Raw genomic sequence first — 230,686 nt, 5'->3', positions numbered from 1 at the left:
CGTCGGAGTAGACCTGGGTGTCCGAGACCTCGGCCTTCAGTCCCTTGTCCGCCAGCGCCGAGGTGGCCGCCGCGACGGTCATGCCCTGCACCTTCGGCACGCTCAGGGCCGCGCCCTTGCTCACGGTCAGCGCGACAGGGGTGTCGGGCCTGCGCTCCACCCCCGGCTTGGGGTCGGTGGCCAGCACCGAGCCCTGCGGGGTCTCGCCGCTGAACTGCTTGCCGACCTCGCCGACCGTCAGGCCCGCGCCCTCGATCTTCCGCTTCGCCTCGTCGAGGGTCATGCCGACGACATTGGGCACCTCGGCCCGCGCCGGGCCCTTCGACAGGGTGACCGTCACCTTGCCGGTGTTGCGCACGCGGCCGCCGGGGCCGGGGTCCGTCGAGATGACGTGCCCCCGCTCGACGGTGTCGCTGAAGTCCTCCTTCGTCCTCATCCCGAGCCCGGCCTTGTGGAGCGACTGCTCGGCCTTGTCCTGGGTCATGTCCAGGACGGCCGGGACGGTCGTGAACTGGCCGGAGCTGATGTACCAGACGCCCGTGCCCACCACGGCCAGCAGGACGGCCGCGAGCACCGCGAGCAGGGTGCGGCTCGGCCTGCGCCGGGGCCGGCCGGTCCGTGCCCCCGGGGCGGCCGGCGGGGCCGGGGGAGCGGGCGGCTGCTCCAGCCGCGTCGTGCGGTTGAGCCGCTCGTCCTCCGGGGACGGCAGGGGCCGGGCCGCGCCGGGCCGCGGGATCACGCTCGTACGGTCCTCCGAGCCGCTCGCCGCCCCCTGCTCCGGCGTCCGCGCGAGCGGGGGCATGGCGTCCAGCTGTTCGTCGGACAGCGCCTCGCGGGTGGCGCGGACCAGGGCCAGCAGGCCCACCGCGTCGGCCGGGCGCTGCTGCGGGTCGCGCGCGGTGGCCTGCGCCACCAGCTCGTCCAGCCGCGGGGCCAGCCCCGGTACGGCCGCGGACGGCGGCGGCACGTCCTCGTGAAGGTGCTGGTAGAGGACCTGCGCCGGGGTGCTGCCGGTGTGCGGCTTGGCGCCGGTGAGCATCTCGTAGAGGACGACACCGCAGGCGTAGACGTCCACCCGGGTGTCGGCCGTGCCGTGTTCCATCTGCTCGGGGGCCAGATACGACACCGTGCCGAGGACCGAGCCGGTGGACGCCGTGGAGTGGGTGTCCACGGCCCGGACGAGCCCGAAGTCGGCGACCTTCACCCGGCCGTCGTCCCCGATCAGCACGTTCTCCGGCTTCATGTCCCGGTGGACGAGACCCGCGAGGTGGGCCGCGCCGAGCGCCGCGAGCACCGGCTCGGCGATGTCGAGCGCGGCGCGCGGCTGGAGGGCCCCGCGCTCGCGCAGCACGTCACGCAGGGTGCATCCGGCCACGTACTCCATCGCGAGATAGACGTACGTGCCGTCCGTGCCCTGGTCGAAGACGCCCACCACGTTCGGGTGGTCGAGCCGGGCCGCGGACTTGGCCTCGCGGATGAAGCGTTCCACGAAGACCTCGTCGGCGGCGAGCCCCGGGTGCATCACCTTCAGGGCGAGCACCCGGTCGAGCCGCGTGTCGAGGGCGCGGTAGACCGTGGCCATGCCGCCGACGGCGATCCGGGCCTCGACCCGGTAGCGGCCGTCGAGCACGTGCCCGACAAGCGGGTCTCCTAGCGTCGTATCCACGCTAGGAGTCTATGAGCCGTTCCGGGGTGGCCCCCAGTGGCCTTCTTTCCGGGGGGTCCCGGGCCCCGGGGTGGGGCCGTTCGCCGCGTGCGGCGGGGGCCCGGCGGGTTGGTCTCGCGGATCCGTGATCTTGTGCCTGCGGGTCCATTGCCGCCTGCGGCGGGCGACGCCCTGCGGGCGTGTCCTCAAGCGCCGGACGGGCTGGTTTTGCGGATCGGTGGTTTCGATCGTGCGGGGCGGGTGCCGCCCGCGGCGGGAGTTACTTTCGGGGGCCCGGACGAAGTCTGGGGGAGCGCCGTCAAGCGCCGGACAGGCCGAGCAGTCGCCCGGAACGGGCTTCGATCAGTGCGGCCCGCAGGCTCGAAGCCTACGGTTCGCGAAATCCAGCCCGTCCGGCGCTTGAGGACGCGCCCGCAGGCGGCGCTCTCCGCCGCAGGCGGCGAAGGACCCGCAGGGACGACATCACGGGTCCGCGTCCCCGCCGCAGGCGGCAATGGACCCGCACGCTGGAGACCACGGATCCGTAGATCCAGCCCGTTGGGGGCACCTCCCGGCGCTAGCTGGGGGAGTTCGAGGACACCGCCGCGCAGCGGTGGTGCGGACACGACGGCCCGCCGCCGATCCGCAAGATCAAGCCGAGCTACCCGCCGTCGCCGAAGGCAGGCCGTTCCGGGTCGAAGTCCGGCATACCCTCCGTGGGGGAGGACGCCTCCGCGAAGTGCCGGCGCGGGATGCGGCCCGCTCGGAACGCCAGGCGGCCGCCCTCGACCGCGTGGCGCATCGCCTCCGCCATCAGCGCCGGGTCCTGCGCGCGGGTCACCGCCGAGGCGAGCATCACCGCCGAGCAGCCGAGCTCCATCGCGATCGCCGCGTCCGACGCCGTGCCCGCGCCCGCGTCCAGGATCACCGGGACCCCCGCCCGCTCGGTGATCAGCTGGAAGTTGTGCGGGTTGCGGATGCCCAGGCCGGAGCCGATGGGCGAGCCCAGCGGCATGATCGCGGCGCATCCGGCGTCCTCCAGGCGGCGGGCGAGCACCGGGTCGTCGTTGGTGTACGGCAGCACCGTGAAGCCGTCGTCCACCAGGATCTCCGCCGCTTCCAGCAGCTCGACCGGGTCGGGCAGCAGCGTGCGCTCGTCGGCGATCACTTCCAGCTTGACCCAGTCGGTGCCGAGCGCCTCCCGGGCCAGCCGCGCGGTGAGCACGGCCTCGCCGGCGGTGTAGCAGCCCGCCGTGTTCGGCAGGACCCGGATGTCGTGCCGGGCCAGCAGCGACAGCACCGAGCCCCGTACGTTCGTGGCCAGCCGCCGCATCGCGACGGTGGTGAGCTCGGTGCCGGAGGCCAGCAGCGCGCGCTCCAGGACGTCCAGGCTGGGCGCGCCGCCCGTGCCCATGATCAGGCGGGACGTGAAGGTGGTGCCGGCGATGGTGAGCAGATCGTCTGCCATCTGGGCTGATCAGCCTCCCTGCACTGCGGTGAGGACCTCGACGCGGTCACCCTCGCCGAGCGTGGTGCCGGGCCACTGGCCGCGGGGTACGACGGCTTCGTTGAGGGCGGCCGCGACCCCGCTGTGGGCGGTGGTCAAGGAGGCCACCAGGCCGTCGAGGGTCAGGCCCCGGGGCACCGAGCGGCTCTCGCCGTTGACGCTGATGCCGACGTGGGCCTCGGGGCTGTCGGTGGGGTCCATGGGGTTCATACGGGCAGCTCCTGGAGCGCGTTCGAGAAGCGGAGAGGAGAGAACGGGCGGGCCTCGTCCGGCAGCCGTCCGGTGGTCAGCGCCTCGGCCATCACATCGCCGGTCAGGGGGGTGAGGAGCACGCCGTTGCGGTAGTGGCCGGTGGCGGCGAGCAGGCCGGGCAGGGCGGTGGGGCCCAGCAGCGGGGCGTTGTCGGGCGAGCCGGGGCGCAGCCCGGCGCGGGTCTCCACCAGGGGCAGCTCGGTGATGCCGGGGACCAGCTCATGGGCGTCGCGCAGCAGTTCGTAGACGCCGCCCGCGGTGACGGTGGTGTCCCAGCCGAGCTCCTCGGTGGTCGCGCCGACGACCAGCTCGCCGTTCTCGCGCGGCACCAGATAGACGTGGCCGCCGCGCACGACCGCCCGCACGGTCCGGGACAGGAAGGGCGCGTACGCGCCGGGCACGCGCAGCCGCAGGATCTGGCCCTTGACCGGGCGCACCGGCGGCAGGACGTGCGGGGGGACGTCCGCGAGGGCGCCGCTGCGGCTGCCCGCCGCGAGCACGGTCCGGCCGGCCCGTACGCGGGTGCCGTCGGCGAGCTCGGCGCCGGTGGCCCGGTCGCCGGAGAGCAGCAGCCGTACGGCCTCCGTGCGGTGGAAGGCGACCCCCGCCCGTCCGCAGGCCGTCAGCAGGGCCCCGGCGAGCCGCCGGGGGTCGGTCTGGTGGTCGCCGTCCACGCGCACGCCGCCGCGCACGCCCGGCGCGAGCATCGGCTCCAGCCGGCGGCACTCACGCCCCGACAGCCACTGGGCGTCCAGCCCGCACCGCTGCTGAAGGGCGTGCAGTTCCCGCAGATGGGCCCGGTCGTCGGCGTCGAGGGCGACGGCGAGGGTCCCGCAGGCGCGGTAGCCGGTGTCCTGGCCGCTCGCCTCCTCCAGCTCCGCCGTGAAAGCCGGGTAGCGCCGCGCGGACGCCACATTGAGCGCGAGCAGCTCCTGCTCGCCGTAGTGCAGCTCGGTCACCGCGGCCAGCATCCCGGCCGCCACCTGGGCCGCGCCACCGCCCGGCGCGGGATCCGCGACGGCGGTGCGCAGGCCCCGCTGCGCGGCACGCCACGCCGTGACCAGACCGATGACACCGCCGCCGATCACGAGGACGTCGTACGTCCCCGGTGACGCTGTTGAAGACGCGTGCATGGGCGTCCAGCCCCTCCCTTCGCCGGCATGACCCGGATCAGGTTCGTACGGTCGGAGGCCGGCCAGCCTCCCTCTCAGCCCGGTCCGTCCGGGCTCCCGCGAGTGCTTGTACAGCGGCCACCCTAGTACGGGCCGCGAACCGTCCGGAAGGCCGGACGGGGGCGCCGGAGGGGGCATGCGCGGCAGCGGGGCGCGTCAAACACCATGACGTTGTGTCAGAGGTCTCGCTACGCGGTGCTCCGGCCGGGACCGGCCGCCGCCCTACAGTTGATCGGGTGAGCGAGCACCGGATGGAACCGCAGACCACGAGTGACCGGCGCGCTGTCATCGTCGGCGCCGGAATGGCCGGGGTGCAGACCGCCGTCGCCCTGCGCGAGCAGGGCTGGACCGGCACGATCACCCTGCTGGGCGCCGAGCCCCACCGGCCGTACGACAGGCCACCGCTCTCCAAGGCGGTGCTGCTGGGCAAGGCCGAGGGGTCCGCCTTCGAGGTGGACTTCGCCTCCCTCGGCATAGACCTCGAACTCGGCCGGGAGGCCACCCGGCTGCGCGCCGGCGAGCACCTGCTGGAGACCTCCGAGGGTCCCGTCCCGTACGACGTGCTGATCATCGCGACCGGCGCGCGGCCCGTCGAACTCCCCGGCAGCGCGGGCATGCCGGGCGTGCACCTGCTGCGCACCCTGGACGACGCGGAGCGGCTGCGCCCGGTGCTCGCCGGGCAGCGCGACGTCGTGGCGGTCGGCGCCGGGTGGATCGGCGCCGAGTTCGCCACCGCCGCGCGCGAGGCGGGCTGCCGGGTGACGGTCGTCGAGGCCGCGGACCGGCCGCTGGCCGGCGCCCTGCCCGCCGAGGTCGCCGCCCACATGGTCGCCTGGTACGCCGACAGCGGCGCCCGCCTGCTCACCGGCGCGCGCGTGGCCGCCGTGGAGCCCGGCGCCGTGGTGCTGGCCGACGGCACCCGGCTGCCCGCGGACGCGGTGCTCGTGGGCATCGGCGCCCGCCCGGCGACGGAGTGGCTGGAGGGGTCGGGCGTCGAGCTGGCCGCCGACCGCTCGGTGCTCACCGACGACCGGCTGCGCACCTCCGTGCCCGATGTCTACGCGGTCGGCGACTGCGCGTCCTTCCCGTCCGCCCGCTACGGCGAGCGGCTGCTGGTCCACCACTGGGACAACGCCCTCCAGGGCCCGCGCACCGTCGCCGGGAACATCGTGCACGGTACGGCCGAGGGGCCGGTCTACGACCCGGTGCCGTATTTCTGGTCCGAGCAGTTCGGGAGGTTCGTGCAGTACGCGGGCCACCACGTCGAGGGCGACGAGCTCATCTGGCGCGGCGACCCGACGGGCGCGGCCTGGACGGTGTGCTGGGTGCGCGGCGAGGTCCTCGTCGCCCTGCTGGCCGTCGGCCGGCCGCGCGACCTGGCCCAGGGCCGCAAGCTCATCGAGCGCGGCGCGGTCCTCGACCGGGCGCGGGCGGCGGACGCCTCGGTCCAGCTGAAGGCCGCGGAGGTGTGAGGACCTGCTGACGGCGCGGGCCGGGCGGGCCCGGCCGGGGGTCCGCACGACGCGCCGCCGGCAAGGTCGGGTCAACCTGGCTACCGACTGTCAGTCCCAGATGGCAGGCTTGTCCCGTGACCGAGATTGACGCAAAGATCGATGCTCTCGTCCCCGCCTGGCTCAACCTCCCCGACATCGCGGAAATGCTCGATGTCGAGGTGACGCGTGTCCGGCAGCTGGTCAAGGAGGGCCAGCTGATCGCGGTGCGCCGTGGCGAGAACCGAGTGCTCCAGGTGCCCGCCGAGTTCATCGGCGAGGGCAAGGTGATCAAGGGCCTCGCAGGCACCTTGACGCTGCTGAAGGACGACGGCTTCAGCGACGAGGAAATGCTGGAGTGGCTCTTCACTCCGGACCCGACCCTGCCCGGCACCCCGGCGCAGGCCCTGCGCGAGAATCGTGGCACGGAGGTGAAGCGCCGCGCCCAGGCGCTCGCCGTCTGACCCGTCCGCAGGCGCTGTAGACGCCGAGAGAGAACCGTCCGGTGTGCGGGCGGGGGCCGCGTGCCCCCGCCCGCACACCGCCGACCCCGGGGGGATCCACCCGATGTCCGTCACCGCGCGCGAGCGGCTCGCCGACGCCCGGCTGTATCTGTGCACCGACGCCCGCAGGCGCCAGGGCGACCTGCCGGAATTCCTGGACGCGGTCCTCGCCGCCGGGGTGGATGTCGTGCAGCTGCGCGACAAGGGCATGGAGGCGGGGGAGGAGCTGGAGCACCTCGCCGTGTTCGCCGACGCCGCCCGCCGCCACGGCAAGCTCCTCGCGGTCAACGACCGCGCGGATATCGCCCACGCCATCGGCTCCCAGGTGCTGCACCTGGGCCAGGGCGACCTCCCCGTCCCCGCCGCCCGCGCCATCCTCGGCGACCAGGTGCTGATCGGGCGCTCGACCCACGCCGAGGCGGAGGTGGACGCCGCCGTCGCCGAGCCCGGTGTGGACTACTTCTGCACCGGTCCCTGCTGGCCCACCCCGACCAAGCCGGGCCGGCACGCCCCGGGCCTGTCCCTGGTGCGCTACGCCGCCGCCCTGAAGCCCGCGCGGCCCTGGTTCGCCATCGGCGGCATCGACGCGGCCAATCTGGACGAGGTGCTGGAGGCGGGCGCCCGCCGGGTCGTCGTCGTCCGCGCGATCACCGAGGCCGACGACCCCGCCGAGGCCACCGCCCGGCTCGCGAAGCGCGTCCGCGCGTACGGAGCGTGATGCCCGGCGGTGTGACGCCGCCGGCACGATCCGTCACGGACCGGTCAGGAAACGGTCAGCCAGATGTCAACGGCGCATGAACAGACTGTCCAGAAAGCGGACGGGAGACCGGCTAATCGGTCATATCGCAAATGAGGGTTGGGGCTGCGCGGAACCGCTGGTTAACTTGCCGGTATGGCCCTTGGCACAGCCTCCACCAGGACAGACCACGCCCGTACGGTGCGTGAGCTGCTCGCCTCCGGTGAGCAGTCCTATTCATTCGAGTTCGCGGCCCCGAAGTCCGAGAAGGGCGAGCGGACCCTGTGGAACGCCATCCGGCGGATCGAAGCCGTCGGACCCACCTTCGTCTCCGTGACCTACGGCGCGGGAGGCTCCTCCCGTGAGGGCACCGTGCGGGCGACCGAGCGGATCGCCACGGACACCACGCTGACGCCCGTCGCGCACCTGACCGCCGTCAACCACTCGCTGGCGGAACTGCGCAACATCATCGGCCAGTACGCCGACGCCGGCATCCGCAACATGCTGGCCGTGCGCGGCGACCCGCCCGGTGACCCCATGGGCGAGTGGGTGCGCCACCCCGAGGGCATCGGCTACGCCGCCGAACTCGTCCGGCTCATCAAGGAGTCCGGCGACTTCTGCGTCGGCGTCGCCGCGTTCCCCGAGATGCACCCGCGCTCCACCGACTGGGAAACCGACATCGGTCACTTCGTGGACAAATGCCGGGCGGGCGCGGACTTCGCGATCACCCAGATGTTCTTCTACCCCGAGGACTATCTGCGGCTGCGCGACCGGGTCGCGGCAGCGGGCTGCGAGACCCCGATCATCCCCGAGATCATGCCGGTCACCAACATCCGGCAGATCGAGCGGTTCGCCCAGCTCAGCAATGCCGCCTTCCCGCCCGAGCTGGCCGGGCGGATCCTCGCGGTGAAGGACGATCCGGCCGCTGTACGCTCGATCGGGATCGAGTACGCCACCGAGCTGTGCTCACGGCTGATGGCCGAGGGGATCCCGGGTCTGCACTTCATTACCCTGAACCACTCCACGGCGACGCTGGAAATCTACGAGAATCTGGGACTGCACCAGCGGTCCTGACGGCTGTTCCCCTGGCGACAGCCGCACGAGAGGGGCGTAAATGGGCTGGACGGTCCTCTACATCGCGTTCGGCATCGTCGCGCTCTGGCTGCTGGGCGAGGTGCTGCTGCAGTACAAGGCGCGACTGCGCTGGCGGTTGCTCGCCTTCGTCGGCTTCCTCGGCGTCGTCGTGGGCGTGGTCCTCTCCTCCGTGCCGGTCATCGCGGTGGGCGCGATCGCCTTCGCGGTCGGCCAGACCTATGTGACGCTCTCCTTCCGGCGCGGGTTCTCCGAGGGCTGGGCGATCCGCCGCGACAAGGGCGCCGAGCCCGGCGGGCGGCCCGCCGCCGAGGAGAAGGGCCGCGCCGGACGGCGGCGCAAGGGCGACCGGAAGCCCCAGGCCGCGCCGCTGCCCGACCCCGCCGCCGAGACGGCCGCGATGCCGCTGATCCCGGAGTCCGACGACATCCCGGACCTGCTCCCCGGCGCGCCCCACCAGCCCGCCCCGTCGTACGACGGCTACGACCGGACGGCATACCTCCCGCCCGTGCCCCAGGGGCAGGAGGCGGGTCAGGAGGCGGGCGGTTTCACCCCGTACGACTACGCCTACGGCACCCAGGGCGCGCCGTCCGGCAACGGTCAAGGCGACGGTCAATTCGACTACGGGCAGGGGCAGTACGCCCCCTATTCCGACCCCTACATCGGCAGCCGCCCGCCGGCGCAGGAGCAGTACGACGCGTTCGGGCAGCCGCAGTACGAGCCTTATCCGCAAGCGCAGTACGGCACGGGCGCGTACTCCGCGGAGGCGTACGCACCGGCGCAGTACGACATGGACACCCCGCCGGGCGGCGTCTGGGTGCCCCAGCAACGGGACACCGACGCACCGACGCGGCCGCCCCTGCCGGGGCACGGGCAGGGCCACGACGGGCAGCAGTACCGCTACTGACGTCTCACGCGTGGGGCGGACCGGTTTCTTCCGGTCCGCCCCACGCGCGTGAGGGCGGCGCTACTCCGAGCCGCGCCAGTCCGCCCCCGAGACGATCAGCCCGGCGACCATCGCGCCCGACATCCCCGCGTGGGCCAGCCCTCCGCCGGGGTGGGCGAAGCCGCCGGCGAGATACAGACCGGGCACCCGCGTGGCGTTCCCGGGCCGCAGGAACGCGCCGTCCGCACCCGCCAGTACGGGCGCGGGGACGCCGCCCCCCTCCGCGCCGGTCGCCGCCTCGACGTCGGCCGGAGTGCGGACCTCGCGCCACAGCACCCGCTCCCGCAGCCCCGGCAGCACCGCTTCCGCGGCGTCGGTCATCCGGTCCGCGAAGCTCGCGGCCGTCTCCTCGTCGCTCCAGTCGACCCGCCCGTGCGGGGCCACCGTGGCGGTCAGGGTGACCGCTTCGTACCCTTCGCCGGGGCGGGTGGCCGGGTCGTCCGGCCGCAGCACGGTCACCGTGGGGCGGTAGCGCCACGGGCCGGGCTCGCGGACGCCGCCGCCCGCGGGGAAGACCTCGGCCAACTCCGCGCCGCGGTCGGGCGCGTGGACCACCGTGCGGTGGGCCGCCGCAGCGGGCCGGGCGCCCCGCAGCGCGAGGCAGACCGTGAACCTGCCGGGTGGCACCGGCCGTCCGGGGCCGCCGTCCCGCTCGGCCGCGTCCGGTGCGATCGAGGCCAGCCGCCCGGGGGACACCCCGGCGACCACCATGTCCGCCTCGGCCACCGCGCCACCGGTCAGCTCCACACCGGCGGCGCGGCCGTCCTTCTCGAAGAGGCCCACGACCTCCTCGCCGAAGCGGAACTCGACCTTGCGGGCCAGGCACCGCTCGTACAGCGCGTCGGCGAGCGCCCGCAGGCCCCCGCGCACATACCAACTGCCGAAGGTCTGCTCCATATACGGCAGCACCGTCGCGCTCGCGGGCGCCTGCCGGGGATCCAGGCCGTACGCCAGGGCGTGGCTCTCCAGGAGCGCGGCCAGCCGGGGGTCCTTCAACTCCCGCTCCGCGACGGAGGCGAGGGTGGCCGGGGCGCTCCGCCGGAACAACCCGCGCTTGCGGACGGCCGGATAGGGATCGCGCCCCAACGGCACGCGCGCCGCCGGGTCCGCGCGCAGCGGCTCCTCCAGCAGCGGCCGCCGTGTGGCGTCCCACACCTCGCGCGCCCGGTTGACCAGATCGCTCCAGCGCTCGCCCGCGCCCGCGCCGACCGCCTCGTCCAGCGCCTGGACGACACCGGCGCGCGAGGCGTTGGGCAGCGCGAGGACCGTGCCGTCGGCGAAGACGTGGCTGCTCGCCGGGTCGACCTGCACGAGGTCGACACACCGCTCCAGCGGCTCCTTGCCCGTCTTCACGAACAAGTCGCGGTAGACGGCGGGCAGATGCAGCAGCCCCGGCCCCGTGTCGAAGGCGAAGCCGTCCCTCGTGAGCCGTCCGACGCCGCCGCCGTACGTCGCCGCGCGCTCGTACACCACCACCCGGTGGCCCGCGACGGCCAGCCGGGCAGCAGCCGCCATCGCGCCCATCCCGGCGCCGATCACCGCAATCCGTGCCATGGGAACGACTTTATCCGGCGGCACTGACAGCCCAGGCCGACAGCTCAGGCAGTCAGCCCAGGCCCGATAAGCTCGGCCGGCTCAGGCAGCCGGCTCAGGCCGACGGCCGCCGGGCCCCGGCCGGCCAGGCCGCGCGCTTCTCGGCGCGCTTCTGCCGCCTGCGCTGCCAGAAGCGGCGGATCCGCCTCCAGAAGAACACCACCAGCGCGATGCCCAGCCCCAGCAGCACCGCCGCGATGATCGCGGCGGCCAGCGGGTGGAACAGCGCGAAGACGACGATCCCGGCGACGCCCAGATCCTCGGCGGTGCTCAGCACGATATTGCTCGCGGGCTCCGGCGAGGTGTTGACCACCGCCCTGGTGCCCGCCTTGACCAGGTGGCTCACCAGCGCGGTCGCGCCGCCCACCGCGCCCGCGGCGAGGTCGGACAGCGAACCGCTCTGCCCGGCCAGCAGCGCCCCGACGACGCCGCCGGCGATCGGCCTGATCACCGTGTGCACGGCGTCCCAGGCCGAGTCCACATACGGGATCTTGTCGGCCACGGCCTCGCAGAGGAAGAGCACGGCCGCCGCGATCAGGACGTCAGGGCGCTGCAGCGCGTCCGGCACCTGATCGCTGACACCGGTCGCGCCCAGCACGCCGAGCAGCAGGACCACGGCGTAGGCGTTGACACCACTCGCCCAGCCACTCGTGAACACCAGAGGAAGCACCGACACGCCAGCGATCGTATCCGGGGCCCGCGACCGGGTCTGAACGCTCACGGGTGAGTACACGTACTCAGAGGAGGAGATGAGTAGCCGCACGGATGGGGCAAGCCCCGGCGGAAAGGAAGAGTGGTGTCCACGGAAGGGGCGTCCGCGCCGCACCGCCGACACGGGGCGGCGGAACGGTGCGGCGACCCTGACGTGACCGGGGGGTCTGGGGGCTCCCGGACGGAAGTACGGGAGCTCGGGGGAAGTACGGGGGAACGCTGCTCCGGTGCGGGCCGAGGGGGATCGGCCGGTGCCGGAGCAGCGCCCTGCCGCGGCCCGCGCGCTCAGCCGCCGCCCTGCGGCTGGCGGACGCCGCCGCCCACCCGCCCCCGCAACAGCTGGGAGAGTGCCGCGTGCACCTCCTCGACCGACCGCCCGGGCTGGAACGACTGCCAGTCCAGCGCGGTCACCAGCACCATCCCGAACAACGCGGCCGCCGTCAGCGGGACATCGAGCTCCGTGCTCAGCTCGCCCGCCTCCACCGCCTCCCTGAGAACCCCCTCGATCACCGCGAGCGCCTGCTCGCGCACCCGCGCCAGCGTCGGCTGCCAGGCCCGGTTGGTGCGCCACAGCTCGGCCGCGTACAGCTGGGCCAGCGCCGGATAGCGGGAGACGAAGTCCAGGCCCGCGCGGACCATCGCGTCCAGCGCCTCGACCCTGCCGCCCCCGCGCGCGGCGGTCGCGTCGGCGGCTCTTCCCAGGGCCTCGCTCAGCAGCTCCATGCCGTGCCGCAGCAGCTCTTCGAAGAAGGCGGTCTTGCTCGCGAAGTTGTAGTAGACCGTGCCCTTCGCGACTCCGGCACGTTCGGCGATCTCGTCCACGGTGGTGGAGGAGAAGCCCTGTTCGGCGATGAGGGTGACCGCGGCTTCGAAGAGCTTTCGCCGGGTGTTCTGACGGCGCGTACTACTGCTGTCGCTGCTGTCCATGCGCAGATTCTCCCTGTCCCCGCCCGGCCGCCGGAGAGCGACGTCGGTCTTCCGCCCGCCCGTGTGCCCGGGCGCCGGCCGGAACTGACGGGGCGGAGCGCCGTGTTCACCCGGAGCCGTCGCTTCCGGGGCGCCGGGGGGCCGGCCGGGCGGCGCGGGGGTCGTGGCGGAGGGAACTCCTGGACAGGCCCTAGGCTGGAGGCACCCGGAACCACTGGGGCCTTCTTGTCCCCTCCTGTTCGTCCTGCTCGTTCTGTTCGTCGTCACCGCCGAGGAGCCACCCGCCGTGTCAGACCCGCTGCGCCCCCGGGCGTCCCTCCGTACCGCCGTGGTCTGGGAGGTCCTGCGGGACGCCCTCGACCGCCGGGTCAAGGCCGCCGGACGGGAGGACGCGGGCGTCCTGGAGGTCCTCGACACCGGTGGCGGCTCCGGCAACTTCGCCGTGCCCGTCGCCCGCCTGGGCCACCGGGTCACCGTCGTCGACCCCAGCCCCAACGCCCTGTTCGCGCTGGAGCGCCGGGCCGCCGAGGCCGGGGTCGCCGACCGGGTGCGCGGTGTCCAGGGCGACACCCACGGCCTCTTCGACGTGGTCGAGCGCGGGGCCTACGACGCCGTCCTGTGCCACGGCGTCCTGGAGTACGTCGACGAGCCCGCGGAAGGCGTCCGCAACGTCGTCGAGGCGCTCCGCCCCTCCGGCACCCTCAGCCTGCTGGCCGCGGGCCTCGGCGGTGCCGTGCTGGGCCGGGCCCTCGCCGGCCACTTCACCGAGGCCCGCCAGGTGCTCGCCGACCCCGCGGGGCAGTGGGGCGCCGGTGACCCGGTCCGCCGCCGGTTCACCGCCGAGCAGCTCTCCGAGCTGGTCACCGCGGCCGGCCTGGAGGTCGGGTCGGTGCACGGCGTGCGCGTTTTCGCCGACCTGGTGCCCGGCGTGCTGCTGGACGCCGAGCCGGGCGCCATGGACGCGCTGCTCCGGCTGGAGGCGGCCGCGGCCGAGCTCCCCGCCTTCCACTCGGTGGCCACTCAGCTGCATGTCCTGGCCGAGCGTGGCTGACCGCAAGCGGTAGGTGACCGGCCACCCGATCAGCCGCTTCGCCCCGTATGATCGGGGGACACCGTCCGGCATGGCGTATCGGCGGAGAGGGAATGTACGTCCCGACACCACCGATCGCCACACTGACATCGGTGGGCGAATTGGCGCAGAGGGGCGGGTTTCATGGGGGCGATTCCCTGCCTATCCTGAAAGGGTCGCACCCCGGTCGCCCCCCGCGACCGACGAGTAGGAGGACTCCGTGCCGCTCTCGGAGCACGAGCAGCGCATGCTCGAGCAGATGGAGCGAGCGCTGTACGCCGAAGATCCCAAGTTCGCGACAGCGCTCGAGGGCAGCGGCCTGCGCACGTACACCCGGCGACGGGTATACCAGGCGGTCGCCGGGTTTCTGGTGGGCATCGCGCTCCTGATGGCCGGCGTGATGATTCCGGGACAGTACTGGATCAGCGTGGTGGGTTTCCTCGTCATGCTGGGCTGCGCGGCACTGGCCGTCACCGGCTGGCGCAAGGCGCCCCGGCCCGGTGCGCAGCCTGGTGGTGTCGGCCCGGCGGGGGGTATGGGCGGCCGGGGTCAGGCCCGGCAGCGTCGCACCGTGATGGACCGCATCGAGCAGCGGTGGCAGCGCCGCCGCGATGAGCAGGGCCGCTGAGAGACACTTTCCGCCGAACGGCGTGCTGTGGGGCCAGGACAATCGTCCTGGCCCTTTGTCGTCGCCCGGCCGTGAGCCGCCTCGTTTGCCGTCGGCCCGGTCACGGGCCGCGCCTCGTACTCGCCGCCTTGCCGCGAGCCGCCTCGCTTGTCGGCGCCCGGCCACGAGCCGCGTCGCCGAGGGGCCTTGGGCGGATTCCGGGGGCGACGGCTTCCTGCGGGCCGTCGCCCCCGCCTTCCTGACGCCTCGTCAAGTCCGGCCGAGGGCCGTACGGAGCGCACCGCCCGCGCGGCGCCAGGCCGTGCCCAGCCGTCCCGACCGCCACCGCTCCGCCACCGCCGTGCGGCGCCGGGCGAGGCCCCACACCAGGCGGGCCGCGGAACGCGGTGCGAGCACGGCCCGCAGCCGGGCGGGCCGCCGCGCCGAGGCGCGCAGCCCCGCCCGTACGCGCTCGACATCCTCCGCCAGGCCCGCGGGCGGCCGCGGCCGCGGCGCGTACAGCACCTGCTCCACCGCCGTGGCCACCCGGTGTGCCGACTCCGCGGCCGCGCCGGTCAGCCCGCCGAGCCGCACGATGCGTGCCGCCGCGCCGCGGGGCGTCCGTGACTCGTCGGGCAGGACGCCGAAATCCCAGGCGGAGTCGGTCAGTTCGGCCCAGACGGCGAGTGTGTGCTCCGCGGCCTGACCGGGTCCGGGCGCGCCCGGCGTGTGCCGTCCGGGGTCCGCGAGGCGCCGGGCCCGCAGTCTTCGCCGCCACAGCGACGGCAGCGCGGGCAGGGCCAGCACGGCCACCACGCCCGCCGCGATGCCCGCCACCGCCCCCGGCGACAGCCGCCCGCCGTGGCCGCCGCCCGCCGCGGCCCGCGAGGCGCCCGGCGGGCACTCGCCCAGCCGCCTCAACTGCGGGGTGCAGCCGCTCGCGGAGGGCGGCCGCGCCGACGGCGCGGTGCTCCGGTCGGGCAGCGGCGCGGGCACCCCCGGGTCGGCGGCGGACGGCTCCTGCGCGGCGGTGTAGTCGGGCGCCGTGCCCCGGCTCGGCGTCGGCTCGAAGCGGGTCCAGCCGACCCCCTCGAAATACAGCTCCGGCCAGGCGTGCGCGTCCTTGGAGCCGACCGACATCGAGCCGTCCGGCAGCGGGGTGCCCGGGGTGAAGCCGACCGCCACCCGGGCCGGGATGCCCAGGGTCCGCGCCATGGCCGCCATGGAGAAGGAGAAGTGGATGCAGAAGCCCCGCTTGGCCTCCAGGAACCTCGCGATGGCGTCGCTGCCGCCGCCCGACGCGACCTCCGTGTCATAGCTGAAGCCGCCGTCGGCCGCGAACCAGTCCTGGAGCTTGACGGCCTGCTCGTACGCGTTCGCCGACCCGGCGGTCACCTTCCTGGCCGTCGCCCCCACGACCTCCGGCAGCGACCCCGGCACCTTGGTGTACTCCCGCAGCACCTCCTCGCGCGGGGCCGGCGCTCCCGCGAGCTGCGCGGCCGTGGGCTGCACCAGAAGGCTCGACACCTGATAGCGGACGCCCCGGGTGGTCTGCCCGCGGTCACCGGCGACGGTGCGGCCCTCCGGCTCGTACCGCCAGTGGCCGTCCACGCGGACGCGCTCGGCGGGATAGGGGAGCGGCAGATAGTTCTGCGCGTACGAACCGGCGGCGGCCACCGAGGTGTTCACCGCGTCCGTGCGCACCCCGGGGGCGAGGCCCGCGGGGGTGGGCAGCAGCTCCGGGAGGTCCGTGACGCGCCGCTCGGACGGCTGCCACGACGCGCCGTCGAACCGGTCGAGCGCGACGACGCGCAGATACATCTCCCGGGTGCTCTCCGTGGATGTGCGGTAGCGCATCATCTCGCGGTTCTCCGGCTGGTTCAGGCTGTCCCGCAGCGTGACCAGGGGACGGACGGCGTCGAAGCCCGAGCTGTCGTCCCGGTCGGGGCCGGCCGCCTGGCCGCGCGGCTCCAGCAGCCCGCCCTCCATCGCCGGCAGCACGGCGGGCACCGCCAGCGCGATGCCGAGCGCGAGCGCGCCGATCCTGCGGCCGGTGCGCACCGGCGCGAGCGCGGGGCCGGAGCCCGATGCCAGGAACCCACGGGAGGGCGGCCGGGCGCCGCCGCCGAAGACCCGGCCCCACCGGGCGAGCCGGTCCCGGCCCTCGGCCAGGAGCAGCAGCAGATAGCCGGCCGCCGCCACCAGGAACCACAGCCAGTCCTTGCCGCTCTGGGCCAGCCCGGCCGCGATGGAGTAGAGCGCGAGGAGCGGCAGCCCGGCGGGCGCGGCGCTGCGCCAGGTCACCGCGACCGCGTCCACCGCCAGGCCGATCACCAGCAGGCCGCCGACCAGCATCAGCCGGATGCCGGTCGTCGCCGGGGCCGGGATGGCGTACTTCCCGACGTCGTCGGCGCCCTCCTGGAGCAGCTGCCCGAACTCCCGGAAGACGTCCGGCCCCGGCAGCAGCCCGCCGAGCGCCTGCGAGCGGGCGAAGACCAGGGTGAGCAGCACGAGCGTGACCAGCGCCTGCACGGCCACCGTCAGGGGCCTGGCGAGCGGCACCCGGCGGGCGAGCGCGCCCACCGTGCTCTGGACGGTGAGCAGGATCGCGGCCTGGACCAGCCAGGTGACGGTCTCGATCAGCGGCAGCAGCGCGCACGCGGACGCCAGCGTCGCCACCACCGCGCACATGGCGAGCCGCGCGCTGCCGCTCATGCGCGCCCCCCTGCCGGTGGCGGCCCGAAGGGCCAGGGCGGCGCCGCGGGCATGGGCGGCACGGACGGCCCGGAGCCCCCGGCGGCCGCCGTGACGCTGCCCGGCCGCATGGCCGTACCGCCGTGAGGCTGCCTGGCCGTACCGCCGTCCGGCTGCCCCGCCGCGCCGCCGTGAGGCATGCGGGGCGCGCCGTGCGGGGTGTCCGTCGGGGCGCTCCCGGGCCCGTGGCCGCCCGCCATGCGCCACAGCTCCGGCAGTGAGGCGCCGGGGGCCACCGCCAGCGCCGTCCAGCCCGCCTCGCGCAGTGTGCGCAGCCGCTGCTCGGCGCTGTGCGCGGGCCGCGGGGAGCGGGCGTCCTGCGGCCAGGCGGAGCGGTCCAGCACGAAGGCGACCGCCGTGCCGCCGCCGCGGCGCATCTGCCCGGCCAGCGCCGCCTGACGGTCGTCCAGGTCGCCGAAGAACGCCACGAGCAGCCCTCCGCCGTCGCCCCGCAGCGCCTCATGCGCCGGGGCGAGGCTCTCGCCGTCGGAGTGATCCACCACGGCCAGGGTGTCGAGCAGCAGGCCCACCGCCTCCGCCGAGTCGTGGGAGGAGCCGGAGCGGCCGCCCATGCCGTCCGCCAGCGCGCTCCCGGCATCGGTGAGCAGCCGCACCGAGAACCCGCGCTCCATCAGGTGCACCGCGGCGGAGGCCGCCCCGGACACGGCCCACTCGAAGGGCGAGTCGGGCCCCGCGCCGTCGAAGGCGATGCCCCGGGTGTCCAGCAGCACCGTGCCGTGGGCCCGCTGGGGCTGCTCCTCGCGGCGCACCATCAGCTCGCCGTAGCGCGCGGTGGAGCGCCAGTGCACGCGGCGCAGGTCGTCGCCGTGGCGGTAGCCACGCGGGATGATGTCGTCCGCGCCAGCCAGGGCCGGGGAGCGGTGGCGGCCGTCGCCGTAGCCCGTGGCCTCGCCGCCGAGGCGCACCGCCGGCAGGGGAACGACGCGCGGCACGACCGTCAGTGTGTCGAAGGCGCCGAAGCCACGAGTCAGCTCGCACATCCCGAAGGGATCCGTCAGCCGCAGCTGCAACGGCCCGAGGGGATAGCGGCCGCGCAGGTCGGACCGTATCCGGTAGGACACCTCGCGGCGCCCGCCCGGCTCCACCCGGTCCAGCACGAAGCGGGGGCGCGGGCCCAGGACGTACGGCACGCGGTCCTGGAGCATCAGCAGGCCGGTGGGCAGCCGGGAGATGTTGTCGACGCGCAGGTGCACCCGCGCCTCGGACCCGGCGTGCACCCGGGACGGTGCCAGCCCCCGGCTGCCGGTGACGCGGTGGCGGGTGCCGTGCAGCACGATCACGCACACCAGCGGCAGCACCGTCAGCAGCAGCCCGACCCGCAGCAGGTCGGACTGGCCCAGGACATACGAACAGGCCGCCGCCGCGATGCCCGCGGCCAGGAAGGAGCGGCCACGGGTGGTCAGCCCGCCGAGGGACGCCCACAGCCCGCCCCCGCCGCCCGGCCGCGGGCCCGCTTCCCCCGAGGCCATCACAGCCTCCGCGCGCCCGGCTGATGAAGGCCGTGCGGCTGCTGCCGCCACGCCTGCGCGGACAGGTCGGGCACCGGGGTGCGCTGGAGGATCTCGAGGACGACCTGCTCGGCCGTGCGCCGGTTCAGCTGGGCCTGGGCGGTGGGCAGCAGCCGGTGCGCGAGCACCGCCACGGCCAGGGCCTGCACATCGTCGGGCAGGACGAACTCCCGGCCGGCCATGGCCGCCGCCGCCTTCGCGGCCCGCACCAGGTGCAGCGTCGCTCTGGGGGAGGCGCCGAGTCTGAGGTCGGGGTGGTGCCGGGTCGCGGTGACCAGATCCACCGCGTACCGCCGGACGGGGTCGGCGACGTGCACCGTGCGGACGGCGTCGACGAGCTTGATGATGTCGTGGGCGTGCGCGACGGGCTGGAGGTCGTCGAGCGGGGGCAGCACGCCGTGGGTGTCCAGCATCCGCAGCTCGGCCTCCGGGCTCGGATAGCCCATCGAGACGCGGGCCATGAAGCGGTCGCGCTGCGCCTCGGGCAGCGGATAGGTGCCCTCCATCTCGACCGGATTCTGCGTGGCGACCACCATGAAGGGAGCGGGCAGCTCATAGGTGTGCCCGTCGACGGTGACCTGCCGCTCCTCCATCGACTCCAGCAGCGCCGACTGGGTCTTGGGGGAGGCGCGGTTGATCTCGTCGCCGATGACGATCTGGGCGAAGATCGCGCCCGGCTTGAACTCGAAGTCCCGCCGCTGCTGGTCGAAGACGCTCACGCCCGTGATGTCGGACGGGAGCAGGTCCGGCGTGAACTGGATGCGCCGGACCGAGCAGTCGATGGACCGGGCGAGCGCCTTGGCGAGCATGGTCTTGCCCACGCCCGGCACATCCTCGATCAGCAGGTGCCCCTCGGCGAGCAGCACGGTCAGCGAGAGCCGTACGACCTCGGGCTTGCCCTCGATCACACCCTCGACCGCCCGGTGCACCCGCTCGGCGGTGGTGGTCAGATCGCTGAGGCTCGCTCGCTCTTCATAGGTCGTCACCCGGCCCTCCTCGGCCCGTTCCGTGGGCCGCGCCCGACCCCGGACCCGGCCCACCCCGACATGCGGTCACCGCGCCCGTGGTGCGGAGGCGGCTTCCATGTAGGCATTCTGGCCGTCCCGGCGGCGATCCGTCACCGCCTGTGGATAACTCAGTGCCGTGGGTCGATCTCCCGCAGCAGACCCGTCGTCACGTCGAAGACGAAGCCCCGCACGTCGTCGGTGTGCGGCAGGAACGGCGAGGTCCGCACGCGCTGCATGGACTGGCGGACGTCCTGGTCCAGGTCCTTGAACGCCTCGACCGCCCACGCCGGGCGCTGGCCGACCTCGGCCTCGATCTCGTGCCGGAAGTCCTCGGTGAGGGACAGCAGGCCGCAGCCGGTGTGGTGGATCAGCACCACCGAGCGGGTGCCGAGCGCGCGCTGGCTGATCGTCAGTGACCGGATGATGTCGTCCGTGACGACGCCGCCGGCGTTGCGGATGGTGTGGCAGTCGCCGAGCTCCAGGCCGAGCGCGGCGTGCAGGTCGATACGGGCGTCCATGCAGGCGACGACCGCGACCTTGAGGACCGGGCGGGCGTCCATCCCGGGGTCGGTGAAGGCGGAGGCGTACTCGGCGTTGGCCTGAACGAGACGGTCGGTGACGGTGCCCGGTTCGTGGGCACGGGCGCCGGCGGAGCTCCGGGGCGTCGGCTGGGACGCGGATATCGACATGGGAACGACGGTAGTCGGCCAATGGCCCGCAGGCCCGTCCCGCTTTGGTAAAAAGGCCGCTGACATGCCCTTCTGTGAGGTAACCCACAAGGTCACCGGCGGTGCCGCCATACGGGTGAGAGGGGTGACGGCCATGATCGGCAGGCCCCTTCGCGACACCCGCGGACCACCGCCGGGACGCGCTGGCCGGTTGATTGACCAGGGGGACGAGTGGACTAAAGTGGCGCGAAGTGGGAGGCCCGACGCTCCCCTTGGAACCGAATACCCGCAACGGCGCGACGCGAACGTACCTCTCGGCCTCCTCCCGCTCCCCGGTCGTCCGGCGCCACTTCCCCGGTGCCGGATCCGGCCGCTTCCCCTTGGGGCGGGTGGGGACCCGGCGGTACGTACGCCCGTGCCCGGGCCCGCCGAATTCTCAGAAGGGCGCATGAGCAGCAACGCGCGACACGTCCCCGTCATGCTCCAGCGCTGCCTGGACATGCTCGCTCCCGCCCTCACCGAACCCGGTGCCGTCGTCGTCGACTGCACCCTCGGGGCCGGCGGGCACAGCGAGGCGCTGCTCGCGCGGTTCCCCGAGGCCCGCCTCGTCGCCCTCGACCGCGACCCCACCGCCCTCGCCCTCGCCGGCGAGCGGCTGGCCCCCTACGGCGACCGCGCCACCCTCGTCCGCGCCGTCTACCACGAGCTGCCCGACGTGCTGAAGCGGCTCGGCATCCCGAAGGTCCAGGGCGTCCTCTTCGACCTCGGTGTCTCCTCCATGCAGCTCGACGAGGCCGACCGCGGCTTCGCCTACGCGCAGGACGCGCCGCTGGACATGCGCATGGACCAGACGGCGGGCATCAGCGCCGCCGAGGTCCTCAACACCTACGCGCCCGGTGAACTGGTGCGCATCCTGCGCGCGTACGGCGAGGAGAAGCAGGCCAAGCGGATCGTCTCGGCCATCGTCCGGGAGCGGGAGAAGGAGCCGTTCAGCAACAGCGCCCGGCTCGTCGAGCTGATCCGCGACTCGCTGCCGCAGGCCGCCAAGCGCACCGGCGGCAACCCCGCCAAGCGCACCTTCCAGGCCCTGCGGATCGAGGTCAACGCCGAGCTGGCCAGCGTCGAGGAGGCCATCCCGGCCGCCGTCGCGGCCCTCGCGGTCGGCGGGCGCATCGCCGTGCTGTCCTACCAGTCGCTGGAGGACCGGATCGTCAAGCAGGTCTTCGCGGCCGGCGCCGCCACCACCGCGCCCCCCGGGCTGCCCGTCGTGCCCGAGCGCTACCAGCCCCGTCTGAAGCTGCTCACCCGCGGCGCGGAGCTGCCGACGGAGGAGGAAGTGGCCGAGAACCGGCGCGCCGCCCCCGCCCGGCTGCGGGGCGCCGAACGCATCCGGGAGGACGCGCCGTGACGCCCGCCGCCCGCAGCCGGGGCACCCGGCTCGGCCGGCTGCGGGCAGCGGGCCCGGCCGGGGCGAAGCGCACCCCGTTCGTCTTCCTCGTGGTGGTGCTGCTCGGCTCCGGGCTGATCTCGCTGCTGGTGCTCAACTCCGCGCTCAACCAGGGCTCCTTCGAGCTCACCAAGCTCCAGCGCAAGACCACCGAGCTCACCGACGAGCAGCAGGCGCTCCAGCAGGAGGTCGACCGGCTCGCCGCCCCCGACGCCCTGGAGCGCCGCGCCCGCAAGCTCGGCATGATCCCCGGCGGTTCCCCCGCCTTCCTCAGCCCGGACGGCACCGTCCGCGGCTCGCCGGCCCCGGCCGGCCAGGAGGACCCCGCGAACCTCACCACCCAGCTGGCCCCCGGACCCCGCCCCGCGCCCGCTCCCGCACCGGTCGCGGCCACCGGCCCCAAGCCCGGCACCGGCGTCCCGTCCGCGCCCGCTCCGGCCCCCGGGCCGGGCACGCCCCCGCACGCCCCGTACCTCCCCGGCGCCGGGCCCCTGCCCGCGCCTCCCGCCCCCACGGCAGAGAAGACCGCTCCGACCACCGGCAGGTGACGCTGTGCCGCTTACTCCCGGGGGCCTGCCCCCGCGCATCCCGCAGCCGGCGCGGGCCCGAGCCGTGGCCGGTGCGTCATGACCGCCCCCAAGAACCCCAGACCGCCCCGGCAGTCCGGTGCCGCCCGCCGGAGCGTGCCCGGCCCCGCGCGGCCCGCCGCCCGGCCGCCCCGCCCCCGCGCCGGTACGCAGTCGCTGCGGCTCGGCAGCCCGCGCCCCCGGCTGCGGCTGGTCGGCTTCGGACTCACCCTCGTCCTGCTCGCCTTCACCGTGCGGCTCCTCCAGGTGCAGGCCGTCGACGCGAGCGCGTACGCGGCCCGCGCCAACGTCAATCGCTACGTCCCCGTCACCCTGGCCGCCGAGCGCGGCGCCATCACCGACCGCACCGGGGTGGACCTGGCCACCACCGTCGACGCGTACGACGTCACCGCCGCGCCCGACCTGCTCACCCCCGAGCGGATCAAGGCCGACGGCGCCGCCCGGAAGGCCGCCGGACTGCTCGCCCCGGTCCTCGACGAGCGCCCCGCGGTCCTGGAGCAAAAGCTCACCGCCAACCCCCGCTCGAAGTACGTCGTCCTCGCCCGCCAGCAGAGCCCCCAGGTCTGGAACCGGATCAAGGAGCTGAAGAAGACCTCCGCGCAGCAGGCGGCGAAGAAGAAGGGCGCCGACGTCCTCGCGGGCATCAACCGTGAACCCCACAGCAAGCGGGTCTATCCCAACGGCACCCTCGCCGCCGGGATACTGGGCTTCGTCAACGCCGGGGGCCGGGGCGGCGGCGGCATCGAGGCCCAGCTGGACAAGGAGCTCGCGGGCCGCGACGGCAAGCTCGTCTACGCCCAGTCGGGCGGCCACCAGGTGCCCACCGGCGACGTCAAGGAACAGCCCGCCGTGCCCGGCTCCGACATCGAGCTGACCATCGACCGGGACATCCAGTGGGCGGCGCAGAACGCCATCACCCAGCAGGTGCAGGAGTCGCAGGCGGACCGCGGCTACGTCGTCGTCCAGGACACCCGCACCGGCGAGATCCTGGCGATGGCCAACGCCCCCGGCTACGACCCCAACGACCTCGCCCACGCCGACCGCGCCGCCCTCGGCAACGCCGCCCTCCAGGACGCCTACGAACCGGGCAGCGTCAGCAAGGTGATGACCATGGCGGCCGTCCTGGAGGAGGGCAAGGCCACCCCGGACACCCGGGTGGAGGTGCCCAACCGGCTGCTGCGCGCCGACCGGTCCTTCGCCGACGACATCGACCACGCCACCTGGCACCTCACGCTCAACGGCGTGCTCGCCAAGTCCAGCAACATCGGCACGATCCTCGCCTCCGAGCGGCTCGGCACCACCCAGGCGCAGGCCAACGAGGTGCTCGACTCCTACCTGCGGAAGTTCGGCATCGGGGCGCCCACGGGGCTCGGCTTCCCCGGCGAGACCCCGGGCATCCTGGCGAAGCCCGGCAAGTGGAGCGAGTCCCAGCAGTACACGATCCCGTTCGGCCAGGGCCTGTCCCTGAACGCCGTCCAGGCCGCCTCCGTCTACTCCACGATCGCGGACGGCGGGCAGCGCGTGCAGCCCACCCTCGTCCGCGGCACCAAGGGCCCCGACGGCCGCTTCACCCCCGCCCCGGCGCCGGACCGGACCCGCGTCGTCAGCGCGAAGACCGCCCGGGAGCTGACCACGATGCTGGAGTCCGTCGTCGACGACCGGGAGGGCACCGGCACCAAGGCGAAGATCCCCGGCTACCGGGTCGCGGGCAAGACCGGCACGTCCAACCGGGTGGATCCGCGGACCGGCCGCTACCGCGGCTACACCGCGTCCTTCGCCGGCTTCGCCCCCGCCGACCAGCCCCGGATCACCGTCTACTGCGCCATCCAGAACCCCACCAAGGGGAGTTACTTCGGCGGTCAGATCTGCGGTCCCGTCTACAAGCAGGTGATGGAGTTCGCGCTCAAGACCCTCCAGGTACCGCCGTCCGGCACCGAGCCCCCGCGGCTGCCGGTGAGCTACGACGGCCAGTGACCCGGAGCCCGGCGTGACGACGATCACCACGGATCACGGGAACCGCGGCGCGGTACGCCCCTCGCTTCGCGACGGGGCGGGTGCGCCCGGTACGCTCACCGCCGTGCCCCACGCTGATCAGTCCCACACCAGCCCCCAGGACGCCCCCGCCGTACAGCCCGTACAGCCGGGAGCGCCCCGCCCGACCCAGGTCCGCCCCGTGCCCCTCGCGGAGCTGGCCGGTCAGCTGGGCATTCCCGCTCCCGAGGCGCCCGGCGCGGCCGTCACCGGCATCACCCACGACTCGCGGGCCGTGCGCCAGGGCGATGTCTACGCCGCCCTGCCCGGCTCCCGCTTCCACGGCGCGGACTTCGCCGCCCAGGCCGCCGGCCTCGGCGCGGCGGCCGTGCTGACCGACCCGGCGGGCGCCGAGCGCGCCGCCGCCACCGGCCTGCCCGTCCTCACCGTCGACGACCCGCGCGGCCGGATGGGTGAGCTCGCGGCGACGATCTACGGACAGCCGGGCCACGACCTGCTCCAGATCGGCATCACCGGCACCTCCGGCAAGACCACCACCGCCTACCTCATCGAAGGCGGCCTCAAGGCCCTCGGCGGCCTCACCGGCCTCATCGGCACGGTGGAGTCCCGCATCGGTGACGAGCGCATCAAGTCCGAGCGCACCACGCCCGAGGCCACCGACCTCCAGGCGCTCTTCGCGGTGATGCGCGAGCGCGGCGTCCGCTCGGTCGCCATGGAGGTCTCCAGCCACGCCCTGGTGCTCGGCCGGGTCGACGGCTGCGTCTTCGACGTCGCGGTCTTCAACAACCTCAGCCCGGAGCACATGGAGTTCCACTCCGGCATGGAGGACTACTTCCAGGCCAAGGCGGAGCTCTTCACCAAGGCCCGCAGCCGCGCCGGCGTCGTCAACCTCGACGACGAGTACGGCCGCCGCCTCGCCGAGGGCGCCTCCGAGGTGCCCGTGGTCACCTTCTCCGCCGAGGGTCACCCCGACGCCGACTGGCGCGCCGCGGACGTCGAGATCGGCCCCTTCGACTCGGCCTTCACCATCCTCGGGCCGAACGGCGAGACCGTACGGGCCCGGTCCCCGCTGGCCGGCCCGTTCAACGTCGCCAACGCCCTCGCCGCCGTCACCGCCCTCGTCGCCGCCGGGGTCGACCCGCAGGCCGCCGCCGACGGCGTCGCCGCCGTGCCCGGCGTCCCCGGCCGCCTGGAGCGCGTCGACGCGGGCCAGCCCTATCTGGCCGTCGTCGACTACGCGCACAAGACGGACGCCGTCGAATCGGTTCTCCGCGCCCTGCGCAAGGTCGGCACCGGCCGCATCCACGCCGTGCTCGGCTGCGGCGGCGACCGCGACACCACCAAGCGCGCCCCCATGGGCGCCGCACTGGCCCGGCTCGCCGACACCGCCGTACTGACCTCGGACAACCCCCGCTCCGAGGATCCCCTCGCGATCCTCGCCACCATGCTCGCGGGCGCCGCCGAGGTGCCTGCCCACGAGCGCGGCACGGTCCTCCTCGCGGAGGAGCGCGCCGACGCCATCGCCGCCGCGGTCGCCCGCGCCGAACCCGGCGACACCGTCGTCGTCCTGGGCAAGGGTCACGAACAGGGCCAGGACATCGCCGGAGTCGTCCGGCCCTTCGACGACCGCCTGGTGCTGCGCGAGGCCATCGAGCGCCGCGACGCGGCCCCCACGCACCGGAACGACCAGGGATGACAGACCGCCATGCGCGCACAACCCTCCCCCCGGCAGCACTCCCGAACGGACGGAGGTAATTCCCAGTGATCGCTCTGTCCCTCGCCGAGATCGCCGCCATTGTCGGCGGGCAGCAGCACGACATACCGGACCCGGGCCGCACGGCCGACGGTCCGGTCGTGATCGACTCCCGTGAGGTACGCCCCGGCAGCCTCTTCGCCGCCCTGCCCGGCGACAACGTCGACGGCCACGACTACGCCGAGCGCGCGGTCGCCGCGGGCGCGGCGGCCGTCCTGGCCGCCCGCCCCGTCGGCGTCCCCGCCATCGTCGTCGACGACGTGGTGGCCGCCCTGGGCACGCTCGCGCGCGCCGTCGTGGAGCGGCTCGACGCCACCGTCGTCGCCCTCACCGGCTCCGCGGGCAAGACCAGCACCAAGGACCTCATCGCGCAGCTCCTGGAGCGCCTCGGCCCCACCGTCGGCCCGCCCGGCAACTTCAACAACGAGATCGGCCTGCCCCTCACCGCGCTGCGCGCGGACGAGGACACCCGCCACCTCGTGCTGGAGATGGGCGCCCGCGGCATCGGCCACATCCGCTACCTCGCCGGGCTCACCCCGCCGCGCATCGGCCTCGTCCTCAACGTCGGCACCGCCCACATCGGCGAGTTCGGCGGCCGGGAGCAGATCGCCCAGGCCAAGGGCGAGCTGGTCGAGGTGCTGCCGCCGGCCGCGGAGGGCGGCGTCGCCGTGCTCAACGCCGACGACCCGCTGGTGCGCGCCATGAGCAGCCGCACCAAGGCCCGCGTCGTCCTCTTCGGCGAGGCCGCCGACGCCGACGTGCGCGCCGAGGACGTCCGCCTCACAGCGACCGGACAGCCGGCCTTCACGCTTCACACACCCACCGGGTGCGGGGACGTGACCATGCGGCTGTACGGTGAGCACCACGTGTCGAACGCGCTCGCCGCCGCCGCCGTCGCCCATGAGCTGGGCATGCCCGCACACCGGATCGCCACCGTGCTTTCCGAGGCCGGCCAGCTCTCCCGCTGGCGGATGGAGGTCACCGAGCGTGCGGACGGCGTGACGATCGTCAACGACGCCTACAACGCGAACCCCGAATCCATGCGAGCCGCGCTGCGCGCGCTGGCCGCCATGGGACAGGCCGCCACGGCGAAGGGGGGCCGCACGTGGGCCGTGCTCGGTCAGATGGCCGAGCTCGGTGACGACGCGCTCGCCGAGCACGACGCGGTCGGACGGCTCGCCGTCCGGCTCAACGTCAGCAAGCTCGTGGCAGTCGGGGGCAGGGAAGCGGCCTGGCTGCGGATGGGCGCCTATAACGAGGGTTCGTGGGGTGAGGAGTCGGTGCACGTGTCCGACGCGCAGGCGGCGGTCGACCTGTTGCGCAGCGAGCTGCGACCGGGTGACGTCGTGCTGTTGAAGGCGTCCAGGTCGGCGGGGCTGGAGCGGGTCGCCGCGGCGCTGCTCGCCGGCGAGGGCGAGGGTGCCCGCTGATGAACCAGATCCTCTTCGCGGGTGTCATCGGTCTCTTCCTGACCCTGGTCGGCACCCCGCTGCTGATCAAGTTCCTGGCGCGCAAGGGCTACGGCCAGTTCATCCGTGACGACGGCCCGCGCGGCCACGCCGGGAAGAAGGGCACGCCCACCATGGGTGGCATCGCCTTCATCCTGGCCACGCTCATCGCGTACGCCGTCACCAAGGTCATCACCAGCAAGGAGCCGACCACGTCGGGCCTGCTGGTGCTGTTCCTGACGGCGGGCATGGGCCTCGTCGGCTTCCTCGACGACTACATCAAGATCGTCAAGCAGCGGAGCCTGGGCCTGCGCGCCAAGGCGAAGATGGCCGGCCAGCTGATCGTCGGCATCGCCTTCGCCGTACTGGCGCTCCAGTTCGCGGACACCCGCGGGCAGACCCCGGCCTCCACCCGGCTCTCCTTCACCCAGGACTTCGGCTGGTCCATCGGCCCGGTCATCTTCGTGGTGTGGGCGCTGTTCATGATCCTCGCGATGTCGAACGGCGTGAACCTCACCGACGGCCTCGACGGCCTCGCCACCGGCGCCTCGGTGATGGTCTTCGGCGCGTACGTCTTCATCGGCACCTGGCAGCACGGCCAGTGGTGCGGCAACTCGGTGACCGCCGACGCGGCCTGTTACGAGGTGCGCGACCCGCTCGACCTGGCCGTCGTCGCCTCGGCCCTGATGGGCTCCTGCTTCGGCTTCCTGTGGTGGAACACCTCGCCGGCCAAGATCTTCATGGGGGACACCGGCTCGCTCGCCCTCGGCGGCGCGCTCGCGGGTCTCGCGATCTGCTCCCGCACCGAGCTGCTGCTGGCGCTCCTGGGCGGTCTGTTCGTCCTCATCACGATGTCCGTGGTCATCCAGGTCGGCTCCTTCCGGATGACCGGGAAGCGCGTCTTCCGTATGGCCCCGCTCCAGCACCACTTCGAACTCAAGGGGTGGAGCGAAGTCCTTGTGGTGGTCAGGTTCTGGATCATCCAGGGCCTGTGCGTCGCCGTCGGACTCGGAATCTTCTACGCCGGATGGTTGGCCATCAAGTGACTCCCGCCCCGAACAGCACGGACTGGACCGGCAAGCACATCACCGTCGCCGGCCTCGGCGTGAGCGGCGTCAGCGCCGCCCGCGCCCTGGCCGGCCTCGGCGCCCGGGTGACCGTCGTGGACGGCGGCGACAGCGAGGCGCTGCGCGAGCGCGCCGCCGAGCTGGAGGCACGGGGCATCACCGTCCGTCTCGCGGACGCCGCCACCCTGCCCGAGGGCACCGCGCTGGTCGTCACCTCGCCCGGCTGGAAGCCCGACAGCCCGCTCTTCGCGGCCGCGGCCGCGGCGGGCGTCGACGTGGTCGGCGACGTCGAGATCGCCTGGCGGCTGCGCGGCGAGGACGCCGCGCCGTGGCTCGCGGTCACCGGCACCAACGGCAAGACCACGACCGTCCAGATGCTCGCCTCCATCCTGGAGGCCGCCGGCCTGCGCACCGCCGCCGTGGGCAACATCGGCACCCCGATCATCGACGTGGTGCTCTCGGAGGAGCCCTACGACGTCCTCGCCGTCGAGCTCTCCAGCTACCAGCTGCACTGGGCGCCCTCGGTGCGCGCCCACTCCGCGGCCGTCCTCAACCTCGCGCCCGACCACCTCGACTGGCACGGCTCCATGCAGGCGTACGCCGCCGACAAGGGCCGCGTCTACGAGGGCAACCGGATCGCCTGCGTCTACAACGTGGCCGACCCCCGCACCGAGCAGCTGGTTCTCGAGGCGGACGTCGAGGAGGGCTGCCGCGCCATCGGCTTCACCCTCGGCCCGCCCGGGCTTTCCATGCTCGGCGTCGTCGACGGCATCCTCGTCGACCGGGCCTTCGTCGCGGACCGGCAGAAGAACGCCCAGGAGCTCGCCGAGGTCTCCGACATCAAGCCGGCGGCCCCGCACAACATCGCCAACGCCCTCGCGGCCGCCGCCCTCGCCCGCGCCTTCGGCGTCGAGCCCGCGGCCGTACGGGACGGGCTGCGCGCCTTCCGCCCGGACGCCCACCGCATCGCCCACGTCGCCGACGTCGACGGCGTCGCCTACGTGGACGACTCCAAGGCCACCAACACCCACGCCGCCCAGGCGTCCCTGGCGGCCTACGGCTCGATCGTGTGGATCGCGGGCGGCCTCGCCAAGGGCGCCACCTTCGACGACCTCGTCGCGGGGGCCGCCGAGCGGCTGCGCGGCGTCGTCCTCATCGGCGCCGACCGGGCCCTGATCGCGCAAGCGCTGGCGCGACACGCCCCGGATGTCCCGGTGGTCGACCTCGACCGGACCGACACTGGGGCGATGGCCGCGGCGGTCCAGGAGGCCGCGCGGCTCGCCGGCCCGGGGGACACCGTACTCATGGCCCCGGCCTGCGCCTCGATGGATATGTTCGTCAACTACAACAAGCGCGGCGAGGCATTCGCCGAGGCGGTCCGGGCCCTGGGCCCGGAGCCGGGCCGCGGCACGGAGCAGTAGCCGCACGGTCCCCACGGCCCGGCACCGGCCCCTGGGCCGGTCCGGGCCCCGGCGGCGTGACCGGGCGGCGCCGGAGACCAGCGAAGGGGACACCCGGATGCACGCGGACGACATCGCGAGGCCGCCCGGCGCCTGGACGGCCCTGCGCGGCCCCGTCGCGCGCTCCCGCACCGCGGGGGCGGCCCGCCCGCGCCCCGCTGCGGGCCGTGGGCGCACCGGCGGCCCCCGTGGGCCCCGCCCGCCCCGCGGCACCCTGCTGGGCGGCCTGCGGACCCTCCACAGCCGCGCGAAGCGGGCCTGGGACCGCCCCCTGACGGCGTATTACCTCGTCCTCGGCGGCTCCCTGCTGATCATCGTCCTCGGCCTGGTGATGGTCTACTCCGCGTCCCAGATCAAGGCGCTGCAGAACGGCCTGCCCCCCAGCTTCTTCTTCCGCAAGCAACTGCTGGCCGCCGCCATCGGCGCCGTGCTGCTGCTCGCGGCCGCGCGGATGCCCGTGAAACTGCTGCGGGCCTTCGCCTACCCCGCGCTCGCCGGCTCGCTCTTCCTGCTCTGCCTGGTCCAGGTGCCCGGCATCGGCGAGACCATCAACGGCAACACCAACTGGATCGCCCTGGGGGGTCCCTTCCAGATACAGCCCAGTGAGTTCGCCAAGCTGGCGCTGGTGCTGTGGGGCGCCGACCTGCTCGCCCGCAAACAGGCCAAGAAGCTGCTCACCCAGTGGAAGCACCTGCTCGTGCCCCTGGTGCCCGTCACCTTCGTGCTGCTCGGGCTCATCATGCTGGGCGGTGACATGGGGACCACCGTCGTCCTCACCGCGGTGCTGCTGGGGCTGCTGTGGATCGCGGGCGCCCCCACCCGGCTCTTCTCCGGGGTGTTCGTCGTCACCGCCCTGCTCGCGGTGCTGTTCATCAAGACCAGTGCCAATCGCATGTCCCGCCTCGCCTGCATCGGCGCGACCGACCCCGGCACCAACGACCAGTGCTGGCAGGCCGTGCACGGAATCTACGCGCTGGCCAACGGCGGCTGGTTCGGTGCGGGCCTCGGTGCGAGCGTGGAGAAATGGGGCGAACTACCAGAACCTCACACCGACTTCATCTTCGCCATCACCGGCGAGGAGCTCGGTCTGGCGGGGACGCTGTCCGTGCTCGCCCTCTTCGCGGCTCTAGGCTATGCGGGTATCCGCGTGGCCGGACGCACGGAGGACCCCTTCGTGAGGTACGCCGCGGGAGGTGTGACCACCTGGATCATGGCTCAGGCCGTGGTCAACATCGGTGCGGTGCTCGGCCTGCTGCCGATCGCCGGTGTCCCCCTGCCGCTGTTCTCCTACGGAGGGTCCGCCCTGCTGCCGACCATGTTCGCCATCGGACTGCTGATCGCCTTCGCGCGCGACGAACCCGGTGCGCGAGCGGCACTGGCCATGCGGCAGCCTGGGGTGAGATGGAAGACGATGAGACGGCGCGTCAAGAAGCGACCGTCCGGAGAGCGGTGAATTTCGGTGCATGTCGTACTCGCCGGCGGGGGGACCGCCGGCCACATCGAGCCCGCGCTCGCCCTCGCGGACGCCCTGCGCAGGCAGGACCCGACCGTGGGGATCACGGCGCTCGGCACGGAGCGGGGTCTGGAGACCCGGCTCGTGCCCGAGCGGGGCTATGAGCTGGGTCTGATCCCCGCCGTACCCCTGCCGCGCAAGCCCACACCCGAGCTGATCACCGTCCCCGGGCGGCTGCGCGGCACGATCAAGGCCGCCGAGCAGATCCTGGAGCGCACCAAGGCGGACTGCGTGGTCGGCTTCGGCGGCTATGTGGCGCTGCCCGGCTATCTGGCCGCCAAGCGGCTCGGCGTGCCGATCATCGTGCACGAGGCCAACGCGCGCCCCGGCCTGGCCAACAAGATCGGCTCGCGCTACGCGGCTGGCGTCGCGGTCTCCACGCCGGACAGCAAGCTGCGCAACGCCCGCTATGTGGGCATCCCGCTGCGCCGCACCATCGCCACCCTCGACCGTGGCGCGGCCCGGCCGGAGGCGCGGGCGTATTTCGGGCTCGACCCCAACCTGCCCACGCTGCTGGTCTCCGGCGGTTCGCAGGGCGCCCGCAGGCTGAACGAGGTCATCCAGACCGTCGCCCCGGCGCTCCAGCGCTCCGGCATCCAGATCCTGCACGCGGTCGGCCCGAAGAACGACCTGCCGCGTGCGGACAACATGCCCGGTATGCCGCCCTATGTCCCGGTACCGTACGTGGACCGGATGGATCTCGCGTACGCCGCGGCCGACATGATGCTCTGCCGCGCGGGTGCGATGACCGTCGCCGAGCTGTCCGCCGTCGGGCTGCCGGCCGCCTACGTCCCGCTGCCCATCGGCAACGGCGAACAGCGGCTCAACGCCCAGCCGGTGGTCAAGGCGGGCGGCGGCCTGCTGGTCGACGACGCCGAGCTGAGCCCCGAATGGGTGCAGAGCCAGGTGCTCCCGGTGCTCGCCGACCCGCACCGGCTGTACGCGATGTCCCGCGCCGCCTCCGAGTTCGGGCGCCGCGACGCCGACGAGCTGCTCGTCGGCATGGTCTACGAGGCGATTGCCGCACGCAGAGCGGGCTGAGGCCCGTAGGAGCAGGAGGCTAGGGGAGCGTGGCCGGACCGACGACCGCTCAGCGCGGTGGCTCGAAGAGCAAGGACGCGAAGAGCGGGAGACCGGTGCGGTCCGGCCCCTCCCGGCCCGCCGCGGCGCGCCCCCCGCGCCGCCGCAGGATCCTCTTCTGGGTGGTCGCGGCCACGCTCGTCGTGTCCGCCGCCGCCTGGGCGCTCTACGGCTCCAGCTGGCTGCGCGCGTCGCGGGTGGACGTCAGCGGCGCGCGCGTGCTGCCCCCCGAAGAGGTACGCGCGGCGGCCGAGGTCCCGCTCGGCGAGCCCCTGATCTCCGTGGACACCGACGCCATCGCCGGCCGGCTGCGCGAGGCGCTGCCCAGGATCGACACCGTCACCGTCGAACGGTCCTGGCCGCGCACGATCGGCCTGAAAGTGGTCGAGCGGCAGCCCAGAGCGATCGTCGAAAAGGGCGGAAAGTTTATCGAGATCGACGGTACGGGCGTGCGCTTCGCCACAGTCGATCACGCCCCCCAGGGCGTCCCGCGGCTGTCCCTGGAGGCCGCGGACTCGCCCAGCCTGCGGCGGTTCGGCACCGGGCGCCTGGAGCGCGAGGGCGTGCGCGTGGCCGAGTCACTGCCCGCCGCCGTGCGCGCGGACACCCGCGTCATCCACGTACGCTCGTACGACTCCATCACCCTCGATCTGACGGGCGGTCGGACGGTGGTCTGGGGGAGTGGTGAGCGGGGCGACGCGAAAGCCCGTACGCTCACGGCATTGCTGAAGGCGGCGCGGGGTGCCGACCACTTCGATGTCAGTGCCCCCAGCGCTCCGGCGGCATCCGGGAGTTGACGGGCCGAAGGGTCGGCCAGCACCCTGACTGGCTACGGCTATGGGTGATCACATAGGGTGAAAAGAAAAACGGGAGGTTCGGCGTGTTCGTTGAACACGCGCCACTTGTCGACTTAGTGTCCTGTTCGGAGAACCCCAGCGAACAGCGGCACCGGTAACCCTAAACTTCACGTTGAGGGTTCGGGTCGGCATTGAGAACCGTCCCCCAGGCATACGTAACTCGAGGCGAGAGGCCTTCGACGTGGCAGCACCGCAGAACTACCTCGCAGTCATCAAGGTCGTCGGCATCGGCGGCGGTGGCGTGAACGCCATCAACCGGATGATCGAGGTCGGTCTCAAGGGCGTCGAGTTCATCGCGATCAATACCGATGCGCAGGCCCTGCTGATGAGCGACGCCGACGTCAAGCTCGACGTCGGCCGGGAGCTCACCCGCGGCCTCGGCGCCGGCGCCAACCCCGATGTCGGCCGCAAGGCGGCCGAGGACCACCGCGAGGAGATCGAGGAGGTCCTCAAGGGGGCCGACATGGTCTTCGTGACCGCGGGCGAGGGCGGCGGCACCGGCACCGGTGGCGCCCCCGTCGTCGCCAACATCGCCCGCTCGCTGGGCGCCCTGACGATCGGTGTGGTCACCCGGCCGTTCACCTTCGAGGGCCGCCGCCGCGCGAACCAGGCGGAGGACGGCATCGCGGGTCTGCGCGACGAGGTCGACACCCTCATCGTGATCCCCAATGACCGGCTCCTGTCCATCTCGGACCGTCAGGTGAGCGTGCTCGACGCGTTCAAGTCGGCGGACCAGGTGCTGCTGTCGGGTGTCCAGGGCATCACCGACCTCATCACCACCCCCGGCCTGATCAACCTCGACTTCGCCGACGTCAAGTCCGTGATGTCCGAGGCCGGATCGGCGCTCATGGGCATCGGCTCGGCCCGTGGCGACGACCGCGCCGTGGCCGCCGCGGAGATGGCGATCTCCTCGCCGCTCCTGGAGGCGTCCATCGACGGCGCCCGCGGTGTGCTGCTCTCCATCTCCGGCGGCTCCGACCTCGGTCTCTTCGAGATCAACGAGGCGGCGCAGCTGGTGAGCGAGGCCGCCCACCCCGAGGCCAACATCATCTTCGGCGCGGTCATCGACGACGCCCTCGGCGACGAGGTCCGGGTCACGGTCATCGCCGCCGGCTTCGACGGCGGGCAGCCGCCGGCCAAGGGCAGCCGCGACAAGGTGCTCGGCTCCTCCTACGGCAACGGCCGTGAGGAGAGCACCGCGTCGGCCGGGGCCCCGCGCCAGAGCGCTCCGGCCGAGCCGGTCCGCTCCTCCTTCGGCGGTCTCGGCAATGTGACCCCGCGCACCGAGGAGCCCCCGGCCACCGACCCGTCGCCGGTCGGCGAGGTGCCCCCGCCGCCGGTCTCCTCCCCGCAGGTCCCGCCGGCCCGGCCGTACCAGGACTCGACCGCCGAGGAACTCGACGTCCCGGACTTCCTCAAGTAGGACCCGCGAGTGAGCGGCCCAAAGTGATAGGGCATCAACACGCAGTGACATCCGAACAGCACGCGAGCGGCGCGCACTTCGCCTTCACCGACAGGTGGGGCGGGGTGAGCGCCGCTCCGTATGACGAGCTCAACCTGGGCGGCGCGGTCGGTGACGACCCCGCCGCCGTGCGGACCAACCGGGAGCGGGCGGCGAAGTCGCTCGGCCTGGACCCGGCGGCGGTCGTCTGGATGAACCAGGTGCACGGCCGGGACGTGGCCGTGGTCGACGGGCCGTGGGACGTGAGCGGCACCGCGGAGATCCCGGCCGTCGACGCGGTGGTGACGGCCCGTCGGGGCCTCGCCCTCGCGGTGCTGACCGCGGACTGCACCCCGGTGCTGCTGGCCGACCCGGTCGCCGGGGTTGCGGGCGCGGCCCACGCCGGCCGCCCGGGGCTGGTCGCCGGGGTCGTCCCCGCCGTCGTCGAGGCGATGACCGGGCTGGGCGCCGACCCCGCCCGGATCATCGCCCACATCGGCCCCTCGGTCTGCGGCTTCTGCTACGAGGTGCCCGAGGCGATGCGCTCCGAGGTCGCCGCGGCCGTGCCGGAAGCCTGGGCCACCACCCGCAAGGGCACCCCGGCGGTGGACGTCGCCGCGGGGGTTTGTGCCCAGTTGCACCGAGTCGGCGTGAATGTCAGCGGACAATCTCACATTTGTACGCTGGAGTCGGCAGACCACTTCTCGTACCGACGCGAGCACACCACGGGGCGGCTCGCGAGCTATGTCTGGTTGGGCGCTGAGCTGTGACGGACCGCAGGACGGAACTGGCCGCGAACCTGGCGCGCGTGGAGGAACGTATCTCCGCGGCGTGCGCCGCGGCCGGGCGCAAGCGTGAAGACGTGACCCTCGTCGTGGTCACCAAGACCTACCCCGCGAGCGATGTGCGCCTGCTCGCGGAGCTGGGGGTCCGGCACGTCGCGGAGAACCGCGACCAGGACGCCGCCCCCAAGGCCGCCGAGTGCGCGGATCTGCCACTGACCTGGCACTTCGTCGGACAATTGCAGACGAACAAGGTCCGCTCGGTGGTGAGTTATGCCGATGTGGTGCACTCTGTCGACCGAATCAGACTGGTCACATCCCTCTCCGCGGCCGCCGTCCGGGCCGGCCGCCAACTGGACTGCCTGATCCAGGTGGCTCTTGACGCCGAGTCGGGAGAGCGCGGGGACCGTGGCGGTGTCGCGCCGGACGGGGTCGCCGGACTCGCCCACGCGATCGCGGCCGCCGAAGGGCTGCGCCCCGCAGGTCTGATGACGGTCGCTCCGCTCGCCGGCCCTTACGCGGGACGGCCCCGGGCGGCATTCGACCGGCTGATGGAAATCTCAACGGGCCTGCGCGCGGCCCATCCTGCTGCGAACATGGTGTCAGCAGGGATGAGCGCGGACCTGGATGACGCCGTGGCAGCCGGGGCGACACATGTACGTGTCGGATCGGCGGTACTCGGAGTCCGACCCGGGCTCGGGTAACGTCGCCAAGAAGTCGGACCACAGCAGAAAATATGGTCAATCCCACCAAAAGGCGGGCAGGCCAAGTGGATCCAAGGCGCCGTTGACGGAGCCGATCCACCACAGAGCGGAGGACGCAGAGAATGGCCGGCGCGATGCGCAAGATGGCGGTCTACCTCGGCCTCGTGGAGGACGATGGGTACGACGGCCCGGGGTTCGACCCCGATGACGAGTTCGAGCCCGAGCCGGAGCCCGACCGACGCAGGCAGCAGCATCAGTCCCAACAGACGCAACCGGACGAACCGGTTCGAGTCGCCCAGCCGCCGGCACAGCGTGAACCCGCTCCGCTCGTAGCGGAAACGGGACGACCCGCCCGAATCGCCCCCGTGGCGTCCATCACACCCGAACGCCACTCTCTGGAGAAGAACGCACCGGTGATCATGCCCAAGGTTGTGTCCGAGCGGGAGCCCTACCGCATCACCACATTGCACCCCCGGACCTACAACGAGGCCCGTACCATCGGGGAACACTTCCGCGAGGGCACCCCGGTGATCATGAATCTCACGGAGATGGACGACACGGACGCGAAGCGGCTCGTCGACTTCGCCGCCGGTCTCGTCTTCGGACTCCACGGCAGCATCGAGCGGGTGACGCAGAAGGTGTTCCTGCTGTCTCCTGCTAACGTCGATGTCACGGCGGAGGACAAGGCCCGCATCGCAGAGGGTGGGTTCTTCAATCAGAGCTGAGACGCAAAACCGGTCATTGCCGGATGAATGACGGCCCGACAGGCCGGGTACGAAGGGGAGAGGGAAGCGCGAGATGAGCATCGCACTACAGGTGATCTACATCGCGCTGTACTGCTTCCTGTTCGTACTCATCTTCCGGCTGGTGATGGATTACGTCTTCCAGTTCGCACGCTCATGGCAACCCGGTAAGGCGATGGTGGTCGTCCTTGAGGCCACCTACACTGTCACCGATCCGCCACTCAAGCTTCTGCGGCGGGTCATCCCGCCGCTGCGTCTCGGGGGCGTGGCGCTCGACCTGTCCTTCTTCGTACTGATGATCATCGTCTACATCCTGATCACCGTCGTGAGCCGGCTGTGAACGCGGCTGTGAACGATACGGTCTTGCCGATTGCCGACGACTACGTTGAGGTGAAGAAGAGATGCCGTTGACCCCCGAGGACGTGCGGAACAAGCAGTTCACGACCGTCCGTCTCCGAGAAGGCTATGACGAGGACGAGGTCGATGCCTTTCTGGACGAGGTCGAGGCCGAACTGACCCGACTGCTCCGGGAGAACGAGGACCTGCGCGCCAAGCTGGCCGCCGCCACGCGTGCCGCCGCGCAGAACCAGCAGCAGGGAATGCGCAAACCGGAGCCGCAGGACCAGCGACCCGGCGCGCCGGTGCCCGCTGCCATATCCGGACCGCAGCCGGTGCCGCAGCAACAGCAGATGGGCGGCCCGCCGCAGCTGCCGGGCGGTGCCCCGCAGCTTCCGGCAGGCCCCGGCGGTCACGGCCACGGTCCCCAGGGCCCGCACGGTCCCGGCCCGATGGGACAGAACGGTCCGATGGGTGGCCCGATGGGCGGCCCCATGGGACAGAACGGCCCGATGGGGCAGAACGGCATGGGCCAGAACGGCCCCATGGGTCAGAACCCCATGGGCCAGAACGGTCCGATGGGCGGCCCCGGCCCCCAGCTGCCGCAGCCGGGTCAGGGACCGGGCGGTGACAGCGCCGCGCGTGTGCTGTCGCTCGCTCAGCAGACCGCCGACCAGGCGATCGCGGAGGCCCGTTCCGAGGCCAACAAGATCGTCGGCGAGGCGCGCAGCCGGGCCGAGGGTCTGGAGCGGGACGCCCGCGCCAAGGCCGACGCCCTGGAGCGGGACGCGCAGGAGAAGCACCGTGTCGCGATGGGCTCCCTGGAGTCCGCCCGCGCCACGCTGGAGCGCAAGGTCGAGGACCTGCGCGGCTTCGAGCGCGAGTACCGCACGCGCCTGAAGTCCTACCTGGAGAGCCAGCTGCGTCAGCTGGAGAACCAGGCGGACGACTCGCTGGCCCCCCCGCGCAACCCCAACACCCCGTCGCTGCCCGCGGCCCCGTCGATGAGCGGGTCCATGGCCTCGGCAGGTGCGGGCATGGGTGGCCACAGCATGGGCGGCAACCCGTCCATGGGCGGTAACACCTCCATGGGTGGCAACACCTCGATGGGTGCCCCGTCGTACGGCGGTCAGCAGCAGATGTCCCCGGCGATGACCCAGCCGATGGCACCGGTCCGGCCGCAGGGCCAGCAGCCGATGCAGCAGGCGCCGTCGCCGATGCGCGGCTTCCTGATCGACGAGGACGACAACTAAGCCGCGGCGCCGCCGTCGGCAATCAGCGGGCCGGGCCCGGGACTGATGTCCCGGGCCCGGCCCGTTTTCGCGACTTTTCCCCGTCTCTGCCTTTTCCCCGCTTCTTCTGATGTACACACAAAAGCGCCGGTCGCCCGGGATCTTCCCGGGCGACCGGCGCTCGTGGTGCCGTTACGCCTTGCGGAGGCGGAACGTCAGGCCGAGGCCCTCGTCCTCGAACGGCTCGCCGTAGGAGTCGTCGGCCTCACCCGATGCGAAGTCCGTGGCGAGCACCTCGTCCGCGATGAGGCCGGCGTGCTCGGTCAGTGCCGTGGTGGTCTCGTCGTCCGTGGCACGCCAGCGCAGCGCGATCCGGTCGGCGACGTCGAGGCCGCTGTTCTTGCGGGCCTCCTGGATCAGCCGGATCGCGTCACGGGCCAGGCCCGCACGGCGCAGCTCCTGGGTGATCTCCAGGTCGAGCGCCACCGTCGCGCCCGAGTCGGAGGCCACCGACCAGCCCTCGCGGGGCGTTTCGGTGATGATGACCTCGTCCGGGGAGAGCGCGACGCTCTCGCCGTCCACGACCACGGAGGCCGTGCCCGCGCGCAGCGCCAGCGACAGCTCCGCGGCGTCCGCCTCGGCGACGGCCTTGGCCACGGCCTGGACGCCCTTGCCGAACCGGCGGCCGAGCGCGCGGAAGTTGGCCTTCGCGGTGGTGTCGACCAGCGAGCCCCCGACCTCCGAGAGGGAGGCGAGCGAGGAGACGTTCAGCTCCTCGGTGATCTGGGCGCGCAGCTCCGGGCCCAGCTCCTCGAAGCCGGTGGCCGCGACCAGCGCGCGGGACAGCGGCTGCCGGGTCTTGACGCCGGACTCCGCGCGGGTGGCGCGGCCCAGCTCGACCAGCCGGCGCACGAGCAGCATCTGCCGGGAGAGCTCGGGGTCGATCAGGGCGGTGTCGGCCTTGGGCCAGGTCGCCAGGTGCACCGACTCGGGCGCCTCCGGGTCCACCGGGACCACGAGGTCCTGCCAGACGCGCTCGGTGATGAACGGCACCAGGGGCGCCATCAGGCGGGTGACCGTCTCGACGACCTCGTGCAGGGTGCGCAGCGCGGCCGCGTCACCCTGCCAGAAGCGGCGGCGGCAGCGCCGCACGTACCAGTTCGACAGGTCGTCCACGAAGGAGGACAGCAGCTTGCCCGCGCGCTGGGTGTCGTACGCCTCCAGCGCCTGGGTGACCTGGTCGGTCAGCGAGTTGAGCTCGCTGAGCAGCCAGCGGTCGATCAGCGGGCGCTCGGCCGGGGCCGGGTCGGACGCGGAGGGCGCCCAGCCGGACGTACGGGCGTAGAGCGCCTGGAAGGCGACCGTGTTCCAGTAGGTGAGGAGCGTCTTGCGGACGACCTCCTGGATCGTGCCGTGCCCGACGCGGCGCGCGGCCCACGGGGAGCCGCCGGCGGCCATGAACCAGCGGACGGCGTCGGCGCCGTGCTGGTCCATCAGCGGGATCGGCTGGAGGATGTTGCCCAGGTGCTTGGACATCTTCCGGCCGTCCTCGGCCAGGATGTGCCCGAGGCAGACCACGTTCTCGTACGCCGACTTGTCGAAGACGAGGGTGCCCACGGCCATCAGGGTGTAGAACCAGCCGCGGGTCTGGTCGATGGCCTCTGAGATGAACTGCGCGGGATAGCGCTTCTCGAAGAGCTCCTTGTTCTTGTACGGGTAGCCCCACTGCGCGAAGGGCATGGAACCCGAGTCGTACCAGGCGTCGATGACCTCCGGCACGCGGACGGCGGTGTGCGCGCAGCCGTCGGCGGTGCAGGTGAAGGTGACATCGTCGATGTACGGGCGGTGGGGGTCCAGGCCGCTCTGGTCGCTGCCGGTGAGCTCGCTGAGCTCGGCCAGGGAGCCGACGCAGGTGAGGTGGTCGTCCTCGCAGCGCCAGATGGGCAGCGGGGTGCCCCAGTAGCGGTTGCGGGAGAGCGCCCAGTCGATGTTGTTGTTCAGCCAGTCGCCGAAGCGGCCGTGCTTGACGGACTCCGGGAACCAGTTGGTCTGCTCGTTCTCCGCGAGCAGGCGGTCCTTGACGGCCGTGGTGCGGATGTACCAGGACGGCTGCGCGTAGTAGAGGAGCGCGGTGTGGCAGCGCCAGCAGTGCGGGTAGCTGTGCTCGTACGCCACGTGCTTGAAGAGCAGGCCGCGCGCGGACAGGTCCTCGACCAGCGCCTCGTCGGCCTTCTTGAAGAACTGGCCGCCGACGAGGGCGAGGTCCTCCTCGAAGGTGCCGTCCGGGCGGACCGGGTTGACGACCGGCAGGCCGTAGCCGCGGCAGGTGCGGAGGTCGTCCTCACCGAAGGCGGGCGCCTGGTGGACCAGACCGGTGCCGTCCTCGGTCGTCACATACTCGGCGTTGACGACGAAGTTGGCGCCCTCCAGCTCGACCAGGTCGAACGGGCGGCGGTAGGCCCAGCGCTCCATCTCGCGGCCGGTGAACGACTCGCCGGTCGCGGTCCAGCCCTCGCCCAGGGCCTTCTCCAGCAGCGGCTCGGCGACGACCAGCTTCTCCGTGCCGTCCGTGGCGACGACGTAGCGGACGTCGGGGTGCGCGGCGACCGCGGTGTTGGAGACCAGGGTCCAGGGGGTGGTCGTCCAGACGAGGAGCGCGGCCTCGCCCGCGAGCGGGCCGGAGGTCAGCGGGAGGCGGACGTAGACGGAGGGGTCGACGACCGTCTCGTAGCCCTGCGCCAGCTCGTGGTCCGACAGGCCGGTGCCGCAGCGGGGGCACCAGGGGGCGACGCGGTGGTCCTGGACCAGCAGGCCCTTGTTGAAGATCTCCTTCAGCGACCACCACACCGACTGGACGTACTCCGGGTCCATCGTGCGGTACGCGTCGTCGAGGTCGACCCAATAGCCCATGCGGGTGGTGAGCTCGGCGAAGGCGTCCGTGTGCCGGGTCACCGACTCGCGGCACTTGGCGTTGAACTCCGCGATGCCGTACTTCTCGATGTCCTGCTTGCCGTTGAAGCCCAGCTCCTTCTCGACCGCGAGCTCGACCGGCAGGCCGTGGCAGTCCCAGCCGGCCTTGCGGCCGACGTGGTAGCCCTGCATCGTGCGGAAGCGGGGGAAGACGTCCTTGAAGACGCGGGCCTCGATGTGGTGGGCGCCGGGCATGCCGTTGGCGGTCGGGGGGCCCTCGTAGAACACCCACTCGGGGCGGCCCTCGGACTCTTCGAGGCTACGGGCGAAAACCTTGCTCTCGCGCCAGAAATCGAGCACGGCGTGCTCGAGCGCGGGCAGGTCCACCTGAGCGGGTACCTGGCGGTACTGCGGCTGCGGACTCATCGGGTGCTTCCTCCGGCGGGACGTCATTGCGCTGTCCGTCGGAGGGACGAGAGCCGTTGCACGGTGCTCCCGCGGTACCACCCTCCTTGGCCGCAGGCGGGCTGCCTGTGGCCCCCTCATTGGGCCGCGATGCCGGTTCTACTGACCTGCCGGGTGACACCCGGGGCGTTCTTCCGGCGGCTCAGGGCTGATCTTCGACACCGCGCACGCCCTCGGGCTCCCACCGTCCCCGAGTCGCTCCTGGCTGCGTGCGGCGCTACTCGTCCCATCCACGCCTCTCGCTGCGCCCAGTGTACGGGCCCGTGGCGGTCACGGCCCACCGGATATCGGCGGGGGCCGTGCGGGCGCCGATTACAGGGCCGGGGGCGGGGCACAACGGTGGAGACCGGCGTGGCCCGTTGCCGCGTGCCCGATGGGGATTTATCGTTCCGGCACGATTCGCGCGCTAGATCATAAAATGTGAAGGGGTCGCGGCCATGGTGGCGAAGAAGACCGCTCCGGCGAAAAAGGCCGCCCCGGTGAAGGCGGCCGAGGCCGCGCCGGCGGAGAAGACCGCACCCCCCGAGAAGACGGCCGCGCCCGCCAAGAAGACAGCCTCGGCGAAGAAGGCGACGGCTGCGAAGAAGGCGACGGCGGAGAAGGCCGCCGCGCCCGCCAGGACGGCGAGCAAGAAGAAGGCCCCCGCCAAGGCCCCTGACGAGGCCCCCGAGAAGACCCCCGACAAGAACGCCACCAAGGTGCCGGCCAAGGCCGCGAAGGCCGCGCCGTCCGCCGCGCCCGCCAGGAAGACGGCCGCGAAAGCGGCCTCGGCCGGCAAGCCCGCGGCGCCGGCCGCCCCCGGTGAACTCGCCGTCCGGCCCGGGGAGGAGCCCTGGTCGCCCGCGGAGGTGAGCGAGGCGCGCTCGGAGCTGCAGAGCGAGGTGCTGCGGCTGCGAGCCGAGATCGCCGCCTCGGAGGAGGCGATCAGCGGGCTGATGCGCGACTCGGGCGACGGCGCCGGCGACGACCAGGCGGACACCGGCACCAAGAACATCACCCGGGAGCACGAGCTGGCCCTGGCCGCCAACGCCCGGGAGATGCTGCTCCAGACCGAGCGCGCCCTGGGGCGGCTCGACGCCGGTACGTACGGGCTCTGCGAGAACTGCGGGAAGCCCATCGGCAAGGCCCGCATGCAGGCGTTCCCCCGGGCCACCCTGTGCGTGGAGTGCAAGCAGCGCCAGGAACGCCGCTGACCCGCGCCCGCGCGCGTGCCGTACCCTCGTCCTCAGTCAGGGTGGCCCTGACACCCATCGAGCGCGGGACGACGTCGAAGGACTCACGTGACAGAGGCGGAACAGACCACCGGCACACCCGGCAGCGGGACGGCGGCCGAGGCGCCGGACGGGGTCAGGGGCGGACGGCGGATCGCCGTCCTCCTCGTGGTGGCCGCCTTCGCCTTCCTCCTCGACCTGGGCAGCAAGCTGCTCGTGGTCGCCAAGCTGGAGCACCACGACGCCGTCGAGGTCATCGGCACCTGGCTCCAGTTCGAGGTGATCCGCAACCGCGGCGCCGCCTTCGGCTTCGGCGAGGCCATGACGATCGTCTTCACCGTCATCGCGACCGCCGTGATCGTCGTCATCGCCCGGATCGCCCGCAAGCTCTACAGCCTGCCCTGGGCCATCGCGCTCGGTCTGCTCCTCGGCGGCGCGCTCGGCAACCTCACCGACCGGCTCTTCCGCTCGCCCGGCGGCTTCCAGGGCGGCGTCGTGGACTTCATCGCCACCCCGCACTTCGCGGTCTTCAACCTCGCGGACTCCGCGATCGTCTGCGGCGGCTTCCTGATCGTGATCCTCTCCTTCCGCGGCCTGGACCCGGACGGCACGGTCCACAAGGACTGAGAAGGGCCCGGCAGCGGACGCTGCCGTGCGGGGCCGTCCGGGCCGTCCGTCATACTCGACGGGTGAGCACCATTCCCGAGATCCGCGCCCTGCCCGTACCCGATGGCCTCGAAGGCGAGCGAGTCGACGCCGCCATCGCCCGTATGTTCGGCTTCTCCCGCACCAAGGCGGCCGAGCTGGCGGCCGCGGGGAAGGTCCAGCTCGACGGGGCCGTGGCCGGGAAGTCCGACCGGGTGACCGGCGGGGCCTGGCTGGAGGTCGAGATGCCGGCCGCCCCCGCGCCCGTGCAGATCGTCGCCGAGCCCGTCGAGGGCATGGAGATCATCCATGACGACGACGACATCGTCGTGATCGTCAAGCCCGTCGGCGTGGCCGCGCACCCGAGCCCCGGCTGGACCGGTACCACCGTCATCGGCGGTCTCGCCGCCGCGGGCTACCGCATCTCCACCTCGGGCGCCGCCGAGCGCCAGGGCATCGTGCACCGCCTGGACGTCGGCACCTCCGGCCTGATGGTCGTCGCCAAGTCCGAGCGCGCCTACACCTTGCTCAAGCAGCAGTTCCGCGAGCGCACCGTCGACAAGCGCTACCACACGCTGGTCCAGGGCCACCCGGACCCGATGAGCGGCACCATCGACGCGCCCATCGGCCGCCACCCCAACCACGACTACAAGTGGGCGGTCACCGCCGACGGCAAGCCGTCGGTGACGCACTACGACCTCATCGAGGCGTTCCGTGCCGCCAGCCTGCTCGACGTCAAGCTGGAGACCGGCCGCACGCACCAGATCCGCGTGCACATGGCCGCGCACCGGCACCCCTGCGTCGGCGACCTCACCTACGGCGCCGACCCCACCCTCGCCAAGCGGCTGAAGCTGACCCGCCAGTGGCTGCACGCCGTCCGGCTGGGCTTCGAGCACCCCGAGGACGGGCGCTGGGTGGAGTTCGAGAGCGAGTACCCGGCGGACCTGCGGCACGCCCTGGAGATCATCCGGGCCGAGAGCTCATGAGCGGGGCGGCGCCCGTCACGGTCCGCGTCGTCGCCCCCGACGACCTGACCGGCTGCCACGCGGTGCGCCGTGAGGTCTTCGTGGCCGAGCAGGGCGTCCCGGAGGCTGAGGAGATGGACGCCTACGACGCGCTCGCCGTCCACTTCCTGGCGTCCGGCCCGGCCGGACCCGTGGGCACGGTCCGTTTCCTGCACGGCGCGCCCGCCCGGAAGAAGTACGGCCACGCGGGCGTGACCGACGATGCCACCGCCGTCCTCGGCCGGCTCGCGGTCAGCCGTGCCGCGCGCGGCACCGGGCTCGGGGTGACCCTCGTCCGGGCCGTGGAGGAGGAGGCCCGGCGGCTGGGGCTGACCCGGGTCTATCTGGAGGCGCAGACGCACGCGCTCGGCTTCTACGAGCGGCTGGGGTACGCGGCGCACGGCCCGGAGTTCGACGAGGGCAGCGGCATCGCGCACCGGGCCATGACCAAGCGCCTCTGACGCCGCGGGGTTCTCCCGCCCTGCCGGCCCCGGACCCCGGACGAGCTGAAACCGACCTCAAGTGGCACGCTTGATCGAAGTTCGGTCGATCTGCCCGGAGGGCCCCCTTGGACCAGCTCGCGCTGCTCTTCGTCCTGCTCATCGGCGCTGTCGTCATGGTGCCGTGCGCGGACCGGCTGGGGCTGCCGTCGCCGGTGCTGATGACCCTGGGCGGCATCGTCCTCGCGCTGCTCCCCTTCGTCCCCAATGTGGACGTACCGCCGGAATTCATTCTTCCGCTGGTGCTACCGCCCCTGCTCTACGCCTCCGTGCAGCGCACCTCCTGGCGGCAGTTCGCGGCCAATGTGCGGCCGATCCTGCTGCTCGCGGTCGCGCTCGTCTTCGTGACCACCGCGGCCGTCGCCGTCGTGGCCAACGCCGTCGTGCCCGGCATCTCCGTGGCCGCGGCCGTCGCGCTCGGCGCGCTCATCGCCCCGCCCGACCCGGTCGCCGCCACCGCCGTCGCGGGCTCGCTGGGGCTGCCGCGCCGCCTGGTGTCGATCCTGGAGGGCGAGGGGCTCTTCAACGACGTCACCGCCATCGTGCTCTACCACGTGGCCGTCGCCGCGGCCGTGACCGGCAGCTTCTCCCTGCCCAGGGCCTTCGGGGAACTGGTGCTGTCCGCCGTCGTGGCCGTGGCCGTCGGGCTGGCGCTCGGCTGGGCCGCCAAACGGCTGATGGACATCCTCGCCGACGCCACGCTCCAGATCGGCCTGACGCTGCTGGTCCCCTTCGTCGCCTACGTCCTGGCCGAGGAGTTCCAGGGCTCCGGGGTGCTCGCGGTGCTCACCGCCGCGCTCTTCCTCGCCGAGTACGCCATGGACGCCGACGACGTCCTCGGGCGGCTCGCCGGGCACACCTTCTGGGAGGTCGTCGACACCCTCGTCACCGGCGTCGCGTTCGGGCTCATCGGCCTCGAACTCCACAATGTCTTCGGCACGGGCGCCGGCCGGTGGGGCGAGATGCTGGAGATCAGCGCCGCCGTCATCGGCGTCGTCGTGGGCGTACGGCTGCTGTGGCTGCTGCCCGCCGCCTGGCTGGCGAAGAAGCTGCACAGCCGCCGGGACATCGACGAGGACATCCCCCTGAGCTGGCGCGAGACCGTGATCATGTGGTGGTCGGGGATGCGCGGGGTCGCCTCCGTCGCGCTCGCCCTCGCGATCCCGCTCCGCATGGACGACGGCTCGCCCTTCCCCGGCCGCGACGAGATCCTCTTCATCGCCTTCGCCGTGATCATGGCCACCCTCCTCGTCCAGGGCCTGACCCTGCCCTGGCTGGTCCGGGTGCTGGGCGTGCGGTCGGACGCCGACGCCGAGCGGGAGTTCTCCCGGCAGCTCGCGGTCCGCGCGGCCAAGGCCGCCAAGCGCCGGCTCAAGGAGCTCGAGAAGACCGAGGACCTCCCCGAGGACCTCGTCGAACACCTCAGCAAGCGCGCCTTCGACGTCGGCGCCCGCATCAGCCCCGACATCCTGGACGAGGAACGGCGCGAGGCCCACGCCCAGCGCGTCGAGCGGATCCGCACCGTCCAGCGCATCCAGAGCGAGCTGCTCTCCGCGGCCCGCCACGAGGTGCTCGCCGCGCGCAGCGAGCCCGGCGCCGACCCCGAGATCGTCGACCGGGTGCTGCGCCACCTGGACGTACGGAGCCTGCGCGGCTGACCGTCAGGACATCCCGGGGCCTTCCGCGGCCCCTGTCGTGCCGGGGGCGGGTGCGGTGTTCACCCGTGGCAGGGCGTACGGGTGCTCCCGCCGCAGCCACGCGATCAGCTGCTCCCGCACGATGCAGCGCAGGGCCCATATGTCGTCCGAGTCCTTCGCGGTCACCAGCGCCCGCACCTGGATCGTGGTCGGCGTGGTGTCGGTGACCACCAGGCTCCAGGCCCGCTGGTCCCATTCCAGGGACGCCTTGAGCACCTGGTGCAGATAGTCGCGCATGAGGTCCACGGGGGCCGAGTGGTCGAGGTGGAAGAAGACCGTGCCGGTCATCCGGGGGTTGTTGCGCGACCAGTTCTCGAACGGCCTGCCGGTGAAATAGGAGACCGGCATGGTGAGGCGGCGCTCGTCCCACGTGGCCACCACCAGATAGGTCAGCGTGATCTCCTCGACCTTGCCCCACTCGCCGGCGACCACGACCGTGTCACCGATGCGCACCACGTCGCCGAAGGCGATCTGGAGCCCCGCGAAGAGATTGCCCAGCGTCGACTGGGCGGCCACACCGGCGACGATGCCGATGAGACCGGCCGAGGCCAGCATCGAGGTTCCCACCGTCTTCATGTCCGGGAACGTCAGCAGCATCGCCGCCACCGCCACCACGCAGACGGCCGCGGTGACGATCCGCTCGATCAGCGTCACCTGCGTACGCACCCGGCGCACGCGCGCCGGATCGGGCGCCCCGGCGGCGTAGCGCGCGTACATGGCCTCGACCACGGCCACCGCCAGCCGGACGACCAGCCAGGCGCACGCCCCGATCAGTACCAGGCTCAGCACCTGGCCGATCGCCGCCTGGTGCCACCGGCCGAGTTCGGCGTAGGGGTAGCTCGCGCGCAGCAGCGCCGTGCACAGCACCAGCCGGAACGGCAGGCGGGCGCGGCGCAGCAGGCCCCACAGCGGGGTGTCCGGTCTGCGGGCGTCGATCCGGCGCAGTACCTGGTCCGCGATCCACCCCACGATCACGGTGACGATCAGTGCGCCGCCGATGACGGACAGCGGACGCAGTACGCCCTCCATGGACACTCCAGCTCCTTCCGGCCGGCCGCAGCTCACCGGTGGGGCGCTTCCCTCCGGCCGTAACTGGCACGATGGGGGCACGCGATCCACCTGTAAGGAAGTGACTCCAGTGGCGTCCTCTACCACGATTGTCCTTTTTCATTCGGCCTACGGCCTCCGGCCCGCGGTGCACGCCGCCGCGGAGCGGCTGCGTGCCGCCGGGCACGAGGTGCACGTACCGGACCTCTACGACGGCCGGACGGCGGACACCGTCGAGGAGGGCATGGCCATCAAGGACGAGATCGGCAAGGACGAACTGCTGAAGCGCGCCATCGTGGCGGCGGCGCCCCTGTCGGACCGCGGGCTGGTCTACGCGGGCTTCTCGCTCGGCGGGTCCATCGCGCAGAACCTGGCCCTCGGCGACGAGAAGGCGCGGGGGCTGCTGCTCCTGCACGGCACGTCCGACCTGGCCGAGGACGCGTCCGTGGACGAGCTGCCGGTGCAGTTGCATGTCGCCGATCCGGACCCGTTCGAGCCGCATGACTGGCTCAACGCGTGGTATCTGCGGATGCGGCGGGCCGGGGCGGAGGTGGAGGTCCACCGGTACGCCGGGGCGGGGCATCTGTTCACGGATCCGGAGCTTCCGGATTATGACGGGGAGGCGGCGGAGACGGCTTGGCGGGTTTCGCTGGCCTTCTTGGAGGAGCTTGCCGGGTAGGCGGGGGCCTTCCCCGGTCCCGCCCCTTCCCGGCCGCGTCTGATGTGCGGCTCCGCCGCGTGGGGGGCAAGCACCCAGACCCCCGCGACACGCTTCGCGCGTTGTCCTCAAGCGCCGGCCGGGCTGAATGTCACGGCCGTGAGTTCGTAGCCCGCGGATGACGAACTCACCGTCCGGACATCCAGCCCGGCCGGCGCTTGAGGCCGCCCGCCGCAGGCGCGAACTGGCCCGCACCGCACAACGAGCCGCCCGCAGGCGCTGGAAGAGGGCGCCCCACCCCCGGGTCAGGTCACCGGCTTGCTCACCCGTTCCACCCGCTGCGTTCCCGACAGGGTCCGGTACGAGCGGGCCCAGGACGTCTTCGCGTCGCGCTTCCGTTTGTCGGACAGGACGTAGTAGTCCATCTGCGCCCGCTCGGCGGTGACGTCGAGGACACCATAGCCGTGGGAGTCCATGTCCACCCACTTCACATGCCGGTTGGCGGCCCTGATCGCGCCTGCGGCGGGGAGTGAGACGGTGTGCGGCAGGACGTGCAGGGTCTCGTCGAAGTTGTCGGCGGTCACCGAGGTCACCACGAACTCGGTGGCGAGGGAGGCCGAGAGGGGATAGGTGGCGGCCTGCTTCGGCACGTCGTTGGCCCACGCCATGTGGATGTCGCCGGTCAGGAAGACGGTGTTGCGGACGGCGTGGTCCGAGAGGTGGTCCAGCAGCTCGCGCCTGTCGTGCGTATAGCCGTCCCACTGGTCGGGGTTGACGGCGATGCCGCCCGTCGGCAGCCCCAGCAGCTTGGCGATCGGCTCCAGGAGGTGCGCGGGCAGCGCGCCGAAGGCGACGGGGGCCATCATCACGGGGTTGCCGACGAGGCGCCACGTGGTGTCGGAGGACGCCAGGCCCGACTTGAGCCAGTCGAGCTGGGCGCGGCCGGTGAGTGTGCGGTTCGCGTCGTCCACCGCGCCGCTGCCCGCCTTGACCTGCTGCGAGCGGAAGGACCGCAGGTCCAGCAGATGCAGGTCGGCGAGCTTGCCGAAGCGCAGCCGCCGGTAGGTGGTGCCCTCGACGGAGGGCCTGACGGGCATCCACTCGAAGTACGCCTGCTTCGCCGCCGCGACCCGCTGCGCCCAGTCGCCCTCCGTGCCCGGAGTGTGGTTCACGGCACCGCCCGACCACGCGTCGTCGGCGAACTCGTGGTCGTCCCAGATCGCGATGATCGGGTGGGTGTGGTGGAGCGCTTGGAGGTCGGTGTCGGTCTTGTAATGCCCGTGCCGGGTGCGGTAGTCGGCGAGCGTGACGATCTCGTGGGTGGGCCGGTGCGGGCGCACGACGTACTTCGCGGCCGGGTATTCGCCGGACTTGTACTCGTAGATGTAGTCGCCGAGGTGCAGCACCGCGTCCAGGTCGCGGCGGGCGGCGAGGTGGCGGTACGCCGAGAACCAGCCCGACTCCCAGTTGGCGCAGGACACCACGCCGAAGCGGAGGCCCGGGGTGGCCGCGTCGTGCGCGGGCGCCGTGCGCGTACGGGCGGCGGGGGAGCGTATCCCGTCCACGGCGAAGCGGAACCAGTAGGCGGTGGCCGGGCGCAGGCCGCGCACATCGGCCTTGACGGTGTGGTCGCTCGCGGCCGTGGCGGTGGCGGTGCCGCGGGCGACGACCCTGGCGAACGACTCGTCCTCGGCGACCTCCCAGCCGACCTCGACGGCGGGGCCGAGCCCGGAGCCGGGGACGGCGTCCGGGGTGGGGGTGACGCGCGTCCACAGCAGGATGCCGTCGGGGAGCGGGTCGCCCGAGGCGACACCGTGCAGGAAGGCAGGTCCGCGGTCCGCCGCGTGGGCCGAGGGGCCCGTGGCGAAGGGGAGCAGCGCGGCGGAGGCGGCGACGGCCGTGACGGCGGTGCGGCGCGATATGCGGTCGTTATCGATCACGGGCGATCACCTTACCTCCGGGTAAGGCGCGGGCCGTACGAATCCTGATAGTTCGTCCGAGCTCTGGACTGTTGCCCGCCGGTCCGCTACGACCGAGAGGCGGGCCGCCGTTCGCGCGCCCCGCGCCGGGAGGGACCATGTCGAAGCGCACCCGCAAGCGCCGCTGGCGCCTGAAGAAGAACAAGGCCAACCACGGACGACGGCCCGCCTGACCGCACGGGAGAGGGGTCACGCGGACGGGCGGCCCGGCCGGGGCCGGGCCGCCCGTCCCGCGTTCGTACGCGTACGGCGCCCGGTCAGGCGGCATCGGCCGGGCCCACGCCCGGCCAGTGCGGATCCGGCTCCGGGTCGCGCGGCCCGAACGCCGCCGTCAGACCCAGGTGCACGACCATCGCCGCCAGCGGCCACGCCAGCAGGACACCCTTGGCGCCCAGCTTCAGCGGGGCGTCGAAGACGACGCCCTTGCCCACCGACTTCGCGGTCGCGACGACGTCGGAGGACGGGCCGAGCCAGATGCCCAGCCGCCAGCCGATCAGCGAGGCGAGGAGCGAACCGGCCGCCAGCCCGGCGACCAGCGGAATGCCCCCGCGACGGCGGAACCAGAACACCGCCGCCGAGCTCAGCACGCCGAAGCCCAGCGCCAGCAGCGCGAACGTGCCGTCCGCGCCGATCGCCTGCTCGCCCTCGGAGTTCTTCAGATAGACGGCCCGGCCGTCCGAGACCAGCGGGACGCGCGGCGCGAGCCACACCCACAGCAGCCCCAGCAGCACCCCGGCCACCGCCACCACCGCGGCGACGACCGCGGCCTCCCGCAGCTCGGCGCGCAGCCCCGGATCCCGCTCGTCGGCGGCCTGATCCGGGTCGAAGGGGCCGCGCGGCGGCTCGTGCGGCGGCGGGTCGTGCGGCGTCAGCGGTGCGGTCACCTTGCCATCGTGCCAGGTGGAAGGCGTGCCGTCGGCGGCAGGACCGTCACTGCGGCGCGTCATCGCACGGCCGCCCGGCGGTACGCCCAGGTCGCCGCCGCCAGCGAGACCACACCCACGGCCGCGCACACCCCCAGATCCGCGGCGATCAGCAGCCAGTCCGGGCGCGCGTCGAAGCTGTGGGCCAGCGCCTCCACGCCGTAGGTGGAGGGCAGCAGATCACGCGCCCAGGCGATCGGCGCGGGCATCCGGGCGGCCGGCAGCACGCCCAGCAGCAGCGCCGCGGACATGCCCAACTGGCCGCACAGCGTCGCCAGTTCCTGCCGGGGCGCGAGCAGCCCCAGCGCCGCGCCGAGCCCGGCGAGCGCCGCCCCCGCCAGCGGGACGACCGCCGCGATGATCCACAGGTGTCCCAGCGGCAGCTTGAACAGCACGCTGCCCACCACCGCCGTCACGGCTGTCCCGGGCACGGTGAACGACGCGTACGCGCCCGCCGCCCCCAGCACCACCGCCGCGGGCGGCACCGGCAGCGTCGCGTAGTGGTCGAGGCCGCCGCTCGCGCGCAGCTGACCGAAGTACTGGGCGAGGAGGTTCAGCGCGACGAACGCGACGACCAGCACGCTGGAGCCGGCCACGACGGCCCGCGCCTCGTCACCACCGTCGACGACCCCGCGCATCAGGATCATGATCCCGACGGACTGGAACGTCGCCACGAACAGCAGCGGTATCCGCGCCACCCTGGCCCGGGACAGCTGCGCGCGGTAGACCGCGGCCAGGGACGGCAGCAGCCGCGCCCTCGGCGCGAGCGGGGCCGCCGCCTCGCCGTCCGGGCGCGGGCGGGCCCGCCCTTCCGACCGGACCTGTCCGGGTGCCGCTTCCGCGGATACAGCAGTCACGCCGCGATGCTCCTCTTCGGTACGGACCGGTGCCCGGCCGCGCGGCTCGCCGACGGTGTGCGGGCGCTCACCCCTTGACCAGCCCTTCCGTGCGGCCGCCGAGAGCCAGATAGACGTCCTCCAGGCTCGGGGTGGCGAGGGTGAAGTCGTCCAGCGCGGCGAAGGCGGGGCCGCCGGTCACGGCGGCGACGGCCGCCCGCGCCTCGGCGGGGGCGAGCCGCAGCGACCAGCGGCGGCCCGTGGCCCGGGCCGTGTCGCGCAGCGCGGCGACCTCGGGGACGTGCAGCGGCGGCTCGGAGCGCCACACCAGCTCGACGCGCACCTCGTCGCCGACCAGCTCCTTGAGCCCGGCGGGGGAGTCGCACGCGATGATCCGGCCCCGCTCCAGCACCGCGACCCGGTCCAGGACGGTCTCGGCCTCGATGACGTTGTGGGTGACGAGCACGACGGTCGTGCCGCGCTCGGCGCGGCGGCGGTCGACGGCGGCCCACACGGCGCGGCGCGCCACGGGGTCCATGCCGGTGGTGGGCTCGTCCAGGACGAGGACGGGACGCTCGCCGACCAGCACCGCGGCGAAGCAGGCCAGCCGGCGCTGCCCGCCGGAGAGCTTCTTCAGCGGCCGCCCGGCGATCGGGCCGAGGCCGAGCTCCTCGATGACGGCGTCGCGCTCGGCGCGGGCCGCGCGCAGGCCGAGACCGCGCAGCCGGCCGGTGGTCTCGGCGGCCAGGGCGACGGTCAGCTCGTCCAGGGCTGTCGACTCCTGGCCGAGATAGCCCACCAGCCGGGAGGCGCGCTCGGGGTGGCGCACCAGGTCGTGGCCGAGGAGGTCGACGCTGCCCGCGTCGGGGCGCAGCAGCCCGGTGAGCTGGCGCACGAGCGTGGACTTGCCCGCGCCGTTGGGGCCGAGCAGCCCGAAGATCTCGCCGCGCCGGACGTCGAGGTCGATGCCGTCGCTGGCCCGTACGGCCGCGGTTCCGGGCGCTCCGCGGCGGCCGCGCGCGGCAGGATAGGTCTTGACCAGGCCGCGCACGGTGCATACCGCGCTGCCCGTCGCCGCCTGTGGTGCACCCGTCCTCACGAGCTATGAGGGTACGCGCTCGGCCGCGCCCCCTCGCGCTCGGGGCCGCGTGGCACGGCGCCCGGCGGCCGGTCAGTCCCCGGCGGGCGCGTGCTCCGCGGCGGTCCGCCCGTCGATCTCGCGCCAGAACCCGGCCCTGATCGCATAGCGGTCGTGCTCGTCGATCTGGTCGTCCTTGTGCGCCAGCAGCCCGAACCGCGCCGCGTAGCGCAGCAGCTCGCCGTCGATGCGGTGCGGGATCCGCGGGTACTCGGTGGACAGGTGCTGGAGGTGCACGGCGTCGGTGAGGCGCTCGGCCCAGCGGCGGGCGAAGACCTGGCCCACCTCGAAGGGGTCGCCGCCGACGGTGGTGATGTCCTCCTCGCGGTCGGCCCACCGCTGCTCGGCACTGGTCAGCTGGGCGAGCATCGGCAGGGAGGCCGTCTCGGGCGGCTCGCCGAGCCCGGTGCCCGTACCGCGGTCGACCCAGCCCTTGTCGGAGGACCAGCGCAGGGTGGCGCTGGGGGCCAGGCCGGATGTGCCGCCGCCCGGCTGGCCCGGGCCGGCGGGCTGGCCGGCGGGGGCGCCCTGGGACTGGCCGGCGAGGCCGCGGGCGAGGCCCGCGAGGTCCTTGGGGGTGGGCACGCCCCGGGCCGCGGGCGCCTCGCCGTTCTCCTGGCCGCGCTCGGTGCCGCAGGGCGCGGGCGAGGCGGCGGGCCGGGTGCCGTTGCGCTCGGCGGGGCGGGGGTCCGCGGGGTGGGTCGCGGCCGCGGCCGCGGCGGCCGCCGCGGTCTCGGGCAGGGGCGCGGAGAGGATCGCGGCGATCTCCGGCCGGGGCGCGGGGGAGGGGGCGCAGGCGCCGGTGAGCTCCTTGGCGCGGACGGCCCGGGTGATCCACGTACGGTCCAGGACGCGTCGCTCGTCGGCCTCGGCGACGAGGTCCTCGGACTGGTTGTAGTCGCCGTCGGCGGCCTGGACGGCCCACAGGTGGACGGCGACGCCGTGCTCCTTGGCCGACATCAGGCCGGGCAGGAGGTCGCCGTCGCCGGTGACGAGGACGATGTCCGAACAGGCGCGGTTGCGGGCGAGCTCGGTGAGCTCGGCGTGCATCGCCGCGTCCACGCCCTTCTGCGCCCAGCGGCCGTCGCTGCGGGTCAGGGCGCCCAGCCGGACGGTGACCCGGGGCATCACGCGCAGCCTGCGGTGCTCGGGCTGGGGGACCCGGTCGGGGGCGCCGTCGAACCAGTAGATCCGCAGCAGGGGCTGTTCCGTCTCGGCCTCGGCGCGTTCTCGGAGCCCCTGGATGAGGGTCGCGTGGTCCACGGTGATGCGGGACCGGGCGGGCTCCCCCGCCAGCAGGCTCGCGGCGGCGCCCAGCAGATAACCGGCGTCCACCAGGACGACGCAGCGGTCCACGTTCCACCCTCTTTCTGTCCGTCCAGAAGTGCGGTCGCCCCCCGGCACTGCCGTGCCCTGCTTTTCCTTGGCTTTCCTGGAGTCTGCCCGACCGCGCGGGGGTTATCAGTCCGAACTGGATCTTCGGCGTGGCGGATACGGGCTGACCGCGATAAGTGCACCTATCACGCACGGTAATTACCCGAAATGCACGCTTCGCCAGTGCGTGCGAGGGTGACGGCAGGGGGTCGTACGGAAGTGGAGGCACTTCAGCATGGCCAAGAACAAGAACCGGAAGCAGCCGCAGTCGTCGAGCGCGGCCGAGCGCGGGCAGCAGCAGGCCAAGAGCTCCTCGATCGAGTCGCAGAGCGAGCAGCGGGCCACGCAGGTCACCCCGGGCGACATGGCACGCAAGGGCAAGCAGAAGCGCTTCGGTCACAACTGAGCGGCGCCTGACCGATAACGGAGGGCGCCCACCGGCGCCTTGAAGCAGCGAGGGGCGCGCCCGGACGATCCGGGCGCGCCCCTCGTGGGCGGAGCGGGGGGCTCAGCCGGCCAGGCAGGACGGGCCGAGCAGCACCTTGAGGTCACCGAAGAGCGCCGGGTCGGGGTTGACCCGGTGGCGGTCCAGGCGCAGCACGGTCGTCTTGCGCGGGCCCTGGAGCTTGATGCGCACCTCGGTGGAGCCGCGGTGGTGGGTGAGCACCTGACCCAGCTTCTCCACCATGGGCGGGGTGACCTTCACCGTCGGGATCGTGATCACCACAGGGGCGTTGGTGCCCGCGTTGGAGAGGTCGGGGACCATCAGCTCCATGGCGACCAGGCGCGGGATGTCCTCGCGCTTGTCCAGCCGGCCCTTGACGAAGACGACGGCGTCCTCGACGAGCTGGGTGGAGACCAGCTGATAGGTGGCCGGGAAGAACATGCAGTCGATGGAACCGGCCAGATCCTCCACGGTGGCGATGGCCCAGGCGTTGCCCTGCTTGGTCATCTTGCGCTGGAGGCCCGAGATGATGCCGCCGATGGTGACGATCGCGCCGTCCGCGTGCTCACCGCCGGTGAGCTGCGAGATGGCCGCGTCGGCCTTGTCGTTGAGGACGTGCTCGATGCCGAAGAGCGGGTGGTCGGAGACATAGAGGCCGAGCATCTCGCGCTCCTGCGCCAGCAGATACGCCTTCTCCCACTCGACGTCGGAGAACTCCACGTCCAGGCCGAAGCCGGGGCCGTCGTCGGCGCTCTCGTCGCCCATGCCGCCGAAGAGGTCGAACTGGCCCTCGGCCTCCTTGCGCTTGACCTGCACCACGTTGTCGATCATCGGTTCGTAGTGCGCGGTGAGGCCCTTGCGGGTGTGGCCCATCTCGTCGAAGGCGCCGGCCTTGATCAGCGATTCGACGGTGCGCTTGTTGCAGACGACGGCCTCGACCTTGTCGAGGAAGTCGGGGAAGGAGCTGTACTTCCCCTTGGACTTGCGGCAGCGGATGATCGAGTCCACCACGTTCTGCCCGACGTTGCGGACGGCGGTGAGGCCGAAGAGGATCACGTCGTCGCCCTGGGCCGCGAAGTTGGCCTCGGACTCGTTGACGTTCGGCGGGAGCACCTTGATGCCCATGCGGCGGCACTCGTTGAGATAGATCGCCGACTTGTCCTTGTCGTCGCGCACCGAGGTGAGCAGCGCGGACATGTACTCGGCGGGGTAGTTGGCCTTGAGATAGGCCGTCCAGTAGGTGACCAGGCCGTACGCCGAGGAGTGGGCCTTGTTGAAGGCGTAGCCGGCGAAGGGCACCAGGACATCCCACAGGGCCTGGATGGCCTCCTCGGAGAAGCCCTTCTTCTGCGCGCCCTCCTTGAAGAAGACGAAGTTCTTCGCCAGCTCGTCGGGCTTCTTCTTGCCCATGACGCGGCGGAGGATGTCGGCCTCGCCCAGGGAGTAACCGGCGATGATCTGGGCGGCCTTCTGCACCTGCTCCTGATAGACGATCAGGCCGTAGGTGACGCCGAGGACCTCCTTGAGGGGCTCCTCCAGCTCCGGGTGGATCGGCGTGATCTCCTGCTGGCCGTTCTTGCGCAGCGCGTAGTTGGTGTGCGAGTTCATGCCCATCGGGCCCGGCCGGTAGAGGGCCGAGACGGCGGAGATGTCCTCGAAGTTGTCGGGCTTCATCAGGCGCAGCAGCGAGCGCATCGGCCCGCCGTCGAACTGGAAGACACCGAGCGTGTCACCGCGGCAGAGCAGTTCGTACGTCGTCGGGTCGTCCAGCGGGATCTGCAACAGGTCCAGCTCGACGCCCTTGTTGGCCTTCACCATCTTGACGGCGTCGTCCATGATGGTGAGGTTGCGCAGGCCCAGGAAGTCCATCTTCAGCAGGCCGAGCGACTCACAGCTCGGGTAGTCCCACTGCGTGATGGTCACGCCGTCGGAGGCCCGGACCCAGACCGGGACGTGGTCGGTGATCGTCTCGCTGGACATGATGACGCCGGCCGCGTGCACACCCATCTGCCGGACGAGGCCCTCGACGCCGCGGGCGGTGTCGATGACCTTCTTGACGTCCGGCTCGTTCTCGTACATCCCGCGGATCTCGCCGGCCTCGCCGTAGCGCGGGTGGGAGGGGTCGAGGATGCCGGAGAGCGGGATGCCCTTGCCGAGGACGTCGGCGGGCATCGCCTTGGTGAGGCGGTCGCCCATCGCGTACGGATAACCCAGCACGCGGGCCGAGTCCTTGATCGCGTTCTTGGCCTTGATGGTGCCGTAGGTGCCGATCATGGCGACCTTGTCGGCGCCGTACTTCTCGGTCACATAGCGGATCACCTCGGCGCGCCTGCGCTCGTCGAAGTCGATGTCGACATCGGGCATGGAGATGCGCTCGGGGTTGAGGAAGCGCTCGAAGATCAGGCCGTGCTCGATGGGGTCGAGGTCGGTGATGCCCATGGCGTAGGCGACGATCGAGCCGGCCGCGGAGCCTCGGCCGGGGCCGACCGCGATGCCGTTGTTCTTGGCCCACATGATGAAGTCGGCGACCACGAGGAAGTAGGCCGGGAAGCCCATCGAGATGATGATGTCCATCTCGTACTCGACCTGCTTGAGGCGGTCCTCCGGGATGCCGCCGGGGTAGCGGCGGGCCATGCCGCGCATGGTCTCCTCGCGGAACCAGCTGGTCTCGGTGTGCCCCTCCGGCACGTCGAACTTCGGCATCAGGTCGCGCTTCTCGAACCAGCCCGTGGTGTCGACCTGCTCCGCGACGAGGAGGGTGTTGGCGCAGCCCTCCTGCCAGGCGTCGGAGGAGTCGATGGCGTACATCTCGTCCGTCGACTTGAGGTAGTAACCGGTGCCGTCGAAGCGGAAGCGGTCCGGGTCGGAGAGGTTCTTGCCGGTCTGGATGCACAGCAGGGCGTCGTGGGCGGCCGCCTCGTGCGCGTAGGTGTAGTGCGAGTCATTGGTGACCAGCGGCGGGATGCCGAGCTTCTTGCCGATCTCCAGCAGGCCGTCGCGGACCCGGCGCTCGATCTCGATGCCGTGGTCCATCAGCTCCAGGAAATACCGGCCCTCGCCGAAGATGTCCTTGTAGTCACTGGCGGCCTGCACGGCCTCGTCGAACTGGCCGAGCCGCAGCCGGGTCTGCACCTCGCCGGACGGGCAGCCGGTGGAGGCGATCAGGCCCTCCGACCACTGGGAGATCGTCTCCTTGTCCATGCGGGGCCACTTGGTCAGCCAGCCCTCGGCATAGGCGTCGGAGGACAGCCGGAAGAGGTTGTGCAGCCCCGTCTTGTTCGCCGCCCAGATCGTCTTATGCGTATAACCACCCGAACCGGACACATCGTCGCGCTTCTGGTGCGGCTGGCCCCACTGGATGCGCCGCTTGTTGCGCCGGGACTCGGGCGCCACGTACGCCTCGATGCCGATGATCGGCGTGATCTCCGCCTTCTTGGCCTGATGGAAGAAGTCGTACGCCCCGTGGAGGTTGCCGTGGTCGGACATCGCGATGTGGGTCATGCCCATCTCATTGCACGCGTTGAACATGTCCTTGAGCCGCGCGGCACCGTCCAGCAGGGAGTACTGCGTGTGTACGTGCAGGTGCGTGAAGGGCGGCTTGGTCACGGTGGAAGACCTCCGGCGAACGGTCGGCGACAGCGGGGAGACAGCATTGAAGGTTACCGGCCCCCACTGACAGCCGAGGGCCCGCCGGGACGCCTCGGGGCTTTGGTCGACGTTTACCCGGGACCCATGACAGACTCGTCAGTCATGGACATTTCGGCGGCGGCCCCGAGGGCGGCGCGGGCGGCGGTCTTCACGGCGCTGTGCGTGCTGCTGTCCGCTGCCTCCCACGTCCTGCTGTCCGGCGTCGCCCTGCCCCTGCCGGCCGTCGCCGCCACCTCGGCCGGAGTCTTCGCGCTCGCCTACGCCCTCGCGGGCCGCGAGCGCCGCTTCGGCCACATCGCCGCCCTGCTCGTCCCCCTGGAACTGGCCGCCGACGCCGTCTTCACCACGGGACAGCGCACCTGCTTCGGCACGGACGGCCACCCCGTCCCCGGCGCGCTCACCGCGCTCTGCGGCGGGGGAGCGCTCCACGGCCCCTTCGCACCGGTCACCGGCCCGGACACCGCCTCCTGGCTGCTCCTCGCCGGGCACATCGCCGTGGGCCTGCTGGCCGCCGCCTGGCTGCGCCGCGGCGAGGCCGCCGCCGTCCGGCTGCTGACCGCCGTCGCCGCGGCCGCCTTCCGGCCCCTCCCGCCCGCCGCCGCCCCCCTGGTCACACGGCCGGGCGGCGCGCGCGTCCGGCCCGTGCGCCACGCGCGCGTGCCCGATACCCCGCTCTGGCTGACGCACTCCGTCGTCCGCCGTGGTCCGCCGCTCGGCGCCGCCCCCGCCTGAGCAGCAAAGGACCACAGCACCACACACGGAGAAGTCACCCATGAGCAAGCGCAACAGCCAGCAGAACAAGCAGGCCGCCCGCGAGCGGCTGCGCGCCGAGCGCGAGCGCCAGGCCAAGAAGGACAGGACGCGCCGCCAGCTCGTCGTCGGCGGCTCGGTCGTCGCGATCCTCGCCGTCGCCACGGGCATCGGCGTCGCCGTCTCCCAGATGGGCAAGAGCGGCTCGGACTCCGGCTGGACCGCCGCCGCGAAGAAGGACCTCGTCAAGCCCGCCAACACCGCGGGCGACAAGGGCACCGAGATCGTCATCGGCGACCCGAAGGCCAAGCACACCCTGGACCTCTTCCAGGACATGCGCTGCCCGATCTGCTCGGTCTTCGAGCAGAACGTCGGCGGGACGATCGACAAGGACGTCAAGGACGGCAAGTACAAGGTCTCGTACCACATCGCGACCTTCATCGACCGCAACCTCAACGGGACCGGCTCCAAGAACGCCCTCAGCGCGCTCGGCGCCGCCCTCAACGTCAGCCCCGAGGCGTTCAGCGCGTACAACAGGGCCCTCTACGCCAAGGACAACCACCCGCAGGAGACGAAGGACGACTTCGCCAAGGACGACGTCCTGCTGAAGATCGCGGACGAGGTCCCGGCGCTCAAGGGCAACGCCGACTTCCGCAAGAACGTCGAGGACGGCACCTTCGACAAGTGGGCCCTGGAGGTGTCCGACGCCTTCGACACCAACAAGGACATCACCGGCACCCCGACCGTCAAGCTCGACGGCAAGAAGCTGACCGGGCCGGACGGCAAGAACGCCCCGATCACCCCGGACCAGCTCACCAAGGCGCTCGACGAGAAGCTGAAGTCCTGACCTCTTCGGCCCCTTGCGCCCCAGGCGTCCCGTCCCCGCCAACGATGCCGAATCTTGACACGACACTTACCCGAGAGCGTGGCAAACTTCCGCTTCATGGAGGGGACGGGAGTTCGACTGAGGGCGTTGCGTGCGACGCTCTTCACGGCGCTCTGCGTCACGCTCTCCGCCGCCTCCCACGTCCTGCTCTCCCGGACGCCGCTGCCCGTCTCCACCGTCGCCGTGCTGTCCGCCGCGTTCTTCGCGATCGCCTACGCACTGGCCGACCGTGAGCGCGGTTACGGCCGGATCGCCTCCCTGCTCATCCCGCTGGAGCTGACGGCCGACACCGTCTTCACCACCGGCCAGCAGGCGTGCTACGGACGGGCGGGCGGCCCGATAGCGGGCCCGCTGCACTCCATCGGCGTCGACCTGGTCTGCCGCGGCGGCGACTTCGGCACCCCGATCGCCCACATCGCCGGGCAGGGCGCCCCCGCCACCGGCGCGGACTCCGCCGCCCTGCCCTGGCTGCTGCTCGCCTGCCACATCACCGTGGGCCTGCTGGCCGCCGCCTGGCTGCGGCGCGGCGAGGTGGCCCTGGCCCGGCTGCTGCGCGCGGTGGCCGCGTTCGCCTTCCGCCCGCTGCTGCTGGCCGTCGCCGCGCTCACCGCGGGCGCCCGGCCCCACCGGGCCCCGGGCCGCCCCGCGCGCCGCGTACCGCCCCCGCGCACCCTCCCGCTCCTCGTCCACTCCGTCGTACGGCGCGGACCGCCCCTGTGCCTCGCAGCTGCCTGACGCACTGCCCCCAGCACAGCGGTCCCCCCATCCGTACTTCACCGGAGAAGACATCATGAGCAACCGCAACAACCCCCAGAACAAGCAGGCCGCCCGCGAGCGGCTGCGCGCCGAGCGCGAACGCCAGGTCAAGAAGGACAAGGCCCGCCGCCAGTTCTTCGTCGCCGGGTCGATCGTCGTCGTCCTCGCGATAGCGGGCGGCATCGGCTACGCCGTGTCGAACATGAACGACAAGGGCGGCTCCGGCAAGGGCGAGTGGGCGGCCATGGCGAAGAAGGACCTCGTCAAGCCCGCCAACACCACCGGTGAGAACGGCAACGAGATCGTCATCGGCGATCCCAAGGCCAAGGAGACCCTCACCCTCTTCGAGGACGTGCGCTGCCCCGTGTGCGCCATGTTCGAGCAGAACTCCGGCGAGCAGCTGCGCCAGGACGTCAAGGACGGCCGCTACAAGGTCCGCTTCGTCATGGTCAACTTCATCGACGACACCCCGGCCGGCGGCTCCGGCTCGAAGAACGCCGTCAGCGCCCTCGGCGCCGCGCTCAACGTCAGCCCCGAGGCGTTCGTCGAGTACAAGGAAGCGCTCTACTCCAAGCAGAACCACCCCGAGGAGACGGACGACGCCTACGCCGACAACAAGAAGCTCCTCGACGTCGCCCAGCAGGTCCCGGCCCTCAAGGGCAACAAGGACTTCGAGAAGAACGTCAACGACCACACCTATGCCAAGTGGGGTCTGGAGATGGGCAAGCTCTTCGGCAAGAACGGCATCAACGGCACCCCCACGCTCCTGCACAACGACAAGAAGCTGACCACCCCGAACTCGGCCAACCCGCCGATCGCCAAGGAGGACTTCATCTCGGTGATCGACAAGGAGTTCGGCCCGAAGAAGTAGCCGGCCGCCGGCGGGAGGACGGGACCCGAGCCCCGTCCTCCCGCTACCGGCCCCGGGCGACCGGGGCGAGGACCGCGTCCGTGAGGGCCGCCAGGCCGGCCGGGGAGAGCTCGACCTCCAGACCGCGGCGGCCCGCGGAGACGCAGACGGTGGCGTACGAGTCCGCGGATGCGTCCAGCACCGTCGGCAGCTTCCTGCGCTGCCCCAGCGGCGAGATCCCGCCCCGTACGTACCCCGTCGCGCGCTCGGCGGCCGCCGGGTCGGCCATCGCCGCGCGCTTGCCGCCCACCGCCGTCGCCAGCGCCTTGAGGTCGAGCGACCCGGACACCGGCACCACCGCCACGGTCAGCGCGCCGTCCACCTCCGCCACCAGCGTCTTGAAGACCTGCCCGGGATCGACGCCCAGCGCCTCGGCCGCCTCCTCGCCGTAGGAGGCCACGGCGGGGTCGTGCGCGTACGCGTGCACCGTGAACGGCACGCCCGCCCGCTCCAGGGCGACGATCGCCGGGGTCCCGCCGGACCGCTGGTTCTTCCGCTTCGTCACCGCGCCCTCCCGGCCGCGCTCAGTTGGGGCTGGTCGGCTGCTGGGTGAGGTCCACCGCGGGCAGCGACGGCAGCTTGGCGATCACCGCGGTCTCGGCCCGCAGCACCTTCAGCTCCTCCGCGAGCCTGCTCGCGGTGTCGGGCGCCTGGAGCAGCCGCTGCTTCGCGGGCGTGTCGAGCATCGCCGCCGCCGCGACCAGATACGACAGCACGGACGGCTCCCCGGGCAGATCCACCTGCCCGGCGAGCGAGCTCTCCGCCGCGCCCGCCAGCCGCTTCTGGTACGCGCGGAAGGCCCGTACGACCCCGGTGGCCAGCGCGCCCGCCCCGTCACCCTGCTCCTCCTCCAGATACTCCACCTCGCCCGTCAGATAGGGGCCCGAGGCGTCGACGGACAGCAGCCGGAAGCGGTTCGTCCCGGAGGAGAGCACCTCGAACGTGCCGTCCGCGCGCTCGCGGATCGTGGCCGCCTCCGCCGTACAGCCGACCGAATAGAACGACCTCAGCGGATCGGCGCCGAAACCGGACGCCGGCCCCGGCTCCGGCCGGGCCCCCTCCGGCAGGCCCGGCGCGGTGGGCGCGACCTCGTGGCCGTCGCGGATGGCGACGACCCCGAAACGGCGCGGCTCGTCCTCCGGCAGCTCCGACAGATCGCGCATCAGAGCGCGGTAGCGCTGCTCGAAGACGTTCAGCGGGAGGACGAGGCCGGGGAACAGCACGGTGTTGAGGGGAAACAGGGGGAGGCGAGCGGTGGTCACAGCCCGTAGCCTAATGGCCTGGACGGTCGGCCGGTCGGGCCTTTTCCCCGCGGCCCTCCGCACCGGCCCGCGCTCACTGGCGGCGCAGCAGGCGGGACGCCCCCGCCGCCACCGTCGTCGCCAGGACCCAGCCCAGCAGGATCAGGGCCGCCACCACCCACTGCGCCACTCCCGTCGGCCGCCAGGACTGCCCCTGGCCCAGGTCGATGACCGGCAGCAGGAGATCCAGGGCGTACAGCCCGGGATTCCACGCGGGCCCCTCGTGCTCCTTGATGGGCTCCAGCGGGTGGCAGGTGAAATAGACCGTGGCCGCGGCCCACAGCACCACCATCCACACCGCGGCCCGCCCCGGGCGATAGCCGTACGCCACCGTCCAGTCCTGGAGATACCCCCACGCCTTGCCCGCCGGCGGCAGCGTCTCCCGCCGTCTGCGCTGCTTGGCCAGCAGCACCGCCCGCGCCTCGGCGTCCTCCCCGCTGTCCCGCAGCACACCGGCCAGCCGCTCGTACGGCTCCGGCGCGTACTCCGGGGTCGCGGCGGCCACCCACTCCAGCCGTCCGCTCAACGGGAAGTGGCCCAGCGGTATCAGGTTCTCGTAGAAGAAACCGGCCATCACCAGCCCGCCGGGCCCCGGCCAGCTCTCCGCCCGGTCGACGAGATTGACGACCCGGGCGCCCGACAGGACGACCCGGCCGCGCTGTCCCCACTCGCCGAGGAAGCGCAGCTCGGGCGTCTGGATCCGGCGCAGCGACAGCTCCTGGTCCGCCTCCAGCGTGAAGCGCGCCTGGCTGAAGTCCACCGCGTCACCGAACCGCCCGTCGTCCAGCCGCACCCCGCCCTGGCACTCGAAGCGCTGCGTGCGGGTGCCCCGCTCGGGGGTGGTGACGATGCCGTACGGGGGAGTGAAACCGCTCGCGAAGGCGGCGCTGCTGTACCCGGCCGTCGTCAGATAGAGGGTGCGCTCGACCGTCATCTGCGGGGCGTTCAGCGCCCGCCGACCGTACGGATTGCTGAGGGTGCTGCCGCGCAGGCTGAGCGAGACCCCTATGGTCGCGCCGCGCATGCTCAGCTCGCCGTACGACCGCATCAGCTCCGCCTGGAGGTCCTGCCCGACGGACATGCCGTCGGCGGCGATCGACACCCCCCGCCGGTCCCGGCGCACCACCAGCTGATTGAGCAGCAGGTCGGTCCCTATGTGGGCGTCGGTCAGGCGGATGCCGTTCTGCACGACACAGCGCGGCAGGTGCAGATCGCCCTCCGTCCGCAGCCTGGCGGCCTCCAGCCGGGGCATGGTGCAGCCGACCAGCCGCAGCGTGGTGAAGTGGCACTCCGGCAGCAGCACCCGCTGGTCGAAGCGGCAGCCGACCATCTCGACGTACGGGACGACGGTGCCGCCCGAGAGGTCGAGCGTGCCCGTGATCCGTACGCCGTTGAGCTTGAGCGCCGTCACCCGGCCCGGCTGGGCGGGCGGCCCGTCCAGGAGGAGCAGGGCGACGATCCGGGCGCGCACGCTGCGCTCCGGGCCCCAGGGGTGCGGGCCGCGGGGGTCGTTGCGCTCGGGTTCCGGGGCGCGCAGATCGTGGGTACTGCCCATCCGGAACGCCTGCCACATCCCCCATTCGGCGGTCGAGAGATCCAGCCCGGTGGGTGGTTCGCCGTCGTGCGGATCGGTCACGGACCGTGCCCCCTTCCGCCACGCATACCACTCGGTACCGTCCCCATTCCCGCCTCGTGACCGCTTGAACACCCATGGTGAGAGGTTCGTGGCGCCCGGCGGCGCGTATCACTGATTGGTACAGGGAGCCGTGTGCCGGGACGTGTCTGAGACAATTGACCCTGTGATCTCCCGAATCGATCTGCGCGGCACCGCCTCCGGCGTCGACCGCGATCTGCTGCCCCGAGCCGAACTCGACGTGGAGGCCGCCCTGGAGAAGGTGCGGCCCATCTGCGAGGACGTGCATCATCGTGGCACCGCGGCCTTGATCGATTACGCGGAGCGGTTCGACGGCGTCACCATCGACCGGGTGCGGGTCGCGCCCGAGAGGATCACCGCCGCCCTCCGGGAGCTCGACCCCGAGGTGCGGGCCGCGCTGGAGGAGTCCATCCGCCGCGCCCGCGTCGTCCACCGCGAGCAGCGGCGCACCGACAAGACCGTCACCGTGGTGCCCGGCGGCACCGTCACCGAGCGCTGGGTCCCCGTCGACCGCGTCGGGCTCTATGTGCCGGGCGGCCGCTCGGTCTACCCCTCGTCCGTGATCATGAACGTGGTGCCCGCCCAGGAGGCCGGCGTCGGCTCGATGGCCGTCGCCTCCCCGCCCCAGGCCGACTTCGGTGGCCTGCCGCACCCCACGATCCTGGCGGCCTGCGCGCTGCTCGGCATCGACGAGGTCCACGCCGCGGGCGGCGCCCAGGCCGTCGCCATGTTCGCCTACGGCACCGAGGACTGCCGCCCGGTCAACATGGTCACCGGCCCCGGCAACATCTGGGTCGCCGCGGCCAAGCGGCTGCTCAAGGGCCGCATCGGCATCGACGCCGAGGCCGGCCCCACCGAGATCGCCATCCTCGCGGACGCGACCGCCGACCCCGTGCACGTCGCCGCCGACCTCATCAGCCAGGCCGAGCACGACCCGCTGGCCGCCGCCGTGCTCGTCACCGACTCCGAGGAACTGGCGAAGGACGTCGAGAGGGAACTCCAGACCCAGGTCGCGGCCACCAAGCACATCGAGGACCGGATCGTCCCCGCCCTCGCGGGCCGCCAGTCCGGCATCGTGCTGGTCGACGACATCGACCACGGCCTCGCCGTCGTGGACGCCTACGGCGCCGAGCACCTGGAGATCCAGACCGCGAACGCCGCCGAGGTCGCCGCGCGCGTCCGCAACGCCGGAGCGATCTTCGTCGGGCCCTACGCCCCGGTCTCCCTCGGCGACTACTGCGCCGGCTCCAACCACGTGCTGCCCACCGGCGGCTGCGCCTGCCACTCCTCCGGCCTGTCGGTCCAGTCCTTCCTGCGCGGCATCCACGTCGTGGACTACACCCGCGACGCCCTCGCCGAGGTCACCCACCACGTGGTCACGCTCGCCGAGGCCGAGGACCTGCCCGCACACGGAGCCGCGCTGAAGGCAAGGTTCGACTGGAAGGTCCCCAAGTAAGTGACAGGCATCGACGATCTCCCCATCAGGGACGAGCTGCGCGGCAAGTCCCCGTACGGAGCGCCCCAGCTCGACGTGCCCGTACGCCTGAACACCAACGAGAACCCCTACCCGCTGCCCGAGCCCCTCGTCGCCCGCATCGCCGAGCGCGTCACGGAGGCCGCCCGGCACCTCAACCGCTACCCCGACCGGGACGCGGTCGAGCTGCGCACCGAGCTCGCGAAGTACCTCACCCGCACCGCGGGCCACGAGGTCACCATGGACCAGGTCTGGGCGGCCAACGGCTCCAACGAGATCATCCAGCAGCTGCTCCAGACCTTCGGCGGGCCCGGCCGCACCGCGATCGGCTTCGAGCCGTCGTATTCGATGCACGCGCTGATCTCGCGCGGCACCGGCACCGGCTGGATCGCCGGCCCCCGCCGGGACGACTTCACCATCGACACCGACGCGGCCGTCGCCGCCATCGCCGAGCAGCGGCCCGACGTGGTCTTCGTCTGCTCGCCCAACAACCCCACGGGCACGGCCGTCGAGGCGGACACGGTCCTGCGTCTGTACGAGGCGGCGCAGGCGGCCAAGCCGTCCCTGGTCGTCGTCGACGAGGCGTACGGCGAGTTCAGCCACCGGCCCTCGCTGCTGCCGCTCATCGAGGGCCGGCCGAACCTCGTCGTCTCCCGCACGATGTCCAAGGCGTTCGGGGCCGCCGGGCTGCGGCTCGGCTATCTGGCCGCGCACTCCGCGGTGGTCGACGCCGTGCAGCTCGTACGGCTGCCGTACCACCTGTCCTCCGTCACCCAGGCCACCGCCCTCGCGGCCCTGGAGCACACGGACACGCTCCTCACCTATGTCGAACAGCTCAAGGCCGAACGCGACCGCATCGTCGCCGAGCTGCGGGCCATGGACTTCGAGGTGACGGAGTCCGACGCGAACTTCGTCCAGTTCGGCCGCTTCCCGGACAGCCACGAGGCGTGGCAGGCGATCCTCGACCAGGGCGTCCTGGTCCGGGACAACGGCGTACCGGGATGGCTGCGGGTCACCGCGGGCACCCCCGCCGAGAACGACGCCTTCCTCGACGCCGTGCGCACCATTCGCAAGGAGAGCCGATGAACGGTGTGGGCCGCCTGCTGCATCGCCCGGGGTTCGAGCCCCGAACCGCGCGTCGCGAACGGCACATCTGCAAGGAGACCAACCGATGAACCGCGTGGGCCGCGTAGAGCGCACCACCAAGGAGACCTCCGTCCTCGTCGAGATAGACCTCGACGGCAGCGGACAGGTCGACGTCTCGACCGGGGTCGGCTTCTACGACCACATGCTCGACCAGCTCGGCCGGCACGGGCTCTTCGACCTCACCGTCAAGACCGACGGCGACCTGCACATCGACAGCCACCACACCATCGAGGACACCGCCCTCGCGCTCGGTGCCGCCTTCAAGCAGGCCCTCGGTGACAAGGTCGGCATCTACCGCTTCGGCAACTGCACGGTCCCCCTGGACGAGTCCCTCGCCCAGGTCACCGTGGACCTCTCCGGCCGTCCCTATCTCGTGCACACCGAGCCCGAGAACATGGCGCCCATGATCGGCTCCTACGACACGACGATGACCCGGCACATCCTGGAGTCCTTCGTCGCGCAGGCCCAGATCGCCCTGCACGTGCACGTCCCCTACGGGCGCAACGCCCACCACATCGTCGAGTGCCAGTTCAAGGCCCTCGCCCGCGCGCTGCGCTACGCCAGCGAGCGCGACCCGCGCGCCGCCGGAATCCTTCCCTCCACGAAGGGCGCCCTGTGACCGGCCTGTCCACCATCCTGATCGTCGTCGGGCTCTTCCTCCTCGGCGGCATGATCTCGTTCTACAAGCAGGGCCTCCCCAAGGGCGTGATCGTGCTGCTCGGCATCGGCTGCGCGATGTGCCTCGTCGCGGGCGTGATGCGGCTGGAGGTCTGGGCATGAGCGACCGCAAGAAGGTCGTCGTCTTCGACTACGGCTTCGGCAACGTCCGCTCCGCCGAGCGCGCCCTCGCCCACGTCGGCGCGGACGTCGAGATCACCGGCGACTACGAGGCGGCCATGAACGCCGACGGGCTGCTCGTCCCCGGCGTCGGCGCCTTCGAAGCCTGTATGAAGGGCCTGCGCGCCGCCCGCGGCGACTGGGTCGTCGGCCGCAGGCTCGCCGGCGGCCGTCCCGTCATGGGCATCTGCGTCGGCATGCAGATCCTCTTCGAGCGCGGCATCGAGCACGGCGTCGAGACCGAGGGCCTCGACGAGTGGCCCGGCACGGTCGAGCCGCTCAAGGCTCCCGTCGTCCCGCACATGGGCTGGAACACCGTCACCCCCGCCGAGGGCTCCCGGCTCTTCGCGGGCCTCGACGCGGAGACCCGCTACTACTTCGTGCACTCCTACGCCGTGCGTGAGTGGGGCTTCGAGATCACCGCGGACCACATCCGGCCGCCCCAGGTCACCTGGGCCACCCATGGCGAGCCCTTCATCGCCGCCGTGGAGAACGGGCCGCTGTGCGCCACGCAGTTCCACCCCGAGAAGTCCGGCGACGCCGGCGCCCAGCTGCTGACCAACTGGATCGAGACCCTGTGAGCCCCGTGATGCCGAAGCTCGAACTCCTCCCCGCCGTCGACGTCCGCTACGGCCAGGCCGTCCGCCTCGTCCACGGCGCCTCCGGCTCCGAGACCTCCTACGGCGACCCGCTCTCCGCCGCCCTCGCCTGGCAGCGCGCCGGCGCCGAGTGGCTGCACCTCGTCGACCTCGACGCCGCCTTCGGCACCGGCGACAACCGGCCGCAGATCGCCGAGGTCGTCCGTTCCATGGACATCAAGGTCGAGCTGTCCGGCGGCATCCGCGACGACGCCTCGCTCGCCGCGGCCCTCGCCACCGGCTGCACCCGCGTCAACCTCGGCACCGCCGCCCTGGAGACCCCCGAGTGGGTCGCCAAGGTCATCGCCGAGCACGGCGACCGGATCGCCGTCGGCCTCGACGTCCAGGGCACCACCCTGCGCGGCCGCGGCTGGACCCGCGACGGCGGCGACCTCTACGAGACCCTCACCCGCCTCGACGCCGAGGGCTGTGCCCGCTACGTCGTCACCGACATCGCCAAGGACGGCACGCTCCAGGGCCCCAACCTGGAGCTCCTGAGGAACGTCTGCGCCGCGACCGACCGGCCGGTAGTCGCCTCCGGCGGCGTCTCCTCCCTTGACGACCTGCGGGCGATCGCCAACCTGGTACCGGAGGGCGTCGAAGGCGCCATCGTGGGGAAGGCCCTCTACGCCAAGGCGTTCACCTTGGAAGAGGCCCTGGAGGCAGTGTCCGTATGAGCGAAGCCGTGCAGCGCGTGCGAAGCGACAGTCCCTGGGAAGAGACCTTCGGTGGTGCGCGCGCTGTCGCGGCGGGGGACCGGGTCCTGGTGGCCGGAACCCTGCCGTTCAACGGCTCCGTGCTGCACGGCGAGGGCGACCCCTATGAGCAGGCCAAAGCGGCCTTCGCCAACGCCCTCGCCGCCCTGGAGCAGTTCGGACTCGGCCCCGGGTCCGTGCTCCGCACCCGGATGTATCTGACCCACGCGCGGGACGTGGACGCGGTCGGCCGCGCCCACAAGGAGTTCTTCGACGCGGTGCGGCCCGTGGCGACCCTCGTGGTCGTCTCCGGCTTCGTCGACTCGCGCGTGCTGGTCGAAGTGGAACTGGAAGCGTATCGAGGAGCAACGAGCACATGACCCTCGCGGTCCGAGTCATCCCCTGCCTGGACGTGGACAACGGCCGGGTCGTCAAGGGCGTCAACTTCCAGAACCTGCGTGACGCCGGCGACCCCGTCGAAATGGCCAAGATCTACGGTCAGGAAGGCGCCGACGAACTCACCTTCCTCGACATCACCGCCTCCTCCGGCGACCGTGAGACGACCTACGACGTAGTGCGCCGCACCGCCGAGCAGGTCTTCATCCCGCTGACCGTGGGCGGCGGCGTCCGCACCGCGGGCGACGTCGACAAGCTGCTGCGCGCCGGTGCCGACAAGGTCGGCGTCAACACCGCGGCCATCGCCCGGCCCGAGCTGATCCAGGAGATCGCCGAGCGCTTCGGCCGCCAGGTGCTGGTGCTCTCCGTCGACGCCCGGCGTACCGCTGACGGCTCCTTCGAGGTCACCACGCACGGCGGCCGCCGCGGCACCGGCATCGACGCCGTCGAGTGGGCCCACCGCGCGGCGGAGCTGGGCGCGGGCGAGATCCTGCTGAACTCCATGGACGCCGACGGCACGAAGGACGGCTACGACACCGAGATGATCGCGGCCGTGCGCAAGCACGTCTCCGTGCCGGTGATCGCGAGCGGCGGCGCCGGACGGCTGGAGCACTTCGCCCCGGCCGTGGCGGCCGGGGCGGACGCGGTGCTGGCCGCCTCCGTCTTCCACTTCGGGGATCTGAAGATCGCGGATGTGAAGTCGGCGCTGCGGGCCGCGGGGCACCCGGCCCGCTGAGGGCCACCCGGGGGCGCGGCGGCTCTCCGCCCCGGGGCCGCGCCCCCGGGACCCGCCGCGCCCGCCGGGGCACCTCTCGCCGTTGTCCTGCTTTTGACGCGTGGCCTCGGGCCGGTGGTGGCCGGCCGCGCGGTCAGGCGCGCCTTGTAAAGGGCGCGCCTGCGCCTCACCCTGCCGGTTACAGCCCCAGCGACGCCTGCTGGAGCTTGGCCACCGCGTTCTCGTCGCCGTCCAGTTCCACCCGCGCCGCCGCCTGGCGGCCGAACGCGAACAGGGTCAGTTCTCCCGGCTCACCCGTCACCGTCACCACCGGCGTGCCCCGGTGGGCCACCGCGGTGCGGCCGTCGGGGCGGCGCAGCACCAGGCCCACCGGCGACTTTCGGCCGAGCATCCGCGCCACCCGCTCCAGCCGGGCCCACAGGGCGTCCGCGAACACCGGGTCCGGCTCGCGCGGCGTCCACTCCGGCTGGGCGCGCCTGACGTCCTCCGTGTGCACGAAGAACTCGACCGTGTTGGCCGCCTCGTCGACCTGTTTGAGGGCGTACGGCGACATGCGCGGCGGCCCGGTGCGGATGAGCTGGAGCAGTTCCTCGTACGGCTTGGCGGCGAACTCGGCCTGCACCCGCTCGAGGCGCGGGGCCAGCGCCTTGATCACCAGCCCCGCGGCCGCGTCGGAGCGGCGCTCCCGCACGACGACATGGGCGGCGAGGTCACGGGCCTGCCAGCCGGTGCAGAGCGTCGGGGCGCCGGGGCCCACGGTCTCCAACAGATCGGCCAGGAGCAGACGTTCGCGCTGTGCGTGGGTCGACATGCGGCCACCCTACGACCGCCGCCCCGCCCGTGCCACGGCGCCGCGGCGGTCCGCGTCAGTCCGGCAGCGGCGCCGTCAGTTTGTCGCCGCCCGGCGTGATGCTGCGGGTGATCGCGCACGTGATCCGGTTCTGGCCGTGGTCGTAGGTGAGCTTCGCCGGATACAGCACGTACGAGTAGTACGTACGGCCGTCGGATATGGAGCCCACCCGCTTCTGCGCGACGGGCTCGCACAGGTCCTTGGCCTTGTCCTGGATCGCCTGCTCGGCGTCGAACGAGCCCGTCAGCGTCGCGTTGGATATCACCTCGCCGTCGTGCGTGCCGTCGCACGACACGGTGACGACCGTGGAGATGCCGGTGGTGCTCAGGCTCGGGTGGTTGAAGCACTGGCCCGGCTTGAGCACCACGTACGGCACCCGCTGGTCGCCGGGCAGCGACGGGTACGAGGACGCGGAGGGCGTGGGGTCCGACGGACCCCCGGGCTCGCTCGCGGCCGTGGACGGCGCGGACGACGTCACCGACGGGCTCGGCGAGCTCTTCCCCTTGGCCTTGGCGTCACCGCCGCCGCCCTTCGAGGTCAGGATGATCCCGCCGACGACCAGGCCCGCCACCAGCACGACGGCGACCACGATCGCCGCCACCTTCGCGCCGCTGCCACCCGACGGCGGCGGCGGGGGAGGCGGCATCGGCGGCGCGAACTGCTGCCCGTACTGGCCGAAACCCTGCTGCTGCCCGTAGCCCGGCCCACCCTGCGGCGGCCCGTACGGCTGGCCGTAAGGCTGCGCGGGCGGCTGGGCGGGAGGCTGGGCCGGCGGCGGCCCGAAGCTCTGGGGCGGGCCGAACCCACCGCCGTCTCGGGGCGGTTCGGGGGAGTTCGGCGGCGGCGGAGAGGTCATGGTCGAAGCATGCCGTACGCCACTGACACCCCCGCCGCCGGGCTCCGGATCACGACCACGGCCCGCGCGCCCGTCCGCTCTCCGGGACGGCGGCTCCTCGGGGCTGCGGGACGGCGGCTCTTCGGGAAGGCCACGGCCTGAAGGCAGAATGGACCCATGACCGGCACCGCTCGCCCCCGCACCACCGCCCTCGACCCCGCCCTCGCCGCCCGCCTCAAGCGCAGCGCCGACGGACTGGTTCCCGCCATCGCCCAGCAGTACGACACCGGCGAGGTGCTCATGCTCGGCTGGATGGACGACGAGGCCCTCCACCGCACCCTCACCACCGGCCGCTGCACCTACTGGAGCCGCAGCCGCCAGGAGTACTGGGTCAAGGGCGACACTTCCGGCCACGTCCAGCACGTGAAGTCCGTGGCCCTCGACTGCGACGGCGACACCCTGCTCGTGAAGGTCGACCAGACCGGCGCGGCCTGCCACACCGGCGACCGCACCTGCTTCGATGCCGATGTCCTGCCGCTGGGCCAGTAGGCTCCGCTGCCATGGCTGCCATGACCACGGGTGACATCACGCCCGACGCCGACACCTTCCGTACGCTCGCGAAGGACCGCCGGGTCATCCCGGTGACCAGGCGCTTCCTCGCCGACGGGGACACCCCCGTCGGCATGTACCGCAAGCTCGCCGCGGAGCGCCCCGGGACCTTCCTGCTGGAGTCCGCCGAGAACGGCCGCACCTGGTCCCGCTACTCCTTCGTCGGCGTCCGCAGCGCCGCCACCCTGACCGTGCGCGACGGGCGGACCCACTGGCTCGGCACCCCGCCCGTCGGCGTCCCCACCGACGGCGACCCGCTGCAGGCCCTGCGCGCCACCGTCGACGCCCTGCACACCCCCCGCGACCTCATCGAGGGCACCGGACTCCCGCCCTTCACCGGCGGCATGGTGGGCTATCTCGGCTACGACATCGTCCGCCGCCTGGAGAAGATCGGCGAGCACGGCGAGGACACCCTCGGCCTGCCCGAACTGACCATGCTGCTCACCTCGGACCTCGCCGTGCTCGACCACTGGAACGGCACGGTCCTGCTGATCGCCAACGCGATCAACCACAACGACCTCGACACGGGCATCGACGAGGCGTACGCGGACGCCGTCGCCCGCCTCGACGCCATGGCCGCCGACCTGTGCCGCCCGGTCCCCACCGACCCCACCGCCCTGCCGCCCTCCGAACTCCCCGAGTACACCGCCCGCTGGGGCGGCCCGGACTACATGGCGGCCGTCGACGACATCAAGGAGCGCATCCGCGCGGGCGAGGCGTTCCAGGTTGTGCCCTCGCAGCGCTTCGAGACCCCCTGCGCCGCCTCCGCGCTCGACGTCTACCGCGTCCTGCGGGCCACGAACCCCAGCCCGTACATGTACCTGCTGCGCTTCGACGGCTTCGACATCGTCGGCTCCAGCCCGGAGGCGCTGGTCAAGGTCGAGGACGGGCAGGCCATGGTGCACCCGATCGCCGGCACCCGCCCGCGCGGCGCCACCCCGCAGACCGACGCGGCCCTCGCCGAGGAGCTGATGGCCGACCCCAAGGAGCGCGCCGAGCACCTCATGCTCGTCGACCTCGGCCGCAACGATCTCGGCCGGGTCTGCGAACCGGGCAGCGTGGAAGTCGTCGACTTCATGTCGGTCGAGCGCTACAGCCACGTCATGCACATCGTCTCCACCGTCACCGGCCGCCTCGCCGAAGGCCGCACCGCCTTCGACGTGCTCACCGCCTGCTTCCCCGCCGGCACCCTCTCCGGCGCGCCCAAGCCCCGCGCCATGCAGATCATCGAGGAGCTGGAGCCCGCGCGCCGCGGCCTCTACGGCGGCTGCGTCGGCTACCTCGACTTCGCCGGCGACTCCGACACCGCCATCGCGATCCGCACCGCGGTGCTCCGCGACGGCACCGCCTACGTCCAGGCGGGCGCCGGCGTCGTCGCCGACTCCGACCCGGCCGCCGAGGACGCGGAGTGCCGCAACAAGGCCGCCGCCGTCCTGCGCGCCGTGCACTCCGCCAACCGGCTCGCCCCCCGCGCCTGACCCGCGGTCCGGGCGCCCGGACACCCCTCGGGGGACCCCCGGGCGCCCGGACCGGCGACACAAGAGATAGTGGTAACCGTGAGCGCAGCCGTACCCCACCCCCGTCCCCATGCCGAGCCCGCCGCCCCCCGCGCCGGTGGCGCCCGGCGGCGCAGTGTCGCCGCCGCCCTGTTGCTGGGCGCGGCCGGAGCCACGCTCGTCCTCCTCGCCGGAGGCCGCACCTGGGCCGAGGGCACGGCGGCCGCCGACATCGCCCAGACCGCCGTCTCCAAGCAGGTCAGCGGCCAGGACGTCAACGGCCTGCCCGGCGCGCTGGCCGTCGTCGGCCTCGCCACGCTCGTCGCCGTCTTCGCCGTCCGCGGCGTCTGGCGCACCGTCGTCGCCGCGGTCCTCACCCTCTGCGGCGCCGGGATCGTCGCCGGTGCCGCCACCGGCGCCTTCGACACCAGCGCCCTGGAGGAGAAGGCCGCCAAGGCCCAGGGCCTGACCAGCACCGCCGTCGACCACATCAGCCGCACCCCGTGGCCGTGGGTCGCCCTCGCGGGCGGTGTCCTGATCTTCCTCGCCGGGCTCCTCGCCCTGCGCTACGGACAGCACTGGCCCGCGATGTCCGGCCGCTACGAGCGCGACGGCACCCCCCGCCCGCGCCGCCCCCGCACCGCCCCCGACCCCGAGCGCCCCGAGGAGCTCTGGAAGGCGCTCGACCGCGGCGAGGACCCCACCGGCGAGCCCGGCGGAGCGCACGCGACTCCCCCCGGCGAGGGCCCGGGGAAGCGGCCGTGAAAGACGGCCGGGAACACGCCCCACCCCCAACTCAAGGCACCCCCGGGCGTCGGGGACAATGACCATGAGCGTTCTCCGCGCCCGCGGGCGCGCCACAGCAACGAGGAGTCATAGTCATGGCGGGTAGCAGCCACGGACACACCCCGGCCGCCTGGACCGGTGTCATCATTTCGTTCATCGGCTTCTGCGTCGGCGGTGCGTTCATGGTGATCGCCAACCCGGTCGGGTTCTGGGCGGGCATCGGCATCGTCCTGCTCGGCGGCGTCGTCGGCGGCATCATGCGCCTGATGGGCTACGGCATGGAGCCCAAGGGCCGCGCGAAGGGCCGGCCCGCGACCCAGGGCTGATCCACCCCGCTCGCTCACCGAGGCGCGGCCCGGGCCCGTACGGACGCAAGGACGTCGGCCCCGTGCTGCGCCTTCGTGCTGTCCGGCGCAGACTGCCACTGTGACGCACAGCGCCGACAGCCCGCCGGACGACCGCGTGGCGGCCCCCGCGGCCGCGCTCCCGCGCCCCCCGGGCCCGGTGCGCCGCCTCGCCGCCCCGGCCGGCGTCGCCGCCGCGATCGCCGCGGCCTTCGCCTGGATCGGCGCCGTCGACCCCAACCAGCCCGGCCACTACCCCGCCTGCCCGCTGCTGCGCTGGACGGGCCTGTACTGCCCCGGCTGCGGCGGACTGCGCGGCGTCCACGCGCTCGCCCACGGCGACCTCCCGGCGGCACTGGGCGCGAACGCGGCGGCCGTGGCCGCGTACGCCGCCTTCCTCGCCCTGTGGCTGGCCTGGGTGCGCGCGGCCCTGCGCGGGCGGGACGGCGTACGGCTGCCGCTGCGCGCGCCCCACTGGTGGGCGGCCGGCGCGCTGCTGCTGGCGTTCACGGTCGTACGCAACCTGCCCTGCGGGTCCTGGCTGGTGCCCTAGCGCGCGGGAACCCGCCGGACACGGGAAACACAGCAAACGCGCCATGTGACATCACCGGCGTCAACCGGATGCGAATCCTTCGGTCCATGGCAAGTACCATCACAATGCCTGGTGAGGAGTTTCCGCCCCACCAGCCCAGACCATCCGAGTCCGGAAGGGGGCCGCTCGCGTGAGTGTGCTCGACGAGATCATCGACGGAGTCCGTGCCGACCTCGCGGAGCGGCAGGCGCGCGTCACCCTCGACGAGCTCAAGGAGCGGGCTGCCAAGGCCCCGCAGGCCAAGGACGGGGTGGCCGCCCTGCGCGGCGAGAACGTCAGCGTGATCTGCGAGGTCAAGCGCTCCAGCCCCTCCAAGGGCGCCCTCGCCGCGATCGCCGACCCCGCGGGGCTCGCCGCGGACTACGAGGCGGGCGGCGCGGCCGTCATCAGCGTGCTCACCGAGCAGCGCCGCTTCGGCGGTTCGCTGGCCGACCTGGAGGCCGTCCGGGCCAAGGTCGACATCCCGGTGCTGCGCAAGGACTTCATCGTCACCGCCTACCAGCTGTGGGAGGCCCGCGCCTACGGCGCCGACCTGGCCCTGCTGATCGTCGCGGCTCTGGAGCAGGAGGCCCTGGTCTCCCTCATCGAGCGCGCCGAGTCCATCGGCCTCACCCCCCTCGTGGAGGTCCACGACGAGGAGGAGGTCCAGCGCGCGGTCGACGCCGGCGCCCGGATCATCGGCGTCAACGCCCGCAACCTCAAGACCCTCGAGGTCGACCGCGGCAACTTCGCCCGTGTCGCACCCGAGATCCCGGACCACATCATCAAGATCGCAGAGTCCGGCGTCCGCGGCCCGCACGACCTCATCGCGTACGCCAACGACGGCGCCGACGCGGTGCTCGTGGGGGAGTCCTTGGTGACGGGGCGCGACCCCAAGGGCGCGGTGGCCGACCTGGTCGCCGCCGGCGCCCACCCGGCCCTGCGGCACGGGCGGAGCTGACCGCACCGTGGGGACGTACGCGCGCCTGGCCCGGGGATGCCGTCCCCGGGGCTGCCGCGCGCCCGCGCGCCGCGTGCTCGGCCGGCGCGTGCGGTACCACATCGGCTGTGAGCCGGGGCAGATCAACGGGATGCGATGGTGCGGCGCGAGCGCGCCCTGACCGTTCGCACCGTCACACATCTGCCTGAGGAGTACCCGTATGTCCTCCGAATTCTTCGTCCCGGACCCGGAGGGTCACGTCCCGAGCGCCGAAGGCTACTTCGGCGCCTTCGGCGGCAAGTTCATCCCCGAGGCCCTCGTCGCCGCGGTGGACGAGGTCGCCGTCGAATACGAGAAGGCCAAGGCGGACCCCGCCTTCGCGGCCGAGCTCAACGACCTCATGGTCAACTACACCGGCCGCCCCAGCGCCCTCACCGAGGTGTCGCGCTTCGCCGAACACGCCGGTGGCGCCCGGGTGTTCCTCAAGCGCGAGGACCTCAACCACACCGGCTCGCACAAGATCAACAACGTGCTGGGCCAGGCGCTGCTCACCAAGCGCATGGGCAAGACCCGCGTCATCGCCGAGACCGGCGCCGGCCAGCACGGCGTCGCCACGGCCACCGCCTGCGCGCTCTTCGGCCTCGAATGCACCATCTATATGGGCGAGGTCGACACCCAGCGCCAGGCGCTGAACGTCGCCCGCATGCGCATGCTCGGCGCCGAGGTCATCGCCGTGAAGTCCGGCAGCCGCACCCTCAAGGACGCCATCAACGAGGCGTTCCGCGACTGGGTCGCCAACGTCGACCGCACGCACTACCTCTTCGGCACGGTCGCCGGCCCCCACCCCTTCCCCGCGCTGGTCCGCGACTTCCACCGGGTGATCGGCGTCGAGGCCCGGCGGCAGATCCTGGAGCGGGCCGGGCGGCTGCCCGACGCCGCGGTGGCCTGCGTCGGCGGCGGCTCCAACGCCATCGGCCTCTTCCACGCCTTCCTGCCCGACGCCGGCGTCCGCCTCATCGGCTGCGAGCCCGGCGGCCACGGCGTCGCCAGCGGCGAGCACGCGGCCACCCTGACCGCGGGCACCCCCGGCATCCTGCACGGCTCGCGCAGCTACGTCCTCCAGGACGAGGACGGCCAGATCACCGAGCCGTACTCCATCTCCGCCGGGCTCGACTACCCCGGCATCGGCCCGGAGCACTCCTATCTGAAGGACACCGGCCGCGCCGAGTACCGCGCCGTCACCGACGACGAGGCCATGCAGGCGCTGCGGCTGCTCTCGCGCACCGAGGGCATCATCCCGGCGATCGAGAGCGCGCACGCGCTCGCGGGCGCGCTGGAGATCGGCAAGGAGCTGGGCCCCGACGGCCTGCTCCTGGTCAACCTCTCCGGGCGGGGCGACAAGGACATGGACACGGCGGCCCGCTACTTCGGGCTGTACGACGGTGCGACGGGCGAGGGGGCCAACTGATGGCGGGCAACATCGAATTGCTGAGCTCGGTGCTGACGGCGGCCAGGGCGGAGAACCGCGCGGCGCTCGTCGGCTATCTCCCGGCCGGCTTCCCGGCCGTCGACGACGGTGTGCGGGCCGTGACCGCGATGCTCGAAGGCGGCTGCGACATCGTCGAGGTCGGCCTGCCGCACAGCGACCCGGTCCTGGACGGCCCGGTCATCCAGACCGCCGACGACATCGCCCTGCGCGGCGGCGTCAAGATCGTCGACGTGATCCGTACGGTCCGCGAGGCGCACGCCGCGACGGGCGCGCCGGTGCTGTGCATGACCTACTGGAACCCGGTGGACGCCTACGGCGTCGAGCGCTTCGCCGCCGATCTCGCCGCCGCCGGGGGAGCGGGCTGCATCCTGCCCGACCTCCCGGTCGAGGAGTCCGAGGTCTGGCGCAAGGCCGCCGACCAGCACGGCCTGGCCACGGTCTTCGTGGTCGCGCCGAGCAGCCGCGACGAGCGGCTCGCCAAGATCACGGCGGCGGGCAGCGGCTTTGTCTACGCGGCGTCGCTGATGGGCGTCACCGGCACCCGCGAGTCCGTCGGGCAGGAGGCGCAGGAACTGGTGCGGCGCACCCGGGCGGTCACCGAGCTGCCCGTCTGCGTGGGCCTCGGCGTCTCCGACGCCCGGCAGGCGGAGGAGGTCGCGCAGTTCGCCGACGGCGTCATCGTCGGCTCCGCCTTCGTCAAGCGGCTGCTGGAGGCACCCGACCTCGAAGCGGGCCTCGCCGCCGTGCGCACCCTGGCGGGTGAACTGGCCGCGGGCGTCCGTAAGCGCGGCTAACTCTTTTGGTGGAACCGGACGACCGGGGGCGCGCAGGCCGTGCCTCCGGTTCGTTTACGGGGACGTGAGCCAGAAGAACTCTGATGGGAAGCGCAGCGCCCGTGAGCGGCTGCAGGAACAGCGCCAGAGGGAGGAGTCCCGCGCCAAACGGAAGCGGGGCGTCATCGCGGGCGTGATCGTGGTCGCCGTCCTCGGCGCGGGCGCCGGGATCGGTGCCCTGGTGGCCCATTCCGGCAAGAGCAAGAAGCAGGAGACCGCCGGCCCGCTGGTCGCCCCCCAGGGCGCCATGGGCAAGGACAATGTGATGATCCCGGTCGGCAGGTCCACGGCGAAGGCCACCCTGACCGTCTACGAGGACTTCCGCTGCCCCGGCTGCGGCCAGTTCGAGAACGCCTTCCGCGACACCGTCCACGACCTGGAGGACAAGGGCCGGCTCAAGGCCGAGTACCACCTGGTCACCCTGATCGACAACAACCTCGGCGGCAAGGGCTCCCTCAACGCCGCCAACGCGGCCGCGTGCGCGCAGGACGCCGGGAAGTTCGCCGCGTACCACGACGTGCTCTACAAGAACCAGCCGGAGGAGACCGACGACGCCTACGGCAAGAAGGCCCGCCTGGTCGAGCTCGCCGGTCAGGTCGAGGGGCTGAAGAGCCCCGCCTTCGAGAAGTGCGTCGACGACGGCACCCACAACAGCTGGGTCAAGAAGTCCCACGAGACCTTCAGCAAGTCCTCCTACCACGCGACGCCGACGATCCTGCTCGACGGCAAGAGCATCTACGGCGACCAGACCCATCCGCTGACCCCGGACAAGCTGCGGCAGATGGTCGGAGCGGCCCAGGGCTAGGGGCGTTACGCAGCTGTTGCGCCGGGCGGGTTGCCGTCCGTGCGGCCCCGCAAGGTAGCGTCAGTGCTGCCATGGACATCGCTTACATTCCCAGCCCGTCGACCGGAGTGATCCATCTCGGACCAATCCCGTTGCGCGGCTATGCCTTCTGCATCATCATCGGCGTCTTCGTCGCCGTCTGGCTCGGCAACCGGCGCTGGATCGCACGGGGCGGACGGGCCGGGACGGTCGCCGACATCGCCGTGTGGGCGGTGCCGTTCGGGCTCGTCGGCGGCCGGCTCTATCACGTGATCACCGACTACGAGCTGTATTTCGGTGCGGGGCGCGACTGGGTCAACGCCTTCAAGATCTGGGAGGGCGGGCTCGGCATCTGGGGCGCGGTCGCACTCGGTGCGGTCGGCGCGTGGATCGGCTGCCGCCGCCGCGGCATCCCTCTCCCCGCCTGGGCGGACGCCCTCGCGCCCGGTCTCGCCGTGGCCCAGGCGATCGGCCGCTGGGGCAACTGGTTCAACCAGGAGCTCTACGGCAAGCCGACCGACCTCCCCTGGGCCCTCAAGATCGACGCGGACCCGGCGATCGGCCGGCTCGCGGGGACGTACCACCCGACGTTCCTCTACGAGTCGCTGTGGTGCCTGCTCATCGCGGGCCTGGTGATCTGGGCCGACCGGCGCTTCACGCTGGGGCACGGCCGGGCGTTCGCGCTCTATGTCGCGGCATACACGGTGGGACGCTTCTGGTTCGAATACCTCCGCGTCGACGACGCCCACCACCTGTGGGGCCTGCGGCTCAACGACTGGACCTCGATGGTCGTCTTCGTCGCCGCGGTGGCCTACATGATCATCTCCGCGAAGCGGTGCCCTGGCAGGGAGCAGGTCGTGGAACCGGCCGCCGTCGAGGAGTCCTCGCCGACGGAGAAGCCGGCCGCCAAGTCCTGAGCTTCGCGGGTGGGTTTGTCCTCGAATACCGGGCCGGGCTGGATTTCGCGGACCGTGACCAGCGAATCCAGCCCGTCCCGGTATTCGAGGAGCACGCGGCGAAGCCGTGTTGCCGGGGTCCGGGGGCTCGCCCCCGGTCTCGGGAAGGGGCGGGGTGGGGAAAGGCCCGCCGCGGGCGCAACGGACCCGCACCCTGACCCCGCCCCCACGAAGGCCCCCCTCAGCCGCGAACCCGCACCCCGCCCCACGCAGCGGAATTCTCCGAGGGAAACCACAAACCCGCAGGTCACAGAGGTAAGTTCGGCCTTCCTTGCTAGCGCCGCCACCCCATTCGTGCGTACCTTCGACGCAAGGGGCGAGCGAACGAGCGACCCGCCCCGTGGGGAAAGGGAGCACCGGAGCAATGTCTGTCCTCGATGCGGTTGAGGCACCACACGTGGCCCACCGCGACAACCACACGCATCGCGATGTGAACGGCGGCTGGCTGCGCCCCGCCGTCTTCGGTGCCATGGACGGACTCGTCTCCAACGTCGCCCTGATGACGGGCGTCGCGGGCGGCTCCGCCTCCTCGCAGACCATCGTCATCACCGGCCTGGCCGGACTCGCGGCGGGCGCGTTCTCGATGGCCGCCGGTGAGTACACCTCGGTCGCCTCGCAGCGCGAACTCGTCCTCGCCGAGCTGGACGTGGAGCGCCGCGAGCTGCGCAAGCACCCCGCCGACGAGCAGGCGGAGCTCGCCGCGCTGTATGTCTCGCGCGGTGTCGAGCCGGAGCTCGCGCGCGAGGTCGCCCGGCAGCTGTCGAGCGATCCCGAGCAGGCGCTGGAGATCCACGCGCGCGAGGAGCTCGGCATCGACCCCTCGGACCTGCCCTCGCCCACGGTCGCCGCCGTCTCGTCCTTCGGCTCCTTCGCCCTGGGCGCGCTGCTGCCCGTCCTGCCCTATCTCCTGGGCGCCACCGAGCTGTGGCCCGCCGTGCTGCTGGCCCTCGCCGGCCTCTTCGGCTGCGGTGCCGTCGTGGCCCGGGTCACCGCGCGCAGCTGGTGGTACAGCGGGCTGCGCCAGCTGGTGCTCGGCGGCGCCGCCGCGGGTGTGACTTACCTCCTCGGTATTGCGTTCGGCACCGCATTGGGGTGATGCTTATGCGGGCTGCCGCATAACGTGCGCGTTACCTCGCGGTTTCAAGCCTTTGACGTTCGGGCACACTCCCCGGAGCGCAGCGGGCAACGCCGCCTACGCCGCGCCGCGCCCGGCACCGCCGGGCCGGGTGATCCCACGGTTCCCGGGGGCTGCCACTCGTCAGCAGCGTCCGCATGCTGGACCAGGTCTTCCGCTTTTTGAGAAGCGCCCCATCATGTAACCTGCACCAAATTTCTTCGCAGAGGGCCAGCGTCGTCCCTCGGCACATGCACACGCCATGACTGCCATGACGACGACGGGAGAGCCGATGCGTTCCTTCATTGCCGCATCCCACCCCGCCCAGCAGGGGATGTACGACCCGCGCAATGAGCACGACGCCTGTGGCGTGGGCTTCGTCGCGACCCTGACCGGCGAGGCGAGCCACGCGCTCGTGCAGCAGGCGCTCACCGTCCTGCGGAACCTCGAGCACCGGGGCGCCACCGGCTCCGAGCCCGACTCGGGCGACGGAGCGGGCATCCTGCTCCAGATCCCCGACGCCTTCCTCCGCGAGAGCGTCACCTTCGGCCTCCCCGCCGCCGGGGCGTATGCGGTCGGCATCGCCTTCCTCCCCGCAGGGTCCCCGGACGCGGACGCGGCCGTCTCGCGGGTCGAGACGATCGCCGCCGAGGAGGGCCTCACCGTCCTCGGCTGGCGCGAGGTCCCCGTCACCCCCGAGCTGCTCGGCAACGGCGCCCGCGCCACGATGCCCGGCTTCCGCCAGCTGTTCGTCACCGACGGCACCAGCACCGGCCTCGCCCTGGACCGCAAGGCGTTCGTCCTGCGCAAGCGCGCCGAGCGCGAGGCCGAGGTCTACTTCCCCTCGCTGTCCGCGCGGACCATCGTCTACAAGGGCATGCTCACCACCGGCCAGCTGGAGCCGTTCTTCCCCGACCTCTCCGACCGGCGCTTCGCCACCGCCATCGCACTGGTCCACTCCCGCTTCTCCACCAACACCTTCCCCAGCTGGCCGCTCGCCCACCCGTACCGCTTCGTCGCCCACAACGGCGAGATCAACACGGTCCAGGGCAACCGCAATTGGATGCGCGCCCGCGAATCCCAGCTGGCCAGCGACCTGTTCGGGGAGGCGAGCCCGGAGCGGGTCTTCCCCGTCTGCACCCCCGACGCCTCCGACTCCGCCTCCTTCGACGAGGTCCTGGAGCTGCTCCACCTCGGCGGGCGCTCGCTGCCGCACAGCGTGCTGATGATGATCCCCGAGGCATGGGAGAACCACGCCTCCATGGACCCCGCCCGGCGCGCCTTCTACCAGTACCACTCCACCCTGATGGAGCCCTGGGACGGCCCCGCCTGCGTCACCTTCACCGACGGCACCCTCGTCGGCGCCGTCCTCGACCGCAACGGCCTGCGCCCCGGCCGGTACTGGGTCACCGATGACGGCCTCGTCGTCCTCTCCTCCGAGGTCGGCGTCCTCGACATCGAGCCCGCCAAGGTCGTCCGCAAGGGCCGCCTCCAGCCCGGCCGGATGTTCCTCGTCGACACCGCGGAGCACCGCATCATCGAGGACGACGAGATCAAGGCACAGCTCGCCGCCGAACAGCCCTACACCGACTGGCTCGAAGCCGGCCTGATCGACCTCGCCGACCTCCCCGAGCGCGAGCACATCGTGCACACCCACGCCTCGGTCACCCGCCGCCAGCAGACCTTCGGCTACACCGAGGAGGAGCTGCGCGTCATCCTCGCGCCGATGGCCAAGTCCGGCGCGGAGCCCATCGGTTCCATGGGCACCGACTCCCCGATCGCGGCGCTCTCCGAGCGGCCCCGGCTGCTCTTCGACTACTTCACCCAGCTCTTCGCGCAGGTCACCAACCCCCCGCTGGACGCCATCCGCGAGGAGCTCGTCACCTCGCTGATCTCCTCCCTCGGCCCGCAGGGCAACCTCCTGGAGCCCACCGCGGCCTCCTGCCGCAGCGTCACCCTGCCGTTCCCCGTCATCGACAACGACGAGCTCGCCAAGCTCATACACATCAACGCCGACGGCGACCTGCCCGGCCTCAAGGCCGCCACCCTCTCCGGCCTCTACCGCGTCGGCGGCGGGGGAGAGGCGCTCGCCGCCCGGCTCGCGGAGATCCGCGCCGAGGTCGACGCCGCCATCGCCGGCGGCGCCCGGCTGATCGTCCTCTCCGACCGCCACTCGGACGCCGAGCACGCCCCGGTCCCCTCCCTGCTGCTCACCTCCGCCGTCCACCACCACCTCATCCGCACCCGGCAGCGCACCCAGGTCGGCCTGATCGTCGAGGCCGGTGACGTCCGCGAGGTCCACCACGTCGCCCTGCTCATCGGCTACGGCGCCGCGGCCGTCAACCCCTACCTGGCCATGGAGTCCGTCGAGGACCTCGTCCGCGCCGGCACCTTCCTGCCCGGCATGGACGCCCAGGACGCGATCCGCAACCTCATCAAGGCCCTCGGCAAGGGCGTCCTCAAGGTGATGTCCAAGATGGGCATCTCCACCGTCGCCTCCTACCGGGGCGCCCAGGTCTTCGAAGCCGTCGGCCTGGACGAGGAGTTCGTCGAGACCTACTTCCAGGGCACCGCCACCAAGATCGGCGGCGCCGGTCTCGACGTCATCGCCCGGGAGGTCGCGGCCCGGCACGCCAAGGCGTACCCCGCCACCGGCATCGCCGCCACCCACCGCCGCCTGGACATCGGCGGCGAATACCAGTGGCGTCGCGAGGGCGAGCCCCACCTCTTCGACCCCGACACCGTCTTCCGGCTCCAGCACTCCACCCGCGCCCGCCGCTACGACATCTTCAAGCAGTACACCCAGCGGGTGAACGAGCAGTCCGAGCGGCTGATGACGCTGCGCGGCCTGTTCGCCCTCAAGAACGACCGCGCCCCCGTGCCGCTCGACGAGGTCGAGCCCGTCAGCGAGATCGTCAAGCGCTTCTCCACCGGCGCCATGTCCTACGGCTCCATCTCCCGCGAGGCCCACGAGACCCTCGCCATCGCCATGAACCGGCTCGGCGCCAAGTCCAACACCGGCGAGGGCGGCGAGGACCCCGAGCGGCTCCACGACCCGGCCCGCCGCTCCAGCATCAAGCAGGTCGCCTCCGGCCGCTTCGGCGTGACCAGCGAATACCTGGTCAACTCCGACGACATCCAGATCAAGATGGCCCAGGGCGCCAAGCCCGGCGAGGGCGGCCAGCTGCCCGGCCACAAGGTCTACCCCTGGGTCGCGAAGACCCGGCACTCCACCCCCGGCGTCGGCCTGATCTCCCCGCCGCCGCACCACGACATCTACTCCATCGAGGACCTCGCCCAGCTCATCCACGACCTGAAGAACGCCAACCCCGCCGCCCGCATCCATGTGAAGCTGGTCTCCGAGGTCGGCGTGGGCACGGTGGCGGCCGGCGTCTCCAAGGCCCACGCCGACGTCGTCCTCATCTCCGGCCACGACGGCGGCACCGGCGCCTCCCCGCTGACCAGCCTCAAGCACGCGGGCGGCCCCTGGGAGCTCGGCCTCGCCGAGACCCAGCAGACCCTGCTGCTCAACGGCCTGCGCGACCGCATCGTCGTGCAGACCGACGGCCAGCTCAAGACCGGCCGCGACGTGATCATCGCCGCGCTCCTCGGCGCCGAGGAATTCGGCTTCGCCACCGCGCCCCTGGTCGTCTCCGGCTGCGTCATGATGCGCGTCTGCCACCTCGACACCTGCCCCGTCGGCATCGCCACGCAGAACCCGGTGCTGCGCGAGCGCTTCTCCGGCAAGGCCGAATTCGTCGTCAACTTCTTCGAGTTCATCGCCGAGGAGGTCCGCGAGCTCCTCGCCGAGCTGGGCTTCCGCACCCTGGAGGAGGCCGTCGGGCACGCCGAGCTCCTCGACACCGCCCCGGCCGTCGACCACTGGAAGGCCCAGGGCCTCGACCTGGCCCCCCTCCTGCACGTCCCCGAACTGCCCTCCGGCGCCGTCCGGCACCGCGTCACCGAGCAGGACCACGGCCTGGCCAAGGCGCTCGACAACGAACTCGTCGAGCTCGCCGCCGACGCCCTCACCGCCGACCGCGCCGAGGACGCCCGGCCCGTCCGCGCCCAGGTCGCCATCCGTAACATCAACCGCACCGTCGGCACCATGCTCGGCCACCGCGTCACCAAGAAGTTCGGCGGCGCCGGGCTGCCCGACGACACGATCGACATCACCTTCACCGGCTCCGCCGGCCAGTCCTTCGGCGCCTTCCTGCCGCGCGGCATCACCCTGCGCCTGGAGGGCGATGCCAACGACTACGTCGGCAAGGGCCTCTCCGGCGGCCGGATCGTCGTCCGCCCCGACCGTGGCGCCGACCACCTCGCCGAATACTCCGTCATCGCCGGCAACACCCTCGCCTACGGCGCCACCGGCGGCGAGATGTTCCTGCGCGGACGCGTCGGCGAGCGGTTCTGCGTCCGCAACTCCGGTGCCACCGTCGTCTCCGAGGGCGTCGGCGACCACGGCTGCGAATACATGACCGGCGGCCGGGCCGTCGTCCTCGGCGAGACCGGGCGCAACTTCGCGGCCGGCATGTCCGGCGGCGTCGCGTACGTCCTCGGCCTGGACCCCGACAACGTCAACAAGGAGCTGGTCACCGCCCTCGACACCCTCGACGAGGACGACCGGCGATGGCTGCACGACGTGGTGCGGCGCCACCAGGAGGAGACCGCCTCCACCGTCGCGGCCGGCCTCCTCGCCGACTGGGACGCGGCGGTGACCCGCTTCACCAAGGTCGTCCCGGCCACCTACAAGGCAGTGCTCGCCGCCAAGGACGCCGCCGAGCGAGCGGGTCTCTCCGAGACCGAGACCCACGAGAAGATGATGGAGGCGGCGACTCATGGCTGACCCCAAGGGCTTCCTGACCACCGGCCGCGAGGTCGCGCGGACCCGTCCCGTCGACGAGCGCGTCAAGGACTGGAACGAGGTCTACGTCCCCGGCTCCCTGCTGCCCGTCATCAGCAAGCAGGCCGGCCGCTGCATGGACTGCGGCATCCCCTTCTGCCACAACGGCTGCCCGCTCGGCAATCTCATCCCCGAGTGGAACGACTACGCCTACCGCGAGGACTGGCAGGCCGCCAGCGAGCGGCTGCACGCGACCAACAACTTCCCCGAGTTCACCGGCCGGCTGTGCCCGGCACCCTGCGAATCCGCGTGTGTGCTCGGCATCAACCAGCCCGCCGTCACCATCAAGAACGTCGAAGTCACCATCATCGACAAGGCGTGGGACCACGGCGATGTCACCCCCCAGCCCCCGGAGCGCCTCTCCGGCAAGACCGTCGCCGTCATCGGCTCCGGCCCCGCCGGCCTGGCCGCCGCCCAGCAGCTGACCCGGGCCGGCCACACCGTCGCCGTCTACGAACGCGCCGACCGCATCGGCGGACTCCTGCGCTACGGCATCCCCGAGTTCAAGATGGAGAAGCGGCACATCAACCGCCGCATCGAGCAGATGCGGGCCGAGGGCACCAAGTTCCGCACGGAGGTGGAGATCGGCCGCGACATCGACGCGGCCAAGCTGCGCGGGCGCTACGACGCCGTCGTCGTCGCCGCGGGCGCCACCACCTCCCGCGACCTGCCCGTCCCCGGCCGCGAACTGCACGGCATCCACTTCGCGATGGAATACCTGCCCGTCTCCAACAAGGTGCGGGAAGGCGACTTCGTCACCCCGCCGATCACCGCCGAGGGCAAGCACGTCGTCGTCATCGGCGGCGGCGACACCGGCGCCGACTGCGTCGGCACCGCCCACCGGCAGGGCGCCGCCTCCGTCACTCAGCTGGAGATCATGCCCAGGCCGGGTACGGACCGCGCACCCCACCAGCCCTGGCCGACCTTCCCCATGCTCTACAAGGTCACCTCGGCCCACGAGGAGGGCGGCGAGCGGGTCTACTCCGTCTCCACCACCCGCTTCGAGGGCGACGAGGACGGCAACGTCCAGTGGCTGCACCTGACCGAGGTCGAGTTCACCGACGGCAAGCTCAGCCCGAAGCCCGGCACCGAGCGCCGTATCCCCGCCCAACTGGTCACCCTCGCCATGGGCTTCACCGGCACCGACGTCAAGAACGGACTCGTCGAGCAGTTCGGCCTGGAACTCGACGAGCGCGGCAACATCGCCCGCGACGCCGACTACGCCACCAACGTCCCCGGCGTCTTCGTCGCCGGCGACGCCGGGCGCGGCCAGTCCCTCATCGTCTGGGCCATCGCCGAAGGCCGCTCCGCGGCCCGCGGCGTCGACCGCTACCTCACCGGCGCCAGTACCCTCCCGGCCCCGGTCCGGCCCACCGACCGGGCCCTGACCGTCTGACCCCACGAGCCCGCGGCACCCGCCCCACCCCGACCGGTAGCGGGTGCCGCGCCATTCCCCGGACCCGCCCGGATCAGGAGCCGTCCAGCGGCTGCGCCGAAAGACCGCTGAACTCCACGCGCGCGTCCTCCGTGTACACCCCGACGCTGCCCTTGAGATACGGGCGCTCCCGGTCCTCGTAGGAGACCAGGCCCTTCCCGCCGACGCTCACCTCCATCCGCGCCCCCTGCTGCGCGATGTGGACGTCCGACCACGCGCCGACCGGGAACTCCCCCGCGCCGGTCGCCAGGAAGCGCTGGCCCCCGCCGTAGGCCGGGTCCCGCTTGCCCAGCTCCCAGCCGTTCGGCTTCAGGGTGATGTAGTAGAAGTGCTCGGGGTCGGTGTACGCCCAGACCAGCCAGGGCACTTCCCACGGATTCGGCTTCGGGGTGCGCAGCTGGGCCATCGTCCGCATCCGGGCCTTGAAGTCCACCGACTCGTAGACCGCGGTGGAGACGACCAGCCCGGCGTGCGTCTCGTCCGGCCTCCGGGCCGGCGCCGGGGAGAGCTCCAGGCCGTCGTGGCGGCCGATGTTCTCCCCGTGGCCGTCGAACACCGAACGCCACGGGCCGTGGACCGAACCCTGCGCCCACGGCCGTTCGGGCTTGCCGTCACCGGCCCCCCAGATGGCGCTCACCGCCAGGGCGGCACCCGCCACCACGACGGCGGCGAGCAGAGCGAGGCCGAGCAGCCGGTGAACTCTCGTCATGCCGTCGAGTATGACCCCGGACCCTCGGGACGGGAGGCGACCAGTGGGACGACGCCCCGATCGGGTCCGGCATCCGCGCCGAAGTCCTCCGCGAGCTGCGCGACGATCCGGTCGGTGGCGTGCCCGTCCCCGAAGGGATTGCCCGCCGTCGCCATCCGCTCGTACGCGGCCGGGTCGTCCAGGAGCCGCATGGCCGCCTCCAGGATGGCCTCCGGCTCGGTGCCCACCAGCCGGGCCGCGCCCGCCTCCACCGCCTCGGGCCGCTCGGTGGTCGTCCGCAGCACCAGCGCCGGCTTGCCGAGGGTGGGCGCCTCCTCCTGGATGCCGCCGGAGTCGGTCAGCACGAGGTCGCAGGCGGCGAGCGTCGCGGAGAAGTCCACATAGCCGAGCGGCTCGACGACCCGGATGGCCGGGTGGCCCGACAGCTCGGGCAGCAGCGCCTCCCGCACGGCGGGGCTCTTGTGCAGCGGCACCACCATCTCCACGTCGCCGCGGTCGGCCAGCCGGCACATGGCCTTGCCCATCGCCCGCATGGTGGCGCCCTGGTTCTCCCGGCGGTGCAGCGTGAGCAGGACGCGCCGCCGGCCGCTCTCGAAGAGGCAGCGCCCGGCGCCCTGTTCCAGGACCCACAGGAGATTGTCGATGACGGTGTTGCCGGTGGTGAACACCTCGGCGTCGGGGACGCCTTCGGCCGTCAGGTGGGCGGCGGCCCGGGGGGTGGGGGCGAAGTGCCACCGGGCCATGCGGCCTATCAGGCGCCGGTTCAGCTCCTCGGGGAAGGGGTTGTCGAGGACCCCGGTGCGCAGGCCCGCCTCGACGTGGGCGATGGGCAGGTGTTCGTAGAACGCGGCCAGCGCGCCGGTCAGCGCGGTGGTGGTGTCGCCCTGGACGACGACGAGGTCGGGCCGTTCCGCGCGGACGACCTCGCCCAGCCCGTCCACCAGCCGTGCCGTGAGGGTGGACAGCTGCTGCCGCTCGCGCATCACGTCGAGCTCGGTGTGCACGGGCACCTGGAGCAGGTCCAGCATCTGGTGGAGCATCTCGCGGTGCTGGCCGGTGGTGACGACGAGCGGGTCGAAGAGCGGCGAGGCCGCCATGGCGCGGGCCACGGGCGCCAGCTTGATGGCCTCCGGCCGGGTGCCGAGGACGAGCATGGCGCGTACGGGTGCGGTGATGATGTCAGTGGACATGGTTCTCCCTTGACAGGGCGTGCCGATGGGCGGAGGAGGGCGCCGCGCGTCAGGTGCGCGCGGTCTTCAGCCAGGTCTGTTTGCCGGTGAGCATCCGCCACAGGCCCCACCATCCGGCGGCGAACCAGATGTAGCCGTAGAGGACGAAGAGGTGGGAGAGCAGGATCGCGCGCAGCAGGCCGAGCCCTTTCTCCCGCCGGGAGTAGACGAAGGCGTAGAGGAACGCCGCGGTGAAGGACAGGACGTACGGGCCGAGCACCCACCAGGGGGAGATCAGCGAGTGGCCGGCCTCGACGGAGCCGACGACCGTGCCGCCGAGGGCGACCAGGAAGGACACCGGCAGCAGCGAGGTGAGCAGGATGAGCACGGGGCTGGACAGGTGGTAGAGCAGGTCGACGGCGGGCCGGGCGGGGACCTCGCGCAGGATCAGCGGCACCAGGCCGGCCGACTGGAGATGGCCCTGGAACCAGCGCGAGCGCTGGCGCACCAGGCGGCGCACGTCGAGGACGGCCTGCTGGGAGACCGCGGCGTGGGTGCAGTGCTGATTGATCCAGCCGCGGGCGATCAGCCGTACGCCCAGGTCGAGGTCCTCGGTGAGCGAGTCGCTCCAGGGGCCGGCGCCGTCGGGCCCGATGAGCGAGTCCAGGGCGGCGAGCCGCATGAACTGCCCGTTGCCGCCCATCCCGACGCTGCCGATGTAGCGCCGGGCGCTCTGGAAGATGTCGCCGTAGATGACGAACTCCATGTCCTGGAGCCGGGCCAGCAGGCCCTTGTCACGGTTGTACATCCGCACGCCGATCTGGGTGCCGCCGGTGCGCGGGTCGTCGAAATACGGGTCGACGGCCTGCACCACGTGCTGGTCGAGCCGGCCGTCGGCGTCCACGACGCAGACGATCACCTCGCTCGGGTCGTAGCCGTCGAGCAGCCCGGAGGTGCGCAGGTGGCGGATCCCGGCGTTGAGGGCCGCGCCCTTGCCGCGCCGGGCGTTCGGCAGCTGCCGCTGGAGGAGGTGGACCTTGCCGGGCGCGGCGCGCTCGGCGGCGGCGCGGGCGATGGCGGCGGTGCCGTCGTCGGACGCGTCGTCGATGACCAGGGCCATGAAGTTGCCCGCGGGCAGGGCGGTGATCCGGGCCAGGGACTCCCCGAGGACCCGCTCCTCATTGAGGCAGGCGAGCAGGAAGACGTAGCGGCGCGGCCGGCGCGGGCCGCGGCCCCGGCGCATCCGCCGCCTGGAGAGGACGAAGAGAGTGGTGTTGTAGCAGCCGGCCATCACGATGATGGCGATGGCGGCCCAGAGGAGTATGTCGCTGATCAAGGCCGTCCACCGGCGTTCCGCAGCAGGAACCAGAACTTGACCGACAGCATGGCCAGCGCGGCCGTGCAGTAGAGCAGGAAGCCGGCCCCCGCGGCTTCCTGCAATCCCTGGGCGAATGGCAGACCCGGCAGCACTTTCGGTGCCGCGGTCAGCCCGGCCATGGGCAGGACTGTGCCCAGTACAGGTTTTCCGTACATGAGTTCCCCCCGAATTCGCCTCGCTTATGAGGCGTGCGCACGGAAGGTATCAGATGCAACCGGCGCGACTGTCAAACTTGGTGGGAGTTGTTTGATCGGAATCTCAAATTCGATGGAACGGTCGTTTGGTAGGGCTGGTCAGAGCGTTGTGTGACGGGTGGGACGAATAGTCCGGACTAATTCCTGTGAACGTAATTGCCCCCCGGAGATCGAACCTGTCTATTGACACCGCCTCTTATCGGCCAGAAGGATTGGCCAACTGTCGGGCCTGGTGGTTTGCATGGGGCGACGGCAAAGAAAGCAACACCCAGGGGGAAACGCAATGCAAAAATCGAGAAGGAGGTCCGGAATTACCCGGACCTCCTCCGTCATGATGGTGGTCGCCGCCCTGCTGGGCGGCCTCGGACTTTCTTCCACGGCCGAGGCGACGAAGAGTCCGATACCCGGGGCGCCCGGCAGGGACGGCACTCACCCGATCTCGCTCTCCGCGCAGAGCGCCAAGGACCTGGCCGCCTGGACCAGGTCCCGGCTGGCACTGGAGAAGCAGCGCAAGGCCCGCACGCTCGTCGTGCGCCCGGCCGTTCCGGCGCCCGCCGCGAAGTCCGCGCCCTCCGCCCCGGTGAAGACCGCTTCCACGCAGGCCACCGGGGCGACGGCCGGGCGGACGCGGCCCGCGGTCACGTCGGCCGCGGCGCCCGCCGTCACCACCGCGGCCTTCAAGCAGGCCGCAGCGACCACCGCCACCTCCGCGCTCGTCCTCTACGACAACACCGGCCCGTACGGACAGCTGGGCGAGCTCTACGCCATGGCCCTGTCCAATCTCGCCGGCCACTTCGGGACCGTGACCGCCAAGCCGGTCGCCTCCTACACCGCGGGCATGACCGAGCAGTACACCGCCACCTTCTACATCGGCTCGACCTACTACGGGGGCACCGTCCCCGACGCCGTGCCCGCCGCCTTCTACCGGGACGCGCTGACCACCGGGCACCCCGTCACGTGGATCGGCGACAACATCTGGAACATGGCGAACTCGGTGGGCGTCCCGCAGTTCGAGCAGCACTACGGCTGGGACCCGACCAACTCCTACTTCGCGCCCAACGGCACCGTCGGGGACATCAACCAGGTCGCCTACAAGGGCCAGACGCTCACCCGCTCCATCCCGGCCGGCCAGGACGGCGGCGTCCTCCACCCCGCCCTCCTCAGCGGCCCCGGCTATCCGCAGGTCAACCAGCTCGCTGAGGCCACGGACGCCAACTCCGGCACCACCAGCCCCTGGGCGATCCGCTCCGGCAACCTCACCTACGTGGGTGAGATCCCCTTCACCTATGTCTCCGAGAGCGACCGCGTCATCGTCATGGAGGACCTCCTCTTCGACTCGCTCGCCCCGGCGACCGCCGCGCGGCACCGGGCGTTCGTGCGCCTGGAGGACATCAGCGCCAAGTCGGACCCGACGCAGCTGCGGGCGATGGCGGACTACCTCTCCTCGCAGGGCATCACCTACGGGATCAACGTCATCCCGACCTACACCGACCCCCACGGCGTCTACAACAGCGGGAAACCGGAGACGGTCACCCTCGCCCAGGCCCCGGCCGTCGTCTCGGCGCTCACCTATATGCTCCAGCACGGCGCCGTGCTGATGGACCACGGTGACACGCACCAGTACAGCAACGTCAACAACCCCTACACCGGTGTCACCGGCGACGACTTCGAGTTCTTCAAGGCGCACGTCGACACGTCCAACAACGTCGTCTACGACGGACCGCCGCCCGAGGACTCCACCGCCTGGGCGCAGAGCCGCGTCACCGCGGCCCTCGCCGGCTTCGCCGCGGCCGGGTTGCCCAGGCCGACGCTGTGGACCACTCCGCACTACGCCGCCTCGGCCACGGACTACCGGGTGCTCGGGCAGAACTACTCGGCCCGGCTGGAGCGTTCGCTGTACTTCGCGGGAACGCTGAATGGCGGAACGGTGGATTCCAGCCGCTACATCGGCCAGTTCTTCCCGTACTGGGTGAAGGACGTCTACGGTACGACCGTGCTCCCCGAGAACATCGGCAACTACGAGCCCCTGCCGTACAACAACCACCCGGCCAGGCTCCCCGCCGACCTCATCGCCTCCGCCAAGGCCAACCTCGCGGTGCGCGACGGCGTGGCGAGCTTCTTCTACCACCCCTACTACGCGCTGGACCCGCTGAAGCAGACGGTCGACGGCATCCGCGCCCTCGGCTACACCTTCGTCGGTCCCACGGAACTCGGCCAGTGAACGCGATGAAGAGGGCGGCCGCCGCGCTGGCGGTCACGGCCGCCCTCTTCCTCGCGGGCTGTTCCTCCACGGGCTCCCCGGACGGCGGGGGGCCCAGCGGTGCGACCGGCTCCCCGCCCGACGACAGGAAGGTGAGCGGAATGCGGGGCATCACGCTCCCCTCGTGGAACGCCGACGACTACGACCGCCCCGAGGCGGGGCAGTTCCTCCGGCAGATCGCCGACACCGGGGCCCGCTGGGTGACCTTCACCCCCACCTGGTACCAGGACGGCGTCACCGGCCCTGGCATGCACACCACCGAGGAGACCGCGAGCGACGGCAGCCTCCGCCACATCATCGGCCTCGCCCACGCGAGCGGCCTCAAGGTCATGATCAAGCCGCACGTCGACCTCCCGAACGACACCGACCGCGCCGAGATCCATCCGGAGGACCCGGACGCCTGGTTCGCCGCGTACGGGAACTTCATCACCCACTACGCGAAGATCGCGGCGGACACCAGGTCCGAACAGCTCGCGGTCGGCACGGAGTTGGCCGGCACCTCGCGGGACGGCGCGCGCTGGAGCCGCGTCGTCGCGGCGGTGCGCAAGGTCTACGGGGGGCCGCTGACCTACGCCGCCAACTACGACGAGTACAAGGAGGTGGCCTTCTGGGGCGACCTCGACGTCATCGGCGTCGACGCGTACTGGCCGCTGGCGCGGAAGGCCACCACGGACGCGGCCGGGCTGCGGAAGGCGTGGCAGCCGATCGGTGACGAGCTGGCGGCCTTCTCCGCCCGGTGGCACCGGCAGATCCTCTTCACCGAGGCGGGCTACGTCAGCCAGCGCGGCACGACCACCCAGCCGTACTCGTGGACCGTCTCCAGGACCTCCGGCGACGACGAACAGGCCGCGGCGTACGAGGCGTTGCTCGCGGCGTTCGAGGGCAAGCCGTGGTGGGCGGGCGTGTGCTGGTGGATGTGGGACGACTGGCCGGGCAGCGGGGAGACGGCGAAACGCCTCGCGTACACCCCGCACGGCAAACCGGCGGAGCGGGTGCTGCGGCAGTGGTGGGGGCGGCGCTGAGCGCTGTGAGCGGCGGATCGCCGAACACATGCGTCCGGGACACGGCAGGCAGGCGTTCCGGGTGCCCGGGAATCCGCCGCTCGCCGCCGGGCCTCACGTATCGCAGTCCAGCACCGAGCCGCACAGCCCGCACCGGGCCCGCAGCCGGCCCTGCACCGGCACCCGCAGCCGCTGGTGGCACGTGGGGCAGGGGAAGCTGACCCGCAGCGGGTCGTGGCCCTCGAACGCGTAGCCCCCGGCGGGGGAGCTGTGCGCGGAGCGCCGGTCGCGCGCGTAGCGATGGCGGCCGAGCCGGCCCGCCGCGGCCAGCGGGGGGCGCTGTCCGTCGCGCCGGGCCCGCGCCAGGCCCTTCGCGTACGCGTCGTACGCCTGCGGGCTGGTGAACCACGGCGCGGGGTCCTCCCCGAAGGCCAGCGCCCGCTTGGCCAGGACATAGCCGAACTCCTCGGGCGTGAGATAGCCGAGCTTCTGCGTGGAGACGGACGACTCGCGGTACGCGTCGAGCAGCAGCCAGCCCGAACCGAGGTACGCCGCCGCGGTGTCCGTGAGGATCTCGTTGTCCCGGGTGCCGGGGAAGCCGAGGTCGAGCCGGTGCAGATAGACGTGCATGACCTCGTGCGCGAGGGCCGCGCCGATGTCCTTGCGGTGCGTCTTGAAGCGGGAGTTGAGCTCGATGAAGTACTCGGGCCCGGCGGTGAGTTCGACGCTCCCGGCGTGCTTCATCTCGCGGAAGCTCACGATCATCCGCGCGTCGGGCAGCCGGAGGTGGCGGACCATCGCCCCGGCGACCCGCTGGACGCCCAGATAGGGGTTCTCGTCGTCGGAGAAGGCGACGTCCGCGGGGAGCACGCTCGCCGCGAAGGAGTGCACGGTGTCGTAGGAGAGCCGCTTGTACAGCGCGGTGATCGCGGAGTGCACGGTGTCCAGGTGCGGAAATCCGTGCGCGATCTCCAGCCCCGAGCCCACGCGACCACCCCCTAGGTCCGTCATGCGCTTTCCACTCTACGTGGGGGTCTGCCGGGCGCGGGTGCGTACGCCGTGCGGGCCGGGTCCGGGGCGGAGCGCGGAGTCGGGCGCCGTACGCCTGGCCGAAACGGAAGGCTTGTCGCCTGTTCGCCCGCTCCTCATAATCGCACCGCACCGCAAGGACTCATGTTCGCATATCGGATTGACATGAGCCTGTCATTCGTCGGTGCAACCTCCCACGAAGGGAAGTCCGTTGCGCACCTTCCTCAAGGCACTGAAGAGAACCGCGGCCGTCGTCGCGGTCACCGCCGCCGCCTTCACCCTCCAGCCCTTCGCCGCCGCCCACGCCCAGGACCCCACCCCCCGCCCCGGCCCCCACGTCGTCGGCGGCACCCCCGCCCAGCAAGGCGAATTCCCCTGGATGGTCCGCCTGTCCATGGGCTGCGGCGGCGCCCTCTACACCCGGCAGATCGTGCTCACCGCCGCCCACTGCGTCGACGGCAGCGGCCCCAACACCTCGATCACCGCGACCGCCGGGGCCGTCGACCTCCAGTCCTCCCAGGCCGTCACCGTCAACTCCACCCAGGTGCTGCAGGCCCCCGGCTACAACGGCACCGGCAAGGACTGGGCGCTCATCAAGCTCGCCCGGCCCGTCGACCAGCCGACCCTGAAGATCGCCGACACCACCGCCTACAACAACGGCACCTTCACCATCGTCGGCTGGGGCGCGGCCACCGAAGGCGGCCCCCAGGAGCGCTACCTCCTCAAGGCCACCGTCCCCTTCGTCGACGACGCCACCTGCCAGAAGGCGTACGGCGGCGCCCTCACCCCCGGCGACGAGATCTGCGCCGGCTACGTCCAGCAGGGCGGCGTGGACACCTGCCAGGGCGACTCCGGCGGCCCGATGTTCCGCGAGGACGACACCGGCGCCTGGATACAGGTCGGCATCGTCAGCTGGGGCCAGGGCTGCGCACGCCCCGGCTACCCCGGCGTCTACAGCGAGGTGAGCACGTTCGCCGCGAACATCAAGAGCGCGGCGGCGAGCCTGGGCGGCTGACGCCGCCTGACTCCTGGGCCGGGGCGTCCCGGAACCGGTGCCCGGGTCCGCGGGCGCCGGGCGGGCTCGGCCCGGGAATCCGGAAGGGGCCCCGGCGGCCCCGCCGTGGGCCGCGCCCGCGGCGGGCGGGCTCGGGCACCGGCCCGGCCCCGGACGCCGGCGCCGGGTCCCGGATTCCGTCCTCAGGCGCCGGACGGGCTCCGTCCCGGACCTGCGACGGGGCTCGGCGGTCGCGCCGCAGGTCCTGGCCGCCGCGGGCGGGCTCACGCGCCGACCGGCCCGGCCCCCGGACCGGCCCGCGTGCTCCAGGACCCGCGACGGGAGTCCGGCGGTCCCGCCGTGGCCGCCGACGGGTCCCGGTCCGCCTGCCCCGCCCCCGGCGGATCCGCCGAATGGATCTCTCCGCTGCGCCGTCCGGTGGGTTGCGCGTCCCCGGACGGCGCAGTCCGGCACGCTGCCCGGTACGGCTCTCCGCGGCCCGTTCACGCGACCCCGGTATGACGTGAACGGGCCACCGTCATCCTTTCGGCCGATACAGGAATGGTCGGACAGTCGACGTGTGGAGCCCATAAAGGTCCGTAACGTGAGAGCAGTGGCCCCCACCGGCCGCGCGCCGACCCGTCCGTACGAAAGGGACCTCCGTGTCCGCCAAGCACCGCATCGCCGCCGCCACCGTCCTTGCCGCCGCCGTCGCCGCGGTGGTCTGGCCGACGGCCGGCGCCTTCGCAGCGGGTGCCGCGGACAAGGACGGACACTCCGGCCACCCCACCACCATCCGCCAGATCCAGCTCCCGGACGGCAGCCACGCCCGCCTCACCTCCGGCGAGGGCGGCACCAAGGCCACGGTCACCACCCACGGCAAGCAGCAGCGCACCATCGACACCACCCGCCCGGCCGCCGACATCGACCGGCTGCACCTGCGGATCATCGGCGGCGACACCGCCCGCCCCACCCTGCGCGCCGCCGTGGACGGCACCGAGGAGCCCAGCTACTACGACTTCACCTCCGGCTCCCTGGTGAAGGACCAGGTGACGGACCAGACGAAGGACCACCAGCGCGGCACCAAGGCCGCGCCGGGCCACGCCACCCGGCCCGGCCACGACGGCCGCGCCCAGCACGGCAACCCGCACACCCGCACCGCCACGCCGACGGCCGCCGCCGAGCACCACGGCAAGGTCCGCGCCGCGTCCAGCAACCCCGTCAGGCGCGTCGTCGAGGCCGGTGAGGCCATCAAGGGCCGGCACGACATCGGCACCCCCGCCATCGCCGGAGCGGCCCTGCTCGCCGCCGGCGGCGGCGCGTACGGCGTGCGGATCGCCCTGCGCCGCTCGGGCCGCACGGGGACGGACGCGTGAGCACAGCGGTTGCGGCACCCCGCCGCCCCCGCTGACATGGAAAGACTCGAACAGCACGGCACCACCGGCACGGCACGCACACGGCCGTGACGCAGTCGGCGAGGAACAGGGCGAGGAACACAGCATGGCGATCACCGTGGTCATCGCGGACGACCAGGAGATGGTCCGCACCGGCTTCCGGATGATCCTGGAAAGCCAGCCGGACATCGACGTCGTCGCCGACGTCGTGGACGGCGAGGCCGCCCTGGCGGCCGTCGAGGAACACCGGCCCGACGTCCTCCTCCTCGACATCCGCATGCCCAAGCTCGACGGCCTGGAGGTCACCCGCCGCCTCTCGGCGCTCTCCGCCGCCCACCCCGAGCGCGGCCACCGCCCCCGCATCGTCATCGTCACCACCTTCGACCTCGACGAATACGTGCACACCGCCCTCCGCAATGGCGCCTCCGGCTTCCTCCTGAAGGACGCGAGCCCCGCCATGCTCGTCGAAGCCGTGCACGCCGCCGCCATCGGCGACTCCCTCATCTCACCCGCCATCACCGTCCGCCTGCTGCGCGACATGGCCCCCGCGGGCCCGGCCGCCGCGGCCCGCACCCCCTCCGAGCCGCTCACCGACCGCGAGGCCGACGTCGTCCGCTGCCTGGCCCGCGGCGCGACCAACGCCGAGATCGCCTCCGAACTCTTCGTCTCCCTGTCCACGGTCAAGACCCACCTGGCGAACGTGCAGCTCAAGCTCGACGCCCGCAACCGCGTCGAGATCGCCGCCTGGGCCTGGGAGAGCGGGCTGGCCACGGGCGGATCGTGAACAGACTGGCCGGGTGGGCCACCCGGCACCCCCGCCGGGCCGCCGTGGCCAAGGCCGCCCTCGGGGCCGTCCTGCTGTGCCTGGTCGGCTTCGAGGGCTTCGCCCTCGCCCGCCAGCCCAGCCAGCCGCACGCCATGGTCCTCGCCTCCGGCGTAGCCGTCTGCCTGTGCGCCGTCCCCTACACCTGGATCCGGCTGCCCGTACGCGCCGCCGTCGCGGTCACGGTCTCCCTCACCACCACCGCCGTCCTCATGGGCACCGACCACCCCTCCGCCGTCTGGGGCATGGGGGAGGACATCGCCCTGCTCGTCCTGCTGACCGCCGTCGTCCAGCAGGCCCCCGCCCGCGTCGCCGCCACCCTCGGCCCGCTGCTCGCCGCCGCCTGCGTCGCCGCCCCCATGCGCGACCTCCACCCCGGCCGCTTCACCGCCGTCTTCGGCACCCTCACCGTGGTCGTCGCCGCCTACTCCCTGCTGCTGCGCAACCAGTCGGGCCAGCGCGTACGCGACATGGCGGCCGTCCGCACCGCCGAGCGCCTCGAACTCGCCCGCGAACTGCACGACCTCGTCGCCCACCACGTCACCGGCATCGTCGTCCAGGCCCAGGCCGCCCGCTTCACCCACCTCGACGGGCCCGCCGCCGCGGCCGCGTTCGAGCGGATCGAGACGTCGGCCGGTGAGTCGCTCCACGCCATGCGGCGCCTCGTCGGCATCCTGCGCGAAGGCGACGCCCAGACCGAGCCTGTCGCCGGCCTGCCCGAGGTGCGCGCCCTCACCGAAGCCTTCGCCCGCACCGGCCCGCCCGTCGTCCTCTACATCGAGAAGGGCCTGGAGGACTGGATCCCCGGCGACGTCGCCGCCGGCGTCCACCGCGTCGTCCGCGAGGCCCTCACCAACATCCGCAAACACGCCGCCGACGCCACCGCCGTACGGATCGGGGTACGCGGCGTCCCCGCGGGCATCGAACTGCGCATCGCCGACGACGGTACCAACGCCGCCGCCCTCGACGAACAGGCCAGGGGAGGCGGGTTCGGCCTCGTCGGCCTCAGCGAACGGGCCAAAGCCATGGGCGGCCTCCTGCGCGCGGGACCCGCGCCCGAAGGCGGCTGGGAGGTCACCGCGCTCTTCCCCGCACCCCGCCCCCCGGGCTGAGTCAGAACGTCACGACGGGCTGCCCGTAACACAGACAGAACGGATGCCCCGCGGGATCCCTGAACACCCGGAACCCGCGCGTCCGGCCACCGCTGTCGTACAGGAACACCGCACCCAGCGCCTCCACCGCACGCTGCGCCACCTCCACGTCCTCGACCGTGTCCACCACGAAGTCCAGGTGGAACTGCTGCGGATGCTCCGGATCCGGCCACCGTGGCGGCCGGTGGTCCGCCACCCGCTGGAAGGAGAACCGCCGCCCGTCCGGCGCGTAGAGCTCCGCCCACTCCGGATCCTCCGCGTCCAGCCGCCCACCGAGGATCCCCGCGTAGAACGTGGCCAGGGCCGCCGGATCCGGACAGTCGATCACCGTGCTCAGAAGTTTCGCGATCATCATTGGATGATGCCCGGCCACCGCCGTTAGTCCAACATCCGCCCGCCCTTTGTCCATGGTCACCCGCCCGAACACCCTCCAAGGTGGCGCCGTACGCACCGCGCCGTACACACCGCACGGAGGGACAGCGCAGCATGGACCCGGAACCCCCCGACAGCGGCCCCACCCGGCGGGCCGTCGTCCTCACCACCGCACTCACCGGCCTCACCACCGCCCTCCCCGCCGCGACCGCGAGCGCCGCACCCCGGGAAGCCGTCCTGCGCTCCACCGCGCTCGACGTCCGCGTCGACACCGCCTTCCCCCGCGTCGTCTCCTACACCGACCGCGCCACCGGAGCCACCCTGCACGCCCAGGAGGACCCCGTCACCACCCTCCTCGTCGACGGCGTCCCCCACACCCCCCACGTCACCGCCACCACCCACCACGACCGCGCCCGCTACACCCTCACCCTCCCCGGCGGCACCCGCGTCGACATCGAGATCCACACCGACGCCTGGCTCGTCCACTGGCGCGTCACCCGCATCACCGACACCCCCGCCCTGCGCATCGGCACCCTGGAGATCCCCGGACTCGCCCTGCTCAGCGTCCGCAGCACCCAGAGCGACCCCACCCTCCTCGCCGCCCGCATCCAGCTCGACAAGAACAGCAGCGGCGACACCCTCGTACACCCCACCCCCACCACACCCGCCGGCCCCCGCCCGGCCGGCTGCGCCTACGCCGTCGTCAGCGCGGGCCCGCTCGCCGCCGCCGTCGAGACCAACACCAGCTACGACCGGCCCGACGCGCACAGCGCCTGGGAGAACGGGCGGCTGTGGTGGCAGACCCTCCACCGCGACGGATACACCAAGACCCAGCTCACCTGCGGACAGTGGACCCACCGCGCCGCCGGAGCCGCCGTCCCCGACACCGAGCCACTGCCCTACGCCACCGTCGTCCTCACCCGCGACCGCAACGGCGACGGGAAGACGGACTGGCAGGACGCCGCCATCGCCTTCCGCGACATCATGACCGACCCGCCCGGCGCTGACGAACAGCACCTGCGCGTCGTCCCGCACATCCCCTTCAACTTCGCCAGCCAGGCCACCAACCCCTTCCTGGCCACCCTCGACCACATCAAGCGCATCGCCCTGGCCACCGACGGACTACGGCAGTTCACCCTCCTCAAGGGCTACCAGTCCGAAGGCCACGACTCCGCACACCCCGACTACGGCGGCAACTACAACGAACGCGCCGGGGGACTCGCCGACCTCAACACCCTCCTGCGCGCGGGCGAGAAGTGGCACAGCGACTTCGCCGTACACGTCAACACCACCGAGGCATACCCCGTCGCCCACGCCTTCTCCGAGCAGCTCGTCGACAAGAACGACCGGCAGTGGGACTGGCTCGACCAGTCCTACCGCATCGACGCCCGCCGCGACCTCCTCTCCGGCGGCATCGCCCGCCGCTTGTCGCGACTGCGCGCCGAGACCCACCCCGCCCTCGACACCCTCTACATCGACGTCTACCGCGAATCCGGCTGGACCTCCGACCGCCTCCAGCGCGTCCTGCGCGCCCAGGGCTGGCACATCACCACCGAATGGGGCCACGGCCTGGAGCGCTCCAGCCTCTGGTCGCACTGGGCGGGCGAGACCGACTACGGCCCCGACACCTCACGCGGCGTCAACTCCCGGCTGATCCGCTTCATCCGCCACCACCAGAAGGACGTCTTCGCCGACAAATGGCCCCTCCTGGGCACCGCGAAACTCGGCTCCTTCGAAGGCTGGCAGGGCAAGACCGACTGGGCACCCTTCTACCGGCAGCTGTGGACCGAGAACCTCCCCGCCAAATACCTCCAGGCGTACCCCGTCCACACCTGGGACGACCACCGCGTCACCTTCGCCGGCCCCACCCGCACCACCGTCTCCGACGAGGACGGCACCCGCCGCATCACCACCGACGGCCGCACCGTCTACGAAGGCGGCACCTACCTCCTGCCCTGGGAACCCCGCACCGCCACCGACCCCGCCAAGCTCTACCACTACAACCCCCGCGGCGGGACCACCACCTGGACGCTCCCGCGCGGCTGGTCGAAGCGGCGCACCGTCGTCCTCCACCGCCTCACCGACCAAGGCCGCGCCGACGCCCGCGAACTCCCCGTACACGACGGCACGGTCACCCTCGACGCCACCGCCGGACAGCCCTACGTCCTCACCCGCACCCACCGCGCCGCAGCCCTCCCCGCGGACCCCTCCTGGGGCGAGGGCACACCCCTGCGCGACCCCGGCTTCCACTCCGGCACCCTCGACGCCTGGCACGTCACCGGACCCGCCACCGTCGCCCTCAACGCCGCCGGCGACCGCGAACTGGTCATCGGCGCCGGGGCGGCGGCCGCCGTCACCCAACGCCTCACCCGCCTCGCACCGGGCACCTGGACCGCGTCCGTCCAGGTCGAGATCGGCGACACCGCGGGGGAGCGGCGCCGGGCCGGCCTGGAGATCCGTACGGCCGACGGAATCACCGCCGCCAACTGGACCGACACCTCCACCGCCGTCAACCATGTCGCCGCCGACCGCAAACACGGCACCCGCTTCCAGCGCATGTTCACCCCCTTCACCGTGCCCCCGGCGGGCGGACCCGTCACCCTCGCCCTCACCGCCACCGCGGGAGACGCCCGCGTACGTTTCGACGCCGTACGCGTCGTCCGCACCGCACACCCCCCGGCCACCCCCGAAGGCACCCTGGTCCACGAGGACTTCGAGCACGTCCCCCAGGGCTGGGGCCCCTTCGTCAAGGGCGACGCGGGCGGCGCCACCGACCCCCGCACCCATATCGCCCGACAGCACGCCCGCTACACCCGGCGCGGCTGGAACGGCAAAGCCGTCGACGATGTCATCGACGGCACCCAGTCCCTCAAATCCCGGGGCGAGAACGAAGGAGTCGTCTACCGCACCGTCCCCCACACCGTCCGCTTCACCCCCGGGCACCGCTACCGCGTCACCTTCCGCTACGAGAACGAGACGGCCGGACAGTACGCGTGGATCACCGCCGTCGACGAACCCGCACCCCGCGAGCTCCACCGCACCCCCCTGCCCGCCGCCACCCAACCCACCACCCACGCATACGAGTTCACCGCACCGGACCACGGCGAGGCATGGACCGGCCTGAGCAAGACCGGCGACGACGGCACGGCGGAATTCGTCCTGGACACCTTCACCGTCCACGACCTCGGCACCTGATCCCCCCACGGGCCCGCCCCGCTGGTCACCGCCACCGGCTGGTGACCAGCGGGAACCGGGGCGGCCACACCACAGGCCCACCCCGCCCCCTGGCAGGAAGGGCCCGCATCCACGAAGATCGGCCCCGGAGAACCCCGACCCGGAGGCCCAGCCGCATGTATCACACATGGATGAGGTACTTCACCCCAGGCCCGGTCCACCACCGGCTCGGACTCGCCTGCCTCGGTGTCGGCCTCCAGCACGGCGAACTCCCCACCGTCGGCCCCCGCACCCTCGACCACCACGTCGCCGTCGTCATCACCGCCGGCACCGGCTGGCTCCGCACCCCCGACGGCCGCACCCGCACCGTCACCGCCCCCGCCCTCATCTGGCTCACCCCCGGCACCCCCCACCACTACGGCGCCGACCCCGGCACCGGCTGGGACGAGAGCTTCGTCGACTTCACCGGCCCCGCCGTCGCCGCCTACACCGAACTCGGCTACATCGAACCCCACCGCCCCCTCGTCCCCCTCACCGACACCGCCGGCGCCCGCGCCGCCGTCAGCCGCATCGTCCGCGCCGCCCGCCGCGGCAACCCCCACCTGGAAGTCGAGACCTCCGCCGCCGTCCACGAACTCCTCATCGCCCTGCGCCGCGCCCGCGCCGACACCCCACCCGGCACCGACCCCGTCCTCGCGGCCCTCGCCCGCGACGCCTTCCTCCCGCTCTCCGTCGCCCAGCACGCCGCACGCCACGGCATGACCCCCACCGAACTGCGCACCGCCGTCCGCCGCGGCGCCGGATGCAGCCCGAAGGACTACCTCCTGCACATCCGCCTCGGCCGCGCGAAGGAACTCCTCGCCGCCACCGAGCTGCCCATAGCGGCCGTCGCCCGCCGCGTCGGCTACGACGACCCCGCCTACTTCAGCCGCCTCTTCGCCCGCCGCGTCGGCACCGCACCCGTACGCTTCCGCCGCCGCCAGGGCCGCACCGTGCCCGGCGGCTGGAGCGACCGCATCCCCGATCCGGAACACCCACCGGTCATCGGACCCCGCACTTCCGCATAGGCTCGGTGACCATGACCGACAGTGCCCCCGAGTCCGCCAGCACCGAGCTGAGCCGACTGCGCGACAGCATCGACAACATCGACGCCGCGGTGATCCACATGCTCGCCGAGCGGTTCAAATGCACCCAGCAGGTCGGCCACCTCAAGGCCGCCCACAAACTGCCCCCCGCCGACCCCGCCCGCGAGGCCCGCCAGATCGCACGCCTGCGCGAGCTCGCGGAGAACGCGAAGCTGGATCCCGCGTTCGCGGAGAAGTTCCTGAACTTCATCATCGCGGAGGTCATCCGCCACCACGAGACGATCGCCCGCTCCTGATCGCGGCCACGGTGGGGGCTCGCCGCCCCCACCGGGCCCCCGGACCTTCCGGGTTCGCCGCCCCGGGTCCCGCGAGCCTTGCGCGGGCACGTGGTTCACGCGCTTCTGACGGGGCTCGTCCCCGCGGGAACTGAGCCGGTCGCTCGCGCGCAAGGCGGACCCCGGGCTGCGCCCGGGGCTGCCGCTTGTGCCCGGCCGCCGGCCCGGTGGGGGGCTTGTCGCGCGGCTCCCCGCCCCTCCGGCGGGGCGCGCCCGACTTTCGGCTGCGGGCCGGTCGCCGCCCGCGGCGGGAGCGTCCTCAATCGCCGGGCACGGACTGAAATCGCGCACCCTGGCCGCAGCATCAAGGCCACGGTCCGCGAAAACCAGCCCGTCCGGCGCTTGAGGACAACGCGGCGAAGCCGTGTTGCGGGGTCCGGGGCGCAGCCCCGTGCGGGCTCGGGGCGAAGCCCCCGGAAGCCCCCACAGCAACCCGAACCAGCCCGTCCGGCGCCGAGGACAACGCGGCGAAGCCGCGTCACGGGGCCCGGGGCGCAGCCCCGGAACAGGCCAAGAACGAGATCATGGCCCCATGCCCGCACTGACACGTGAAGAAGCGCAGAACCGAGCCCGCCTCCTCGACGTCCACCGCTACGAGATCGACCTCGACCTCACCCGCGGCGACGACCTCTTCCGCTCCACCACCGTCATCCACTTCTCCGCCCGCACCGCGGGAGACACCTTCGTCGAGGTCAGACCCGTCACCCTGCACCACGCCACCCTCGACGGACACCCCCTCGACCCCGCCGCGCTCGACGACAACCGGCTCCCGCTCACCGGCCTCGCCCCCGGCCCCCACGAACTGCGCGTCGAAGCCGACATGCGCTACTCCCGCACCGGCGAGGGCATGCACCGCTTCACCGACCCCGCCGACGGCGAGACCTACCTCTACACCCAGACCTTCCTCGACGACGTCCAGCGCGTCTTCGCCGCCTTCGACCAGCCCGACCTCAAGGCCGTCTTCGACGCCACCGTCACCGCACCACCCGCCTGGACCGTACTCGGCAACGCCGTCGCCACCCGCACCGGCGACCCCGCCGAAGGCCGCTGGACACTCGCCACCACCCAGCCCCTGAGCACCTACTTCGTCGCCTTCGCCGCAGGCCCCTGGCACTCCGTGCGCACCGAACACGCCGGACTCCCCTTCGCCCTGCACTGCCGCCGCTCCCTGGCCCCCCACCTCGACGCCGACGCCGAGGAGATCCTCGACATCACCCGCCGCTGCTTCGACCGCTTCCACGAGATCTTCGACGAGCCCTACCCCTTCGACTCCTACGACCAGGCGTTCGTCCCCGAATTCAACGCCGGCGCCATGGAGAACCCCGGCCTCGTCACCTTCCGCGACGAATACGTCTTCCGCTCCGCCGTCACCGACACCGAACGCCAGACCCGCGGCGTGACCATCGCCCACGAGATGGCCCACATGTGGTTCGGCGACCTCGTCACCCTCCAGTGGTGGGACGACATCTGGCTCAACGAGTCCTTCGCCGAATACCTGGGCTACGAAGTGCTCGCCCGGGCCACCCGCTTCGACGGCGCCTGGACCGAATTCGCCTGCGGCCGCAAGAGCTGGGGCTACGACGCCGACCAGCGCCCCTCCACCCACCCCGTCGCCCCCGCCCCCGACGCCGTCCACGACACCGCCTCCGCCCTCCTCAACTTCGACGGCATCTCCTACGCCAAGGGCGCCTCCGCCCTCCGCCAGCTCGTCGCCTGGCTCGGCGAGAAGGACTTCCTCGCCGGCATCAACGACCACTTCGCCCGCCACCGCTTCGGCAACGCCACCCTCGCCGATTTCATCGACTCCCTCACCCGCGCCTCCGGCCGCGACGTCCAGGCATGGGCCGACACCTGGCTCCGCACCACCGGCGTCGACACCCTCACCCCCACGATCACCGAAACCGACGGCCACTGGCACCTCACCGTCCACCAGCACGGCACCCGCCCGCACCGCATCGCCTTCGGCGCCTACGGCCACGACCCCGCACACCCCACCCGCCTCACCCTCCGCGACCGCTACGAGACCGACGTACCCCAGCCCGCACCCGCCGCCCTCCCCGGCCCCCGCCCCGCCCTCCTCCTGCCCAACGACGGCGACCTCACCTACGCCAAGATCCGCCTCGACCCCGCCTCCTGGGACACCGCCGTACGCTCCCTCTCCGGCCTCCCCGACCCCCTCGCCCGCGCCGTCGTCTGGAACGCCGCCCGCGACATGGTCCGCGACGCCGAACTCACCCCCGCCGCCTACCTCGAAGCCGCCCGCGCCCACCTGCCCCACGAAACCGACACCGCCATCACCCACGGCGTCCTCGCCTTCGCCCGCCGGCAGATCACCGACCGCTACATCCACCCCACCGCCCGCCCCGAAGCCCTCGCCACCCTCACCGGCCTCTGCCGCGTCCTCCTCGACCGCACCCCCGGCCCCGACACCCAGGGCCTGCGCCTCACCGCCGTACGCACCCTCATCGACAGCACCACCACCCCCGGCACCCTCCACGACTGGCTCACCACCGGCACCGCACCCGGCGGCCCCGCCCTCGACCCCGAACTCCGCTGGCGCGCCCTCGCCCGCCTCGCCGCCCTCGGCGCCACCACCCCCGCCGCCATCGACGCCGAACTCGCCCGCGACCCCAGCGCCACCGGCCAGGAAGGCGCCGCGCGCTGCCACGCCGCCCTCCCCGACCCCACGGCCAAACAAGCCGCCTGGGATGCCATGTACACCCGCGACGACCTCTCCAACTACCTCTTCATCGCCACCGCCCAGGGCTTCTGGCAGCCCGAACAGCTCGACCTCCTGCGCCCCTACCGCGACCGCTGGTTCCCCGCCGCCACCGCACTCGCCACCCGCCGCGGCCCCGCACTCGCCGACGCCGCCGGCCGGCACGGCTTCCCGCTCCCCTTCGTCGACACCGACACCCTCCGCCTCGGCGAGGAATGCCTGGCCGGCACCGCCCCCACCCCCGCACTGCGCCGCAAGCTCACCGACCAGACCGACGACCTCCGCCGCGCCCTGACCATCCGCACCGCCCGCCCGTAACACCGCACGAACCCGTAACGCCCCACGCCCTAACACCCCATGAAAGAGCCGAGGCTCCCGTGACCCAGATCAGGGTCACGGGAGCCTCGGCACACTCCGCGGCGCTCGGCGCCGCCCGCGTCAGTCGCGCTTCTCGCCCACCGCGTCCGACGGCTCGGCCGTACGCAGCTCCTCCAGGAAACGGTCGACGACGCCGCTCTCACGAGCGAAGTCCGCCAGCGGCTCACCGGAGATCCGGCCCGCCAGCTCCGTCGCCAGCACACCGACCTGCTCACGCAGCTCGGCCTCCGCGACCGCACGCTCCGCGTCGATCACGGCGTGCCCGGCCGAGATGATCTCCTCGCGCTGCCGCTGACCCTCGGCCCGCAGCTCCGCGATGATCGCCGTGCCCTGCTCCACCGACTCCTGACGCAGGCGAGCGGCCTCGTGCCGCGCCTCGGCCAGCAGCTCCTGGTACTCGGCGTGCACCCGCGCGGCCTCCGCGCGCGTCGCCTCCGCCTCGTCGAAACGCCCGTCGGTGGCCTTCTCGCGCTCGACGAGGACCTTGCTGATCCGGGGGAGCAGCACCTTCGCCATCACGGCGAAAACGATGAAGAAGAGGACGAACCCAAGGACGAGCGGCGCGGGCTCGGGCTTGAGCGGCCCTACGTCGATAGCGAGAAAGTTCATGGCCATGAGTGCAGATTAGTCGACGCCGCGCCCGAAGTCCGCCCCGCACCCCATTAGCAGACCCAACTCTCCGCCGTCGCACGGCATACCACCATCGGGCGAAACCCCTCCGGACCCCGGTCACCGAACGTACGCCCACAGTAACTTGATGCAGTTACTGCCCGTCCCGCGCCCGCTCGCGCCCGTCCCGTACCCGTCCCGCGCCCGTTACAAGCAGGCCCCGACCCCACCCGCCCACCCCCACGACACAACCCAAAAGGGGGCACCAGCATGTCCGGAACCACCCTCCCGCCCCTCGCCGGAGGCACCGAGGGACCCTCGGCGCTCCGCCCCCTCCTCGACACCGTCCTCGACGCCCTCACCCACGGCGCCACCACCCGCGCCGGCCCCCTCCCGCACGGCGGCCCCCACACCGTCACCGCACGCGTACGCGCCACCGGCCCCGCCCTCCCCACCACCGGCACCGGCCCCCACGAAGCCCTCCGCACCCTCGTGACGACCCTCGCCGAAGGCGCCGCCGACCCCGCCGACCCGCACTGCGCCGCCCACCTCCACAGCCCACCGCTCGCCCTCGCCACCGCCGCCGACCTCGCCGCGAGCGCCCTCAACCCCTCACTCGACTCCTGGGACCAGGCACCCGGCGCCTCCGCCCTGGAAACCGAGGTCCTCCACGCCCTGGCCGCCCTCGCCTACCCCCACCACCCCGCACCCGACGCCGTCACCACCACCGGCGGCACGGAGTCCAACCACCTCGCCCTCCTGCTCGCACGCGAGGAAGCCCGCAGAGGACGGCACAGGAGAAAAGCCGGGGGAGGACCCGGGGGAAGGCCCAGGGGAGCACGCACCGCCACAGCACCCGACGGCGCACACGACCCGGCGGCCGGAATCACACCCGGAACCACACCCCGCACCACCACGTACGACTCCTCGTACGGCACCTCACCCCGGCCCGACCACACCCTCCGCGTCATCTGCGGCGCCAACGCCCACCACAGCATCCACCGCGCCACCTGGCTCCTCGGCCTCCCCGCACCCCACGTCCTGCCCACCCCCACCGGCACCGTCGACCCCGCACACCTCCACACCGCACTCCACACCCACCACGGCACCCCCACCCTCGTCGTCGCCACCGCCGGCACCACCGACACCGGCCGCATCGACCCCCTGCCCCACCTCGCCGACCTCTGCGACACCCACCACGCCCGCCTCCACATCGACGCCTCCTACGGCGGCACCCTCCTCTTCAGCGACACCCTCCGCCCCGCGCTCCACGGCCTCGACCGCGCCCACACCATCGCCCTCGACCTGCACAAACTCGGCTGGCAACCCATCGCCGCCGGCCTCCTCGCCGTCCCCGACACCACCGCGCTCCACCCCCTCGCCCACCAGGCCGACTACCTCAACGCCCCCGACGACACCGAAGCCGGCCACCCCGACCTCCTCGGCCGCTCCCTGCGCACCACCCGCCGACCCGACATCCTCAAGATCGCCGTCACCCTCCGCGCCCTCGGCCGCACCGGCATGGGCCGCCTCGTCGAACGCGTCTGCGCCACCGCACACCACCTCGCCGACCTCATCGACGCCCACCCCCGCTTCGAACTGCACGCCCGCCCCACCCTCAGCACCGTCCTCTTCCGCCCCACCGGTGCCGACGACCACACCATCGCCACCACCCGCCGCCGCCTCCTCCACCACGGCCACGCCGTCCTCGGCCGCGCCACCACCTCCGACGGCCTCTGGCTCAAGACCACCCTCCTCAACCCCCACACCACCACCCACCACCTCCGCACCCTCCTCAACCTCGTGGAAGGCCACATCACCCCATGAACCACCCCAACCCCCCGAAAAAGACCCCCCACAACACCCCCGACACCACCCCCCAACCAGGCCCCCGCACCACCCCCGAGCAACCCCTCGACATCGCCGGCATCGGCATCGGCCCCTTCAACCTCTCCCTCGCCGCCCTCGCCCACGGCCTCCCCGACCTCCGCACCGCCTGCTACGACCAGACCCCCACCTTCCGCTGGCACCCCGGCCTCCTCATCGACGGCACCGCCCTCCAAGTCCCCTTCCTCGCCGACCTCGTCACCCTCGCCGACCCCACCAGCCCCTGGAGCTTCCTCAACTACCTCAAGGACCGCGAACGCCTCTACCCCTTCTACTTCGCCGAGCGATTCCACATCCAACGCGCCGAATACGACGCCTACTGCCGCTGGGTCAGCCAATCCCTCCCCGGCCTCCACTTCGGCCACCAGATCGACGCCCTCCGCTGGAACCCCGAACGCAACCTCTTCGAAATCGACTACACCCAACTCGACACCGAAGGAGAAGCCGAAGCACTCGGCCGCGCCTACGCCCGCAACCTCGTCCTCGGCGTCGGCACCACACCCCACATCCCCGAACCCCTGCGCCCCCTCACCGAAGCCCCCAACGTCCCCGTCATCCACTCGGCCGACTACCTCGACCACCGCGAAAAGATCCTCGCCGCCGACCACATCACCGTCATCGGCTCCGGCCAGTCCGGCGCCGAAGTCTTCCTCGACCTCCTCCGCAACCGCCCCACCGGCCGCGAAAAACTCCACTGGCTCGCCCGCACCCCCGCCTTCGCCCCCATGGAATACAGCAAACTCGGGCTCGAACAATTCACCCCCGACTACACCCGCTACTTCCACGCCCTCCCCGAAGGCGTACGCAACCAACTCCTGCCCCAGCAATGGCAACTCCACAAAGGCATCGCCGCCGAAACCCTCGCCGACATCCACGAAGAGCTCTACCGCCGCAGCCTCCACGGCGGCTGGCCCGACACCGTCCTCACCCCCGGAGTCTTCGTCCGCACCGCCGGCCGCGTCGGCACCACCCGCGTCGAACTCCACCTCGAACACGCCCAGCAAGGCACCCGCTCCCGCATCACCACCGACGCCGTCGTCCTCGCCACCGGCTACCGCGAACGCCGCACCGACACCCTCCTCGCCGCCCTCGACCCCTACATCCGCCGCGACCACAGCGACCGCCCCCGCATCGACGAGAACCACCGCCTCGTCCTCGACCCCCTCGTCAAGGGCGCCGTCCACGTCCAGAACGCCGAAACCCACACCCACGGCATCGGCACCCCCGACCTCGGCCTCGCCGCCTGGCGCAGCGCCGTCATCCTCAACGCCATCACCGGCAAGACCGCCTACCCCCTCCCCGAACGCACCGCCTTCACCACCTTCGGCCTGGAGCCGCGGCCACAGCCGCGACCCCGGACCACCACCTCAGAAGACCGGCGCACCATCCCGCGTCAACTTCCAGTCCACTGACGCGAAACGCCCCACATCGATCGCCCCCTGGGCCTTCACCCACGAGATGATCGTGTTACGGATCTCCTCCGAATTCGCCCACACCTGCTGCGCCCGGGCGACATGCGGAAAATTCCCCCCGCCACTCGCCCGGTAATTGTTCACCGCCAGCACAAACCGCGCCGCGTCGTCCAGCGGCTTCCCGTCGAACGTGAGCTTCGCGATCCGCGCCCCCGGCGCCTTCGCGATGTCGATCTCGTACGAGAGGCCGCTGACCACGTCATAATTGAAATCCGGAATGTTCTCCGCATTCGTCAGCTTCGCCGGATCCACCGGACCACCCGGAGCCGTCCGCACGTAATACCGCGCCGAGAACTCCAGATACTCCCGCACCTGAGCACCCGTCAACACCCGGGCCTCCAGCGTGTTCTCGAACGGATACAGACCCGCCACCTCACGGATCGACACCTTCCCCGCCGGCACCCCCGCCGTCCGCGAGAAACACGACGCCTGCGACAACACCGGCAACCCCGCGAACGCCGAACCCTTCAGCGCCGCACGCACCGTCTCCGCCTGCACATGATTGATGAAATCAATCACCGGCGTGTCCTTGTACGCCGCCTCCGCCGCACTCATCGCCGCCGACGACGTACCGATCACCTGATTCACATACGCCACCACCTTCCGGTGCTCACCCCGCAACAACCGAGTGATCTTCGGGTCCTCGGCGACCGCATTCGAATTCAGCACCTTCGCCCCCACCGATGCCACCCGCCAACAACCCCGCTCCCACACCAGATCGAAGTCGAACACCGTCAACCGCTGCCCCCACTTCAACGGCTCCGACAACACCACCTCCCGGCCCGACTCCTTGTTCACCACCCGACGCTCGGGAATCTCCACATGCGCATGCCCCACCAAAATCGCATCGATCCCCGGCACGCGCTCCGCCACCAACGCCGCCGCATTCTCCACATACGGCAACTGATCCCCGTACGACGACGTACCACTCGCCCCCGAATGCGCCGCCACGATCACCACATCCGCACCCATCGACCGAAGCTTCGGCACCCACTTCGCCGCCTGCTCCTCCAGCCCCGGGAACACCATCTTCCCCTGCACATTCGCCTTGTCCCAGATCGCGATCCCCGGATTCGTCAACCCCAGCACCGCCACCCGCACATCCCGCCCGAACGGCGTCCGCACCCGCTTGATCACATACGGCGGAAAAGCCGGACGCAACGTCTTCGCATCCAACGCGTTCGCACCCAGCAACGGGAAATCGCACTGCTCCTCGAACTTCCGCAGCACCGGAATACCGTAATTGAACTCGTGATTCCCCAGCGCCGCCGCGTCATACCCGATCGCATTCATCGCCCGCGCCATCGGATGCACCGGACCATGCGCCTTCGTGATCGGATCCACCCGCGCGTAGTAATACGACAGCTGAGTGCCCTGAATCGTGTCACCCGCGTCGATCAGCAGCGTATTCCGCCGCCCCTTCTCCTTACGGACCCCATTCACCAGCGTCGAGATCTTCGCCAGCCCCACATCGTTGTGCGCCTGGTCATCGAACTCCGCATCCGTGAAATAGTCCCAGTTGAAGACATTCCCGTGCAGATCCGTCGTCCCCAGCACCGTCAACGCGTAATGCCGGCCCCGGCCACCACCCGAGCCCGCCACCGCCTCCCGCGCCTCGGCCGACCCGGTACCCACCGACCCCACCAGCGCGACACCCGCACCCGTGGCAGCCGTACGCCCCAGGAAATTCCTCCGGTTCAACGCCACTTCAACTCCCAGAATCTCGCAGCTCAACTCAACGACAACGCGCGTAGATTCTGGCGTCCGCCACCCCAACCACAACACCCCCACAAGGTTGCGAAACGGTGACTCCCACGTGGCGTCCCCCACGCCCCGGCCTGAGACGCTGACCCCATGACCACACCCGCACCGCTGCCCTACGGAACCCCCGACAGCCCCCGACTCGCCGTCCGCGGCGAAGCCCGCCTCGAAGTCGACCCCGAAATCGCCCACATCAGCATCACCATCAGCGCCCGCGGCACCGACCGCACCACAGCACTCAACGACCTCACCCGCCGCAACAACCACACCCTCGACCTGCTCAAGACCTACGGCGACACCGTCGAAAAACTCGAAACCGGCACCTTCACCATCACCCCCCAACTCACCGAAAAAGGCCGCCACGAACGCATCCACGCCTACCACGGCAACGTCCGCCTCACCGCCACCCTCAGCGACTTCACCACCCTCGGCGAACTCACCACCCGCCTCGCAGCCCTCGACCTCACCAGCGTCGACGGCCCCTGGTGGGCACTGCGCCCCGACTCACCCGCCCACCGCGAAGCCCGCCGGCAAGCCGTCCGCGAAGCCGTGCAACGCGCCCGCGAATACGCCGGCGCCCTCGGCGCCCAGCTCGTCGCCCTCGTGGAACTCGCCGACCTCGGCGCCGAGAACACCGCCCCCGCCGGCCTGCCGCCCGCCCCCGGCGGCCTCATGCGCTCGGTCGGCTACGGCGGCGCCGCCCCCGCCCCCGCACTCGACCTCGAACCCCAGCGCCAGAACGTCTACGCACAGGTCAACGCACGGTTCACCATGACGCCCCCCGCACTCTGACGACGCTCGCGCGGGGCGTGCGCGAACGCTCATCGGAGCACCCCCGCGCACGTTTCACTAATTGTCAACGAGCTTTTACCAAACGGACGTTGGGGACTTGGACTCGACCAATTCTCTACCCACCGGTAGGTCATAAGGTCGTGCCATGCGCCGAGCAAAAATCGTCTGCACCCTGGGACCGGCCACCGACTCGTACGAGCAGATCAAGTCACTCGTCGAAGCCGGAATGGACGTCGCCCGGTTCAACCTCAGCCATGGCACCTACGTCGACCACGAGGCGCGCTACCACCGAGTACGCAAAGCCGCCGAAGAAACCGGCCGCAGCATCGGCATCCTCGCCGACCTTCAAGGCCCGAAGATCCGCCTCGGCCGATTCCATGAAGGCCCCGTACTTCTTGAACGCGGCGACGAGTTCACCATCACCGTCGAAGACATCGAAGGCGACCGCCACCACTGCGGCACCACCTACGACGGACTCGCCGCCGACGTCACCAAAGGCGAACGCATCCTCGTCGACGACGGCCGCGTCACTCTCGAAGTCACCCACGTCGACGGCCCCCGCGTACGCACCATCGTCATCGAAGGCGGCATGGTCTCCGACCATAAGGGCCTCAACCTCCCCGGCGTCGCCGTCTCCGTCCCCGCCCTCTCCGAAAAGGACGTCGAAGACCTCCGCTGGGCCATCAGGACCGGCGCCGACATCATCGCCCTCTCCTTCGTCCGCAGCGCAGACGACATCGTCGACGTCCACCGGGTCATGGACGACGAAGGCCGCCGCCTCCCCGTCATCGCGAAAATCGAAAAGCCCCAAGCCGTCGAGAACCTCCCCGGCATCGTCGACGCCTTCGACGGCATCATGGTCGCCCGCGGCGACCTCGGCGTCGAAATGCCCCTCGAAGCAGTCCCGATCGTGCAGAAGCGCGCCATCAAACTCGCCCGACGCAACGCCAAACCGGTCATCGTCGCCACCCAAATGCTCGACTCCATGATCGACGCATCCCGCCCCACCCGCGCCGAAGCCTCCGACGTCGCCAACGCGGTCATCGACGGCACCGATGCCGTCATGCTTTCGGGTGAGACCAGCGTCGGCAAATACCCCGTCGAAACGGTCAAGACCATGGGCCGCATCGTCGCCGCCGCCGAGGAGGACATCCTCGCCAAGGGCCTCCCACCCCTCAGTGAACGCGGCAAACCCCGCACCCAAGGCGGCTCCGTCGCCCGCGCCGCCGCCGAAATGGGCGACTTCCTCGGCGCCACCTACCTCGTCGCCTTCACCCAATCCGGCGACACCGCACGCCGCTTGTCCCGCTACCGCTCACCGATCCCTCTGCTGGCCTTCACCCCCGAGCCGGCCACCCGCTCACAACTCAACCTCACCTGGGGCGTGGAGACCTTCCTGGGACCCATGGTCCAGACGACCGACGAAATGGTCGACCAGGTCGACGAACACCTGCTGAAGATCGGCCGCTGTCAGAAGGGCGACGTGGTCATCATCACCGCCGGCTCCCCGCCGGGGGTCGCCGGAACCACCAACCTCGTACGGGTCCACCACATCGGAGAGGAGTGAAAAACCGGCCTCAACACCGCCTGGAACGGCCCCTGCACGGGCTCCGCAGGGGGAACGCACAACCGTACGACCCGGGCCGAGGGTGACGGGCCCACCCCGCTCGCACTCCGGCCCCAGCGGCCCGCCGACGCCCGCACACCATAGGCCCCGACCTGGGCTTTCACGCGCTCCGGCCCTACGGTTTCCCCAGACGGAAGGGGGACCGGATGGACCGGAACATCCGCACGGTCGACGACGTACTGGGGCTCCTCGACGGCCTGTTCGCACCGGAAGCCGACCGCTGGACAGCCGGCGGCGCCACCTGGTGGGACGGCTTCTACAACGACCGGACAAAACTCGTGCCGTTCTTCGTCGCCAAACCGGACGAGAACCTGGCCTCGTACATCGACCGCGGGCTGATCACCCCCGGCCGAGCCCTCGACCTGGGCTGCGGCCCGGGCCGCAACGCGCTGCACCTGGCCGCGCTGGGCTTCCAGGTGGACGCGGTCGATCTCTCCCCGACAGCCATCACCTGGGCCGAGGAACGCGCCCGCGAGGCCGGGGCCGACATCCGCTTCCACTGCGGCGACGCGTTCGCTCTGGCCGAGACCGAACTGACGGGCCCCTACGACCTGATCTACGACTCGGGCTGCTTCCATCATCTGCCGCCCCACCGTCGCATCAGCTACCGCGCTCTTCTCGATCGTGTGCTTGCCCCGGGCGGCCACTTGGGCCTGACCTGCTTCGCGGCTGGAGCGATGGGCTCCGAACTCTCCGACGCGGCGCTCTACCGGGAGTCGGGCCTTGGGGGTGGGCTCGCTTATACGCCGGAGGCGTTGCGCTGGATCTTCTCCGACCTGGAGGAGGCCGAACTCCGGCGGATGCGGGATGAATTGCCGGAGTCTTCGTATTACGGCGTGCCGTTTCTGTGGGCGGCGCTGTTCCGGCGAGGGGTGTAAGGGTCAGTACTTGGGGCCTATGTGGGTGTCCATGAGGGCGACGGATGCTTTGCGGGCTACGGAGATGTTGTACGGGTCCTTGCCGCGCCGCGTGGTCTTCCATTCGACGCCGACCTTGTCGAGGGTGTCGGAGTAGAGGTTCAGGATGTCTTCCGACTTGTTGGTGAAGAGGTACCTCGGGTACTCGTAGCGCTTGTGCTCACCCCCGACGAGGCGGATGGTCCAGTTCGTTACCCGGCACCCGTCGGAATGGATCAGCCCGCGTATGAACTCCCAAGGGTGGGCGTCCACGATGCGTTGTTGCCACGATTCGAGGGAGATGCGCCGTTCGTGCTTCTTGCCGGGGCCGTGCTGAGGGAACAAGCACGGCCAGTGCTGGCTGTACGACTTGACCTCGACGCAGCCGTCACGCTGCCGCTGATTCACGCTGGGCAAGGACATGACCTTGCGCATGGCGGCCCCTGCGCTCTCGATCAGGCCGGGCCAGGCGTCAGCGCAGTAGATGGACAAGTGGTGTTGCTTGGGCTTGGAGATGATGTGGCCATCGCCGAGGTAGAGGCCGAGCAAGTAGGCGTACGCCGGGCCGTCCAGGGCCTGATCTGTGCATCTGGGGCAGTCGGTTGGGTGAGTGAAAGTCTCGCCATGGCGTCGCCGGTCCTCGTAGCGCCACCAGCCGACTGTGCCTCGCGGGACGCCGAGTTGTTCGGCCACTGCTCGATTGGCCATGCCTTGCCGCATCAGAGTCACGGCCCGATTGCGCGTCTGGGAGTCGTACATGACTGCGAGCTTGGCTGGATTCAAGCCATCGGGAGCCGGTTCGAAGGTGCGTTCACCGGAGTGAGTGAAGATCGCCAATCACTGGCTGACCTTGGAAGTGAAGGTGAAGTGCCCTGGGTGGGATTCGAACCCACACTGAATACTGTTTGAGAGTATCGTCTCTGCCATTGGACTACCAGGGCTGGCCTATGAAACCAAGGTTAGCGGAATCCCGCTGTGCGTCAAACATACAGGACCTAGGTAGGCTCATGGGGCACCACCTGCCCCCATCGAGGAGACCCGTGACCGCCGCCGAGCCCACGCCGCCCGTCGACGACGAGCAGCCGCACATCCCTCCCCACACCACCCGCGTCGTGATCGCCGAGGACGAGGCCCTCATCCGGCTCGATCTCAAAGAGATGCTCGAAGAAGAGGGGTACTCCGTAGTCGGCGAGGCGGGCGACGGGGAGACCGCGGTCGCGCTCGCCCGGGAGCACAAGCCGGACCTGGTCATCCTGGACGTGAAGATGCCCGTCCTCGACGGGATCTCCGCCGCCGAGCAGATCGCCGCGGACTCGATCGCGCCGGTGCTGATGCTCACCGCCTTCTCGCAGCGCGAGCTCGTGGAGCGGGCGCGGGACGCCGGGGCGATGGCGTATCTCGTGAAGCCGTTCAGCAAGAGCGACGTGGTGCCCGCCATCGAGATGGCGGTGTCGCGCTTCACCGAGCTGAAGGCGCTGGAGCAGGAGGTCGCCGACCTTTCCCAGCGGCTGGAGACGCGGAAGCTCGTGGACCGGGCGAAGAGCGTTCTCCAGACGCAGTACGGGCTGACGGAGCCGGCCGCGTTCCGGTGGATCCAGAAGACGTCGATGGACCGGCGGCTGTCCATGCAGCAGGTGGCCGAGGCGGTCATCGAGGACGCCGAGGAGAAGAAGGCCAAGGGGTAGTAGACAGCGGAAGGAAAGGGCCCGCGCCATGGAATGGCGCGGGCCCTTTCCCTATGTCTCAGTCCTCCCCGAGATACGCCTTTCGCACCGATTCGTCGTGCAGAAGATCCGCGCCCGACCCCGAAAGGGAAATCTTTCCGATTTCCATGACGTGGCCCTGGTCGGCGAGTGACAGCGCGGCCTGTGCGTTCTGTTCGACGAGCAGGATGGTGGTGCCGGTGTCCTTGAGTTCGGCGATGGTCTCCATGATCTTCTGCATCATGATCGGGGAGAGGCCCATGGAGGGCTCGTCGAGCATGAGGAGCTTGGGGCGGGACATCAGGGCCCGGCCCATGGCGAGCATCTGCTGTTCGCCGCCGGAGAGGGTGCCCGCGGCCTGCTTTGCTCGTTCGCCGAGGATGGGGAAGAGCTCGTAGGCGCGCTGGATGTCCTGCTGGATGCCGCTGGTGTCCTTGCGGAGGAACGCTCCGAGCTGGAGGTTCTCGGCGATGGTGAGGCGGGGGAAGATGTGGCGGCCTTCGGGGGAGTGGGCGAGGCCGAGGGCGACGATCTCGTGGGCGGGGGTGCCGACGATGTCGCGGCCGTCGAAGCGGACGGTGCCGCCGAGTGGCTTGATGAGGCCGGAGAGGGTGCGGAGCGTGGTGGTCTTCCCGGCGCCGTTGGTGCCGATGAGGGTGACGATCCGGCCGGTCTCGACGGTGAAGGTGATTCCCTTGACGGCTTCGATCTTGCCGTAGGCGACGCGGAGGTTCCGGACCTCCAGGAGGGCGGTCATCGGTCCTCCTCCGCGTGGGCGGCTTCCGCTTCCGCTTCCGCGGCTTCGACTTCGGCGACTTCCTCCTGGCCGGGGGCGCCTTCGAAGGGTGTGCCGAGGTAGGCGGCGATGACGCGTTCGTCGGCCTGGACGGTGTCCGAGGTGCCTTCGACGAGCTTTTCGCCTTGGACGAGGACGGCGACGCGGTCGCAGAGATTGAAGATGAAGCGCATGTCGTGCTCGATGACGAGGACGGCGGTGCCCTGTGCGCGGATGGCGCGGACGAGTGTTTCGGTGGCGCGGGTCTCCTGGGGGTTCATTCCGGCGGTGGGTTCGTCGAGCAGGAGGAGTCCGGGGTCGCTGGCGAGCGCGCGGGCGATTTCGAGCTTGCGTTGTTCGCCGTAGGGGAGGTTGCGGGCGAGGTGGTCGGCTTTGTGGGTGAGGCCGGTGAAGTCGAGGAGTTCCATGGCGCGTCGGGTGGAGGCGGTTTCGGCGCGGTGGAAGCGTGGGCTGCGGAGGAGGGCGGCGAAGAGTCCTTCTTTGGTGCGGGTGTGGCGGCCGACGAGGACGTTTTCGAGGACGGTCATATTGGCGAAGAGCCGGATGTTCTGGAAGGTGCGGGCGATGCCGGCTCGGGTGACGAGGTGGGGTTTGGGCGGGAGGACGGTGTCGCGGTAGGTGACGGTGCCTTCGGTGGGGCGGTAAAGGCCGGTGAGGCAGTTGAAGAAGGTGGTTTTTCCGGCGCCGTTGGGGCCGATGAGTCCGACGATTTCGTGCTGGTGGACGGTGAGGTCGACGGTGCGTACGGCGGTGAGGCCGCCGAAGCGCATGGTGACGCCGGTGGCGGTGAGGACGGGGGCGTCGTGGGTGGTGTTCATGGTGGTTACGCCTCCGCCTTGGTGATGCCGAGGGTTCCGGTGGCGTCCTCGTGGTATTCGAGTTGCTGCCTGCGGTTGGGGATGAGTCCTTCGGGCCGGAAGCGCATGAGGAGGATGAGGGCGAGGCCGAAGGCGAGGAGTTGGTAGTCGTGGAGGAATTGGAGTTTGGCGGGGATGAGATAGAGGAGGGCTGCGCCGAGGAGGGGGCCGCGGATGGTGCCCATGCCGCCGAGGATGACGGCGGCGAGGAGGAATGCGGAGTTGGGGGGTACGGGACCGGCGAAGACGTATTGCTCGGGCACGACGGTGTAGGCGACGTGGGCCTGTACGGTGCCGGCGAGTCCGGCGAGGGTGGCGCCGAGGGCGAAGGCGAGGAGTTTGAGGCGGAAGCTGTTGATGCCCATGGCACTGGCGGCGGTCTCGTCCTCGCGGATGGCGATCCAGGCGCGGCCGATGCGGGAGTTGCCGGCTCGGCTGAAGACGAGGACGACGAGGATCGTGATGAGGAGCATGAGGAGGTAGTAGTTGGCGAAGGGGTTGAGGGTGATGCCGGCGAGGTGGTGGGTGGAGCCGAAGTTGTAGCCGTAGAGGTTGAGGTCGGGGATGTTGGGGATGCCGTTGGGGCCGTTGGTGAGGGAGGGGCCGGATTCGCCGTTGAGGTTGCCGACGGTGATGCGGAAGATCTCGCCGAAGCCGAGGGTGACGATGGCGAGGTAGTCGCCGCGGAGGCGGAGGGTGGGGGCGCCGATGACGACGCCGAAGGCGAGTGAGGTGGCGGCGCCGGTGAGGACGGCGGCCCAGAAGGGGAAGTGGACGCCGAGGGTGGAGGCGGTGGAGCCGGAGACGAGGGCCGCGGTGTAGGCGCCGACGCCGAGGAAGGCGACGTAGCCGAGGTCGAGGAGGCCGGCGAGGCCGACGACGACGTTGAGGCCGAGGGCGACGGTCGAGAAGATCAGGATGTTGACGGCGATCAGGGTGTATTGGTCGGTGGACTGGGTGAGGGGGAAGAGGGCGGCGGCGACGAAGGCGGCCGTGATGGTGATGTTGCGGTGTTTGTCGGTGAGTTCGGTGAGTCTGGTGACGAGTCCGGCTTTGCGGAGGGCGAGGGTGGCGAAGGCGGCGAGGATGAGGAAGCCGGTGAAGAGTTCGCCGTAGCCGGTGCCGATGCCGTAGGTGACGAGGTAGAGGGCGATGCCGAAGGCGGCGGCGATGATGAGGATTTCGGCCCAGGCGGGGAGCGGTCGGGCGGTGGGGAGGGGCCGGTCGGTGCGGCCGGGGCGGATGGTGCGCAGGGTGCCGCGGAGTGCGGTGGCCAGGGGGCGGGGCAGTGTGGCGAGGCGGCTGTCGGGCGGGTAGGAGGCGGTGGTGCGGCGGTCGATGGGGAGGCCGAGGGCGCCGGTGAGGGTGAGCAGGGCGGCGAGTGCGGCGATGTAGCCGCCGGGTTCGAGGTTGGCGAGTCCGCCGAGTTGTACGGCGATGGCGGCGAGGGTGTACCAGGTGGTGGCGAGGGTGCCGGCGGCGAGGTAGGTGGTGGCGTCGTGGCGTTGGGTGGGGTTGAGCCAGCGGAGTCCGGGGGTGGGCCGGGTGGCGAGGGTGAGGGCGAGGGTGAAGAGGGCTCCGGTGAGGGTGAGGAGTTGGAGTCCGCCGGGGTAGCCGGTGACGGTGAGGTTGCCGGGGAAGGCGGTGGTCCAGGTCCAGGAGAGGAAGGTGGAGGCGGTGGTGAGGAGGGCGCCGGCGGTGGTGAGGGTGCGGGCGGCGGTGAGGGGGAGGGGGATGACGGGGGTGGTTTCGATGGTGGTGGGGTTGGCTGGGGTCATGGTGGTCACGCCCGATCCGCGACGCGTTCGCCGAGCAGTCCTTGGGGCCTGATCAGCAGGACGAGGATGAGGAGGACGAAGGCCCAGACGTCCTTCCAGCCGCCGCCTCCGAGTTGGTGCATGCCGGGGATGTTCTGGATGTAGGTGGTGGAGGCGGCTTCGGCGATGCCGAGGACGACGCCGCCGAGCATGGCGCCGTAGATGTTGCCGATGCCGCCGAGTACGGCGGCGGTGAAGGCTTTGAGGCCGAGGATGAAGCCCATTTCGAAGTTGATCTGGCCGGCGCGGAGTCCTTGGGCGACCGCGGCGACGGCGGCGAAGGCGCCGCCGATGGCGAAGGCGAGGACGATGATGCGGTCGGTGTTGATGCCCATGAGTTTTGCGGTGTCGGGGTCCTGGGCGGTGGCTTGCATGGCGCGGCCGGTGCGGCTCTTGGCGACGAAGAGGCCGAGGGCGAGCATGCAGAGGGGTGCGGCGATGAGGACGAAGAGGTCGTCGCGCTGGATGTGGATGTTGCTCGCGAGTTCGAAGGCGTCGCCTTGGAATTGGGGGAAGGGGCGGGATTTCTTGGCGTCGGGGTAGAAGGCCCAGACGGTTTGCTGGAGGGCTATGGAGAGGCCGATGGCGGTGATGAGGGGGGCGAGGCGGGGGGCGTTGCGGAGGGGGCGGTAGGCGAAGCGTTCGGCGGCGGTGGCGATGGCGACGGAGGCTGTGGCGCCGCCGATGAGCATGAGGGGGAGGGCGGTGGCGAGGGTGGTGCCGGCGGGGAGCCAGAGGTGGATGGTGAGGGCGCCGAAGGCGCCGATCATGACGATCTCGCCGTGGGCGAAGTTGATGAGTTGGACGATGCCGTAGACCATGGTGTACCCGATGGCGATGAGGCCGTAGAGGGCACCGAGGGCGAGTCCGCTGACCAGCGTTTGCGGCAGTTGGTGCACCGCGGGCCTCCGATGTGGGTGTCGGATGTGGGTCCGCGCGAGGGCGTGGTGGTGGCGTCCTCGCGCGGTGGGGTGGGTGGCCTTGGGTGTGGGGGGTCAGTCCTTGAAGGTGGCGCTCTTGATGGAGTGCCAGGTGTTGCCCTGGACTTGGTAGACGGTGAGTTGTTTGTTGGTGGTGTCGCCGAATTCGTCGAAGGAGACCTTGCCGGTGACTCCGTCGAAGGAGATCTTGCTCATGGCTTCGGTGACTTTGTCGCGGGCGTTGCCGGGGAGTTTTCCGTTGTTGTCTTCGACGGTTTTTTTGACGGCTTGGACGATGGCCCAGGCGGCGTCGTAGGAGTAGCCGCCGTATGCGGCGTAGGGGTCTTTGTAGCCGGCGTTGGCGTAGTTCTTGACGAAGGTTTTGGCGGAGTCGAGCTGGTCGACGGGGTAGCCGACGGAGGTGCCGAGGTCGCCGTCGTTGCTTTCGCTGGAGGCGGTGATGAAGGCGGGGTCGTAGATGCCGTCGCCGCCCATGAGGGGGATGTGGGCGCCGGCTTTTTTGACCTGGTCGGAGAGGAGTCCGCCTTCGGGGTACTGGCCGCCGAAGTAGACGATGTCGGCGCCGGAGTTCTTGATTTTGTTGGCGACGCTGGAGAAGTCGGTTTCCTTGACGGTGATGTGGTCGGTGCCGACGACCTGGCCGCCGAGGTGTTTGAATTCTTGGGCGAAGATGGAGGAGAGGCCGACGCCGTAGGTCTGTTTGTCGTCGACGACGAAGGCTTTGGTTTTCTTGGCGTCGTTGTGGGCGTATTGGGCGGCGAAGCGGCCTTGGATGATGTCGGTGGTGGCGGTGCGGAAGTAGGTTTTGAAGGGGCGGGTTTTCTGGCCTTTGAGCCAGTTGGGGCCTTGGCTGAGTTCGGGGCTGGTGTTGGCGGGTGAGACCTGGGTGAGGCCGGCGCGGGCGAAGACGCCTTGCATGGATTGGCTGACGCCGGAGTTGAGGGGGCCGACGACGCCGAGGACGCTCTTGTCGGCGACGAGTGTGGTGGCGTTCTGCTGGCCGGAGGCGGGGACGGCCTGGTCGTCGAGGGGTTCGGTCTTGAAGGTGATGCCTTTGACTTCTTTGTTGTCGTTGGCGGTGCGGGCGGCGAGGTCGACGGAGTTCTTGATGCCTTGGCCGAGGGCGGAGAGTGATCCGGTGAGTGGGGCGTCGACGCCTATGACGACGGTGGTGTTGGCGCTGTTGCTGTTGTCGGTGCCGCTTTTGTCGTCGCGGGATCCGCATGCGCTGAGGGTGAGGGCGCCGGTGGCGATGGCGGTGGTGAGGACGAGGAGGGAGCGGTGTCGCAAGGTGGGGTCCTTTCCCTGGCGCGGCTGCCTCTGCTGAGGTGCCGTGTCTCCCGCCGGGCGGGGTGGGAAGGTGTGGGTTCGGGTCGTGCGGCGCCCGGGGGTGGTGACTGGCCGTGACTCTAGGGGTGTGCGGCGGTGGGTGGCAGAGGTGCTGGCCATGATGTGACTGTCTTGTTATGACGCAGGTCACTTGGGGGCGTTGCTGTAGCAGTATTGCGCGGACAGTCTTCGCCTTTGGGGTGAATGGCATCATCCAGATAGTGCGAAGGTGTAGTTCCGCTAATGCGTCGGTGGCGCGGCGGGGCCCGGCGTGTGTGGTGTCGGCGGAGGGGGTCGCGGGCGGGGTGGCGGGGGAAGTGGATCGCCGTGGTGCCGCACGGCGTGGGGGTCACGCAGTGTTATGTGGGTGGGGGGCGCCAGTTCTCGGAGCTGTGGGTGGCGCCGTCGGCCGCGGCGCAGCGCTGCTGTGCCTGACGCTCTATCAGTTTCCGGGCGGCGTCGGTGCCGTGCCGCTGTTGTTCGGTGCGGGCGGCCCGGACGATGTCGTCGTAGATGACGTACTGGTCGTTGGACAGGCCCTTTTGTTCCCAGTCGAGTCCGGCCCAGTGGCCGCCGGTGAGGTCCTGGCCGGCCCAGTAGGTGATGAGCTTGGCGCACACCTGGACGGGTGGGTCGGTGTGGCCGGCGGCGCCCTCGCCGTGGGTGTCGGAGCAGCCGGTGGCGAGGGCGGTGGTGAGCAGCAGGGTGCCGATGGCGGTGGGCAGCCGTCGGGGTGTCCGGTGGGTGGGGTCCCTCATGGCCGAAAGGTAGGGCGGGTCGGCCGGGTGAGGAAGGGGTGTGCGGGTGGTGGCGGGTGCGGAGGTGCGGGGTCCGGTCAGGCGGTGGTGTCCGCCGGGCGGAGGGCGCAGGTGAGGCGGGCGGTGCAGACGCGCTTGTCCTGGTCGTCGGTGATGACGATTTCGTAGGTGGCGGTGGTGCGGCCGCGGTGGACGGGGGTGGCGACGGCGGTGATCAGGCCGGAGCGTACGCCGCGGTGGTGGGTGCAGTTGAGGTCGACGCCGACGGCGATCTTGCCGGGGCCGCCGTGGAGCATGGCGCCGACGGAGCCGAGGGTTTCGGCGAGCACGGCGGAGGCGCCGCCGTGGAGGAGGCCGTAGGGCTGGGTGTTGCCCTCGACGGGGAGGGTGCCGACGACGCGGTCGGGGGAGGCTTCGCGGACCTGGAGGCCCATGCGGTTGCCGAGGTGGCCGGCGGAGAAGAGGGCGCGCAGGTCGTGTCCGCTGCCGGCCCATTCGTCGAGGACCTGCTGCGGGAACGTGGTCTGGCTCTGCTCGCCCATGGGTCCGGCTCCGTTCGTCCTTGGTGGTTGCGTGGTGAACGTCTTATCAGGTGGGTGGGGTTGGTGCGGGAGCCGGGTGGGTGATCAGGCCGGACGGGCGGGTTCCACCCTGATGACCAGGGACTTGCTGGCGGGGGTGTTGCTGGTGTCGGCGGTGTGGTCGAGGGGGACGAGGACGTTGGTCTCGGGGTAGTAGGCGGCGGCGCAGCCGCGGGCGGTGGGGTAGTGGACGACGCGGAAGCCGGGTGCGCGGCGTTCGCTGCCGTCGGTCCATTCGCTGACGAGGTCGGCGTAGGTGCCGTCGGCGAGGTCGAGTTCGGCCGCGTCGTCGGGGTTGACGAGGATGACGCGGCGGCCGTTCTTGATGCCGCGGTAGCGGTCGTCGAGGCCGTAGATGGTGGTGTTGTACTGGTCGTGGGAGCGCAGGGTCTGCAGGAGCAGGCGGCCTTGGGGTGCGCGGGGGTATTCGATGCCGGCGGCGGTGAAGTTGGCCTTGCCGGTGGTGGTGGGGAAGCGGCGTTCGTCGCGGGGTGCGTGGGGGAGGGTGAAGCCGCCGGGGCGGGCGACGCGGGCGTTGAAGTCCTCGAAGCCGGGGATGACGCGGGCGATGCGGTCGCGGATGGTGCCGTAGTCCTTCTCGAAGTCTTCCCAGGGGGTGGTGCTCCGGGGGCCGAGGGTGCGGCGGGCGAGGCGGCAGACGATGGCTGTCTCGGAGAGCAGGTGGGGGCCGGCGGGGCGGAGACGGCCGCGGGAGGCGTGGACCATGCCCATGGAGTCCTCGACGGTGACGAACTGGTCGCCGCCGGCCTGGTGGTCGCGCTCGGTGCGGCCGAGGGTGGGGAGGATCAGGGCGCGGGCGCCGGTGACCACGTGGGAGCGGTTGAGCTTGGTGGAGACGTGGACGGTGAGGCGGGCGCGGCGTACGGCGGCTTCGGTGACGTCGGTGTCGGGGGTGGCGGAGACGAAGTTGCCGCCCATGGCGAGGAAGACCTTGGCCTGGCCGTCGCGGAGGGCGCGGATGGCGCGGACGACGTCGAGGCCGTGTTCGCGGGGCGGGGTGAAGCCGAATTCCTTCTCGAGGGCGTCGAGGAAGGCGGGGGCGGGGCGTTCGAAGATGCCCATGGTGCGGTCGCCCTGGACGTTGCTGTGGCCGCGGACGGGGCAGACGCCGGCGCCGGGGCGGCCGATGTTGCCGCGGAGGAGGAGGAAGTTGACGACTTCGCGGATGGTGGGGACGGCGTGCTTGTGCTGGGTGAGGCCCATGGCCCAGCAGACGATGGTGCGGCGGGAGGCGACGATCATTTCGAGGGCGCGCTCGATCTCCTCGCGGCGCAGGCCGGTGGCGCGCAGTGTCTCGTCCCAGTCGGCGGCGCGTGCGGTTCGCGCGAATTCCTCGAAGCCGTGGGTGTGTTCGGCGATGAAGTCGGTGTCGAGGGCGCCTTCGGTTTCGAGGATCAGGCGGTTGAGGGTGCGGAAGAGCGCTTGGTCGCCGCCGAGGCGGATCTGGAGGAAGAGGTCGGTGAGGGGGGTGCCGACGCCGCTGATGCCGCGGGCGTTCTGGGGGTTCTTGAAGCGTTCCATGCCCGCTTCGGGGAGCGGGTTGACCGTGATGATCTTCGCGCCGCCGGCCTTGGCCTTTTCGAGGGCGCTGAGCATGCGGGGGTGGTTGGTGCCGGGGTTCTGTCCGGCGACGATGATCAGGTCGGCCTGGTGGAGGTCTTCGAGGAGGACGCTGCCCTTGCCGACGCCGATGGTCTCCGAGAGTGCGGAGCCGGAGGACTCGTGGCACATGTTGGAGCAGTCGGGGAGGTTGTTGGTGCCGAATTCGCGGGCGAAGAGCTGGTAGAGGAAGGCTGCTTCGTTGCTGGTGCGGCCGGAGGTGTAGAAGACGGCTTCGTCGGGGGAGGCGAGGGCGTCGAGTTCTTCGGCGATGATGTCGAAGGCGCGGTCCCAGCTGACCGGTTCGTAGTGGTCGGCGCCTTCGGCGAGGTGCATGGGCTGGGTGAGGCGGCCCTGCTGGCCGAGCCAGTAGCCGCTGCGGCCGGCGAGGTCGCTGACGGAGTGGGCGGCGAAGAAGTCGGGGGTGACGCGGCGGAGGGTGGCTTCCTCGGCGACGGCCTTGGCGCCGTTCTCGCAGAATTCGGCGGCGTGCCGCTTCTCGCCCTCGGGCCAGGCGCAGCCGGGGCAGTCGAAGCCGTCCTTCTGGTTGACCTTGAGCAGGGTGAGGGCGGTGCGTTTGAGGCCCATCTGCTGGTGGGCCATGCGCAGGGAGTGGGCGACGGCGGGGAGGCCGGCGGCGGCGTGCTGCGGGGCGGCGACTTCGGGTGCGTCCTGGACCGGATCGCTGGTCGGCGGCTTGCCTGCCATCTCGCTCTCCCTTGAGCGGTCGGGTGGTCGCGGATCCGTGCGTGGGTGTGGTCCGCGGATGTCCGTACGTGCTGATCCTGTCACGGGGCACTGACAGGGGTGTCGTCGAGGCGGGCGGGAGGTGCGTGTGGCCGGGATTGTCAGTGGTCCGTGGCAGGATCGGGGGCGTGGCAGCAAAGGCGACGAAGGCAGCGAAGATGAGCGCAGTGACCGGGTCCGAGGCGGCGGGGGGAGACCGGCCCCGGCTGCTCCTGATGGACGGGCACTCCATGGCGTACAGGGCGTTCTTCGCGCTGCCCGCGGAGAACTTCACCACGGCGGGTGGCCAGCCGACGAACGCGGTCTACGGCTTCGCGTCGATGCTGGCGAACACCCTGCGTGATGAGCGGCCCACGCACTTCGCGGTGGCGTTCGACGTGTCCCGTAAGACGTGGCGCTCGGCGGAGTTCCCGGAGTACAAGGCGACGCGTTCGAAGACGCCGGACGAGTTCAAGGGGCAGGTCGAGCTGATCGGCGAGCTGCTGGACGCGATGCGGGTGCCGCGGTTCGCGGTGGACGGCTTCGAGGCCGACGATGTGATCGCGACGCTGGCGACGCAGGCGGAGGCGGAGGGCTTCCACGTCTCGATCGTCACGGGTGACCGTGACTCCTTCCAGCTGGTGTCCGACGATGTCACGGTGCTGTATCCGACGAAGGGCGTGTCGGAGCTGACGCGCTTCACCCCGGAGAAGGTGCAGGAGAAGTACGGCCTGAGCCCGTCGCAGTATCCGGACTTCGCGGCGCTGCGCGGTGATCCGTCGGACAATCTGCCGGGCATCCCGGGTGTGGGTGAGAAGACGGCCACGAAGTGGATCACCCAGTTCGGTTCGTTCGCGGAGCTGGTGGAGCGGGTCGAGGAGGTCAAGGGCAAGGCCGGGCAGAATCTCCGTGATCACCTGGAGTCGGTCAAGCTCAACCGCCGTCTCACCGAGATGGTGCGTGATGTGGCCCTGCCGGTGGGTCCGGACGGGCTGGTGCGCGCGGCGTACGACCGCACGGCGCTGATCGCGTTCCTGGAGGGGCTGGAGATCCGTAACCAGGGTCTGCGGGACCGGCTGCTGGCGGCCGACCCCGGGGCGGAGGCCGAGGAGGAGGCGCCGCCGGCCGCCGGTGCCGAGGTCGACGGTGTGGTGCTGGCGGCGGGCGGGCTCGCTCCGTGGCTGGCCGAGCACGGCTCCGGTCCGCTGGGTCTGGAGATGGTCGACTCCTGGTCGCAGGGCAGCGGCCGGGTGGCCGAGATCGCTCTGGCGTCGGGTGAGGGGCCCGCGGTCTGGTTCGATCCGGCGGAGCTGGACGAGGCGGACGAGCGGGCGTTCGCCGCGTGGAGCGCGGACGCGGCGCGGCCGAAGGTGATGCACGACGCGAAGGCCGCGATGCGGGTCTTCGCCGAGCACGGCTGGTCGGTCGCCGGAGTGGAGATGGATACCGCGCTGGCCGCTTATCTGGTCAAGCCCGGCCGCCGTTCGTTCGCCCTGGACGCGCTGTCGGTGGAGTATCTGGGCCGTGAGCTGGCGACGGCCGCCGCGGGCGACGGGCAGCTGGCGTTCGGCGCGGACGAGCAGGCCGAGGCGGACGCCCTGATGGGCCGGGCGCGTACGGTCCTGGATCTGGGTGCCGCCTTCACGGGCCGGCTGAAGGACGTGGGCGCGGCGGAGCTCCTCACCAATGTGGAGCTGCCGACGAGCGCGCTGCTGGCGCGCCTGGAGCGGGCGGGCATCGCGGCGGACCGCGGCTGGCTGGAGCGGATGGAGCAGCAGTTCGCGGCGGCGGTGCAGCAGGCGGTCACGGAGGCGCACGCGGCGGCGGGCCACGAGTTCAACCTGGGCTCGCCCAAGCAGCTCCAGGAGGTCCTCTTCGGTGAGCTGGGCCTGCCGCGTACGAAGAAGACCAAGACGGGGTACACCACGGATGCCGACGCCCTGGCCTGGCTCGCGGCGCAGACGGAGAACGAGCTGCCGGTGATCATGCTCCGGCACCGTGAGCAGTCCAAGCTGCGTTCCACGGTGGAGGGGCTGATCAAGGCCATCGCTCCCGACGGGCGGATCCACACCACGTTCAACCAGACGGTGGCCGCCACCGGCCGACTGTCGTCCACGGACCCGAATCTGCAGAACATCCCGGTGCGTACGGACGAGGGCCGTGCCATCCGGCGGGGCTTCGTGGTCGGCGAGGGCTTCGAGACCCTGATGACCGCGGACTACAGCCAGATCGAGCTGCGGGTGATGGCCCACCTCTCCGAGGACGAGGGCCTGATCGAGGCGTTCGCGTCGGGTGAGGATCTGCACACCACGGTCGCCTCCCAGGTCTTCGGCGTGGCCAAGGCCGACGTCGATCCGGAGATGCGCCGGAAGATCAAGGCGATGTCGTACGGCCTGGCCTACGGCCTGTCGGCGTTCGGTCTCTCGCAGCAGCTCAACATCGCCCCGGACGAGGCGCGCCGGCTGATGGACACCTTCTTCGAGCGGTTCGGAGGGGTGCGCGACTATCTGCAGCGGGTGGTCGAGGAGGCGCGGGCGACGGGCTATACCGAGACGATGCTCGGCCGCCGCCGCTATCTGCCGGATCTCAACAGCGACAACCGCCAGCGCCGTGAGATGGCGGAGCGGATGGCGCTGAACGCGCCGATCCAGGGCACGGCCGCCGACATCGTGAAGATCGCGATGCTGCGGGTGGGGCAGGCGCTGGAGGCCGAGGAGCTCACCTCCCGGATGCTGCTCCAGGTGCACGACGAAATCGTGCTGGAGATCGCCCCGGGCGAGCGCGAGGCGGTGGAGGCGCTGGTGCGCCGCGAGATGGCCGGGGCGGTGGAACTGCGCGCTCCGCTGGATGTGTCGGTCGGTGTGGGCGGGGACTGGGAGTCGGCGGCGCACTAGCCGCTTCCCTGCGGGCGTCGCGGGTCGGGTGCGGGCGGTTTCGGCTGCCCGCCCCACCGCTGCGCGGCGGTGTCCTCAGGTTCCGGACGGGCTGATGCGGGGGATGCGGGTGCGGATCCAGCCCGCATCGGCGACGACGGGCCTGTCCGGCAACGACAAGCCTGCCCGGCGAGGGCGCGCCCGAAGGGTGGTGCGGCAGGCCGCTCCCGGCCTGCCCCAGCCGCCCAACCCCCTTGGTTTATGCGGCCCCTGTTGCTAGCGTGCCCCACTCCTGACGGTCCATCAGCTGTCTTGGGAGGCGGACGTATGCGCGCACTGGCCGCCGTGGCCATCGGAGTGGCCGCCGCCCTCGCCCTCGTCCTCGCGGTGACCGCGATCGGGCCGCCGGGCGGGCGGACGTCGCCGAAGCCGCTCCTCACCACCGTCCCCGCACACCCCTGAGCGCGGGCCCGCCGTGCGCCGCCGAGCCGGTCTCGTCCTCCTCGCCCTCGCGGTCTTCTTCGCCACCCTGTCGCCGCTGCTGCGCTGGTACGCCTTCCCGCGGCTGGCCAAGGTCCCCGCGGGCCGCTACCAGACCGTCGTCCTGGAGGCGAAGGACGCGACCCTGATCGACTACAGCACCCTGGAGCCGAAGAAGGTCTCCCGGATCACCATGACCGAAACCCTCAAGGGCAATGTGGAGCAGGCCCGCGAGGTCAAGGACGAGACCGGCCGGGACGTCGTCGTCTGGGACACCCTCACCTATGTCGCCGGGCCCGACGGCGCGATGGTCTCGAAGATCCCCGAGCGCTACGTCTTCGACGCGCACAGCCAGGAGCCCGTCCACGCGGGCGGTGAGAACGTCGACGGCACACCGGTGCGCCGCGACGGCATCGAGTTCAAGTGGCCCTTCCTCGTGCAGAAGCGCGACTACCGGTACTTCGACATGCAGACCCGCGCCTCCGCCCCCATCCACTACGGGGGGACCCGGCGCTTCCACGGCCTGAGCGTCTACTACTTCGAGCAGACGATCCCCTGGACCCGCGTCCCCGTGCCGCGGGCGCTGCCCCTGGGCCTCACCCCCGACGCCGTCCGGCAGATCGGCCTGGAGCGCTGGTACACCACCAGGCGCATGTTCTGGGTGGATCCCACGACCGGCGCGCCCGTCAACGGCGAGGAGGAGCACCGGGAGGAGATGCGCTGGATCGGGCACCCCGAGAAGAAGCCGATTCCCGCCTTCTCCGGGGACGTGCGGATGCGCCCGGACTACGTCGACGCGACGGTCGCCCTCGTCACCTCGCAGCGCCGCCTGGTACTGCTGCTCACCAGCTGGCTCCCCCGGGGCTTCCTCGGCCTGGGCGGGGCGCTGCTGGGACTCGCGCTGCTGCTGGAGGCCCGCTCGCGCCGGACACCGTCCGGCGTGATTACCACCGCGGGAGATCAGCGTGCACTTGTTCCGGAAATGTCACACGATGGAGGGAAACCCAAACAGCCGCCCTCTGCGGGGAGCAGCTGAACAGAGGAGGTCCACCGTGAAGGAGAGCTCCGAGGACGCGTCCACCACGTCCCGGCCTGTGCGGCTGTACACCGGCGGTGAGCGGCCGTTCGACCCCGAGGATCTGGTCATGGCGTCGGGCCGGGATGTGACGCCCGAGCGGGTGGAGGCCGCGAAGCGGCTGATAGAGGAGAAGGGACAGGCCGCGGTCGAGCGGTACCTCCCCTGAAGAGATCACGACAGACCGGCGCCGCTCCCGAGGTACGGCGGGAGCGGCGCTTTCTGCTGCTCGCGGGAACCCCGGAAGGTCAGCGGCGGGCGTTCGTCCTGCGCGTCGGAGCCGCCGTCGTCGGGTCCTCCGGCCAGGGGTGGCGGGGGTAGCGGCCGCGCAGCTCCGCCCGTACGGACCGGTAGCCGTCCTTCCAGAACGAGGCCAGGTCGGCGGTGACCGCCGCGGGCCGGCCGGCGGGGGACAGCAGGTGTACGAGCACGGGCACCCGGCCGCCCGCCACCCGTGGTGTCTCCTGCCGGCCGAAGAGCTCCTGGAGCTTGACCGCGAGCACCGGCTGCTCGCCGCCGTAGTCCACCCGGATCCGGGAGCCGCTCGGCACCTCGATGCGCTCCGGGGCCAGCTCGTCCAGGCGCGCGGCGTCGCCGGACGCCCACGGCAGCAGCCGCTCCAGCGCCTTGCCCGCGTCCAGCCGCTCCAGGTCGGCGCGCCTGCGGGCGCGGTCGAGGTCCCAGCCGAGCCAGTCGTCCGGGTGCTCCAGCAGCGCCTCGTCGGACACGTCCGGCCAGGGCGCGCCCAGCTCGCGGTGGAGGAACGCCAGCCGCTGCCGGAGGCCGCCGGCCTCGGGCGTCCAGCGCAGCAGCCCCAGGCCCTCGCGCCGCAGCCCGTCGCGCAGCGCCCGGCCCACGAGCGCGGGGTCCGGGGAGGGCAGGGCGCGGCTGGTCAGCTCCACGGCGCCCAGCCGCTCGACGGAGCGGGCCACCACGTCCCGCCGCTCGTCGGACCAGCCGACCTCCTCGCCCTCGCGGAAGAGCGCTCCCGCGGCCTGTCGGGCCGTGTCCTCGTCGATCAGCGCGCCCAGGGTCACCCGCGCGGACGCGGCCGTCACGGGCCGGTCGGCCACGGCGATCGCCAGCCACTGCCCGCTGCGCAGCCGCGACCCCGCACCCAGCTCGGCGCCCGTGCCGGACACCATGAGATAGGCGCCCTCGCCCCGGGCCCGCGCCACCCGCTCGGGGAACGCGAGCGCGGCGACGAGCCCGGCGACGGCGTCGTCGCCCATCGGCTCATGGCCGGGCCCGCTCGGCGCCCCGCCCTGTGCCGCCTGCTCCAGGCGGCGGGCCTCCGCGCGCCAGCGGGCCGCGTACGCGTCGCCGCCGCGGCGGGCGGTGCGCCAGGCGGCCGCGAGGTCGTCGCCGTACTCGCGCGGGGGCTCCTCGCTGAGCAGGGCCACCACCTCGGCCGCCCGGCGCGTGCCCACCTCGCGCGCGCCGTCCAGCAGAGCGCGCGCCAGCCGGGGGTGGAGGCCCAGGCGGGCCATGCGGCGGCCGCGGTCCGTGGGCCTGCCGTCGGCCGTGACCGCTCCGACGGCGGTCAGTACGTCGCGCGCGGCGGCCATCGCCCCGCCCGGCGGCGGGTCGAGGAGCGCGAGGCCGGACGCGTCGGGGTCGCCCCAGCAGGCCACCTGGAGGGCGAACGCCGTGAGGTCCGCGACCGCGATCTCCGCCGCCGGGAACCGTGGCAGGCGCGCGTCGTCCGCCTCCGTCCAGCAGCGGTACACCGCGCCCGGCGCCTCGCGCCCGGCCCGGCCCGCGCGCTGCCGGGCGGCGGCCCGGGAGGTCCGTACGGTCGTGAGCGCGCTCAGCCCCCGGGCGTGGTCCACGCGCGGCTCGCGCGCGAGGCCCGCGTCCACCACGACGCGTACGCCCGGGACGGTCAGGCTCGACTCGGCCACGGAGGTCGCCAGGACCACCCGGCGGGTCCCCGAGCCGCCCGCGAGCACCGCGTCCTGCACGGCGGCCGGGGCCCGCCCGTGCACCTGGAGGACCTCGGCGCCCAGCGCCTCGGCACCGCCGAGCCGTCCCGCCACCCGCGCGATCTCGCCGACACCGGGCAGGAAGCACAGCACGTCGCCCTGCCGCTCCCCCAGTGCCCGCCGCACCACGTCCGCGACGTGCTCCAGCAGCGCGGGGTCCACCCGCATCCCGTGCGGCGGCCGTACGGGGCGCTCCGGCGGGGCCCACACCACCTCCACCGGGTGCGCGATCCCCTCCGCCTCGACCACGGGGGCACCGCCCAGCAGCCGGGCCCAGCCCTCGGCGTCGGTGGTCGCGGAGGCCGCGACCAGCCGCAGGCCGGGCCGGAGGACGTCCCGTACGTCCAGGAGGAACGCGGCGGCCGTGTCGGCGTCCAGGTGCCGCTCATGGCATTCGTCGATGATCACGGTGTCGACGCCCGCGAGCTCGGGGTCGCGCTGGAGGCGTTGCAGCAGGACGCCGGTGGTGACGACCTCGACGACGGTGCGCGGCCCGGCCCGCCGTTCGCCGCGCACGGTGAAGCCGATCCGGTCGCCGACGGCCTCGCCCAGTAGCCAGGCCATGCGGTGGGCGGCGGCCCGCGCCGCGATCCGCCGGGGCTCGGCGACGATCACGCGCCGCGGCCGCCCCTCACCCAGGAATCCGGCGAGGGCCAGCGGGACGAGGGTCGTCTTGCCGGTGCCGGGGGGTGCGCAGAGGACGGCGACTCCGCGGTCGTCGAGGGCGCGGGTGAGGGCGGGGAGGGCGGCTTGGACGGGGAGTCGGGCGAGGGCTTCGGCGCGGATCACAGGGCCCAGTCTGGCTCAGGCCGGGGGCGGGACTTCCCCCGTCCCCCGCCCCCGCTCGCGCGCCGGGGCACAGGACCCCCGTCAGAATCAGTCCCGTTCGCAGACGAAGATCGCCGTGCCCGGGATCAGGTGGCCGCGCAGCGGGGACCAGCCGCCCCATTCCTGGGTGTTCCAGGCGGGCCACTCCGGTTCCACGAGGTCGACCAGGCGGAAGCCGCCGGCGACCACGTCGCGTACCCGGTCGCCGATCGTGCGGTGGTGTTCGACGTAGACGGCCCGGCCGGATTCGTCCTGCTCCACATAAGGGGTGCGGTCGAAGTAGGAAGCGGAGACGGAGAGGCCCTCGGGGCCGGGCTCGTCCGGGAAGGCCCAGCGGAGGGGGTGGGTGACGGAGAAGACCCAGCGCCCGCCGGGCCGCAGCACCCTGCGTACCTCGCGCATCACCCGCACCGGGTCGGCGACGAAGGGCACCGCGCCGTACGCCGAGCACGCCAGGTCGAAGGAGCCGTCCGCGAAGGGCAGGGCGCCCGCGTCGGCCTCGACCAGCGGCACGCCGCCGCCGATCCGCAGGGCGTGCTGGAGCTGCCGGTGCGAGAGGTCGAGTGCCACGGGCCGCGCGCCCTGGGCCGCCAGCCAGCGCGAGCACTGCGCCGCGCCGGCGCCGATCTCCAGGATGTCGAGTCCCTTGAGCCCGTCGGCCGGCCCCAGCAGCGCGGCGTCGGCCTCGTCGAGCCCTTCCGGCCCCCAGACGAAACGGTCGTCGCCGAGGAAGGCGCCGTGCTCGCTCTGGTATTCGTCGGCGTTGCGGTCCCACCAGCCACGGCTGGCCCGGCTGCTCTCCGCCGCGCCGGTGGCCCGCCGGGTCGCTTCCGGCTCGTACTCATGGATCATTTCGACCGTCGTGCCCTCGGCAGTAGTGGTTCGGCAAGGTTTGTCGTATCTTCTATGCGCCTGCTCGGCGCCTGAGCGTAAAGCTACGGGGTGCGTCAGGTCCCTCGTGGCCTCGCGAAACAGAAGTTGTGCCCGTTATGCGGGTTTCATCCCGGGTGTGCGTCTTCGCGCATTGACCGTGCCCCGCTGCCCCCGTATGCTACAAGTTGCGCTGCGGGCCTGCGCTCCTCAGACATAGCAGGTCGCGCTCGCACTTGTTGTATGTCCCCTCGGTTGTCGAGGCGCTTTCGGTTTTCTTCGAGAGCTTCGGGAGGTCTTCGGATCTTCGGAGGCCCTCGGACGGTGCGCCTCCAAGGCTGTCCGGCTTCGGCGGTGCGATACGGGTTCTCGGCGTAGCAGTACCTACGACTCACTGTCCGTACCGGAGCCTTTACCCACATGACGAGCAGCACCGAGACCACCGCCACCACCCCGCAGGTTGCGGTCAACGACATCGGTAACGAGGAAGCCTTCCTCGCCGCGATCGACGAGACGATCAAGTACTTCAACGACGGCGACATCGTCGACGGCGTCATCGTGAAGGTCGACCGGGACGAGGTCCTGCTCGACATCGGTTACAAGACCGAGGGTGTCATCCCCTCCCGCGAGCTCTCGATCAAGCACGACGTCGACCCGAACGAGGTCGTCAAGGTCGGCGACGAGATCGAGGCCCTGGTTCTCCAGAAGGAGGACAAGGAAGGTCGCCTCATCCTGTCCAAGAAGCGCGCTCAGTACGAGCGTGCCTGGGGCACGATCGAGAAGATCAAGGAAGAGGACGGCATCGTCACCGGTACCGTCATCGAGGTCGTCAAGGGTGGTCTCATCCTCGACATCGGCCTCCGTGGCTTCCTGCCGGCCTCCCTCGTCGAGATGCGCCGCGTCCGCGACCTCCAGCCCTACGTGGGCAAGGAGCTCGAGGCCAAGATCATCGAGCTGGACAAGAACCGCAACAACGTGGTCCTGTCCCGCCGTGCCTGGCTGGAGCAGACCCAGAGCGAGGTCCGCCAGACCTTCCTCACCACCCTCCAGAAGGGTCAGGTGCGCTCCGGCGTCGTCTCCTCCATCGTCAACTTCGGTGCCTTCGTGGACCTGGGCGGCGTCGACGGTCTCGTCCACGTCTCCGAGCTGTCCTGGAAGCACATCGACCACCCGTCCGAGGTTGTCGAGGTCGGCCAGGAAGTCACCGTCGAGGTCCTCGACGTCGACATGGACCGCGAGCGCGTCTCCCTGTCGCTCAAGGCGACGCAGGAAGACCCGTGGCAGCAGTTCGCCCGGACCCACCAGATCGGTCAGGTCGTCCCGGGTAAGGTCACCAAGCTCGTTCCGTTCGGTGCGTTCGTCCGCGTCGACGAGGGCATCGAGGGCCTGGTGCACATCTCCGAGCTGGCCGAGCGCCACGTGGAGATCCCGGAGCAGGTCGTCCAGGTCAACGACGAGATCTTCGTCAAGGTCATCGACATCGACCTCGAGCGCCGTCGCATCAGCCTCTCGCTGAAGCAGGCCAACGAGTCCTTCGGTGCCGACCCGTCCGTGGTCGAGTTCGACCCGACCCTGTACGGCATGGCCGCGTCCTACGACGACCAGGGCAACTACATCTACCCCGAGGGCTTCGACCCCGAGGCCAACGACTGGCTCGAGGGCTACGAGAAGCAGCGCGAGGAGTGGGAGCGCCAGTACGCCGAGGCGCAGCAGCGCTTCGAGCAGCACCAGGCGCAGGTCATCAAGTCCCGCGAGGCCGACGAGCAGGCCGCCGCTGAGGGTGCCGCCGCTCCGGCCGCCGCCTCCACCGGTGGCAACGTCTCCGGCGGTTCGTACTCCTCGGAGTCGGCCGACACCTCCGGCGCCCTGGCGTCGGACGAGGCGCTCGCCGCGCTCCGCGAGAAGCTGGCCGGCGGCCAGAGCTGAGGCTCCGACCGACAGCTGACAGCTGACTGAGCAAGGCCCGTTCCCCTCGGGGAGCGGGCCTTCCTCATGCCCTCGTGGCGCCGCGGAGTGTGTCCGCACCGTGTCGGGATCCGGCCACCGGGAATGGGCCGGGCCTCCACGGGCGTTCCCCCGTACGGAACATGAGGAGGAGCGGTCACTGTGTTGGATCCGCAGGGTTTGTACGAATGGGAGCCCAAGGGGCTCGCCGTAGCCGACCTGGCCTTGGCCCAGGACACGGCCGGCCTGGTCATGCTCTACCACTTCGACGGTTACATCGACGCGGGGGAGACCGGCGAACTGATCGTCGACCGGCTGCTGGACGGCCTGCCGCACCAGGTCGTCGCGCGCTTCGACCACGACCGGCTCGTCGACTACCGCGCCCGCCGCCCCCTGCTCACCTTCCAGCGCGACCGCTGGAGTGCCTACGAGGCGCCGAAGATCGAGCTGCACCTGGTGCAGGACGCCACCGGGGCGCCCTTCCTGCTGCTCGCGGGCCCCGAGCCGGACGTGGAGTGGGAGCGCTTCGCCGCCGCCGTGCGGCAGTTGGTGGAGCGGCTCGGTGTACGACTGTCCGTCAACTTCCACGGCATCCCCATGGGCGTGCCGCACACCCGGCCGGTCGGCATCACCCCGCACGGCAACCGCACGGACCTGATGCGCGGCCACCGCAGCTATTTCGACCAGGCGCAGGTGCCCGGCAGTGCCGAGTCGCTCGTCGAGTTCCGGCTCGCGGAGGCCGGCCACGACGTTCTCGGTGTCGCCGCGCACGTCCCGCACTACGTCGCCCGCTCGCCCTATCCCGACGCCGCCCTGACCGCCCTCGAAGCGGTCACCGCCGCCACGGGACTGGTGCTGCCGAACGCCGCGCACGCGCTGCGCACCGAGGCGCTGCGGACCCAGGAGGAGATCGAGCGGCAGATCGGCGAGGGCGACGAGGAACTGGTCGCCCTCGTCCGGGGCCTTGAGCACCAGTACGACGCGGTGGCGGGCTCCGAGACGCGCGGCAATCTCGTCGCCGAGCCCGTCGAGCTGCCGTCGGCGGACGAACTGGGCGCCGAGTTCGAGCGTTTCCTCGCCGACCGGGAGGGCGACGGCGGCCACTGAACCGCCGCCCGCTACCGTGGGGCCCATGCTGAAGGTCGGTCTTACGGGTGGAATCGGCGCGGGCAAGAGCGAGGTGTCACGGCTGCTCGCCTCGTACGGGGCGGTGGTCGTGGACTCCGACCGGATCGCGCGTGAGGTGGTCGAGCCGGGCACGCCGGGGCTCGCGGCCGTCGTCGCCGAGTTCGGTCCGGAGGTCCTGACGGCCGAGGGCGCGCTCGACCGCCCCAGGCTGGGCGCGGTCGTCTTCGCCGACCCCGACCGGCTGGCCGCGCTGAACGCCATCGTCCACCCCCTCGTCCGGGCGCGCTCCGCCGAGCTGGAAGCGGCGGCCGCGCCGGACGCGGTGGTCGTCCACGACGTTCCCCTCCTCGCGGAGAACGGCCTGGCGCCGCTGTACGACCTGGTCGTCGTCATCGACGCCGGTACCCGGACCCGCCTCGACCGTCTCGTACGGCTGCGCGGCATGACCCCCGACGAGGCGCGTGCCCGCATGGCCGCCCAGGCGACGCGGGAACAGCGCCTGGCCGTGGCCGACTTCGTCATCGACAACGACGGCCCGCTGGAGGCGCTGGCTCCGCAGGTGGAGGGGGTCTGGGCGCGGCTGCGGGAGCGGTCCGCGGGCGCATCGGAGTAGGCAGACGCCGGGGAGGTGGTCAACTCCCCGATCGGGTGAGGGAGTTCCGGCGGCCGGGTCGTGCGGTGCGTTAGCATGCGGCCGCGTCGAACCGGTCCCGGCTACGGAAGTGAACTCCCCGTATGGTCCTGTCTGTTCCAGCAAGACGGTTACACGGTTTCTCCGGTCTGCTGCGCCGCGCCGCGGACGATGCCGCCGAGGCGCAGGGCTATGTGCGGCGGCACGGTGCCATCGCGTCAACCGAGCAGGGCCTGCTGACCAGGGTCATCGATCTGCACGGCGATCTGGCGGAGACGATGACGGCTGCCATGGGGCGGCTGGAGCGCGTGCTGCGGGCCTCGGCGGACGAGGTCGACCGGGCGGCCGGTGAGTTCCGGGCCTCGGATCTGCGGGAGGCGGCGAGGATGGACGCGGCCCGCCGGAAGGTGCCGCGGTGACGGGCGGCGCGGAGGTCCGGGATGTGGTCCGGCCCACCGATCGCCTCACACCTCCTCGCGCGCCGGAGGACTTCATCTCCCCGATCGACACGCTCAATGCCGCCGGGGATCTGGTCAGTCCGTCGTTCTGGATGTCCAAGGTGCTGGATTTCGCCCTCGCCTTCGACCCCTTGGAAGAGGGCAGGAAATACTTCGCCGGCGACTGGGAGGCGTATGCGCGGAGCGCCGAGGCGTGGGCGAATCTCGCCGGATTCTGTGAAGGGCTCGCCACCAACATCGAATCCGGGAACAGGTCGCTGGGCGAGGTGTGGCAGGGGGAGGCGGCGGCCGCCGCCGACGCCTATTTCGCTTCCCTCTGCGGAAAGCTGCGCGACATCAAGGGCTCGCTGGAGACCATGCGGGGGGAATACCTCGTGGCGGCCCACGGGGTCTCGATGACCGGTGAGGCCGTCGGGCAGCTGATGGGCCTGATCGGGGACGCCGCGGCGACGGCCGCGATCGCCTGGGCGGCGGGCGGTCTGACGGCCTGGACGGGCTGGGGCGCGGGCGTCGGCTACGGCGTGGCGGCCACGGAGGTCCTGCGGATCTGCGACCTGTGGGGTGAGGTGACCAAGACGGTCAACATGCTCCAGATGAGAATCGACGCGGTGTACGGGCAACTCGCGGATATCGGCGGAGAAGTGGCGGTGGTGCTCGACGGCTTCCCGCAGGTGCCGTCCCTTCCGTACTCCCGGGACGGGAAGAGCGCTCATGGGTGAACGAGAGGTCGGGCACGAGGAGTTCCTCGCGCCGGGCCGCGACCGGGCCCAGGCGCGCGCGGTCCGGCGCGGACTTCAGGACATGGCGGAGGGCGGCGCCGGGGAAGTCCTGCAGGAAATGGCCCGCGACATTCTTTCCGGGCGCATCGGACTGCGGGAGGCCCTGCGCGTCGGCCCGTACGCCACCGCGCTCACCGAACGGGTGCGGGCCGCCCACGCGGAGTGGGAGGGGATGCCCGCCGCCGACCGTGAGCGGCACCTGGCCGAAGCCCGCCGCTTCCTCGCGGCGGAGGGCGAGGCCGGGCCCCGCACCGGCTGACCCGGCGCCCGGCCCGCCCCGCGGCCGGGCCCCGGCACCCGTGCGCCCGGGCCTCTCACATCAGCCCGTCCGGCCTCCGGGGGGGGGTAGGGCATAGTGGCCGGTCGGAGCAGGTCGGCGGAGCCCGCCACTTCGGCCAGCGCGTTCGCGAGGGCGATCAGCACCTCCCGCACCCGTGCCACCTCCTCCCGCAGTGCCGCCGCGTGCTCCCAGCCCCGCTCGTAGGAGACGGGGTCCACGTCCGCCGGACGCAGCGACTCGTACGCGGCCAGGCGTGGGTGCCAGTTCGCCAGCACCGGGCGCAGCGCCTGGTTGAGGACGGTGACGGCCAGTGCCCCGAAGGTGATCTGGCCGGGGCCGCGCCGCGGGGCGACGTCGGGCCCGTAGCGGCGCAGGATGTCACGGGTGGTGCCGAAGAGGCTGTAGAAGGAGGACAGGGCCTCCCTCAGGAAGCCTTCGTCCGGGCCGAGTTCGGCCGTCGAGATCCGGGTGGCCAGTTCGGCGTAGAGCTCCCAGGCGGCTTTCCGTTCGGCCTCGACCGGTTCCCAGACCCCCGTGATGTCCCCCAGCAGCGGGATCGCCATCCGGACCGTGATCTGCTTCGGCCTGGACCGGCCGGCGGCGTTGCGCATCCGTCGCATGATCTTCCTCCCCGAGCCTCCACAGTAGGCTAGGGGCCGCCGGGAGGCAGGGGATCGGCCCGAACACCGTCGGTATCCGGCGCGGAAAAGCCGGCGAGGACGGCGCGCGGCCGGGGAGAAGGAGACGTGAGCGTGGCGGAATCGAGCCCCCGGACCTGGGACGTGTTCCTCAGCTACAGCCGCGGCGACGCCCACCGCGTCGCGCCGCTGCGCGAGCGGCTGCTCGCCTGTGGCCTCGACGTCTTCGTCGACGAGGTCGCTGTCGCCGGGTTCGCGGGCATCAGCGACGCGATCCGGGACGGCCTGTCCCGCTCGAAGGCGCTGCTGGCCTGCTATTCGGCCGCCTATCCCGAGCGGCAGGCTTGCCAGTGGGAGCTGACGGCCGCCTATCTGGCGGGGCTGCGCGAGGGCGACCCGCGGCGCCGCGTGATGGTCGTCAACCCCGAGCCGGCCGCGGACCACATCCACCCCGTCGAGCTGCGGGACGCCAAGCACTGGGAGCTTCCGGCCGGGCCGGCGGCGCTGGACGCGCTCGTCGCGGACGTACGCGCCCACGTCTCCGCGCTCGACGGCCCCATCGGCGCCACGGAGACCGCGCCCGCCCCGTACTGGCTGCCGGGCCCGGCGCCCTCGCCCGCCCCCGCCTTCACCGGCCGGCTGCCGTGGCTGTGGCAGGTGCACAGCTCCCTGCACCGGCACGCCGCGCCGCTCACCACCGGCCACACCACCGCCCGCCCGGTGCAGATCCGGGGCGCGGCCGGGATCGGGAAGACGCTGCTCACCCAGGAGTACGCGACGTGGTTCGCCGCCGCCTACCCCGGTGGCATCCACTGGCTCGCCCGTGACGCGGATGGCGCGCACGCCCCTTACGACAAGGGACTTCGCGCGCTGGCGGCCGCCCACGGCCTGTCGGGCGAGGGCGCGGCGGAGGAGGTCCTCGCCCGGCTGCACGACCACTTCGCGTACGCCGGCGAACCGTTCCTCTGGATCGTCGACGACCTCCCCGGCGGGCTCACCACGCAGCAGGTGGGCCGCCTGTGCGCGCCGCACCCGCTGGGGCGCACCCTGCTCACCACCCGCAGCCGGATGTACGACGCGCTCGCCACCGCCGTCGAGCCGGGGCCGCTGGCGGACGACGCGGCGTACGCGCTGCTCACCCACGACGTCGCGCCCTCCGGCCCCGACGAGGAGGCGGCGGCACGCGCGTTGTGCGCCGCCGTCGTCGGGCACCCGCTCGCCCTGGACCTCCTGGCGTCGGGTGCCGCCGACGGCTACACCGCTCTCCACGACCGCTTCCACACCCCTGGCCGTTCCCTCCTCGATGTCCTCGCGCGGCGCCGGGCGCTGCCCACGGGCTATCCCGCCGAGGTGACGGCGGCCCTGGTGCGCGACGTGCCCGCGGCCGGGCCGTCCGCGATGGATGTGCTCCGCCTCGCCGCCGCCTTCTCCCCGACGCCGCTGACCAGGGACGACGCGGTGCGGGCGCTGTCCTCGGCGGTGGCCGTCCCGGACATCGCGACGGCCCGGCGCCTCGACGCGGGCATCGCCGAGCTCCACGGCCGCAGCCTCCTGGCCCCGGCGGGCAGCGGGGCCTGGTCGGTGCACCCGCTGATCCTGCACGCCTGGCTGCGGCACGACCCCGAACCGGCCCGCGCCGAGCAGCTGCGCCACGCCGTGCTCCAGACGCTGCGCACCCCGTACGGCACTACCCTGGAGCGCATCGGAGGCCGTCCCGGCGCGACCGGCACGAGCACGAGGGAGCCGCAGATGAGGCCGTACATGCCCGCGCAGCGGGACGCCGCGCCCAGTGAGCTGGAGCGCATGGCCGCCTTCGACCTCCAGGTCGAACTCGCCACCCGCATCGGCGTCCAGGAGCTCGCTCCCGGCTCGGGCAGCCTGCGTGAGGCGCTCGGTTCGCTGTACGCGATGTTCACGTTCACGCGGAACACGCTGCGGCAGTACAGCATCGGCCTCGCCGCCGACCAGCCCGCCGCGAAGGGCGTGCGCACCGTGCACGGCATCGCCTACGACCTTCTCAACCGCATCCTCCGTCCCTTCACCAGTGAGTGGCACCCGCGGCTCGCGGCGCACGAGGCGCTGCGGCCGGAGGGCGCGAGTCCGGTCGCCCACGAGCAGTCCTGGGCGGACGCGCCCGCGCTGCGTACGGCGCTGGCGGAGCTGCAGGGCCCGCTGCTGAGCGTCGTCGCGGAGCTGGCCGAGATCTCCGGCGCGGACTTCGGCCTCCCGGCGGCGAGCTGACCTCCGGCCGGCCTAGGGGCGGGGGCCACCGGTGCGCCGGTCCCCTCGCACCGGTTCGTAGGGCGGTATGTCCCGCCCCGGCTGGAAGTGCGGGCCCTGCCGGATGTGCCGGATGACCAGGCCCAGATCGACCGCGGTCACCACGACCAGCACCGCGCAGGCCACCGCCCACCCCGGGTGCCCGGCCAGTGCGAAGAGCACGGTCCCGGCGAGGGCCCAGGCGAGCCCCCACGCGGCGAGCCCGCACCGCAGGCGCAGGGGGCTGCGGGCGTTCATGGGTTCATTGCCGGTACGCATCGCACACCATCTCCCACTACCAGCATCCACCCGGCCGGGGCGGAGCGGCCCCGTCAGACCAGGCGCCTGATCTCGCCGCGCACGCGGTAGAAGCCGCCGGAGGCGGGGGAGAGGGCGTCCACGACATAGCGGGCGCCCGGCTGACGTATGCGGCGGGGGAACTGGACGTTCCAGGCAGGGTCGTGATCGGGGGAGACCGCGTGCACGCGGACCCTGCCGGACTCCTGGACACACTCGACGACGATGCCCGTGCCGACGGCGCTGGTGGTCGCGGTGACCGTGGTCGCGGGGGTGTAGGTCGGCACGGCGGCGGCCGACTTGATGTCGAGGGGGACCGGGACGGTGCCGGAGCGGGCGGCGGCGATGGCGGCCTCACCGGCGTCCACGCAGACCAGGGAGCCGTCGGTGGTGACCATGTAGAGCCGCTCGTCGAGATACTGCATGGACAGGGCCGAGCCGCCGCCCGTGCCGAGCTTCCACAGGCGGGTGCCGTCGGCGGCGAAGCAGTAGACGGACGAGGCGGAGTCACCGGCGAAGACGTAGCGGCCGCCGGGTGCGGTGGCGCAGGAGTAGACCGCGGAGTCGCAGGCGTAGGTGGCCTCGACGGCGCCGGTGGCCTTCGCCAGGCGCTGGACGACCCGGCGGCCGGTGCCGGCGTAGACGGAGTGGTCCTCCTGCCAGCCGAACAGCACGGCGCCGGTGGTGCGGGTGTGCCACAGCTCGCCGCTGCCGTCGGGGGCGTAGGCGGTCACGCCGTCGGTGTGGCCGTGATAGACGGCGTGTTCGTCGCGGCGCACCATCCAGGCGTTGGAGCCGGTGCTCCTGCGTGACCACTGGTGTTCGTCCTCGTGGTCGATGACGGTCAGGCCGCCGTCGCGGTCGCTCACATCGAGAATGCCTTCGCGGATGTCCAGCCAGAAGATGTCGACGTCCGAGGCGATCTCGTAGGCGGCGAAGGGCAGCTTGGAGGAGAGGTCGTAGACGGCGCCGTCGTCGCAGCCGGCGTAGATCCAGAAGTCGTCCGCCACCAGGCACTTGACGCCGTCGGGCAGCCGGTAGTGGGCGAGCACCTCGCCGCCGTGGCCGAGGGCGTGGACGTCGCCGGACTGATTGCCGACCCAGCAGCGGTCCTCGGCGATGTGGATGCCGAAGGCGGAGGAGCCCGTGCGGAACCGCCAGAGCACCGGGGCGACCGCGCGGGCCGTGGAGGGCGCGGAGGTGACCTGACGCCGCGTCACCGAGCGGGCAGTGCGCTGCCCTTGGACCGCGGGTGCGTACCCCTTGCGGACCTTCTCCCCTATCTTCTTCGCCGCCGCGGCCCGCGCCTTCGCCTCGGTCGGGAAGGTGGAGCTCTGCGCCTGCCCCGCGCTGCCGATCCGCCCGTAGCGCACCGCGACGGCCGTGCCGTCCACGGTCACCTCATAGAACTTGTGTGCCCCGCCGCCCTCTTGTGACAGCTCCAGATACGTCGTGGCCCCGGACATGGTTCGCCCCCTCTCCGGCCGGCCGTGGTGGCCGGTCCGACTGAGAGGAACGCTAGGGGCCGCCACTGACAATCGATCTTCGAGCGCCGACGGCGGAAACGGGCAGAAGCCGTGCGACCCCTAGAAAAGGGGCTCGGGGAGCACTCCTTCGAGTGACAGCAGGGCCCTCTTGGTCTCCAGGCCGCCGCCGAAGCCGCCCAGCCCGCCGCCGCTCTCGACCACGCGGTGGCAGGGCACCACGACCGGCAGTGGATTGCTCCCCATCGCCACGCCCACGGCCCGCGCGGCCCCGGCCTCGCCGACGCGGTCGGCGAGATCCTGGTAGCTGACGACGGTGCCGTACGGGACCCCTGCGGCCAGTTCGCGCAGCACCCGCCGGTTGAAGCCCGAGGTCAGCGACCAGTCCAGGGGGAGGGAGAACGTCTCGCGGCGGCCGGCGAAGTACGCCTCGAGCTCGGCCGCCGCCTCGGCGAGGAGGCCGTGCGCGGTGGAGGGCGGGGCCGCGGGTCCGGCACCGAGGCGGAGCGTGAGCCGGTCCACGGCCTCGGCCGCCCGCCGCGCGTCGGCGTGGAAGACGACCTCCAGCAGCCCTTCCGGCGTCGCGGCGAGCCCCAGGGGCCCGATGGGAACCTCCACCGTCGTCCAGGCCCATGCGCGTGCTCCGGGCTGCCGGCCCGTTCGTTCCACGTCCGTCACATGGGCCAGCGTAGGGCGTTCCTGCCGCACGGGCCACAGGCGTTTCGTCGTATCGGTCCACGACCTCCGAGGCCGGGCCCGGTCCTTGGCGTGCGGGAAATGCCGCCCGCCTGCGGGGCGTTGGGGCGGAAGAGGCCGAAGGCCGGCTCCGGGAAGAGGGGGCGGCGAGCCCGGCGTCGCGCGGTCGTCCCTCTCGGCCGGCGCCGCCTCCACGATCTGTGGGGCGTCGCTGATCACCGCGTCCACCGACGCCCGGGACGGCGGCCGCGTCGATCGGGGCGAGGGCGTTCTCCGGGGCCCGCGCCGGGACACCCTGGTGACCGACGGTGACGGTGATCCGCACGGCGGCCCGCGCCGGGGGCACCCCGGACAGAAGCGCCGCCGGCCACGGCAGGGCACCGGCCGCGGCGGGGAAGGAGCGGTGGCGCATACGGGCTGCTCGCTCCGGGACGGGAGGCCCGGTGCCCGGCGCCCGGCCGTTGTCAGTGGGGGGTCGTACCGTGGACCCATGCGGCCCGTATCGAAGATCGAACGCAAGGTGGCGCCTTTCGAGGTCGTCAGCCCCTTCCAGCCCAGCGGCGACCAGCCCACGGCCATCGCCGACCTGGAGCGGCGCATCCGCGCGGGCGAGAAGGACGTCGTGCTGCTCGGCGCGACCGGCACCGGAAAGTCGGCGACCACCGCGTGGATGATCGAGAAGCTCCAGCGGCCGACCCTGGTGATGGCGCCCAACAAGACCCTCGCGGCCCAGCTCGCGAATGAGTTCCGGGAGCTCCTGCCGAACAACGCGGTCGAATACTTCGTCTCCTACTACGACTACTACCAGCCCGAGGCGTACGTACCGCAGTCGGACACCTACATCGAGAAGGACTCCTCCATCAACGAGGAAGTCGAGCGGTTGCGCCACTCGGCGACGAATTCGCTGCTCACCCGGCGTGACGTCGTCGTGGTCGCCTCGGTGTCGTGCATCTACGGCCTCGGTACGCCGCAGGAGTACGTCGACCGCATGGTCCCGCTCCGGATCGGCCAGGAGATCGACCGCGACGAGCTGCTGCGCCGCTTCGTGGAGATCCAGTACACCCGCAACGACCTGGCCTTCACCCGGGGCACCTTCCGGGTGCGCGGCGACACCATCGAGATCTTCCCGGTCTACGAGGAGCTCGCCGTCCGCATCGAGATGTTCGGCGACGAGATCGAGGCCCTCTCCACGCTCCACCCGCTCACCGGCGAGGTCATCTCCGACGACCAGGAGCTGTACGTCTTCCCCGCCAGCCACTACATCGCCGGTGCCGAGCGCATGGAGAAGGCCGTCGCGGGCATCGAGAGGGAGCTGGAGGAGACCCTCGCCCGCATGGAGAAGCAGGGCAAGCTCCTGGAGGCGCAGCGGCTGCGCATGCGCACCACGTACGACATCGAGATGATGCGGCAGATCGGCTCCTGCTCGGGCATCGAGAACTACTCGCTGCACATGGACGGCCGCGAGCCCGGCTCCCCGCCCAACACCCTGCTCGACTACTTCCCCGAGGACTTCCTCCTCGTCATCGACGAGTCGCACGTCACCGTCCCGCAGATCGGCGCGATGTACGAGGGCGACGCCTCCCGCAAGCGCACCCTGGTCGAGCACGGCTTCCGGCTCCCGTCGGCGATGGACAACAGGCCGCTGAAGTGGGAGGAGTTCGTCGAGCGCATCGGGCAGACGGTCTATCTCTCGGCGACGCCCGGGAAGTACGAGCTGTCGCGCTCCGACGGCTTCGTGGAGCAGATCATCCGTCCCACCGGCCTCGTCGACCCGGAGGTCGTCGTCAAGCCGACCGAGGGCCAGATCGACGACCTGGTGCACGAGATCCGTCAGCGCGTGGAGCGCGACGAGCGCGTCCTGGTCACCACCCTCACCAAGAAGATGGCCGAGGACCTCACGGACTACTTCCTGGAGCTGGGCATCCAGGTGCGCTATCTGCACAGCGACGTCGACACGCTGCGCCGCGTGGAGCTGCTGCGCGAGCTGCGTGCCGGTGAGTACGACGTGCTGGTCGGCATCAACCTGCTGCGTGAGGGCCTCGACCTTCCCGAGGTGTCGCTCGTGGCCATCCTCGACGCCGACAAGGAGGGCTTCCTGCGGTCGGGGACGTCCCTGATCCAGACCATCGGCCGTGCGGCGCGCAACGTCTCCGGACAGGTCCATATGTACGCGGACAAGGTGACTCCCGCGATGGAGAAGGCCATCGAGGAGACCAACCGCCGTCGCGAGAAGCAGATCGCGTACAACAAGGAGCGGGGCATCGACCCGCAGCCGCTGCGGAAGAAGATCGGCGACATCGTGGCCTCCCTCGCCCGGGAGGAGATCGACACCCAGGAGCTGCTGGGCACGGGCTACCGCAAGGACGAGAAGGGCAAGGCCCCGGTCCCGACGGCGCCCGCGGGCAAGGGCGGCGCCAAGGGGAAGGGCAAGGCCAAGGCGGCGGTGGCGACGGACCGTCCGGCCGCCGAACTCGCCCAGCTCATCGAGGACATGACCGACCGTATGCGGGCCGCCGCCGCGGAGCTCCAGTTCGAGGTGGCCGCGCGGCTGCGTGACGAGGTGAGCGAGCTGAAGAAGGAGCTGCGGCAGATGAAGGAGGCGGGCTTCGCCTGACGACGGCCCGGGGGCGGGTCGTCGCGGGATGTTGCAAGACCGCCACAAAAGGGCGCCCGGGCGGTGGGGGTGCCGGTGGCTCTGCGTAGGGTCGGTCGCGTGGCCGTGCGAACGCGCGGCCGGGGAAAGCACGAGAAGGGACTGCGCGTGACGGTCAACTTGTCCAAGGGTCAGGGCATCAGCCTGCAGAAGGCCGACGGGGGCACCCTGACCGCGGTACGGATGGGGCTGGGCTGGCAGTCCGCACCCCGCCGCGGACTGTTCGGGTCGCGCACCAAGGAGATCGACCTCGACGCGTCGGCGGTGCTCTTCGCCGGTGACCAGCCGGTGGACGTGGTCTTCTTCCGCCACCTCGTCAGTGACGACGGCTCGGTCAAGCACACCGGTGACAACCTGGTCGGCGGCGCGGGCAAGGGCGGCGACGACGAGGCGATCCTCGTCGACCTCCAGCGCGTCCCCGTGCACATCGACCAGATCGTCTTCACGGTGAACTCCTTCACGGGCCAGACCTTCGCCGAGGTGCAGAACGCGTTCTGCCGCCTGGTCGACGAGACCACCGGCCAGGAGCTGGCCCGCTACACCCTCGACGGCGGCGGCCCGTACACCGCGCAGATCATGGCCAAGGTGCACCGCTCGGGTGCCGGCTGGCAGATGACCGCGATCGGTACGCCGTCCAACGGCCGGACCTTCCAGGACCTCATGCCGGCGATCTTGCCGAGCCTGTAAGGCGTATACCGGGGAAACGGGACGACCGGGCCCGGCGGAGCGAGCCTTTGCCGGGCCCGCGGGCGCGGCGGGCGCTCGGCACGGCGAGTACGGCACGCGCGGCGGGGGACGACGCCGCGCGGGCACAGATCACAAGGGGGCGCGGGCATGACGGCCGAGTTGGTGCGGGGACAGAACCACCCGCTGGCGGAGACCCGACTGGAGATCCGCGTCTCGGCGGCCGAGGCGGTCGTGGCGGGCGCCACGCTCGGTGACGCCGACGGCAGGGTGGCCGGTGCGCGGAGCGTCGCGCACCCGGGCGCGCACCGGCTGCCCGGCCTGGAGGTGTCCCGGCAGGCCGCGGCCGGGCACCGGCTGGCCGTCGACCTGGACGCGCTCCCGGAGTCCGTCCACCACGTCAACGTCCTGCTGGCCCTCCCGGCCGGCCAGGGCGGCGCGGCCCGCTTCGGTGCGATGGCCGCGCCGTTCGTCGCCGTCACCGCTCTCGACGGGACCGAGGTCGCCAGCTACACGGTCACCGGCCTGGACTCCGAATCGGCCGTCGTCGCCCTGGAGCTGTACCGCAGGCACGGCGGCTGGAAGGTGCGCGCCGTCGGCCAGGGGTACGCGGGCGGGCTCGTCGCGATGCTGCACGACCAGGGCCTCGACGAGGCCACCGGCACGGCGGCGGCCATCGAGGCGGCGGTGGCCCGGGGCCTGGCCCGGTCGGTCGCACCCGCACCGGCCACGGCCGCTGCTCCCGCGGACGGCCCGTCCGCGCCGCCGGGCGGCCGCGTGAGCTACGCACACCCCCGGCGGCGCGCCTCGGCACCGGCCGCCGCTCCGGAGCCCGCAGCGGCCGCGTCCGGCCCCGGGGAGCCTGCCTTCGCGCAGGACCGGCCCGCGCCGCCCGTCGCGGGGGACGCGAACGGCTGGACGCTGGACGAGCGCCTCTACAACCAGGTGTGGGGCATGTTCGAGGACCTCGCCCGGTCGGCCGCCGCGTACCGCAGCGCTGTCGACTTCGCGGAGTCGCGCCTGGAGCGTGAGCTGGATCAGGTGCTCTCCGACCCGCTGACCCGCGTCGGTCCGGCCGCGGACGCCGCCCGCGCCGAGGCGCGGGCCCGGCAGGAGGACCTGGTCGCCCGGGCGCGTGCCGTGCTCGACCGTGACCTCGGCCGGCTGGTGGCCGAGTCCGAGGTCGTCGAGCACGCGCTGCCGCCCGCCTTCGCCCGCTGGGACAGCCCCGTCTGGCAGGGCTACCAGCTGCCGCTGGAGGCGCCCATGGCGCTGCGGCTGGGCGATCTGCATCTGCCCGAGCGCACGGATCTGCGCATCCCCATGCTGGTGCGGCTGCCGCTGGAGCGCGGGCTGTGGATCGACAGCGGGCGGCCCTCCGGCCCGGAGGCGGCCCTGCTGGACCCGGCCGAGCTGCGCGGGCGCGCGATGGACACCGCGGTCGCCCACGCCGCCCGGCTGCTGGCCGTCCACCCGGTCGGCGATCTCACGGTGCGGGTCATCGACCCGGCCGGGGCCGCGGGGGCGTCGCTCGCGCCGCTGCTGGGCTCCGGCGCGCTGCGCGAGCCGCCCGCGGCCGGTGCGCAGGGCGTGTCCGCGGTGCTGGACCGGCTGACGCGGCGGGTCGACCTGGTGCAGATGGCGATCCGCAGCGGTGCGGCGGACTCGTTGCCGCCGGATCTCGACACGGCCGAGCAGCTGCTCGTCGTCAACGACTTCCCGCACGGTTTCGACGACCGGGGCGTGACGCAGCTGCGCTATCTCGCGGACGAGGGGCCGTCCGTGGGGGTGCACCTGATGATGGTCGCCGACCGCGCCGACGCGCGGGCGTACGGGCCGGTGCTGGACCCGCTCTGGCGCTCTCTGCTGAGGATCACCCCGGTCGCCGGCGACCACCTCGCCGACCCCTGGGTCGGGCACGCCTGGACGTACGAGCCGTCCGTGGTCCCGCCGGGGAGCGACGTGCTGCGGCAGGTGCTCTGGCAGGTGGGGCAAGCACGTCAGGCATATGGCATCTGACCAGGGCTTTTGGTTTTTCTTTTACCTTTACTTGGGTCTTCCTGTACTGTTTTTGTACGGAGGCGCCCGTGGTGTACCCCGGTGCTCCTCCGGCAGCGACGACGCTGACCAGTTGCCGTATGACGTGCCGGAGGAACAGTGGACGTCTCCCTGACCCTGTGGGTGCTGACCATTCTCGGTCTGTGCGCCCTCGTCGCCGCCGATTTTTTCATCGGCGGCCGCAAACCGCATGACGTGTCCCTCAAGGAAGCGGGCATCTGGACGGTCGTCTGGGTGGCCCTGGCCGGGCTCTTCGGGCTGGGGCTGCTGCTCTTCGGCGGCGGCGAGCCCGCGGGCGAGTTCTTCGCGGGCTTCATCACCGAGAAGTCCCTGAGCGTCGACAACCTCTTCGTCTTCGTGCTGATCATGGCGAAGTTCGCGGTGCCGTCGATCTACCAGCAGCGCGTGCTCATGGTCGGTGTGCTGATCGCCCTCGTCCTGCGCGCCGTCTTCATCGGCGCCGGCGCGGCGATCATCGCCAACTTCTCCTGGGTCTTCTACATCTTCGGCGCCTTCCTCATCTGGACCGCGTGGAAGCTCATCCAGGAGGCGCGGGCCGACGAGGAGGAGGAAGAGTTCGAGGAGAACCGCTTCCTCAAGCTGGTCGAGAAGCGCTTCCCCTCGACCGACCGCTACCACGGCACCAAGCTGTTCATCGTCGAGAACGGCAAGCGCCTGATGACGCCGATGCTGATCGTCATGCTGGCGATCGGCACCACCGACGTCCTCTTCGCGCTGGACTCCATCCCGGCGATCTTCGGCCTGACCCAGGACCCGTACATCGTCTTCACGGCCAACGCTTTCGCCCTCATGGGCCTCCGGCAGCTGTACTTCCTGATCGGCGGACTGCTGAAGAAGCTGGTCCACCTGTCGTACGGCCTCTCGGTGATCCTCGGCTTCATCGGCGTCAAGCTCGTCCTGCACGCGCTGCACGAGAACGGCGTGGGGGTGCCCGAGATCAGCATCCCGGTCTCGCTCGGCGTCATCTGCGCGGTGCTGGTCGTCACCACGATCACCAGTCTGCGCGCCTCGAAGAAGCAGGCGGCCGCCGAAGCGGTGGCCGGCAGCGCCAAGGTCTGAGCCCGGGGCCGCCCGTCGCCTCAGGCGGGCGCGCCCTCGCCGACCGGGCTCCCGGCGGTCACCGGGCGGGTCTCGGGGAGCAGTGCGAAGCAGGCCAGGCTGAGCAGCGCGAGCGCGGTCAGATAGGCCGCGACGCCCCACGGCGGGCCGTCGCCCCGCGCCGTCGCGGTCGCGACCAGCGGGGTCACGGCGCCGCCCAGCACCCCGCCGAGGTTGTAGCCCACGGCTGCGCCTGTGCAGCGCACCCGGGGCTCGTACAGCTCGGGGAGGTAGGCCGCGACGACGGCGAACATCGTGGTGAAGGCCAGCGTCGCGACCAGGAAGCCGAGCACCATCCACACCGGCCGGCCGGTGTACAGCAGGGCGATCAGCGGGACCATCCAGAGCGCCACGGCGACGCAGCCCGCCAGGCACAGCGGGCGGCGCCCGTAGCGGTCGCCCAGGAACGCGAACACCGGGGTGACCAGGGCCGACACCGAGACCGCCGCCATGATGCAGCCGAGCATGACCGTACGGTCGACACCGAGCCGCTCGGTCGCGTAGGCGAGGGACCACGTGGTGATCGTGTAGTAGAGGGCGTACGCGACGGTCAGGCCCCCGGCGGTGAGCAGGACGAGCCGCCAGTGGTCGCGTACGACCTCGGCGAAGGGCGCCTCCGCCCGGTCGCCCCGGTCGGCCAGTTCGCGGAACTGCGGGGTCTCGGACAGCCGGGCGCGCAGCAGCAGTCCGCCGACCGCGAGGACGCCGGCGAACCAGAACGGCACCCGCCAGCCCCAGGAGCGGAACTGCGCGTCGGTGAGCGTGGCCGAGAGGGTGAGCGTGATCCCGTTGGCGATCAGGAAGCCCACGGGCGGGCCGATCTGGGGCACGCTCGACCACAGCGCGCGGCGGCCCGCCGGGGCGTGCTCGGTGGTCAGCAGCGCGGCGCCGCCCCACTCCCCGCCGACCCCGAAGCCCTGCGCGAACCGCAGGACGACCAGCAGGGCCGGGGCCGCGACCCCGATGCTGCCGTAGGTGGGCACCAGGCCGACGGCGACGGTCGCGATGCCCGTCAGCAGCAGGGACATGATCAGGACCGGGCGGCGGCCGCGCCGGTCGCCGATATGACCGAAGAACACCGACCCGAGCGGTCGCGCGACGAACCCGGCCCCGAACGTGCCGAAGGCCGCGAGTGTGCCGACCAGCGGTGAGACCGTCGGGAAGTACAGCGGGCCGAGCACGAGGGCCGCCGCGGTGCCGTAGACGAAGAAGTCGTAGAACTCGATGGCGGTGCCCACCAGGGACGCGGCTGCCAGGCGGAGCATGGCCGGTGGGCGTTCGTCCGGAGATCGGTCGGATCGCATGTAGTGCCCAACTTCCCTCAGCAGGTGAGGCAACGGGGCGTGCGGGGGTACGGCCGGGGGCGCGCGGGATACCGGCGTCGCGGGTGTGTGGTGCCGCCGTGCGACCCGGTCCGGGGCAAAGGTAAGGACCGTCGGCCATGGCCGACGGTCCTTACCTTTTTCGCTTCACGGGTCCGAGGTCACCAGCCGCGGGCGCGCCACTCCGCGAGGTGGGGGCGCTCGGCGCCGAGGGTGGTGTCGGCGCCGTGGCCGGGGTAGACCCAGGTCTCGTCCGGGAGCTGTCCGAAGAGCTTGGTCTCGACGTCGTCCAGGAGGCTCGCGAACGCCTTCGGGTCGCCGTGGGTGTTGCCGACGCCGCCCGGGAAGAGGCAGTCGCCGGTGAACAGGTGCGGGTGGCCGTGCGGGTCGTCGTAGACCAGGGCGATGCTGCCCGGCGTGTGGCCGGTCAGGTGGCGCGCGGTGAGCTCGACGCGGCCGACGCGGATCGTGTCCCCGTCCTCGACCGGTACGTCCGTCGGCACGGGGATGCCCTCGGCGTCGTAGCGGCCCGCGTGGGTGCGGGCCCCGGTGGCGTCCACGACCTCGCGCAGCGCGCCCCAGTGGTCGCCGTGCCGGTGGGTGGTGACGACGGAGGCGATGCCGCTGTCCCCGATCAGGCTGAGCAGGGTGTGCGGCTCGGCCGCGGCGTCGATCAGCAACTGCTCGTCCGTCGCGCGGCAGCGCAGCAGATACGCGTTGTTGTCCATCGGCCCGACCGCGACCTTCGAGATCATCAGGTCGGTCAGCTCGTGCACATCCGCCGGGCCGCCGACCTTCACCGCTCCGCTGTACGTCATGGCTTCAAGCCTATAGCGGGGGCAGCGCCGGGAGCGGGGCGCCGTCGGTCTCCAGCCCGGCGCCGCGTTCGCCGCGCCCGGCGAGCCAGCCGAGCAGGGCGGGGGCGGTGCCGGTGACGGTGACCGCGGGGCCGTCCGCGCGGCCCGTGTGCCACTGCCGTCCGTCGGTCGCGGTGACGGTGACGGAGGGCAGGTCCGCGTGGCCGGAGAAGCGCTGTGCGAGGTAGTCGATCTCCCGGCCGAGGAGGTCGTCCGGCAGGTCCGTCAGTTCGTACCCGATGCCCAGGTCGACGTGGTGCAACGCGAGCTCGGTCAGGCGCCGGAAGGGGACCCGCGCGGCCACGTCGGTCACTCCGTTGCGCAGGGTGACCGTGCGCGTCCAGTCGTCGACGGCGTCGGCGGTCTCCATGAGGCGGTCCGCGCTCGCACGGAGGTCGGCGAGCTGGGCCTCCAGGGGCTGGCCCGCGCCGTTGTCGATGTCCGCGTCCCGCGCCTCGCCGCTCACGTACATGGGCAGTCCGCGCAGGACGTTGCCCAGGGCGTCCGCGTTCCGCGCGATGTGGGAGAGCAGGTGACCACGGGTCCAGCCGGGGAGCCGTGACGCTTCGGCGACGGCGCCGTTGTCCAGTTTCGCGACCGCGGTGAGGAGCCGGTCGGTCGCTTCACGTACAGATGCCAGGTCGCGCACATGATCGATCATGCGGCGACGATAGCGCCGCCACTCGTCCGGGTGAAGTCATGCGACTCCTGCCGTAATTCGAATGTGCGTGCTATAGGCTCGTGTGTGGCATCGGATCCGACATCCGCGCCGCGGCCCCCCTACCCTGGGTCGGGGATGCGGCACATCCCACCGTTCTCAAGAAAGGTGCCGACCCGCGTGGCTGACCGTCTCATCGTCCGTGGCGCTCGCGAGCACAACCTCAAGAACGTCTCGCTCGACCTCCCCCGTGACTCCCTCATCGTCTTCACGGGGCTCTCCGGGTCGGGCAAGTCGTCCCTCGCGTTCGACACGATCTTCGCCGAGGGGCAGCGTCGCTACGTCGAGTCCCTCTCCTCCTACGCACGGCAGTTCCTCGGGCAGATGGACAAGCCCGATGTGGACTTCATCGAGGGCCTGTCCCCGGCCGTATCCATCGACCAGAAGTCGACCTCGCGCAACCCGCGTTCCACGGTCGGCACCATCACCGAGGTCTACGACTACCTCCGCCTGCTCTTCGCGCGCATCGGCAAGCCGCACTGCCCCGAGTGCGCGCGGCCCATCTCCCGCCAGTCGCCGCAGGCGATCGTCGACAAGGTCCTGGAGCTGCCCGAGGGCAGCCGCTTCCAGGTGCTCTCCCCGCTGGTGCGCGAGCGCAAGGGCGAGTTCGTCGACCTCTTCGCCGACCTCCAGACCAAGGGCTACAGCAGGGCCCGCGTCGACGGCGAGACCATCCAGCTCTCCGAGCCGCCCAAGCTCAAGAAGCAGGAGAAGCACACGGTCGAGGTGGTCGTCGACCGCCTCACCGTCAAGGACAGCGCCAAGCGCCGGCTGACCGACTCGATCGAGACCGCGCTGGGCCTGTCCGGCGGCATGGTGATCCTCGACTTCGTGGACCTCGCCGAGGACGACCCCGAGCGTGAGCGGATGTATTCCGAGCACCTCTACTGCCCGTACGACGACCTCTCCTTCGAGGAGCTGGAGCCGCGCTCCTTCTCCTTCAACTCCCCCTTCGGCGCCTGCCCGGACTGCACCGGCATCGGCACCCGCATGGAGGTCGACCCGGAGCTGATCGTCCCCGACGAGGACAAGTCCCTGGACGAGGGCGCGATCAGCCCCTGGTCGCACGGCCACACCAAGGACTACTTCAACCGCCTCGTCGGCGCCCTGGCCGGCGAGCTCGGGTTCCGCACCGACATCCCCTGGGCCGGGCTGCCGCAGCGCGCCAAGAAGGCGCTGCTGAACGGCCACCGCACCCAGATCGAGGTGCGCTATCGCAACCGCTACGGCCGCGAGCGCGCGTACACCACGGCCTTCGAGGGCGCGGTGCCCTTCGTCAAGCGGCGCCACTCCGAGGCGGAGAGCGACTCCAGCCGCGAGCGCTTCGAGGGCTATATGCGCGAGGTGCCCTGCCCGACCTGTGAGGGCACCCGCCTCAAGCCGATCGTCCTCGCGGTCACCGTGCAGGGGCGGTCCATCGCCGACGTCGCCGCGATGTCGATCAGCGAATGCGCCGACTTCCTGCGGGACATGAAGCTCACCGGCCGCGAGAAGAAGATCGCCGAGCGGGTCCTCAAGGAGGTCAACGAGCGGCTGAGGTTCCTGGTCGACGTCGGCCTGGACTATCTCTCGCTCAACCGCGCCGCGGGCACCCTCTCCGGCGGCGAGGCCCAGCGCATCCGGCTCGCCACCCAGATCGGCTCCGGCCTCGTCGGCGTGCTCTACGTCCTGGACGAGCCGTCCATCGGCCTCCACCAGCGCGACAACCACCGCCTCATCGAAACGCTCGTGCGCCTGCGGGACATGGGCAACACTCTGATCGTCGTCGAGCACGACGAGGACACCATCAAGGTCGCCGACTGGGTGGTCGACATCGGCCCCGGCGCGGGCGAGCACGGCGGCAAGGTGGTGCACAGCGGACCCCTGAAGGACCTGCTGCGCAACAAGGAGTCGATGACCGGTCAGTATCTCTCCGGCAAGAAGGCCATCGCCACGCCGTTCGAGCGCCGGCCCGTGGACCTCGACCGCCGGCTGACCGTGCGCGGCGCCCGGGAGAACAACCTCCAGGACATCGACGTGTCCTTCCCGCTCGGTGTGCTCACGGCCGTCACCGGTGTCTCCGGTTCCGGCAAGTCGACGCTGGTCAACGACATCCTCTACACCCACCTGGCCCGCGAGCTCAACGGCGCCCGTGCCGTCCCCGGGCGGCACACGCGCGTGGACGGCGACGACCTCGTCGACAAGGTCGTCCACGTCGACCAGTCGCCCATCGGCCGCACGCCGCGCTCCAACCCCGCGACGTACACCGGCGTCTTCGACAACATCCGCAAGCTCTTCGCGGAGACGATGGAGGCGAAGGTGCGCGGCTATCTGCCGGGCCGCTTCTCCTTCAACGTCAAGGGCGGCCGCTGCGAGAACTGCTCCGGCGACGGCACGATCAAGATCGAGATGAACTTCCTGCCGGACGTGTACGTGCCGTGCGAGGTCTGCCACGGCGCGCGCTACAACCGGGAGACCCTGGAGGTGCATTACAAGGGCAAGTCCATCGCCGAGGTGCTGGACATGCCCATCGAGGAGGCGCTCGACTTCTTCGAGGCCGTGCCGACGATCGCCCGGCACCTGCGCACCCTGCACGAGGTCGGGCTCGGATACGTCCGCCTCGGGCAGTCCGCGCCGACGCTCTCCGGCGGCGAGGCGCAGCGCGTCAAGCTCGCCAGCGAGCTGCAGAAGCGCTCGACCGGCCGCACGGTCTACGTCCTCGACGAGCCCACCACCGGGCTGCACTTTGAGGACATCAGCAAGCTCATCTCGGTGCTCTCGGGGCTGGTCGACAAGGGCAACAGCGTCATCGTCATCGAGCACAACCTCGACGTCATCAAGACGGCCGACTGGGTCGTCGACATGGGCCCGGAGGGCGGCAGCGGCGGCGGCCTCGTCATCGCGGAGGGCACGCCGGAAGAGGTGGCTTCCGTGCCGGACAGTCACACCGGGAAGTTCCTGCGGGAGCTTCTCGGGGACCGGGTGAGCGATTCGCCCGCGGCGCCCGTGCGGAAGAAGAAGGCTGCTGCTTCGAAGAGGGCGGCTGCTTCGAAGAAGGCCGCTGCCGCTCCGGCGAAGAAGGCGGTTGCCGCGGCTCCGGCGAAGCGGGCTGCTCGGGGGCGGAAGGTCTAGCGGAAGGTTCGGCCGGTGGGGTGGGGGTGAGGGCCGCTTCGCGGGTGCGGGCTGTTGGCGCCTGCGGCGGGCTTTCCCCTTGCCTGCCCCTTCCCGGAACTGGGGGCAAGCCCCCAGACCCCCAGCAACACGCTTCGCGCGTGGTCCTCAAACTCCCCCAGTAACCGAAACCCGCAGCCGGGGGCCTGGGGCAGGCGCCTCCCACGCGGCGGAGCCGCACGTCGGACGCAGCGGGTAGGGGAAAGCCCGCCGCAGGCGCCGGCGAGCCGCACCCTAAAGAGCGAGCTCCGCCCCCCACGGCGGCTCCGCCCCCGCGCGCGAGCACGTGACGGCCGCCGCCCGGGCCGCGAAGCGGAGAAGAGGAGGCCAGGCCACCGTGGCCAGAGCCTCTCGCGACAGTGCCCCACATGTCGCGAGCCCGTGCAGAAGCGCCGCGTTCACCGTGTCGCCCGCACCGATCGTGTCCACGACCTCGACCGCCGGTGCCGGGACCGTGTGCCGGAGGCCGTCGCGGGTGTGTACGGACAGGCCCGCCGCCCCGTGGGTGATCACCACCGCGGCAGGGCCCTCGGCCAGCCATTCGCCGGGGGAGCCGCCCAGCCACCGGGCGTCCTCGTCGGAGAGCTTCAGCAGGGTCACATGCGGCAGCCAGGAGCGGAAGCGGGCACGGTGGGCGTCCGCGTCGGGGATCAGGCCCGCCCGGATGTTGGGGTCGAGGAGCGTGAACACCCCGCGCTCCGCCTCCCGGCGCAGCAACGCCTCGTACGCGCTCGCCCCGGGCTCCAGCACCAGCGCACAGGTGCCCAGGCACAGCGCCGACACCGCCTCCGGCAGCGGCCCCGGGAGCTCGAACAGGCGGTCCGCGGTGCCCTCGGCGTAGAAGGCGTAGCCCGCGGAGCCGTCCTTCCCCACGTCGGCCACCGCGAGCGTCGTCGGCTCCGGCCCGCGCCGTACCAGCGAGATGTCGACCCCCGCCGACCGGAGGCCGGCCAGCAGGGCCTCGCCGAAGCCGTCCGCCGACACCCGGGAGCAGAAGGCGGCCGGTCCGCCCAACCGTCCCAGCGCCACGGCCGTGTTGTACGGGCCGCCGCCGCGCCGCGGCAGCAGCGCGGGCAGCGCGCCCCCGCCCTCGTCCGGCACCAGAGGCACCAGGTCGATCAGAGCCTCTCCGGCGACGACGATCACAAGGAGCATCCTTTCCCGGCCGGGTTCCCGCCGGGCCCAGCCTGCCATGCCGCCGACTCCGCGGAGGGGGCGCAAGGGGAATCGGGAGTGCCGGTAGGGTCGACGCGTTCGATCCGCAGCGCACCGTTGGAGCACCCATGACACCCCCCGCCGACCCCGCCGAATCCGCCGCCCCCGGCACGGACCGCCGCACCGTGCTGCGCGGCGCCGCTCTGGTGGGTGCCGCGGGGCTCGGCGTCACGGCGTGCACGGGTGGCGGTCCGGGCGGCGCCAAGGGCGCGGCCGCCCCCACCGCCCCCGTGGAGCTCGGGGCCCCGGCCGACGTGCCCGTCGGCGGCGCCCGGCTCTACCGCGAGCAGCGCCTGGTCGTCTCGCAGCCCGCCAAGGGCGAGTACAAGGCGTTCAGCGCGGTCTGCACGCACGCGGGCTGTGTCGTCGACAAGATCGAGGACGGGAAGATCAGCTGCCCGTGCCACGGCAGCAAGTTCGACCCGGCCACCGGCAAGGTCCTCCAGGGCCCGGCCGGCGCGCCCCTGCCCGCCGTGCCGGTCAAGCTGGCCGACGGCAAGCTGATCGCGGGCCCGGACGCCTGACGCCGGGCGCCGGGGCGGGCTCGGCGGTTCTCGTGGCCCGGCCGCGGGCCGTCCCGCTCCCGCACCGCCGCCGCGCGGCGGTGTCCTCGATCGCCGGACAGGCCGATGTGCCCGGCGTGAGGCAGGCGATCAAGCCCGGCAGGGGACCCGGGAGACCGGGGGACGACGGAGCCGCGGCCGGGCGGGATTCCGCCGGGCGCGGCCCGCTCAGGACCAGTCCCAGGTGATCCCCAGGATGCCCGGCCGCACCCCCTGCTCCACCAGGTGCACGCCGCGGTGCCGCCCCGCCAGTGTCAGTTCCTGCTGCCCGGCGCGCGGCGCGCCCGCGGAGCTCTGGGCGAACCTGCGGCAGCGCACCGGCAGCGCCGCGCTGTCGAAGCGCACCTGGAGCACGTACTGCCCGCCCGCGAAGCTGAACCCCCGTACGTACTCGCTGCTCGGCCCGGCCGTGCCGTCCTCGAAGCCGTAGCCGAAGACATAGGTCTCCCCGGCCCGCAGCCGGGTGTCGAAGAGCAGCTCGGCGACGAGGACGCCCGCCTCGGCGTGCCAGCGCACGCGCCCCACCCGGCAGTTCTCGGCGGCCCGCACCGCCACCTGCCCGGGGTCGCAGCCGGTGTCGCCGTGGTGGATGGCGATGTAGCGGTCCACACCGTCCCGGTGGGCGCGGACGACGTGCTGCGAGTCGCGCTCCCGGAGCTCGCGTCCGGCGCCGATCAGGACCCGCTCCAGATGGCAGACGGTGTGCAGCCCGCCGTCGGCCGGTGACTCCAGCTCCGCCAGCAGCCGCCCCAGCGCCCGTGACTCCTCGACCAGGGAGCGGTAGGAGCGGGCCGCGGGACGTTCCGCCCCGGTGCGGGGCGACGCCGGTTCGAGCAGCCGGCTCAGGGAGTGCGGCGGCAGCTCCAGTACCTCCTCCAGCGCACGCACCGCGCGCAGCGACTCGGCCCGCTGGGGTCTGCGCGCGCCCTGCTGCCAGTAACTGAGGCTCGTCACCCCGACCTTCACGCCGCGCTGCGCGAGCCGGTGCTGCACCCGGTGCAGGGCGAGCCCGCGCACGGACAGCGCGGTGCGCAGTGCCAGGTGGAACGGTCCGGTGCGTAGGGCTCGCGCAAGCTCGTTCTCGGCCGCGTCGGCCGCCGCGCCGCTCTGTGTCATCCGCTCGCCCCTCTGTGAATGTTCACCGGCGGCGGGAGCGATCCGGCTCACCGGACCGCTGTGATCCTCTTGACCGGGCACCGGCCGTTCACATCCGGTTCGTGCTGTTCACACCGCCGGCTCACCCAGCATTGAAACCTGTTGACCGGTCACTGACAACACCCTGATGCTCCTGATCAGCGTCCGGACGCGCTCCTCCGTCTCAACCCCCCGCCTCGGGAGGAACGTCCATGTCCCGTGCATCGGCACAACAGAAAACGACCGGAAAGAGCCGTATACGCGGCAGACGGCTGTCCGTCGCCGCGCTCGTCGCCTCCGCCCTGCTCGCCGTCCCCACCACGGCGAGCGCGGCGACCGGCGGCGGTCACCAGGGCTACGCCGCGTCCAAGAAGCTCAACATCTCCATGCAGGCCCAGCAGAAGACCAATTGGTGCTGGGCGGGCTCCGGCAACACCATCGCCACCTGGTTCGGGCGCAACTACAGCCAGAACCAGTTCTGCAACGCCGCCTTCAACCGGCAGCAGGGCTCGGAGTGCCCCAACAACCAGGCCACCCTGGGCAATGTGCAGAACGCCCTCGACTGGGCGGGCATCAACTCCGGCTCGTACGTGAGCGGCTGGCTGCGCTACGCGACCGTGCAGGGGGAGATCAACGCGAACCGGCCCGTCGAGACCCGCATCCAGTGGGCCTCCGGAGGTGGCCACATGCACGTCCTCTACGGGTACGACGACTCCGGCAGCTGGGTCTACTGGGGTGACCCGTGGCCGTCCAACAACCGCTACAACTGGGCCTCGCACAGCTGGTACGTGAACAACGACCAGTTCTCGTGGACCCACTCGCTCTACCGGATCGGGGCGTGAGGTCATGAGCACGCACACCAGCAGGAACGCGGCCCGTGCGGCGGCCGCCGGAGCGCTCACCGCCGCCCTCCTCGGCCTCGCCCCCCTCGCGCACGCCGACGGGAACCCTGTCCCCGCCCCCGTCGCCCCGCCCGCCGCGGGCGTCAGCGCCGCGCACGACGCGGCGGCCGCCCCCGCGACGCTCGACACCCTCTCCCGCTTCTTCGCCCGCGACGGAGCCGTCGCCCAGGCGAAGGCGCGGCCGAGGATCGACGGCGCGACAGTGCCGGTCTACACGCTCGCCCCGGAGTTCGTGGCGGGCAAGAAGGACGCCCCCGTCGCCGAGCTGGAGTTCCTCGCCAGCGAGGCGGTCTCCGCCGACGGGCAGAAGGCGTCGGTGTGGACGGTGAAGTCCGGGGACACCTGGAAGGTCGTCAACATCGCCACCGGCGACGACGAGACGCGCTACGCCGCCGAGGGCGCGCGGAAGCTCGGCGGGGGCACCGTCTTCCGCGAGCCGCAGATCGACGCCTGGTACGTCCAGCGCGGCGACCGGGTGCTGCCGCTCGACGCCGACGCCACCCGGGCGATCGGGGCCGGTGGCACGAGCGTCGAGAACTACCGGGCGCGCGTCCACAAGGCGTACGGCGACAAGCTGCCGGGCTCCGCGTACGCCCGGCAGGGCATGGCCGGCGGTTATGCGGAGCCGGCCGGCGGGACGGCGGGGCGGACGGCAGAGGTCAGGACCGCGGCCGCGGCGCGGACCGACGCGGGCGGCCCGCTGAACACGGCGGCCACCGCGACGGCCGCGGGCGCGGCCCTGGCCCTCGGCGCCTCCGCCCTGGTGGTCCGCCGCAGGCGGCGCCGCGGCTGACCGGCCCGCGGCGGACCACCCGCACCGAGGGGGCGGCCCCACAACGCTCCCGCTCCGGCCCCGGCGCGCACTCGCCGGGGCCGGAGGCGTGCCCGCCCCCGCCCCCGTTCCGGGCCCGGCTGGACGACGGCGTTGTCAGTGCCCGCAAGTAGGCTGTGGGACATGGCCGACCCCAGCAGCTACCGACCCAAGCCGGGACAGATCCCCGACTCGCCGGGGGTCTACAGATTCCGTGACGAGCACGGCCGCGTGATCTACGTAGGGAAGGCGAAGAGCCTGCGCCAGCGGCTCTCCTCGTACTTCCAGGATCTCGCCGGTCTGCACCCGCGCACGCGCACCATGGTCACCACCGCGGCCTCCGTCGAGTGGACCGTGGTCGCCACCGAGGTCGAGGCGCTCCAGCTGGAGTATTCCTGGATCAAGGAGTACGACCCGTGCTTCAACGTCAAATACCGCGACGACAAGAGCTACCCCTCCCTCGCCGTCACGCTGGGCGAGGAGTTCCCCCGCGTGCAGGTCATGCGCGGCCCCAAGAAGAAGGGCGTGCGCTACTTCGGCCCGTACGCCCACGCCTGGGCGATCCGCGAGACCGTCGACCTGATGCTGCGTGTCTTTCCCGTACGCACCTGCTCCGCCGGGGTGTTCAAGCGCTCCGCCCAGATCGGCCGCCCCTGTCTCCTCGGCTACATCGGCAAGTGCTCCGCCCCGTGCGTCGGCCGCGTCACCCCCGAGGAGCACCGCGAACTGGCCGAGGAGTTCTGCGACTTCATGGCCGGCCGCACCGGCGCCTATCTGCGCCGCCTGGAGGAGCGGATGCGCGAAGCCGCCGAGGAGATGGAGTACGAGAAGGCCGCCCGGCTGCGTGACGACATGGAAGCGCTGCGCCGCGCCATGGAGAAGAACGCCGTCGTCCTCGCCGACGCCACCGACGCCGACCTGATCGCCGTCGCGGAGGACGAGCTGGAGGCCGCCGTCCAGATCTTCCACGTGCGCGGCGGGCGGGTGCGCGGCCAGCGCGGCTGGGTGACCGACAAGGTCGAGGCCGTCGACACCGCGGGCCTGGTCGAGCACGCGCTCCAGCAGCTCTACGGCGAGGAGAAGGGCGACGCGGTCCCCAAGGAGGTCCTCGTCCCGGCCCTGCCCGACCCGGTGGAGCCCGTCGCCCAGTGGCTCGGTGAGCGCCGGGGCGGCCGCGTGGACCTGCGCATCCCGCAGCGCGGCGACAAGAAGGACCTGATGGCCACGGTCCAGCGCAACGCCGCACAGGCCCTCGCGCTGCACAAGACCAAGCGCGCCTCCGACCTCACCACCCGCTCCCGTGCCCTGGAGGAGATCGCGGAGGCTCTCGGGCTCGACTCGGCGCCGCTGCGCATCGAGTGCTTCGACATCTCCCACCTCCAGGGGCAGGACGTGGTGGCGTCCATGGTCGTCTTCGAGGACGGCCTCGCCCGCAAGAGCGAGTACCGCCGCTTCCAGATCACGGGCCGCGTCGGGGACACCCAGGTCTGGCACGGCGAGGGCCAGGACGACGTCCGCTCGATGCACGAGGTCGTCGCCCGCCGCTTCCGCCGCTATCTGCGGGAGCAGCAGAAGGCGGGGGAGTGGTCCGAGGCGAACGCCGTCGAGGACACCGAGGACGGGCCCGTCGCCGTCGAGGACGACCGGCCCAAGCGCTTCGCCTATCCGCCGCAGCTCGTCGTGGTCGACGGCGGGCAGCCGCAGGTCGCCGCCGCCCGGCGGGCCCTGGACGACCTCGGCATCAGCGATGTGGCCGTCTGCGGCCTCGCCAAGCGCCTCGAAGAGGTCTGGCTGCCCGACGACGACGATCCCGTCGTCCTGCCGCGCACCAGCGAGGGCCTCTATCTCCTCCAGCGCGTCCGGGACGAGGCGCACCGCTTCGCCATCTCCTACCAGCGCGGCAAGCGCTCCAAGAGCATGAAGACCGGACCGCTGGACGCCGTCCCCGGCCTCGGGGACACCCGCAAGCGGGCGCTGATCAAGCACTTCGGTTCGGTCAAGCGGCTGCGGGCCGCGACCGTCGAGCAGATCTGCGAGACGCCCGGCATCGGCCGCAAGACGGCCGAGACGATCGCCGCCGCACTCGCCGCGACAGCGCCGCCCGCCCCTGCCGTCAACACCGCGACAGGCGAGATCATGGACGATGCGGAGGAATGATGGACGTGTACACCCACGGCCTCGGCCGGCGGTGCGCGCCCGGACGGCGGGCGCGGTCCGGGGCACGGACACCGGAAGACCGCAGTATGGAAGACGGAGCCGCGCCCCGCGGCGCCGTCCGCAGAACGGGGGTAGCAGCATGACCGGGACCGAGCGAGACGGAGCACAGGTGAGTACGGGCACGACGGCGGACGCGGCCGGTGAGGCGGCGGGCATCCCCGAACTGGTGATCATCTCCGGCATGTCGGGGGCGGGCCGCAGCACCGCCGCCAAGTGCCTGGAGGACCTCGGCTGGTTCGTCGTGGACAACCTGCCGCCCGCCCTGATCCCCACCATGGTGGACCTCGGCGCCCGCTCGCAGGGCAACGTGGCCCGCATCGCCGTGGTCGTGGACGTCCGCGGCCGCCGCTTCTTCGACAACCTCCGGGAGTCCCTCGCGGACCTCGCGGCCAAGAAGGTCAAGCGCCGGGTGATCTTCCTGGAGGCGTCCGACGACGCCCTGGTGCGCCGCTTCGAGTCCGTGCGCCGCCCGCACCCCCTCCAGGGCTCCGGGCGCATCGTCGACGGCATCGCCGCCGAGCGCGACCTGCTGCGCGAGCTGCGCGGCGACGCCGACCTGGTGATCGACACCTCCAGCCTCAACGTCCACGAGCTGCGCGCCAAGATGGACGCCCAGTTCGCCGGCGAGGAGGAGCCCGAGCTGCGGGCCACCGTCATGTCGTTCGGCTACAAGTACGGCCTGCCCGTCGACGCCGACCTCGTGGTGGACTGCCGCTTCCTGCCCAACCCGCACTGGGTCCCCGAGCTGCGCCCCTTCACCGGCCTCAACGAGGAGGTCTCGGGCTACGTCTTCAACCAGCCCGGCGCCAAGGAGTTCCTCGACCGCTACACCGAGCTGCTCCAGCTGATCGCCGCGGGCTACCGCCGCGAGGGCAAGCGCTATGTGACCATCGCGGTCGGCTGCACCGGCGGCAAGCACCGCTCGGTGGCGATGTCCGAGAAGCTCGCCCACCGCCTGGCCTCGGAGGGTGTCGAGACCGTGGTCGTCCACAGGGACATGGGGCGCGAGTGACCGGCCGCACGTTCCGGCTGCGCCGCGGCCGCCGGCTCGTCCCCGCCCGCGCGAGCGGGCGGGGCGGCGCCCGCGTGGGCCGCGGCGCGCAGCCCAAGGTCGTCGCCCTCGGCGGCGGCCACGGCCTGTCCGCGTCGCTGGCCGCCCTGCGCCGCATCACCGGCGACCTGACCGCCGTCGTCACCGTCGCCGACGACGGCGGCTCCAGCGGCCGGCTCCGCGACGAGCTGGGCGTGCTGCCCCCCGGCGACCTGCGCAAGGCGCTCGCCGCGCTGTGCGGTGACGACGACTGGGGCCAGACCTGGGCCCGGGTGATCAAGCACCGCTTCGCCAGCGAGGGCGACCTGCACGGACACGCCGTCGGCAATCTGCTGATCGTCGCCCTGTGGGAGCAGCTCGGCGACCATGTGCAGGCCCTGGACCTGGTCGGCAAGCTCCTCGGCGCGCACGGCAGGGTGCTGCCCATGTCCGCGGTGCCGCTGGAGCTCCAGGCGCTCGTACGGGGCCACGACGTGGCCGAGCCCGACGCGATCAGCACCGTGCGCGGCCAGGCCACCGTGGCGCTCACCCGCGGTGAGGTGCAGTCCGTGCACGTCGTGCCGGAGGACCCGCCGGCCGTGCCCGAGGCCGTGGAAGCGGTGCTCGACGCCGACTGGGTGGTCCTCGGACCGGGCTCGTGGTTCTCCTCCGTGATCCCGCATCTGCTGGTGCCCGAGCTGCTCGACGCGCTCCAGCAGACCAAGGCCCGCCGGGTGCTCTCGCTGAACCTCGCGCCGCAGCCCGGCGAAACAGATGGCTTCTCCCCGCAGCGTCATTTGGAGGTTTTGGCCCGACACGCCCCTAAACTCGCCCTGGACGTGGTGCTGGCCGACGAGGCCGCCGTGCCCGACCGGCAGAGCCTCACCGACGCCGCCAAGCGTCTGGGGGCGGCGGTCGAGCTGGCGCCGGTCGCCGCGCCCGACGGCTCCCCTACACACGACCCGGAGCTGTTGGCCGCCGCGTACGACCGTATTTTTCGGATGCATGGAAGGATCGGCCCATGGCGATGACGGCAGCGGTGAAGGATGAAATCTCCCGGCTCCCCGTCACCCGGACCTGCTGCCGGAAAGCGGAGGTCTCGGCGATCCTGCGGTTCGCGGGCGGACTGCACCTGGTCAGCGGGCGCATCGTGATCGAGGCGGAGCTGGACACCGGGATCGCGGCCCGGCGGCTCCGCAAGGACATCCTGGAGATCTTCGGGCACAGCTCGGACCTGGTGGTGATGGCCCCCGGCGGGCTGCGCCGCGGCAGCCGTTACGTGGTGCGGGTGGTGGCGGGCGGTGACCAGCTGGCCCGCCAGACCGGCCTGGTCGACGGCCGCGGCCGGCCGATCCGCGGGCTGCCGCCGCAGGTCGTCTCGGGTGCCACGTGTGACGCGGAGGCCGCCTGGCGCGGCGCGTTCCTGGCCCACGGCTCGCTCACCGAGCCCGGCCGCTCGTCCTCCCTGGAGGTGACCTGCCCCGGGCCCGAGGCGGCGCTCGCGCTGGTCGGTGCGGCCCGCAGGCTCCAGATCGCGGCCAAGGCGCGCGAGGTGCGCGGCGTGGACCGGGTGGTCGTCCGGGACGGTGACGCGATCGGCGCGCTGTTGACGCGCCTGGGCGCGCACGAGTCGGTGCTCGCCTGGGAGGAGCGGCGGATGCGCCGCGAGGTGCGGGCCACGGCCAACCGCCTCGCCAATTTCGACGACGCCAACCTGCGCCGCTCGGCGCGCGCCGCGGTGGCGGCGGGCGCCCGGGTGCAGCGCGCGCTGGAGATCCTCGGCGAGGAGGTCCCCGAGCACCTCGCCGCCGCCGGCCGGCTGCGCATGGAGCACAAGCAGGCTTCCCTGGAGGAGCTGGGCGCCCTCGCCGACCCGCCGCTGACCAAGGACGCCGTCGCCGGCCGCATCCGCCGCCTGCTCGCGATGGCCGACAAGCGGGCGCAGGATCTGGGCATCCCCGGCACCGAGTCGAACCTCTCGGATCTGTCCGACCTCTCGGAGGAGCTCGCCGAGGGCATGGTCGGCTGACCGGAGGGGCCAGGCCCCTCGGCCGCCGGTCCGGCTGGAGGGATCCAGCCGGACCGGCGGTTCCGCGCCTGTTGACATGATCATGAGCGTTTCATCAGCCTGGCGTGCGTGCGACCCGATGTGCCGACCACGACAAGGGGAGCTCATGAGACGCAAGGTGAGACCGATCCTGGCGGCCGCTTCACTGCTGATCGGCGGGCTGGCCGCCGCACCCTTCGCACACGCGCAACCCGTTCCGGGCGCCACCGCCGACAGCGGCACCCTCTCCATGTGGACCGCGAAGGTCACCTCCCCGCAGATCCCGCTGCTCCTCGCGGCGGGCATCGACGGACACGAACTGGGCGAGCGGGTCACCGCCGGGCACACCGCGCCCGTCGAGCTCACCCTCACCCCCGAGCAGGCCGCGGACCTGCGCAGGCAGGGCGTGGACCTCACCGAGAAGCGCGTCCCCAGGAAGACCCAGGAGCGGCTCAAGGCCACCGGTGACGGCGTCTTCCGCCCGTACGGCCCCAAGGGCGGCCTCGAAGAGGAGATCGTCGCCACCGCGCGTGCGCACCCCGGCCTGACCAAGGTCGTCAGCATCGGCAGGACCGTGCGCGGGCAGGACATCCTGGCCCTGAAGATCACCAAGGACGCGGCGCGGACGCGCGACGGCGCCAGGCCGTCCGTGCTCTACATGTCCAATCAGCACGCCCGTGAGTGGATCACGCCCGAGATGACCCGCCGGCTGATGCACCACTATCTGGACCACTACGGCAAGGACGACCGCGTCACCAAGCTGGTCGACCGCTCCGAGCTGTGGTTCCTGCTCTCCGCCAACCCCGACGGCTACGACTACACCTTCCAGAGCCCCGACACCCGCCTGTGGCGCAAGAACCTGCGGGACAACGACGGCGACGGCAAGATCACCTCCGCCGACGGCGTCGACCTCAACCGCAACTTCCCCTACAAGTGGGGCTACGACAACGAGGGTTCGTCCCCCCGGCCCACCTCCGAGACCTACCGCGGACCGTCCCCCGCCTCCGAGCCGGAGACCCGCGCCCTGGACGCCTTCGAGAAGCGCGTCCACTTCAAGTTCGCGATCAACTACCACTCCGCCGCGGAACTGCTGCTCTACGGTGTCGGCTGGCAGGTCGCCACGCCCACCCCGGACGACGTCCTCTACAAGGCGCTCGCCGGCACCCCGGAGAATTCCGCGATCCCCGGCTACCGCCCCCAGCTCTCCTCCGAGCTCTACACCACCAACGGCGAGGCCGACGGGCACGCGGCCAACGTCAACGGCACGATGATGTTCACCCCGGAGATGTCGACCTGCGAGACCGCGGCCAGGTCCGACCCGGACCACCGCTGGGACCCGGCCGACTGCCGCTCCTCCTTCACCTTCCCGGACGACGAGAAGCTGATCCAGCGGGAGTTCACCAAGAACCTCCCCTTCGCGCTCTCCGTCGCCGAGACCGCCGCCAACCGGGCGGGTGACGACCAACCGGTCTCCTCCGTCGGCCTGAGCGCGCCGGACTTCACCCCCGACACCTTCACCACCTCCTACGCGCGCGGCGAGGAACAGGACGTCGCCGTCACCGCCCGCGAGAGCGTGCGCGACAAGCGCCTCAACTACCGCGTCGACGGCGGCCGTACGCACACCGCGCCGCTAGAGGCATGGGAGGGCGGCAAGCGCTACGGCGGACGGGACAACCTCCGCTTCGACCAGTACCGCGCCCAGGTCGAGGGCGCCGACCCCGGCTCCCGTGTCCAGGTCTGGTTCACCGGCCGTACGCGCGATGGCAGGCCCACCGCCAGCGAGCCGTTCACCTACAGCGTGGCGCAGCGCCCCCGCGCCGACACCCTGGTGCTGGCCGACGAGGGCGGCACGGCGGCCGCCCGAGACGTCGCCGTCTACACCAAGGCCCTCGCCGACAACGGCCGCAAGGCCGCCGTCTGGGACGTCGCGCGGCAGGGCGCGCCCCACGCGCTCGGTGTGCTCGGCCACTTCAGGACCGTGGTCTGGTACTCCGGCGCGAACCGGCCGGGCGGCGAAACCCTGCTGGCCGTAAGGGACTTCGTCAATGCCGGGGGCAAGGTCGTCGCCGCCGGGCAGCAGGCGGGCGGCAGCGCGCGCGTCGGCCCGGCCGACACCGACGACTTCGCTCAGTACTACCTGGGCGCGGGCAGCCGGGTCTCGTACGTCCATCCGCCGCGCTTCGACGGCGCGGGCAAGCTCAAGGGCACCTCGGCCACCCTCGCCGACGCGCCCGGCGGCCCGCTGACCGCCGCCGGGGCGTACAGCCCGGTCTCCGCCGAGCTGCCGCCCGCCGACTTCCCGCAGTTCCGCAGCGCGCCCGCGGGCGACTACACCGGCATGCGTTCCCCCTTCCAGCCGTACGCGGGCAGCTGGATGGCGGCCGCCCGGCACCAGGACAGCGCCTGGATGCGGCTGGCCCGCACCGTCGACCTCACCGGCGTGACCGCGGCGGACAGGCCCGCCCTCGGTTTCCGGCTCAGCCACGACACCGAGCAGGGCTATGACAACGCCGTCGTGGAGGCGCACACCGTCGGCCGCGACGACTGGACGACCCTGCCCGACGCCCGCGGCGGCACCACCGATCAGGTGCCCCTGGACTGCGGCTCCACCCTGGCCCTCCACCCCTTCCTCACCCACTACCTCACGTTGCGCAGCGGCGGCTGCGTGGGCCAGGGCAGCACGGGCGGCTGGCACGCCTTCACCGGCTCGTCCGGCGGCTGGCGGCAGGTCTCCTTCGATCTGAGCGCCTTCGCGGGCCGGAAGGCCGAGGTCGCTGTCTCCTACGTCACGGACCCGGGCAGCGGCGGCCGCGGCGTCTTCGTCGACGAGGCCACCGTCACCGTCGGCGGCACCGACCAGGCCACCGAGGGCTTCGAGACCTCCCTGGGCCCCTGGGCCGTGCCCGGCCCGCCCGCGGGCAGCCCCGGAAACACGGGGGACTGGGCGCGTTCGCAGGAGCTCGGCCACTACTCCGCGGCCATCACCACCCGTGACACCGCACTGCTGGGTTTCGGTCTCGAACACGTATCAAATGGGAAGGAGCGCGCTCGTCTGCTCGGGAATGTGTTGCACGCCATTGACAGGTGACGGGTGAGGGGTCCGCCAATGTCACGTCCCTCCTTCGTTAGAGGTAGGGTCGGTGGTGGTCGGGGACATCCCATACAGCTCGCCGGCGGACAGACCGGCACACCAACGAGGAGATCGGTTCGTGACGATCCGCGTAGGCATCAACGGCTTTGGCCGTATCGGTCGTAACTACTTCCGCGCGCTGCTGGAGCAGGGTGCGGACATTCAGATCGTCGGTGTCAACGACCTGACCGACAACGCCACCCTGGTCCACCTGCTGAAGTACGACACCATCCTGGGTCGTCTGAAGCACGAGGTCAGCCACACCGACGACTCCATCACCGTCGGCGACATGACCTTCAAGACGATGGCCGAGCGCGACCCGGCGAACCTGCCGTGGGCCGAGCTGGGTGCCGACATCGTCATCGAGTCGACCGGCATCTTCACCAAGAAGGCCGACGCCGCCAAGCACATCGCGGCCGGCGCCAAGAAGGTCCTGATCTCCGCGCCCGCCAAGGACGAGGACATCACCATCGTGATGGGCGTCAACCAGGACAAGTACGACGCGGCCAAGCACCACGTCATCTCCAACGCCTCCTGCACCACCAACTGCGTGGCGCCGATGGCCAAGGTTCTCGACGAGAACTTCGGCATCGTCAAGGGCATGATGACCACGGTCCACGCGTACACCAACGACCAGCGCATCCTGGACTTCCCGCACTCCGACCTGCGTCGCGCCCGCGCCGCCGCGGAGAACATCATCCCGACCTCGACGGGTGCCGCCAAGGCCACCGCCCTGGTCCTCCCGCAGCTGAAGGGCAAGCTGGACGGCATCGCCATGCGCGTCCCGGTCCCGACCGGCTCGGTCACCGACCTGGTCCTCGAGCTCGACCGCGAGACCAGCAAGGAAGAGATCAACGCCGCCTTCCAGAAGGCCGCCTCGGGTCAGCTCAAGGGCATCCTCGAGTACACCGAGGACGCGATCGTCTCCTCCGACATCGTGAACTGGCCGGCCTCCTGCACCTTCGACTCCTCCCTGACCATGGTCCAGGGCAACCAGGTCAAGGTCGTCGGCTGGTACGACAACGAGTGGGGCTACTCCAACCGTCTGGTCGACCTGACCGTCTTCGTCGGCGGCCAGCTCTGATCTGAGCGCGGGGACGGGGCTCGTAGGGCGCGATGGGGCGCCGTACGAGCCCCGTCCCATGACTGACCACAATGGAAACCCCCAGCTGCCGCTGGGCAGGTGCCCCCAACCGGAGTCATTCATGAAGACGATCGACGATCTCCTGCAGGACGGTGTCGAGGGCAAGCGGGTCTTCGTCCGCGCCGACCTCAATGTGCCGCTCGACGGCACCACCATCACCGACGACGGCCGCATCCGCGCCGTCGCCCCGACGATCGCCAAGCTCGCCGCCGCGGGCGCCAAGGTGATCGTCGCCTCGCACCTGGGCCGTCCCAAGGGCGCCCCGGACCCCGCGTTCTCGCTCGCGCCCGCTGCCACGCGGCTCGGCGAGATCCTGGGGAAGAATGTCTCGTTCGCCACCGACACGGTCGGTGACAGCGCGAAGGCCACCGTCGCCGCACTGGCGAACGGCGAGGTCACGCTGCTGGAGAACCTCCGTTTCAACGCGGGCGAGACCAGCAAGGACGACGCGGAGCGCGGCGCCTTCGCCGACGAGCTCGCGTCGCTGGCCGACCTCTATGTGGGTGACGGCTTCGGCGCCGTGCACCGCAAGCACGCCTCGGTCTTCGACCTCCCGGCGCGCCTCCCGCACGCCGCGGGCGACCTGATCGCCACCGAGGTCGGCGTCCTGAAGAAGCTGACCGAGGACGTCGCGCGCCCGTACGTCGTGGTCCTCGGCGGTGCCAAGGTCTCCGACAAGCTGGGTGTCATCGACAACCTGCTGGAGAAGGCCGACCGCATCCTCATCGGCGGCGGCATGTCCTACACCTTCCTCAAGGCCAAGGGCCACGAGGTCGGCATCTCCCTGCTCCAGGAGGACCAGATCCCGGTCTGCCTGGAGTACCTGGCCCGGGCCGAGAAGCGCGGCGTGGAGTTCGTCCTCCCCGTCGACGTCCTGGTCTCGGCCGACTTCCCGGACCTGAAGACCAAGGCTCCGGCCAACCCGGAGCTCGTCTCCTCGGACGCCATCCCGGCGGACAAGGAGGGCCTGGACATCGGCCCGAAGACGCGTGAGCTCTACGCCTCGAAGCTCGCCGACGCGGGCACGGTCTTCTGGAACGGACCCATGGGCGTCTTCGAGCACCCCGACTACGCCAACGGCACCAAGGCCGTCGCCCAGGGCCTCCTCGACAGCGAGGCATTCACCGTCGTGGGCGGTGGCGACTCGGCCGCCGCCGTGCGCATCCTGGGCTTCGACGAGACCGCCTTCGGCCACATCTCGACCGGCGGCGGCGCCAGCCTCGAATACCTCGAGGGCAAGACGCTCCCCGGCCTCGCCGCACTGGAGGACTGAACCACCGTGAGTGAACGCACCCCGCTGATGGCGGGCAACTGGAAGATGAACCTCAACCACCTCGAGGCCATCGCGCACGTCCAGAAGCTCGCCTTCGCGCTCGCCGACAAGGACTACGACCGGACCGAGGTCGCCGTCCTGCCGCCCTTCGTGGACCTGCGCTCGGTGCAGACCCTGGTCGACGGCGACAAGCTCAAGATCAAGTACGGCGCCCAGGACATCTCGGCGTACGACTCCGGCGCCTATACCGGCGAGATCTCCGGCGCGATGCTGGCCAAGCTCAAGTGCTCCTACGTGGCCGTCGGCCACTCCGAGCGCCGCCAGTACCACGGCGAGACCGACGAGGTCTGCAACGCCAAGGTCAAGGCCGCCTTCCGGCACGGGATCACCCCGATCCTCTGCGTCGGCGAGGGCCTGGAGGTCCGCAAGGCCGGCGCCCAGGTCGCGCACACCCTGGCGCAGGTCGACGGCGCCCTCAAGGACATCCCGGCCGAGCAGGCCGAGAGCATCGTCATCGCCTACGAGCCCGTCTGGGCCATCGGCACCGGCGAGGTCGCCACGCCCGAGGACGCGCAGGAGGTCTGCGGTGCCATCCGCGGCCGTCTCGCCGAGCTCTACGGCCGTGAGCTGGCCGACAAGGTGCGCATCCAGTACGGCGGCTCCGTCAAGTCCGGCAACATCGCCGCGATCATGGCGCAGCCGGACGTCGACGGTGCCCTGATCGGCGGCGCCGCCCTGGACGTGGACGACTTCGTCAAGATCGTCCGGTTCCGCGACCAGTAAGCGAGCTATGACGACGGGTGCTCCCCGTCGTACCCTGTCGGGGCCGGGACCGGTGCTTATCAGCCGCCCGGCCCCTCACCGTTCCAGTCCGAGAGAGTTGGTCCAGCCGTGGTCATGGGGTTCTCGATCGCCCTCATCGTCTTCAGCCTGCTGATGATGATGCTGGTGCTCATGCACAAGGGGAAGGGCGGCGGTCTGTCCGACATGTTCGGCGGCGGCATGCAGTCCTCCGTCGGCGGCTCCTCGGTCGCCGAGCGGAATCTCGACCGGATCACCGTCGTGGTCGGTCTGCTGTGGTTCGCGTGCATTGTCGCACTCGGCCTGCTGATGAAGCTCGATAGCTGACGTACCGTCGCGGACGCGGCCTATCATTGAGGTCGCGTCTTCGCGGCCGGGCTGTAACTCCTGGCACTGGACGCGCGTTGGGCCTTACGTAGACTGGGGCGCCCGCAGCGGAGTCCGTTCGGCCGACCCCGCGGCGCAGCCGCTATTTGGCACCGTGCAGCACCATCACGCAGGGAGTTACGACCGTGGCAAGTGGCAACGCGATCCGAGGAAGTCGGGTCGGAGCGGGGCCGATGGGAGAGGCCGAGCGCGGCGAGTCCGCACCTCGCCTCCGCATCTCCTTCTGGTGCTCGAACGGGCACGAGACGCAGCCGAGCTTCGCCAGCGACGCACAGGTGCCGGACACCTGGGACTGCCCGCGCTGCGGCTTCCCGGCAGGTCAGGACCGGGACAGCCCGCCGGACCCGCCCCGCACCGAGCCCTACAAGACCCACCTGGCGTACGTCCGGGAGCGGCGCAGCGACGCGGACGGCGAGGCGATCCTCGCCGAGGCGCTCGCCAAGCTCCGCGGGGAGATCTGAGCGGCACCACCGAACGGGCGGCCCGGCCGCGCACCTGAGAAGGCGCGCGGCCGGGCCGTTGTCAGTGGTGGCCGGTACGGTCTTCGACAGGTCATCCTCCGGGGGGAATCATGACAGCTGTCGAGGATCCGACGGTCGTACCGATCACATCAACGGCCCTGGGCCCGGCGGGAGTTCGGGGCGGGTTCGGGCAGCTGTGGTCCGCGGCCGTGGTGTCGCGCCTCGGCGACGCGCTGCGCGGTGCCGCGCTCCCGCTGCTCGCCGTCTCCCTCACGGATTCACCGCTGCTCGTCTCGCTGGTGACGGCGAGCGGCTTCCTGCCCTGGCTGCTCTTCGGGCTCCTCGGCGGCGCGCTCGCCGACCGGGCCGACCAGCGGCGGGCGATGTGGACGGTCGACGTGCTCCGCGGCACGCTGGTGGCCGCCTTCGCGGCCGCCGTCGCCCTCGGGTACGCCACGATCGGGCTGCTGATCGCGCTCGCCTTCCTCCTCACCACACTCCAGACGCTTTTCGACAACGCCGCCACCGCCCTGCTGCCCGCCCTGGTGCCCCCGGAGGGGCTCGGTCGGGCCAATGCCAGGCTGATGACCGGACAGCAGATCGCCGGGACGTTCCTGGGCGCGCCCCTGGTCCCGGCGCTGCTCGCCGTGGGCGCCGCGATGCCCTTCGCGGCCGACGCCGCCACCTATCTCCTGGCGGCCGCCCTCGTGGCGACCCTGCGGATACCGGCGCCCGCACGGGAGCCGCGCCCCGCCGGGCGCACGCTCCGCCACGAGATGGCCCAAGGTCTGCGGGCCCTGTGGCGCGATCGCACGCTGCGCGCGCTGTGCGTATCGACCACGCTGTGCAACGTGGCGGTCGGGGCGCTCATCGCGAGCCTGCCGCTGCTCGTCACCCGATGGCTGCACGGCGGCGACGGAGGCTACGCGGCCGTCATCGCCGCGTACGGCGTGGGCGGCGTCGCCGGAGGGCTGCCGGCGGGCCGGCTCGTGGAGCGCTTCGGGCCGGTGCGGTGCATGCTGCTGGGCGGCGCCCTCCAGACGGCCTGCCTGATGACGCTCGGCTCGGTGCGCGAACTGCCCGTCGCCGTCGCCGCCCTGGGCCTCTTCGGCTGCGCCGGCATGGTCTGGAACGTCACCCAGACGACGCTCATGCAGCGGCGAGCCCCGGAGGGGATGCTCGGGCGGGTCAGCGCCGCCTTCCGTACCCTCGCCATCGCGGGTGCGCCGTTCGGGGCCCTGGCCGCGGGGGCGGTGGCCACCGCGTGGGGGCTGAACGCACCCATGCTGCCCGCCGCCGCGCTCTTCGCGCTCGCCGTCCTCGCCCTGCTGCCGGCCGTGGACCGCGCCGGAAAGGACACGACATCTCATACCGCGCTCTGATCACATAGGTTGGGGAGTGGCGGGGCAGCTACGAGAAGAATGGGCTGATGTCCGAGATGAACGCAGAGGGTCGCAGGCTCGATCAGACGCCTGAGTGGAACGCACTGGCCAAGCACCGGGAAGAGCTCGGGGAGGTGCACCTGCGACAGCTGTTCGCGGATGATCCCCAGCGGGCCGGGCGCTTGACGCTCACCGTCGGCGATCTGCACGTCGACTACTCCAAGCACCTGGTCACCGACGAGACGCTGCGCCTGCTGCGCGAGCTGGCGGCGTCGGCCGGGGTGGCGGAGCTGCGGGACGCGATGTTCCGCGGCGAGAAGATCAACACCACCGAGGACCGCGCCGTGCTGCACACCGCGCTGCGCGCCCCCGAGTCGGCGGTGATCAAGGCCGACGGTGAGAACGTCGTCCCGGCCGTGCACGCCGTGCTGCGCAAGATGCAGGTCTTCACCGACCGGGTGCGCTCCGGTGACTGGAAGGGCCACACCGGCAAGCCGATCAAGAACGTCGTCAACATCGGCATCGGCGGCTCCGACCTCGGTCCGGCGATGGCCTACGAGGCGCTGCGGTCCTACACGGCGCGCGACATGACGTTCCGTTTCGTCTCCAACGTCGACGGCGCGGACCTGCACGAGGCCGTGCGCGACCTCGACGCGGCCGAGACGCTGTTCATCATCGCCTCGAAGACCTTCACCACGATCGAGACGATCACCAACGCCACCTCGGCGCGCAACTGGCTGCTGACGGAGCTGCGGGCGGGCGAGGAGGCCGTCGCCAAGCACTTCGTCGCGCTGTCGACGAACGAGCGGAAGGTGTCGGAGTTCGGCATCGACCCGACCAACATGTTCGAGTTCTGGGACTGGGTCGGCGGCCGCTATTCGTACGACTCGGCCATCGGCCTGTCCCTGATGCTCGCGATCGGGCCGGACCACTTCCGGGAGATGCTCGCCGGTTTCCACCTGGTCGACGAGCACTTCCGGTGCGCGCCGCCCGAGGAGAACGTCCCGCTGCTGCTGGGCCTGCTCGGCATCTGGTACGGCAACTTCCACGGCGCGCAGTCGCACGCGGTGCTGCCCTACAGCCACTACCTGTCGAAGTTCGCGGCCTATCTGCAGCAGCTCGACATGGAGTCCAACGGCAAGTCCGTCGACCGCGAGGGCAACCCCGTCAACTGGCAGACCGGGCCGGTCGTCTGGGGCACGCCGGGCACCAACGGGCAGCACGCCTATTACCAGTTGATCCACCAGGGCACGAAGCTGATCCCGGCGGACTTCATCGGCTTCGCCAAGCCGGTGGACGACCTGCTGCCGGGTCTGGTCGCCCAGCACGACCTGCTGATGGCCAATCTCTTCGCCCAGGGGCAGGCGCTCGCCTTCGGCAAGACCGCGGAGGAGGTCGCCGCGGAGGGCGTCCCGGCGGAGCTCGTCCCGCACAAGACCTTCCGGGGCAACCACCCGACGACGACGATCCTCGCGAGCGAGCTGACTCCGTCGGTGCTCGGGCAGCTGATCGCGCTCTACGAGCACAAGGTGTTCGTCCAGGGCGCGGTCTGGAACATCGACTCCTTCGACCAGTGGGGCGTCGAGCTCGGCAAGGTTCTCGCGAAGCGGGTCGAGCCCGCGCTCACCGCGGGCTCGGAGGTGGCGGGGCTCGACGTGTCCACCGCCGCGCTGGTCGCGCGTTACCGCGAGCTGCGGGGGCGCTGACCGCTGGGTGTGACGGGGGTTCTTCCCTTGCCCGCTTCTTCTTGGACCGGGGGAGATCCCCCCTGCCTCCGGGCGGGCTTCGGGGCGTGCGGTGGTTCAGCTCCGTTCTTGGTCCGCTTCGGTGGTCGGTGCGCCCACCGGGGTGTGTCTTGCGCTTCGCGGTGCGGCTGCGGGTTTGTTGTGGTTGGTCGCGCCGTTCCCCGCGCCCCTGACGGGGTGCCGTCTGGCCTTTGACGGGGCGTCCGGCCCCGGGCGGGCTTCGGGGCGCGCGGTGCCCGGGTCCCGTTCTTGGCGCGGCTCGGTGGTCGGTGCGCCCACCGGGGTGTGTCTTGTGCTTCGCGCGCGGCAGGGGGTTTGTTGTGGTTGGTCGCGCCGTTCCCCGCGCCCCTGACGGGCTCGGGGTTCGGGCGACGCCCCGGCTTTGATTCAACCTCAGCACTGACATGCCGATGGCCCGCCCCCACGCAGGGGGCGGGCCATCGGCATCGGCGAAGCGTCAGGACGAAGCCGGAGGGTACAGGCTTCGCGGCAGCTGGGCCGCCGCGGGCGCGTCCAGCAGCCACAGCGTGCGCCGGGTGCCGTACGCGCCCGCCGCCGGTGCCTGGATCTCGCCCGCGCCGGACAGCGCCATCGCCACCGCGTTCGCCTTGTCCTCGCCCGCCGCGAGGAGCCAGACCTCGCGGGCCGCGCGGATCGCCGGGAGGGTCAGGGACACCCTCGTCGGCGGCGGCTTCGGCGCGCCGTGCACCCCGATGACCGTGCGCTCGGCCTCCCGCACGCCCGGCAGCTCCGGGAACAGCGACGCGATGTGCGTGTCCGGGCCGACGCCCAGCAGCAGCACGTCGAAGGCGGGCACGGGGCCGTGGTCCTCGGGCCGCGCGGCGGCCGCGAGTTCGGCCGCGTACGCCTCCGCCGCGGCGTCCGGGTCGTTGCCGTACCGGTCGCCGGCCGGGGGCATCACATGCACCCGGGCGGGGTCCAGCGGCACCGAGTCCAGGAGTGCCTCGCGCGCCTGGGTCACATTGCGCTCGGGGTCGCCCTCGGGCAGGAAGCGCTCGTCGCCCCACCACAGGTCCAGCCGGGACCAGTCCACCGCGTCGCGCGCGGGCGCGTCGGCGAGGGCCGCGAGCAGCCCGTTGCCGTTGCGCCCGCCCGTGAGGACGACGGAGGCGGAGCCCCGGGCGGCCTGCGCGTCCACGATCTTCGTGATCAGCCGGGCCGCCGCGGCCTGCGCCATCAGCTCCTTGTCCCGGTGGACGACGATCTGCGGAGTGCTCACTTGCCGGCCGCCTTCTTGCCGCCGGTCTTCCTGGCGGGCGCGGGCTTGGCGCCGGCGGTCTCGGCGGCCTCGGCGGACTCCGCCCGCGGAGCCTCCGGGGCGGTCTCGGCCGTCTTCGCCGCCGCGGCCGCGGGTGCCTGCGCCTGGCCGAGCCGCTCCACGCCGTACTTCAGCGCCGACGCGTAGGTGTCGTCCGGGTCGAGCCGCCGGAGCTCCTCGGCGAGGAGCTCGGCGGTGTCGCGCCGGTTGAGGGCCACCGCGCGGTCGGGCTGGCCCGGCATGGAGAGCGTGGCCAGGGAGCCGTCCGGGCGGTCCAGCACGATGGGGCCGTTCTTGGTCTCCATGCGTACGGCCGTGAGGCCCGGACCGTCGGAGACGGTCCGGCTGACCGGCACGCCGAGGCGGTCGGCGAGCCACATCGCGAGCAGCTCGCCGCTCGGGTTGTAGCCCTCGCCCGTGACATCGGCGGAGACGATCTCGACCTGCTGCTGGTCGAGCGCGGCCGCGAGCATCGAGCGCCACGGCGTGATGCGGGTCCAGGCCAGGTCGGTGTCGCCCGGCGCGTAGTGCGCGGCGCGGGCTCCCAGCTCCGTGAGGGGGTCCTCGGCGGCGTAGGCGTCGGTGACCCGGCGCTGGGCGAGCGAACCGAGCGGGTCCTTCTCCGGGTTGGCCGGGGCGGCCACCGGCCACCAGACGACCACGGGGGCGTCGGGCAGCAGCAGCGGCAGCACGACCGACTGGGCGTGGTCGATGACGTCGCCGTGGAGCCGCAGCACCACGGTCTCGCCGGTACCCGCCGAGGTGCCCACGCGGACCTCCGCGTCGAGACGGGCCTTGGCCCGGTCGCGCGGCGAGCGGCTGGCGCGCTTGATGACGACGAGCTTGCGCGAGGGGTGCTCGCGCGAAGCATCGTTGGCCGCCTTCAGCGCGTCGTAGGCGTGCTCCTCGTCGGTGACGATGACCAGGGTCAGCACCATGCCGATGGCGGGGGTGCCGATGGCGCGGCGGCCCTGGACCAGCGCGTTGTTGATCTTGCTGGACGTGGTGTCCGTCAGGTCGATTTTCATGGCCGGCGCCAGCTCCGTCCGTCACGTGCGAGCATCTCGTCCGCCTCGACCGGGCCCCAGGTGCCCGCAGGGTAGGACGCGGGCTTGCCGTTGGATTCCCAGTACTGCTCGATCGGGTCCAGGATCTGCCAGGACAGCTCGACCTCCCGCAGCCGCGGGAAGAGGTTGGCGTCGCCGAGGAGCACATCGAGGATGAGCCGCTCGTACGCCTCGGGGCTGGACTCGGTGAAGGACTCGCCGTAGGCGAAGTCCATCGAGACGTCCCGGACCTCCATCGAGGTGCCCGGCACCTTCGAACCGAACCGCATGGTGACGCCCTCGTCCGGCTGCACCCGGATGACCAGGGCGTTCTGCCCCAGCTCCTCGGTCGCGGTGTGGTCGAAGGGCGAGTGCGGCGCGCGCTGGAAGACCACCGCGATCTCGGTCACGCGGCGGCCGAGCCGCTTGCCCGTGCGGAGATAGAAGGGGACGCCCGCCCAGCGGCGGTTGTCGATCTCCAGCTTGATCGCGGCGTAGGTGTCGGTCTTGGACGCCGGGTCGATGCCGTCCTCTTCGAGGTAGCCGACGACCTCCTCGCCACCCTGCCAGCCGTGCGCGTACTGCCCGCGCACGGTCTCCTTGCCCAGGTCCTTCGGCAGCCGGACGGCGCCCAGCACCTTGGTCTTCTCCGCGACCAGCGCGTCGGCCTCGAAGGAGGCGGGCTCCTCCATGGCGGTCAGCGCGAGCAGCTGGAGCAGGTGGTTCTGGATGACGTCACGGGCGGCGCCGATGCCGTCGTAGTAGCCCGCGCGGCCGCCGATGCCGATGTCCTCGGCCATGGTGATCTGCACGTGGTCGACGTACGACCGGTTCCAGATCGGCTCGAAGAGGGTGTTGGCGAAGCGCAGCGCCAGGATGTTCTGGACGGTCTCCTTGCCCAGATAGTGGTCGATCCGGAAGACCTCTTCGGGCGGGAAGACCTCGTGGACGACCTGGTTGAGCTCCTGCGCGGAGGCGAGGTCGTGGCCGAAGGGCTTCTCGATGACGGCGCGTCGCCAGGAGCCCTGCTTCTGGTCGGCCAGGCCGTGCTTCTTCAGCTGCTGGACGACCTTGGGGAAGAACTTCGGCGGCACCGACAGATAGAAGGCGAAGTTGCCGCCCGTGCCCTGTGCCTTGTCCAGCTCGTGGATGGTGTCCTTGAGGGTCTCGAACGCCTCGTCGTCGTCGAAGTCGCCCTGCACGAACCGGCAGCCCTGCACCAGCTGCTGCCAGACCTCCTCACGGAAGGGCGTGCGCGAGTGCTCCTTGACGGCGTCGTGCACGATCTGGGCGAAGTCCTCGTTCTCCCAGTCGCGGCGCGCGAAGCCGATGAGCGAGAAGCCTGGCGGCAGGAGCCCCCGGTTCGCGAGGTCGTAGACCGCAGGCATCAGCTTTTTTCGGGACAAATCGCCCGTGACGCCAAAGATGACCAGGCCCGACGGCCCCGCGATGCGCGGGAGCCGTCGGTCCTGAGCGTCACGCAGCGGATTGCTGCTTGTGCTCAACTCATGCCTCCGGAGCGAGGCGCTTGAGCTCCGCCTCGGTGGACTTCAGCAGGTCGTTCCAGGACTGCTCGAACTTGTCGACGCCCTCGTCCTCGAGCAGCTGGACGACCTCGTCGTACGAGATGCCCAGCTTGGCGAGCGCGTCGAGCTCGGCCTTGGCCTGCTCGTACGTGCCGCGCACCGTGTCGCCGGTGATCTGCCCGTGGTCGGCCGTGGCCTCCAGGGTGGCCTCCGGCATGGTGTTGACCGTGTTCGGGGCGACCAGGTCGTCCACGTACAGCGTGTCCTTGTAGGCCGGGTCCTTGACGCCGGTCGAGGCCCACAGCGGACGCTGCTTGTTGGCGCCCAGCTTCTCCAGGGCGGTCCAGCGGTCGGAGGAGAAGACCTCCTCGTACGCCTGGTAGGCGAGGCGGGCGTTGGCCAGGGCGGCCTTGCCGCGCAGCGCCTTCGCCTCGTCGGTGCCCAGCGCGTCCAGGCGCTTGTCGATCTCGCTGTCCACGCGGGACACGAAGAAGGACGCGACCGAGTGGATCAGCGACAGGTCCAGGCCCGCGGCCTTGGCCTTCTCCAGACCGGTCAGGTAGGCGTCCATGACCGCGCGGTAGCGCTCCAGCGAGAAGATCAGCGTGACGTTGACGCTGATGCCCTTGCCGATCACCTCGGCGATGGCCGGCAGGCCCGCCTTGGTCGCCGGGATCTTGATCAGGGTGTTGGGGCGGTCCACCAGCCAGGCCAGCTGCTTGGCCTCGGCGACGGTGGCCGTCGTCTCGTGCGCCAGGCGCGGGTCGACCTCGATGGAGACCCGGCCGTCCTGGCCGTCGGTCGCGTCGAAGACCGGGCGCAGGATGTCGGCGGCGTCACGGACGTCCGCCGTGGTGATCATGCGGATCGCCTCGTCGACGGTGACCTTGCGGGCCGCGAGGTCGGTGAGCTGCTGCTCGTAGCCGTCGCCGCCGGAGATCGCCTTCTGGAAGATCGACGGGTTGGTGGTGACACCCACGACATGGCTCTGGTCGATCAGCTCGGCGAGGTTGCCGGACGTGATGCGCTTGCGGGACAGGTCGTCCAGCCAGATCGCGACACCTTCGTCGGAGAGGCGCTTGAGTGCGTCTGTCATCGGGATTGCATCTCCTACTGTGTGAAGCGGTCGCGTCAGCGACGGTTGGCGTCGGCGAGCTCGATCGACTCGCGGGCGGCGGCCACGACGGCCTCGGAGGTCAGACCGAACTCGCGGTAGAGGATCTTGTAGTCCGCGGAGGCGCCGAAGTGCTCCAGCGAGACGATCCGGCCGGCGTCGCCGACGAACCGGTGCCAGGTCAGGCCGATGCCGGCCTCGACGGCCACGCGGGCCTTGACGTCCGGCAGCAGCACGCCGTCGCGGTACGCCTGGTCCTGCTCCTCGAACCACTCGACCGACGGCATGGAGACCACGCGGGTCGGGATGCCCTCGGCCTGGAGCACCTCACGGGCCTCGACGGCCAGCTGGACCTCGGAGCCGGTGCCGATGAGGATCACCTGCGGCCGGCCGCCCTCGGCCTCGAAGAGGACGTAGCCGCCCTTGGCGGCGCCCTCGTTGGCCTCGTAGGTCGGGACGTTCTGGCGGGTCAGCGCCAGGCCGTGCGGCGCCGGGTTCGTGGTGTGCCGCTTGGTGATCTCGCGCCAGGCGATCGCCGTCTCGTTGGCGTCCGCCGGCCGGATCATGTTCAGGCCCGGGATGGCCCGCAGCGCGGCCATGTGCTCGACCGGCTGGTGGGTCGGGCCGTCCTCGCCGAGACCGATGGAGTCGTGCGTCCACACATAGGTGACCGGCAGCTTCATCAGGGCGGCCAGGCGGACGGCCGGGCGCATGTAGTCGGAGAACACCAGGAAGGTGCCACCGTAGACGCGGGTGTTGCCGTGCAGCGCGATGCCGTTCATGGTCGAACCCATGGCGTGCTCGCGGATGCCGAAGTGGATCGTGCGGCCGTACGGGTTCGCCTCGGGGAGCGGGTTGCCCTCCGGGAGGAACGAGGACGACGCGTCGATCGTGGTGTTGTTCGAGCCGGCGAGGTCGGCGGAGCCGCCCCACAGCTCGGGCAGCACGCCGCCCAGCGCCTTGAGGACCTCGCCGGACGCCTTGCGGGTCGCGACGTCCTTGCCGGCCGGGAAGACGGGGAGCGCGTGCTCCCAGCCGTCGGGCAGCTCGCCCGCGGTGATGCGGTCCAGCTCGGCGGCGCGCTCCGGGTTGGAGGTGCGCCACTCCTGGAGCTGCTTGTCCCAGGTCGCGTGGGCCTCGCGGCCGCGGTCGACGACCTTGCGGGCGTGCGCGAAGACCTCGTCCTCGACCTGGAAGGTCTGCTCCGGGTCGAAGCCCATGACGCGCTTGGTGGCGGCCACCTCGGCGTCGCCGAGGGCCGAGCCGTGCGACGCCTCGGTGTTCTGGGCGTTCGGGGCCGGCCAGGCGATGATCGTGCGCGCCGCGATGATCGACGGGCGCTCGGTCTCCTCCTGCGCCGCCTTCAGGGCGGCGTAGAGGGCCTGGATGTCGAAGTCGCCGTTCTCGGCCTGCTCGATGCGCTGGACGTGCCAGCCGTACGCCTCGTAGCGCGCCAGGACGTCCTCGGAGAAGGCGGTCTCGGTGTCGCCCTCGATCGAGATGTGGTTGTCGTCGTAGAGCGCGACGATGTTGCCGAGCTTCTGGTGGCCGGCCAGCGAGGACGCCTCGGCGGAGATGCCCTCCTCCAGGTCGCCGTCGGAGACGATCGCCCAGATGGTGTGGTCGAACGGGGACGCGCCCTTCGGGGCCTCCGGGTCGAACAGGCCGCGCTCGTAGCGGGCGGCCATCGCCATGCCCACGGCGTTGGCGATGCCCTGGCCCAGCGGGCCGGTGGTGGTCTCCACGCCGCGGGTGTGGCCGTGCTCCGGGTGACCGGGGGTCTTGCTGCCCCAGGTGCGGAACGCCTTCAGGTCCGCGAGCTCCAGGCCGTAACCGGCCAGGAAGAGCTGGATGTAGAGCGTGAGGCTGGTGTGGCCGGGGGAGAGGACGAACCGGTCGCGGCCGGCCCAGTCGGCGTCGCTCGGGTCGTGCCGCATCAGCTTCTGGAACAGCAGATAGGCGGCGGGCGCCAGGCTCATGGCCGTGCCCGGATGGCCGTTGCCGACCTTCTGCACGGAGTCCATGGCCAGGACGCGGGCGGTATCGACGGCCCGCTGGTCCAGTTCGGTCCACTCGAGGTCTGTTGTGGTCGGCTTGGTGCTCACCCTCGGTTCAGGGCTCCTCTCCACATGTTTCGATTGCCGGGGGCGGTATGTTCCGCCACGACGCGGCGCTGTCGAGCCTACCCCGCAAGGGGGTGCGCCTTTTCGACACGCAGTCGGCTGCCCGACCCGACGTCCCGGGCAACCGGATCCGGATGACAAAGATTCCCGCCGCGGCTGCGGTGGTCATGGGTCCAGCCTGCCGGGGAGGGCGCCGTGGCGCCTCCCGAACGGGGCCACCGTGTCATGTTCCCCAAAGGCACGGTCCGATGCGCGGGCACCGGTGATCGGGCACTGATCGGGTGCTGATCGGCTCCGCTACGGCCCCAACACGACCCCACCCCGGCGAAGGCCGGGGTATCCCCTACGTCTAGAGTGGCGTGGTAAGCGCAAGCCTTTGCCGGGTCGATCCATGCCCGAGGTGCTTGCTGGCCTTATCTCTGTCAGGGGTGTGCGTGACGGCCGTCGAATCCCGTCCTGCGGGGGTGCTCTCGGAGACCTCCGGTCACCGGCCGTTCGGGGCCCGGGCCATGGCATTCGTGGCGCTGACCAAGCCGCGGATCATCGAGCTGCTGCTCATGACGACCGTGCCGGTGATGTTCCTCGCCGCGCAGGGCGTGCCCGACCTGTGGCTGGTCCTCGCCACATGCGTCGGTGGTTATCTGTCCGCGGGCGGCGCCGGCGCGTACAACATGTACATCGACCGGGACATCGACGCGCTGATGGAGCGCACGGCCCAGCGTCCCCTGGTGACCGGGATGGTCTCGCCGAAGGAGTGCCTGGCCTTCGCCACGGCGCTGACCGCCGGCTCCACCGTCTGGTTCTGGTTCCTGGTCAACCCGCTGTCGGCGATGCTGGCGCTGGGGGCCAACGCCTTCTACGTCGTCATCTACACGATGCTCCTCAAGCGCCGCACCGCGCAGAACATCGTCTGGGGCGGTATCGCGGGCTGCCTGCCGGTCCTCATCGGCTGGTCCGCCGTCACGAACACGGTCTCCTGGGCCTCGCTCGTCCTCTTCCTCGTCATGTTCTTCTGGACGCCGCCGCATTACTGGCCGCTGTCGATGAAGGTCAAGGGCGACTACGAGCGCGCCGGTGTGCCCATGCTCCCGGTCATCGCGGGCAACAAGGCGGTCGCCCGGCAGATCGTCCTCTACAGCTGGGTGATGGTCGCCGTCTCGCTGACGCTCCAGCCGCTGGGCTACACCGGCTGGTTCTACACGATCGTGGCGGCCGTGCTCGGCGGCATGTGGCTCAAGGAGGCACACGCGCTCCAGGGCCGCGCCAACGCCGAGATCACCGGGGCGAAGCTCAAGGAGATGCGCCTCTTCCACTGGTCGATCACCTATGTGTCGCTGCTCTTCGCGGCAGTGGCCGTGGATCCCTTCCTCCGGTAGAGCGGTCCGGGGGTCTCCCCCCGGAGGGCACAGTACCGGCCGGTAGCATCCTGCGTATGGCAGACACCACCACGCAGGCAGCAGCCACCGCACCCGACGCCCGGGCCGACCGCAAGGCGGCCCGGCTCGCCCGGCAGATCGACGCCTTCGCCAAGAGCCACGGCGGCACCGCCGAGGGCCAGCTGGCGCACATCGCCCGCGGCACCGTCCGCGTCGCCCTCGTCGGCGCCAACGGCGAGTGGGGCACCCTGGTCGCCCCCTCCATGGAGATCGCGGAGAAGGCCGCGGAGCTCGCCGGGCTCACGCTCCACGACGACTTCGACGGCGAGCTCGCCGCCAAGGTCCGCACCGGTCCGTACGAATGGTCCCGTATGGCCGGCATCCAGCTCGGCGGCCCCAGCAATAACTGAGCGCCCCCTCACCCGTTAGACCCGCCGGGAGCGGGACTCGGCACGGGGGGCGAGGGCGCGGATGGACGGCATGCCGCCGATCGTGGATCAGCACAGCCACGGCACGGTCTACGGCGAGCTGGGGCTCGGGAAGTTCGAGACGCACCTCGCCGCGGCCGCCGGGTCCACCGGCCCCGCGCCGCCCGGCACCACCTTCTTCGACAGCCCCGCCGGCCTCGCCGTGCGCCGCTGGTGCCCGCCCCTGCTCGGCCTCGAACCGTACTGCGCGCCGGTCCGCTATCTGGCCCGGCGGCGGGAGCTGGGCGCCTACCGCGCCGGGCGGCTGCTGCTGCGCGGCGCGGGCATCGGCACCTTCCTGCTGGAGTCCGGGGCGCCGGGCGCCCTCACCTCGGCCGCGGAGCTGGCCCACGCGGCCGGCGGGCACGCCCACGAGGTCGTACGGCTCGAACCGCTCGCCGAACGGATCGCCGACACCTCCGGCAGCGCCGGATCCTTCGCCGCCCATGTCGCCGAGGCGCTGTGGGCGGCCGCGCGCGGTGCCACCGCCTTCGCCTCCGGGGTCCGCTCCTGCGACGGGAGCCCTCCGGAGCCGCCCGAGGTCCGCGGGGCGGTCGACCGCTGGCTGCGCACGCGCCGCCCGGGCGGTCCCCTGGACGAGCCCGTGATCGCCTGCCATCTGCTGTGGACGGCGGTCGCCACCGGGCTGCCCGTGCAGCTGCACTGCCCCGACCCACGGCGCGTGACGCGCTTCCTGCGCGCCACCGAGGGCCTGGGGACCGATCTGGTGCTGCTGCCCGACCCCTGGCACCACCGGCAGGCGGCACGGCTGGCCGCGGGCTTCCCGCACGTGTACGCGGACGTGGGCACCCGGCCCGGGGAGAGCCTGGGCGAGGCGCCGTTCGGCAAGCTGGTGTTCTCCACCGGGGCGCGGGCGCTGGCGGAGCTCTATGTGGTCGGCGCCCGGACCTTCTCGCAGGCCATGGACCGGCTCATGAAGGACTGGGTCGCCGACGGGGTGTGCCGGCGGGCGGAGGCGGGGCGGATCGCCTCGCTCGTCGCCGCCGGCACCGCCCGCAGGATCTACCGGCTGGGGACGGAGGCCGGCTGAAGCGCGTCGTGCTCGCCGGCGGGGGCGGGCACGGAGGCGAGCTCGCCGCGGTCGCGCAGCGCCAGGAAGACCCGCAGGACGGCGATCCACACGAGGCAGGAGCCGAGCATGTGGGCGCCGACGATCAGCTCCGGCTGGCCGGTGAAGTACTGCACGTACCCTATGACGCCCTGGAGCAGCAGCACGGCGAACAGCTCGGTGACCCGGCGGCTCGGCGCCGCGGCCGCCTTGACGGCCCGCAGGGTGAACCACAGGGCGACGGTCAGGCCGACCACCACGAACACGAAGTCGACGTGCAGCTGGGTCAGTTCACGCCAGTCCAGCGGGATGCGGTGGACGTTCTTGGAAGCGTCGCCCGCGTGCTTGCCCGCACCGGTGACCACGGTGCCGATCACGATCAGCAGGGCGCTGGCGACGACCAGCAGCCAGCTCATCTGCCGCACTGGGCGGGCCACCAGGTCACGCGGCTCGGCGTCGCCCTCGCGGCTGCGCTGCCACATCACCACGGCGACCGTCAGCAGCGCGGTGGACAGCAGGAAGTGGGCGCTGACGATGTACGGGTTGAGGCCCGTCAGCACCGTGATGCCACCGACGACGGCGTTGCCCATGACGATCCAGAACTGCGCCCAGCCCAGGCGGGTCAGCGAGCGCCGGCGCGGCTCACGCGCGCGTGCCGCGATGATCGCGAACCCGACGACGCCGCACAGGACGTACGTCAGCATGCGGTTGCTGAACTCGATGACGCCGTTGATGCCCATCGCGCGCGTGGGCGTCAGGCTCTCGTCGGTGCAGGTCGGCCACGTCGGGCAGCCGAGCCCCGACTGGGTCAGCCGGACCGCGCCGCCGGTCACCACGATGACCACGGCCATGACCACACAGGCGAGCGCGGCCCGCTGGACGAGACGCGCGGAAGGCTGCCAGCGGTCGGCGATCAGCTGGAGGGGGTTCATCGAATTCGGCACGGAGCCATCGTAAGGGCCAGCTTGTGCACGGATTCACGAGGGGGGTGCGTGGCGAATTGCCCGGCTGTGCGCGGCGTCGCCGCAGAGTCGTTCGTCCGACCGCCCGCCGGGTGCCGCCGGCTGCTGCTCGGGCGTGCGCGCGCCGCCCTTCGATCGCCGGCCCGGCCGGATGCGACGCGGTCGTCGATCCGGGGTACGGAAGCCCGCGTCCGGCTGTCGAGGGGGGCCGGTGGGCTTCCGGGTGCCCCATTGCCCGCCCGGCGCTCGCCCCGCGCTCACTCCCAGCGGAAGAAGCGCGCCGCGGCGCCCAGCCCGAGCACCGCCCAGACCGCGAGGATGCCCAGGTCGGCCCAGGGGACGCCCGCGCCGTGCTGGAGCACGTCCCGCAGGCCGCCGGAGAGCGCCGAGATCGGCAGCAGCTCAAGGGCCGACCGGGCGGCGGCGGGGAACTTGTCCAGCGACACGATCACCCCGCCGCCGACGAGCAGCAGCAGGAAGACGAGGTTCGCCGCGGCCAGCGTCGCCTCGGCCTTGAGGGTGCCCGCCATCAGCAGGCCGAGACCGGAGAAGGCCGCGGTGCCGAGCACGAGCAGCAGGACGACGGCGAAGGGGTTGCCGTGCGGGGACCAGCCCAGCGCGAACGCGATCACCGTCAGCAGGACGACCTGGAGCACCTCCGTCACCAGCACGGAGCACGTCTTCGCGGTCATCAGCCCCCAGCGCGGCAGCGGGGAGGCGCCGAGCCGCTTCAGGACTCCGTAGCGGCGCTCGAAGCCGGTCGCGATGGCCTGGCCGGTGAAGGCCGTCGACAGCACAGCCAGCGCCAGGACGCCGGGGGCGAGGAAGTCGACGGCTTTGCCCTCGCCCGTGTCGACGATGTCGACCGAACTGAAGAGCACCAGCAGGAGGGTCGGGATGACGACGGTCAGCAGGAGCTGCTCGCCGTTGCGCAGCAGCATCCGGGTCTCCAGCGCGGCCTGCGCGCGGATCATCCGGCCCAGCGGCGCGGCCCCGGGCGCGGGCGTGAAGGTGCCGGCGCTCGTGCTCGTCTCGGCGCTCATGCGCGCAGCTCCTTGCCGGTCAGTTCCAGGCTGTTGTTCTCCGGGGGGCGACCCCCGTACCCCCGGCCGGTCCGTGCGTTCCCGCTCATGCGCGCAACTCCTTGCCGGTCAGTTCCAGGAAGACGTCCTCAAGCGTGTGCCGTTCCACCGCTATGCGGTCCGGCATGACCCCGTGCTGCGCGCACCATATGGTGACCGTCGCCAGCAGCTGGGGGTCGATCTTGCCGCTGACCCGGTACGTACCGGGCGTGAGCTCCACCGCCGCGGAGTCCGCGGGCAGGGCCTTGAGGAGCGAGGCGAGGTCGAGCGCCGGGCGGCCGCTGAAGCGGAGCGTGTTCTCGGCGCCGCCGCGGCAGAGCTCCTCCGGGCTGCCCTGGGCGATGACCTTGCCGCTGTCGATGATGGCGACGTCGTCGGCCAGGGCCTCCGCCTCGTCCATGTAGTGCGTGGTCAGGACGACGGTGACGCCGTCCTGGCGCAGCTCGCGCACCAGGTCCCAGGTGGCGTGCCGGGCCTGCGGGTCGAGCCCGGCCGTCGGCTCGTCGAGGAAGACCAGCTCGGGGCGGCCGACGACGGCCATCGCGAGGGAGAGCCGCTGCTGCTGGCCGCCGGACAGCCGCCGGTAGGCGGTCCGCCCGCAGCTCTCCAGGCCGAGCCGCTCGATGAGCATGCCGACGTCGAGGGGGCGGGCGTGCAGCGAGGCGGTGTGGCGCAGCATCTCCTCCGCGCGGGCGCCCGCGTAGACGCCCCCGCTCTGGAGCATCACGCCGACGCGCGGCCGCAGCGCGGCGGCGTCGGCGACCGGGTCGAGGCCGAGCACGCGCACGGTGCCGGCGTCGGGGCGGCGGTAGCCCTCGCAGGTCTCGACGGTGGTCGTCTTGCCCGCGCCGTTGGGGCCGAGCACGGCGGTGAGGGAGCCGCGGGCGACGGACAGGCCGAGGCCGTCGACGGCGGTTTTCGGCCCGTACCGCTTCACCAGCCCGCGGACCTCGACCGCGGGCTCACGGCCGGGGGGCGGGGGGACGGCCGGGCGGTCCCCCGGGAAGACGCTGCGCATGGCGGGAAGTCTACGAACCCGGACGCCCCGCGGACCGCCCCGGGTGCGGGATTCCCCTGAACCGGCGGTTGATCTTGACGGTGGCGGTTAGGTGACCCTTAGTGATCGAGGCCACCGGCGGCCGGTCCGGGTGAGGCTTGTCCGGATCCCGGTAATTACGCAACAATGGTGTTGTGAAATACGCGAGCGAGGCTCCGCAGGACCCCACGGCCGGGCCGGCCGCCGGGGTTCACGCCTCTGCTCCCGCGCCCGCGCGCGACGAGGAGCGCGTTCACGACGAGCAGCGCGGCACCCGTAACCGCGTCGCCCGGTCCATCCTCGACCACGGCCCGTCCACCGCGGCCGAGCTGGCCCTGCGCCTGGAGCTGACACAGGCCGCGGTCCGCCGCCACCTCGACACCCTCGTCGCCGAGGGCGTCGTCGAGCCCCGCGAGAAGCGGGTCTACGGCGCGCGCACGCGTGGCCGCCCCGCCAAGGCGTTCGCGCTCACGGACTGCGGCCGCGACGCCTTCGACCAGGCATACGACAAGCTCGCCGGTGACGCCCTGCGCTGGATCGCGCAGGCCGCCGGCGGCGGTGAGATGGGCGAGGCGGCCGTCGCCGCCTTCGCCCGCGCCCGGATGGCCGCGCAGGCCGAGGGGTATCGCAGGGCCCTGGAGGCCGTCGCGCCGGAATCCCGCGCGGAGGCCCTTGCCAGGGCATTGACCGAAGACGGGTACGCTGCTACGGCGCGTAGCGCTCCGGTCGGCGAACAGCTTTGCCAGCACCACTGCCCGGTCGCCCATGTCGCCGAGCAGTTCCCGCAGCTGTGCGAGGCGGAGACCGAGGTCTTCTCCCGCCTGCTCGGGACGCATGTGCAGCGTCTTGCCACCATCGCCCACGGCGACGGGGTGTGCACGACGTTCATCCCGCGCGGCAGCCCGCAGAGCGAGAAGCAGCGCACCACCAAGACCACCACAGCATCCGCCAGCACGGCCGGGAGGAACCCCGCATGACTCTCCCCACGGAGACTGCCCACCCTGAGCTCGAAGGCCTGGGCACGTACGAATACGGCTGGGCCGATTCCGACGTGGCCGGTGCCGCGGCCAAGCGCGGCCTCTCCGAGGAGGTCGTCCGCGACATCTCGGCCAAGAAGTCCGAGCCGGAGTGGATGCTCAAGCTGCGGCTGAAGGGCCTGCGGCTCTTCGACAAGAAGCCCATGCCGACCTGGGGCTCCGACCTCTCCGGCATCGACTTCGACAACATCAAGTACTTCGTCCGCTCCACCGAGAAGCAGGCCGCCACCTGGGAGGACCTGCCCGCGGACATCAAGAACACCTACGACAAGCTGGGCATCCCGGAGGCCGAGAAGCAGCGCCTCGTCGCCGGTGTCGCCGCGCAGTACGAGTCGGAGGTCGTCTACCACCAGATCCGCGAGGACCTGGAGGAGCAGGGCGTCCTGTTCCTGGACACCGACACCGCGCTCAAGGAGCACCCGGAGATCTTCCAGGAGTACTTCGGCACGGTGATCCCTGTCGGCGACAACAAGTTCGCCTCGCTGAACACCGCCGTGTGGTCCGGTGGCTCCTTCATCTACGTCCCGCCGGGCGTCCACGTCGACATCCCGCTCCAGGCCTACTTCCGTATCAACACGGAGAACATGGGCCAGTTCGAGCGCACGCTGATCATCGTCGACGAGAACGCCTACGTGCACTACGTCGAGGGCTGCACCGCCCCGATCTACTCCTCGGACTCGCTGCACAGCGCCGTCGTGGAGATCATCGTGAAGAAGGGCGGCCGCTGCCGCTACACGACCATCCAGAACTGGTCGAACAACGTCTACAACCTGGTCACCAAGCGGGCCGTGGCCTATGAGGGCGCGACCATGGAGTGGGTCGACGGCAACATCGGCTCCAAGGTGACCATGAAGTACCCGGCCGTCTACCTGATGGGCGAGCACGCCAAGGGCGAGACCCTCTCCATCGCCTTCTCCGGCGAGGGCCAGCACCAGGACGCCGGCGCGAAGATGGTCCACATGGCGCCGAACACCTCCTCCAACATCGTCTCCAAGTCGGTGGCGCGAGGCGGCGGCCGCACCTCCTACCGCGGCCTGATCGAGATCGGCGAGGGTGCCCACGGCTCCAAGTCGAACGTGCTCTGCGACGCCCTGCTGGTGGACACCATCTCCCGGTCGGACACCTACCCCTACGTCGACGTCCGCGAGGACGACGTCTCCATGGGCCACGAGGCGACCGTCTCCAAGGTCAGCGACGACCAGCTCTTCTACCTGATGAGCCGCGGCCTGACGGAGTTCGAGGCCATGGCGATGATCGTGCGCGGCTTCGTCGAGCCGATCGCCCGTGAGCTGCCCATGGAGTACGCCCTGGAGCTCAACCGGCTGATCGAGCTGCAGATGGAAGGCGCGGTCGGCTGACGGCCGCCCCCACCCCGCAGCGACCCCTTTGTGACAGGAAGAGAGCACGACGACAGCCATGGCTGACAACACTCCCGCCGGCAGCACGACCGACGGCGCCATCCAGGTGGGCGGGCCCCAGCAGCCCATCGACGCGCGCGTCAGCGCCCCCGCCTCGTACGACGTCGCGGACTTCCCCGTGCCGCACGGCCGCGAGGAGGAGTGGCGGTTCACCCCGCTGGAGCGCCTCCGCGGTCTGCACGACGGCACCGCGGTGGCGGACGGCGGCGGCGTCAAGGTCGAGGTGAGCGCCCCCGAGGGGGTCACCGTCGAGACCGTCGGCCGGGACGACGCCCGCCTCGGCCGCTCCGGCAAGCCGGTCGACCGCGTCGCCGCCCAGGCGTACAGCTCCTTCGAGAAGGCATCGGTCGTCTCGGTGCCGAAGGACACGGTGCTCACCGAGCCCGTCCGCATCTCCGTGCACGGAGAGGGCGGCGTGGCCTTCGGCCACCAGGTCGTCGAGCTCGGCGCCTTCGCCGAGGCCGTCGTCGTCCTCGACCACACCGGCGACGCCACCCTCGCCGCCAACGTGGAGTACCTGATCGGCGACGGCGCCAAGCTCACCGTCGTCTCCATCCAGGACTGGGACGGCACCGCGGTGCACGCCGCGCAGCACACCGCGCTGGTCGGCCGCGACGCCTCCTTCAAGTCCGTGATCGTCACCTTCGGCGGCGACCTGGTCCGCCTCCACCCCCGCGTCGTCTACGCCGCCCCCGGCGGCGAGGCCGAGCTCTACGGCCTGTACTTCACCGACGAGGGCCAGCACCAGGAGCACCGCCTCTTCGTCGACCACGACACCCCGCACTGCCGCAGCAACGTCGCCTACAAGGGCGCGCTGCAGGGCGACGGCGCCCACGCGGTGTGGATCGGCGACGTCCTCATCCGCGCCGCGGCCGAGGGCACGGACACCTACGAGCTCAACCGCAACCTCGTCCTCACCGACGGCGCCCGGGTCGACTCCGTGCCCAATCTGGAGATCGAGACCGGCGAGATCGTCGGCGCCGGCCACGCCTCGGCGACCGGCCGCTTCGACGACGAGCAGCTCTTCTATCTGATGGCCCGCGGCATCCCGGCCGACGAGGCCCGCCGGCTGGTCGTCCGCGGCTTCTTCGCCGAGCTCGTCCAGCAGATCGGCATCCCCGAGCTGGAGGAGCGCCTCATCGCCAAGATCGAGGCCGAGCTGGAAGCGTCGGTGGCATGAGCGCGTTCGTGAAGGTGGCCGCCCTGAGCGAGCTGGAGGAGGACACCCCCAAGCGGGTCGAGATCGACGGCACGCCGGTCTCCCTCGTCCGCACCGAGGGCGAGGTGTTCGCCATCAACGACATCTGCTCCCACGCGAACGTCTCGCTCTCCGAGGGCGAGGTGGAGGACTGCGCCATCGAGTGCTGGCTGCACGGCTCCAGCTTCGACCTGCGCACCGGCAAGCCCTCGGGCCTGCCCGCCACGCGTCCCGTCCCCGTATACCCCGTCAAGATCGAAGGGGACGACGTGCTCGTCTCCGTCACCCAGGAGTCCTGAGTTCCCCATGGCAACGCTTGAGATCCACGACCTGCACGTTTCCGTCGAAGCCGAGAACGGCCCCCGGGAGATCCTGCGCGGCGTCGACCTGACCGTGAAGCAGGGCGAGACCCACGCCATCATGGGCCCCAACGGCTCCGGCAAGTCGACCCTGGCGTACTCCCTGGCCGGGCACCCGAAGTACACGATCACCGGTGGCACCGTCACCCTCGACGGCGAGGACGTCCTCGAGATGTCCGTCGACGAGCGCGCCCGCGCCGGCGTCTTCCTCGCCATGCAGTACCCGGTCGAGGTCCCCGGTGTCTCGGTCTCCAACTTCCTGCGCACCTCCGCCACCGCGATCCGCGGCGAGGCCCCCAAGCTGCGCACCTGGGTGAAGGAGGTCAAGGAGGCCATGGAGCGCCTCAACATGGACCCCGCCTTCGCCGAGCGCAACGTCAACGAGGGCTTCTCCGGCGGTGAGAAGAAGCGCCACGAGATCCTCCAGCTGGAGCTCCTCAAGCCGAAGATCGCGATCCTCGACGAGACCGACTCCGGCCTGGACGTCGACGCGCTGCGCCAGGTCTCCGAGGGCGTCAACCGCGTCCGCGAGACCGGTGAGGTCGGCACCCTGCTGATCACGCACTACACGCGCATCCTGCGCTACATCAAGCCCGACTTCGTCCACGTCTTCTCCGGCGGTCGCATCGTGGAGTCCGGCGGCGCCGAGCTCGCCGACAAGCTGGAGAACGAGGGCTACGAGGCCTACCAGACGAAGGGGGCATAACCGCGTGACTATACTGCCGGGGCTCCTCGACACCGAGGCGATCCGTAAGGACTTCCCGATCCTGGACCGCACGGTCCACGACGGCAAGAAGATCGTGTACCTGGACTCCGCGGCGACCTCGCAGAAGCCGCGCCAGGTGCTCGACGCGCTCAACGCGTACTACGAGCGCCACAACGCCAACGTCCACCGCGGTGTCTACACCATCGCCGAGGAGGCCACGGCGCTGTACGAGGGCGCGCGCGACAAGGTCGCCGCCTTCATCAACGCCCCGAGCCGCGACGAGGTGATCTTCACCAAGAACGCCTCGGAGTCGCTCAACCTCGTGGCCAACATGCTCGGCTGGGCCGACGAGCCCTACCGCGTGGACCACGACACCGAGATCGTCATCACGGAGATGGAGCACCACTCCAACATCGTGCCCTGGCAGCTGCTCTCGCAGCGCACCGGCGCGAAGCTGAAGTGGTTCGGCCTCACCGACGACGGCCGGCTCGACCTGTCCAACATCGACGAGATCATCACCGAGAAGACCAAGGTCGTCTCCTTTGTGCTGGTCTCCAACATCATGGGCACGGTCAACCCCGTCGAGGCGATCGTCCGCCGCGCCCAGGAGGTCGGCGCGCTCGTCGTCGTGGACGCCTCCCAGGCCGCCCCGCACATGGTGCTGGACGTCCAGGCGCTCCAGGCCGACTTCGTGGCCTTCACCGGCCACAAGATGTGCGCGCCGACGGGCATCGGTGTCCTGTGGGGCCGCCAGGAGCTCCTGGAGGACCTGCCGCCCTTCCTCGGCGGCGGCGAGATGATCGAGACCGTCTCGATGCACTCCTCCACCTACGCTCCCGCGCCGCACAAGTTCGAGGCCGGTACGCCCCCGATCGCCCAGGCCGTCGGCCTCGGCGCCGCGGTGGACTACCTCTCGGCGATCGGCATGGAGAACATCGCCCGCCACGAGCACGCGATCACCGAATACGCGGTGCGCAGGCTCCAGGAGGTCCCCGACCTGCGCATCATCGGCCCCACCACGGCCGAGGACCGCGGGGCCACGATCTCCTTCACCCTCGGGGACATCCACCCGCACGACGTCGGCCAGGTGCTCGACGAGCAGGGCATCGCGGTCCGCGTGGGACACCACTGCGCACGGCCCGTCTGCCTGCGGTACGGAATTCCCGCGACCACCAGGGCGTCGTTCTATCTGTACTCCACCCCCGGCGAGGTAGACGCGCTGGTCGAGGGCCTGGAGCACGTACGGAACTTCTTCGGCTGACACGGACGAGGCTGCTGACTGTGAAGCTTGATTCGATGTACCAGGACGTCATCCTGGACCACTACAAGCACCCGCACGGGCGGGGCTTGCGGACCGGCGACGCCGAGGTGCACCACGTCAATCCGACGTGCGGCGACGAGATCACGCTGCGGGTGCGGCTCTCCGGCGAGACCATTGAAGATGTCTCGTACGAGGGCCAGGGCTGCTCCATCAGCCAGGCCAGCGCCTCCGTGCTCAACGAGCTGCTGGTCGGCAAGGAGCTCGCCGAGGCCCGCCGGATCCAGGAGACCTTCCTGGAGCTGATGCAGTCCAAGGGCAAGATCGAGCCGGACGACGCGATGGAAGAGGTGCTGGAGGACGCGGTCGCGTTCGCCGGTGTCTCCAAGTACCCGGCACGCGTGAAGTGCGCGCTGCTGAGCTGGATGGCGTGGAAGGACGCGACGGCGCAGGCGCTGTCCGAAGGGAAGACCGCATGAGTGAGAACGTGGACGTGACGACGAAGCCGGCCTCCGAGGAGGAGGTGCGCGAGGCGCTGTACGACGTCGTCGACCCCGAGCTGGGCATCGACGTCGTCAACCTCGGCCTCATCTACGGCATCCACATCGACGATGCCAACATCGCCACCCTCGACATGACGCTGACGTCCGCGGCCTGCCCGCTGACCGATGTGATCGAGGACCAGGCGCGGTCCGCGACCGAGGGCATCGTCAACGAGCTCCGGATCAACTGGGTCTGGATGCCGCCGTGGGGCCCGGACAAGATCACGGACGACGGCCGTGAGCAGCTCCGGGCGCTCGGTTTCAACGTCTGAGACCGCGCTTCCCAGTCCCGGCGGCAGCCCGCCACCCGACCCGGTCAGGTGGCGGGCTGCTGCTGTGTGGCGCAGTGGATGCCGCCGCCGCCCTCGGCGAGCGTGGGGATCTCCACGGCGCGCACCTCGCGGCCGGGGTGGAGATCGCGCAGGACCGCCGCGGCGCGCTCGTCGGCGCGCCGGTCGCCGAAGCGGGGCAGGATCACGGCGCCGCCGGCCACGTAGTAGTTGACGTAGGAGCCGAGGAAGTCCTCGCCCCGCTCGCCGAGCTCGGCGAGGTCCGCCTCGGGCAGGTCGACGATCTCCAGGGAGCGGCCGCGGGCGTCGGTGGCGTGCTCCAGGACCGCACGGGCCCGCTCGTGCACCCGGCTCCACACATCGGGTGCCGCGCCGGCGGGCGGGCCGCTGAGCACGACGGTGCCGGGCGCGGCGAAGCGGGCCAGGGCGTCGACGTGGCAGTCGGTGATGTCCTCGCCGCGCACGCCCTCCAGCCAGATCACCTCGGTGACGCCCAGCAGCTCCTTCAGGCCGCCCTCGATCTCGGCGCGGGAGCGGCCGGGGTTGCGGTTGTCGTTGACCAGCGAGCTCTCGGTGACCAGCAGCGTGCCCTCCCCGTCGGTCTCCAGGGAGCCGCCCTCGGCGACGAAGGGTGCCTCGATCCTGGGCACCCCGTACTCCTCCAGCAGCCGCCGGGCCACCAGGCCGTCACGGGGGTGGTCCTGCTTGCCGCCCCAGCCGTTGAAGCGGAAGTCGACGCCCGCGGGCCCGCCGTCCGGCCCGGTGACGAAGACCGGGCCCGAGTCCCGCAGCCACAGGTCGTCGACCGGCACGGCGGCGATCCCGACCGCGCCGCCGCACGCCTTGCGGGCGGCTTCCGCGTCCCCGGGGCCCGCGAGCAGCACCACCGGCTCGTACTCCGCGATCAGCCGGGCGACGGCGGCCACGTCACGCCGTACGGCCGCGGTGTACGGGCCCCAGACGGAGCCGGCCGGGGGCCAGCCCATGAAGGTGCGGACGTGCGGCAGCGACTCGGACGGCATGCGGTTCATGCGGCCATCGTGTCACCGGGGCGGTACGGCGGGCGTCAGGCCATCCAGAAGAAGACCGCCGTCATGCGCTTGTCCTCCAGGGTGCTGCCCCAGTAGCCGGTGGCGCTGTGCATCATGTTGGCGGTGTAGAGGAGCAGCCGGTTGTAGCGGTGCGGGACGCGTACGTCCTCGGTGAAGGAGTCCGGCGGGACGAAGCGGGTGCCCAGGGCGTCGACGAGGTTGTTGTGCGGCGCCGTCACCATGTTGCCGCCGAGCCTGCCGCCGGGCAGCTGCTGGCGGTAGAAGCTGGTGCCGCAGTCCTTGGGCACGCCGGGGTTGAGGTAGAGCACTGCGGCGTAGCGGCACAGGGAGCGCGAATCGGTGTGCGGGCGGGGCTCGGACTCGTCCTTGCCCACGACCTGGACGCAGTTGTGGTTGAGCGTCCCGCCGCCGGGCGCCGTCTCCTTCCAGATCCGCCGGGCGCCGGTCGCCTTGCGCACCAGCCGCTCCACGCGGTCCAGCTCGTCCGGCTCCAGCCCCGGCATGGTCCGCAGGCCGGGCCAGCTCTCGGGCTTGTGCGGATACCCCTCGACCCAGTCGTCCTTCGCGAGACAGCGCTCCCGCACGGCGTCGACGCCGGGCAGCACGTCGTCCAGCACCCAGTAGTCCCGGCCGGGGGTGGGTTTGCGGTAGGGAAGCACCGGCAGCGTCGGCTTCCGCGCGGGTTCGGGGGACATGCGGCAGACCATACGGTCGACAACTGCCAGCGTTCGCCTTGGAATTGGTCAACATAGCCCCAACTCGATCCGCCGGAGGGTGAGGGTGCCGCCACCGTGCGTGCGCCCGCCCGCGGTGATCGGCGAGGGGACCGGTTCGCATTGAGCGGCTGTGTCCGGTTAGCTTTCGACCATGACCGATGCAGCAGCTTCCCTCACCTCCGGCGCCGTCGCCGCCGGCCTCGCGACGATCACCGCGGACGGCACCGTCCTCGACACCTGGTTCCCGGCCCCCGAGCTGGTCGCCGAGCCCGGCCCGGCCGGGACCGAGCGGCTGACCGCCGAGCGCGCCGTGGAGCTGCTGGGCGAGGGTGCCCTCAAGGCGGTCGGCCCGGACCCGCGCCGCGGCGTCGAGGTCGTCGCCGTCCGTACGGTCATCGCCTCGCTGGACGAGAAGCCGCTCGACGCGCACGACGCCTACCTGCGCCTGCACCTGCTCTCCCACCGCCTGGTCCGGCCGCACGGCCAGAACCTGGACGGCATCTTCGGCCTGCTCGCGAACGTCGCCTGGACCTCGCTCGGCCCGGTCGCCGTCGATCAGGTCGAGAAGGTCCGGCTGAACGCGCGCGCCGAGGGCCTGCACCTGTCGGTGACCAGCATCGACAAGTTCCCGCGGATGACCGACTACGTCGCCCCCTCCGGCGTCCGCCTCGCCGACGCCGACCGGGCCCGCCTCGGCGCGCACCTCGCGCCCGGCACCACCGTCATGCACGAGGGCTTCGTCAACTTCAACGCCGGCACGCTCGGCACCTCCATGGTCGAGGGCCGGATCAGCGCGGGCGTCGTCGTCGGCGACGGCTCCGATATCGGCGGCGGCGCGTCGGTCATGGGCACCCTGTCCGGCGGCGGCAAGCAGATCATCTCCATCGGCGAGCGCTGCCTGCTCGGTGCCGAGGCGGGCATCGGCATCGCGCTGGGCGACGACTGCATCGTCGAGGCCGGTCTGTACGTCACGGCGGGGACGCGCGTGACGCTGCCGGACGGCGAGGTCGTCAAGGCGCTGGACCTCTCCGGCGTGAACAACCTCCTCTTCCGCCGCAACTCCACGACGGGCCGCGTCGAGGCCCTGCCGCGCTCCGGCTCCTGGGGCGGGCTCAACGAGGCGCTGCACAGCCACAACTGACGGTCACCGTCACGGGCCGACGGCGGCCTCGCAGGCCGCCAGGAGCTCCTTCACCCGGTCCGGGGCCGCTGCCCGCAGCGGTGCCCGGACCGGGCCGCCCGGCAGGCCCAGGGCACCGAGCAGGGCCTTCGCCGTGACCGTGCCGGGCAGGCCGCCGGCCATCATCGCCGTCACCAGGGGCAGCAGCCGCTGGTGGCGGCGCGTGGCCTCCGCCGTGTCGTCACGGTCGTACGCGTCCAGGACCGCCGCCACGGCCGGGCCCGCGACGTTGGCGACCGTGCTGACGCAGCCGACGCCGCCGACCGCGCGCAGCGGGAGAATCAGCTCCTCGACGCCGGAGTAGTAGGCGAGCCCGCTCCCGGCGATCACCTTCGAGCTGCCGAGCAGGTCGTAGGCGCAGTCCTTGACCCCGGCGATCCGCGGGTGCTCCGCGAGCCGCAGGATGGTCTCCGGCTCGATCCGGGTGCCCGTCCGGCCCGGGATGTCGTAGAGCATCACCGGCACCCCGACCGCGTCCGCGACCGTGCGGAAGTGCTCCTCGACGTCCTCCTGCGGCGGCCGGCTGTAATACGGCGTGACCACCAGGACCCCGTGCGCCCCGGCCGACTCCGCCGCCCGCGCCAGCGCGATCGTGTGCCGGGTGTCGGAGGACCCGACGCCGGCCGTGATCCGGGCCCGCCCGCCGATGGCCTCGGCCACGGCCCGCACCAGCGCCGACTTCTCCGCGTCCGTGGTCGTCGGGGCCTCGCCCGTGGTCCCGCTGAGGACCAGGCCGTCGCAGCCGCCCGCGCCGACGAGGTGGTCGGCGAGGCGCTGGGCCCCGTCGAGATCGAGCTCGCCGTCGGGGGTGAAGGGGGTCACCATCGCGCAGACGGTGCGGCCGAAGGGGCTGCTGGTCATCGTGTCACTCTCCGGTACTGGTGCTGTCCCCGGAGTCTGGCCCCTTCGGCTGTTCAGGTCCATTTAAATGTTCTCGTCGCAATCCCTAAGCAGCGCTACGGAGTTCGGCACGGCGTCCGCGGGGCGGACTCCCTTGCGCCGGACGCGCCCTTGGATACCCCGTCGTCCCGCCGGGAGCGGTCGGCCGGGAGGGGTGTTCGAGCGCGCCGGGGGGATCTACGCGCATCAATACCCGGATTGGTCAAGGCAGTTGTCAAGGGTGCGCGGGTGTACGGCAGCCGAGGGGGCGATGAACCGGGCGGCTCCGGTGAAAACCCGTCTACGCTTGGTCATCGCGCGCCGGGCGATCGCGGCGCGGCCTGTTTCACGACGAGGAGATGACCCCCCTGATGTCCGGAGACCGCCCGACCATGCCGCCGGTGCGGCTTCACTCCGACGCGGAGCTCGCGCGTGACGCGCTGTCCACGCCGTTGCTGACACGCGCCGCGCGGCTCGCCCGCTGGGCCGGCGAGAAGGGCGTCCCGGCCGGAGCGGGCGGTGAGCTGCTCGCCGAGCAGTTGCAGACCGCCACCGAGCTCCTGGGCCTCACCGGCGACGAGGACGGCCCGGCGTACGCCGCCGAGGCGTGGCAGCACGCGCTGGACACCGGGCTGGTGGAGGCCGCACCCGTACTCTCCGACGGGCCCGCGGACGCCGACCCCGACGCGCCCTCCGAGATCGCCACCGTGGGCGAGGAGATGGAGACCCTCACCTCCGGCAGCCCCGCCGACATCCTGGAGCTCTGGCTCGGCGGCGTGGAGACCGTCCTCGCCGACGCCGCGGCCCCCGATCTCGGCGACATCGTCGACCGGATCTCCGAGGGCGGGGACATCGACCTCGACTCCCTCGACTGGAACCCCGAGGAGGAGGCCGACTTCCTCGACGGCGTCCTCGGCAACCTCTATCTGCTGACCGCGCTGGACGAGAGCGCCGCCGAGCGCCCCGTGCCGCTGCCCGCGCTCGCCGCCTCCATGATCGTTCCCGATGACATGGACGAGCCGACCGACGACGTCCTCGAAGAGGTCTCCGACGCGATGATGCGCCTGGACGACCAGTTCCGGATGCTCGCGGCGACCGGGATCGTGGCGTACCAGCCGGTCGACGAGGCCCTCATCGAAGAGGTCGACGGCGAGGGGCACATCCGCGAGTCCGTCGACGGGGTGGACTCCGACAGCCCCGAGGACGAGGACGTCAGCCGCTACGGCCTGGTCACCCTCACCCCGCTCGGCGTCCACGCCGTACGCACCCGGATGCTCGAGGCCGGGATCGACGCCCCGGCCGTCGGCGACCTGGCCGAGGAGAGCGCCGACGTCCTCCTCGCCGCGCTGCCCGGCCACCCCGGCGCGGCCGCCCGCGCCGAGACGGAGCTGTGGCTGGCCCGCCGCGCGCCGCTCGACGCCGCCCGGGAGCTGGTCGCCGCCGCGCGCGGCGCGGACGACGAGGCGCCGCGCCGCCGGCTGTCCTGCCAGCAGACCCTCTCCCTCCTCGGCCCGGAGGCGGAGCCCGCGCTGCGCGAGGTCCTCGACGACCGCGAGCTCGGCGGCCTCGCCCGGGTCTGGCTCGCCGAGCACGGCGCGGCGGACATCCCCGAGCCCGACGAGACGATGGTCTTCTGGCTGACCGTCGACACGATCGCCGCGCAGCTGGCGGCCGACGGCGACTCGGACGAGCTGCGCGACCTGGTGACGGACCTGGTGGGCCGGCACAGCGGCTTCTTCGACTCGGCGTGGCGGGTGGACCACCCGGCGACGGCGGACGTCCTGGAGGCGATGGGCCGCCTGCACCCGGACAAGAAGACGGCCAAGGAAGCGCGGAAGGCGGCTTTCAAGGCGCGGTCGCGCCGCTGATCGTGGTGGTGGCGGACGGTTCGGCGCTGTCGCGGGGCTCCGCCCCGGGCCCCGCGACACGGCTTCGCCGCGCTGTCCTCGATCGCCGGACGGGGGGCATCGCGGACCGTGGTCCGTAGCCTGCGGCCCGCATGTGACGAGCCATGGTCCCCATCCCGGATTCCAGCCCGCGCGGCGCGGGCACCTCCGGGGGCGCCCCCGGACGGAGCCTGGGAGAGGAAGCCGGGGGAGGCGGCGGCACCGCACTTCAAGGCAGCGGGAATCACCCGCCCGCAGCGGCGTTGACACAAGGGTGACCACCGCCCGCATACGGAGCACGCCCTTCTCCGTCCTCGACCGTTCCCGCACCCGGCAGGGCCATGAGCCGGGGGAGGCGCTGCGGGAGAGCGTGCGGTTCGCGGGCGAGGCCGAGGCGCTCGGCTACCACCGGTTCTGGGTCTCGGAGCACCACAGCGTGCCCGGAGTGGCCGGCTCCGCGCCCACCGTGCTGGCCGCGGCCGTCGCCGCCGCGACCTCCCGCATCCGCGTCGGCACCGGTGGGGTGATGCTGCCCAACCACCGCACCCTGGTGGTCGCCGAACAGTTCGGCGTGCTGGAGTCCCTCTTCCCGGGCCGGATCGACATGGGCCTGGGCCGCTCCGTGGGCTTCACCGACGGCATCCGCCGGGCGCTCGGCACGGACAAGGACGCCATGGGGGACTTCGGCGCGCAGCTCGCCGAGCTCACGGCCTACTTCACCGGCGGCGCCCGCGCCCACCCCGAGGTGCACGCCCGCCCGGCGGAGGGCCTGCGGGTGCCCATGTTCGTCCTCGCCAACGGAGCGGGCGCCGAGCCGGCCGCCGAGGCGGGCGCGGCCCTGGTCATCGGCGGCCTGACCGGCGAGGAGAGGACGCTCCTGGCCATCGACCGCTACCGCGCCGCCTTCCGCCCCTCCGCCCTGCGCGAACCGCCCCTACGTCGTCGTCGCGGGCAACGTGGCCGTGGCGGAGAGCACCGAGCGGGCCCGCCGCCTGCTGATGCCGGAGGCGTGGGCGCTGGCCTACTCCCGTACGCACGGCGTCTTCCCGCCGCTGACCTCCGCCGAGGAGATCGACTCCCTGACCATGACGGACCGGGAGCGCGGCTTCTACGAGACCGGGCTGCGCGGCCACATCCACGGCACGGAGGACGAGGTGGCCGCCGCGCTCGACTCGCTCATCGAGCGCAGCGGCGCCGACGAGGTGCTGGTCACCACCGCTTCCCACGACCGGGTGGCGCTGCTCGCCTCCTACCGCCGGCTGGCCCGCCTCGCCGGGCTGCCGGCGGGGGTGTCACAGGGCCTGGGCGGCGGGCTTGACCAGGTCGCGCACCGTCCTTGACTTCACGTACTCCCCGAGGGCCGTCATCTCCCACTCGCCCGAGAACTGCCGGATGAACTTGCACATCAGCACGCCGGTCCTGGGCTCGGCCCCCGTCAGGTCGAAGCGCACCAGCTCCTCACCCGTACGGGCGTCGAGCAGGCGGCAGTACGCCTTGGCGACCTGGGTGAACTTCTGGCCGTTGAAGGAGCTGACGGTGAAGACCAGGCCGGTCACCTCGGGCGGCAGGCCCTCCATGTGCACGGTGATCGACTCGTCGTCGCCCGAGCCCTCGCCGGTGAGGTTGTCGCCGGAGTGCTGGATCGCGCCGTTGAGGATCTGGAGCTTGCCGAAGTAGCAGGCGTCGATCATGTTGCGGTCGGGGCCGTAGGCGATCACCGAGGCGTCGAGGTCGATGGCGCGGCTGCCGTACGCGGGCTCCCAGCCGAGGCCCATCCGCACCGACCGGGCCAGCGGCTTGCCGCCCTTGACGAGGGAGACCGTCTGGTTCTTCCGGAGGCTGACACGGCCCTTGTCGAGATTGATCTTCCCGGGCGCGGGCGGGAAGGCGGGCGGCGCGGCGGGGGCCGGGGGAGCGGCCGGAGCGCCCCACTGGCCGGCGGGCGGCGCCTGCGCGGGCACGGGCGGGGCGGCCGGCGGGGCGACGGGCGGCGCCGGGGCCGCGGCCGGCTCCTCCACGCTCACGCCGAAGTCCGTGGCGATGCCCGCCAGGCCGTTGGCGTAACCCTGGCCGACCGCGCGCACCTTCCACGCACCGGCCCGGCGATAGACCTCGATGACCACCAGCGCCGTCTCCGAGCCCAGCCGCGGCGGGGTGAACGTGGCGAGCACGGAGCCGTCGTCCGCGCTGCGCACCGTCGCGGTCGGCTCGGTGCCCGCGAAGGTCGCGCCCGCGGCGTCCGGGCTGGCCGTCACCACGATCTTCTCGATGCCGTCCGGCACCGCGCCGGTGTCCACGGTGATCGAGTCGGGCGTGCCGGCGGACGCGGCGCGATGGGTCACGCCCGGCCCGCTGGGCTGGTTGTAGAAGACGAAGTCGTCGTCGGAGCGCACCTTGCCGTCGGCGGTGAGCAGCAGGCCCGAGACGTCGAGCCGCACCGGTGCGGTGACGTCAACCGTCACGCGCGTGACGGCCAGTGGGATGTTCGAGCCGGGTGTCATAGCGGTCATGTCCCGGGTAACGAGTGGCCGCGCTTTGCGGTTCCATTACCGAACGTCGGATTCCCGCCCGCCGCCGTCAGGACTCCAGCGTGGGCGGGCTGTCCGTGCAGAAGGGGCCGCCGAGCCAGGCGTCACCGGGCCGCGGGCCCCCGTCCTCCGCCGCGAGCAGCTCGGCGGCGTACGGCTCCGAGTCGTCCAGCGGCTCGTAACCGAGCGCGCGGGCGCCGGACAGGTCCCACCACAGACGGGTGTTGGCGGAGCTGCCGTACACCACGGTGTGCCCCACCCCCTCCGCCGTCAGCGCGGCGTGCGCCAGCCGGGCGCAGTCGCCGGGGCTCAGCCAGGTGGCCAGCATGCGGGCGGACCGCGGTGCGCGGAAGCAGGAGCCGATGCGCAGGCAGACCGACTCGATCCCGTGCCGGTGCCAGTAGAGGGCGGCGAGGTCCTCACCGAAGCACTTGGACAGCCCGTAGAAGGTGTCCGGGCGGTGCGGCGTCGTGACGGGGACCGGGGGCGCACCCTCGGCCGGGACCGGGGTGAAGCCGACGGCGTGGTTGCTCGACGCGAGGACGACCCGCCGGACGCCCTCCAGCCGCGCCGCCTCGTAAAGGCGGTACGTGCCCTCGATGTTGGAGCGCAGGATCTCCTCGAAGGGCGCCTCCAGCGGGATCCCCGCGAGATGGACGACCGCGTCGACGCCCGCCATGGCCGCGCGCAGCGCCTTGTCGTCGTGGAGCTCGGCCGTGACGGCGCCCGGCTCGCCCTCGACCGGGCGCCGGTCGAACAGGCGCAGCCGGTGCCCGTGTCCGGGGAGCAGCTCGCGCAGGAAGGTGCCGATGCCTCCGGCGGCGCCGGTGACGAGGACGGTGCGAGAGGTCGGCATGCGGTCACGGTAGGGAGGGGGACGTACGGGGTCAAGTCCCCCCGATTGGCCGGAAGAGCATGCCTTTTCCCAGGTCAGCGGAATATCCCGGCGCCCCGCGCTGCTCCACACCGACACAAGATCCGCTCATCCTGATCCACGAGGAGCACACACATGTCGAACGGCGTCACCGCCCAGGGCACTGTCGCCAAGGGCTACGAAGCTGTGCGTGAGGAGTTCGAGGCGTCCCTCGCCGAGGAGCGCGAGGGGCACTCGGCGCAGCTCGCCGCCTATGTGGACGGCCGTCAGGTCGTCGACCTGTGGGGCGGCCCCGGCATCGAGGCCGACTCCCTCACCGGGGTCTTCTCCTCCACCAAGGGCGCCGCCCACCTCGTCGTGGCGATGCTCGTGCAGGACGGCACCCTCGACCTGGACCGGGAAGTGAGCCACTACTGGCCCGAGTTCGCCGCCGAGGGCAAGGGGCGCGTCACGCTGCGCGAGCTGCTCGCCCACCGCGCGGGCCTGGCCGGCGTCGACGGCGGGCTCACCCTGGAGGAGCTCGCGGACGACCGTGTGATAGCCGAGCGGCTCGCCGCGCAGCGCCCGCACTGGCGGCCGGGCGCCGCCTTCGGCTACCACGGCCTGGTCATCGGCGCCCTCACCGGCGAGGTCGTCCGCCGGGTGACCGGGCTGACCATGCAGGAGTTCTACGAGACGCGGATCCGCGCGCCGTACGGCATCGACTTCTACATGGGCCTGCCCGAGGACCAGGAGCACCGGGTGCTGGACACCCTGCCGATGGACCCGACGCCCGAGCAGAAGCGCGCCCTGCTGGAGGTCGCCGGCGGGCCGGAGAGCCTGAGGGGCATCGCGTTCAACCTCAACCACGCCGTGCCGACCGTGCTGGAGTCGCTGCCCAACTCCCGAGTCATCCGCGCGGGCGGCCCCGCCTCCGTCGGCGGCATGGCCTCCGCGCGCGGCCTCGCCCGGCTCTACGCGGCGGCCATCAGCACCGTCGACGGCAAGGAGCCGCTGCTCACGCCCGGTACGGCCGCCGAGTTCGCCCAGGTCCACTCGGTCGGGCACGACCTGGTCCTGCGTCAGCACAGTGCCTTCGGGCTGGGCTTCACGGCGGTCTCGGACACCTTCCCGTTCCTGGGCGGGCGGTCCTTCGGGCACAACGGCGCGGCCGGCTCGGTCGCCTTCGCCGACCCCAGCCGCGCCCTCGCCTTCGGCTACAACCGCCGCCGCTTCGCCTTCCCCGGCGGCGCGGCCCCGGAGGCGCTCCGCCTGGCCGCTGTGGTGTACGACTGCGCGTCGGCGAGCTGAGCCTTGTCCCCGGGCGCGGGCCGCGCCCGGGGACGGCGGGTCGGGTGTACGGGCGCGGGCCGGTCCGTACGACTCAAGCGGTGTGACGGACCGCGCCCGGGGACGGCGCCGGGTGTACGGGCGCCGGCCGCCCGGGGACGGCGGGTCCGGTGTTCGGGCGCGGCCCGCGCCTCCGTGTGTGCGCCGCTCCGTACGACTGCCGTCCGTCGGAGGCGTGTGACGGCCCGTGCCCGGGGGCAGTTCTCCCACGCCGACGGCCGAGGCCGCCGCTCAGCGGATCACCTTCCCCCTGAGCACCACCCGCCGCGGAGCACCCAGCACCCTGACGTCCTCGCGTGGGTCGCTGTCGTAGATCACCAGGTCCGCTGGGGCGCCCTCCTCCAGGCCGGGGCGGCCGAGCCAGGAGCGCGCGCCCCAGGAGGCCGCCGCGAGCGCGGCCGTCGCCGGGATCCCCGCCTTGACCAGCTCGGCGACCTCCTGGGCCACCAGGCCGTGCGCGAGGGACCCGCCCGCGTCCGTACCGACGTAGACGGGGATGCCCGCGTCGTACGCCGCGGCCACCGTCTCGTAGCGCCGCGCGTGCAGGCGGCGCATGTGGTCCGCCCAGCGCGGGAACTTCGCCTCGCCGCCCCGCGCGAGGGCCGGGAACGTCGCGATGTTGACCAGCGTCGGCACGATCGCCACGCCCCGCTCGGCGAAGAGCGGGATGGTCTCCTCGGTCAGCCCGGTGGCGTGCTCGACGCAGTCGATGCCCGCCTCCACCAGCGGCGCGAGGGACTCCTCGGCGAAGCAGTGCGCCGTGACCCGCGCCCCCAGCCGGTGCGCCTCGGCGATGGCGGCCTCCACCGCGCCGCGCGGCCAGCACAGCGACAGGTCGCCCGTCTCGCGGTCGATCCAGTCACCGACGAGCTTGACCCAGCCGTCCCCGCGCCGCGCCTCACGCGCCACATAGGCCACGAGGTCCTCGGGCTCGATCTCGTGCGCGTAGTTGCGGATGTAGCGGCGGGTACGGGCGATGTGGCGGCCCGCGCGGATGATCCGCGGCAGGTCCTCGCGGTCGTCGATCCACCGGGTGTCGGAGGGGGAGCCCGCGTCCCGCAGCAGCAGAGCGCCGGCGTCGCGGTCCGTCAACGCCTGCTTCTCGCTGGTGGATTCGTCGACCGGACCGTGGGCGTCGAGCCCCACATGGCAGTGGGCGTCGACGAGGCCGGGGAGCACCCAGCCTTCGAGGGTGGTGACTTCGCGTGCCCCCGCCGGGCGGTCGAAGGTGATCCGGCCGTCCACGGCCCACAGTTCGTCGCGCGTTCCGCGGTCGGGGTCGGGGCCGGTGAGCACGCGTCCCTTGATGTGCAGCACTTCGCTGTCGCTCATGGGGTCACTGTATTCGGGGCCGTGTGCGGTGCGGCGGGCCGCCGGGGTGCCACTTCGGACGCCGGTCCGTGGGCGGTATTCGATTCGGTGCGGTTCCCGGTCCCGATTTCCCTCCGGATATAAGTGAATGCAAATTCCCTGCCTTCGCCTGCCCCCATGGCCTGACCCTAAACGCGCGAATTTTATTGACGCCCGAGCGGGTGGATCTTTCTTGTGACCGACCCCACAAATCCGCCCGGAGTGTCCGGTAATAGCCGACAAATGGGTGTCGTTTCGGGGTGGCTCGCGCGCCCGCCCACTCGCGCGATAACACGTGATGCCGCCCCGGTAAAGACCGTACCCCCATGCATTTTTTGATTCACCTCGGTAAATTCACTCCGCATGACCGCCGCGCAAGCAGACCTTGTACGTGCCCGCAGTGAATTCCCGGAAATGCCGGAGGGGCTCACGCTCGACAGCCCGCGCGTCGAGGACGGGGCCGCGATCTGGCGGATCGCCCGTGACTCGAAGGCGCTGGACCTCAACTCCTCGTACAGCTATCTGCTGTGGTGCCGTGACTTCGCCGCCACCTCCGCCGTGGCCCGCGGCGCCGACGGGGAGCCGGCCGGCTTCGTCACCGGCTACATCCGCCCCGACCGGCCCCACACCCTCGTCATCTGGCAGGTCGCCGTCGACCACGCGCACCGCGGCCGGGGCCTGGCCGCCGCGCTGCTGGACGGGCTCGTCGCCCGGGCCGCCCGGGAGCTGGGCGTGCGCGGTGTCGAGACCACCGTCACGCCCGACAACACCGCGTCCAACCGGCTCTTCGCCTCCTTCGCCGAGCGCCATGGCGCGTCCGTGGAGCGCGAGGTGCTCTTCGACGGCGGCCTGTTCCCCGACGGCGGCCACGCCCCCGAGGTGCTGCACCGCATCGGCCCCCTCGCGGCCTGACCACCCCCGAGCCACCACCCCCGTCCTTCCTGGAGTGTGCTGTGACCATCACCCCGCCCGCACTGAGCGTCTTCGAGAGCCTGGAGTCGGAGGTGCGCAGCTACTGCCGAAGCTGGCCCGCCGTCTTCGACCGCGCCCACGGCAGCCGGATGTACGACGAGGACGGCCACACCTACCTCGACTTCTTCGCCGGCGCCGGGGCGCTCAACTACGGCCACAACAACCCCGTGCTCAAACGCGCCCTGCTCGACTATCTCGAACGCGACGGCGTCACCCACGGCCTGGACATGGCGACGAGCGCCAAGCGCGCCTTCCTGGAGACCTTCCAGGACGTCGTGCTCCGCCCGCGCGACCTGCCGTACAAGGTGATGTTCCCCGGGCCGACGGGCACCAACGCCGTGGAGGCCGCGCTCAAGCTGGCCCGCAAGGCCAAGGGGCGCGAGTCGGTCGTCTCCTTCACCAACGCCTTCCACGGCATGTCGCTGGGCTCGCTGGCCGTCACCGGCAACGCCTTCAAGCGCGCCGGGGCCGGCATCCCGCTGGTGCACGGCACGCCCATGCCCTTCGACAACTACTTCGACGGGCAGGTCCCGGACTTCCTGTGGTTCGAGCGGCTCCTGGAGGACCAGGGCTCGGGCCTCAACACCCCCGCCGCCGTGATCGTCGAGACCGTGCAGGGGGAGGGCGGCATCAACGTCGCGCGCCCCGAGTGGCTCCGCGCGCTCGCCGCGCTGTGCGAGCGGCGCGACATGCTGCTCATCGTCGACGACATCCAGATGGGCTGCGGCCGCACCGGCGGCTTCTTCTCCTTCGAGGAGGCGGGCATCACGCCCGACATCGTCACCCTCTCCAAGTCCATCGGCGGCTACGGCATGCCCATGGCGCTCACCCTCTTCAAGCCCGAGCTCGACCTCTGGGAGCCCGGCGAGCACAACGGCACCTTCCGCGGCAACAACCCCGCCTTCGTCACCGCGGCCGCCGCCCTGAACGCCTACTGGACCGACGGCCAGACGGAGAAGCAGACCTTCGCCCGCGGCGAGCAGGTCGAGCAGGCACTGCGCGCGATCTGTGCCGAGCACCCCGCCCTGGGCGGGCGGTACCGCGGCCGGGGCCTGGTCTGGGGCCTGGAGTTCACCGACCGCGCGCGGGCGTCCGCCGTCGCCGCGCGCGCCTTCGAACTCGGCCTGCTCATCGAGACCTCCGGCCCCGAGAGCGAGGTCGTCAAGCTGCTCCCGGCCCTGACCATCTCCCCCGAGGACCTCGACGAGGGCCTGCGCATCCTCGCCCGCGCGGTCCGCGAGACCGCCTGAGCGGCATCCCGCCCGGCCCGCCCCCGGCCCGCCCCGGGCAGAAACCAGACAGAAACCAGACTGAAAGAGGCACCACCATGATCGTCCGCTCGTTCAAGGACATCGAGGGCACCGACCGGCACGTCAAGGCCAAGTCGGGCACCTGGGAGAGCAAGCGCATCGTCCTCGCCAAGGAGCGCGTCGGCTTCTCCCTGCACGAGACCACGCTCTACGCCGGAACCGAGACCTCCATGTGGTACGCCAACCACATCGAGGCCGTGCTGTGTGTCGAGGGCGAGGCCGAACTCACCAACGACGAGACCGGCGAGAAGCACCTGATCACGCCCGGCACGATGTATCTGCTGGACGGCCACGAGAAGCACACCATGCGCCCCAGGACCGACTTCCGCTGCGTCTGCGTCTTCAACCCGCCGGTCACCGGCCGGGAGGACCACGACGAGAACGGCGTCTACCCGCTGCTCACGGAGGAGGGCTGACATGACGGCCACGGCCGAAGACCTCTACCCCACCCGCGGCGCCCAAGAGGTGTCCGTCCCCCGCCAGGACCCCGTCGTCTGGTCCGGCCCCGGCGCCCCCGGGCCGATCGGCGCGGCGGAGCTGGAGGGCTACGACCGTGACGGCTTCCTGACGGTCGATCAACTCCTCGGCCCCTACGAGGTGGCCCGCTACCGCGCCGAGCTCGACCGGCTGATCGCCGACCCCGCCGTACGGGCCGACGAGCGCTCGGTCATAGAGCCGAAGTCGCAGGACGTGCGCTCGGTCTTCGAGGTCCACCGCATCAGCGAGGTCTTCGCCGCGCTCGTGCGCGACCCCCGCGTGGTCGGCCGGGCCCGGCAGATCCTCGGCTCGGACGTCTACGTCCACCAGTCCCGGATCAACGTCAAACCCGGCTTCGGCGCCTCCGGGTTCTACTGGCACTCCGACTTCGAGACCTGGCACGCCGAGGACGGGCTGCCGCGCATGCGGACCGTCTCGGTCTCCATCGCCCTCACCGAGAACCACGACACCAACGGCGGGCTGATGATCATGCCCGGCTCGCACCGGACGTTCCTCGGCTGCGCCGGTGAGACGCCGCGCGACAACTACAAGCGGTCGCTGCGCACGCAGGAGGCGGGCACGCCCTCCGACAAGGCCCTGACCGGCTTCGCCGAGCAGCACGGCATCAAGCTGTTCACCGGCCCGGCCGGCTCGGCGACGTGGTTCGACTCCAACTGCATGCACGGTTCGGGCGACAACATCACACCCTTCCCCCGCAGCAACGTCTTCATCGTCTTCAACAGCGTGGAGAACGCGGCGGTGGAACCGTTCGCCGCACCGGTGCGCAGGCCGGAGTTCATCGGCGCGAGAGATTTCACGCCCGTGGTGTGACGGCGGAAGCGGGCGCCGGACGGGCCGGTTCCGCCGGCCCGTCCGGCGCCCGCTTCACAGCGCTTCCAGCAGCCGGTCCACGTCGGCGGCCGTGTTGTAGAGGTGGAACGCCGCACGGAGACCACCCGCGCGGGAGCTCACGTGCACCCCGGCCGCCGCGAGCCGCTCCACCGCGCCCCCGAGACCCGGGACCGCCACGATCGCGGAACCGGCCGCCTCCACCGGCACATGACCGAGCCCGGCGGCCCCCGCGCGGAAGCGGTCGGCGAGCGCCACGTCGTGCGCCCCGACGCGCGCCGTACCGAGCGACTCCACCAGGCGCAGACTCTCGCGGGCGGCCACGTACGAGAAGACGGGCACGTTCTCGTCGAAGCGGCGCGCGGACGCGGCCATCGGCTCGATGCGCCCGTAGCAGCTCTGCCACGGGTCCTCGCCCGAGACCCAGCCCGCGAACACCGGGACGAGGCCGCCGAGATCCTCCGGCACGGTGAGGAAGGCGGTGCCGCGGGGGCACAGCAGCCACTTGTAGCCGACGCAGACCGTGTAGTCGTGGGCCGCCGCGTCCACGGGCAGCCAGCCCGCGGCCTGGCTGACGTCGATCAGCGTGCGGGCGCCGTGGGCGCGGGCGGCCGCGCCGATCGCGCCGAGATCCGCGATCCGGCCGTCCGCCGACTGCACGGCGCTCACCGCGACCAGGGCCGTGCCGGGCCGCACCTCGTCGGCGGTCTTCTCCAGCGGCACGGTGCGCACCCGGAGGCCGGGGCGCGCGTGGAAGGGATTGACGAGCGAGCTGAAGTCGCCCTCCGCGACGAGGACTTCGGCGCCGGCGGGCAGGGACTGGGCGATCAGCCCGCAGTACACCGCCACCGAGCTCCCGGTGGCCACCCGCGCCGCGGGCACCCCGAGCAGCCGCCCGTAGGCCGCGCGCACCGCCTCCACGGCCGCCGAGAACACCTGCTCCTGGGGCCGGCCCTCGGAAGCGGCGGTGACGGATGCGGTCATGGCCGTGGCGGCGGCTGTGGGGATCAGGCCCCAGGCGGCGGTGTTCAGATACGTGGTCCCGGGGCTGAAGTGGTCAGGTGCGAGGCTCTCCATGCCGCTCCACTATGCGCGCGGGCGATCGTTCCGTCCACGCCCTTTCCGTCCGCCGCGCTTTCCGGTCACGCGCTTGGTCAGGGGCGTTCGTCCTCCTCAAGGCCGAGAAGGGTACGGCGTGTTCTGCCCCGGGGACGAGAAAAGGATCAGTCCTGCGGCGGAGGGGGTCCGCCGCCTGGGCCGACGCGCCGCGCGCCCCGCGTCGAGAAGCTGTTCGCATGAACCGAACGACAGTGCCCGCGCCCCGCGCGGCCTTCGCCGACGACCACGCCACCGCCTTCCCGACGGGTGGCGACGACCACGCGACCGCCGCGACCGGATGTCTCGGCCCGGGAGGACGGCGGCGGGCGGGGCCGCCGGGCTGATCACGCGGCGGCGACGCGTGTGACGGGAATCGACTCACGCGCCGGGTGAATCGAATGCCGCTGCGAAACTTACTCGTTGGGGTGAACTGATCCCAGGGGACTGCCCGTTCACCCTCAAGAGGTCAAATATGGCGGGGTCCCGCCGTCGGCGCGGCGATGTCCCCCATGGACCGCGCCGACGGCATCACGCCTCTTGTGGGGGTTCCACACACGTGTCCAGCACCACCAGCCCTTCCTTCGGCATGCCCGCACGCCGCCTCACCGCGCTCGCGGTGGCGGCCGCCGCGACCGCGACCGTCGTCGCCGGACCCGCGCACGCCACCGGAAGCGGCTCCGGCGGCCAAGGCAAGTCCGGCGCGGCCGTCCTGCGCACCGGGCTCGACGTCGCCCTGCTCGACAAGACCGTCCACGTCCCGCTCCACGCCTCCCTCAACGAGGTCCACGCGCCGGCCGACGCGGACAGGACGGCACTCGCCGTCACGCTCGACGGCGTGGCACAGGGCAAGCCCGTCGACGTCCTGCGCGCCGAGGCCGCCACCGCCCGCGCCACCGCCGACCGGAACAAGGCGGAGGGCTACGCCCGTCTCGTCCACGCCCGGGTGCACGTCCCCGGCCTGCCGCTCCTCTCGCTCATCGAGGTCCAGCAGGTCACCTCCACGGCCGTGTGCGAGGCGGGCAGGAAGCCCACCGCCACCTCGAACCTCCTGGGCGGCGTCTCGGTGCTCGGCCGGAAGGTCACGCTCACCCCGAACGGCACGACGAAGGTCGCGGTGCCCGGCGTCGGCGAAGTACGGCTCGACCTGTCCAGGACGGCCACGACCTCCCGCACGGCGGCGGCGAGCGCGCTGGCGCTCGACGTCGCGGTCAACCCGCTGAAGCTGAACGTGGCCGACGTGCGGGGCTCGGTGACGCTGGCGGAGGCCACGTGCGAGACCCCGGCCGCAGCGCAGGGCACGACCGGCGGGGACGTCGAACCCCGGACGGCGGCCCACGCGTCCGCCGCGCCGGCCGCCGCGAAGAACCTCGCCGAGACGGGCGGCGGCTCGGCCACGCCGTACGTGGCGGGAGCGGCGGCCTTGCTCGTCGCCGTGGGCGGGGGAGCCCTGTTCGTGGCCCGTCGTCGCTCGGCGGGTGGCAGGTAGCACCACGCTGCGCGGCGGTGTCCTCAAGCGCCCTCGGCCACCTCCCCCGGATGCCGTCCGGAGGCGCCCCCCACGGGCTTGATGTGGCTGAGGCGGGCGCGTATCCGACCTCTCCCGGGTGGCGATCAGCCCGTCCGGCGCCTGAGGACACGCCCGCGGGGCGCCCCCGGCCGACGGCCCGCACCAGACCGCTACTCCTCCGAGAGCACCGAGCGGAGCGCCTCCGTGAAGCGGTCCGTCGTCGCGCGGTCCCGGACCGCGAGGCGCAGATACTCCGGGCCCAGGCCCGGGAACGTGTCGCCGCGGCGGACCGCGAAGCCCAGCCCCCGCAGCCGGGAGCGGACCGTCACCGCGTCCGGCAGCCGGATCAGGACGAAGGGGCCCGCCGCCGGGCCGTGCACGCGGACCCCCTCGAACTCCGCGAGCGCCGCGACCAGATGGGCCCGGTCCGACGCCAGGTGGTGTGCCGCGTGGGCGGCCTCCGCGAGCGCCGGGGGCGCGCTGCACACCTCGGCCGCCGCGAGGGCGGGGGAGGAGACGGGCCACAGCGGCTGGCCCCGCTCCAGCCTCGCTATCGCGCCGGGCGAGGCGAGGACGTAGCCGATGCGCAGCCCCGCGAGGCCCCAGGTCTTCGTGAGGCTGCGCAGCACGACCAGGCCCGGCAGGTCCGTACGCGACGCCAGGGACTCGCGCTCGCCCGGCACCGCGTCCATGAACGCCTCGTCCACGACGAGGGTCCGCCCCGGGCGGGCGAGCTGGGCCAGCGCCTGCGCGGGGTGCAGGACCGACGTCGGGTTGGTGGGGTTGCCGACGATCACCAGGTCCGCGTCACCGGGCACCGCGCGCGGATCCAGCCGGAAGCCGTCCGCCGCGTCCAGGAGCACGCGCTCCACCGTGTGCCCGGCGGCCCGCAGCGCCGCCTCCGGCTCCGTGAACTGCGGGTGCACGACCACCGGCCGCCGCACCGGCAGGGCCCGCGCCAGCAGCACGAACGCCTCCGCCGCGCCCGCCGTCAGCAGCACCCGTTCCTCCGGCAGCCCGTGCCGCGCGGCCACGGCCCGCCGCGCCGCCCGCCCGTCCGGATAGGCGGCGAGCCCGTCGAGCGACCCCGCGATGTGCTCCCGCAGCCACTTCGGGGGCGTGCCGGAGCGCACGTTGACCGCGAGGTCGGTCAACTCCGCGCCGCCGCCGCGCACCTCGGCGTCGCCGTGGTGCCGCAGGTCGGGTTCGCTGGGTGTGTGCATGGCCGCGGGCCACCTTCTCTTGTGCGTGACGCCGGTCCAGGGCGCCGACGGGGCCCGTGCGAGGACCCGACCCGGAAACGGTACTGACGTCCCGCCCGCCGCCCTCACCCGGGTCCGCGCGCGACGGCGCAGGTCACCCGCGCCGACTTCCGCTTGCCGACCACCAGCGCCCCGCGCGGGCCGGCGGCCAGCAGCGCCGCGGCCTCGGCCACGCCCGGCACCCCCACGGCGGCGAGGACGGCGGACGAGGGGCTGGGCACCGCGACGGCGGCGAGCGCCCCGGCGCCGTAGGACAGGAGCGGCACACCGAGCCGCGCGGCGGCCTCGCGCAGCCCCGGCTCGCCGGCCTTCGCCTCGGCGGTGGCCAGCGCCGCGGGCGCCCCGCCGCCCGCCTCGCCGAGTGCCTGCCCGACCAGCGCGAGGACCTCGTCGGCCCCGGCACCCCGCCGGGCGCCGACACCGACGTAGAGCGCGGGGGCGGTCATCGGCTCTCCCGGGACGTGCGACGGTGGACATGCGGTGCGGGCGGGAGGTCAGTAAGCAGGAGGCGGGGCAGCCGCGAGAAGGGTGGTGGACCGGTGCCGGTCGTCGTCGCCCTGGGCGCGTTCCTGATGACGCTGCTCGGCGGCTGGACCGCCCAGCGGGTCGCCGACCGCCGCCACCTCGTCCTGGGGCTCGCCGGCGGGCTGATGCTGGGCGTCGTCGGCCTCGACCTGCTGCCAGGGGCGCTGGAGGCCGCCGGGCGGCGGATCTTCGGGGTGCCGGTCGCCCTGCTCTGCTTCGTCCTCGGCTTCCTCTCCGCCCACCTCGTCGAACGGCTCCTCGCCGTCCGCCGGGCCGACCACGGCGTCACCGGCCGGGTGCGCGTCCCCCAGGTGGGGCTCACCGCCGCCGCGGCGCTCGTCGGGCACAGCGCCATGGACGGCATCGCGATCGGCGCCGCCTTCCAGGTCGACAGCCCCATGGCCGCCTCCGTAGGGCTCGCGGTCATCGCCCACGACTTCGCCGACGGCTTCAACACGTACACGATCACCGGTCTGTACGGGAACGAGCGCCACCGCGCCCTGGTGATGCTCGGGGCCGACGCCGTCGCGCCCGTCGTCGGTGCCGCCTCGACGCTGCTGTTCACCCTTCCGGAGCACTTCCTCGGCATATACCTCGGATTCTTCGGCGGGGTGCTGCTCTATCTGGCGACCTCCGACATCCTCCCCGAGGCCCACCACCCGCACCCCGCCCGCTCCACCCTGGCCTGCACGGTGGCCGGAGTGGCGTTCGTCTGGCTCGTGGTGGGCCTCGCGAGCTGACGTCACCGCCGCGCCGCGCCCGCCACGAAGCGGTGGGCGGTGCCGGGGGAGCCCGCCCAGTGCGTGTGGAGATACGAGGCATGGACACCGCCTTGCGCGAAGCCCTCCACCCGGCGCTCCGGGTGCGTCATGCCCCACGCCGGGGTGGCACCGGTGCCCGGCTCGACGACCGTGCGGTGGAACTCGTGACCGCGTACGCGCGTGCCCGCCGCGGCCAGCGGACCGTCCGCGATGGCCACGGCCTCGCGGTAGCCGAGGGTGAGGCGCCCGGACATCCGGGCCTCCGCGGGCAGCACGCCGCACATGGGCTTCCCGTCGAGGGAGCGGCACAGATAGAGGAGGCCCGCGCACTCGGCGGCGATGGGCGCGCCCTGCTCCGCCAGGACGGCGACGGCCTTGCGCAGCGGTTCGTTGGCGGAGAGCTCGGGCGCGTACATCTCGGGGAAGCCGCCGCCGATGATCAACCCGGCGGTGTGTTCCGGCAGTCGCTCGTCCCGCAGCGGGTCGAAGGTGACGACTTCGGCGCCCGCCGCTGTGAGCAGCTCCGTGTGCTCGGCATACGAGAAGGTGAACGCGGGGCCGCCGGCGACGGCGACGACGGGGTTCTGTTCCCCAGCCCCGCCCCTTCCCGGCCGGGGCCGCTCCGCCGCTCCGCCGCGTGGGGGGCTCTGACCCGGGTCCCGGTCATGGTGCGGCCCGCTGACCGGGGAGTGCCCACCCGTTCCGCGCTGCGGAACGCCTGCCCACAACGGCTCGGACGGATCCCAGGCCGGCCCCGGCAGCGGCGGCGCGCTGTGCGCCAGGGCCAGCAGGCCCTTGAGGTCGCAGCCCTCGCGTACCTGTGCCGCCTGCGCGGACACCGCGGCCAGGGCCGCCGCGCTGCGCTCCGCCACCGGCACCAGGCCGAGGTGTCGGCTGGGCGTGTCGATCGCGGCCACGCGCCGCAGCGCGCCCAGCACCGGCACCCCCGACTCCGCCAACGCCTCGCGCAACAGCGCCTCATGGCGGTCCGAGCCGACCTTGTTCAGGATCACGCCCGCGAGCCGCACCTCCGGGTCCCACGAGGCGAAGCCGTGCACCAGCGCCGCCACCGACCGCGACTGCGACGACGCGTCCACGACCAGCACGACCGGCGCCTTCAGCAGCTTCGCCACATGCGCCGTCGACGCCAGCTCGCCCAGCCCGCTCGCCCCGTCGTAGAGACCCATCACCCCCTCGACCAGGGCGAGATCGCAGTCCGCCGCGCCGTGCAGGAACAGCGGGGCGATCCGCTCCGGCCCGCACATATAGGCGTCCAGATTGCGGCCGGGGCGGCCGGTCGCCAGCGCGTGGTAGCCCGGGTCGATGTAGTCGGGGCCGACCTTGTGCGGGGACACCGTGAGCCCGGCGTCCGTGAAGGCCCGCATCAGGCCGGTGGCGACGGTCGTCTTGCCGCTCCCGGAGGCGGGCGCGGCGATGACGAGACGGGGTACGTTCACCACTCGATGCCCCGCTGGCCCTTCTGTCCCACGTCCATCGGGTGCTTGACCTTGGACATGTCCGTCACCAGATCGGCGAAGTCGATCAGCTTCTCCGGGGCGTTGCGGCCGGTGATCACCACATGCTGGGTGCCGGGCCGGTCCCGCAGCACCGAGACCACCTCGTCCGTGTCGATCCACCCCCAGTGCATCGGATACGCGAACTCGTCCAGCACGTAGAGCTTGTACGACTCCGCCGCCAGGTCCCGCTTCACCTGCTCCCAGCCCTCGCGCGCCGCCTCCTCGCTGGAGGCGATGTCACGCTGCACCCAGGACCAGCCCTCGCCCATCTTGTGCCAGGCGACCGTGCCGCCCTCGCCCGAGTCGCCGAGCACCTTCAGCGCCCGCTCCTCGCCGACCTTCCACTTCGCGGACTTCACGAACTGGAAAACCCCGACCGGCCACCCCTGGTTCCACGCGCGGAGCGCCAGCCCGAACGCGGCCGTCGACTTGCCCTTGCCGATGCCCGTGTGGACGAAGACCAGCGGCCGGTTGCGGCGCTGGCGTGTGGTGAGACCGTCGTCCGGAACGACGGCCGGCTGTCCCTGCGGCATTAAGCGGCCCTCCTGGAGCTTGTGTTCCTCACCGTACGTACGAGCGCGGAGACGCTGTCCGCGCGCAGTTCCTCCAGCGTGACCACCGGGCCCCGCAGCTCCCGGCCCAGCTCGCCCGCCAGCCCGAGCCGCACCGGGCCCGTCTCGCAGTCCACGACCACCGATGCCGTGCCCTCGCCGGCCAGCAGCCGCGCGGCCCGCGCCGCCCGCGCGAGCGGCTCGGGGCCGCCCGTCGCCCGCCCGTCGGTCACGACGACCAGCAGCGGCCGCCGCGACGGGTCACGCAGCCGCTCCACCCGCAGCACCTCGCGCGCCTGGAGCAGCCCCGCCGCCAGCGGCGTACGGCCCCCGGTCGGCAACCGCTCCAGCCGGGCCGCGCCCACGTCCACCGACGACGTCGGCGGCAGCGCCACCTCCGCGCCCGCGCCCCGGAAGGTGATCATCCCGATCTTGTCCCGGCGCTGGTAGGCGTCGAGCAGCAGCGACAGCACCGCGCCCTTGACCGCACCCATCCGCTTGCGCGCCGCCATCGAACCGGACGCGTCCACGACGAACAGCACGAGGTTGCCCTCGCGCCCCTCGCGCACCGCCTCCCGCAGGTCGTCACGGTGCACGACCAGGCCCGGCCCGCCGCGCCCGCGCGCCCGCTGGTGCGGTGCCGCCGCCTGTACGGTCGCCGCCAGATGCAGCTTCGCCAGCGCGCCCCGCGGGCGCCGGGCCCCCGTCGTCCGGCCGTGCGCGGTACGCGCCCGCGAACGCCGCCCGTCCGCGCCCTCGCCCAGGCCCGGAACGTCGAACTTGCGCGTACGGAACGGATCCGCGGCGGCGACCGCCGGGGCGTCACCGCCCGCCGCCGGGCGCTCCTGCCCGTCGGCCGCGCCCTGTCCGTCGTGCGCCTCAGGGGCCTGGGGCGTCGAACTCTCCTGCCGCGCCGGGGCGTTCTCCTGTGACTCGGCCTGCGCCGGGACGTCCGGGGTGCCCGGCCCGTCCGCGTCCCGCGGCGGCTCGCCACCGCCGGGGCCGTCGTCACCGGGACCGTCGTCCGGACCCTCCGGCTCCGGGTCGGGCTCGGGCTCCGGCTCGTCGTCCTCGAACTGCCGCAGGATCTCGTCGAGTTTGTCCTCGTCCAGGCCGGGCGCGTCGAAGGGCGCACGGCGCCGGCGGTGGGGAAGGGCCAGCAGCGCGGCCTGCCGTACGTCCTCGGTCACGACGTCCGTACGGCCCGCCCACGCGGCGAGCGCGGTAGCCGTGCGCGCGGTGACGATGTCGGCGCGCATGCCGTCCACCTCGAACCCGGCGCAGACCGCGGCGATCCGGCGCAGCGCCCCGTCACCGAGCCGCACCGCCGGCAGCAGGGCGCGCGCGGCGGCGATGCGTTCGCGCAGCGCGTCCTCCTCGGCGGCCCACTTGGCGGTGAAGGCGGCCGGGTCCTCGTCGTAGGCGAGCCGGCGGCGTACGACCTCGACGCGCTCGTCGGGCTCGCGGGACGCGGCGACCTCGACGGTCAGCCCGAAGCGGTCGAGGAGCTGCGGGCGGAGCTCGCCCTCCTCGGGGTTCATGGTGCCGACGAGGAGGAAGCGGCTGGCGTGGCGTACGGAGACGCCTTCGCGCTCGACGGACGAGGAACCGGTCGCGGCCGCGTCGAGGAGCGAGTCCACGAGGTGATCACCCAGCAGATTGACCTCGTCGACGTAGAGCACCCCGCGGTGCGCGGCGGCCAGCAGGCCGGGCTCGAACGCCTTCACGCCCTCGGACAGCGCCCGCTCGATGTCGAGCGCGCCGACGAGCCGGTCCTCGGAGGCGCCGACGGGCAGTTCGACCATGCGCGCGGGGCGCGGGGCGTGCGGGGCGCCGTCCTCGTGCGGCCCGTCCGGGCAGGTGGGGTCGGGGGCTGCCGGGTCGCAGGCGAACCGGCAGCCGGTGACGGCCGTGACCTCGGGCAGCAGTGCGGCCAGGCTTCGGACAGCGGTCGTCTTGGCCGTGCCCTTCTCGCCCCGTACGAGCACTCCGCCGATGGCGGGCGAGAGGGCGTTGAGCAACAGGCCGAGCCGCATGTCGTCCATGCCGACGATCGCGGTGAACGGATAGGTGGTGCTCATGCGGTGACCGCTCCTTCGAGTGACGTCCGTCCTTCCCCGCGCCTGCGGGGCCGGTGAGTTCGCGGGTGCGGGACCGGTCATGGTGCCCCCGGCGGTATGAACGGCAGCCCCGTCGGAACCCCGTCCTCGATCAGCCGCAGCAGCGCGTCCGTGTCTGCGTGCTCCTCGATGAGATCGCCCAGCCGGTCCAGCTGCTCCTCGCGCAGTGCCGCGAACGACGTGTCCGGTGCCGGGACGAACGCGCGCCCCGCCGCCTCCGCGACGCGCCGCAGGAACGCTCTCCGGAAGCCGTCGCTCTCCAGCGAGCCGTGCCAGTGCGTACCCCACACCGCGCCCGAGCGGCAGCCGTCCAGACTGCGTCCATCGTCACCAGAGGTGAACAGCTCCTCCCCGCCCAGCACTTCGGCGACACCGTGATGGATCTCGTAGCCCTCCACCCGCTCGCCGAGCGCCTCGCCGACCGGCCGGGCCAGCGTCTTCTCGACCGCGAACCGCACCCGGACCGGCAGCAGGCCCAGGCCCTCGACCGTGCCCGCCTTCGACTCGACCTCGTCCTCGATGCGCTCGCCCAGCAGCTGGAAGCCGCCGCAGATGCCCAGCACCGGCCGGCCCTCCGCCGCGCGCCGCGCGATCGCGTCCGCCAGCCCGCGCTCGCGCAGCCAGGCGAGCGCCCGTACGGTGCCGCGGGTGCCCGGCACGACGACCAGGTCCGCGTCGAGGAGCTCCTCCGGGCGGTCCACGAACCGTACGACCACGCCCGGTTCGGCGGCGAGCGCGTCGACGTCGGTGAAGTTCGACATCAGCGGCACCGCGCACACGGCGACGCGCAGCACGTCGGCGCCGTGCGGCGGAGCGACCACCGACTCGCGCACCGCACCGCGCATCGACACCCGCAGGCCGTCCTCCTCGTCGATGCCGAGGCCGTGGGCGAAGGGCAGCACGCCGACCGTGGGCCGTCCGGTCAGGTCCCGCAGCATCTCCAGGCCGGGCTCCAGCAGCGTCACGTCACCCCGGAACTTGTTGACCAGATAGCCCGCTATGTGCGCCTGGTCCTCGCGGGACAGCAGCGCCGTCGTGCCGAAGAACGACGCGAACACCCCGCCCCTGTCGATGTCCCCGACCACGACGACGGGCAGCCGCGCCGCCCGGGCTATGCCCATGTTGACGATGTCGGTGCGCCGCAGGTTGATCTCGGCGGGGCTGCCCGCGCCCTCGCAGATCACGGCGTCGTGGGTGCGCCGCAGCTCCTCCAGGCACTCGGTCACCGTGCCGAACAGCCGCTCCTGGCGCCCCCAGTGCCGGGTCCCCCCGGGGGACGACCCCTCGGGCGCCCCGAAATACCCGCGCGCGCTGAGCTCGCCCACCGGCTTGCCCATCAGCACCACCTGGCTGCTGCGGTCACTGCCGGGCTTGAGCAGCACGGGGTTCATCAGGGCCGACGGCTCCACCCGGGCCGCGGCGGCCTGCATGGCCTGCGCGCGGCCTATCTCCGCGCCCTCGCGGGTCACGAAGGAGTTGAGCGACATGTTCTGTGCCTTGAACGGCGCGACCTTGACGCCCTTGCGGACCAGCCACCGGCAGATCCCGGCGGTCACCACGCTCTTGCCCGCGTCCGAGGTCGTCCCGGCCACGAGCAGGCCCCCGCCCAGCGGGCCCGTCGGCCCGCCCTTGTCCGCTGTCACCGGTTCCTCCTCGTAAGGCGATCTGGGGAAAGGCTGCCCGCCGCGCGGCCCCGGGAGACGGCGGCCCGCACCCCGATCGCGACGCCCAGCGCCAGCAGCGACACCCGCCGGGAGAGGCGCACGGCGCGCTCGATGTCGGCGGCCTCCACCGGGCGGTTCTCCGCGCCCAGGACGGGGCGGTGCTCGACGCGGCCCTTGTAGGCGAGGGTGCCGCCGAGGCGCACGCCGAGCGCCCCCGCGAACGCGGCTTCCACGGGGCCCGCGTTGGGGCTCGGGTGCCGGGACGCGTCACGCCGGGCCACCCGCCAGGCGCCCCGCGGGTCGGGCCCGGCGAGCACGGCGAGGGCGGCGGTGAGCCGGGCGCCGGGCCAGCCGACGACGTCGTCGAGCCGGGCCGAGGCCCAGCCGAAGCGGCGGTAGCGGGGCGACTTGTGGCCCACCATGGCGTCCAGGGTGTTGACGGCACGGAAACCGGCCAGCCCCGCAACACCGCCCAGCGCACCCCATACGAGGGCGCCCACGACGGCGTCGGAGGTGTTCTCCGCGACGGACTCCACGACGGCGCGGGCCAGCTGCGGACCGTCCAGCGCCTCGGGGTCGCGCCCGCACAGATGGGGCAGCCGCTCCCGGGCGACCTCCAGGTCACCCACGGCGAGCGCGCCCCCGATGGCGCGGGCCTCACGGCCCAGCGAGGTGCCGCCGAGCACAGCCCAGGTGGTGGCGGCGGTCAGGGCGATCGTGGCGGCGGGGGAGGGGCGTACGGCACGGGCCAGCACTCCGGCGGCGGCCACGGTGCCGCCCGCGCACAGCAGCGTGTGCAGGGCGCCGTGACCGCGGTGGTCGCGCCACAGCCGCTGTTCCACGGCCTGCGCGGCACGTCCGAAGGCGGCCACGGGATGGCCGTGGCGGGGGTCGCCGAGAGCGAGGTCGCCGAGAAAGCCGAGCGTGGCACCGCACGCGAAACCGAGGTGATCGGCGCGCATCGGATCAGACCGCCGTCGCGTGGTACCTGGATCCGCGGGAACGGGACGGTCGGCGGCAGCCGGACATGGCGATGTGTCCTCACTCAGGGTCCGCGCCCTGGCTCGACGTGACCGGCGACCAGAGTCTCCTGGCTCCCGGATCGACGCCGCCCCGGCCTTCCCGCCCGCGCGTGCGGGCCGTGGCACTCCGATGGGGGAGACGCTCCCCGGTGACAGTGGCGGGACCGCGCCGGACTCGCACCGGCTTCCTCTGCTGTCGCCGTTTGGCCCCGGAAGTCCACCATGGGGTGTGAACGGGCGTCAACTTCCCTCTGGACGGGTTCGCTGCGCTCTACCGGGCGGATTGTTGCCGGGTGCGGGTCGCTGGCGCCTGCGGCGGGCTTTTTCCTCAAACGCCGGACAGGCTGAGTATCAGCCTGTCCGGCGTTTGAGGACAACGCGCGAAGCGTGTTGCCGGGGGTCCGGGGGCGTGCCCCCGGTTTCGGGAAGGGGCGGGGCCGGGGAACAAATCCCGCTCCCCCGCCTACCCCACGATCAAAAAGATCCCGTACCCCACAGCCGCCGCGCACAGCGCGAAGCACGCGTACGCCCCGGACCGCGCCAGAACCCGCGGAGCCGCGCCGCCCGCAGGGCGCGACGTGCCCACGATCCCGAGCGTGAAGACGCCGACCAATCCGACGGTCACCACGACGCTGACGCCGAAGACCTGACCGAGAGCTGCCCAGTCGATGTGCATGGTGTGGATTCCTTAGCTCGCCGCGGCGGCGGGGGCGCGCCCGGCTTCGGGGGAGACGGCGACCACCGGGGCGGCGGTCACGGGGCCGGCCGGCGGCGGGGCGACGGCCTGGAGCGCGGCGGTGACCACCCCGGCCGGCTCCGCCGTTTCCGGCTGGACCTCGTTGACGCTGTCGTGGGTGACCGGCTTGCGGCGGGAAGCGGCGTAGATCGCGCCGCACACCAGCAGGCCGAGCACGGCGACGGTGGTGACGCCCCAGTCGCCCTGGTCGGCGAGGAACGCGGCGCCACCGGCGACGATGCCCGCGGCCGGGAGCGTCAGGCACCAGGCGACGGCCATCCGGCCCGCGGTCGACCAGCGCACCACGCCGCCCTTGCGGCCGAGGCCGGAGCCCATGATCGCGCCGGAGCAGACCTGGGTGGTGGAGAGGGCGAAGCCGATGTGCGAGGAGGCGAGGATCACGGTCGCGGCGCCGGTCTGGGCGGCGAAGCCCTGCGGCGGCTGGATGTCGGTGAGGCCCTTGCCGAGCGTACGGATGATGCGCCAGCCGCCCAGGTACGTACCGAGCGCGATGGCCAGGCCCGCGGAGACGATGACCCACAGCGGCGGGTCGGAGTGCGGGGCGACGACGCCGCCGGTCACGAGCGCGAGGGTGATGACACCCATCGTCTTCTGCGCGTCGTTGGTGCCGTGGGCGAGGGAGACCAGGGCGGCCGAGGCGATCTGCCCGGCGCGGTAGCCCTTGGCGGTCTCCTTCTCCTCGCGGCCCTTGGCGAGCCGGTAGGTGAGCCGGGTGGCGACCATGGCGGCGATGCCCGCCACGATGGGCGCCGCGACGGCCGGGATGAGGACCTTCATGACGACCTTGTCGGCGTTCACCGCGTTGAAACCGACGGACACGACGGTCGCGCCGATCAGGCCGCCGAAGAGGGCGTGGGAGGAGCTGGAGGGCAGGCCGGCCAGCCACGTCAGCAGGTTCCAGACGATCGCGCCGATCAGCCCCGCGAAGATCACTTCGGGTCTGATCCCGGCACTCTCGTCGATGATGCCCCCGGAGATGGTCTTGGCGACCTCGACGGACAGGAACGCGCCGACGAGGTTGAGAACCGCCGACATCGCCACCGCGACCTTGGGCTTGAGCGCCCCGGTGGAGATGGTGGTGGCCATGGCGTTGGCCGTGTCGTGGAAGCCGTTCGTAAAGTCGAACACCAAGGCCGTGACGATCACGATCCCGATGAGAAGCGTGATGTGTTCCATTCACCCAGGCAATCAGCTCGATGGTCAGTACAGCGGTGACCGTAAAGACCCTGGGTGAACGGAAGGTGAACTGGGTCAGACCGAGTGGTGACGCGAACCGGAGGCGGATGGCGATGCGCATATCGAACACAGCACAGGGTGACGACGGCGGCACGAGCGACGACATCGCGCGGACCTGGGCCGAGGTCGTGGCCACCGCCCGCCGCACCGTGGCGGACGGACTGGTGGTCGGCACCTCCGGCAACGTCTCCGCGAGGGTCGGCGATGTCGTTCTTGTCACGCCCACCGGCGTCCC

Annotated in this window: 202 protein-coding genes, 1 tRNA gene, 1 pseudogene and 2 riboswitches (2 of these 206 only partly in view); of the genes and pseudogenes, 127 read left to right on the top strand and 77 right to left on the bottom strand. The window is 72.1% G+C overall.

Features of this window, described 5'->3' with window-relative positions:
• The 4 genes from pknB to thiO form a co-directional block, all read right to left on the bottom strand.
• Positions 1-1,666 carry the 5' portion of a Stk1 family PASTA domain-containing Ser/Thr kinase gene (pknB, locus tag ACH427_RS01315; RefSeq protein ID WP_398867264.1) on the bottom strand. It extends 290 nt beyond the left edge of the window, so only the first 1,666 of its 1,956 coding nucleotides appear in the window; its start codon is at positions 1,664-1,666; its stop codon lies beyond the left edge, outside the window.
• Between the two features lie 640 nt (positions 1,667-2,306).
• Positions 2,307-3,113, bottom strand: a complete 807-nt coding sequence (locus ACH427_RS01310; protein WP_398867263.1) for a thiazole synthase — start codon at positions 3,111-3,113, stop codon at positions 2,307-2,309.
• Between the two features lie 9 nt (positions 3,114-3,122).
• Entirely contained in the window at positions 3,123-3,362 is a 240-nt protein-coding gene (gene thiS / locus ACH427_RS01305; RefSeq protein WP_398867262.1) for a sulfur carrier protein ThiS, read from the bottom strand.
• The gene (gene thiO / locus ACH427_RS01300; protein ID WP_398867261.1) at positions 3,359-4,537 is read right to left on the bottom strand and encodes a glycine oxidase ThiO; all 1,179 of its coding nucleotides are present in this window, start codon (positions 4,535-4,537) and stop codon (positions 3,359-3,361) included. Before thiO ends, thiS begins: the two co-directional genes overlap by 4 nt.
• Positions 4,535-4,647: riboswitch (TPP riboswitch) on the bottom strand. (Overlaps the previous gene by 3 nt.)
• A gap of 180 nt (positions 4,648-4,827) precedes the next feature.
• On the opposite strand from thiO, the gene ACH427_RS01295 reads away from it, so the two are divergent.
• The 5 genes from ACH427_RS01295 to ACH427_RS01275 all read left to right on the top strand — a co-directional run bounded on the left by ACH427_RS01295 (position 4,828) and on the right by ACH427_RS01275 (position 9,304).
• A complete protein-coding gene (locus ACH427_RS01295; protein ID WP_398867490.1) occupies positions 4,828-6,048 on the top strand; it encodes an NAD(P)/FAD-dependent oxidoreductase in 1,221 nt (406 codons plus the stop codon).
• A 116-nt stretch (positions 6,049-6,164) separates the two neighbouring features.
• Positions 6,165-6,530 carry an Rv2175c family DNA-binding protein gene (locus ACH427_RS01290; protein ID WP_398867260.1) on the top strand — a complete coding sequence of 122 codons (366 nt, stop codon included), beginning with the start codon at positions 6,165-6,167 and terminating at the stop codon, positions 6,528-6,530.
• 103 nt (positions 6,531-6,633) lie between these two features.
• Entirely contained in the window at positions 6,634-7,287 is a 654-nt protein-coding gene (gene thiE, locus ACH427_RS01285; RefSeq protein WP_398867259.1) for a thiamine phosphate synthase, read from the top strand.
• 174 nt (positions 7,288-7,461) lie between these two features.
• The gene (metF, locus tag ACH427_RS01280; protein WP_398867258.1) at positions 7,462-8,379 is read left to right on the top strand and encodes a methylenetetrahydrofolate reductase [NAD(P)H]; all 918 of its coding nucleotides are present in this window, start codon (positions 7,462-7,464) and stop codon (positions 8,377-8,379) included.
• A 40-nt stretch (positions 8,380-8,419) separates the two neighbouring features.
• Positions 8,420-9,304, top strand: a complete 885-nt coding sequence (locus ACH427_RS01275; RefSeq protein ID WP_398867257.1) for a hypothetical protein — start codon at positions 8,420-8,422, stop codon at positions 9,302-9,304.
• Positions 9,305-9,364: 60 nt separating this feature from the next.
• Here the strand turns inward: ACH427_RS01275 and ACH427_RS01270 are convergent, their stop codons facing one another.
• From ACH427_RS01270 to ACH427_RS01260, 3 genes are all read right to left on the bottom strand, one after another.
• The gene (locus ACH427_RS01270) at positions 9,365-10,897 is read right to left on the bottom strand and encodes a phytoene desaturase family protein (protein WP_398867256.1); all 1,533 of its coding nucleotides are present in this window, start codon (positions 10,895-10,897) and stop codon (positions 9,365-9,367) included.
• Between the two features lie 94 nt (positions 10,898-10,991).
• A complete protein-coding gene (locus tag ACH427_RS01265; RefSeq protein WP_398867255.1) occupies positions 10,992-11,612 on the bottom strand; it encodes a DUF4126 domain-containing protein in 621 nt (206 codons plus the stop codon).
• A gap of 320 nt (positions 11,613-11,932) precedes the next feature.
• On the bottom strand, positions 11,933-12,574 hold the full coding sequence (locus tag ACH427_RS01260; RefSeq protein ID WP_398867254.1) for a TetR/AcrR family transcriptional regulator: 642 nt from the start codon (positions 12,572-12,574) through the stop codon (positions 11,933-11,935).
• Positions 12,575-12,860: 286 nt separating this feature from the next.
• Between ACH427_RS01260 and ACH427_RS01255 the strand changes: the two genes are divergently transcribed.
• Entirely contained in the window at positions 12,861-13,625 is a 765-nt protein-coding gene (locus ACH427_RS01255) for a methyltransferase (RefSeq protein ID WP_398867253.1), read from the top strand.
• A gap of 238 nt (positions 13,626-13,863) precedes the next feature.
• A complete protein-coding gene (locus tag ACH427_RS01250; protein WP_398867252.1) occupies positions 13,864-14,271 on the top strand; it encodes a DUF3040 domain-containing protein in 408 nt (135 codons plus the stop codon).
• 249 nt (positions 14,272-14,520) lie between these two features.
• Here ACH427_RS01250 and ACH427_RS01245 read toward each other — a convergent pair whose 3' ends face one another.
• The 4 genes from ACH427_RS01245 to ACH427_RS01230 form a co-directional block, all read right to left on the bottom strand.
• The gene (locus ACH427_RS01245; RefSeq protein WP_398867251.1) at positions 14,521-16,965 is read right to left on the bottom strand and encodes a transglutaminaseTgpA domain-containing protein; all 2,445 of its coding nucleotides are present in this window, start codon (positions 16,963-16,965) and stop codon (positions 14,521-14,523) included.
• Positions 16,962-18,494 (bottom strand): DUF58 domain-containing protein, encoded by a 1,533-nt coding sequence (locus ACH427_RS01240; RefSeq protein WP_398867250.1) that lies wholly within the window; start codon positions 18,492-18,494, stop codon positions 16,962-16,964. Before ACH427_RS01240 ends, ACH427_RS01245 begins: the two co-directional genes overlap by 4 nt.
• A complete protein-coding gene (locus tag ACH427_RS01235) occupies positions 18,494-19,519 on the bottom strand; it encodes an AAA family ATPase (protein ID WP_398867249.1) in 1,026 nt (341 codons plus the stop codon). Before ACH427_RS01235 ends, ACH427_RS01240 begins: the two co-directional genes overlap by 1 nt.
• 149 nt (positions 19,520-19,668) lie before the next feature.
• Entirely contained in the window at positions 19,669-20,229 is a 561-nt protein-coding gene (locus ACH427_RS01230) for a beta-class carbonic anhydrase (RefSeq protein ID WP_398867248.1), read from the bottom strand.
• 427 nt (positions 20,230-20,656) lie between these two features.
• On the opposite strand from ACH427_RS01230, the gene rsmH reads away from it, so the two are divergent.
• From rsmH to ACH427_RS01150, 16 genes are all read left to right on the top strand, one after another.
• Complete coding sequence (gene rsmH, locus ACH427_RS01225) at positions 20,657-21,616, top strand: 16S rRNA (cytosine(1402)-N(4))-methyltransferase RsmH (protein ID WP_398867247.1); 960 nt, start codon at positions 20,657-20,659, stop codon at positions 21,614-21,616.
• Positions 21,613-22,203, top strand: coding sequence for a septum formation initiator family protein (locus ACH427_RS01220; RefSeq protein ID WP_398867246.1), 591 nt, complete (start codon positions 21,613-21,615; stop codon positions 22,201-22,203). Before rsmH ends, ACH427_RS01220 begins: the two co-directional genes overlap by 4 nt.
• A 78-nt stretch (positions 22,204-22,281) precedes the next feature.
• Positions 22,282-24,216: a peptidoglycan D,D-transpeptidase FtsI family protein gene (locus tag ACH427_RS01215; protein WP_398867245.1), complete on the top strand. Its 1,935-nt coding sequence runs from the start codon at positions 22,282-22,284 to the stop codon at positions 24,214-24,216.
• A gap of 13 nt (positions 24,217-24,229) precedes the next feature.
• Positions 24,230-25,930, top strand: coding sequence for a UDP-N-acetylmuramoyl-L-alanyl-D-glutamate--2,6-diaminopimelate ligase (locus tag ACH427_RS01210; RefSeq protein ID WP_398867244.1), 1,701 nt, complete (start codon positions 24,230-24,232; stop codon positions 25,928-25,930).
• A 65-nt stretch (positions 25,931-25,995) separates the two neighbouring features.
• Positions 25,996-27,417, top strand: a complete 1,422-nt coding sequence (gene murF, locus ACH427_RS01205; protein ID WP_398867243.1) for a UDP-N-acetylmuramoyl-tripeptide--D-alanyl-D-alanine ligase — start codon at positions 25,996-25,998, stop codon at positions 27,415-27,417.
• Entirely contained in the window at positions 27,417-28,481 is a 1,065-nt protein-coding gene (mraY, locus tag ACH427_RS01200) for a phospho-N-acetylmuramoyl-pentapeptide-transferase (protein WP_361527074.1), read from the top strand. Before murF ends, mraY begins: the two co-directional genes overlap by 1 nt.
• Entirely contained in the window at positions 28,478-29,923 is a 1,446-nt protein-coding gene (gene murD / locus ACH427_RS01195) for a UDP-N-acetylmuramoyl-L-alanine--D-glutamate ligase (protein ID WP_398867242.1), read from the top strand. Before mraY ends, murD begins: the two co-directional genes overlap by 4 nt.
• Before the next feature lie 97 nt (positions 29,924-30,020).
• Positions 30,021-31,415 carry a putative lipid II flippase FtsW gene (ftsW, locus tag ACH427_RS01190; protein ID WP_398867241.1) on the top strand — a complete coding sequence of 465 codons (1,395 nt, stop codon included), beginning with the start codon at positions 30,021-30,023 and terminating at the stop codon, positions 31,413-31,415.
• Between the two features lie 6 nt (positions 31,416-31,421).
• On the top strand, positions 31,422-32,516 hold the full coding sequence (gene murG / locus ACH427_RS01185; RefSeq protein WP_398867240.1) for an undecaprenyldiphospho-muramoylpentapeptide beta-N-acetylglucosaminyltransferase: 1,095 nt from the start codon (positions 31,422-31,424) through the stop codon (positions 32,514-32,516).
• A 29-nt stretch (positions 32,517-32,545) separates the two neighbouring features.
• Positions 32,546-33,352: a cell division protein FtsQ/DivIB gene (locus tag ACH427_RS01180; protein ID WP_398867239.1), complete on the top strand. Its 807-nt coding sequence runs from the start codon at positions 32,546-32,548 to the stop codon at positions 33,350-33,352.
• 241 nt (positions 33,353-33,593) lie between these two features.
• Positions 33,594-34,835, top strand: a complete 1,242-nt coding sequence (gene ftsZ / locus ACH427_RS01175; protein ID WP_398867238.1) for a cell division protein FtsZ — start codon at positions 33,594-33,596, stop codon at positions 34,833-34,835.
• A gap of 23 nt (positions 34,836-34,858) precedes the next feature.
• Positions 34,859-35,623 carry a peptidoglycan editing factor PgeF gene (gene pgeF / locus ACH427_RS01170; protein ID WP_398867237.1) on the top strand — a complete coding sequence of 255 codons (765 nt, stop codon included), beginning with the start codon at positions 34,859-34,861 and terminating at the stop codon, positions 35,621-35,623.
• Complete coding sequence (locus ACH427_RS01165) at positions 35,620-36,339, top strand: YggS family pyridoxal phosphate-dependent enzyme (RefSeq protein WP_398867236.1); 720 nt, start codon at positions 35,620-35,622, stop codon at positions 36,337-36,339. Before pgeF ends, ACH427_RS01165 begins: the two co-directional genes overlap by 4 nt.
• Before the next feature lie 122 nt (positions 36,340-36,461).
• Positions 36,462-37,064: a cell division protein SepF gene (locus ACH427_RS01160; protein ID WP_087928499.1), complete on the top strand. Its 603-nt coding sequence runs from the start codon at positions 36,462-36,464 to the stop codon at positions 37,062-37,064.
• Between the two features lie 73 nt (positions 37,065-37,137).
• Positions 37,138-37,422 carry a YggT family protein gene (locus ACH427_RS01155; RefSeq protein WP_361533925.1) on the top strand — a complete coding sequence of 95 codons (285 nt, stop codon included), beginning with the start codon at positions 37,138-37,140 and terminating at the stop codon, positions 37,420-37,422.
• Positions 37,423-37,483: 61 nt separating this feature from the next.
• A complete protein-coding gene (locus ACH427_RS01150; protein ID WP_398867235.1) occupies positions 37,484-38,671 on the top strand; it encodes a DivIVA domain-containing protein in 1,188 nt (395 codons plus the stop codon).
• 171 nt (positions 38,672-38,842) lie between these two features.
• Here ACH427_RS01150 and ileS read toward each other — a convergent pair whose 3' ends face one another.
• Positions 38,843-41,986, bottom strand: coding sequence for an isoleucine--tRNA ligase (ileS, locus tag ACH427_RS01145; protein WP_398867234.1), 3,144 nt, complete (start codon positions 41,984-41,986; stop codon positions 38,843-38,845).
• 476 nt (positions 41,987-42,462) lie between these two features.
• Here ileS and ACH427_RS01140 point away from each other — a divergent pair, with 476 nt between their 5' ends.
• From ACH427_RS01140 to ACH427_RS01120, 5 genes are all read left to right on the top strand, one after another.
• A complete protein-coding gene (locus tag ACH427_RS01140) occupies positions 42,463-43,218 on the top strand; it encodes a TraR/DksA family transcriptional regulator (RefSeq protein WP_398867233.1) in 756 nt (251 codons plus the stop codon).
• An 87-nt stretch (positions 43,219-43,305) separates the two neighbouring features.
• The gene (lspA, locus tag ACH427_RS01135; RefSeq protein WP_398867232.1) at positions 43,306-43,863 is read left to right on the top strand and encodes a signal peptidase II; all 558 of its coding nucleotides are present in this window, start codon (positions 43,306-43,308) and stop codon (positions 43,861-43,863) included.
• A 62-nt stretch (positions 43,864-43,925) separates the two neighbouring features.
• Positions 43,926-44,867, top strand: coding sequence for an RluA family pseudouridine synthase (locus ACH427_RS01130; RefSeq protein ID WP_398867231.1), 942 nt, complete (start codon positions 43,926-43,928; stop codon positions 44,865-44,867).
• Complete coding sequence (locus ACH427_RS01125) at positions 44,864-45,346, top strand: GNAT family N-acetyltransferase (protein WP_398867230.1); 483 nt, start codon at positions 44,864-44,866, stop codon at positions 45,344-45,346. Before ACH427_RS01130 ends, ACH427_RS01125 begins: the two co-directional genes overlap by 4 nt.
• Positions 45,347-45,453: 107 nt before the next feature.
• Positions 45,454-47,043 (top strand): Na+/H+ antiporter, encoded by a 1,590-nt coding sequence (locus tag ACH427_RS01120; protein ID WP_398867229.1) that lies wholly within the window; start codon positions 45,454-45,456, stop codon positions 47,041-47,043.
• A gap of 3 nt (positions 47,044-47,046) precedes the next feature.
• On the opposite strand, the gene ACH427_RS01115 is transcribed toward ACH427_RS01120, so the two are convergent.
• The gene (locus tag ACH427_RS01115) at positions 47,047-48,111 is read right to left on the bottom strand and encodes a mechanosensitive ion channel family protein (RefSeq protein ID WP_398867228.1); all 1,065 of its coding nucleotides are present in this window, start codon (positions 48,109-48,111) and stop codon (positions 47,047-47,049) included.
• A 109-nt stretch (positions 48,112-48,220) separates the two neighbouring features.
• Between ACH427_RS01115 and ACH427_RS01110 the strand changes: the two genes are divergently transcribed.
• Positions 48,221-48,808, top strand: coding sequence for a dienelactone hydrolase family protein (locus ACH427_RS01110; RefSeq protein ID WP_398867227.1), 588 nt, complete (start codon positions 48,221-48,223; stop codon positions 48,806-48,808).
• A 284-nt stretch (positions 48,809-49,092) separates the two neighbouring features.
• Here ACH427_RS01110 and ACH427_RS01105 read toward each other — a convergent pair whose 3' ends face one another.
• Positions 49,093-50,727: an alkaline phosphatase D family protein gene (locus ACH427_RS01105; RefSeq protein ID WP_398867226.1), complete on the bottom strand. Its 1,635-nt coding sequence runs from the start codon at positions 50,725-50,727 to the stop codon at positions 49,093-49,095.
• 137 nt (positions 50,728-50,864) lie between these two features.
• Between ACH427_RS01105 and ACH427_RS01100 the strand changes: the two genes are divergently transcribed.
• Entirely contained in the window at positions 50,865-50,939 is a 75-nt protein-coding gene (locus ACH427_RS01100) for a 50S ribosomal protein bL37 (RefSeq protein ID WP_374223834.1), read from the top strand.
• Between the two features lie 84 nt (positions 50,940-51,023).
• Here the strand turns inward: ACH427_RS01100 and ACH427_RS01095 are convergent, their stop codons facing one another.
• The 4 genes from ACH427_RS01095 to ACH427_RS01080 form a co-directional block, all read right to left on the bottom strand.
• Positions 51,024-51,650: an ABC transporter permease gene (locus ACH427_RS01095; RefSeq protein WP_398867225.1), complete on the bottom strand. Its 627-nt coding sequence runs from the start codon at positions 51,648-51,650 to the stop codon at positions 51,024-51,026.
• Positions 51,651-51,709: 59 nt separating this feature from the next.
• The gene (locus ACH427_RS01090; protein WP_398867224.1) at positions 51,710-52,546 is read right to left on the bottom strand and encodes an ABC transporter permease; all 837 of its coding nucleotides are present in this window, start codon (positions 52,544-52,546) and stop codon (positions 51,710-51,712) included.
• A 67-nt stretch (positions 52,547-52,613) separates the two neighbouring features.
• The gene (locus tag ACH427_RS01085; protein WP_398867223.1) at positions 52,614-53,624 is read right to left on the bottom strand and encodes an ABC transporter ATP-binding protein; all 1,011 of its coding nucleotides are present in this window, start codon (positions 53,622-53,624) and stop codon (positions 52,614-52,616) included.
• Positions 53,625-53,696: 72 nt separating this feature from the next.
• Positions 53,697-55,019: an NYN domain-containing protein gene (locus tag ACH427_RS01080; protein ID WP_398867222.1), complete on the bottom strand. Its 1,323-nt coding sequence runs from the start codon at positions 55,017-55,019 to the stop codon at positions 53,697-53,699.
• Between the two features lie 253 nt (positions 55,020-55,272).
• On the opposite strand from ACH427_RS01080, the gene ACH427_RS01075 reads away from it, so the two are divergent.
• Complete coding sequence (locus ACH427_RS01075) at positions 55,273-55,443, top strand: hypothetical protein (RefSeq protein ID WP_366001959.1); 171 nt, start codon at positions 55,273-55,275, stop codon at positions 55,441-55,443.
• A gap of 102 nt (positions 55,444-55,545) precedes the next feature.
• Here ACH427_RS01075 and dnaE read toward each other — a convergent pair whose 3' ends face one another.
• Positions 55,546-59,088 carry a DNA polymerase III subunit alpha gene (dnaE, locus tag ACH427_RS01070; RefSeq protein WP_398867221.1) on the bottom strand — a complete coding sequence of 1,181 codons (3,543 nt, stop codon included), beginning with the start codon at positions 59,086-59,088 and terminating at the stop codon, positions 55,546-55,548.
• A 144-nt stretch (positions 59,089-59,232) separates the two neighbouring features.
• Between dnaE and ACH427_RS01065 the strand changes: the two genes are divergently transcribed.
• The 4 genes from ACH427_RS01065 to ACH427_RS01050 all read left to right on the top strand — a co-directional run bounded on the left by ACH427_RS01065 (position 59,233) and on the right by ACH427_RS01050 (position 62,393).
• Complete coding sequence (locus ACH427_RS01065; protein WP_398867220.1) at positions 59,233-59,862, top strand: hypothetical protein; 630 nt, start codon at positions 59,233-59,235, stop codon at positions 59,860-59,862.
• Between the two features lie 40 nt (positions 59,863-59,902).
• Positions 59,903-60,727, top strand: coding sequence for a thioredoxin domain-containing protein (locus tag ACH427_RS01060; protein ID WP_398867219.1), 825 nt, complete (start codon positions 59,903-59,905; stop codon positions 60,725-60,727).
• A 96-nt stretch (positions 60,728-60,823) separates the two neighbouring features.
• Complete coding sequence (locus ACH427_RS01055; protein ID WP_398867489.1) at positions 60,824-61,501, top strand: hypothetical protein; 678 nt, start codon at positions 60,824-60,826, stop codon at positions 61,499-61,501.
• A gap of 55 nt (positions 61,502-61,556) precedes the next feature.
• A complete protein-coding gene (locus ACH427_RS01050; RefSeq protein ID WP_398867218.1) occupies positions 61,557-62,393 on the top strand; it encodes a DsbA family protein in 837 nt (278 codons plus the stop codon).
• A 43-nt stretch (positions 62,394-62,436) separates the two neighbouring features.
• Here ACH427_RS01050 and ybaK read toward each other — a convergent pair whose 3' ends face one another.
• From ybaK to ACH427_RS01035, 3 genes are all read right to left on the bottom strand, one after another.
• Positions 62,437-62,937 (bottom strand): Cys-tRNA(Pro) deacylase, encoded by a 501-nt coding sequence (gene ybaK, locus ACH427_RS01045; protein ID WP_398867217.1) that lies wholly within the window; start codon positions 62,935-62,937, stop codon positions 62,437-62,439.
• Positions 62,938-62,956: 19 nt separating this feature from the next.
• Positions 62,957-63,694 (bottom strand): LON peptidase substrate-binding domain-containing protein, encoded by a 738-nt coding sequence (locus tag ACH427_RS01040; RefSeq protein WP_398867216.1) that lies wholly within the window; start codon positions 63,692-63,694, stop codon positions 62,957-62,959.
• Positions 63,695-63,767: 73 nt separating this feature from the next.
• Positions 63,768-65,369, bottom strand: a complete 1,602-nt coding sequence (locus ACH427_RS01035) for an oxidoreductase (RefSeq protein WP_398867215.1) — start codon at positions 65,367-65,369, stop codon at positions 63,768-63,770.
• Between the two features lie 163 nt (positions 65,370-65,532).
• Between ACH427_RS01035 and hisD the strand changes: the two genes are divergently transcribed.
• The 8 genes from hisD to hisF all read left to right on the top strand — a co-directional run bounded on the left by hisD (position 65,533) and on the right by hisF (position 71,309).
• Positions 65,533-66,843, top strand: a complete 1,311-nt coding sequence (gene hisD / locus ACH427_RS01030; RefSeq protein WP_398867214.1) for a histidinol dehydrogenase — start codon at positions 65,533-65,535, stop codon at positions 66,841-66,843.
• Positions 66,844-67,947: a histidinol-phosphate transaminase gene (locus ACH427_RS01025; protein ID WP_398867213.1), complete on the top strand. Its 1,104-nt coding sequence runs from the start codon at positions 66,844-66,846 to the stop codon at positions 67,945-67,947.
• Between the two features lie 85 nt (positions 67,948-68,032).
• The gene (gene hisB / locus ACH427_RS01020; protein WP_361529602.1) at positions 68,033-68,626 is read left to right on the top strand and encodes an imidazoleglycerol-phosphate dehydratase HisB; all 594 of its coding nucleotides are present in this window, start codon (positions 68,033-68,035) and stop codon (positions 68,624-68,626) included.
• The gene (locus ACH427_RS01015; RefSeq protein WP_361529599.1) at positions 68,623-68,787 is read left to right on the top strand and encodes a hypothetical protein; all 165 of its coding nucleotides are present in this window, start codon (positions 68,623-68,625) and stop codon (positions 68,785-68,787) included. Before hisB ends, ACH427_RS01015 begins: the two co-directional genes overlap by 4 nt.
• Complete coding sequence (hisH, locus tag ACH427_RS01010) at positions 68,784-69,425, top strand: imidazole glycerol phosphate synthase subunit HisH (RefSeq protein ID WP_398867212.1); 642 nt, start codon at positions 68,784-68,786, stop codon at positions 69,423-69,425. The genes ACH427_RS01015 and hisH overlap by 4 nt, the downstream gene beginning before the upstream one ends.
• An 8-nt stretch (positions 69,426-69,433) precedes the next feature.
• Positions 69,434-70,159 (top strand): bifunctional 1-(5-phosphoribosyl)-5-((5-phosphoribosylamino)methylideneamino)imidazole-4-carboxamide isomerase/phosphoribosylanthranilate isomerase PriA, encoded by a 726-nt coding sequence (gene priA, locus ACH427_RS01005; RefSeq protein ID WP_398867488.1) that lies wholly within the window; start codon positions 69,434-69,436, stop codon positions 70,157-70,159.
• Positions 70,156-70,557, top strand: coding sequence for a Rid family hydrolase (locus ACH427_RS01000; protein WP_361529593.1), 402 nt, complete (start codon positions 70,156-70,158; stop codon positions 70,555-70,557). The genes priA and ACH427_RS01000 overlap by 4 nt, the downstream gene beginning before the upstream one ends.
• The gene (hisF, locus tag ACH427_RS00995; protein WP_398867211.1) at positions 70,554-71,309 is read left to right on the top strand and encodes an imidazole glycerol phosphate synthase subunit HisF; all 756 of its coding nucleotides are present in this window, start codon (positions 70,554-70,556) and stop codon (positions 71,307-71,309) included. Before ACH427_RS01000 ends, hisF begins: the two co-directional genes overlap by 4 nt.
• Before the next feature lie 178 nt (positions 71,310-71,487).
• Here hisF and ACH427_RS00990 read toward each other — a convergent pair whose 3' ends face one another.
• Both ACH427_RS00990 and ACH427_RS00985 read right to left on the bottom strand, forming a co-directional pair.
• Positions 71,488-72,120, bottom strand: coding sequence for a TIGR03085 family metal-binding protein (locus ACH427_RS00990; protein WP_398867210.1), 633 nt, complete (start codon positions 72,118-72,120; stop codon positions 71,488-71,490).
• A gap of 55 nt (positions 72,121-72,175) precedes the next feature.
• The gene (locus ACH427_RS00985) at positions 72,176-73,015 is read right to left on the bottom strand and encodes a septum formation family protein (RefSeq protein WP_398867209.1); all 840 of its coding nucleotides are present in this window, start codon (positions 73,013-73,015) and stop codon (positions 72,176-72,178) included.
• Between the two features lie 9 nt (positions 73,016-73,024).
• On the opposite strand from ACH427_RS00985, the gene ACH427_RS00980 reads away from it, so the two are divergent.
• The 15 genes from ACH427_RS00980 (at position 73,025) to ACH427_RS00910 (ending at position 89,257) form a co-directional block, all read left to right on the top strand.
• On the top strand, positions 73,025-73,156 hold the full coding sequence (locus ACH427_RS00980) for a hypothetical protein (RefSeq protein ID WP_398867208.1): 132 nt from the start codon (positions 73,025-73,027) through the stop codon (positions 73,154-73,156).
• A 15-nt stretch (positions 73,157-73,171) separates the two neighbouring features.
• Positions 73,172-73,543, top strand: a complete 372-nt coding sequence (hisI, locus tag ACH427_RS00975) for a phosphoribosyl-AMP cyclohydrolase (protein WP_398867207.1) — start codon at positions 73,172-73,174, stop codon at positions 73,541-73,543.
• 11 nt (positions 73,544-73,554) lie between these two features.
• Entirely contained in the window at positions 73,555-75,081 is a 1,527-nt protein-coding gene (locus tag ACH427_RS00970) for an anthranilate synthase component I (RefSeq protein WP_398867206.1), read from the top strand.
• Positions 75,082-75,159: 78 nt separating this feature from the next.
• On the top strand, positions 75,160-75,864 hold the full coding sequence (locus ACH427_RS00965; RefSeq protein WP_398867205.1) for a TIGR02234 family membrane protein: 705 nt from the start codon (positions 75,160-75,162) through the stop codon (positions 75,862-75,864).
• 116 nt (positions 75,865-75,980) lie between these two features.
• A complete protein-coding gene (locus ACH427_RS00960) occupies positions 75,981-76,211 on the top strand; it encodes an HGxxPAAW family protein (RefSeq protein ID WP_398867204.1) in 231 nt (76 codons plus the stop codon).
• A 100-nt stretch (positions 76,212-76,311) separates the two neighbouring features.
• Positions 76,312-76,782 carry a DUF2752 domain-containing protein gene (locus ACH427_RS00955; RefSeq protein ID WP_398867203.1) on the top strand — a complete coding sequence of 157 codons (471 nt, stop codon included), beginning with the start codon at positions 76,312-76,314 and terminating at the stop codon, positions 76,780-76,782.
• A gap of 169 nt (positions 76,783-76,951) precedes the next feature.
• Positions 76,952-77,761 carry an indole-3-glycerol phosphate synthase TrpC gene (gene trpC / locus ACH427_RS00950; RefSeq protein WP_398867202.1) on the top strand — a complete coding sequence of 270 codons (810 nt, stop codon included), beginning with the start codon at positions 76,952-76,954 and terminating at the stop codon, positions 77,759-77,761.
• Between the two features lie 7 nt (positions 77,762-77,768).
• The gene (gene trpM / locus ACH427_RS00945; protein WP_398867201.1) at positions 77,769-77,921 is read left to right on the top strand and encodes a tryptophan biosynthesis modulator TrpM; all 153 of its coding nucleotides are present in this window, start codon (positions 77,769-77,771) and stop codon (positions 77,919-77,921) included.
• Between the two features lie 39 nt (positions 77,922-77,960).
• Positions 77,961-79,208: a tryptophan synthase subunit beta gene (gene trpB, locus ACH427_RS00940; protein WP_398867200.1), complete on the top strand. Its 1,248-nt coding sequence runs from the start codon at positions 77,961-77,963 to the stop codon at positions 79,206-79,208.
• A complete protein-coding gene (gene trpA, locus ACH427_RS00935; RefSeq protein ID WP_398867199.1) occupies positions 79,208-80,023 on the top strand; it encodes a tryptophan synthase subunit alpha in 816 nt (271 codons plus the stop codon). The genes trpB and trpA overlap by 1 nt, the downstream gene beginning before the upstream one ends.
• Before the next feature lie 64 nt (positions 80,024-80,087).
• Positions 80,088-80,867 (top strand): DsbA family protein, encoded by a 780-nt coding sequence (locus ACH427_RS00930; protein ID WP_398867198.1) that lies wholly within the window; start codon positions 80,088-80,090, stop codon positions 80,865-80,867.
• Between the two features lie 71 nt (positions 80,868-80,938).
• A complete protein-coding gene (gene lgt / locus ACH427_RS00925) occupies positions 80,939-81,802 on the top strand; it encodes a prolipoprotein diacylglyceryl transferase (RefSeq protein ID WP_398867197.1) in 864 nt (287 codons plus the stop codon).
• A 403-nt stretch (positions 81,803-82,205) separates the two neighbouring features.
• Positions 82,206-82,937: a VIT1/CCC1 transporter family protein gene (locus ACH427_RS00920; RefSeq protein WP_398867196.1), complete on the top strand. Its 732-nt coding sequence runs from the start codon at positions 82,206-82,208 to the stop codon at positions 82,935-82,937.
• A gap of 352 nt (positions 82,938-83,289) precedes the next feature.
• Complete coding sequence (gene gltB, locus ACH427_RS00915) at positions 83,290-87,804, top strand: glutamate synthase large subunit (RefSeq protein WP_398867487.1); 4,515 nt, start codon at positions 83,290-83,292, stop codon at positions 87,802-87,804.
• On the top strand, positions 87,797-89,257 hold the full coding sequence (locus ACH427_RS00910; protein WP_398867195.1) for a glutamate synthase subunit beta: 1,461 nt from the start codon (positions 87,797-87,799) through the stop codon (positions 89,255-89,257). Before gltB ends, ACH427_RS00910 begins: the two co-directional genes overlap by 8 nt.
• A 73-nt stretch (positions 89,258-89,330) precedes the next feature.
• On the opposite strand, the gene ACH427_RS00905 is transcribed toward ACH427_RS00910, so the two are convergent.
• From ACH427_RS00905 to ACH427_RS00890, 4 genes are read right to left on the bottom strand one after another with little or no spacing between them, the layout of a single operon-like run.
• A complete protein-coding gene (locus tag ACH427_RS00905; protein ID WP_398867194.1) occupies positions 89,331-90,005 on the bottom strand; it encodes a calcium-binding protein in 675 nt (224 codons plus the stop codon).
• Positions 90,002-91,195: a non-hydrolyzing UDP-N-acetylglucosamine 2-epimerase gene (gene wecB, locus ACH427_RS00900; RefSeq protein ID WP_398867193.1), complete on the bottom strand. Its 1,194-nt coding sequence runs from the start codon at positions 91,193-91,195 to the stop codon at positions 90,002-90,004. Before wecB ends, ACH427_RS00905 begins: the two co-directional genes overlap by 4 nt.
• A 49-nt stretch (positions 91,196-91,244) precedes the next feature.
• On the bottom strand, positions 91,245-92,510 hold the full coding sequence (locus ACH427_RS00895; RefSeq protein WP_398867192.1) for a glycosyltransferase: 1,266 nt from the start codon (positions 92,508-92,510) through the stop codon (positions 91,245-91,247).
• Positions 92,507-92,671 (bottom strand): hypothetical protein, encoded by a 165-nt coding sequence (locus ACH427_RS00890; protein WP_398867191.1) that lies wholly within the window; start codon positions 92,669-92,671, stop codon positions 92,507-92,509. Before ACH427_RS00890 ends, ACH427_RS00895 begins: the two co-directional genes overlap by 4 nt.
• 406 nt (positions 92,672-93,077) lie before the next feature.
• Here ACH427_RS00890 and ACH427_RS00885 point away from each other — a divergent pair, with 406 nt between their 5' ends.
• Together ACH427_RS00885 and ACH427_RS00880 are read left to right on the top strand one after the other, a co-directional pair.
• Complete coding sequence (locus tag ACH427_RS00885) at positions 93,078-94,967, top strand: DUF2334 domain-containing protein (RefSeq protein ID WP_398867190.1); 1,890 nt, start codon at positions 93,078-93,080, stop codon at positions 94,965-94,967.
• A 5-nt stretch (positions 94,968-94,972) separates the two neighbouring features.
• Positions 94,973-96,028: a glycoside hydrolase family 113 gene (locus ACH427_RS00880; RefSeq protein WP_398867486.1), complete on the top strand. Its 1,056-nt coding sequence runs from the start codon at positions 94,973-94,975 to the stop codon at positions 96,026-96,028.
• A 93-nt stretch (positions 96,029-96,121) separates the two neighbouring features.
• Here the strand turns inward: ACH427_RS00880 and ACH427_RS00875 are convergent, their stop codons facing one another.
• On the bottom strand, positions 96,122-97,018 hold the full coding sequence (locus ACH427_RS00875; protein ID WP_398867189.1) for a hypothetical protein: 897 nt from the start codon (positions 97,016-97,018) through the stop codon (positions 96,122-96,124).
• Positions 97,019-97,247: 229 nt separating this feature from the next.
• On the opposite strand from ACH427_RS00875, the gene ACH427_RS00870 reads away from it, so the two are divergent.
• From ACH427_RS00870 to ACH427_RS00855, 4 genes are all read left to right on the top strand, one after another.
• Positions 97,248-98,051, top strand: coding sequence for a S1 family peptidase (locus ACH427_RS00870; RefSeq protein WP_398867485.1), 804 nt, complete (start codon positions 97,248-97,250; stop codon positions 98,049-98,051).
• 641 nt (positions 98,052-98,692) lie between these two features.
• Entirely contained in the window at positions 98,693-99,406 is a 714-nt protein-coding gene (locus ACH427_RS00865) for a hypothetical protein (protein ID WP_398867188.1), read from the top strand.
• Positions 99,407-99,530: 124 nt separating this feature from the next.
• Positions 99,531-100,208 carry a response regulator gene (locus ACH427_RS00860; RefSeq protein WP_398867187.1) on the top strand — a complete coding sequence of 226 codons (678 nt, stop codon included), beginning with the start codon at positions 99,531-99,533 and terminating at the stop codon, positions 100,206-100,208.
• A 5-nt stretch (positions 100,209-100,213) separates the two neighbouring features.
• Positions 100,214-101,359 carry a sensor histidine kinase gene (locus tag ACH427_RS00855; RefSeq protein WP_398867484.1) on the top strand — a complete coding sequence of 382 codons (1,146 nt, stop codon included), beginning with the start codon at positions 100,214-100,216 and terminating at the stop codon, positions 101,357-101,359.
• A gap of 1 nt (position 101,360) precedes the next feature.
• Here ACH427_RS00855 and ACH427_RS00850 read toward each other — a convergent pair whose 3' ends face one another.
• Entirely contained in the window at positions 101,361-101,750 is a 390-nt protein-coding gene (locus tag ACH427_RS00850; protein ID WP_398867186.1) for a VOC family protein, read from the bottom strand.
• 134 nt (positions 101,751-101,884) lie between these two features.
• Here ACH427_RS00850 and ACH427_RS00845 point away from each other — a divergent pair, with 134 nt between their 5' ends.
• From ACH427_RS00845 to pepN, 4 genes are all read left to right on the top strand, one after another.
• On the top strand, positions 101,885-104,965 hold the full coding sequence (locus ACH427_RS00845) for an endo-alpha-N-acetylgalactosaminidase family protein (RefSeq protein WP_398867185.1): 3,081 nt from the start codon (positions 101,885-101,887) through the stop codon (positions 104,963-104,965).
• Positions 104,966-105,120: 155 nt separating this feature from the next.
• Positions 105,121-106,011, top strand: a complete 891-nt coding sequence (locus tag ACH427_RS00840) for a helix-turn-helix domain-containing protein (protein WP_398867184.1) — start codon at positions 105,121-105,123, stop codon at positions 106,009-106,011.
• An 11-nt stretch (positions 106,012-106,022) separates the two neighbouring features.
• Positions 106,023-106,325 carry a chorismate mutase gene (locus tag ACH427_RS00835; protein WP_366007163.1) on the top strand — a complete coding sequence of 101 codons (303 nt, stop codon included), beginning with the start codon at positions 106,023-106,025 and terminating at the stop codon, positions 106,323-106,325.
• 571 nt (positions 106,326-106,896) lie between these two features.
• Positions 106,897-109,401 (top strand): aminopeptidase N, encoded by a 2,505-nt coding sequence (gene pepN, locus ACH427_RS00830; protein ID WP_398867183.1) that lies wholly within the window; start codon positions 106,897-106,899, stop codon positions 109,399-109,401.
• A 120-nt stretch (positions 109,402-109,521) separates the two neighbouring features.
• Here pepN and atpF read toward each other — a convergent pair whose 3' ends face one another.
• The gene (gene atpF, locus ACH427_RS00825) at positions 109,522-110,076 is read right to left on the bottom strand and encodes a F0F1 ATP synthase subunit B (RefSeq protein WP_398867182.1); all 555 of its coding nucleotides are present in this window, start codon (positions 110,074-110,076) and stop codon (positions 109,522-109,524) included.
• Between the two features lie 264 nt (positions 110,077-110,340).
• Here atpF and ACH427_RS00820 point away from each other — a divergent pair, with 264 nt between their 5' ends.
• Both ACH427_RS00820 and ACH427_RS00815 read left to right on the top strand, forming a co-directional pair.
• Positions 110,341-111,897: a pyridoxal phosphate-dependent decarboxylase family protein gene (locus ACH427_RS00820; protein WP_398867181.1), complete on the top strand. Its 1,557-nt coding sequence runs from the start codon at positions 110,341-110,343 to the stop codon at positions 111,895-111,897.
• Positions 111,894-113,369: a lysine N(6)-hydroxylase/L-ornithine N(5)-oxygenase family protein gene (locus ACH427_RS00815; protein WP_398867180.1), complete on the top strand. Its 1,476-nt coding sequence runs from the start codon at positions 111,894-111,896 to the stop codon at positions 113,367-113,369. The genes ACH427_RS00820 and ACH427_RS00815 overlap by 4 nt, the downstream gene beginning before the upstream one ends.
• Here the strand turns inward: ACH427_RS00815 and ACH427_RS00810 are convergent.
• Positions 113,325-115,136, bottom strand: coding sequence for a bifunctional metallophosphatase/5'-nucleotidase (locus tag ACH427_RS00810; RefSeq protein ID WP_398867179.1), 1,812 nt, complete (start codon positions 115,134-115,136; stop codon positions 113,325-113,327). The genes ACH427_RS00815 and ACH427_RS00810 overlap by 45 nt on opposite strands.
• 147 nt (positions 115,137-115,283) lie before the next feature.
• Between ACH427_RS00810 and ACH427_RS00805 the strand changes: the two genes are divergently transcribed.
• The 3 genes from ACH427_RS00805 to ACH427_RS00795 all read left to right on the top strand — a co-directional run bounded on the left by ACH427_RS00805 (position 115,284) and on the right by ACH427_RS00795 (position 118,487).
• Entirely contained in the window at positions 115,284-115,982 is a 699-nt protein-coding gene (locus tag ACH427_RS00805) for an SIMPL domain-containing protein (RefSeq protein ID WP_398867178.1), read from the top strand.
• A 145-nt stretch (positions 115,983-116,127) separates the two neighbouring features.
• Positions 116,128-117,549: a pyruvate kinase gene (gene pyk / locus ACH427_RS00800; RefSeq protein ID WP_398867177.1), complete on the top strand. Its 1,422-nt coding sequence runs from the start codon at positions 116,128-116,130 to the stop codon at positions 117,547-117,549.
• A 206-nt stretch (positions 117,550-117,755) separates the two neighbouring features.
• Complete coding sequence (locus tag ACH427_RS00795) at positions 117,756-118,487, top strand: class I SAM-dependent methyltransferase (RefSeq protein ID WP_398867176.1); 732 nt, start codon at positions 117,756-117,758, stop codon at positions 118,485-118,487.
• Positions 118,488-118,490: 3 nt separating this feature from the next.
• Here ACH427_RS00795 and ACH427_RS00790 read toward each other — a convergent pair whose 3' ends face one another.
• Entirely contained in the window at positions 118,491-119,225 is a 735-nt protein-coding gene (locus ACH427_RS00790; RefSeq protein ID WP_398867483.1) for a helix-turn-helix domain-containing protein, read from the bottom strand.
• Between the two features lie 148 nt (positions 119,226-119,373).
• Positions 119,374-119,446: transfer RNA gene (locus ACH427_RS00785), tRNA-Leu, on the bottom strand.
• 99 nt (positions 119,447-119,545) lie between these two features.
• On the opposite strand from ACH427_RS00785, the gene ACH427_RS00780 reads away from it, so the two are divergent.
• Positions 119,546-120,190 carry an ANTAR domain-containing response regulator gene (locus tag ACH427_RS00780; RefSeq protein ID WP_398867175.1) on the top strand — a complete coding sequence of 215 codons (645 nt, stop codon included), beginning with the start codon at positions 119,546-119,548 and terminating at the stop codon, positions 120,188-120,190.
• 58 nt (positions 120,191-120,248) lie between these two features.
• On the opposite strand, the gene ACH427_RS00775 is transcribed toward ACH427_RS00780, so the two are convergent.
• The 8 genes from ACH427_RS00775 to ACH427_RS00740 form a co-directional block, all read right to left on the bottom strand.
• Entirely contained in the window at positions 120,249-120,965 is a 717-nt protein-coding gene (locus ACH427_RS00775; RefSeq protein WP_398867174.1) for an ABC transporter ATP-binding protein, read from the bottom strand.
• On the bottom strand, positions 120,962-121,822 hold the full coding sequence (locus tag ACH427_RS00770) for an ABC transporter ATP-binding protein (RefSeq protein WP_398867173.1): 861 nt from the start codon (positions 121,820-121,822) through the stop codon (positions 120,962-120,964). The genes ACH427_RS00775 and ACH427_RS00770 overlap by 4 nt, the downstream gene beginning before the upstream one ends.
• Positions 121,823-121,827: 5 nt before the next feature.
• On the bottom strand, positions 121,828-123,639 hold the full coding sequence (locus ACH427_RS00765; protein ID WP_398867482.1) for a branched-chain amino acid ABC transporter permease: 1,812 nt from the start codon (positions 123,637-123,639) through the stop codon (positions 121,828-121,830).
• A 5-nt stretch (positions 123,640-123,644) separates the two neighbouring features.
• Positions 123,645-124,577 carry a branched-chain amino acid ABC transporter permease gene (locus tag ACH427_RS00760; protein WP_398867172.1) on the bottom strand — a complete coding sequence of 311 codons (933 nt, stop codon included), beginning with the start codon at positions 124,575-124,577 and terminating at the stop codon, positions 123,645-123,647.
• 96 nt (positions 124,578-124,673) lie between these two features.
• Positions 124,674-125,909 (bottom strand): branched-chain amino acid ABC transporter substrate-binding protein, encoded by a 1,236-nt coding sequence (locus ACH427_RS00755; RefSeq protein WP_398867171.1) that lies wholly within the window; start codon positions 125,907-125,909, stop codon positions 124,674-124,676.
• A 398-nt stretch (positions 125,910-126,307) separates the two neighbouring features.
• The gene (locus ACH427_RS00750; RefSeq protein ID WP_398867170.1) at positions 126,308-126,706 is read right to left on the bottom strand and encodes a hypothetical protein; all 399 of its coding nucleotides are present in this window, start codon (positions 126,704-126,706) and stop codon (positions 126,308-126,310) included.
• A 77-nt stretch (positions 126,707-126,783) separates the two neighbouring features.
• Entirely contained in the window at positions 126,784-127,248 is a 465-nt protein-coding gene (locus ACH427_RS00745) for a PaaI family thioesterase (RefSeq protein WP_398867169.1), read from the bottom strand.
• A gap of 84 nt (positions 127,249-127,332) precedes the next feature.
• Complete coding sequence (locus ACH427_RS00740) at positions 127,333-129,615, bottom strand: FdhF/YdeP family oxidoreductase (RefSeq protein ID WP_398867168.1); 2,283 nt, start codon at positions 129,613-129,615, stop codon at positions 127,333-127,335.
• Between the two features lie 197 nt (positions 129,616-129,812).
• Here ACH427_RS00740 and polA point away from each other — a divergent pair, with 197 nt between their 5' ends.
• The 4 genes from polA to ACH427_RS00720 all read left to right on the top strand — a co-directional run bounded on the left by polA (position 129,813) and on the right by ACH427_RS00720 (position 134,230).
• Entirely contained in the window at positions 129,813-132,527 is a 2,715-nt protein-coding gene (gene polA / locus ACH427_RS00735; protein ID WP_398867167.1) for a DNA polymerase I, read from the top strand.
• A gap of 306 nt (positions 132,528-132,833) precedes the next feature.
• On the top strand, positions 132,834-132,968 hold the full coding sequence (locus tag ACH427_RS00730) for an SPW_0924 family protein (RefSeq protein ID WP_398867166.1): 135 nt from the start codon (positions 132,834-132,836) through the stop codon (positions 132,966-132,968).
• A gap of 13 nt (positions 132,969-132,981) precedes the next feature.
• A complete protein-coding gene (locus ACH427_RS00725; RefSeq protein ID WP_398867165.1) occupies positions 132,982-134,022 on the top strand; it encodes a DUF3068 domain-containing protein in 1,041 nt (346 codons plus the stop codon).
• Between the two features lie 16 nt (positions 134,023-134,038).
• Entirely contained in the window at positions 134,039-134,230 is a 192-nt protein-coding gene (locus ACH427_RS00720; protein WP_398867164.1) for a hypothetical protein, read from the top strand.
• 79 nt (positions 134,231-134,309) lie between these two features.
• Here the strand turns inward: ACH427_RS00720 and hrpB are convergent, their stop codons facing one another.
• Together hrpB and ACH427_RS00710 are read right to left on the bottom strand one after the other, a co-directional pair.
• Entirely contained in the window at positions 134,310-136,835 is a 2,526-nt protein-coding gene (gene hrpB / locus ACH427_RS00715) for an ATP-dependent helicase HrpB (RefSeq protein WP_398867163.1), read from the bottom strand.
• An 87-nt stretch (positions 136,836-136,922) separates the two neighbouring features.
• Positions 136,923-137,726 (bottom strand): class I SAM-dependent methyltransferase, encoded by an 804-nt coding sequence (locus tag ACH427_RS00710; protein WP_398867162.1) that lies wholly within the window; start codon positions 137,724-137,726, stop codon positions 136,923-136,925.
• Between the two features lie 438 nt (positions 137,727-138,164).
• Between ACH427_RS00710 and rpsA the strand changes: the two genes are divergently transcribed.
• The 5 genes from rpsA (at position 138,165) to ACH427_RS00685 (ending at position 142,624) form a co-directional block, all read left to right on the top strand.
• Positions 138,165-139,670, top strand: coding sequence for a 30S ribosomal protein S1 (gene rpsA / locus ACH427_RS00705; RefSeq protein ID WP_398867161.1), 1,506 nt, complete (start codon positions 138,165-138,167; stop codon positions 139,668-139,670).
• Positions 139,671-139,850: 180 nt separating this feature from the next.
• Positions 139,851-140,795, top strand: a complete 945-nt coding sequence (locus tag ACH427_RS00700; RefSeq protein WP_116211169.1) for a PAC2 family protein — start codon at positions 139,851-139,853, stop codon at positions 140,793-140,795.
• 25 nt (positions 140,796-140,820) lie between these two features.
• Entirely contained in the window at positions 140,821-141,429 is a 609-nt protein-coding gene (gene coaE / locus ACH427_RS00695) for a dephospho-CoA kinase (RefSeq protein ID WP_398867160.1), read from the top strand.
• 122 nt (positions 141,430-141,551) lie between these two features.
• On the top strand, positions 141,552-141,866 hold the full coding sequence (locus tag ACH427_RS00690; protein WP_398867159.1) for a hypothetical protein: 315 nt from the start codon (positions 141,552-141,554) through the stop codon (positions 141,864-141,866).
• The gene (locus ACH427_RS00685; RefSeq protein ID WP_398867158.1) at positions 141,863-142,624 is read left to right on the top strand and encodes a hypothetical protein; all 762 of its coding nucleotides are present in this window, start codon (positions 141,863-141,865) and stop codon (positions 142,622-142,624) included. The genes ACH427_RS00690 and ACH427_RS00685 overlap by 4 nt, the downstream gene beginning before the upstream one ends.
• A 75-nt stretch (positions 142,625-142,699) precedes the next feature.
• Here the strand turns inward: ACH427_RS00685 and ACH427_RS00680 are convergent, their stop codons facing one another.
• Positions 142,700-143,584 carry a hypothetical protein gene (locus ACH427_RS00680; protein ID WP_398867157.1) on the bottom strand — a complete coding sequence of 295 codons (885 nt, stop codon included), beginning with the start codon at positions 143,582-143,584 and terminating at the stop codon, positions 142,700-142,702.
• Between the two features lie 132 nt (positions 143,585-143,716).
• Between ACH427_RS00680 and ACH427_RS00675 the strand changes: the two genes are divergently transcribed.
• Positions 143,717-145,843, top strand: coding sequence for a TIR domain-containing protein (locus tag ACH427_RS00675; RefSeq protein WP_398867156.1), 2,127 nt, complete (start codon positions 143,717-143,719; stop codon positions 145,841-145,843).
• A 12-nt stretch (positions 145,844-145,855) separates the two neighbouring features.
• Here ACH427_RS00675 and ACH427_RS00670 read toward each other — a convergent pair whose 3' ends face one another.
• From ACH427_RS00670 to ACH427_RS00660, 3 genes are all read right to left on the bottom strand, one after another.
• Positions 145,856-146,140, bottom strand: coding sequence for a DUF6343 family protein (locus ACH427_RS00670; protein ID WP_398867155.1), 285 nt, complete (start codon positions 146,138-146,140; stop codon positions 145,856-145,858).
• Positions 146,141-146,193: 53 nt separating this feature from the next.
• Positions 146,194-147,624, bottom strand: coding sequence for a WGR domain-containing protein (locus ACH427_RS00665; RefSeq protein WP_398867154.1), 1,431 nt, complete (start codon positions 147,622-147,624; stop codon positions 146,194-146,196).
• 120 nt (positions 147,625-147,744) lie between these two features.
• Positions 147,745-148,311, bottom strand: a complete 567-nt coding sequence (locus tag ACH427_RS00660) for a methylated-DNA--[protein]-cysteine S-methyltransferase (RefSeq protein ID WP_398867481.1) — start codon at positions 148,309-148,311, stop codon at positions 147,745-147,747.
• Between the two features lie 517 nt (positions 148,312-148,828).
• Between ACH427_RS00660 and uvrB the strand changes: the two genes are divergently transcribed.
• The 4 genes from uvrB (at position 148,829) to ACH427_RS00640 (ending at position 154,813) form a co-directional block, all read left to right on the top strand.
• A complete protein-coding gene (gene uvrB, locus ACH427_RS00655) occupies positions 148,829-150,952 on the top strand; it encodes an excinuclease ABC subunit UvrB (protein ID WP_398867153.1) in 2,124 nt (707 codons plus the stop codon).
• A gap of 147 nt (positions 150,953-151,099) precedes the next feature.
• A complete protein-coding gene (locus tag ACH427_RS00650; protein WP_398867480.1) occupies positions 151,100-151,678 on the top strand; it encodes a TerD family protein in 579 nt (192 codons plus the stop codon).
• A gap of 147 nt (positions 151,679-151,825) precedes the next feature.
• Positions 151,826-153,694: a TerD family protein gene (locus tag ACH427_RS00645; protein ID WP_398867152.1), complete on the top strand. Its 1,869-nt coding sequence runs from the start codon at positions 151,826-151,828 to the stop codon at positions 153,692-153,694.
• A gap of 138 nt (positions 153,695-153,832) precedes the next feature.
• A complete protein-coding gene (locus ACH427_RS00640; protein WP_398867151.1) occupies positions 153,833-154,813 on the top strand; it encodes a TerC family protein in 981 nt (326 codons plus the stop codon).
• A gap of 20 nt (positions 154,814-154,833) precedes the next feature.
• On the opposite strand, the gene ACH427_RS00635 is transcribed toward ACH427_RS00640, so the two are convergent.
• The 3 genes from ACH427_RS00635 to ACH427_RS00625 all read right to left on the bottom strand — a co-directional run bounded on the left by ACH427_RS00635 (position 154,834) and on the right by ACH427_RS00625 (position 157,692).
• On the bottom strand, positions 154,834-156,117 hold the full coding sequence (locus tag ACH427_RS00635) for an MFS transporter (protein ID WP_398867150.1): 1,284 nt from the start codon (positions 156,115-156,117) through the stop codon (positions 154,834-154,836).
• 218 nt (positions 156,118-156,335) lie between these two features.
• Entirely contained in the window at positions 156,336-156,992 is a 657-nt protein-coding gene (locus tag ACH427_RS00630; RefSeq protein WP_398867149.1) for an MBL fold metallo-hydrolase, read from the bottom strand.
• Between the two features lie 10 nt (positions 156,993-157,002).
• On the bottom strand, positions 157,003-157,692 hold the full coding sequence (locus ACH427_RS00625; protein WP_398867148.1) for a maleylpyruvate isomerase family mycothiol-dependent enzyme: 690 nt from the start codon (positions 157,690-157,692) through the stop codon (positions 157,003-157,005).
• A 177-nt stretch (positions 157,693-157,869) separates the two neighbouring features.
• On the opposite strand from ACH427_RS00625, the gene uvrA reads away from it, so the two are divergent.
• Positions 157,870-160,860, top strand: a complete 2,991-nt coding sequence (uvrA, locus tag ACH427_RS00620; protein WP_398867147.1) for an excinuclease ABC subunit UvrA — start codon at positions 157,870-157,872, stop codon at positions 160,858-160,860.
• A gap of 273 nt (positions 160,861-161,133) precedes the next feature.
• Here uvrA and ACH427_RS00615 read toward each other — a convergent pair whose 3' ends face one another.
• The gene (locus ACH427_RS00615; protein WP_398867146.1) at positions 161,134-162,045 is read right to left on the bottom strand and encodes a carbohydrate kinase; all 912 of its coding nucleotides are present in this window, start codon (positions 162,043-162,045) and stop codon (positions 161,134-161,136) included.
• Positions 162,046-162,182: 137 nt separating this feature from the next.
• On the opposite strand from ACH427_RS00615, the gene ACH427_RS00610 reads away from it, so the two are divergent.
• Positions 162,183-162,638, top strand: a complete 456-nt coding sequence (locus tag ACH427_RS00610; protein ID WP_398867145.1) for a Rieske (2Fe-2S) protein — start codon at positions 162,183-162,185, stop codon at positions 162,636-162,638.
• 207 nt (positions 162,639-162,845) lie between these two features.
• On the opposite strand, the gene ACH427_RS00605 is transcribed toward ACH427_RS00610, so the two are convergent.
• The gene (locus ACH427_RS00605; RefSeq protein ID WP_398867144.1) at positions 162,846-163,793 is read right to left on the bottom strand and encodes a hypothetical protein; all 948 of its coding nucleotides are present in this window, start codon (positions 163,791-163,793) and stop codon (positions 162,846-162,848) included.
• Positions 163,794-164,023: 230 nt separating this feature from the next.
• On the opposite strand from ACH427_RS00605, the gene ACH427_RS00600 reads away from it, so the two are divergent.
• The 14 genes from ACH427_RS00600 (at position 164,024) to pgi (ending at position 181,102) form a co-directional block, all read left to right on the top strand.
• The gene (locus tag ACH427_RS00600; RefSeq protein WP_398867143.1) at positions 164,024-164,653 is read left to right on the top strand and encodes a papain-like cysteine protease family protein; all 630 of its coding nucleotides are present in this window, start codon (positions 164,024-164,026) and stop codon (positions 164,651-164,653) included.
• 4 nt (positions 164,654-164,657) lie between these two features.
• A complete protein-coding gene (locus ACH427_RS00595; RefSeq protein ID WP_398867142.1) occupies positions 164,658-165,506 on the top strand; it encodes a hypothetical protein in 849 nt (282 codons plus the stop codon).
• Between the two features lie 162 nt (positions 165,507-165,668).
• Positions 165,669-167,681 carry an excinuclease ABC subunit UvrC gene (gene uvrC / locus ACH427_RS00590; RefSeq protein WP_398867141.1) on the top strand — a complete coding sequence of 671 codons (2,013 nt, stop codon included), beginning with the start codon at positions 165,669-165,671 and terminating at the stop codon, positions 167,679-167,681.
• A 139-nt stretch (positions 167,682-167,820) separates the two neighbouring features.
• Positions 167,821-168,753: an RNase adapter RapZ gene (rapZ, locus tag ACH427_RS00585; RefSeq protein WP_366007543.1), complete on the top strand. Its 933-nt coding sequence runs from the start codon at positions 167,821-167,823 to the stop codon at positions 168,751-168,753.
• The gene (yvcK, locus tag ACH427_RS00580) at positions 168,750-169,802 is read left to right on the top strand and encodes a uridine diphosphate-N-acetylglucosamine-binding protein YvcK (RefSeq protein ID WP_398867140.1); all 1,053 of its coding nucleotides are present in this window, start codon (positions 168,750-168,752) and stop codon (positions 169,800-169,802) included. Before rapZ ends, yvcK begins: the two co-directional genes overlap by 4 nt.
• The gene (whiA, locus tag ACH427_RS00575; protein ID WP_121797708.1) at positions 169,793-170,800 is read left to right on the top strand and encodes a DNA-binding protein WhiA; all 1,008 of its coding nucleotides are present in this window, start codon (positions 169,793-169,795) and stop codon (positions 170,798-170,800) included. The genes yvcK and whiA overlap by 10 nt, the downstream gene beginning before the upstream one ends.
• A gap of 145 nt (positions 170,801-170,945) precedes the next feature.
• On the top strand, positions 170,946-173,906 hold the full coding sequence (locus ACH427_RS00570; protein WP_398867139.1) for a M14 family zinc carboxypeptidase: 2,961 nt from the start codon (positions 170,946-170,948) through the stop codon (positions 173,904-173,906).
• 121 nt (positions 173,907-174,027) lie between these two features.
• Complete coding sequence (gap, locus tag ACH427_RS00565) at positions 174,028-175,032, top strand: type I glyceraldehyde-3-phosphate dehydrogenase (protein WP_398867138.1); 1,005 nt, start codon at positions 174,028-174,030, stop codon at positions 175,030-175,032.
• A 121-nt stretch (positions 175,033-175,153) separates the two neighbouring features.
• Positions 175,154-176,365, top strand: a complete 1,212-nt coding sequence (locus ACH427_RS00560; protein ID WP_398867137.1) for a phosphoglycerate kinase — start codon at positions 175,154-175,156, stop codon at positions 176,363-176,365.
• A gap of 6 nt (positions 176,366-176,371) precedes the next feature.
• The gene (gene tpiA / locus ACH427_RS00555) at positions 176,372-177,148 is read left to right on the top strand and encodes a triose-phosphate isomerase (RefSeq protein ID WP_398867136.1); all 777 of its coding nucleotides are present in this window, start codon (positions 176,372-176,374) and stop codon (positions 177,146-177,148) included.
• Between the two features lie 114 nt (positions 177,149-177,262).
• The gene (gene secG, locus ACH427_RS00550) at positions 177,263-177,493 is read left to right on the top strand and encodes a preprotein translocase subunit SecG (RefSeq protein WP_184730779.1); all 231 of its coding nucleotides are present in this window, start codon (positions 177,263-177,265) and stop codon (positions 177,491-177,493) included.
• 185 nt (positions 177,494-177,678) lie between these two features.
• Positions 177,679-178,014 carry an RNA polymerase-binding protein RbpA gene (locus ACH427_RS00545; protein ID WP_079110552.1) on the top strand — a complete coding sequence of 112 codons (336 nt, stop codon included), beginning with the start codon at positions 177,679-177,681 and terminating at the stop codon, positions 178,012-178,014.
• Positions 178,015-178,124: 110 nt separating this feature from the next.
• Positions 178,125-179,396, top strand: a complete 1,272-nt coding sequence (locus ACH427_RS00540) for an MFS transporter (protein ID WP_398867135.1) — start codon at positions 178,125-178,127, stop codon at positions 179,394-179,396.
• A gap of 56 nt (positions 179,397-179,452) precedes the next feature.
• The gene (gene pgi, locus ACH427_RS00535) at positions 179,453-181,102 is read left to right on the top strand and encodes a glucose-6-phosphate isomerase (RefSeq protein WP_398867479.1); all 1,650 of its coding nucleotides are present in this window, start codon (positions 179,453-179,455) and stop codon (positions 181,100-181,102) included.
• Positions 181,103-181,598: 496 nt separating this feature from the next.
• Here the strand turns inward: pgi and pgl are convergent, their stop codons facing one another.
• The 5 genes from pgl to tkt are packed head-to-tail and all read right to left on the bottom strand — an operon-like array spanning position 181,599 to position 188,211.
• Positions 181,599-182,381: a 6-phosphogluconolactonase gene (pgl, locus tag ACH427_RS00530; RefSeq protein WP_398867134.1), complete on the bottom strand. Its 783-nt coding sequence runs from the start codon at positions 182,379-182,381 to the stop codon at positions 181,599-181,601.
• Positions 182,378-183,448 (bottom strand): glucose-6-phosphate dehydrogenase assembly protein OpcA, encoded by a 1,071-nt coding sequence (gene opcA / locus ACH427_RS00525; protein ID WP_398867133.1) that lies wholly within the window; start codon positions 183,446-183,448, stop codon positions 182,378-182,380. The genes pgl and opcA overlap by 4 nt, the downstream gene beginning before the upstream one ends.
• A complete protein-coding gene (zwf, locus tag ACH427_RS00520) occupies positions 183,445-184,971 on the bottom strand; it encodes a glucose-6-phosphate dehydrogenase (protein ID WP_398867132.1) in 1,527 nt (508 codons plus the stop codon). Before zwf ends, opcA begins: the two co-directional genes overlap by 4 nt.
• Position 184,972: 1 nt before the next feature.
• Positions 184,973-186,088, bottom strand: a complete 1,116-nt coding sequence (gene tal, locus ACH427_RS00515; RefSeq protein WP_398867131.1) for a transaldolase — start codon at positions 186,086-186,088, stop codon at positions 184,973-184,975.
• A 35-nt stretch (positions 186,089-186,123) separates the two neighbouring features.
• On the bottom strand, positions 186,124-188,211 hold the full coding sequence (gene tkt / locus ACH427_RS00510) for a transketolase (RefSeq protein ID WP_398867130.1): 2,088 nt from the start codon (positions 188,209-188,211) through the stop codon (positions 186,124-186,126).
• 452 nt (positions 188,212-188,663) lie between these two features.
• Between tkt and ACH427_RS00505 the strand changes: the two genes are divergently transcribed.
• From ACH427_RS00505 to ACH427_RS00495, 3 genes are all read left to right on the top strand, one after another.
• A complete protein-coding gene (locus ACH427_RS00505; RefSeq protein WP_398867129.1) occupies positions 188,664-189,605 on the top strand; it encodes a heme o synthase in 942 nt (313 codons plus the stop codon).
• Between the two features lie 56 nt (positions 189,606-189,661).
• Positions 189,662-190,015, top strand: coding sequence for a hypothetical protein (locus ACH427_RS00500; RefSeq protein ID WP_398867128.1), 354 nt, complete (start codon positions 189,662-189,664; stop codon positions 190,013-190,015).
• Positions 190,016-190,076: 61 nt separating this feature from the next.
• Positions 190,077-191,123: an amidohydrolase gene (locus ACH427_RS00495; RefSeq protein ID WP_398867127.1), complete on the top strand. Its 1,047-nt coding sequence runs from the start codon at positions 190,077-190,079 to the stop codon at positions 191,121-191,123.
• Here the strand turns inward: ACH427_RS00495 and ACH427_RS00490 are convergent.
• The 3 genes from ACH427_RS00490 to ACH427_RS00480 form a co-directional block, all read right to left on the bottom strand.
• The gene (locus ACH427_RS00490; protein ID WP_398867126.1) at positions 191,096-192,085 is read right to left on the bottom strand and encodes a heme A synthase; all 990 of its coding nucleotides are present in this window, start codon (positions 192,083-192,085) and stop codon (positions 191,096-191,098) included. The genes ACH427_RS00495 and ACH427_RS00490 overlap by 28 nt on opposite strands.
• 275 nt (positions 192,086-192,360) lie before the next feature.
• Positions 192,361-193,146 carry an ABC transporter permease gene (locus ACH427_RS00485; protein WP_398867125.1) on the bottom strand — a complete coding sequence of 262 codons (786 nt, stop codon included), beginning with the start codon at positions 193,144-193,146 and terminating at the stop codon, positions 192,361-192,363.
• Between the two features lie 85 nt (positions 193,147-193,231).
• Positions 193,232-194,203 carry an ABC transporter ATP-binding protein gene (locus ACH427_RS00480; RefSeq protein ID WP_398867124.1) on the bottom strand — a complete coding sequence of 324 codons (972 nt, stop codon included), beginning with the start codon at positions 194,201-194,203 and terminating at the stop codon, positions 193,232-193,234.
• 173 nt (positions 194,204-194,376) lie between these two features.
• Here ACH427_RS00480 and ACH427_RS00475 point away from each other — a divergent pair, with 173 nt between their 5' ends.
• The 8 genes from ACH427_RS00475 to ACH427_RS00440 are packed head-to-tail and all read left to right on the top strand — an operon-like array spanning position 194,377 to position 201,011.
• On the top strand, positions 194,377-195,198 hold the full coding sequence (locus tag ACH427_RS00475) for a helix-turn-helix transcriptional regulator (RefSeq protein WP_398867123.1): 822 nt from the start codon (positions 194,377-194,379) through the stop codon (positions 195,196-195,198).
• Positions 195,195-196,616 carry a Fe-S cluster assembly protein SufB gene (gene sufB / locus ACH427_RS00470; RefSeq protein ID WP_361527921.1) on the top strand — a complete coding sequence of 474 codons (1,422 nt, stop codon included), beginning with the start codon at positions 195,195-195,197 and terminating at the stop codon, positions 196,614-196,616. Before ACH427_RS00475 ends, sufB begins: the two co-directional genes overlap by 4 nt.
• 58 nt (positions 196,617-196,674) lie before the next feature.
• On the top strand, positions 196,675-197,856 hold the full coding sequence (gene sufD, locus ACH427_RS00465; protein WP_398867122.1) for a Fe-S cluster assembly protein SufD: 1,182 nt from the start codon (positions 196,675-196,677) through the stop codon (positions 197,854-197,856).
• Complete coding sequence (locus ACH427_RS00460) at positions 197,853-198,173, top strand: non-heme iron oxygenase ferredoxin subunit (protein WP_106679508.1); 321 nt, start codon at positions 197,853-197,855, stop codon at positions 198,171-198,173. Before sufD ends, ACH427_RS00460 begins: the two co-directional genes overlap by 4 nt.
• A 7-nt stretch (positions 198,174-198,180) precedes the next feature.
• Positions 198,181-198,939 (top strand): Fe-S cluster assembly ATPase SufC, encoded by a 759-nt coding sequence (gene sufC / locus ACH427_RS00455; protein ID WP_366006558.1) that lies wholly within the window; start codon positions 198,181-198,183, stop codon positions 198,937-198,939.
• Between the two features lie 4 nt (positions 198,940-198,943).
• A complete protein-coding gene (locus tag ACH427_RS00450) occupies positions 198,944-200,200 on the top strand; it encodes a cysteine desulfurase (RefSeq protein WP_366006557.1) in 1,257 nt (418 codons plus the stop codon).
• A 20-nt stretch (positions 200,201-200,220) separates the two neighbouring features.
• The gene (gene sufU / locus ACH427_RS00445; protein ID WP_116211121.1) at positions 200,221-200,676 is read left to right on the top strand and encodes a Fe-S cluster assembly sulfur transfer protein SufU; all 456 of its coding nucleotides are present in this window, start codon (positions 200,221-200,223) and stop codon (positions 200,674-200,676) included.
• Positions 200,673-201,011 carry a metal-sulfur cluster assembly factor gene (locus tag ACH427_RS00440; RefSeq protein ID WP_366006555.1) on the top strand — a complete coding sequence of 113 codons (339 nt, stop codon included), beginning with the start codon at positions 200,673-200,675 and terminating at the stop codon, positions 201,009-201,011. The genes sufU and ACH427_RS00440 overlap by 4 nt, the downstream gene beginning before the upstream one ends.
• A gap of 44 nt (positions 201,012-201,055) precedes the next feature.
• Here ACH427_RS00440 and ACH427_RS00435 read toward each other — a convergent pair whose 3' ends face one another.
• Positions 201,056-202,060: an agmatine/peptidylarginine deiminase gene (locus ACH427_RS00435; RefSeq protein WP_398867121.1), complete on the bottom strand. Its 1,005-nt coding sequence runs from the start codon at positions 202,058-202,060 to the stop codon at positions 201,056-201,058.
• A 35-nt stretch (positions 202,061-202,095) separates the two neighbouring features.
• Complete coding sequence (locus ACH427_RS00430) at positions 202,096-202,776, bottom strand: DUF6445 family protein (RefSeq protein WP_398867120.1); 681 nt, start codon at positions 202,774-202,776, stop codon at positions 202,096-202,098.
• Positions 202,777-202,948: 172 nt separating this feature from the next.
• On the opposite strand from ACH427_RS00430, the gene dapD reads away from it, so the two are divergent.
• Positions 202,949-203,938 carry a 2,3,4,5-tetrahydropyridine-2,6-dicarboxylate N-succinyltransferase gene (dapD, locus tag ACH427_RS00425; RefSeq protein WP_398867119.1) on the top strand — a complete coding sequence of 330 codons (990 nt, stop codon included), beginning with the start codon at positions 202,949-202,951 and terminating at the stop codon, positions 203,936-203,938.
• 9 nt (positions 203,939-203,947) lie between these two features.
• Here dapD and dapA read toward each other — a convergent pair whose 3' ends face one another.
• Entirely contained in the window at positions 203,948-204,838 is an 891-nt protein-coding gene (gene dapA / locus ACH427_RS00420) for a 4-hydroxy-tetrahydrodipicolinate synthase (protein WP_398867118.1), read from the bottom strand.
• 389 nt (positions 204,839-205,227) lie between these two features.
• On the opposite strand from dapA, the gene ACH427_RS00415 reads away from it, so the two are divergent.
• Both ACH427_RS00415 and ACH427_RS00410 read left to right on the top strand, forming a co-directional pair.
• A complete protein-coding gene (locus ACH427_RS00415) occupies positions 205,228-206,724 on the top strand; it encodes a hypothetical protein (protein WP_398867117.1) in 1,497 nt (498 codons plus the stop codon).
• Between the two features lie 292 nt (positions 206,725-207,016).
• Positions 207,017-208,082: pseudogene (locus tag ACH427_RS00410) on the top strand (MsnO8 family LLM class oxidoreductase).
• Here ACH427_RS00410 and ACH427_RS00405 read toward each other — a convergent pair.
• A complete protein-coding gene (locus ACH427_RS00405; protein ID WP_398867478.1) occupies positions 208,035-209,243 on the bottom strand; it encodes a TerD family protein in 1,209 nt (402 codons plus the stop codon). The pseudogene ACH427_RS00410 and the gene ACH427_RS00405 sit on opposite strands and share 48 nt — an antisense overlap.
• Positions 209,244-209,319: 76 nt before the next feature.
• On the bottom strand, positions 209,320-210,126 hold the full coding sequence (locus ACH427_RS00400) for an NAD-dependent epimerase/dehydratase family protein (RefSeq protein WP_398867116.1): 807 nt from the start codon (positions 210,124-210,126) through the stop codon (positions 209,320-209,322).
• Positions 210,127-210,279: 153 nt separating this feature from the next.
• Here ACH427_RS00400 and ACH427_RS00395 point away from each other — a divergent pair, with 153 nt between their 5' ends.
• Positions 210,280-211,434, top strand: a complete 1,155-nt coding sequence (locus ACH427_RS00395) for a serine hydrolase domain-containing protein (protein WP_398867115.1) — start codon at positions 210,280-210,282, stop codon at positions 211,432-211,434.
• A 270-nt stretch (positions 211,435-211,704) separates the two neighbouring features.
• Here the strand turns inward: ACH427_RS00395 and ACH427_RS00390 are convergent, their stop codons facing one another.
• Entirely contained in the window at positions 211,705-212,805 is a 1,101-nt protein-coding gene (locus ACH427_RS00390; RefSeq protein ID WP_398867114.1) for an amidohydrolase family protein, read from the bottom strand.
• 381 nt (positions 212,806-213,186) lie between these two features.
• Between ACH427_RS00390 and ectA the strand changes: the two genes are divergently transcribed.
• The 4 genes from ectA (at position 213,187) to thpD (ending at position 216,413) form a co-directional block, all read left to right on the top strand.
• Positions 213,187-213,735, top strand: a complete 549-nt coding sequence (gene ectA / locus ACH427_RS00385; RefSeq protein WP_398867113.1) for a diaminobutyrate acetyltransferase — start codon at positions 213,187-213,189, stop codon at positions 213,733-213,735.
• 41 nt (positions 213,736-213,776) lie between these two features.
• A complete protein-coding gene (ectB, locus tag ACH427_RS00380) occupies positions 213,777-215,045 on the top strand; it encodes a diaminobutyrate--2-oxoglutarate transaminase (protein ID WP_398867112.1) in 1,269 nt (422 codons plus the stop codon).
• 77 nt (positions 215,046-215,122) lie between these two features.
• On the top strand, positions 215,123-215,521 hold the full coding sequence (locus ACH427_RS00375; protein ID WP_398867111.1) for an ectoine synthase: 399 nt from the start codon (positions 215,123-215,125) through the stop codon (positions 215,519-215,521).
• Position 215,522: 1 nt separating this feature from the next.
• Positions 215,523-216,413: an ectoine hydroxylase gene (gene thpD / locus ACH427_RS00370; RefSeq protein ID WP_398867110.1), complete on the top strand. Its 891-nt coding sequence runs from the start codon at positions 215,523-215,525 to the stop codon at positions 216,411-216,413.
• Between the two features lie 54 nt (positions 216,414-216,467).
• On the opposite strand, the gene ACH427_RS00365 is transcribed toward thpD, so the two are convergent.
• Positions 216,468-217,508, bottom strand: coding sequence for an aminotransferase class V-fold PLP-dependent enzyme (locus ACH427_RS00365; protein ID WP_398867109.1), 1,041 nt, complete (start codon positions 217,506-217,508; stop codon positions 216,468-216,470).
• A 218-nt stretch (positions 217,509-217,726) separates the two neighbouring features.
• Here ACH427_RS00365 and ACH427_RS00360 point away from each other — a divergent pair, with 218 nt between their 5' ends.
• Positions 217,727-217,873 carry a hypothetical protein gene (locus ACH427_RS00360; protein ID WP_398867108.1) on the top strand — a complete coding sequence of 49 codons (147 nt, stop codon included), beginning with the start codon at positions 217,727-217,729 and terminating at the stop codon, positions 217,871-217,873.
• A 242-nt stretch (positions 217,874-218,115) separates the two neighbouring features.
• Positions 218,116-219,015: an SCO1860 family LAETG-anchored protein gene (locus ACH427_RS00355; protein ID WP_398867477.1), complete on the top strand. Its 900-nt coding sequence runs from the start codon at positions 218,116-218,118 to the stop codon at positions 219,013-219,015.
• A gap of 191 nt (positions 219,016-219,206) precedes the next feature.
• Here ACH427_RS00355 and cobC read toward each other — a convergent pair whose 3' ends face one another.
• Positions 219,207-220,259, bottom strand: coding sequence for an Rv2231c family pyridoxal phosphate-dependent protein CobC (gene cobC / locus ACH427_RS00350; protein ID WP_398867107.1), 1,053 nt, complete (start codon positions 220,257-220,259; stop codon positions 219,207-219,209).
• A 104-nt stretch (positions 220,260-220,363) separates the two neighbouring features.
• Complete coding sequence (locus tag ACH427_RS00345; RefSeq protein ID WP_398867106.1) at positions 220,364-220,744, bottom strand: cobalamin biosynthesis protein; 381 nt, start codon at positions 220,742-220,744, stop codon at positions 220,364-220,366.
• A gap of 93 nt (positions 220,745-220,837) precedes the next feature.
• On the opposite strand from ACH427_RS00345, the gene ACH427_RS00340 reads away from it, so the two are divergent.
• A complete protein-coding gene (locus ACH427_RS00340) occupies positions 220,838-221,563 on the top strand; it encodes a ZIP family metal transporter (protein WP_398867105.1) in 726 nt (241 codons plus the stop codon).
• 2 nt (positions 221,564-221,565) lie between these two features.
• Here the strand turns inward: ACH427_RS00340 and ACH427_RS00335 are convergent, their stop codons facing one another.
• The 7 genes from ACH427_RS00335 to ACH427_RS00305 all read right to left on the bottom strand — a co-directional run bounded on the left by ACH427_RS00335 (position 221,566) and on the right by ACH427_RS00305 (position 230,391).
• Positions 221,566-223,044: a cobyrinate a,c-diamide synthase gene (locus ACH427_RS00335; protein ID WP_398867104.1), complete on the bottom strand. Its 1,479-nt coding sequence runs from the start codon at positions 223,042-223,044 to the stop codon at positions 221,566-221,568.
• Positions 223,038-223,634 carry a cob(I)yrinic acid a,c-diamide adenosyltransferase gene (gene cobO / locus ACH427_RS00330; RefSeq protein ID WP_398867103.1) on the bottom strand — a complete coding sequence of 199 codons (597 nt, stop codon included), beginning with the start codon at positions 223,632-223,634 and terminating at the stop codon, positions 223,038-223,040. The genes ACH427_RS00335 and cobO overlap by 7 nt, the downstream gene beginning before the upstream one ends.
• Complete coding sequence (locus tag ACH427_RS00325; protein WP_398867102.1) at positions 223,634-225,733, bottom strand: putative cobaltochelatase; 2,100 nt, start codon at positions 225,731-225,733, stop codon at positions 223,634-223,636. The genes cobO and ACH427_RS00325 overlap by 1 nt, the downstream gene beginning before the upstream one ends.
• Positions 225,734-225,810: 77 nt before the next feature.
• Entirely contained in the window at positions 225,811-227,382 is a 1,572-nt protein-coding gene (locus ACH427_RS00320; protein ID WP_398867476.1) for a cobyric acid synthase, read from the bottom strand.
• Positions 227,383-227,411: 29 nt separating this feature from the next.
• Positions 227,412-228,398, bottom strand: a complete 987-nt coding sequence (locus ACH427_RS00315) for a cobalamin biosynthesis protein (RefSeq protein ID WP_398867101.1) — start codon at positions 228,396-228,398, stop codon at positions 227,412-227,414.
• A 121-nt stretch (positions 228,399-228,519) separates the two neighbouring features.
• Positions 228,520-228,650: riboswitch (cobalamin riboswitch) on the bottom strand.
• 271 nt (positions 228,651-228,921) lie between these two features.
• Positions 228,922-229,134: a hypothetical protein gene (locus tag ACH427_RS00310; RefSeq protein ID WP_398867100.1), complete on the bottom strand. Its 213-nt coding sequence runs from the start codon at positions 229,132-229,134 to the stop codon at positions 228,922-228,924.
• A 12-nt stretch (positions 229,135-229,146) separates the two neighbouring features.
• Positions 229,147-230,391: an anion permease gene (locus ACH427_RS00305; RefSeq protein WP_398867099.1), complete on the bottom strand. Its 1,245-nt coding sequence runs from the start codon at positions 230,389-230,391 to the stop codon at positions 229,147-229,149.
• A 107-nt stretch (positions 230,392-230,498) separates the two neighbouring features.
• Here ACH427_RS00305 and ACH427_RS00300 point away from each other — a divergent pair, with 107 nt between their 5' ends.
• A protein-coding gene (locus ACH427_RS00300) for a class II aldolase/adducin family protein (protein ID WP_398867098.1) crosses the window boundary here: on the top strand, positions 230,499-230,686 show its 5' portion. Its footprint extends 508 nt past the window's final position; only the first 188 of its 696 coding nucleotides appear in the window; the start codon lies at positions 230,499-230,501; its stop codon lies beyond the right edge, outside the window.

Source organism: Streptomyces sp. NPDC020379 (genome assembly GCF_044387105.1).
Taxonomy (GTDB): Bacteria; Actinomycetota; Actinomycetes; order Streptomycetales; family Streptomycetaceae; genus Streptomyces.
This window is presented reverse-complemented; position numbering and strand designations above follow the sequence as displayed.

Bases quoted from the DNA above. Each gene is read 5' to 3' on its own strand.
- ACH427_RS01310 (WP_398867263.1), bottom strand. From the start codon at position 3,113: ATGGCAGACGATCTGCTCACCATCGCCGGCACCACCTTCACGTCCCGC.
- thiS (WP_398867262.1), bottom strand. From the start codon at position 3,362: ATGAACCCCATGGACCCCACCGACAGCCCCGAGGCCCACGTCGGCATC.
- thiO (WP_398867261.1), bottom strand. From the start codon at position 4,537: ATGCACGCGTCTTCAACAGCGTCACCGGGGACGTACGACGTCCTCGTG.
- ACH427_RS01295 (WP_398867490.1), top strand. From the start codon at position 4,828: ATGGAACCGCAGACCACGAGTGACCGGCGCGCTGTCATCGTCGGCGCC.
- thiE (WP_398867259.1), top strand. From the start codon at position 6,634: ATGTCCGTCACCGCGCGCGAGCGGCTCGCCGACGCCCGGCTGTATCTG.
- metF (WP_398867258.1), top strand. From the start codon at position 7,462: ATGGCCCTTGGCACAGCCTCCACCAGGACAGACCACGCCCGTACGGTG.
- ACH427_RS01275 (WP_398867257.1), top strand. From the start codon at position 8,420: ATGGGCTGGACGGTCCTCTACATCGCGTTCGGCATCGTCGCGCTCTGG.
- ACH427_RS01270 (WP_398867256.1), bottom strand. From the start codon at position 10,897: ATGGCACGGATTGCGGTGATCGGCGCCGGGATGGGCGCGATGGCGGCT.
- ACH427_RS01260 (WP_398867254.1), bottom strand. From the start codon at position 12,574: ATGGACAGCAGCGACAGCAGTAGTACGCGCCGTCAGAACACCCGGCGA.
- ACH427_RS01245 (WP_398867251.1), bottom strand. From the start codon at position 16,965: ATGAGCGGCAGCGCGCGGCTCGCCATGTGCGCGGTGGTGGCGACGCTG.
- ACH427_RS01240 (WP_398867250.1), bottom strand. From the start codon at position 18,494: ATGGCCTCGGGGGAAGCGGGCCCGCGGCCGGGCGGCGGGGGCGGGCTG.
- ACH427_RS01230 (WP_398867248.1), bottom strand. From the start codon at position 20,229: ATGTCGATATCCGCGTCCCAGCCGACGCCCCGGAGCTCCGCCGGCGCC.
- rsmH (WP_398867247.1), top strand. From the start codon at position 20,657: ATGAGCAGCAACGCGCGACACGTCCCCGTCATGCTCCAGCGCTGCCTG.
- ACH427_RS01215 (WP_398867245.1), top strand. From the start codon at position 22,282: ATGACCGCCCCCAAGAACCCCAGACCGCCCCGGCAGTCCGGTGCCGCC.
- mraY (WP_361527074.1), top strand. From the start codon at position 27,417: ATGAACCAGATCCTCTTCGCGGGTGTCATCGGTCTCTTCCTGACCCTG.
- ftsW (WP_398867241.1), top strand. From the start codon at position 30,021: ATGCACGCGGACGACATCGCGAGGCCGCCCGGCGCCTGGACGGCCCTG.
- ACH427_RS01160 (WP_087928499.1), top strand. From the start codon at position 36,462: ATGGCCGGCGCGATGCGCAAGATGGCGGTCTACCTCGGCCTCGTGGAG.
- ACH427_RS01155 (WP_361533925.1), top strand. From the start codon at position 37,138: ATGAGCATCGCACTACAGGTGATCTACATCGCGCTGTACTGCTTCCTG.
- ACH427_RS01150 (WP_398867235.1), top strand. From the start codon at position 37,484: ATGCCGTTGACCCCCGAGGACGTGCGGAACAAGCAGTTCACGACCGTC.
- ileS (WP_398867234.1), bottom strand. From the start codon at position 41,986: ATGAGTCCGCAGCCGCAGTACCGCCAGGTACCCGCTCAGGTGGACCTG.
- ACH427_RS01140 (WP_398867233.1), top strand. From the start codon at position 42,463: ATGGTGGCGAAGAAGACCGCTCCGGCGAAAAAGGCCGCCCCGGTGAAG.
- ACH427_RS01125 (WP_398867230.1), top strand. From the start codon at position 44,864: ATGAGCGGGGCGGCGCCCGTCACGGTCCGCGTCGTCGCCCCCGACGAC.
- ACH427_RS01115 (WP_398867228.1), bottom strand. From the start codon at position 48,111: ATGGAGGGCGTACTGCGTCCGCTGTCCGTCATCGGCGGCGCACTGATC.
- ACH427_RS01075 (WP_366001959.1), top strand. From the start codon at position 55,273: ATGGCCAAGAACAAGAACCGGAAGCAGCCGCAGTCGTCGAGCGCGGCC.
- ACH427_RS01065 (WP_398867220.1), top strand. From the start codon at position 59,233: ATGGACATTTCGGCGGCGGCCCCGAGGGCGGCGCGGGCGGCGGTCTTC.
- ACH427_RS01060 (WP_398867219.1), top strand. From the start codon at position 59,903: ATGAGCAAGCGCAACAGCCAGCAGAACAAGCAGGCCGCCCGCGAGCGG.
- ACH427_RS01055 (WP_398867489.1), top strand. From the start codon at position 60,824: ATGGAGGGGACGGGAGTTCGACTGAGGGCGTTGCGTGCGACGCTCTTC.
- ACH427_RS01050 (WP_398867218.1), top strand. From the start codon at position 61,557: ATGAGCAACCGCAACAACCCCCAGAACAAGCAGGCCGCCCGCGAGCGG.
- hisB (WP_361529602.1), top strand. From the start codon at position 68,033: ATGAACCGCGTGGGCCGCGTAGAGCGCACCACCAAGGAGACCTCCGTC.
- hisH (WP_398867212.1), top strand. From the start codon at position 68,784: ATGAGCGACCGCAAGAAGGTCGTCGTCTTCGACTACGGCTTCGGCAAC.
- priA (WP_398867488.1), top strand. From the start codon at position 69,434: ATGCCGAAGCTCGAACTCCTCCCCGCCGTCGACGTCCGCTACGGCCAG.
- ACH427_RS01000 (WP_361529593.1), top strand. From the start codon at position 70,156: ATGAGCGAAGCCGTGCAGCGCGTGCGAAGCGACAGTCCCTGGGAAGAG.
- hisF (WP_398867211.1), top strand. From the start codon at position 70,554: ATGACCCTCGCGGTCCGAGTCATCCCCTGCCTGGACGTGGACAACGGC.
- ACH427_RS00990 (WP_398867210.1), bottom strand. From the start codon at position 72,120: ATGTCGACCCACGCACAGCGCGAACGTCTGCTCCTGGCCGATCTGTTG.
- ACH427_RS00985 (WP_398867209.1), bottom strand. From the start codon at position 73,015: ATGACCTCTCCGCCGCCGCCGAACTCCCCCGAACCGCCCCGAGACGGC.
- ACH427_RS00980 (WP_398867208.1), top strand. From the start codon at position 73,025: ATGCCGTACGCCACTGACACCCCCGCCGCCGGGCTCCGGATCACGACC.
- hisI (WP_398867207.1), top strand. From the start codon at position 73,172: ATGACCGGCACCGCTCGCCCCCGCACCACCGCCCTCGACCCCGCCCTC.
- ACH427_RS00970 (WP_398867206.1), top strand. From the start codon at position 73,555: ATGGCTGCCATGACCACGGGTGACATCACGCCCGACGCCGACACCTTC.
- ACH427_RS00960 (WP_398867204.1), top strand. From the start codon at position 75,981: ATGGCGGGTAGCAGCCACGGACACACCCCGGCCGCCTGGACCGGTGTC.
- trpB (WP_398867200.1), top strand. From the start codon at position 77,961: ATGTCCTCCGAATTCTTCGTCCCGGACCCGGAGGGTCACGTCCCGAGC.
- trpA (WP_398867199.1), top strand. From the start codon at position 79,208: ATGGCGGGCAACATCGAATTGCTGAGCTCGGTGCTGACGGCGGCCAGG.
- lgt (WP_398867197.1), top strand. From the start codon at position 80,939: ATGGACATCGCTTACATTCCCAGCCCGTCGACCGGAGTGATCCATCTC.
- ACH427_RS00920 (WP_398867196.1), top strand. From the start codon at position 82,206: ATGTCTGTCCTCGATGCGGTTGAGGCACCACACGTGGCCCACCGCGAC.
- gltB (WP_398867487.1), top strand. From the start codon at position 83,290: ATGTACGACCCGCGCAATGAGCACGACGCCTGTGGCGTGGGCTTCGTC.
- ACH427_RS00910 (WP_398867195.1), top strand. From the start codon at position 87,797: ATGGCTGACCCCAAGGGCTTCCTGACCACCGGCCGCGAGGTCGCGCGG.
- ACH427_RS00905 (WP_398867194.1), bottom strand. From the start codon at position 90,005: ATGACGAGAGTTCACCGGCTGCTCGGCCTCGCTCTGCTCGCCGCCGTC.
- wecB (WP_398867193.1), bottom strand. From the start codon at position 91,195: ATGTCCACTGACATCATCACCGCACCCGTACGCGCCATGCTCGTCCTC.
- ACH427_RS00890 (WP_398867191.1), bottom strand. From the start codon at position 92,671: ATGGCCGGGCTGACCGCGGCACCGAAAGTGCTGCCGGGTCTGCCATTC.
- ACH427_RS00885 (WP_398867190.1), top strand. From the start codon at position 93,078: ATGATGGTGGTCGCCGCCCTGCTGGGCGGCCTCGGACTTTCTTCCACG.
- ACH427_RS00880 (WP_398867486.1), top strand. From the start codon at position 94,973: ATGAAGAGGGCGGCCGCCGCGCTGGCGGTCACGGCCGCCCTCTTCCTC.
- ACH427_RS00875 (WP_398867189.1), bottom strand. From the start codon at position 97,018: ATGACGGACCTAGGGGGTGGTCGCGTGGGCTCGGGGCTGGAGATCGCG.
- ACH427_RS00860 (WP_398867187.1), top strand. From the start codon at position 99,531: ATGGCGATCACCGTGGTCATCGCGGACGACCAGGAGATGGTCCGCACC.
- ACH427_RS00850 (WP_398867186.1), bottom strand. From the start codon at position 101,750: ATGATCGCGAAACTTCTGAGCACGGTGATCGACTGTCCGGATCCGGCG.
- ACH427_RS00845 (WP_398867185.1), top strand. From the start codon at position 101,885: ATGGACCCGGAACCCCCCGACAGCGGCCCCACCCGGCGGGCCGTCGTC.
- ACH427_RS00840 (WP_398867184.1), top strand. From the start codon at position 105,121: ATGTATCACACATGGATGAGGTACTTCACCCCAGGCCCGGTCCACCAC.
- ACH427_RS00835 (WP_366007163.1), top strand. From the start codon at position 106,023: ATGACCGACAGTGCCCCCGAGTCCGCCAGCACCGAGCTGAGCCGACTG.
- pepN (WP_398867183.1), top strand. From the start codon at position 106,897: ATGCCCGCACTGACACGTGAAGAAGCGCAGAACCGAGCCCGCCTCCTC.
- atpF (WP_398867182.1), bottom strand. From the start codon at position 110,076: ATGGCCATGAACTTTCTCGCTATCGACGTAGGGCCGCTCAAGCCCGAG.
- ACH427_RS00820 (WP_398867181.1), top strand. From the start codon at position 110,341: ATGTCCGGAACCACCCTCCCGCCCCTCGCCGGAGGCACCGAGGGACCC.
- ACH427_RS00815 (WP_398867180.1), top strand. From the start codon at position 111,894: ATGAACCACCCCAACCCCCCGAAAAAGACCCCCCACAACACCCCCGAC.
- ACH427_RS00805 (WP_398867178.1), top strand. From the start codon at position 115,284: ATGACCACACCCGCACCGCTGCCCTACGGAACCCCCGACAGCCCCCGA.
- pyk (WP_398867177.1), top strand. From the start codon at position 116,128: ATGCGCCGAGCAAAAATCGTCTGCACCCTGGGACCGGCCACCGACTCG.
- ACH427_RS00795 (WP_398867176.1), top strand. From the start codon at position 117,756: ATGGACCGGAACATCCGCACGGTCGACGACGTACTGGGGCTCCTCGAC.
- ACH427_RS00790 (WP_398867483.1), bottom strand. From the start codon at position 119,225: ATGCGGCAAGGCATGGCCAATCGAGCAGTGGCCGAACAACTCGGCGTC.
- ACH427_RS00775 (WP_398867174.1), bottom strand. From the start codon at position 120,965: ATGACCGCCCTCCTGGAGGTCCGGAACCTCCGCGTCGCCTACGGCAAG.
- ACH427_RS00770 (WP_398867173.1), bottom strand. From the start codon at position 121,822: ATGAACACCACCCACGACGCCCCCGTCCTCACCGCCACCGGCGTCACC.
- ACH427_RS00765 (WP_398867482.1), bottom strand. From the start codon at position 123,639: ATGACCCCAGCCAACCCCACCACCATCGAAACCACCCCCGTCATCCCC.
- ACH427_RS00750 (WP_398867170.1), bottom strand. From the start codon at position 126,706: ATGAGGGACCCCACCCACCGGACACCCCGACGGCTGCCCACCGCCATC.
- ACH427_RS00745 (WP_398867169.1), bottom strand. From the start codon at position 127,248: ATGGGCGAGCAGAGCCAGACCACGTTCCCGCAGCAGGTCCTCGACGAA.
- ACH427_RS00740 (WP_398867168.1), bottom strand. From the start codon at position 129,615: ATGGCAGGCAAGCCGCCGACCAGCGATCCGGTCCAGGACGCACCCGAA.
- polA (WP_398867167.1), top strand. From the start codon at position 129,813: ATGAGCGCAGTGACCGGGTCCGAGGCGGCGGGGGGAGACCGGCCCCGG.
- ACH427_RS00730 (WP_398867166.1), top strand. From the start codon at position 132,834: ATGCGCGCACTGGCCGCCGTGGCCATCGGAGTGGCCGCCGCCCTCGCC.
- ACH427_RS00710 (WP_398867162.1), bottom strand. From the start codon at position 137,726: ATGATCCATGAGTACGAGCCGGAAGCGACCCGGCGGGCCACCGGCGCG.
- rpsA (WP_398867161.1), top strand. From the start codon at position 138,165: ATGACGAGCAGCACCGAGACCACCGCCACCACCCCGCAGGTTGCGGTC.
- coaE (WP_398867160.1), top strand. From the start codon at position 140,821: ATGCTGAAGGTCGGTCTTACGGGTGGAATCGGCGCGGGCAAGAGCGAG.
- ACH427_RS00690 (WP_398867159.1), top strand. From the start codon at position 141,552: ATGGTCCTGTCTGTTCCAGCAAGACGGTTACACGGTTTCTCCGGTCTG.
- ACH427_RS00680 (WP_398867157.1), bottom strand. From the start codon at position 143,584: ATGCGACGGATGCGCAACGCCGCCGGCCGGTCCAGGCCGAAGCAGATC.
- ACH427_RS00670 (WP_398867155.1), bottom strand. From the start codon at position 146,140: ATGCGTACCGGCAATGAACCCATGAACGCCCGCAGCCCCCTGCGCCTG.
- ACH427_RS00665 (WP_398867154.1), bottom strand. From the start codon at position 147,624: ATGTCCGGGGCCACGACGTATCTGGAGCTGTCACAAGAGGGCGGCGGG.
- uvrB (WP_398867153.1), top strand. From the start codon at position 148,829: ATGCGGCCCGTATCGAAGATCGAACGCAAGGTGGCGCCTTTCGAGGTC.
- ACH427_RS00645 (WP_398867152.1), top strand. From the start codon at position 151,826: ATGACGGCCGAGTTGGTGCGGGGACAGAACCACCCGCTGGCGGAGACC.
- ACH427_RS00635 (WP_398867150.1), bottom strand. From the start codon at position 156,117: ATGCTCCGCCTGGCAGCCGCGTCCCTGGTGGGCACCGCCATCGAGTTC.
- ACH427_RS00630 (WP_398867149.1), bottom strand. From the start codon at position 156,992: ATGACGTACAGCGGAGCGGTGAAGGTCGGCGGCCCGGCGGATGTGCAC.
- ACH427_RS00625 (WP_398867148.1), bottom strand. From the start codon at position 157,692: ATGATCGATCATGTGCGCGACCTGGCATCTGTACGTGAAGCGACCGAC.
- ACH427_RS00610 (WP_398867145.1), top strand. From the start codon at position 162,183: ATGACACCCCCCGCCGACCCCGCCGAATCCGCCGCCCCCGGCACGGAC.
- ACH427_RS00605 (WP_398867144.1), bottom strand. From the start codon at position 163,793: ATGACACAGAGCGGCGCGGCGGCCGACGCGGCCGAGAACGAGCTTGCG.
- ACH427_RS00600 (WP_398867143.1), top strand. From the start codon at position 164,024: ATGTCCCGTGCATCGGCACAACAGAAAACGACCGGAAAGAGCCGTATA.
- ACH427_RS00595 (WP_398867142.1), top strand. From the start codon at position 164,658: ATGAGCACGCACACCAGCAGGAACGCGGCCCGTGCGGCGGCCGCCGGA.
- uvrC (WP_398867141.1), top strand. From the start codon at position 165,669: ATGGCCGACCCCAGCAGCTACCGACCCAAGCCGGGACAGATCCCCGAC.
- rapZ (WP_366007543.1), top strand. From the start codon at position 167,821: ATGACCGGGACCGAGCGAGACGGAGCACAGGTGAGTACGGGCACGACG.
- whiA (WP_121797708.1), top strand. From the start codon at position 169,793: ATGGCGATGACGGCAGCGGTGAAGGATGAAATCTCCCGGCTCCCCGTC.
- ACH427_RS00570 (WP_398867139.1), top strand. From the start codon at position 170,946: ATGAGACGCAAGGTGAGACCGATCCTGGCGGCCGCTTCACTGCTGATC.
- ACH427_RS00560 (WP_398867137.1), top strand. From the start codon at position 175,154: ATGAAGACGATCGACGATCTCCTGCAGGACGGTGTCGAGGGCAAGCGG.
- secG (WP_184730779.1), top strand. From the start codon at position 177,263: ATGGGGTTCTCGATCGCCCTCATCGTCTTCAGCCTGCTGATGATGATG.
- ACH427_RS00540 (WP_398867135.1), top strand. From the start codon at position 178,125: ATGACAGCTGTCGAGGATCCGACGGTCGTACCGATCACATCAACGGCC.
- pgi (WP_398867479.1), top strand. From the start codon at position 179,453: ATGAACGCAGAGGGTCGCAGGCTCGATCAGACGCCTGAGTGGAACGCA.
- opcA (WP_398867133.1), bottom strand. From the start codon at position 183,448: ATGAAAATCGACCTGACGGACACCACGTCCAGCAAGATCAACAACGCG.
- tal (WP_398867131.1), bottom strand. From the start codon at position 186,088: ATGACAGACGCACTCAAGCGCCTCTCCGACGAAGGTGTCGCGATCTGG.
- ACH427_RS00500 (WP_398867128.1), top strand. From the start codon at position 189,662: ATGGCAGACACCACCACGCAGGCAGCAGCCACCGCACCCGACGCCCGG.
- ACH427_RS00495 (WP_398867127.1), top strand. From the start codon at position 190,077: ATGGACGGCATGCCGCCGATCGTGGATCAGCACAGCCACGGCACGGTC.
- ACH427_RS00485 (WP_398867125.1), bottom strand. From the start codon at position 193,146: ATGAGCGCCGAGACGAGCACGAGCGCCGGCACCTTCACGCCCGCGCCC.
- ACH427_RS00480 (WP_398867124.1), bottom strand. From the start codon at position 194,203: ATGCGCAGCGTCTTCCCGGGGGACCGCCCGGCCGTCCCCCCGCCCCCC.
- sufB (WP_361527921.1), top strand. From the start codon at position 195,195: ATGACTCTCCCCACGGAGACTGCCCACCCTGAGCTCGAAGGCCTGGGC.
- sufD (WP_398867122.1), top strand. From the start codon at position 196,675: ATGGCTGACAACACTCCCGCCGGCAGCACGACCGACGGCGCCATCCAG.
- ACH427_RS00460 (WP_106679508.1), top strand. From the start codon at position 197,853: ATGAGCGCGTTCGTGAAGGTGGCCGCCCTGAGCGAGCTGGAGGAGGAC.
- sufC (WP_366006558.1), top strand. From the start codon at position 198,181: ATGGCAACGCTTGAGATCCACGACCTGCACGTTTCCGTCGAAGCCGAG.
- ACH427_RS00440 (WP_366006555.1), top strand. From the start codon at position 200,673: ATGAGTGAGAACGTGGACGTGACGACGAAGCCGGCCTCCGAGGAGGAG.
- ACH427_RS00435 (WP_398867121.1), bottom strand. From the start codon at position 202,060: ATGAACCGCATGCCGTCCGAGTCGCTGCCGCACGTCCGCACCTTCATG.
- ACH427_RS00430 (WP_398867120.1), bottom strand. From the start codon at position 202,776: ATGTCCCCCGAACCCGCGCGGAAGCCGACGCTGCCGGTGCTTCCCTAC.
- dapD (WP_398867119.1), top strand. From the start codon at position 202,949: ATGACCGATGCAGCAGCTTCCCTCACCTCCGGCGCCGTCGCCGCCGGC.
- dapA (WP_398867118.1), bottom strand. From the start codon at position 204,838: ATGACCAGCAGCCCCTTCGGCCGCACCGTCTGCGCGATGGTGACCCCC.
- ACH427_RS00415 (WP_398867117.1), top strand. From the start codon at position 205,228: ATGTCCGGAGACCGCCCGACCATGCCGCCGGTGCGGCTTCACTCCGAC.
- ACH427_RS00405 (WP_398867478.1), bottom strand. From the start codon at position 209,243: ATGACACCCGGCTCGAACATCCCACTGGCCGTCACGCGCGTGACGGTT.
- ACH427_RS00400 (WP_398867116.1), bottom strand. From the start codon at position 210,126: ATGCCGACCTCTCGCACCGTCCTCGTCACCGGCGCCGCCGGAGGCATC.
- ACH427_RS00395 (WP_398867115.1), top strand. From the start codon at position 210,280: ATGTCGAACGGCGTCACCGCCCAGGGCACTGTCGCCAAGGGCTACGAA.
- ACH427_RS00390 (WP_398867114.1), bottom strand. From the start codon at position 212,805: ATGAGCGACAGCGAAGTGCTGCACATCAAGGGACGCGTGCTCACCGGC.
- ectA (WP_398867113.1), top strand. From the start codon at position 213,187: ATGACCGCCGCGCAAGCAGACCTTGTACGTGCCCGCAGTGAATTCCCG.
- ACH427_RS00375 (WP_398867111.1), top strand. From the start codon at position 215,123: ATGATCGTCCGCTCGTTCAAGGACATCGAGGGCACCGACCGGCACGTC.
- thpD (WP_398867110.1), top strand. From the start codon at position 215,523: ATGACGGCCACGGCCGAAGACCTCTACCCCACCCGCGGCGCCCAAGAG.
- ACH427_RS00365 (WP_398867109.1), bottom strand. From the start codon at position 217,508: ATGGAGAGCCTCGCACCTGACCACTTCAGCCCCGGGACCACGTATCTG.
- ACH427_RS00360 (WP_398867108.1), top strand. From the start codon at position 217,727: ATGAACCGAACGACAGTGCCCGCGCCCCGCGCGGCCTTCGCCGACGAC.
- ACH427_RS00355 (WP_398867477.1), top strand. From the start codon at position 218,116: ATGCCCGCACGCCGCCTCACCGCGCTCGCGGTGGCGGCCGCCGCGACC.
- cobC (WP_398867107.1), bottom strand. From the start codon at position 220,259: ATGCACACACCCAGCGAACCCGACCTGCGGCACCACGGCGACGCCGAG.
- ACH427_RS00345 (WP_398867106.1), bottom strand. From the start codon at position 220,744: ATGACCGCCCCCGCGCTCTACGTCGGTGTCGGCGCCCGGCGGGGTGCC.
- cobO (WP_398867103.1), bottom strand. From the start codon at position 223,634: ATGCCGCAGGGACAGCCGGCCGTCGTTCCGGACGACGGTCTCACCACA.
- ACH427_RS00325 (WP_398867102.1), bottom strand. From the start codon at position 225,733: ATGAGCACCACCTATCCGTTCACCGCGATCGTCGGCATGGACGACATG.
- ACH427_RS00315 (WP_398867101.1), bottom strand. From the start codon at position 228,398: ATGCGCGCCGATCACCTCGGTTTCGCGTGCGGTGCCACGCTCGGCTTT.
- ACH427_RS00310 (WP_398867100.1), bottom strand. From the start codon at position 229,134: ATGCACATCGACTGGGCAGCTCTCGGTCAGGTCTTCGGCGTCAGCGTC.
- ACH427_RS00305 (WP_398867099.1), bottom strand. From the start codon at position 230,391: ATGGAACACATCACGCTTCTCATCGGGATCGTGATCGTCACGGCCTTG.